The following is a 230,686-nucleotide window of genomic DNA, read 5'->3' as shown; positions in this document are numbered from 1 at the left end:
GCTCGCGTACGAGTGGCTGCACGCCCAGATCGTCTCGGGCTCCCTCGCGGCGGGGGCGCGGCTCGTCCTCGCCCAGGTCGCGGGCGAGCTCGGCATCTCCGTGGTGCCGGTGCGCGAGGCCGTGCGCAGGCTCGAGGCGGAGGGGCTCGTGACGTTCGAGAAGAACGTCGGCGCGACCGTGGCCGGTATCGACCCGATCGAATATCTCTACACGATGCAGACGCTGAGCCTCGTCGAAGGTGCGGCGACCGCCCTGTCCGCTCCCGCCGTCGGCCGTTCGGACCTTGCCGCCGCGCGCGAGGTCAACGCCCGCATGCGCGCGATGGTCGATGACGACCACCAGTTCGATCCCGTGGAGTTCACGCGGCTCAACCACGAGTTCCACAGCGTCCTGTTCGAACACTGCCCGAACCCCCACATCCTGGACCTGGTCCACCGCGGCTGGAACCGCCTCACGGCCCTCCGCGGCTCGACGTTCAGCTTCGTGCCCGAGCGGGCCAGCGAGTCGGTCGCCGAGCACGAGGAGCTCCTGCGCCTCATCGAGCGCGGCGCCCCGACGCCAGAGATCGAGCTCGCGGCACGACGGCACCGCTCGGCCACGCTCGACGCGTACCTGGCCAGCACAGGAGCCCACCCCCACTTCCCGACCCTCTGAGAACGCCTCTTCATCACCCTCTGCAAGGAGCACAGCATGAGCAAGCACTTCGTGCCCGAGAACCTGCCGACTCACCTCCAGCACTACATCGGCGGCCAGCGCGTCGACTCGATCGGCGGTGAGACGTTCGAGGTGCTCGACCCCGTCACGAACACCACGTACGCGACCGCGGCGTCGGGCCAGAAGGCGGACATCGACGCCGCCGTCGCCGCCGCCACCGAGGCGTTCGAGCACGGGCCCTGGCCGCGGATGAAGCCGCGGGCCCGCGCGCGCATCCTCAACGCCATCGCGGACGCCGTCGAGGCGCAGGAGGATCGGCTCGCCGAGATGGAGACGTTCGACACGGGCCTGCCGATCACCCAGGCGCGCGGCCAGGCCCAGCGCGCGGCGGAGAACTTCCGCTTCTTCGCGGACCTCATCGTGGCCCAGCAAGACAACGCCCTGAAGGTGCCGGGAAGCCAGCTCAACTACGTCAACCGCAAGCCGATCGGCGTCGCCGGCCTCATCACGCCGTGGAACACGCCGTTCATGCTCGAGTCGTGGAAGCTCGCTCCGGCGCTCGCGTCGGGCTGCACCGTGGTGCTCAAGCCCGCCGAGTTCACGCCGCTCTCGGCGTCGCTGTGGGCCGGGATCTTCGAGGAGGCGGGCCTGCCCGAGGGTGTCTTCAATCTCGTGAACGGCTTCGGCGAGACCGCGGGCGATTCCCTCGTGAAGCACCCCGGCGTCCCGCTCATCTCGTTCACGGGCGAGTCCTCGACCGGGCAGCTTATCTTCCGCAACTGCGCGGAGAACCTCAAGGGCATGTCGATGGAGCTCGGCGGCAAGTCCCCCGCCGTCGTCTTCGCCGACGCCGACCTCGACGCCGCGATCGACTCGACCCTTTTCGGCGTCTTCTCGCTCAACGGCGAGCGCTGCACGGCCGGTTCGCGCATTCTCGTCGAGCGGAGCGTCTACGACGAGTTCACCGAGCGCTACGCGGAGCGGGCCAAGAACATCGTGGTCGGCGACCCGCACGACCCGAAGACGCAGGTCGGCGCGCTCGTGCACCCGGAGCACTACGACAAGGTCATGAGCTACGTCGAGATCGGCAAGACCGAGGGCCGGCTCCTCGCTGGCGGCGGTCGCCCGGCTCACCTGCCGGAGGGCCAGGAGAACGGCTCCTACGTGGCGCCGACCGTGTTCGCGGACGTCAAGCCGGACGCACGGATCTTCCAGGAGGAGATCTTCGGGCCGGTCGTCGCGATCACGCCGTTCGACGACGACGACGAGGCCCTCTCGCTGGCCAACAACACGAAGTACGGTCTCGCCGCGTACGTGTGGACCAATGACCTCAAGCGGGCCCACAACTTCGCCCAGTCAGTCCAGGCGGGAATGGTGTGGCTCAACTCGCACAACGTCCGCGACCTGCGCACGCCGTTCGGCGGGGTCAAGGCCTCGGGGCTCGGCCACGAGGGCGGCTACCGCTCGATCGACTTCTACACCGACCAGCAGGCCGTGCACATCACGCTCGGCGACGTCCACACGCCCAAGTTCGGCGCCTGACGCGCACCAGGCACGCCCCCGCCGTCGTCCGCCTGAATCTCGAAGAGGAGAACAACATGAGCACCCCCCTCCCCCAGCCAACAGTCCCCGCCCCGGACATCGTCCGCTGCGCCTACCTCGACCTCGTGGTCACGGACCTCGAGAAGTCGCGCGCGTTCTACGTGGACCTCCTGGGCCTCCACGTGACGTACGAGGACGACGAGGCGATCTACCTGCGCTCCTTCGAGGAGTTCATCCACCACAACCTCGTGCTGCGCAAGGGGCCGATCGCTGCCGCCGCGGCGTTCGCGTTCCGCGTTCGGACGCCGGAAGACGTGGACAAGGCCGAGGCGTACTTCAAGGAGCTCGGTTGCCGGACCGAGCGGCGCAAGGAGGGCTTCGTGCGCGGCATCGGCGACGCCGTGCGCGTCGAAGACCCGCTCGGCTTCCCGTACGAGTTCTTCTACGACGTCGAGCACGTCGAGCGCCTGCACATGCGCTACGACCTCTATTCGGCCGGCGAGCTCGTGCGCCTCGACCACTTCAACCAGGTCACGCCCGACGTCCCCCGCGGCCGCGCCTACCTCGAGGGCCTCGGCTTCCGCGTCTCGGAGGACATCAAGGACTCGGAGGGCACCACGTACGCGGCCTGGCTGCACCGCAAGCAGACCGTCCACGACACCGCGCTCACCGGTGGCGACGGCCCTCGCCTCCACCACATCGCGTTCTCGACGCACGAGAAGCACAACATCATCCAGATCTGCGACAAGATGGGCGCCCTGCGCCTGTCGGACCGGATCGAGCGCGGGCCGGGCCGCCACGGCGTCTCGAACGCGTTCTACCTCTACATCCTCGATCCTGACGGCCACCGCGTGGAGATCTACACCCAGGACTACTACACGGGCGACCCGGACAACCCCACCATCACGTGGGACGTCCACGACAACCAGCGCCGCGACTGGTGGGGCAACCCGGTCGTGCCGAGCTGGTACACGGAGGCCTCGCTCGTGCTCGACCTCGACGGCAACCCGCAGGAGGTCGTCAAGCGCGAGGACAAGTCCGAGATGGCCGTGACCATCGGCGCGGACGGCTTCTCCTACACCCGCGCCGGCGACGAGTCCGGCTCGTACCGCGGCGAGGCCTCGAAGGGCTTCAAGCTCGGAAGCCAGGTCTGAGCATGCTCGACGCGCAGGCGATCCAGCAGATCGCAGACGAGCTCGTGGAGGCGGGGCGGACGCGCACGCCCGTCCCGCTCCTGCACACCCGGTACGAGGGCATGGACATCGAGGATTCGTACGCCGTGCAGAAGCTCTGGGCCTCGCGGCTCGAGGAGCAGGGCAAGCGCGTGGTGGGCCGCAAGATCGGCCTGACGTCGAAGGCCATGCAGGCCGCGACCGGCATCACCGAGCCCGACTACGGCGTCATCTTCGACGACATGGTGCTCGAGAACGGCTCCGTCGTGGAGTGGGCCCGATACACGCACCCCCGGATCGAGGTCGAGCTGGCGTTCAAGCTCAATCAGGACCTCAAAGGGCAGGCCCTCACAGGTCAGAGCACCACGCTCTTCGACGTGCTCGACGCGACGGACTACGTGGTGCCTGCCCTCGAGATCCTCGACTCGCGCATCGAGATGCAGGGCCGCACGATCGTCGACACCATCTCGGACAACGCCGCGATGGGCGCCATGGTCGTCGGCGGGCGGCCGGTGCGGCCGCACGACGTCGACCTCCGCTGGGTCTCGGCGCTCCTGTACCAGAACCAGGAGATCGTCGAAACGGGCGTCGCGGCAGGAGTCCTCAACCACCCGGCTCAGGGCGTCGCGTGGCTCGCGGACAAGCTCGCCCAGCACGGCCAGTCGCTCCGCGCGGGCGACCTCGTGCTCGCGGGCTCGTTCACGCGCCCCGCCTGGGTGTACGCGGGCGACACGGTGTACGCAGACTACGGACCACTGGGGACGGTGACATGTCGTTTCGTCTAGAACCCGAGCGCACCTTCCGGGACGCGCTGGCCCAGGAACCCGGCGCGAAGATCGGCCTCTGGGTCTGCTCCGGCAGCCCGCTCGTCGCCGAGATCATGGCGGGTTCCGGCGCGGACTGGCTGCTCATCGACACCGAGCACAGCCCCAACTCGCTCGAGTCCGTCCTCGCACAGCTCCAGGCGGTCCACGGCTACCCCGTTGTGCCAGTGGTGCGCCTGCCCTGGAACGACGTCGTGCTCATCAAGCAGTACCTCGACCTCGGCGCGCAGAACCTGCTCATCCCCATGGTCAACGACGCCGAGCAGGCGCGGGCCGCCGTGGCGGCGGTGCGCTATCCGCCGCACGGCGTCCGTGGGGTCGGCTCTGCGCTCGCCCGCGCCGCGCGCTGGAATCGGATCCCCGACTACCTCGCGCGAGCGAACCAGACGATCTCGCTCACCGTGCAGATCGAGACGACCGAGGCCGTTGCCAACGTCGAGGAGATCCTCGCGGTCGACGGCGTCGACGCGATCTTCGTGGGCCCGTCCGACCTTGCCGCGTCCATGGGCCACCTCGGCGAGCAGGAGCATCCCGAGGTGATCTCCGCCGTCGAACGCTGCCTCGCCGCCGCGCGGACGGCGGGCAAACCCGCGGGCGTCAATGCCTTCGTCGAGGCGACCGCGCGCCCTTATCTCGATGCCGGCGCGCGCTTCGTGCTCGTGGGAGCGGACGTCGCGATCCTGGCCCGCTCGAGCGAGCAGCTCGCGGAACGCTTCGGGACCGTCACCGCGCGGCGCACGGCGGACGACGGCGGGCGGCGCACGGCGGACGACGGCGGGCGGCCCGCAAGCTACTAAGCCCACCGAGAGCACACGAGAGCGGCGGAGGCGCCACCACGGGCAGAGCCCCCGGTTGCGGGGTCCCTGCCGGGCCGTTGCGGGGTCCCTGCCGGACGGTTGCGGGGTCCCTGCCGGACCGTTGCGGGGTCCCTGCCGGACCGTTGCGGGGTCCCTGCCCGACGCTTGCGGGGTCCCTGCCCGACGCTTGCGGGGTCCCTGCCCGACGCTTGCGGGGTCCCTGCCCGACGCTTGCGGGGTCCCTGCCCGACGCTTGCGGGGTCCCTGCCCGACGCTTGCGGGGTCCCTGCCAGACCGTTGCGGGGTCCCTGCCGGACCGTTGCGGGGTCGCTGCCGCCGTCAGGCCTGCCCACGCCAGAGCCGCCTCCACCACGTTCGCGTTGGCGCTACGGCAGGCTGCGCGGCGCGCTGTGCCGCGATGCGCGCATCCCGCCGCTCGCGCCAGCGCTGCGCCTCGCCGTCCACGTCCCGCGTCTTCGTCACGACGGGCGGACCGCCCTCGAGCTGGCGCCGCGCGTCGATGACCCTTGCGTTGAAATCCTCGACGGCGGCGCGCACCTCGCGCTCGGTGCGCATCGTATCGAGACGGGTATCCAGCTCGGCGTCCTCGACCCGAAGCAGCAGCGCCTTCGGTCCGAGCCCGGTGAGGTGCTCGCGTTGGATGAGTCCCTTGATCCACCAGTCGGGATCATAGGTGCCGCCGAGTCCGGGGATCGGCTTGCCAGCGTACTGGAGGTGGTCGAACTCGCCGCGCGCCATCGCGTCGCGGATGAGGTAGTCGGCGCGGCGTGCCGAGTCGAACTTCCTGCGCTTCTCGCGCAGCTCCTCCTCGCGCCGCACCTCATTGAGCTGCTCTGGGTTGGCCTGCTCTCGGTTGGCATGCCCTGAGTTGGCCCGCTCCTCCTGGCGCCGATCCGCATCGCTCCGGCCATCGTGACCCGGACCTGCGTGACCCGGACCGGCGCGACCGGGATCTGCGCGACCGGAGCCATGGCCCGCGGCGCGAAGCTCCGCGGCCCGTTCGAGGCGGTGCTGGCGATCGTCCGCTCCCCGTGCGTTCATCCCTTCCAGTATCCACGCGGCCGGAACGGGCCCGGCCGAGCCGGCTATCCAACGGGCCGGAACCCGCCCGGCCAAGCCGGCGCGCGCATACTGGAACGCATGGCGTCGCCCCAGCGAGACAGGCACGAAGCCGAGCACGGCGGGCCGCCCGGCGCGGAGGGCCCCGGCCCCTACGCGAGCCGCGGCGAGGCCGGAAGGATGCTCGCAGGCGCTCTCGCCGGTCTCCCCCAACTCACGCACGCCGACGGCACCCTCGGCGCGCTCAGCGCCCTCACGCGAGCGGGCCGCGGCGGTGGGTCTCCACTCGTCGTCGGCCTGAGCAGGGGCGGCGTCGCCGTCGCGGCCGAGGTGGCGCGCGCCTTGGGGCTCGCGTTCGACGTCGTGCCGGCCCGCAAGCTCGGCATTCCTGGCCACGAGGAGGTCGCGTTCGGCGCCATCGCCTCGTGCGACGGCGAGCGCCGCGCCGAGGTCGACTCCCCTTTGGTGCGGCGGCTCCTCGCGTCCGGCTTCACCGAGGAGCTGCTCGGCGGTGTCCGAGAGCGGGAATCGGCCGAGCTCGAGCGGCAGGAGCACCTCTACCTCGCGGGCCGCGCCCAACGCGCCGGGGGTCGAACTGTCATCGTGTGCGACGACGGCGCCGCAACCGGCGACACCGCCCGTGCCGCGATCGCGGCCGTCCGCGCGGCGGGTGCCAGCTCCGTCGTCGTCGCGCTCCCCGTGGCGCCGCCCGGCGTCGTCCGCGACATCGGAAGGCTCGCCGACGGTATCGTCTGCCCGCGCGAGCCGATCGCGTTCCGCTCAGTGGGCGCCGCCTACCTCACCTTCCCGCAATGCACCGACGAGGAGGTGCTCAGCCTCCTCGCGGAGCGCGGAGGAGCCCTGGGACGGAGTGCCGGCCCGTAGGGCGGCGGATGGTCGGGCCGGTTTCCCCGCGTGCTACCAAACCCAAGGCCACGAAGCGGCTCGAGGGTGGCCTGCCAACACCAGATTGCGCCCCGAGTCCTGATACCGCTTCGCTAGCGATTTGATAGCACTGTGCAATCTCTGCGACCAAGCATGCTCAAATGCCCGACGTCTGGCAGTTCGCGGAATGAGCCGGGCTGAAGGCTTTGTTAGAGCACTCCCTGTCCAACAAGATCACGCCGCCCACTGGCGAAGGAGCTCTGGGTGTTCTTCCAGCGAGTAGAAAAATCCGTGGTTGTTCGCGTCATGATGGAGCGATCCGTGGTACTTACAAGTGTGGAGGAGATTTACAGCCCTAGCCGTGGGGCCGATTCGTGACGGCGCCGAACGCCCCTCGGCAGGACCGTGCTGCGCGGGATGACGAGTTCCACGACCTCCGCGAGCCGGTGTACCTGCTCGCACCGGAAGCGCGCGTGAAGTCCCGGGCGGCGGCCGCGTGGCGTCCCCTGGGGTACCTGACACTCACGATCGTTTGGGTCGTCCTGGCGGTGATCAGCGTGGCCGTCGCCGTCCTCGTCCTTCCGTGGCGGCTCACCGCCGGCGACGCGGGGCCCCTGGGCGAAGCGCCCGGGTTCCACGGCAACGTGTTCATCGGCGCCGTGATCGTCCTTCTGCTCGGTCCCGTCATCGGATCAATCTGCGGCGTCTTCCTGTGCGTCTCGGTCGGCTCCGCGCTCGGCAGTGCCACGTACTTCTGCCGCAGCCTGCTTCCGAGGTATCGAAGTGAGCGGCTCTCCTTCACCTCGTTCAGCCAAGGCGCCGAGGCGAGCGGTCCCGCGTCTCTGTTCGGGTTGTCGACCGCGTACTCGCTGATCCCGGTACGCCTGACCCGCTGGACCAAGATCGTCACGCTGATCTCCGCGCAGGGCCAGGTCGTGAACGTCACGCTGTGGGTCCTCGGGTTCTGGTGGGGGATCTTCTACGTGTTCACCGTCGGCTGGATGCTGTGGCCCGCGCAAGGCGCAGCATCTGTCGTCTGCACGGTCATCAGTGTCCTCCTGTTCGCGGTGTTCGCTTACTTCGTGTGGCGCAACCGCCATCGCTATCCCGACACGATGCCTGCCGCCTACCGAGGCACCCCCTTCGAGCGCTCGTGGCCGAACCGTCCGCACGAGAAGCCTGCCCGCACCCGCGCCCGCAAGGGAACCGCGCGTTGACCGCCGCGGCGCAGGCATATCAGTGCTGGCCGAAGCTGGTTCGCCACGTGCGTGAGCCCCACGCGTTCGCACGCAGGAACGGCACCAGCTCTTCCAGGATGGGCTCCGCGGGCGCCAGCGTGGAAGCGTGCGTCCGGCCAGGAAGCTCGACGAAGCGCGCGTTCGGCATCAGCTCGGCCGCGCGCTTGGACTGTTCGAGTCGGGGAACGTCGAGCGTTCCCGCGAAGAGGAGCGCCGGGAGCGTGAGCTGCCCGAGCACGGACTCAGGAAGCCCCTCGCCCGCCTCGGTGGCCTCGAAGTACGCGGCGAGGGCCTCGGCGTCGTTCGCGAGGAACGCTGCCCGCGTCGACGGGTCGAGCACGTTGCCCGCCGCCTGGAAGCCTTCGGCAAACGCCGCCATCCCGCCCGAGCGAATGGCGTCGAGGTACCCGGGGAAGAACACCTTCTCCACCTCGCCGCGTTGCGATCGATACGTCCCGCCGAGCGTCGAGAGGCTCGCCACGCGATCCGGGGCACCCGACGCGAGGGCGAACCCCACGCGCGATCCGAACGAATAGCCCACGACATGCGCCGCGCCGACCCCGGCGGCGTCGAGCACCGCGAGCACGTCCCCCACCACAAGGGGCATGGAGTAGGCGGCGGGGTCATGCGGCTTCTCGCTTCGACCGTGCCCGCGCAGATCCAAGCGCACCACCCTGAACCCCTCGAGCGCGCGCACGTAGCCGAGGCCGCGCCAGATCGCGCGCGAGAGGGCTGAACCGTGCAGGAGAACGACGGCGGGGCCCTCACCCGACGCGTCGAACTCCACGGTGGTTCCGTCGAAGGGGTTGGTCGCGGTGGTCACCTCGCCACCCTAGCCCGTCGGCTTGGGCGCCTCGCGCGGCCTGTCCGGCTGCCGCTTCGGGGCCGGAGAGGGCACCGCTCAGTGCACCCCCTGCGCACGCCTCAGGGCACCCTGCCCTTCACAGCCGGCGCCGGCCCGTATATCCTTCTCATATATCCTATAGGATTAGTCCCGCCCCAAACCCGAGAGAGAATTCCCGATGACGCGACTCTGGAACGAACCGGCAGACTTCGCCGACGAAATGGTGGACGGCTTCGCCCGGGCCAACGGACGATGGGTCCGCAAGGTCTACGGCGGCGTCTCGCGCGCCACGGCGTCCGCCGATCCCGAGGTCGCCGTCGTGATCGGCGGCGGGAGCGGCCACTACCCCGCGTTCGCCGGTCTCGTCGGTCCGGGCCTCGCCCACGGCGCCGCCATGGGCAACCTCTTCGCCTCCCCGTCGGCCCACCAGGTCGAGTCGGTGGCGCGGGCGAGCCACCGTGGCCGCGGAGTCCTGCTGAGCTACGGCAACTACGCGGGCGACGTCCTCCACTTCACGGAGGCCCAGGAGACCCTTCGCGCGGACGGCATCGACTGCCGCAGCGTCGCGGTCATCGACGACATCTTCTCCGCGGCCCCCGACGAGATCGAGAAGCGCCGCGGCATCGCGGGAGACCTCACGGTCTTCAAGGTCGCGGGCGCGGCAGCGTCCCTCGGCTACGACCTCGACGGCGTCGAGCGCGTGGCGCAGCACGCGAACCGGCGCACCCGGTCCATGGGCGTCGCGTTCACGGGCTGCACGATGCCGGGCGCGGCGGAGCCGCTGTTCTCCGTACCGGAAGGCCGGATGGCGATCGGCCTCGGCATCCACGGCGAGCCCGGGCTGGCCGAGACCGCCATCCCGAGCGCCAATGGCCTCGCCGAGCTCTTCGTCGAGCGGCTGCTCGACGAAGCCGAGATCCCGGAGGGAGCCCGGAAGAGCGGCGCACGCGTCGTCCCGATCCTCAACGGGCTTGGCTCCGTCAAGTCCGAGGAGCTGTTCGTGGTCTTCTCCCGCATCGCGGAGCTGGCCGAGGCGGAGGGCCTCACGCTCGTCGACCCGCAGGTCGGCGAGTTCTGCACGAGCTTCGACATGGCAGGAGTCTCGCTCACGCTGTTCTGGCTCGACGACGAGCTCGAGCGGCTCTGGCTCGCGCCGGCGGACACGCCGGCCTTCCGCACCGGCTCGTTCGACGCGGCGGGGCTCTCGGCCATCGCGGACGACGGCGAGCAGGCCGCCGAGCGGTCCGTCCCCGCCGCGAGCGAGGAGTCGCGCGACGCGGCTCAGCGGATCGCGGCCCTCCTCGGCGCGGTCCGGGACGTCATCGACGAACACGCCGACGAGCTGGGCCGCATCGACGCGATCGCGGGCGACGGCGACCACGGCATCGGCATGAAGCGCGGGGCGCGCGCTGCCGCGGAGGAGGCCTCCGCCGTCGTCGGCCTCGGCGCGGGCGCCCGGACAGTCCTCGCGAGCGCCGCCGACGCGTGGGCCGACCGCGCGGGCGGCACGTCGGGCGCGCTGTGGGGCGTCATCCTCAGGACGCTCGCCGCGCACGTCACGGACGACGCGCGGGTCTCACCCGAGCAGCTCGGCGCCGGCCTCAGTGCGGCATCCGACGCAGTCATGGCCTACGGGAAGGCGCAGGTGGGCGACAAGACGCTCGTCGACGCGCTCGTGCCTTTCTCGGGAAAGCTCGCGGAGGGCCTGGCCGGCGGAGCGGACCTCCCGACGGCGTGGGAGGCCGCAGCCAAGGCGGCCACGAAGGCCGCCGAGGACACCGCCGACCTCATGCCCGGCAAGGGTCGGGCCCGATCGCACGGCGAGAAGGCCCTGGGCGTGCCCGACCCCGGCGCCGTCTCCCTCGCGCTCATCGCGACGACGGTCGGTTCCAAGCTCGCGCAGTCCTGACCCCCGGACTGCCGACCGAATGCCATCCCCTCAGAACAACCAAGGAGACGCAATGCCACAGTGGCGCATCGTCGTCGGCTCCGACGACGCAGGCTTCGAGTACAAGGAAGCCATCAAGAAGGACCTCGAGGCGAGCGGCCTCGTCGTCTCGGTGACGGACGTCGGCGTCACGGCCGACGGGCACACCAACTACCCGAAGATCGCCACGACGGCCGCGGAGATCGTGGCCCGCGGCGAGGCCGACCGGGCAGTCCTCATCTGCGGGACCGGCCTCGGCGTCGCGATCGCCGCGAACAAGGTGCCCGGAATCCGCGCGGTCACGGCGCACGACGCGTTCTCCGTCGAGCGGGCGGTCCTCTCGAACAACGCGCAGGTCCTGTGCATGGGCCAGCGGGTCATCGGCCTCGAGCTCGCGCGCCGCAACGTGCGCGAATGGCTCACGTACGAGTTCGACGAGACGAGCGGCTCGGCCGAGAAGGTCCAGGAGATCTGCGCGTACGAGGGCGTCTAGTGGCGCCTTACCTCATCGGCGTGAGCCTGAAGATGTACTTCAGCCACGCCCGGACCGTCGAGTGGTGCCGGGCGGTGTCCGCCATCGCCCGGCGCCACCCGGCGGTGCAGGGCGGCGCCGCCGAGCTCTTCGTCATCCCGACGTTTCCCTCGATCCCCGCGGCGCTGGACGCGCTCGGCGCCGGCGTGGCCGTGGGCGCCCAGGATCTCGCGACGGCCGACGCCGGGCCCTTCACGGGCGAGGTGAGCGGCGCCGAGCTCGCGGAGCTCGGCTGCCGCGTCGTCGAGGTGGGCCACGCCGAGCGGCGGAGCCTGTTCGGCGAGACGGACGAGATCGTGCGCGCGAAGACCGAGGCGGCGCTGCGCAACGGGCTCACGCCCGTGCTGTGTGTGGGCGAGGACGGCGCGGGTGGGGCCGGGGAGGGCGATCCGATCGCTGCCGCCCGCGAGTGCGTGCGGCAGATCGATGACGCCCTCGCGTCGGCCCGCACCGCCGGTCATGGCGGGCGCGTGATCGTCGCGTACGAGCCGCGCTGGGCCATCGGGGCGCCCGCCCCCGCCGGCCCCGAACACATCCGGGCCGTCTGCTCGCGGTTGCGCGAGCACGTCAGCCGGCTCCCGGATTTCGCCGGGTCCGCCGTCATCTACGGCGGCAGCGCCCAGCCGGGGCTCCTGAGCGACGTGGGCGACGACGTCGACGGGCTCTTCCTCGGCCGCTTCGCCCACGATCCGTCCGCCCTCGAGGCGATCCTCGACGAGGCCTATGCGCTGACGACGGCGGGGGCTCGCTAGCTCGCGACGGCGTCGCGGCCCTCGGCTGGGGCTGGGAGCCCCTGGCCCGACTGGCCCGGGGCTGGCTGGTCTTGGACATACGTCACGAGATCGTCGAGGGTCTGCGTCATGTGGGCGTCCATCGCGTCGCGCGCGCTGCGGGAGTCCCGGGTCTCGAGGGCCGCGAGGACCGCCTCGTGCATCCTGATCGCGTGCTCCTGGATCGCGGCGACCTTGGACGTCTCGGTGCGGCGCGCCTCGAGCACCCGGTGCAGCGGCTGGAACACCGCCGTCAGGAAGACGTTGCCCGAGGCCTCGAGGATGGTGTCGTGGAAGGCGAGGTCCGCCGCGACGAATTCCTCAAGGCTTCCCCGCTCGTGTGCGGCGCGCATGGCCGCGACGTGACCCCGCAGGGCGGCCACGTAGGCCTCGGTCATGCGCGGAGCGGCGAGCGCGGACGCGCCGGTCTCGAGCATGCGCCGCAGCTCGATGAGCTGGATCGCCGCCGCGTCGTTGCCCACCTGGGCCTGTGCCGCGCGCAGGAGGGCTTCGAGCGAGTTCCACCGATCGACCGGGTTGACGAAGGTCCCGCGGCCGCGCTGAACGCTCAGGATGCGCTGCGCCTCGAGGGTCTTCATGGCCTCCCGCACGGTCATTCGGCTGACTTCGTGCTGAGCGGAAAGCTCAAGCTCTCCAGGCACGAGAGCGCCCGGTGGGAACTCCCCCGCCACAATCCGGTCCAGCAGGTCGTCGGCAACCTCGCCGACAAGCGACTTGCGAGCCATCGTTCTCCGTCCGTCGTGCCCAGTGAATCTATGGTCCCGGATTTTTCGGCCTCACGGAGGTGTTGCGCCGCGCCGAGGCCCGTGTCACGATATGTCAGACATCTTACCAAAGACACCTAGCGACACGATGAGGTGCCCGTGATCCTCGAAGACGAGCTGCTTTCCTCCTATCCCGCCGACACGACGGTCCCTGCCCGGCTCGTGTCCGACGCCGTGGCCCGCTCGGGCCGCGTGCTCGTGGTCCTCGACGACGACCCGACCGGCACACAGTCCGTCTCGGACCTCCCGGTCCTCACGAGCTGGGAGCTCGACGACTTCCGCTGGGCGTTCGAGAACCGCATCGACGGGAAGCGCGCCGCGGCCGTCTACGTCCTCACCAACACCCGCAGCCTCGACCCGACAGGGGCCGCCGAGCGCAACCGCGAGGTCGTGGAGAACTCGTTGGCCGCCGCCCGGGACGCGGGCGTCGAGGTCGCGTTCACGAGCCGCAGCGACTCGACGCTCCGCGGGCACTTCCCGCTCGAGCCGGACACGATCGCGGACACGGCGAGCTCCCTCGACGGCCGCCCGACGGACGGCGTCGTGATCGTCCCGGCCTTCCCCGACGCGGGGCGCGTGACCATCGGGGGCACCCACTACGCCCGCGCGGCACAGGGCGCCCTCACGCCTGTCGCCGAGACCGAGTTCGCCCGAGACGCGACGTTCGGCTACGCGAACTCGGTGCTCGCCGACTACGTCGACGAGAAGTCGGGTGGCCGCTACCGGGCCGCGGACGCGATCGTCCTCGACCTCACGCTCCTCCGTTCCGGCACGCCAGCCGAGAGCGCGTCCGCGATCGCGGACGCGCTCGGCGCCGCCGTGGACCGCGCGCCCGTCGTGGCGGACGCGGTCACCGAGAACGACCTGCGGCGCCTCGCGCTCGGGCTCGAAGAAGCCGAGCGTCGCGGCAAGAGGCTCGTGTACCGCGTCGGCCCGCCGTTCGTGCGCGGCCGCCTCGGCCAGGAGGTCCGCGAACCGCTGACCGCCGCAGAGGCTTTCGGCGCAGGGGCGCTCGGCGAGGATGCGCCGCAGCACGGCGGGCTCGTCGTCGTCGGTTCCCATGTGGGGCTCACGACGCGCCAGCTGGAGTCCCTGCTCCGCCGCCACAACGCGCTCCAGGTCATCGAGCTCGACGTCGAGCGGCTGCTCTCGGACGACCCGGCCGAGTCGGCGGGGCACGTCGCCGAGACGGCCGAACGGGTGACGGCGGCCCTCGCCCAGGGCGACGTCGTGGTCCACACGAGCCGGACCCTCGTCACGGCCGGCGATCCCGCCGCAAGCCTCGCAATCGCCCGGAAGGTCTCCGGCGCGCTCGTCGACGTCATCCGGCGCACCCTCGGCGCGGCGCGTCCCCGCTTCGTCATCGCGAAGGGCGGCATCACGTCCTCGGACATCGCCGCCCACGGGCTGCAGATCCGCCGCGCGATCGTGCGAGGGCCCATGCTCCCGGGAATCGTCTCGCTGTGGGAGCCCATGGAGGGCCCGGCGAAGGGCATCCCCTACGTCGTGTTCGCCGGCAACGTCGGCGGAGACGAATCGCTCGCGGACGTCGTCGAGAAGCTGAGCGCCACCATGAAGCCCGCGCACCAGAAGGAAATGATCCATGACTGAAACCACGGCCACCGGCAGCACGGCGGCGGACCCCAGCTACACCGTCGCGGTCCTCGGCCTGGGGGCCATGGGCCTTCCCATGGCCACGCGCCTCGCCTCGGGGCTTCGGGTCCACGGCTTCGACATCTCGCCCGAGCGCCTCGGCCTCGCCTCCGCGGCCGGCGTGACGACGTTCGAATCGGCCCGCGCGGCCGTGGCCGAGGCGAACGCCGTCCTCCTCGCGGTGCGCAATGGCGCCCAGCTCGAGGACGTGCTGTTCGGCGAAGCTGGCGTGGCAGGGGGCCTCGCGCCCGGCGCCGTCGTCATCCTCACGAGCACCGTCGGCACGGGCGCCGTCTCGGCGACCGCCGCGCGGCTCGAGGCGCTCGGCGTCGAACTCGTCGACGCGCCGCTCTCTGGTGGGCCGGCGCGCGCAGGCAAGGGCGACCTCCTCGTCGTCGTCGGCGCCTCGCCAGCGGCGCGCGACCGGGCCCAGCCCGTCCTCGGCCTGCTCGCCTCGACCCTCACCGTGGTCGGCGACCGTGCGGGCGACGGCCAGGCACTCAAGACCGTGAACCAGCTGCTGTGCGGCGTTCACATCGCGGCCGCGGCGGAGGCCCTGGCCCTCGCCGACGCGCTCGGCCTCGACCGCGAGAAGACGCTCGAGGCGCTCACCGCGGGGGCGGCAGGGTCCTTCATGCTGGCCGACCGCGGTCGCCGCATGCTCGAGGCGTACGACGGCGAGGGCGCACCTGTGCTGAGCCGGCTCGACATCTTCGTCAAGGACATGGGGATCGTGGGCCGCGCCGCGCGCGACGTCGCCCTCGCGACTCCGGTTGCCGCGGCGGCCGAGCAGCTCTTCCTCCTCGGCCAGGCCGCCGGGCTCGAGGCCTCGGACGATTCTGCCGTGATCAAGGTCGTCTCTCCGGAGCTTCGCCACGCCCCCGCGCCCGCGCCCGCCTGAAGGGCTCGCCTAAAGGCCCATCTGAAAGGCCCGCATGGCTTGACGAAGCCCGTGAATCGGATCACTATATATCCTATAGGATCTACGATAAGTAGGAACGTCAGCAAGAACGATTGGACGCAACGGAGCACCATGCCGGAGAACCTTCCCTACACCGCCGAAACCTGGCCCATCGCGACGTGCCTCCACGGCTTCGCAACCAAGGACGAGAACGGCGTGCCCCTGCACGACGCCGCCCCCGAGGTCTGGGATGACATGTTCGCCCAGATCGCCGAGGTCGGCTTCAATCTGGCCGAGCTCGCCGACAGCCACGTCCGCCCCGCTGACCTCGAGGCGTCCCGCCGCGACGAGTTCCTCGCGATCGCCGCGTCCCACGGAGTGGGCATCCCGTCGGTCCACCTCCAGCGGCAGAGCGTCATCATGCCAGGCCACGACGAGCGCAACCTCGAGTACGCCCACCGGACCATCGATGCCGCGGCGGAGTGGGGCATGCAGGTCTTCTCGACCGGACTGCACCAGCCGTTCAGCGAAGCCCAACGCAAGGCGCTCTGGTTCTGGACGGCCGAGGGGCCCAAGGATCCCGATGATCGGGACACGTGGGACCTCGCCGTGCGCCGCATCCGCGAGCTCGGCAAGCACGCCGCGGAGGTGGGCCTCCCCGTCTCCCTCGAGCTGTACGAGGACACGTACCTCGGCACGGCCGACAGCGCGGTGCGCTTCGTCGAGGAGGTCGGCCTCGACAACGTGGGGCTCAACCCGGACGTCGCGAACCTCATCCGCCTCCACCGGCCCGTCGAGGACTGGCGAGAGCTCTTCGCCAAGACGCTCCCCTACGCCAACTACTGGCACGTCAAGAACTACACGCGTGACGAAGCCGCGGATGGCAGCTGGGCCACGTCGGTTCCCTCGACCATGGAGGCGGGCCTCATCAACTACCGCCAGGTGTTCCGCGACGCCATCAAGCTCGGCTTCAACGGCATCATCCTCACCGAGCAGTACGGGGGCGACAGCCTCGGCGTGTGCGCCACGAACCAGAAGTACATCCGCACGCTGCTGCCCAAGGGCTGACGGGGCTCAAGCAGCCCAGTTCACACCAGCAGCCCAGTCCACACTGGCAGCCCAGCCCACACAGCAGCCCTGTTCACTCAAGCAGCCCAGTTCACTCAAGCAGCCCGTCCAAAGGAGGACTCAATGTCTCTGCGCCAGATCGCCGTCGTCGGCTCCGGCTACATGGGAGGCGGCATCGCGCAGTCGCTGGCCCTCGCCGGCGCCACGGTCAAGATCGCTGATATCAGCGAGGAAATCGCGAAGAAGAACTATGAGCGGCTTCTCGCCGAGGCCGCCGACTTCGCCGAGCAGGGCCTGTTCCCTGCCGACGCCGTTGAGCGCATCGCGGCGAACCTGACCGCGGCCGCCTCGATCGAGGAGGCCGTCGCGGACGCTGACTTCATCGAGGAGGCCGTCCCCGAGAAGATCGAGATCAAGCACGAGACGCTCCGCCGCATCAGCGCCGCGGCGCGCCCGGACGCGATCATCGGCTCCAACACGTCGACGATCCTCATCGGCAAGCTCGCCGAGGCCGTGACCGGCCCGGAGCGCTTCCTGGGCGTGCACTTCTCCAACCCCGCACCCTTCATCCCCGGCGTCGAGCTCATCCCGCACGCCGGGACGGACGAATCGCTCCTTCCTGCGGTCGAAGAGCTTGTCGCCCTGACCGGAAAGGAAACAGCGCGGGTCAAGGACTCGGTCGGCTTCGTGCTCAACCGCCTCCAGTACGCGCTGTTCCACGAGGCGACCCAGATCGTCGAGGAGGGCATCGCGACGCCGGACGACATCGACACGATCGTCCGCACGACGTTCGGCTTCCGCCTCCCCGCGTTCGGTCCGTTTGCGATCGCGGACATGGCCGGCCTCGACGTGTATTCGTTCTGCTACGCGTCGCTCCAGACCCGGTGGCCCGAGCGCTTCGCGACTCCCGAGTCGCTGCGCGAGCTCGTCGACGCGGGGAAGTTCGGCACGAAGTCGGGCGCGGGCTACCTCGACGTCCCGGCCGAGCGCATCCCCGAGCTCGTCGCGTACCGCAACAAGGCGTACGTGGCGATCAAGAAGCTCATGGACGAACTCGGTCCCGCGCCCATCCATCCAGCGCCCGCCCCCACGGCAACTGAACCCGCCGCCCACTGATCCTGGCAGGAGACCCCACATGACTACCTTCCCCGCATCCCGCACGGTCATCCTCACCGGCGCCGCCTCTCCGCGCGGCATCGGCCGCGCGTCCGCGCACTACCTCGCCGAGCTCGGCTGGAACGTCGGCATCATCGACCTCGACGCGGAGGCCTCGAAGCGCGTGGCCGAGGAGATCGCGCTCGAGCACGGCGTCCAGGCGGCGGGCGCCGGCGCCGACGTCTCGGACGAGGCCCAGGTCCGTGCCGCCTTCGACGAGCTCGAGGGCGCACTCCCCCAGATCGTCGCGCTCGTGAACCTCGCCGGAGTGTCCTCGCCGGTGCCGTACCTCGAAGTCACCGCCGATGAGTGGAACCGCGTCATGGGCATCAACATGAACGGCGTCCACTACGCGACGCGCCGGGCCGTCGAGTCGATGGTCCAGCACGGCGTGGGCCGCGTGGTGAGCCTCTCCTCGGTGTCCGCGCAGCGAGGCGGCGGCACCTTCAGCAAGACCGTCTACTCGGCGGCGAAGGCCGGCGTGATCGGCTTCTCGCGCAGCGTGGCCCGCGAGCTCGGCCACCAGGGCGTCACGGTCAACGTCATCTCCCCCGGCCCCATCGACACGGACATCATGGGCGGCACCCTCACCGATGAGCGCAAGGAGAAGATGGCGGCCGACGGCGTGCTGCCGCGGATCGGAACCCCGCGCGACATCGCCGCGGCGATCGCCTACCTCATCAGCGAGGACGCCGGCTTCGTGACGGGCCAGACCCTGAACGTCGACGGCGGCCTCTACATGCACTGAGGCCTTCAGCCCGCACGCACTGAGGCCTTCAGTCCGCGCCGATCTCTTCAGGCCAACACCGGCCACGAAAGGAGCAGTCGCCGTGAAATCCCTCCTCGGCACCTGGACGAAGTCACGGATCGCGTTCCTCGCGATCGGGATCGTGTTCGTCGCCATCGGTGTCGTCACGATCGTGCAGGGACGCTAAGCCCCGCACCGCGCGGTCCCGCGGGCGTACTCCACAGCGCGCCGACGATCACCGCGCAGCACCACCAAAACAGCACCGCGCAGCACCAACCCAGCACCACCAAACCAGCACCACAGCACCGCACCCGCATCACCCAACCCTGCAAGAAAACCCACAAGGTTCATCTCAAAGGAGAGCTGACGTGTCCACATCCGCTGAGCGGACTGCCGCACCGTCCCTGCAAGACGGCGCACTCAAGTCCGCGATCTCGAAGGCTGCACGGCATCTCATGCCGATGCTGGTCATCCTCTATTTCGTCGCGTTCCTCGACCGAACGAATGTCGGCTTCGCCGAGGCCGCCCTTCGGGTCGACCGCGGCGTCAGCGATGGCGCCTTCGCACTCGGAGCCGGCATCTTCTTCATCGGCTATGCACTCTTCGAAGTGCCGAGCAACCTCCTCCTCAAGCGCTTCGGGGCCCGCTTCTGGCTCGCACGCATCGCGATCACGTGGGGGATCGTCGCGGCCGCGTTCTCGTTCACGACGAACGACACGATGTTCACGACGCTGCGGTTCCTGCTCGGCGTCACCGAGGCCGGGCTCTTCCCCGGCGTCATCATGTACCTCGCGGAGTGGTTCCCGAACAAGGTCCGCGTTCAGATGTTCGCGATCTTCTACCTGGCCCAGCCGTTCTCGCAGATGATCGGCGCCCCGCTCAGCGGCGGCCTCATCAGCATCGGCGACTCGCTCGGCTTTGCGCGGGGCTGGCAGGTCATGTTCTTCGTCGAGGGCCTGCTCGCCGTCGTGGCCGGCATCGCCTCGCTGTTCCTGCTCACGAACAGCCCAGCCAAGGCGAAGTTCCTCAACGACGAAGAGAAGGCGGCGCTCTCGGGCGCCATGGCGGTCGAGGACCGCGTTCGGACCGAGGACGGCCCGAACGGCATCTGGCGCGCGATGGCGAACTGGAAGGTCTGGTACTTCACGGTCATCTACTTCGCGCTCCAGATCGCTGTCTATGGCACCACGTTCTACCTGCCCCAGCAGGTTGCCGGGCTGATCGGCAAGAAGGTGGGCTGGGAGGTCGGACTGGTCTCGGCCATCCCGTGGTTCGTGGGCCTGTTCGCGTGCTACTTCCTCGGAAAGGCCGCGCACACCATCGTGCGGCGCCGCAATTGGGGCGCCCTGCTCTACATCGGAACCGGCGTCTTCATCCTGGCCTCGGGCTGGGCCGGTGCGAACAACCAGCCGCTCCTTGGCATCCTGTTCATCACCCTGGCCGTCTCGAGCTTCCTCACGGTCGGTCCGATCACGTGGGCGTACCCGACCTCGTTCCTCACGGGTGCCGCCGCGGCCGCGGGCATCGGCCTCATCAACTCGCTCGGCAACCTCGGAGGTTTCGTAGCCCCGCTCATGCGCACGAGCATCAACGACGCGTTCAAGACGAGCAGCGGCGTGTGGGGCGTGGTCTCCCTCGGCATCTTCGCCTTCGTCGCCGCTCTCATGATGTACCTGACCAAGTACTTCCGGGCCGCAAAGTCGGACGAGTTCCTCGACGAACCGGTCGCTCCGCAGCACTGACCGTTCCTGTTCACGTGCGGGCCGCCAGCGAAGGCTGGCGGCCCGCGCTGTCCTCTGACCGGCACTGTCTCTGGCCGGCACTGTCTCTGGCCGGCCTGCCTCTGGCCAGCCTCTCTTCTGGGCCAACACTGCCTCTGGCCGGCCTGCCTCTGGCCAGCCTCTCCTCCGACCAAACCTGCCTCTGACCAGCACCTCCTCTGGCCTGTCGCGCAGGCCCAGCCATACCCCCGATCCGATAGGATTCTCCGCATGCCAGCCCTCTCTGGTGGCCGCCGGCCAGCCAACCGCCAGCTCTTGGCCGACTACGTCTACCAGGAGCTGCTCGCGTCGCTCATGGACGGGCGGCTCGAGCCAGGGTCGGGCATCGGGATCGACCGCATGGCGGCGGAGCTCGAGGTCTCGCAGACCCCCATTCGCGAGGCGCTTGCGCGGCTCGAGGCGACGGGCCTCGTGCGCCGCGAGGCCCTCAAGGGCTACCGCGTTGCCCCGTTGTTCACGGCCGAGGAGCTCGGGGAGCTCATGGAGGCGCGCGCCATCATCGAGCCGGCCATCACGGAACGCGCGTGCGCGCACGTTACACCCGAGCTCCGCGCCGAGCTTGAGCGCGCCGTCGACGATCTCCGCGGCGCTCCCACGGGTCCCACCTTCGCCGAGTACGGCAGTTACTGGGAGGCCGACGAACGCTTCCACCGCCTCATCGCCGAGAACGGGCACAATCGTTTCCTGCTCAACGCCTACAACGCGCTCGGCGGCCAGGTCCAGCGCTTCCGGTTCTTCGGCAACCTCGGCGTCACCGACGCCGAACACGCGATCGCCGAGCACACGCGCATCCTCGCGGCTTTCGAGGCTGGCGACCCGGAGGGGGCGCGCGTCGCGATGCTAGAGCACATCACGCGGGTCCACGGGCGCGCGCTCAAGGACGCGACCACGTCACCGCGCACCTAACGCGGGCGCACGGGACGGGACCCCACAACCCACGGGACGGGACCCCACAACCCACGGGACGGGACCCCACAACCCACGGGACGAGACCCCACAACCCACGGGACGGGACCCCGCAACCCACGGGACGGGACCCCGCAACGTTTTCGGGCCTATTCAGCCCGCGAGATTCAGTCCTCGCGGTGCAGGAACTCCCGCACGCGGGCCCGCAGCGGATCGCGGTCGTAGCTGTTCACGAGGGCGCCCGCCATCCGGACGGGATCGCCGAAGAAGAAGTACTCGTAGAGCGACTGGCGGCCAGCGAACCCGGTCACTGACGCGTCGGCCGCGAGCTTGAAGAGGCGGATGCGCTCGGGGCCGGTGAGCGACTTGCCCTGGAGGTACATCTCGATGTCCTCACGCGCGACGTCGAGATCGGCCTCCCCCGGGAGCCCCATGAGGCCCGACGCGCAGAACTTGCGGATGATCTCGGGGTAGCGCTGCGAGACCTTGGGGTACCAGTTGCGCGCGGCATTGAGCGTGGGCCAGTGCGGGAGCATGACGCCGTCGTCGCTCAGCTCGGCCTGTGCCTCTGCCGCGACGATGAACGCCTTGCCGATCTCCACGTTGCGGATAAGCTCCGCAAGGTCCTCCTGGATGTGCTGGAAGCCGTCGATGCCGATCATCGCCGCGACCTCCGACGCAAGGCCCAGGAAGAACTCGCTCTTGGCCAGTGTGCGAGTCACGACCTGATGGGTCATGAGCGCGGCGGCGCCCGTCTCGGAGTACCACTGGTTGCACAGCTCGGGGTGGCCCAGCATGAAGACGCGCTCGTGCGGGACGAAGACGTTGTCGAAGACGACGACCGCGTCGACCTCCTCGAAGCGGCTCGCGAGCGGCTCGTCGTGGTGGCCGCCACCGTGGTGCAGGCCCGCGCGGCACAGGTAGTGCAGGCCCGGCGCGTCATTCGGGATCGCGACCGCGAACGAATAGGGGGCGTCCTCGGGGGTGGCCCTCAGGAGCGTCGACGGGAAGACGAGGAGCTCGTCCGCGATCGGCGCGATGGTCGCGAGCATGCGGGCCCCGTGCAGGACCACGCCGTCGGCCCGCTCCTCCACGACCCGCGCGGCAAGCTGGCCGCCGAGCTGCTCCGATCCCGAGACCGAGCGATTCGCCTGCGGCGGGATGAGCGTGTGCGTCGCGAGGAGGTCGTTCTCGCGCGCGAACTCGTAGTAGGCCTCGATGCGCTCGCCGTAGACGGGATCGGCCTGGGCGAAGAACTTCTTGGCCGAGCCGAGGGCCGTGAGAGCCGAATTGAGATAGTCGCCGGTCCGGCCCAGGAAGCCCTGCGAGTAGTTGGCCCACACGGCCATGGCCTCGCGCCGTCTCACGAGGTCCTCCCGGGTGCGCGGCACGAGGAAGGAGGCGTTGACGGGTTCCCCCGTGGTCGGCGACGCGTACGTGAGCGCGTCCCGGAACTCGGCGTCGTGCTGGAGGTCGAAGAGCTTCGCGTAGCTCCGGGCGAGCCCTCGGAACGACGGGTGCTCGGTGAGGTTCTCCGAGACGACTTCCCCGTCGATCACGAGGTGGGGGCGCATCGCGTTGAGCTTGTCGAGGAACTGCTGGCCGGTCCGGATACCCATGATTTCTCTCCAGTCGTCGAGTGGGCGGGTGCGGTCCTGGGCGTCGAACCGAGGAAGCCTTCTCCTAGAGCAGGTCTTCGACGCCGAGCTGGCTCTCGGGGATGGTCGTGAAGCGGCCGCTGGCGAACGCGAGGGCGTCCCCCGCACGGTAGTTGAAGTCGACGACCTCGCCCAGGTACAAGGTGTGGTCTCCGCCGTCGTACGCCGCCCACGGCGTGCACTCGAAGTAGGCGAGGACGCGGCTCAGGCGAGGGGCCACCGGCCCCTCGACCCACTCGGGCTCCACGCCCGGCCTGCCTGCGAAGTGCATCGCGAGGGCCTGCTGCTCGGCCCCGAGGATGTTCACGGTGAAGGGGCGGCCCGCGAGCTCGTCGTGCGCGCGCGTGTTGCGCGCGATGCTCACGAGCACGAGCGGGGGCTCGAGCGAGACGGACGTGAACGAATTGACGGTGATCCCGTGGCGCTTGCTCACGCCGTCGAACGTCACGATCGCGACGCCGGTGGCGAAGCGGCCCAGACTGCCGCGGAAGTGGAGCGCCCGGTGCCGGTTCGTCGGTCCGTGCCTGTTCGGAACTGCGCTGGGCTGCGCGATCATCGTCGCTACCTCCTTCAGCCGGCCTGATCTCGGACGGCTCACGCGCGGTCCCGGTTCAGGCAAGCACTGCCCCTGAGCGCCGACCTTGTCGGGCCGCGCTCTCTCGTTCTATAATAGAACGCACTGTCCCAATATCGAACATCCCCACTTTAGAGGAGTGTTCGCCTCCCCACAAGAGCCTAGGACGTTCGCCGGCCTCCCGGCGACGGAAGGAGCAGCGCATGCCGCGGACAGCGGAAACGGCGGCCCACTCCCAGACGCTCTCCCGCGGCCTCACGGCGCTCGAGATCCTCGCCGATTCCCGGGCGCCGCTCACCATAGCCGAGGTCGCCGAGTCGCTCGGGCTGCACCGCTCGATCGCGTACCGGATCATCCGCACGCTCGAGGACCACTCGCTCGTGGAGCGCGACGACTCCGGGCGCCTCCTGCCGGGCGCCGGCCTCGCCGTGCTGGCGCGCGGGGTGGCGCGCGACCTCCAGTCGGCCGCCGCGCCCGAACTCGGGCGGATCGCCGACGAGCTCGGGATGACGGCATTCGTGGTCGTGTGGGACCACGCCGAATGCGTGACGCTCTCCACCGCCGAGCCGCGCCACAACGGGGCGGCCATTGCGCAGCGCCCCGGAACGCGGCACAGCGTCGCGTCCGGCGCCCCGGGCATCGCGATCCAGTCGGCGCTCGGACGCGCCGAGTGGGAGCAGCGGATGCCCGACATCCCCTACCGTCCCGAGGCCGACGAGGCCCGCTCGCGCGGCTATGCCGTGAGCCATGACGAGGTCATCCCCGGCGTCTTCGCTGTGGCCGTCCCGATTCAGCCGGCCAGGCAGCGGCCGTCCGCCCTCGCCGTCGTCCATCTGGGGCCGAACCTCGACGCGGCCGCCATCGGCGCGACCCTCCAGGCCGCGGCGCGGCGCATCGCAGACGCGGTCAGCTAGGGGCGCGGGGTGGCGCGGCGCATCGCAGACGCGGTCAGCTAGGGCGCGGGGCGGCGCTAGCGGCGTCGCATGACGACGACGGCGGCCCCACCGAGCGCCGCGAGCACGGCCGCCGCGGCCACGGGCGTCGCGAAGGCCGCCGCCGAACCGCCCGACTGCGCAAGTCGCCCGCCGACCGCGGAGCCCAGCGCCGTGCCGGCCACGATCCCGCTCGCGAGGGCCGTCATGACGGTGCTCGTGCGCCCGGCGGGCGCGAGCCTCCCGCCGATCCCGAAGACCGTGACCATGATCGGGCCGACAGGTATTCCGGTCAGCAGCAGCGCGGCGGCCATGGGACCGACGCCTTGCGGGGCGAACAGCGTGAAGCTGAAGGCGAGCATCGCGAGCGCGCACGCGAACCATCGGGCTGCGAGCCGGAACGACTGCGGCCAGACCGCGACGCTCAGCGCGGCCGCAGCCGACGTGAGCCCCATCGCCGCGTACAGGAGTCCGCCCAGCTCGGGCACGCCGTGCTCGCCCGAGAACGCGGTCAGCGCAGCCTGGGTGCCCCCGAAGAACGTCCCCATGGCGAGCATCGCCGCGACCGGCAAGAGAACGATCGCCCACTCCCGGGGCCGGACCGGAGCGAGCTCTCCGCGCGCCATCGGGCGGACCGCCGCGGCTGTCGGGTGGACCGCGAACGCCGTCACGAGCGTGAGCGTGAGGGCCGCGGCGACGGCGAGGGGCACCCACGGCGCGAGCGCCGCGCCGAGCACCCCTACGAGCGCCGGGCCGAGGACGAACGTGACCTCGTCCGCCGTTCCCTCGTAGGAGAGCGCCGCGTCGAGCTCGAGTGCCCTGAGCGTTCGGCCCTCCGTGAGACCAATCCAGCGGGCCCTCGCGAACGGGCCGACCTGGGGCGTGGTGAGTCCGGCGGCGAGCGCCGCCGCGACGACCGGGACAGGGCTCGCGGGAGAGAGTCCCCCGGGCGGGTATGACGTGAGGACGACCGCGACGATCGCCGCCGTGTTGAGCGTGGCCGCGGAGAGGAGCACGGGCCGTTGGCCGAGTCGGTCCGCAAAGGCCCCGAGGACCGGTGCGCCGACGGCGGAGCCGACGCCGACGGCGCCCGCAGCGAGCCCGCCGAGGGCGTAGGAGCCGGACACCACCGAGAGGAGCGTGAGCGCGCCGAGGGTGAGCATCGCGAGCGGGAGACGCGCGAACAGGCCGAGCGGGAGGAAGGACCCGCCGGCCAAGCGCGGGAGGACTTTGTAGCGGGCTAAGACAGATACGCGGATCGACAACGGGCACGCCTCTTCGACTGCGCGACGTCCCTGCCACCCGTCGCGCCGAACCCGGCAACGGTCCCATCGTACCGGCCGGCGCGGTCCTCACGGCCTGCGCAGCAGAGGCCGCACGGGCTGGGGAGCGTGGGCCTCACGAGCTGCGCAGCGGCCCCACGAGCTGCGCAGCTTTGGCGGCGCGCTGCCCACGCACCCTCGTGCGGCCGGCGCCCTGGCCTCCCGCGCGTCAGATCGCGGCGCCGCCCGCGACGACCTCGAGGGTCGAGCCCGAACGTCCCTTCGTCACGCGGATCTGCGCCGGTATCCGCTGCTTGAGCTCGGGGACGTGGCTCACGAGCCCTACTGTCCGACCCCCGGCGCGGAGCCCCTCGATGGCCTCCATGACCTGCTCGAGCGTCTGCTCGTCGAGCGTCCCGAAGCCCTCGTCGACGAAGAGCGTCTCGATGTCAACGCCGCCGGTCTCGTGCTGCACGACGTCCGCGAGGCCGAGCGCGAGGGCGAGCGAGGCCATGAACGACTCTCCGCCCGAGAGCGTCGCCGGGTCGCGCCGCTGGCCCGTCCAGGCGTCCATGACCTCAAGGCCAAGCCCGGAGGCCGCTCCCCGAGCAGCGAGTGCGTCCGTGTGCTCGAGGCTGAACCGCCCGTCGCTCATGACGTCGAGCCGCTCGCTCGCGGCTGCCGCGACCTGCTCGAGCCGCCCCGCAAGCACGTAGCGGTGCAGCGACATGCGGAGCCGGTTCTCGCTGCCGCTCCCCCGAGCCGTCCGCTGGAGCTCGCCGAGGAGGTCGCTCTTGGCGCGATCTCTCCTCAGCGCCGGAAGCGTGGCGCGGAATTCCCCGTGCAGCCGCTCGCACTTGGCGCCCGCAGTGCGCGCCGCGTGTTCTGCGGTCTGGGCCTCCGCAAGCCGCGTCTCGGCGCGCCGGAGTGCCTCCTGACACGAGGCAAGCCGCTCCTCACCGCTCTCTGCCCAGCTTCCCCCGACAGCCCACTCGCTCTCCGACGCCACACGGTCCCCGGCCGCCCCGGCGACGTCCTCGAGGCCGCGCCCCCTGGCCTCCCGGGGGGCCCGCTCCGCGGCGAGCGCCCGGACCGCCGCCGCAGACTCAAGCAGGCCGTTGATGGACTGCTCCTCGGCCCGATGGCCGTCGACGGCGCGCCGCAGCGCCGCGGCCTCGGACTCGTCGAGGAGCGCCGCGCGGGCGGCCGCCGCATCCGCGAAGGGACTCACGGCGAGCGCCTGGGCGAGCGCGCTCTGGGCGTCGCCGAGCCGCGCCCCCTCCGCGGCGGCCCGTGCCGCCGCGTCCGCAAGCGGTTCGAGTGCCCGAACGACGGCGGCCAGCGCCGCGTGGCGGGCCCGCAGGCTCCCCCACCCGTCGCGCCACGCGTCGAGCTGCGTGCGGCGGCGCTCGATCTCGGACTCAAGCCTCCCGGACAAGTCCTCGGCCAGAGCGAGCGATGTCGACGCGGCCTCGTGCTCGGTGCCAGCCGCCCGCCGTCGGACGTCGAGGGCTTCGAGCCGCTTGCCGACCACGGCCAGGCGCTCCTCGGCCTCCCGTGCCGCCCGGAGCGCCATCCCTAGCTCCTCGGCCTCCCGCGCGGCCTTGTCGGGATCGGCGTCGCCTCCCCGCGCTGCAGCCGCCGCGACGGCTGCCGTCGCCTCCGCGACCGACGCCGCTGCGGCCCGCTCGCGCTCGGCGGCGCGCTCCGACTCCTCCGCGGCCGACCGTTCGCGGTCGACGAGGCGGAGCGGATCCTCGTCGCCGACGGCCGGGTGGGGATGGTCCGCCGAGCCGCACACCGGGCACGGCGCCCCGTCCGCGAGGCCCGAGGCGAGCTCGTAGGCCGTATGGGCGAGCCGCTCCTCGCGAAGGTCGAGCCATTCGGCCCTGCGCTGGAGGGAGGCCTCGCGCAGCGCGCCGTGACGCTCCTCGGCCGATCGGCGGCGCCCGGCGGCCTCCGCGAACGCCTGAACGGCGTCGAGGACTGCCCGCGCCGCCTCGAAGTCCCGCTGGAGGCCTCCGAGGGACCCCGCCGCGGACTCGAGCCGCGCGCGCTCGGCTGCCAGCTCCTCGGTGGAGCGGCCGAGCTCCGCGAGCTCGAGGTCGAGCCTGGCCACCGCGTCGCGCTGGCGCTCGGCCTGTGCCCGTGACGCCGACAGTTCGTCCTCGGCCTGCTGGAAAGCGTCCTCGAGGGGGATTCGTTCCTCGAGCACCGCGGCCTCCGAGCGCACGTCGCCCGCCTCTGATCGAAGCTCCGCCGCCGTCAGCTCCTTCCCCTCGGGCGCCTCCCACCCCGCGGCGGCGGCAACGCCGAAGGCCGCCCGGAGTTCCTCGCCGGCCCTCTGGGCCGCGACCGCGGCCCGCCGCTCGCCGTCGAGTTCCGCGCGCAGGGCGCCGGCCGCCGCCGCGCGGTCGAGTCGCTCGACGCGTTCGGCTTGGATCGGCCGGTCCGCCTCCCAGCGTGAACGGCGGGCTCGGGCAGCGGCGAGCTCGGCGGCGTCGTCGACGGCTCGGCGGCACTCCTCCTCGGCGGACCGCGCCGCGCTCACTCCGTCGCGCGCCGCCGCAATCTCCTCGCCCGCCCGAGCCGCGAAGTGGGCAAACCGACGAACCGCCCACTCAAACCTTGCGTCCACGGCGTCACCGTCGAGGGGTGTCGCCTCGTCGATCGCAAGCGCACCTTCCTCCGGCGCCTCCCACGGCGCGCCCATCGACCCGTCAGCCAGGGCGCGGCTCCACTCGGGCGCGGCCAGCTCGGCCTCGAGCTGCCTCACGGGCATTCTGGCCGCGGCCTCCGACGCAGCGGCGCGCGCCTCGGCCTCCTGCGCCATCGCCGCGAGCTGCGCCTCGACCTCGCCGAAGCGACCCGTCGAGAAGAGGCTCTCGAGCAGCTTCTCGCGCTCCTTGGGCTCCGCTCTGAGGAACGCGGCGAACTCCCCCTGCGGGAGCATCGCCACCCGCGTGAACTGCTCGCGGTCCATACCGAGCACGCTGCCCAGGACCTGCGACGCCTCGTCGTTGCGCGACGACACAGGCTGCCACTCTCCCGCGACAAGCTCGCGCAGGTGGGTGCTCGCCTGCTGCGTCGTGAATCCGTTCTTGGCCCGCGGGCTCGGGCGCTCCCAGGCTGGGGTGCGGCGCACCTCGAAACGCCGGCCCTGAGCGCTGAACTCGAGCACGGCCTCGGGCTGCGCGGCGGGGGCTGCGTGATGGCTCTTGAGCGACTTGCTGCCCTGCCGCGCTCCGGGCAGGCCGCCGTACAGAGCGAAGCACACCGCATCGAGCACGCTCGTCTTGCCCGCGCCCGTGGCGCCGTTGAGCAGGAACAGGCCGTGCTCGGCGAGGGCGTCGAAGTCGATCGACTGCCGCTCGGCGAACGGGCCGAAGGCCTCGATCTCGAGCCGATGGAGCCTCATTGCGCGGCCTCGGCGAGTCTCACGGCGTCGAGAGCGCCCTCGAGTGCTGCGCGCTCTTCGTCGTTGGGGCCCCGCCCGCGCACGTGGTCGAAGAAGCCGCAGCACACTTCGAGGTCGTCCCGGGCCGCCGCGAGGCGCCCGCTGTACGTCGTGGCCGCGCGCTCGGCGCCGCCCGCCGGGTCGAACTGCAGCGACAGCGTGAGCGGGAAGCGCGTGCGCAGGCGTTCCATGGCACGCTGCGGCCGCTCGGCATCCGTGAGCGTGACCTGGCAGCAGGCGGACTCGGCGTCGGCCAGCTCAGGATCGCCCAGGAGCTCGTCGAGGGTACCGCGCAGCACCGCGAGCCGATGGCTCGTCGGCCAACCCACCTCTTTCACGGAGGTCAGCCCAGAATCGCCGAACTCGACGAGCCACGCTCCCTTGGGCTGGCGCGCCTCGCCGAAGGAATACGCGAGCGGCGACCCCGAGTAGCGGACGTTCTCGGCGAGCCGCTGCCGGCCGTGCAGATGGCCGAGCGCCGCGTAGTCGATCCCACTGAACGCCTCGATCGGGACGACGTCGAGCCCGCCGACCGCGAGCGCGCGCTCACTCTCGGCGGAAATCCCGCCGGACGCGAACGTGTGGGCCATGACCACTGAATGCAAGGCACCGGCCCCCGTCGCTGAACGCTCGCCCCGCCGACGCTCCAGATCGGCGCGAATCCGCTCGATCGCGGCGCGCGTGACGGGCGTGTGGCCCGCCTCTTCGACGCCGAGTTCGTCCGCGACGAGCCGCGGCTCGAGATAGGGCACCCCGTACACGGCCACCTCGAAGCCCTCGGAGCCCTCGACGATCACCGGATCGGCAAGCTCCGCAACGCGCGTCCGGACGTGGACCCCCGCGCGCTCGAGAAGGCGCGCCCCGAAGCCGAGCCGCACGGCCGAATCGTGGTTCCCGCTCGTGAGGATGACCCGCGCGCCGGCCTCCGTGAGGCGGACGAGCGCCCTGTCGAGGAGCGCCACGACGTCCACGCCCGGCAGCGCACGGTCGTACACGTCCCCCGAGACGAGCACCGCCTCGACCCCCTCGGCGGCGACGAACTCCACGAGGCCGTCGATCCACTCGCTCTGGGCAGCAAGCAGCCCCAAGCCGTGGAACGACCGCCCGAGGTGCCAGTCCGAGGTGTGCAGGATCTTCATGGAAAAAAGCTAGCGGGTGGCACCGACATTCTTCGGTGCCACCCGCCGCGAGCCCCAGATCGAGGCCCGAACGCTACTTCGACTGATCGAAGAAGTTCTTCGCGTCGTCATCTCCGGTGCGGGGCGCCTCGGCGGCCTCAGGCTCGCCCGCCCGCGGCGCGGCGGCCTCATCGGCGGCCTCGCCGGACTCCTCGCGAGCGTCGGCAGAGCGCGCCTCGCGGGCCGCGCGGAGCTCAGCCTCCTCCTCGGCCACCGACAGGCCGGGGGTCGGCTCACCCTCGACGGTCGTGAACGACGGCGCACCCGGCGCACCCGTGACGACGACGTCGTCCTGCGAGCCGAAGCCGCGGAAGAGCAGGCCCGTGATGGCGGCGCCGAGCAGAGGCGCGACCCAGAAGATCCAGAGCTGGCCGAGCGCGCTCGGCTCGGCGAAGATCGCCGTGGCCGTCGAGCGGGCCGGGTTGAGCGACGCGTTCGTGATCGGGGAGATCGCCTGGACGAGGATCGCGAGGCCCACGCCGATGGCCCACGGGGCCACGCCCTTCGCCGCGCGCTTCGACGTGGCGGCAAGGATGATCCCGAGGAACGCCGCCGTCGCGACGACCTCGACGAGGAGGCCTGCGGCCATCGGGAACTTGTTCGGGGAGAGATCGTCGACGCCGTTCGAAAGCTGCGTGAAGATCGTCTGGACGTTGGAGAGCTGCGGCAGCGTGCGGACAGCCACCCACAGGATGAGCGCGCCGATCGCGCCGCCGACGAGCTGGGCCAGGACGTAGAGCGGAACCCGCTTCCACGGCGTGCGGCCAGCTACCGCGGTTCCGAGCGTCACGGCCGGGTTGAAGTGGCCTCCCGAGATGTGGCCGACCGCCGCGATGCCCACGCCAATGCTGAGACCGATGGCCAGCGGAGCCGGCAGCGGGGCCTGTTGCGGGTTGCTGAACAGAGCGACGCCGAGGCCGCCGAAGACGAGTAGGAACGTGCCGAAGGCTTCGGCCGCGAGCTTCGCGACAATGCCGAACTCCTGGGGGGCCGCGGGGGCGGCCTCGGTGGTGGTCACCGCGGGGCTGGTCATGGGGATTCCTCTTTCGAGTCGTCGGTGGGGGCGGCAGGACCGCCAAGCCCTTTGGGGCTGCGCATCAGCCCGGCTCTGGGGGTGTCCGGGCGGCGCCCGCCCACATACTACCCTCACACCTTGAGGATGACGTTCGGCCTCTCGCGTCAGTACATTGCAGGAGTGACGAGCACTCCGAGCCCCACGTCGAGAATCCATGGCTGCCTGCTGGGCGGCGCCGCCTCCGAGGCCGTTGTCCTCGCGGCCGACGCAGATGGCACCCCAGAAGCCACCGGTTCAAAAGCCACCGGCACGCTCCGCCTCGGGGCGGCCGGCCAGCTCTCCTTCTATACGGCGGACGCGCTCGTCGAGGTCCTCGAATGGGCCAACGCCGGGGTCTACGCCGACCAGGCCGCGTGCGTCTGGCTCGCCTACCTGCGCTGGGCCGAGGCCCAGGGTGTCCCGCTTCCAGCCTCCGCGCCGTCGGCCCCTCCGCGCTGGATCGACACCCAGCCGGCAACCAACCGCCAGCTCGCGGTTCGGCCCTCGTGGGTCGCCTCGCTCGCGGGCGGGGAGATGGGCACCCAGGCGCGCCCGCTCGGCCCCGCGTACGACGACGGCGCGGCCGCCGCGCGCTCGGCGGCGTTCGGCCTCGTCTCGGGAACCCCGCTGGACGCGGTCACCGCGATGGCGCTCGACGGCGCGTACCTCACCCACGGCCATCCGAGCGCCGTCCAGGCGGCGGCGGCACTCGCGGGCATCGTCCGGGGGCTCGCCGAGGGCGGTGCGCTTCCGGGCGCCGTGGAGGCAGTGCGCTCGGCTCAGGAGGGCGCCCGCACCCCCGCGGCCGATGTCGTGGCCGCCCTCAAGTGGGCACTGGAGCCCGATCCCACGGCACCCGAGATCGGAGGGCCCGATTCCGCGGGACCGGTCTCTCCCGCGGCGCGCTCGCTCAGCACTGCGCTGCGCGCGGCGCTTGCGGCCGAGTCGTCTCGGGGAGACACGACAGCCGACGGTGACGGCAGATCCGCGGCCTACCGTTCCGCCGTCGTCCGCGCCGGCGCCGTCGGTGCGGACGCGGCAGCGATGACGGGCGCGCTCCTCGGCGCGCTGTGGGGTGCCGAGGCAGTCCCCGCGGAATGGGCGGGCCGGCTTGAGGGCTCGGACATCGCCGGCGAGCTCGCCGCGACGCTCGCGCAGGCCTCAGGCGCCGAGGACTAGCCGGCGCGCGTGGGGCGCGGGCCTCGCCGGACCCGCCGCATCACCCGCGCAGGCCGCGACGCCGCGCAGGCCTCAGGCGCCAGAGCTCACGAACCTTCCGCGGGCCTTCTGCGGAGGCCCGGCGCGGTCAGGAACGGCGCGGTCAGGAACGGCGCAGCGCGATGTTGTTGCACGCCTCGCACACGCTCTCGGGGATGATCCCGATGAGCTGGAGCTTGCCGAAGATCCAGCAGCCGAGGCAGAACCCTGCGAATGCCTCGAGCGACGCCGCAACGATGAGAAGTCCGAGCAGTACCCACGCGACGGGGGCCAGGCCCACCGCCCACAGGATCGCTGCGGCCGTCGAGAGCACGGCGCCGATCGCCTGTGCGAAGCGCTTCGGCGGGCCCGCGACGAGGCGCGCGCGGCCGAAGCGGGGTGCGATGACGTGCACGGCGAGCCGCCCGACCGGCGAATAACGGGGGCCTCCGGCGACGCGCAGCCAGAACCCGAGCGCGATGAACCACAGGAGCCAGCCCCCTCCGGCCGTCAGCCCGAGGACCAAGGTGACAAGGCTCAGCACTACGACCACTCCGGCGGTCGACCGGGCGGCGTACTCGTTCACGGGATTCGGGAACTCGAACGCGCGGCGCAGCGCGCTGGTGCGGGTGACGGGAGCGGAGCCGGTACTGGTAGTCACCTCTCCAGCCTAGGAATCGGGAGCGTGCGAGCGGAAGGAATGTTGCGCAGTGCTACTTGTGCCCTGGCCCAACCCGGTGTCACGCGCTCCGCGCAGGCCACTCGCCGCCGAGCATCTGCAGGAACTCGCCCTCGGAGAGCACCTCGACGCGGTATCCGGCCGACCGCAGCTCGAGGGCGCGCCGGGCCTTGGACGTCGTGGGGCCGCTCGTGCCGCCCGTCCGACTCCCTGTGAGGTCTGCCGCGACGAAGCCGTCGCCGACCACGAGGAGAGTCGTGGCCCGCGTCACCGAACTCGCGGGCTGTGCGCCGAGGGCGGCCGCGCGGCTCTTGGCCTCCGCGCGCGTCATGCCGAGGCTGCCGGTGAAGACGATCCTGTGGCCGAACAGCGGGTGGGCCGGATCCGCGGTCGCGCTTGCCGGCGGGTTGGCGCCCTCGTCGGGCCACGGCGCCCACGTGCGCCGGCCGGCTGAGGCGGGAGCCGCCGTCGTCGGCGTGGGGGTCGCCCGCATGGGGGTCGCCGGCGTCGGAGCCGTCCGCGGGGAGACAGTGCGGACGCCGCCACGCAGTGCCTTCGCGGTGGGCGCCGAGACGACGTCCCTGCCCGGGATGAATTCGGGATGGCGCGGGAGCGCGAGGTGCAGCGCGCCGTAGAGCTCCTCGACGCTCGCCGCGCCGTGGCGGTGCGCGATGTCCACGAGGATGCCCGCGCACGCCGCGGCGTCCTCCGTGGCGTCGTGGTGGTTGACAAGCGGAACCCCGGCGGCCTCGGCCACGAACGGAAGCGAGTGCGACGGCAGCTCGTACGTGCGGCGCGAGAGGACCACCGTGCACGCATAGTCGTAGGCCGGCGCCGCCATGCCGGAGACCTCGAGCGCCGAGCGGATGACTCCCAGATCGAACGCCGCGTTGTGCGCCGCGAGGACGTCCTCGCCGATGAAGCCGCCGATCTCCGCGAAGATCTCTCCGAACCGAGGAAGGCCCGCCACGTCTCGCCGCTGGATCCCGTGGATCGCGACGTTGCGCGGGTCGAAGTCGTCGTGCCCGGCGGGGGGCCGCATCAGCCAGGTGGCGGTCTCGACCGGCTTCCCCGAGCGGATCTTCACGAGACCCACCGCGCAGGGCGAGCCCCTGAAGCCGTTGGCTGTCTCGAAGTCGATCGCGGTGAAGTCCAAGGCCACGCGGCGAGCTTAGCGGCGGCGGGCCGGGCGGCCGGGGACCGCCACACCTCTGAGTCAAGGTTCCGCGCGCACAGCACTCCCGGGCAAGCGCACAGCCTGCCCCGGTACGCTTGGAGCGTGATCCGTGCCGCGCTGACCGAACTCTCCGCCGCCCTGCCCGCCGCCTTGGTGCCGGGTGCCGTCCAACCGAGGACCGCCTCGTTCCTCCCGGACTGGCTCAACCCCGACGTGTTCCTGCGGGATTCGCCGCTTGGACCGTGGATCGTCGTCGTGATCTGCCTGATCATCTTCGCCGAGACCGGGCTGCTCATCGGCTTCTTCCTGCCGGGCGACTCGATGCTGTTCACCGCCGGCCTGCTCGTGGCCACCGGCGCGATCAACTTCAACATCTGGCTGCTTGCCCTGCTCGTCGTCGTCGCGGCCATCATCGGAAATCAGGTCGGATATCTCGTCGGCGCGAAGGTCGGGCCCTCGCTCTTCAGCCGCCCCGACTCGCGGTTCTTCAAGCAGGAGAACGTCCGCAAGGCCCACGCGTTCTTCGAGCGGCACGGCGGCCAGTCGCTCATCCTCGCGCGCTTCGTCCCGATCATCCGCACGTTCGTCCCCGTGATCGCCGGCGTCGCCGGCATGGAGCGGCGGAAGTTCTTCATCTACAACGTGCTCGGCGCGATCCCCTGGGCCGCGGGCGTGACCCTCCTCGGGGCCTGGCTCGGCCAGTACGCATGGGTCGGCAAGAACATCGACCTCATCTTCATCGTGATCGTCCTCGTCTCGATCATCCCGATCATCGTCGAGTTCGTGAAGGGCTGGCTCGAGAAGCGCCGCGCCGCCGGGGCCGTTCCGGCCGCGGACCGCGCGGAGGAGAACGAACCAGAGCGGTAGGAGCCGCGGCTCGGCAGATGCGGTAGCGGCCTGATCAGCTGGTACAGGCCGGCGCAGCCCGGTCAGACTGACGCGGGCCCAGTCGGGCTGAAGGGGCCCGATCAGCCGGCCCAGGCGCGATCAGGCCGACGCAGGCCCGATCAGGCCGCCGCCGGCCCGGTCAGGCTCCGGCAAGCGCCGCGACGATCGCCGGCACGAGAGCCCTGAAGGCCTGCCCGCGATGGCTGATGGCGTTCTTCTCCTCGCGGCTGAGCTCCGCGCAGCTGCGATCGAGGCCGTCGGGCAGGAGGATCGGATCGTAGCCGAAGCCACCGGCACCGCGCGGCTCGCGCAGCAGGGTGCCCTTGAGCTCGCCGTACTCGACATGCTCGGTCGCATCCCCGCCGTCGTCCGCCGGGACCACGAGCGCCGCCGCGCACACGAAGGCGGCCCCGCGGTGCTCGTCGCGCACATCCGCGAGCTGGGCGAGCAGGAGCTCCAGGTTGGCGCGGTCGTCGCCGTGGCGACCGGACCACCGCGCGGAGAAGATCCCCGGTGCACCGCCGAGGACGTCGACAGCGAGGCCCGAATCGTCGGCGACGGCCACGAGCCCGGTGGCGGCCGCGACCGCACGCGCCTTGAGCAGCGAGTTCTCTCCGAACGTCACGCCGTCCTCGACGACGTCGGGACCGCCGACGGCCGCAGCGTCCACCACCTGGGTATCCACGTCGAGCCCCGGAATCTTGCCGCGCAGGAGCTCCCGGAGTTCGCGGAGCTTGCCCTGATTGTGGGTTGCGAGAACGAGCCGCGGGGCGCCGTCCGCGGTCCCGGGGTGGGCGTCGCCGTGCACGCCGGCGCTCACGGGGCCGTCCGGAGGGCCTCGGCGAGCGTCTCGCGCTGGATGTCAGCGAGCTGGGCGGTGCCGATGAGCGCGAGGTCGAGGAGGTTGTTGAGCTCGTCGCGGTCGAAAGGCGCGCCCTCGGCGGTGCCCTGCACCTCGACGAACTTGCCCGAACCGGTGACGACGACGTTCATGTCCGTCTCGGCGCGCACGTCCTCGACGTACGGAAGGTCGAGCATGGGGACACCGTCGATGATCCCGACCGAGACGGCGGAGACGGTGTCCACGAGCGGCTCGCTCCCGGGCTCGACGAGCCCCTTGTCCTTCGCCCATCGGACGGCCTCGGCGAGCGCCACGAACGCCCCGGTGATCGCCGCGGTGCGCGTGCCGCCGTCGGCCTGGAGGACGTCGCAGTCGAGCACGATCGTGTTCTCGCCGAGCGCCTCGGTGTCGATGATCGAGCGCAACGAGCGGCCGATGAGCCGTGAGATCTCGTGCGTCCGCCCTCCGATCCGGCCCTTGACCGACTCGCGGTCGGAACGCGTGTTGGTGGCACGCGGGAGCATCGCATACTCCGCCGTCACCCAGCCGCGGCCCTCGCCCTTGAGCCAGCGCGGGACGCCCTCCGTGAACGACGCGGTGCACAGCACCCGGGTATTGCCGAACTCGATGAGCGCCGAGCCTTCCGCCTGCTTGGACCATCCGCGCGTGATGCTGATGGGCCGGAGCTGATCGGGAGCGCGCCCATCGGCGCGCACGGCGGAGGGACTCGTGGGAGTGCGTGGGGTCATGCTGTCCAGCTTAGTCGCGCGGGCATCCCGGCGCCTCTCACGGCGCGAGGGTCCCGTCAGCGCCCCCGGCGCGCCGCCGAAAGCGCCGCGCCGCCGAGGGCCACGGCGGCGAACACGATGAGCGCCGTCCGGAATCCGGCTTCCGAGCCCTCGGGCGACGAACCGCTTCCGGCCGAGGCGAGCGCGTACGTGACCGCACCGACCGCGACTCCGAGCGAGGTGCCGATGCCGCGCGTCATGTTGAGCACGCCGCTCACCATGCCCGCCTGGTGGTCATGCCCCGCAGCTGCCACCGAGGCGTTGTTGGCGGGCGTGAAGAGCCCGAGCCCGGCTCCGACGGCCGCGAGGCTCACCGCGAGCACCACGACGCTCTCCGCACCGGCGGCCATCCCCGCGAGCCCGGCTGCAGCAAGGACCATGCCGAACGTCATCGGAAGCCGCGGGCCGCGGCGGTCGGCGAGGCGCCCGGCAGCCGGCGCGACGAGGGCGAGCGCCACAGGCAGGATCGTGAGCAGCAGGCCGGACTGCGTGGGGCCGAGGCCCAGCCTCGCGTGGGTGTAGAGCGGGGTGACGAGCAGGACCCCGAAGAGCGCGAGGAAGGACGCTGCGCCCGCGCCGAGCCCTGCGGAGAACCGGCCGGAGCGGAACAGGCCGAGGTCTACGAGCGGATGCTTGGCCCGGCGCTCGCGCCGCACGAACGCGGCGCCGAACGCGACAGCCAGGGCCGCGAGCCCCATGACCTGCGCGTCCGCGAACCCCCGACGGGACGCCTCCGACAGCGCGAGCAGGAGCGATCCGACCGCGGGCAGGAGGAGGGCGAGTCCCATGAGGTCGAGCGGGGCGAGCGGGGCCTTGGCGCGGGTCCGCGGAAGCAAGATCCAGCCGAGGGCGGCGCCCAGGATCCCGGCGGGGACGTTGACGAAGAAGACCCAGCGCCAGCCGCCGGCCGCAATGAGGAGGCCGCCCACCGAGGGCCCGATCGCGAGGCCCAGCGCCTGGGCGGCGCCCTGGAGCCCGATCGCTCGGCCGAGCCGGCCAGGAGGCATGCTCGTGCGGATCAGCGCGACGCTGTTCGACTGGAGCATCGCGGCGCCGACGGCCTGGACCGCGCGCGCCGCGATGAGCCACGGCAGGTCCGGCGCGAGCCCGCACGCGAGCGAGGCGAGCGTGAAGAGCACGAAGCCGTACGTGTAGAAGAGCTTGCGGCCGAGCATGTCGGCAAGGCGGCCGACGGCGGAGATGGTACCGACGAGGACCAGGAGGTAGACGAGGGCCACCCACTCAACCTCACCGAGGCTCGCGTGCAACTCCGTGGTGATGGGCGGGACGGCAAGCGTGACGATGCTCGCGTCCAGCTGCCCCATGAAGGCGCCGATGCACACTGTCGCGACCACGAGCCATGGGGCCCGCCGGCGCCGGCGCACCCAGTCTGGCCGTGCCGGCTCGACGAAGAGGCGCTGCCATCCGAACGGCGCCCTGGAGGCCGACGCATTTTGTTCTGTCACAGGAGCATCTTACTACAATCATCCTGTTACCGAAGTATCTTGGGGCAGGAGTATCGGGACTACACTGATCGAGTGCAACAAGACGGACACGAGCCCACCGAGGCCGCCGCCCACGGGCCGCTCGACGTCACGGACGCGTGGCAGCTCACGGACGCCATCACGCGGCTCCGCAGGATCCTGCGTTCGAGCGTGCGGAGCGACCTTCCCTGGGAGACGCTGCCGATGGCGCACATCGAGCTGCTCCAGCGGCTCAGCGAGGAACCCGAGCTGGGCGTGAGCCAGCTTGCTTCGCGGCAGCGGCTGGCCGTCACAACGGTGAGCACGCTCGTCCAGCAGATGGTCTCCTCCGGCACGCTCTCACGAGCGTCCAAGGACGGCGACCGGCGCTCGGTGGTCCTGCGTGTCACCGCGCTGGGCGACGAGCTCCTCGGCGCCTGGAAGGCCGCGAACGCCGAACGGCTCGGCCGGGCACTGGACCGGCTCCCCGGCCCGGACCACGCGAGCCTCATGGCCGCGCTGCCGGCGCTCGTGGCCCTCGCGGGTCATCTCGAGGCCGACGAGGATACGGACGAGCAGGCGAAGTAGCAGGCCAGACCGGAGCGGTCGGTCGGCGGAGCTGACTCAGGCGAGCCGGCCCCCAGGAACCTCAGACGAGATAGTGCACGCCGGCGACGGCGACCGAGATCGGCCCGGCATACGTCTGCTGTGCCTCCGCGACCGTGCGATTCGCGTCGTTCCACACGGGAAGGTGCGTCAGGAGCAGGCGCTTCGCGCCGGCGTCGGACGCTGCCTGGCCCGCACGCCGGCCGGTGAGGTGGACGCCGTCGATCGCGTCGTCGCGCCCCTCGTGGTAGGCCGCCTCGCACAGGAACATGTCCGCGCCCCGCGCGGCATCCAGGAGCCCCGGGCACGAGTCCGTATCCCCCGAGTAGGCGAGGACGCGGCGCGCCGTCGTGCCGTCAGCCTGCGGCTCCACGGCCTCGATCCGCATCGCGTAGGCCTCGGCGATCGGGTGGCGGGCCACGTGGACAGAGAAGCGGAAGGGCCCGAATTCGACGGTCTCCCCCGGGACCCAGCGGTGGAACTCGAAGTCCTGGTGCAGGTCCCCCGCGGGCTCCATGTCGAGCGCGATGGCCAGCCGCCGTGCGGTGGCCTCGGGCCCCCACACGGGCACACGCCCGGCCGGCCAGCCGTTGGGATCCCAATGCACCGCGACTTGGAGGCCCGTGAGGTCCATGCAGTGGTCGGGGTGGAGATGGCTCAGGAGGACGCCGTCGATGTCGCTCAGGTGCATGTAGCGCTGGAGGATCCCGAGCGCCCCCGATCCCAGGTCCAGGAGGATGCGCCAGTCCCGCTCGCCGTCGTTCGCGGTCAGGAGATAGCAGCTCGCCGGCGAGCTCGGGCCCGGAAAGGACCCGCTGCAGCCGACGATCGTCAGTTTCACCCCTGCATCCTATCCGCGCGGCCCTCGGCAGCCGCGAAGGGGTCCACGAAATACGAGACGCGCCCTGCAAGACCCGGCCGGCCCTCCGAGCGGGCCGCCTCGATCATCTCCGGAGTGATGCGCGCGAGGCTTCCCGTCGGGTAGTGCGCGGCCACATGCTCGGCGTGCTCGACGCCCTGCACCTCCGGGCCCAGGAAGCGGCGCGCGAGCACCTCGAACTGTTGGGCGTCCCCCGTGGCGACGAACGTGTGGCGCGCCGGCTCGGCCGAGCGCCTTTCGAGGCCGTGGCTCACGAGCGCGCGGTAGACGTCTTTGGCGGTCTCCTCCGCGCTCGAGACGAGGGTCACGCCGTCGCCCATCACGTAGCTGATGACGCCCGTCAGCAGCGGGTAGTGCGTGCAGCCGAGCACGAGCGTGTCGACGCCCGCCTCGCGCAGCGGCGCGAGGTAGCCCTCCGCAGCCGCGAGGAGCTCGGGCCCCGTGGTGACCCCGGCCTCGACGTACGGGACGAAGTCCGGGCACGCGGCGGAAGTGATCTGGAGGTCCGGCGCCGCGGCGAACGTGTCCTCGTAGGCGCGGGACCCCACCGTCGCGCTCGTGCCGATGACTCCGATGCGGCCGTTGCGGGTCGCGACGACGGCGCGGCGCACCGCGGGCTGGATGACCTCGATCACCGGGATGCCGTAGCGGGCCGTGTATCGCTCGCGCGCGTCGCGGAGGACAGCGGCGGACGCCGAGTTGCAGGCGATCGTGAGGAGCTTGACGCCCGAGTCGACGAGCTCGTCCATGACGCCGAGTGCGTTCGCCCGCACCTCCGCGATCGGGAGCGGTCCGTAGGGTCCGTGGGCTGTGTCGCCCACATACAGGACCGACTCGTTCGGGAGCTGGTCGATGACGGACCGAGCCACCGTGAGGCCTCCCACGCCGGAGTCGAAGACGCCGATGGGGCGCTCCGAGCGCTCGATCGTCGCGCCGTCGTCCGCCTTCGCGGCAGTCCGGGCCGCATCAGTCCGCTCAGCGTGAGCCACGGCTCCCCTCCCCCGGGCCGGTGCCGCGCGCGCCGCCAGCCCGGTACCCGGCCAGCATCGCGTCGACGAGCGTCGTCTGGAGCCACGTCACGAAGTTGTAGACCAGCGCGAGGTAGGCGTCGACGTCGTCGTCCCCGACGTCCGACCAATCGGTGACCCCGTGGATCTTCTCCGCGTCCTCCTCGCTGTGGATCCCCAAGCGCTCGGCGAGGACGAGCCGGACGTCGGTGAGCGCCGTCGCCCAGTGCTCGGCACCCGCGGCATCGAGGAGGACATCGCGCGACTCGAGCCCCAGCGAGGCGGCGCGGAGGGCGCCCGCCTTGCTCTCCCGCAGCGAGCGCTCGGTGAGGCGCCGGAACTCCCGGGCCTCCTCGGCGTCGTCCTTCGAAGCATTCGGCAGGAGCCTCAGGAGGGCCGGGTCCTCGGGCTCGGTCGCCTCGGGGCTGATGCCCACGAGCGCCGCGAGCGGATCCTCCTCGGGCGTTTCGTCCGGCTCGAGGAGCGCGACGACGTCGCGGAAGAGCCCCCGCAGGAGCTCGCGCTCGGCGTCCTCGAAGCGACCGCTGATGCCGCGCCTCCCGTAGGTGAACGGCTCAGCCATCCTCGCCCGCCCTTTCGACCGTGGCCCACAGGCCGAAGTTGTGCATCGCGACCGCCTGCCGTTCGACGGTTTCCTTCGAGCCGTGCGAGACGATCGAGCGCCCCTCGGTGTGCACCTGCATCATGAGGGCGTCCGCCTTCGCCTCCGAATAGCCGAAATAGCTCTGGAAGACGTAGCTCACGTAGCTCATGAGGTTCACGGGGTCGTTCCAGACGACGAGGTTCCACGGCACGATGCGCGCGGTGTCCGTCGCCGTCGTCGTCTCCTCGCTCAGGCCAGGTGCCGGTTCGGTGGCGACGCTCAAACTCATGGGCTCCATTCTAGGCAGGCGGCCCTGCTCCCCATTGCAGCCCCGCCCAGCCCGCGCCCGCCGCTAGAGTGAACGCGTGACCTCTTCGAGCACTTGGGAAGCGCCCCGCACGTCACTGTTCACCGACCACTACGAGCTCACGATGCTCCAGGCCTCGCTCCACTCGGGCGCGGCCCATCGCCGGGCCGTATTCGAGGTTTTCGCGCGTCGGCTGCCCGACGGGAGGCGCTACGGCGTCGTGGCAGGAACCGGGCGCCTGCTCGAGGGCATCACGGGCTTCCGCTTCAAGGACGAGGAGCTCGCGTTCCTCGAGCGCACGAGCGTGGTGAACCGCGAGACCCTCGACTTCCTCGCGGACTACCGCTTCTCGGGGGATGTCTGGGGATACGCCGAGGGAGAGGTGTACTTCCCGAATTCGCCGATCCTCATCGTCGAATCGACGTTCGCCGAGGCCTGCATCCTCGAGACGTACCTGCTCTCCGTGCTGAATCACGATTCGGCGATTGCCTCCGCCGCGTCACGCATGACGATCGCCGCGAACGGGCGCCCGTGCATCGAGATGGGCTCGCGCCGCACGCATGAGGAGTCTGCCGTCGCGGCGGCCCGCGCCGCCGTCGTCGCCGGCTTCGCGAGCACTTCGAACCTCGCCGCCGGGCTCCGCTACGGGCTGCGGACCGTCGGGACCGCGGCGCACTCTTTCACGCTCCTCCACGACACCGAGCGCGACGCGTTCGAGGCGCAGGTCGCCTCGATGGGGGCGGGCACCTCGCTGCTCGTGGACACGTACGACGTCGAGACCGCCGTCCGCGCGGCCGTCGAGATCGCGGGTGAGCGGCTGGGCGCCGTGCGGCTCGACTCCGGTGACCTCATCGGGCAGGCGCACTGGGTGCGGCGCCTCCTCGACGAGCTCGGCAACGTCAACACGCGCATCGTCGTGACCTCCGACCTCGACGAGTACGCGATCGCGGCCCTCGGAGCCGCGCCAGTCGATTCCTACGGCGTCGGCACGTCGCTCGTGACCGGCTCCGGCGCCCCGACCGCCTCGATGGTCTACAAGCTCGTGAGCCGCACCGACGAGGAGGGCGGCTTCGTCTCGGTCGCGAAGGCCGCGAAGAACAAGCAGACCGTGGGCGGCCGCAAGTACGCGCTGCGCCGGCTCGACGAGGACGGCGTCGCGACCGCCGAGGTCATCGGCGTGGGCCGCACCCCCGAGGGCGACAGCAACGACCGGTCCCTGCTCGAGCATTTCGTCTCGCACGGCGAACTGCAGCCCGGATGGACGGGCCTCGAGGCGGTCGACCGGGCGCGCGCGCGCCACGAGGCGTCGATCGCCGAGCTCCCGGCCGCCGCACGCCGCATGCACAGGGGCGAGCCCGTCATCCCGACCGTCTACGAAGACTGAGCCGCTGGACGGCGGGCACCGGGCTGCGGGACCCGGCTGCGGGCTGCGGGCGGCGGGCTGCGGGCACCCGGAGGGAGAATAGTGCCATGAAACGGGCACTCATCATTGTGGACGTGCAGAACGACTTCTGCGAGGGAGGTTCCCTCGCGGTCGACGGCGGAGCCTCCGTCGCAGCGCGACTCACCGGCTACGTCGCGGAGCACGCGGGAGACTACGGCGCCGTCGTGACGACTCAGGACTGGCACATCGACCCGGGTGCGCACTTCTCGGACGCGCCAGACTTCGTGGACTCGTGGCCCCCGCACTGCGTGGCCGGGACGCCCGGGGCGGCGTTCCACCCCAATCTCGATGTCTCCGGCGTTGACGCGATGTTCCGCAAGGGCCAGTACGCCGCCGCCTATTCCGGCTTCGAGGGGCGCCTCGCGCAGGCCGGCGACGCGCAGGGAACCTCGGACGATTCCCCAGGCCTCGACGAGTGGCTCTCGCGCCACGGGGTCACGGACGTCGACGTCGCGGGGATCGCCACCGACTACTGCGTCAAGGCGACGGCGATCGACTCGGCCCGCGTGGGCTACCGGACGACCGTCCTGAAGGACCTCTGTGCCGGCATCGCCGAGGATCTCGAGCCGACGTTCCGCGACCTCGAGTCAGCGGGCGTCCGCCTCGCCTAGCCCCGAGGTTCACCCGGAGCGCGTCCCGAAGTCAGGGGTTAACGGCCCACGAACCAGTCCTGGAGCTTCTTGAGCCGCGCCCGGATCTGGTCCTCGTTCGCCTGCGCAACGGCGGGACCGCCGCAGAGCTCGCGGAGCTTCGTGTGCACCACGCCGTGCGGCGTCCCGGAGCGCGCGCTCCACGCGGACACGTTCTTCGCGAGCTCGTTGCGAAGGTCCATGAGCCGCCGGTGGTCTGGGATGCCGGAGGGCGAGGACGTCGGGCCGGTGCTCTTGCGTCGCGAGACCTGCTCCTGCTGGCGCTGGCGCAGAAGCGCCGCGACCTGTTCGGTGTCGAGCAGCCCGGGGATGCCGAGGAAATCGAGCTCCTCGTCGGAACCGATCTCGCCGCCCGTGCCGAATTCGCCGCCGTCGAACAGCACGCGGTCGAACGCCGCCTGCGATTCGAGCGCCTCGTACTTGCCCTTCGCGAGCGTGTCCGAGGCCTTCTCCTCGCGGTTCGCCTCGTCGATGAGCGATTCCTCGAGGTCCATGAGCCCGTCCTCGTCGGACTGGGGCCGGTCGAGGGCGTGGTCGCGCTCGGCCTCCATCGTGTTGGCTAGCACCATGAGCTGAGGGACGGACGGCAGGAAGACCGAAGCCGTTTCGCCCCGCTTGCGTGCGCGGACGAAGCGGCCCACGGCCTGGGCGAAGAACAGCGGCGTCGAGGTCGACGTCGCATATACTCCGACCGCAAGGCGCGGCACGTCGACGCCCTCCGACACCATGCGCACCGCGACCATCCACCGCGCGTCGCCCTCGGCGAACTCCTCGATGCGGCTCGACGCCTTCGCGTCGTCGGAGAGGATGATCGCGGGCGATTGGCCCGTGATCCGCTTGAGCTGCCCCGCATAGGCCCGCGCGTCGTCGTGGTCCGTCGCGATGACGAGGCCGCCCGCATCGGGCACGGTGCGCCGCACCTCGGTGAGGCGCCGGTCGGCCGCGGCGAGGACGGCGGGGATCCACTCGCCCTGGGGATTCAGCGCCGTGCGCCACGCCTGCGCCGTCACGTCCTTCGTGACAGCCGCCTCGCCGAGCGACGCGGCCATCTCCTCGCCCGCACTCGTGCGCCAGCGCATCTGGCCCGAGTACGCCATGAAGATGACGGGACGGACCACGTGGTCGCGAAGCGCTTGACCGTAGCCGTAGGTGTAGTCGGCCTTCGAACGTCGGATCCCGTCCTTGTCCTCGGCGTAGTCGACGAACGGGATCGGCGAGGTGTCCGAGCGGAAAGGGGTTCCCGTGAGGGCGAGGCGGCGCACCGCGGGATCGAATGCTTCGCGGAGGCCGTCGCCCCAGGAAAGCGACTCGCCGCCGTGGTGGATCTCGTCGAGGATCACGAGCGTCCGCGCGGCCTCGGTCTTGGCGCGGTGCAGGAGCGGCTTGCTCGCGACCTGCGCGTACGTCACGGCAACGCCGCGGAAATCCCGGCCGTGCTGCCCGTCGGAGTTCTTGAAGTTGGGGTCGATCGCGATCCCGACGCGCGCCGCGGCGTCGGCCCATTGCCGCTTGAGGTGGTCCGTCGGCGCGACAACTGTCACGCGATTGACGATCCCCCGCTCGAGGAGGGTCGAGGCGATCCGGAGCGCGAAGGTCGTCTTTCCCGCGCCGGGCGTCGCGACCGCGAGGAAATCCCGCGGCGCGCCGTCGAGGTACCTGTCAAGCGCCTCCTGCTGCCACGCGCGCAGCTTCGGGGCCGTGCCCCACGCGGCGCGCTCGGGGTAGGCGGGGGGAAGAGTCGCCGCAGCGGGCGCATGGCTGGAGGAGGCTGGCGAGTCCTCGTCGCCGCCGAAGAGCGCTTCGGTCACGCGCGTCCCGCTTCGCTTGCGACGGGCGACGGCGTGCGGGACCTCGAGCCGGCCACCGAACCGAGGAGGGCGGAGACTGCGAGCAGGCCCACGAGAAGAGCGAAGACGCCGGCCCCCGGGACGCTTCCCGGGGTCAGCAGCAGGGAGTAGAGCGTTCCTGCTCCGGCGGTTCCAATCACTCCACCGAGCATATCGGCCAACTGGAGCGAGGCCGAATTCCGCCCGCGTTCGGCCGCGTCGCTCAGGTCGAGGAGGAGGACGGACGTCGTCGTGGTCGCGACTCCCATGCCCATCCCGGCCACGGCCCACGCCCCCGCGAGCAGCCACGGCGTGGCCTGCGTCCCGACCACGGTCGCGACGCCCGCCATGCACGCGGCGAGGAGGGCCGGGCCGACCACGAGATACGTGGGCCGCGAGAGCCACCCCTTGGCCTGCACGAAGGAGCCGGCGGTCCATCCGAGCGCGCCGCCCGTCAGCGCCAGCCCCGCGATCGACGGCTCGAGGCCGTAGCGATCCACGAGCATGAGCGGGATGAAGGCCTCGGAGCCGAAGAAGGCGAGCGTGAGGAGCCCCCGGACCACGATGACCGCGGGCAGCCCGCGGGCCACACGCACGACGCCGCGCGGCAGCAGCCGCGGGATGGTCACCACGACTGCGACGAGACCCGCGAGCCCGACGAGGCCGAGCACGAACGGCGTCACCGCGTCCCGCGTCTGGGGATCGGCCAAGGACTGCGCGGACCACTGCGCCGCTGCGACACCCAGGGCGAGCGCAAGGCCGAGGAGGGCGCGCCGTCGTCCTTCGCCCGTGCCCATGGCCCGGTCCGTGGGCGCGGCGAGGCCGCGCACGCGCGGCCAGGTGAGCAGGACGGCCACCACGACGATCGGGGCAACGCCGAAGAACGCCCACCGCCAGCTCGCGTGCTCGGCGAGCAGGCCGGACACGTACGGGCCGACGAGCGAGGGGACGACCCACGCAGCGGAGAACCAGCCGAAGAGGATCGGCTGCAGCGCGCCCGGGAGTGCCTGGCCGATGATGACGTAGACCGGAACGATCATGAACCCGGCGCCCGCACCCGAGACCATGCGGCCCACCGTGAACACGCTGAAGTCCCAGGCGCCCCCGCAGAGGAGCAGCCCGGCGGTCATGAGTCCGAGCCCGGTGAGCAGGGACGGCTTGGCCCCGGCGACGTCGCACCACGAGCCCGCCGCGGCGGTGGCGGCCATGGACGCCGTCAGGTACAGCGAGAACGCCAGGCCATAGGCGCGGGCCCCGCCGAGCTCGCTAGCGACCACGGGCATTGCCGTGGTGACAGCCATCGCCTCGAACGCGCTGCACGTGACGATCGCGAGCAGTCCGATGACGAGCCCTCGGTAAGCCCGGGACATGAGCCGCTGGGCCGCGCGGGCGGCCACCTAGGCGTCGTTGCCCGGGCGCAGCCCCTCGTAGATCTCCTTGCAGGTGGGGCACACGGGGAACTTCTTCGGATCCCGGCCCGGGGTCCAGACCTTGCCGCACAGGGCGATGACGGGTTCGCCGGTCAGGGCGGACTCCATGATCTTCTCCTTGCGGACGTAGTGGGAGAAGCGCTCGCGATCGCCGGGCTCGAGTTCCTCGCGGACCTCCTCGCGCTCGATCGTCGTGGTCGAGCCGGAGGTCGAGGGGTCCCGCGGATCGTTCCCGTACGGATCGGAGGGGTCTGCTGTGCTCATGGGTCCATGCTAGCAACGGGCCCCGACTCACCCGGCCTTGGTCAGGGCCGCGTAGACCTCGGGACCGCGGCGGTCGAGCAGCTTCCCGCCGAGCCACATGCCGAGCAGCGCGAGCGTCGCGCCGAGGACGAGACCCACGAGGAGGGCGGCCCAGCCGAACCCTGCGCCTGTGCCAGTCGCGAGCGCAACGAGCACGATCTCCGGGAGCACCAGGATCCCCAGCGCGACGAGGCCGCCGAGCTGGACGAGGATCGTCTGGGCCGTGTTGCCCGGCGGACGCTTGAAGGGGCTCTCGCCCGGGAGCGGCACGGCCACGACAAACCGCGACGACACCACCGACGCGAGCCCGACCCCGCTCAGGAGCACGCCGAACACGAGCCCGAGGTAGGCCGGGAGGAGCGCCCAGCGACCGGACACGAGGAAGGGCACGAGCGTAATCACGACCGCCGCGGGCACGGCGAAGGTCAGGAGCGCGAGCGCCCTCCCCCGCCGATCATAGCGCCCCCGCACGCCCGCGGAAAGGTGGAGGGCGAACGCGGTGGAGTCGTAGGAGATGTCGCTCGCGAGCGACCACGCGAGCATGAAGGCCGCGAGCGGGCCGGAGAGGAGGAACATCTCCGAGTTGTGGCGCTGGACCGACGAGAAGTAGAGGATCACGGGCAGGAGCGGCACGATGATGAGCGCCGCCGCATAGCGCGGATCCCGGATCCAGTAGGTGAGCGATCGCGCGGCGATGGCACCCCACGGCGTCGCGGGCATCCAGCCGAAGGCGCCGATGCCCCGGCGGGCGGTGGCCCTGCCCCCGCTCGCGGCGCGGCTCGCCGGCGTCACGAGGGCCCGCGCGAGCGCGCGGGACCAACCCCAGGCGGCAAGCGAGAGCGACGCCGCGGCGATCACGAGCTTCGCGAGCGCCCCGAGCGCGTCTCCCTCGGCGGCCGCCGCCGGCGCCGAGAAGGCGGCGCCCAGCGGGGTCCACGAGAGCACGCCTGCGAGCGAGCGCAGGGCGGCGGCGTTCATCTCGATGCCCCGCGCGGCGAGCGCGATGATCGGGCCGAGCAGGACGAGGGGGACCATCACGACGATGCGGCTCGCCTCGCGGAACCGGCGCGACGACGCGAGGTCCGTGAGCGCGCTCGCGACGAGGCGGCTCACGACGACGCACAGCCCCAGGGCGAGCAGCGCACCGAGGACGGCGACGGCGAAGACGCCCGGCCCGCGCGACCAGGTCACGAGCGTCGCCGCCAGAGCGATCGTGGTGCACACCCCGGGAACTCCGATGAGTCCCGCGATGGCTTGGCCTGCGAGCAGCCGCGGGAGCGGGATCGGGAACGGCGCGAAGCGCGCCGGATCGAGGGTCAGGTCAACGCCGGAGAGGAGGATGGGCGTGAGGCCCCACCCCACGAGGAGAGCCGAGCCGCCCAGGACCACGACCGTCTCCGCGATCTGGGCGTCGACTGCGCGGAGGACGATGAGCCCGGTGACCGCGAGCAGGAGGATGCCGAGCCCATACAGCGACGCGACGATGAGCCCCACGAGCTGGCCCACGCTGCGGCGCAGCCCATTGCGGAGCAGGACGAGCTTGAGCCTGATCAGGTGTGCAACCACGAAAGCCCCTCCGTGGGGCCGTGGCCCCCGACAAGTTCCACGAAGCGGTCCTCAAGGGTCGAGCCCGCGCGAACCTCGTCGACCGTGCCCGCCGCGAGGAGCCGGCCCTGGGCGACGACGGCGACGTGGTCGCACATGCGCTGCACGAGGTCCATGACGTGGCTCGAGACGATGACCGTGCCGCCGGAGCGGACGTAGTCGGCGAGGATACTGCGGATATTCGCGGCGGAGACGGGATCCACCGACTCGAACGGCTCGTCGAGGACGAGCAGGCGCGGGGCATGGACGAGGGACGCCGCGAGGGCGATCTTCTTGGTCATGCCGGCGGAGTAGTCCACGACGAGGGTCCGCGCGTCGGCCGCGAGGTCGAACGCCGCGAGCAGATCGGCCGTGCGCTGCGCGGCCGTCCTGCGGTCGAGTCCGTGGAGGAGACCCGAATACGTGATGAGCTGCTCGCCGCTCAGCCGGTCGAAGAGCCGGACCCCGTCCGGGAGGACCCCCATGAGGCGCTTGGCGGCGAGCGGATCGCTCCACACGTCGACCCCGAGCACGATCGCGGTGCCCGCGTCCGGCCGGAGCAGCCCGGTCGCCATCGAGAGCGTGGTCGTCTTGCCCGCGCCGTTCGGCCCGACGAGGCCGTAGAACGATCCCGCGGGCACTTCGAGGCTGATTCCGTTCACCGCAGGCTTGCCGCCGAACGACTTGACGAGCCCGCGCAGCGACAGCGCCGACCCACCCGGGCTCACGTCGCGACTGGGCACCGAGAATGAGGGCACGGTCATGCGCACACGGTAGCAACTGGAGGGAGCCCCGCGAATCAGCCGAACGGACGACGCCGCGCGGACTAGGCAGAGCGCGGGCCACGCGGCCGCCCTCCGCTAGACGGGCATCAGGCGCGGTCAGGGCCCCCGCCGGCAGCGGCCAGAACAGAGCCCGCGCCGGCCGCGATCAGAAAAGCGCGCGGGCCAGCTGCTGTCGCGCCGAGCTCACGCGGGGATCGGTCGGCCCGACAACCTCGAAGAGCTCGAGCAGGCGCACGCGCGCCGCCTCCCGCTCGGGCCCGAAGTTCCGGCCGATGAAACCCACGAGCCGCGCGAAGGCATCTTCGACGTGCCCGCCCGCGGCGTCCAGATCGGCGACGACGAGCTGGGGGTCCAGCTCGTCGGGCGACTGGGCGGCGGCCTCGCGGGCCCGGTCAGCCTCCTCCTGGCCGAGACCCTGGGTGCGGACCATGAGATGCACCTGCGCGAGCGCGGCCTTGGCCTCATGATCGGCCGGGTTCTCGGCGAGCGCCTTCGTCAGCGCCGCGTCCGCTGCGCCGAGGTCTCCGCGCTCGAGCGCGTCGAAGGCCTCCTGGTGGAGGGGAGGAAGCGGGGGCTCCGACGGCGGCGGTGCGGGGGCGCCGTCGACCGTTCCGGTGACGCCGTTCGCCTCGGCGACCCGGAGCAGCTCGTCGAAGAGCTGGCGCGTCTGGGCGGGCGCGGCAGCCCCCTGGAAGAGCGGGATCGGCTGGCCCTTGAGGAAGGCGATGACCGTCGGCACGGCCTGGACGCCGAGGGCCTGGGCGAGCTGCGGGAAGGCCTCGATGTCTGCCGTCGCGTACGCGAGACGACCGCCGTAGGCGGCGACGTCGGCGCCGAGCTCGTCGCGGACCCGCTGCGACTCCGGCGAGTACTGCGCCCACAGCGCGACGACGACCGGCGCCTGCGAGGAGAGCTGGACGAGCTCCGGGAAGTTCGCCTCATCCACCTCGACCGGCACCGTCGCGGCACCGGGACCCGCTTCCGGCGCCGTGGCCGCGGGCGTCTCCCCCGGCGTCCCCGCACCGGCCGGACGGGGCGCGTGCTGGGGCGGGGCGGCGGTGGCGCGGGCCTTGAACGCGGAGAGGTCGACCGCGCCACGCAGGCTCGCGGGCGGCAGAGGGCTGGGCTGGCGGGAACCGGGAACGCTCATGGCTCCACCATAGTGCGAGGGGCGGAACCGCTCACAGCGGTTCCGCCCCTCGCGAAGCCCTCGGCGCGCGCCGGGCGTCGGCCCGTGCGCGGCGGGCGCGTCAGTTCACGCTGGCAGCAACCAGGTTGCGCGTCGCCGCGACGAGGGTGAGCGGCTGCTTGGCACCCGTCGGTGGGATGTACAGCACCACGGACTCGAGGAAGCGGAGCGTCATCGAGTTCTGGGCCTCCTTGCCGCCCGCGAGCGCGGCCGCGTCGTCGTTCACCGTCAGCTTGTCGCCCTGGGACTTCGGCGTGCCGGTGATCGTGAACTCGAGCGGGGCCACGACGACGGCGCCGCCGTCGGCGGTGCGGTACGCCGCCGCGTCGCTCCCCGTCGGGTTGTGGGCGAACTTGATGTCCCCGTTCGGGGTCGCCTTCGTGACGTCCGACTCGTACGCGAGCGTGTCCTTCGTGTATGCGTTGTCCGGGATCTTGTCCTTCCACGCGTCCGGGCTCGTGAGTCGGTCCCCGAGCCCGCGCAGCGCGTCGTTCGGCGAGTAGGCGAGGCCCTCCTTGAAGTCGAGCGGAACCTGCTGGGCGCCGGCCTTGAGCGCGTTCGGGAACGTGGAGCCCGGCAGCAACGGGGCGGCCTCGACGAGGCGGTAGTTGGCCCGCGCGTTGTCCTGGCGGAGCGTCAGGATCTGCGGAACCGAGTTGCCCTCACCCTGCGTCACCGCCACGACGGTCCGCGGCCACGTCCGCTGGGTGGGCACGACGCTCGTGAGGAGGCGCGTGCTGCGCACCGGCGTCGGGGCGGCGAGAGTCGCGACCGAGGCGCGGATCTTGTAGTTCGCGGCGCGCGACTGCAGCGCGGACTCCGCGACGCGCGGCTCGAGCTGCTTCGGGTCCTTGGCCTGGTCTCCGGCCGAAACTCCCGTAGCAACCTGGTCGAGGATCCGCTGGAGCTGTTCGTCGATGAGCACCTTGTCCGTCGGGGTCGGAGCGGACCCGGATGCCGAGGGGCTCGAGGTCCCGGACGGGTTCGGCGGCGTGGAAGCGTGGGCTGCCGTGCCCCCGCCGACAAGGGCGAGGACGACGGCGACTGCGGCCGAGGCGGCGCGGCTCACCACGCGGCGCTCGGCCCGCTGGGGGGCGTCGGGGTAAGCGGCCGACCCATCGCCGGCGGCGGGCTCGACTTCGGCATGCGTGTCGGGACCGCCGTGGGACCCGGTGGCCTGGGCAGGCGTCCCGGCACCGGGGCCGCGGCGTCGGAGCACGATCAGCAGGACGCCACCGGCGAGGAGGATCGCGCCGACCACGACGAGCGGCACGGCCCAGGGCGTCGTTTCGTTGCTCGGCCACGTGATCGTCACGTCGTGGGGCGCCGGCTTCGTGCCGTCGGCCGCGAGGACGATCTGCCAGTCGCCGTCACCCGGGAGGTCCCAGTGGTAGTCCAGCGAGCCGGAGGCGCTCTGGGTCGTCGCGAACGTGTCGGACCCGGCGGGCGACGGAGCGGTGGGATCGCCGTCCGTGTACGTCGCGTTGAGCTGCTTGCCATCGGGCGTCGCGCCGTCGATCGTCGTGTGCGCGGTCTTGCCGACCCACGCTGCGACGTCGTCGGGGCGCCCGACGGCGAGCACGAAATTGCCGTCGCCCTTGATGCTGACGTCGGCCTCGCCGCCGCGCAGGTCGCGCAGCTTCGTGTCGAGGACGGTCAGCGGGCCGGCTTTCGCATCGGCCGGCAAGGTCGCGGTCACGGTCTTGGGCGGGGCCCAGAAAGTCAGCTGGCCGATGCCGGCCACGAGAGCTATCAGGCCCAGCAGCACAAGCGCGGCTGCGGTCTTGACTCGCACAGGAAAACACCTCAGATCAGGGGACGGAACCTAACAATGGTAACCAAATCGTGACCTGATTCCCCATTCGAGATGCTGGGAACCGCTCTCCAAGGGACCCGCCGAGACCCCGCCGAAGCCCGGAACGGCGCGGCTGATAGGGTGTCGAAAGGTCTCATGGGAAGGCACGATTGTGGCTGATGAAACCCGCCCCGAGCCGGACGATTTGCCGGCCCAAGCCGGCGGTCAGAACTACGCGCACGGGGACGCCGACGCGCCCGCGAACCGCGCCCAGTGGGAGCACATGCGAGCGATCGCGAGCCGGCTCCGCCGCCCCCTCCCAGGGGCGCAGCCGCGGGTCCGCTTCCTGATGCCTCCAGACGACGAGCCGGGACGCGACGAGGAGGACGAGGGCCTCGGAACGCCCGGCCCCCGCATGTCGTCGAAGCACCCCATCTACATCGGCTTCATGGGAACCGTGGGCGTCGGGATCGCGCTCGGGCTCTACTCGATCGCCCAGCACACCACGCAGCTGCTCGTGTGGATCCTCGCGGCGCTGTTCATCGCGCTGGGCCTCGACCCCGTGGTGCGCTGGCTCGAGGCCCGCAAGCTGCCTCGCCCGCTCGGCATCGCGATCACCCTCGTGGCCCTCCTTGGGGTGTTCGCGGCGTTCTTCGGAACGCTCATCCCCACGCTCGTGGACCAGATCACGCAGCTCGTCAACGCGTTCCCGGGCTGGATCACCGACTTCGTCCACTCTGACCTGTACAAGAGCCTCGACCAGCAGTTCGGCATCGGGCAGCGGGTCACGGAGGAGCTGCAGAAGTTCGGCCAGGACTCGCAGGCCATCACGAACATCTTCGGAGGCGTCCTCGGCGTCGGGTCGACGATCGCCAACACGGCCTTCGGCATTCTCGTGGTTCTCGTCCTGACGCTGTACTTCCTCTCGGCGCTTCCCACGATGAAGTCGTTCGGCTACCGGCTCGCGCCGCGATCCCGCCGCGCGCGCGTCGAGGCGCTCTCCGAGGAGATCACGCGCGGGGTGGGCAACTACGTGATCGGCCAGGTGTGCGTCGCGGTGCTCAACGCGACCTTCGCGTTCATCGTGATGACGATCCTGCATGTCCCGTTCACCGCGCTGCTCGCCTTCGTGGTCGGCTTCCTCGCGTTCATCCCGCTCGTCGGCGGAGTGGTCGCGGGCACGACGATCGTCCTCGTGGCGCTGGCCCAGGGCTGGCAGTCGGCGCTGATCCTCGGAATCGCGTACTTCGCCTACCTCCAGTTCGAGGCGTACTTTGTCTCGCCGAGGATCATGCAGCGGGCCGTTGCGGTGCCGGGCCCGGTCGCCGTCATCTCGGTGATCGCGGGCGGAAGTCTGCTCGGCGTGCTCGGGGCGCTCATTGCGATCCCCACGGCGGCGGCCGTCCTCCTGCTCATCCGCGAAATCTTCATCGCGCGCCAAGACCAGCACTGAGCGATCGCCCGCGCCCCGTCGACGCAGGCTGACGGGGCGCCACTAAGCCCGCGTCAGCCCCGCCGTCGTCCGTGCCGGGCCCGCCGTCGTCGGCCCCCGGCGAGACGAGCCAAGCCTGCGTCAGCCCCGCCGTCGTCCGCGCCGGGCCCGCGTCAGCCCGCGGCGGTGGCCACCGGGCCCTCCCACGCGGTCGGGAGGGCCGCCGGTGCACCCGCGGGGCGCTCCGGCGCCACGACGCCGACGATGTCGGCCAGCACGCGCTGGACGAACTTCTCGCCCACCCAGAGGTGCTTCGCGCCGCCGACGCCGACGACCTTGGCCTGGGGCACCGCGGCGAAGCGCTCGGCGGCCTCGGCGGGACGCAGGTAGTCGTCGTGCTCCGGCACGAGGACGGTGAGGGGCTTGGCGCACGCGGCCCACGCTGCGAGGTCCGCCTCCCCCGCGCGGTGCAGCGGCGGCGAGAGCAGGATCGCGCCCTCGATCTCCGGCTCGACCGGCGGGACGGCCCCGTACTTGAGCACGAGCTCCGTGCCGAACGACCACCCCACGAGCCAGCGCCGCGGCAGGCCCCGCTCCACCGCGAAGCGCACGGCGGCCTCGACATCGGCGCGCTCTCCGACGCCCTCCTCGAAGCTGCCCTCGCTCGTGCCGCGGGGGCTCGACGTGCCGCGGGTGTTGAACCGGAGGACGGCGACGTCCGCGAGCGCCGGGAGCCTGAACGAGGCCTTGCGGTAGACGTGGGAGTCCATGAAGCCGCCGTGGGTGGGCAGGGGGTGGAGCGTCACGAGGGTCGCCACGGGCTCGCGGTCGAGCGGGACTGCGAGCTCTCCAACGAGCGTGAGCCCGTCGTCGGTGAGCAGCTCGATGTTCTCGCGGCGGGCCGGGAGGACCGTGTTGGCGCGGATCTCGACCGGGCCCGCGGACGGGCTGAACTCGTAGGACGCGGGGTCAAAGGGCATGAGCCCCAGCGTAGTCGGCGTGCCGGACTCCGGGTTCAGCGGTACTTGAACGTGCGGGTCCGCCAGCAGTGGGTATGCCAGTGACGGCGCTCTGCGATGCCCGCTTCCTCGCCGAAGAGATGGTCGTCCGCCCAGACCACGAGGTGGGCGACGCCGGGCGGTATCGTGCGCGAGCAGCCGGGGCATGTGTAGTCCTTGGCGGCGCTGCGCGTTGTCACCTGCCGCACGCGCCAGTCCCCGTCGGGGGCGGATTCGAGGCGCGCGAAACCGGACAGCACTCGCTCGAGGTCGAAGTCCTCGCCGTCCTCGGAGCGCGGATCTGAGCTCTGCCCGCGGGGCCCGGACGCGGGCCGCCCTGGACGTCTGGGACGGCGGGGGTGGTTGGCGCGGGGCATGGAACTATTCTTACCCGTCCGTCTCGTCGCGAGTGCCCCTGGCCCGGGCGGTAGAGTTCTCGGGTGCGACTCGTCATTGCCCGCTGCTCCGTGGACTATGAAGGCCGGCTCAAGGCCCATCTCCCGCTCGCGACGCGCCTCCTGCTGGTCAAGGCCGACGGCTCGGTGCTCGTGCACTCCGACGGCGGATCGTACAAGCCGCTCAACTGGATGAGCCCGCCGGCCACCCTCCGCATTACCCCGGCCTCGGCAGGCGCGGGCGACGGTACAGGCGCGGGCGCGGGCGACGGTACAGGCGCGGGCGCGGGCGACGGTCCAGGCGCGGGCCTCGACGAGGGGATCGTCGAGCAGTGGACGGTGCAGTCGGCGAAGACCGATGACCGCCTGATCGTGAACATCTACGAGCACCTCCACGATTCGAGCCATGAGCTGGGCGTCGACCCCGGGCTCATCAAGGACGGGGTCGAGGCTGACCTCCAGCGGCTCCTCGCCGAGCAGATCGAGACGCTCGGGGCGGGCTACACCCTCATCCGGCGCGAGTACGCGACGGCGATCGGCCCTGTGGACATCCTGGCCCGCGACGCGAGAGGTGCCACGGTCGCCGTCGAGCTCAAGCGCCGAGGCGACATCGACGGCGTCGAGCAGCTCACGCGCTACCTCGAGCTGCTCAACCGCGATCCGCTCCTCGCCCCCGTCCGCGGGATCTTCGCGGCCCAGCAGATCAAGCCCCAGGCCCGTGTCCTCGCGACCGACCGCGGAATCGACTGCGTCACCCTCGACTACGACGCGCTGCGCGGCGTCGACGACAGCGAGTCCCGCCTCTTCTGAGGGGGTGTGGCCCTTCTCACCTATGATCGTCCTATGACCACGCCAGACGCACCTCTGGCCCGCCTCGTCGCGCGCGGGCGCCTCCTGAGCGACGGGGACGCGGTCGACGACGGCCTCGTCGCCGTGGAGGGCGACCGTATCGCCTACGCGGGTCCCGCCGAAGAGTTCGACGCCGAGGCCTTCGGCGGGACCGAGCTCCCCCTCCCCGAGGGAGCGCTCATCTTCCCCGGCCTTGTCGATCTCCACTGCCACGGCGCGGTCGGCGGAGACTTCCCCTCGGCCGAAGAGGACTCGGCGCGACGCGCCATCGACTTCCTCCACCGCTCGGGCACCACGACTCTGCTCGCAAGCCTCGTGACGGCGGCGCCCGACGACCTCCTTCGCGGCGTGCGGCTCTTCGCCCAGCTCGATGCCGAGGGGCTCGTGGGCGGGATCCACCTCGAGGGCCCATTCCTCGCCAAAGCGCGCTGCGGAGCTCAGAATCCAGCCTTCCTGCTCGATCCTGACCTCGGACTCGCCGAGGAACTCATCGAGGCCGCCGAGGGCAAGCTCGCGACCATGACCTACGCGCCCGAGCTCCCGGGCGCCGCCGAGCTCGTCGACATGCTCACCGCGCACGGGGTCACCCCCTCGCTCGGACACACCGACTGCGACGACGAGACGGCCGCGGCTTCGCTCGACCAGGCGCTCGACGAGCTCACGTCCGCGGGCTTCGACGGCGAGGAGACGGTCCCGACCGTCACGCACCTGTTCAACGGGATGCCGCCGCTCCACCATCGCTCCCCCGGCCCCGTGGCCGCGTGCCTGCGGGCAGCGGCGGACGGGCGTGCCGTCGTCGAACTCGTCGCGGACGGCGTGCACCTCGATCCGGCGACCGTCCGCACGGTCTTCGCGCTCGTCGGGGACGCCAACATCGCGCTCGTCACGGACTCGATGGCCGCGGCGGGCCTCAGCGACGGGCACTACATGCTCGGGCCCTCGCCCGTCACGGTGCGAGACGGCGTCGCGACCCTCGACGCGACCGGCTCGATCGCCGGCGGAACGGCGACCCTCCTCGACGTCGTCCGCCGCACAGCCCAAGCGGGCGTCCCCCTCGAAGCCGCCGTCCGCGCGGCCACCGCCGTGCCCGCCGCGGTGCTCGGCCGGTCGGACGAATTCGGCAGTCTGCGGCGCGGGCTGCGGGCGGACCTCGTGGCGACGGACGCGGGTCTCGGGCTCGCTGCTGTGGTCCGGGCGGGCCAGGTGCTCGACCTCCCCGAAGGCCGTTGAGGCGCGCCGACGCGGTGCGTTCGGAGCATTCAGAAATTGTTTGCCGGGAATTCGGGGCGCGTCTTTGTATGCCATTGACCGTACATGCCGGGCATGATTGGCTATATCCAGTCTTGATGTAGTTAGCAGTATCTGTGAGCTAGCAGCCAGCTCAGCTAGCAGAAGCACGCTCGCAAGACCGTTGCGAGCGCGAAGCTCCTGATGTCCAGTGCGTGTCAGGTTCTTCCCGCGGAGTAACTGGGTCTCCCGCACAAGCGGGTGGCCATCAATCGGCAATCCACAGGAGAACGCAGAAAAATGGCACAGGGAACCGTCAAGTGGTTCAACGCTGAGAAGGGCTTCGGCTTCATCACCCCGGACGACGCTGACGGCGACGTCTTCGTCCACTATTCCGAGATCAAGTCGAACGGCTTCCGCACTCTCGAAGAGAACCAGCGCGTCGAGTTCGAGATCGGCCAGGGCGCCAAGGGGCCGCAGGCCACGGGCGTTACCGCCATCTGAGCTAAGCCTCACTAAGCAGGGCCCCGGCATCGCCGGGGCCCTGCTTTTTTGGGCACCGCCATTATTTAGTGACTGGCGGTGTCACATTTAGCGCGGACGTCATCGGACGAGGCTCCTGAGCAACCGCATGCGGTGCCGCATCGTGAGGCCCGGAAGATACGCCTCTGCGAGCGCTCTGCCGATAGCCGGAAGTTGCAGCGAGTCCTGATAGTACATGTAGAGGGCGCGGTATTCCGGCTGGAAATGGGACTTGAAGCGCGCCAGTGAACGGAACCCGTAGATCGGCTCGAGGGCCTGTCCCGCGGCCTCGAGAATACTCCCCAAGAGCTCGTCGTGACCCTCGACGGCGGCCCGCTCGCCAGCCGGATCCGCGGCGAGCGGCGAGCCCGAAAGAGAAATAGTGTCCACGGTCTTGCGCAGCTCGCTCACCGCCGAAGCGACGAGAAATTCCATGACGCCCGGAAAGCCATCCGGGCTGCGGCGCATGAAGTCGAGCGTCCAGCTGACCACCGTGCCGTCACGGTAGACGGGCAGCCAGCTCGTGGCGCCGTGGAGGCGGCCCTCGCCGTCGACCGCGAGGCACAGGAGCACCTCGGGGTCGGCGAGCTCGTCGAGGCCGCCCAGCGTGAAGCCCATGTCGGGGAGCGTCTTGCGCGCCGACCACTCCTCGGAAAGGACGTGGAGCTGGGAGCGGCGGTGCGGGCTGAGGGCCACGTAGCGGGCCCACTCCGCGCGGACGCCCATCTTGCGCGCCCGGTTCACCGCCGTCCGCACGTTCTGCCAGTCCTTGCCCTTGAACTCGAGCTCGCGGATCCGCAGCCGCGTCTCCTGCGCCACCTCGACGCGCCGGAAGCCCCGCTCACGGAGGACCGGCCACTGTTCGTCCGTGACGCTGTAGAAGCAGGGCACCAGGGCGTGCCGCGAGCAGTACGCGACGAAGCCCTCGACCGCGGACTGCCCCTTCTCCGGCGGGCCGATGGGTCCCGCGACCGAGAGCGCCACGCTGCCGTGCTGCTGGAACGCGACGCCAGCGGTCGCGTGCTCGTCGAACCAGAACCGGTTGGGCGGCCACAGCGTCATCCACGCGAGGCTGCTGCCGCCCCGGTGAACGAGCCGGCGGGCGAGCTGGAGGCTGTCGTCGCGGGCCCCGAGCGTCTTCTGCCCGCGGAGCACGGCGACGCTCACGCCGACGAGCGCGGCGAGCCACAGGATGAGTCCGCTGTACGTGAAGAGCCACAGCTCGAGCGGATCGCGGTTGCGGAACAGCGAGAGATAGCTGATGGGCAACGGCGCCGGGAGGTACTGGCGCACGAGCTCCTCGATGAGGCCCCACAGCCCCGCGGGACGGGATGGCCCGCCATCCCTGATCCACAGGACCACATAGGCGCCGACGAGGCCGCCCGTCAGGAGGCCGCCGGCCAGCTGCAGCCGCCGGCGCATGCCACGCGCCGTCTCGACGGGGAACAGGTCGCGGTGCATCCACAGGACGAGCAGGAGCGCCACGGCCGTGAGCGCGACCGGCAGGACATGGACGAACCCGGAGCTGAACATCCCGAAGCGGCCCCGGTTCGGATGCGGCGCGATGCGCAGGAACAGCGCGGAATAGCTCGCAGACAGCGCGACCAGCGAGAGGAGAACGACGACGGCGACGCGCAGCGCGACCGAGCGCCCCCGCCGCAGCCCCTCGGCGCACACGAGGATGATGAGGACCGGGAGGAGGGCCGTGAGATAGCCGGTCGCCGAGATGACGGTGGGCTGCCCGGCCTGGAGGCACGCGGCGTCGAGCGAGCCCCCGCAGTCCTGTTGGACCTGCGCGATCGCCGGGAGCGGGTTGAGGACCATGCCGCGCACGAGCGCGAGCGGGCCGTTGGGGCTCCGGGTGAACGCGGTCAACACGGGCCCGATCGCGACGATCGCGACAAGCAGGGCGAGCAGGTTGCGCCGCTCACGGATGCTGGGCAGGCGGAAAAGCCGCTCGTGTGCGGGGCCGTTCGACCACCACCCGGCCGCGAGCCCGAGCAGCGCCCCGATGAGTCCAAGCACCGTCTCGGAGTGGCCGACATACAGCACGAGCATCGTCGCGACCGCGAGCACGAGCGCCCTGAGCCGGCGGCGGATGAGCGCGCCCAGCGAGCCGCTCGCCGCGAGCCCGCACACGAGCGCGGCCGGGTACGGTCCCAGGATCGGCACGTCCACCATCGACCCCAGCCAGTCGTCCCCCGACCAGCGGGCGATCTGCGCGACGGCGAAGAACGCGATGATGCTCGCGAGCTGGCCGCCGAAGAAGAGCGCAAGAGTCCTCCACGCCCCGAACACCCGCTCCGAGAACGGCACGAGACCCGCCACGACGATGGTCCCGGCGAGGTAGGCAAGCGGGTTGGACGCGAAGAACACCGAGGTGAGCGCGGCCCACCATTGGCCGCTGCGGAGGGACGCGAGGTCCCCGCCGACGATGTCGTAGAGCGCGGGGTCGGGGCCCGAGAGAATGCTTCCGGTCGCGATGCCGACGCCCCAGAGCGACGCGACGATGGCGAGCGTGACGGGATAGCGCCGGAGGGCGGCGAGCCACGAGCGGGCGCGCTCCCCCACGGCTGAGCGGATCGTCGGTGCGGCCCCCTGCGCCATCAGGCAAGCCCCCAGCGCGCTGCGAGGAGGGCCATGCCTGCGTCCCAGGTCTTGGCGATCATCTCCCACGAATGCCCCTCGCCGTCCGCGAGGGCTGTGTGGACGTCGACCCCTGATTCGCGCGCCTGGCCCGCGACGATCGTGGCCTGCCGCTGGAAGTCCTGATCCCGTGAGCCCGCGGCGAGGAAGAGCAGGAGGCCGTCGTGGCGCCGCTCGGCGAATTGGCGGGCGGGGATCTGCTCCTCGAAGGCCGCCGTGTCGCCGTCGAACGCCAGGTCAATCGTCTTGGTGCGGTCCTTCGCGAGCGCCGGCTCCTGCTCGGCGGCAAAGCCGAGGGCGCTCGACACGATCTCGGGATGCTTGGCGAGGAGCTGGACTGAGCACGTGCCCCCGTACGAGAAGCCGCCCGCGGCCCAGAACCTCGGATCGACCGTGACGCTCAGATGCGAACGGATCCACGGCACGACGTCTCTCACCAAGTACGTCTCCGCTCGCCCCGCCTTCGCGTCCATGCACATCGTGTTCGCCGAGGGGCTTCCGTTGGGATCGATGACGACCGCGACGGGCGCCACTCCCCCGTGCGCAGCGGCGAAACGATCCAGCTTGTGGCGGAGCCGGCCCCCCGAGAGCCAGTCGGACGGGTTCCCCGGCTGGCCCGGGATGAGGAGCAGCACCGGGAGTTCGGGGCGGGTCGGGGCGAAGTAGGCCGGCGGCAGGTAGACGTAAGCCTGACGGGCCTTGAAGCCGGACGTCGGGGCCGGGATCTGGACCGACCGGAGCTCGCCGTTCGGCGGGAGGCCAGCCTGCGGCGACCAGCTGGCGAGGGAGACCGCCGGCGCCGCGGCCCGCTCGAGCTGGCCCTCGAGAGGACGGATCCTGCTCAGGGAGACGCCGGCAAGATCGCCGAACGTGAGGTTGAGCCCGAAATAGGCGTTGACGAGCTGGGCCGCCAGGAGGGACATCGCCGCGGCGGAGGCGACCGCCCCGGCGCGACGGTGCCACACGCGCCGGGCGAGCCCGAGCCGCACCACGGCGGTCACGGCGAGCACGACGCCGAAAACCCCGATGCCCGAGGCGACCAGCACGTCGACGGGAAGGTCCTCGGGGAAGACGTTCATCACGTCGACCAGAAGCCAGTGGACGACGCCTGTCACGGCCACCGTCACCGCGATCGCGCCGCCGAGGATGACGAGCGGCCTGCCCCACGAACGCAGGCTTGGCGACGCGGCGAGGGCCACGAGGAGCACGGCGCCCGCGACCGCGAGCGTCCAGCAGGCGACCGCGAGGGGGCCGTCGACGATCCTGAGCTCGTAGAAGTCCATCACCAGATCAGCGCCACGTCCCGACCCCAATGACCGGACCGGCCTCGAGCCAGGACGAGAGGCCCGCGTAGGCGCGGAAGTCCATCGCGAAACGGACCTCGGCACCTTGATGGGTGAGTTCCACGATGACGACGTCGGCCTGCACCTTGGGTCGCTCGGCCTCCGTGGGCTTGCGGCGGCCGCGGAGCACGAGCGCACTGCGCGTGAACCGCCGCTTCGGGAGTGGGCTGAGGGAGAGCAGGTCGAACCACTCGAGTTCGGTGTCCTGATAACGGCAAACCCCCATCCGCCACGCCCCGGAGGACAGGCTGATGGAGGCATCCACCGTGCCGAGGGTGCGCCGCAGAACGAAGCGGCGCACCCCCAGAGCACAGAGCATTGCTGCAAGGAGCAGGAAGACCACTGCCAGGACGATGAACGGAAGAGCGGAATCGTCCATTGAGTAAGGCTAACGGGTCCCCGCGACCGACTCGCTGATCTGTGCGTTGTCCGCGACGATCACCACGCGGTTGCTGTCAACGGAGAAGAATCCCCCGTCGGCCTCGACGACGATCCGCGAACCCGAGACAGGCTCGATCTCGATGTTGCCCGCATGCAGGATGGCCAGAACCGGGGTGTGCCCGGGCAGGATCCCGATCTCGCCGTCGGCCGTGCGGGCCTTGACCATCTTCGCCCCGCCGGACCACACGAAGTGGTCCGCCGCGACGATCTCTACTTCGAGCTCTGCCATGCTACTTCGTCGATTCCTGGATCTTGGCCCAGTTGCGCTCGACGTCGTCGAGGCCGCCGACGTTGAAGAAGGCCTGCTCGGCGATGTGGTCGAGCTCGCCGTCGCAGATGGCCGTGAAGCCCTCGATCGTGTCCTTGATGGAGACGGTCGAACCCTCGACACCCGTGAACTGCTTCGCGGTGTAGGTGTTCTGCGACAGGAACTGCTGGATGCGACGAGCGCGGGCCACGACGATCTTGTCCTCTTCGGAGAGCTCGTCGACGCCGAGGATCGCGATGATGTCCTGCAGCTCCTTGTTCTTCTGGAGGATCTGCTTGACGCGCACGGCCGTGTCGTAGTGGGCCTTGCCGATGTACTGCGGGTCGAGGATGCGCGACGTGGACGTCAGCGGGTCGACGGCCGGGTACAGACCACGCGAGGCGATCTCACGCGAGAGCTCGGTCGTCGCGTCGAGGTGCGCGAACGTGGTGGCCGGGGCCGGGTCGGTGTAGTCGTCGGCCGGGACGTAGATGGCCTGCATCGACGTGATCGAGTGGCCACGCGTCGACGTGATGCGCTCCTGGAGCACGCCCATCTCGTCGGCGAGGTTCGGCTGGTAGCCGACGGCAGAGGGCATGCGGCCCAGCAGCGTCGAGACCTCGGAACCCGCCTGCGTGAAGCGGAAGATGTTGTCGATGAAGAGCAGCACGTCCTGGTTCTGGACATCGCGGAAGTACTCCGCCATGGTCAGGGCCGAGAGGGCCACGCGAAGACGCGTTCCCGGCGGCTCGTCCATCTGGCCGAACACGAGCGCGGTGTCCTTGAGGACCCCTGCCTCGTCCATCTCGACCCAGAGGTCGTTGCCCTCGCGGGTGCGCTCGCCAACGCCGGCGAACACCGAGGTACCGCCGAAGTTGCGGGCAACACGCGTGATCATCTCCTGGATGAGCACCGTCTTGCCGACGCCGGCGCCGCCGAACAGGCCGATCTTGCCGCCCTTGATGTACGGGGTGAGGAGGTCGATGACCTTGATGCCGGTCTCGAGCATCTCGGTCGAGCCCTCGAGCTGCGCGAACGAGGGAGCCTTGCGGTGGATCGGCCAGTGGTCCGACGCCTGGATCTCGGACTCGTCGACGTCGAGCGGCTTGCCGAGCACGTTGAAGATGTGGCCCTTGACGCCGTCGCCCACGGGGACGGAGATGGGGGCGCCCGTGTCCTGGACCTTCGTGCCGCGGACCAGGCCGTCGGTGGCCTGGAGCGAGATGGCGCGGACGAGGTTGTCGCCGAGGTGCTGGGCGGTCTCGAACGTGATCGTGCGGGTCTGGCCGCTGAGCGTGATCTCAGTGGTCAGGGCGTTGTACATCTCGGGGATCGAGTCGGCGGGGAACTCGACGTCGACCACCGGACCGATCACGCGGGCGATCCGGCCCGTCGCGCCGGCGGTGGCAACCGCTTCGGGGGCAGTGGCAGTCATGTCTCTCACTTCTCCAGTCATGGCTTAGTCAGTCTATTGAGTGGGCCGAGGCTCCGGGGACCTCAGGCGTTCAGCGCGTCGGCGCCGGCGATGATCTCGGTGAGCTCCTGCGTGATCTCCGCCTGCCGGGCGGTGTTGCGCAGTCGCGTGTACTTCTTGATCAGTTCCGTGGCGTTGTCGCCCGCGTTCTTCATGGCGCGCTGGCGCGAAGCGAGCTCGCTCGCGGCCGAGTGCAGCATCGCCGCGAAGATCCGCGACTCGATGTAGCGCGGCAGGAGTGCGTCGAGCACCTGCTCCGGCTCCGGCTCGAACTCGTAGAGCGGCAGGATCTCCTGGGCTTCGGCAGCCTTCTCCTCGATCACCTCGAGCGGGAGGAGGCGGATCACGGTGGGCTGCTGCACCACCATCGACTTGAACGCCGTGTAGACCACGTGGATCTCGTCGACGCCGCCATCCTCGAAGGGCGTGTCGAACGCCTCGAGGAGCACCTTGCGGATCTCCTGGGCGGTCGCGAACTCGGGGTTGTCCGTGTTGCCCGTCCACACCCGCACGTAGTCCCGGTTGCGGAAGTCGAAGTACGCCTGGCCCTTGCGGCCCACGAGGAACGACGAGACGTCCTTGCCCTGCCCGCGCAGGAGCTCCGTGAGCGACTCTGCCTGCTTGAGGATGCTCGCCGAGTAGGCGCCAGCCTGACCGCGGTCAGCCGTCAGGACGAGCACCGCTGCGCGACGCACGTGCTCGCGCTCGGTCGTCAGCGGGTGGTCCAGTTCGCGGGCCGACGAGACGGCCGAGACCGCGCGCGTGATGGCACGCGCGTACGGCAGGGAGGCAGCGAGGCGAGCGCGCGCCTTGCCGATGCGGGAGGTGGCAATCAGCTCCATCGCCTTGAACATCTTGCGCATCGACGAAGTCGAGGCGATCTTCTGGCGGTAGACCCGGATCTGGGCACCCATTCTTGTCCTTTCCTCTCCATCGCTGCCCCGCGGGGCCGTTGCCCGGAGCATTGCTCCGTTCCAACGGCCCCGGCGGGGTCACCGAGTGGAATCAGTGGGTCTGCTTGACGATCCGTTCCTGGTTCACGTCACCCTCAGCCAGCGCCGCGTGCTCCTCGTGGCCTGCCGCGACGAGCTTGCTGTCGCCCTCGCCGAAGAAGCCCTGCTTGAAGTCCTTGATCGCCGACTTGAGCGCCTCGACCGTGTCGTCCTCGAGGAGGTTGGTCTGCGCCACCGTCGTCAGGATCGAGGTGCGGTGCTTGAGGTACTCGAGGAAGTCCGCCTCGAAACGGCGCACATCCTCGACGGGGACGTCGTCCAGGTGGCCGTTCGTGCCAGCCCAGATGGACACGACCTGGTTCTCGACCGGGAACGGCGAGTACTGGCCCTGCTTGAGCAGCTCCATGAGGCGGGCGCCACGCGTCAGCTGCTGGCGCGACGCGGCGTCGAGGTCCGACGCGAACATCGCGAAGGCCTGCATGTCGCGGTACTGCGCGAGGTCGAGCTTGAGCGTGCCGGAGACCTTCTTCATAGCCTTGACCTGAGCCGAGCCACCGACGCGCGAGACGGAGATACCGACGTCGACGGCCGGGCGCTGGTTGGCGTTGAACAGATCGGACTGGAGGAAGATCTGGCCGTCCGTGATGGAGATGACGTTGGTCGGGATGTACGCCGAGACGTCGTTGGCCTTGGTCTCGATGATGGGGAGGCCCGTCATCGAACCGGCGCCGAGCTCGTCCGAGAGCTTGGCACAGCGCTCGAGGAGCCGGGAGTGCAAGTAGAACACGTCGCCGGGGTATGCCTCGCGGCCCGGCGGGCGGCGGAGCAGCAGGGACACGGCACGGTAGGCCTCAGCCTGCTTCGAGAGGTCATCGAAGATGATGAGGACGTGCTTGCCGCCGTACATCCAGTGCTGGCCGATGGCCGAGCCCGCGTACGGAGCCAGGTACTTGAAGCCCGCGGGGTCGGACGCCGGGGAGGCCACGATCGTCGTGTACTCGAGCGCGCCGTTGTCCTCGAGGGTCTGGCGGACGGCCGCGATCGTCGAAGCCTTCTGGCCGATGGCGACGTAGACGCAGCGGACCTGCTTCTTCACGTCGCCCGAGGCCCAGTTCGCCTTCTGGTTGATGATCGTGTCCACCGCGATGGCCGTCTTGCCCGTCTGGCGGTCGCCGATGATGAGCTGGCGCTGGCCGCGGCCGATCGGGATCATGGCGTCGATCGCCTTGAGGCCCGTCTGCATCGGCTCGTGCACCGACTTGCGCTGGGTCACGCCCGGAGCCTGGAGCTCGAGCGCGCGCGTGCCCTCGGCCGCGATCGGGCCGAGGTCGTCGATCGGCTGGCCGAGCGGGTCCACGACGCGGCCCAGGAAGGCGTCGCCAACCGGCACAGAAAGGATCTGGCCGGTGCGGTGCACCTCCTGGCCCTCCTCGATGCCGGCGAACTCGCCGAGGATGATGACGCCGATCTCGCGAACGTCGAGGTTCTGGGCCAGGCCCAGGACGCCGTTCTCGAAGCGCAGCAGCTCGTTGGCCATGACGGACGGGAGGCCCTCGACGCGGGCGATGCCGTCGGCGGCCTGGATGACGCGGCCAACCTCGACGCGATCGGCCGTACCGGGTTCGTAGGACGCCGCGAATTCGTTCAGCGCATCGCGGACGTCGTCGGCGTTGATGGTCAATTCGGCCATCTGCAGTCCCTGCTCTCTACATCTCGTGGTCATCGGTGCAGTACTGGCTGTGATGACCGGATTGTCTGGTTCGAAGTGTGCTGTAGCCGTCAGCCGGCCTGCCCCGCGAGCTGGCGGCGCAGGTCGGTGAGCCGGGCGAGCGTCGAAGCGTCGAGCACCTCATCGCCAACCGTCACTCGGACGCCGCCCAGAAGCTGGGGATCAACGGTCGTCGTGATCTTGAGTTCGCGGCCATAGAGCCCATTGAGCCCGCTCTGAAGCCGGTCGAGCTGGGCGTCGCTGAGCGGACGCGCGACGGCGACCTCGGCGATCCAGCGCTCCTGACGCTTCGCGGCGAGAGCCGCGAAGCGCTTGACGAGCTCGGTGGGCTTGAGGCCCCGGGGCTCGGCCGCGGCCTGCCCGATGAGCAGCCGGGCCTCGTCCGACGCACCGCGCGCGAGCTTGAGGGCCAGGGCCCTCTTCGCCTCGGGCGCCGCCTGCGGCTCGCTCAGCGCGGCCTGGAGCTCGTGGCTGTCGTCGACCACGCGGACGAACGAGAACAGGTCGTTTTCGAGCCGCTCAAGCTCGCCCAGGCCAGGCCGCCCGGAGCCCTGCTCGGCCACGGCAATGGCCACAGTCGCTGCCAGGGTTTCGAGTGCATCGCTGACGTCGCGGGAAGCCGCCCAGCGCAGCGCGGCGAGACGCGACACAATGTCCACCGCCTCAGCGGAGGCCTTGCCCTCAAGGAGCCGCTGGACCAGGGCCGTCTTGGCCTCCCCCTCGCGGGAGGGATCCGTCATCGCGCGACGCAGTCCCGCGGAGGAATCGACGACCCGAAGGACGCCGAAGAGCTCCTCCGCCAGCGACAGCGATGCCGACGGCAGCTTGGTCTCCAGGTCCGCCAGCGCAGTCGCCAGCGATTCGCTCGATACTCCTGCCATTACTTCGCCGCACCTGCGTTCTGGGCTTCCAGGTCCGCGAGGAAGCGGTCAACCACGCGAGCCGCGCGCGCGTCGTCGTCCAGGGACTCGCCGACGATGCGGCTCGCAAGAGTCGACGCCATCGAGCCGACCTCGGAGCGCAGGGACACGAGAGCCTGCTGGCGCTCGGCCTCGATCTGCGCGTGTGCCTGCTCGGTGATCCGCGCGGCATCCGCCGCGGCCTTCTCCTTGAGCTCGGCCAGGATCTGCGCCCCCTCGGCACGCGCTTCCTCGCGGATGCGGTTGGCCTCGGTGCGGGCGTCGACGAGCTGCTGCTTGTACTCCTCGAGAGCGGCGGAGGCCTCGGCCTGCGCCTTCTCCGCCTTGGCGATGCCACCCTCAATGGCCTCGGCGCGGTCGGCATACGTCTTCTCGAACGCCGGCACGACGAACTTCACCACGATGAAGAGCAGGATCGCGAAGCCGACGGCGGTGACCAACACCTCCCACCAGTTCGGCGCAAGGGGGCTCGACGCGCTCTCGGTGGCGGCTTGCACCATGAGCTGATGCATATATTCCACCCTCCTATCTACTGAGTAGCTTCGGTCTCAGGCTCGGATTGCCCTGGTTTACTTCAGGACGAACGCGAAGACGAGACCGAGGATCGCGAGCGCCTCGGTCAGGGCAAGCCCGAGGAACGCGAGCGGCTGGAGAACGCGCTGCGCCTCCGGCTGACGGGCCACGCCGTTGATGTAGGCCGCGAACACGAGGCCGACACCGATGGCACCGCCGATGGCGGAGAGGCCGTAGCCGATGAGGTTGATGCTGCCGTTGATCGTGCCGTTCATTGATTTTCCTTTCAATCGCCCGCAGGCAGGTTGATGGGGTTGGGTGCTCCCCCGAGGGGAATTCTCAGTGGGCGTCCGCCGCGACGGCGCCCTGGATGTAGATGGCCGTGAGCAGGGTGAAGACGTAGGCCTGGAGGACCATGATCAGCGCCTCGAGCATGTACATCGCGATGGCGCCGACGAGGACGAGGACGCTCATGCCCTTGAGCAGGAAGCCCTCCTGCGCCACGAGGAACGCGATGCCGGAGCCTGCAAGGGCCACGACCAGGTGTCCCGCGAGCATGGTCGCGAAGAGACGGAGGCTGTGCGTCATGGGGCGGACCACGAAGTTCGAGATGATCTCGATCGGCACGACGATCGGCATGATGTACCACGGCACGCCGCTCGGGACGACCGCGAGCTTGAGGTAGCGGAGGCCGAAGCGCTTGAGGCCGACGCCGATCCAGATGACGTAGACGAGGGCCGCGAGGAAGTATGCGCCGCCCACGTGGGACATCGTGGGGAGCTGGAACAGCGGGACAGCGCCGTAGATGTTGTTCACGAGGATGAAGAAGAAGAGCGTGAACAGGAGCGGCACGAAGGTCATGAAGTCCTTGCCGCCGATGACGTCCTTACCGATCCCGTTGCGGACGAAGCCGTAGGCCATCTCGCCGAGGAACTGGAGCTTGCCCGGGACGAGCTGGCGCTTTCGGGAGGCCGCGATGAAGAACCACGCGATGAAGACGACGGAAAGCAGGACGAGGAGCATCTGCTTGTTGAAGCCCTCGTCCGCGCCCCACGGGAGGATCGCGGGAAGGTGCAGCTCTTCGAGGGTGGGAGGGGTGAATGTGCCGTTGTCGGCGGCCGGAAGCGTGAGCGGGGTCAACGCAATTCCTCTCTTGCAGTGTCCTTCGTCGGGCAGGTGCCGGGGCGAGTGGCTTCAACCCCCACATGTGAAATTGTCGGTCGCTCCATCAATGGCTTCCGTCCCCCTCGGCATCGTCGTCGGGAGGGTTGGTTTTCGCTGAACGTCGCTGCTGCGTGAAGAGCCCATGCTTGCCGGCGAGATACAGACCACCGGCAATCCCCAGCAGGGCTCCGAGGAGCACGATCCAGCGGGTTTTCAGGAGAGTGTCCAGCCCCCACCCTATCAAACTCCAGACAATGATCCCGCCAATGATGTAGCTGAAGACGGCCATCCCGGCGTTGTAGCCGCCGTCGCCCTCGGGCTGCGGCTGGGGCTCGCCTGGGCCCTTCTCGCGATCAGCCACGAGGGCCTCCCGACGTCGAGGGCGGGGTGGTCCCCGGCTGGGTCCCAGAGGGGTTCTGATCCTCGGGATCGTTGAAGATCTGGATCCGCACGCGGCTGAACCCCCAGAGCTCGGCGACCTGCCACACGACGACGGTCGCGACCCCGGTCAGGCCGAACCACGGCGGATTGATCCAGGCGGGTGTGCCGATCCAGAGCAGGAGAGCCGCGAAGCCGACGATCTTGATGAGGTAGACCACCGCGAACATCCCGATCGCCCCGGCTGGGTTCCTGCGCCCCGCGAAGTGGCCCACGAGCAGGCTGATAGCGAAGAAGGCGATGACGACGACGGCGGCGAACAGTGCGCTCCCCGCGGCGGCAGCGTCTGTGGTCAGCCACGCGACGATCGCAAGGACGACGGCGAGGCCACCTGACGCTGCGGTGCACACCGCTGCGAGGCGGAGCCACAGCGAGGAGAACGTGGCGACGCCGACGGGTCCGGCGGGCCTGCCGGGGCGTGAGGGCGTGCTGTTCATCTGGAACCGTTCGTCGGCGGCCCCCGTCGAGGATGTCCCCCGATGCGGTGCCGGCTTGGGTGTGGGTGCGAGCAATATTCTACATGAGATAGAACTCACTGGCTGACGCTGGGCCTCAGCGCTTCCCCGCCGCGCGAGCACCGCCACTGCCACGCGGCGACGCCGAGCTGGGCAACCAGCCACGAGGCCCCGCAGACGGCGAGGGAGAACCAGTACCAGCCCTGATCCGACCACGTCGGCGAGCCGACCACGAGCAGCGCGATGGCGAACGCGACGACCTTCATGAGGACGTCCGCCACGAGGGTGCGGCGCCGGAACGCGAGGCCCGGGGCGGCGAGGTGGAGGATCACGACCGACGCCCCGCCGCACACCGCAACGACCGCGAGCGCGAGGAACGTCGAGTAGAGGAGCGGCACTCCTCCCCTCGCAAGCCCCGTGAAGCCCAGCACCGTCGTTGCCGCGATCGTGGCCGCGAACGGCAGGGTCAGGCGCTGGATCCATGCGCTCGAGCGGCCCCACACGCGCCGCACCGGACTCGCCGACACGTTCTCACGGATCCAGGGGTGCATCGTCAGGAAGCCGACGGTCGGGAGCACGATGAGGTTGAAGATCGTGAGCGGGATCCACGGCACGAACGCATAGGCGACTCCGCCGAACGCCACGAACGCGGTCCAGACATACATGACCGCGACGGCCTGGCGATGGGTGTAGCCGAGGTCGAGCAGCTTGTGGTGCACGTGCTCGCGGTCGGGCGAGAACGGGGACCGCCCGCTCGCCGTGCGCCGCAGCACCGCCAGCACGAGGTCGAGGAACGGGAGCATCATGACGACGATCGGGAGCACCACGGGGACGAACGTCGGAATGCCCTCAGCACGGTCGTACAGGCCCGAGGCCACCTGCCCGGTTGCGGCCACGGCACCCGTCGCCATGACGAGGCCCAGGAGCATCGACCCCGAATCGCCCATGAAGATCTTGGCCGGATGGGCGTTGTGCGGGAGGAAGCCGAGGCAGATGCCCACGAGCAGCGCCATGAGGAGCGTCGCGAGATCGGTGTAGTTCGGAAGGAGGGCGTTGCGGTGCACCCAGTAGGCGGTCAGGAAGAACGCGAGGCCGCCGATCGCCGCGACGCCGGCGGCGAGGCCGTCGAGCCCGTCGACGAAGTTGATCGCGTTCACCGTGAGCACGATGAGGAACATCGTGAGGCCGATCTGCAGCCACTCCTGCGGGACGGGCATCCCGCCGAGCGGCACGAACGTCACGCGGGGGCCCCACAGGGCGACGATGGCGGCGGCGACGATCTGCCCGGCGAGCTTGGCCCAGCTGCTGAGCTCCACCACGTCGTCCACGGCACCGAGGACCACGATGACGACGGCGCCGCCGAGTACGGCCCACGTCTGCGGGGTGTCGAAGAAGATCGAGCGGATCCAGACCGTCTGGGACGCCGCCCAGAACGCCACGGCGAAGCCCGCAAGCATCGCGAGGCCGCCCAGGCGGGGAACGGACCGGGTGTGGACGTCGCGCTCGCGCACGGGAGAGACCACGCCTAACCTGAGGGCAACCGAGCGGACGAGACCCGTGGTCGCGTAGGTGACGATGCCGGCCAGCATGGCCACGAGGACATAGATGAACATCGCTCAGCCGGCGGCCTTTCCGCGTCCCGGCGCCGCCACGAGGGAGGGGAGCTCGGTGAACGCCGAGCGGTAGCCGCGCCGCCGGACCTGCGTGGGCACGAGGCGGTAGGCGCCGCGGACCAGGACGTTGCGGGCGAAGCCGAGCGGCCCGATGTAGCCCGCGTCCAGCATCCGCCGCTGGAGACGAAGCTCTGCGGCCAGCATGCGCGACCCGCCCCGCCGCGCGTACGCGCCGTCGCTCACGCGGTACAGCACGAGAGCGTCCGGCACGTTGGCGCCGCGGCTCCCCCGGTGCAGCATGCGCGCCCAGAGCCAGTAGTCCTCCATGTCGGGGACCCCGCGGTAACCTCCCGCGGCGAGGACGGCCGAGGCCCGGAACATGACGCTCGGGTGGTTGAACGGAGTGCGAAAGTCGAGCTGCGCCATGATCTCGCGGTGCGTCACGGGAACGGGACGGCTCGCGAGCGGATGGTCCTCGTCGTCGCCGATCTCCGCGATGGCCGAGCCCACGATGTCGTAGCCCTCGTCCAGGAGCGCAAGCTGCCGCTCGAAGCGCTCGGGCAGGGCGACGTCGTCCGCGTCCATGCGGGCCACGACGTCGTGGCGGCAGCGCTCGAGGCCCTGATCGAGCGCGTCGGCGAGCCCGGCTCCCTTGGCGAGGCGCACGACGTCCGCCGGGAAGCGCTCCGAGCGCTCGGCCTCCTCGAGGACGCGCTCGATGTCCTCGCCCACGGGCCCGTCGCGCACGATGACGAGCTGCGCGGGCGGAACGGTCTGGTCCACGGTCACCGAGTCGATCGCGCGGCGCACACGTGCCGCCGTGTCGCCTGCGTAGACCGGAAGGAGCACGGAGAACTCGGGCAGGTCGCGGGTTTCGCGATGCGCCGTCGCGTCGGCAGGGTCCGCACCCTGCAGGCGTGACGGCGCACCGCTTAACGTGCCCTCCGGGAGGCCGCCCACGGGCGCGAGCACCTCCTCGTTCGGCCGCGGGCCGCGCGCGAGGCCCTCGCGCAGGCCCGCGAGGCCCGCCTTGAGCACCACGCCGGGCCGGGGGCTGTTGCGCACCATGATGCCCCAGCGCCGCAGCGTCGCGGCCCCGTAGAGCGCCTTCTCCGCGGGCGCGAGCGCGTCCGAGCGGAAGAACGTCCAGACCTTGTTGCGGACCTCGAAGCGGAAGCGCTCCCCGACGTCGACCGTGTGGGAGTCGAACGCCTTCGTGTGGTGCTCGACGACCGAGTCGAGGCTCGCAAGCGCAAGCCGCTTCCGCGCGAGGCGCGCGGTGAACTCGAAGTCGTCGTTCCAGAGGAAGAAGTCTGCGAGGGGGAGGCCGAGCGCGCGGATCGCCTCCGCGTCGACGAAGAGCGAGACGAACGACGCCGACCGGACCACGCGCGCGCGGCGCACCGCGGCGAACGTACGGTCCTCGGCCGAGGCGTCCCAGCGGTCGCGCATCGTGTTCATGGGGTGGTCCCGGCCGTCCGACCACACGACTCGGCTCGCGATGAACGCGGGGCGATCCGTCTCCGGGCATGAGTCCCACAGCTGCACGGCTTCAGCGAGCGTGCCCGCGAGGGGGACGGTGTCGTCGTCCATGATCCAGACGAGGTCCGGGCTGTGCCGCGCGAGCGCCGCTGCCATGCCTACCGCGAAGCCGCCCGCGCCGCCCGTGTTCTCGGTGAGCCGCACGAGCTCGTAGGCAAACGGGAGCTCGACCGATTCGAGGTACTCGCCCGAACCGTCCGTCGACGCGTTGTCCACCACGACGAGAGCGTCGGGGCGCACGTCGCCCGCGGCGAGGGCCGCGAGCGAGCGCTCGAGGAGCTCGCGGCGGTTGTAGCTCACGACGACGGCGACGACCCGCGGGGAGCGCGGCTCAATCACGCGGCTTCTCCGCGGGAGCCTCCGCCCGGTTCGGCGCGTCGGCGTCGGTCTCGGGCCGGACATCGGAGGTCGCGTGCGCCTCGGTCGGTGTCTCGGGAGTTGGGCTCCCGCCGCCGGGGGCAGGCTCGGTTGCCTCCAGCTCAGCCGTCTCCGCAGCCTCGCCGAAGCCCAGGATCTCCGGAACGACCTCGCGCAGGGCCTCGAGGCTCAGGCCGCCCTGGCGGACCACCCGGAGTCGGTCGCCCGTGCAGTCCACGATCGTCGAGGGAACGCTCTCGGAGCCCGCCACGGGACGCAGCCCGCCGTCGAGGTACACCTCGACGGACTCGGCGAGCTGCTCGCGCGCGCTCTCCGCCGTGGCGGCCGCGGCCTGGCCGGTGCGGTTCGCCGAGGAAACGGCGAGCGGCCCGGTGATCGTCAGGAGCGACTGCGCGACGTCGTCGTCCGGGATGCGCAGGGCCACGGTGCCGTAGGTGTCGCCCAGGTCCCAGGTGAGGGACGGCTGGGCGTGGAAGATGAGCGTGAGGGGGCCGGGCCAGAATCGCTCGGCGAGGCGCCGGCCGGCGTCGGGAATGTCCGTCGCGAGCCCGTCCATGGTCTGCAGCCGAGGGATGAGCACGGGCGGCGGCATCGAGCGGCCGCGGCCCTTCGCGGCGAGGAGCGTCGCGACGGCCTGCGCCGAGAACGCGTCGGCGGCGATGCCGTACACGGTGTCGGTGGGCATCACCACGCACTGCTTGGCGGCGATGGCTCGCTGGGCGTGTGCGAGGCCTTCGGCTCGCCGTTCCCGGTCGGTGCAGTCGTAGGTCGTGGTCACGGCCTCAATTGTTCCACGCGCTGGTGGGAGGTCCGGACAGCCGACGTGGCGCGCGGGCGCCCGTTGAGATCCCGATGCGAGGCGACGCCGGTCCACGCCGGATCCGCCGCGAGGCGCGCCGCGAGATAGCCGGCCTGAACCTCGGCGTGTTCCATCGCGAAGAAGCCGCCGGCGCGCAGGAGGCGGGCCGCGGACGCGACCGCCGCGAGCGGGACGTCGAGGCCTTCCTCTCCCCCGCCATAGAGCGCCAGATCGGGGTCGTGCTCGGCCGCCTCGGGCTCCCGCGGCACCATCCCGGCGGGAATGTACGGCGGGTTGCTCACCACGGCGTCGACCGTTCCGTCGAGCTCTGGGAAGGCCGTGCGCAGGTCCCCGAGGATCAGCTCGACGCGGCCGCCCACCTCGGGCAGCGCCACGTTGCGGGCCGCCCAGGCGTGCGCGAGTTCGGAGAGTTCCACGGCGTGCACGCGGCTCGAGGGGCATTCGGCGGCGATCGACGCCGCGATCGCACCCGAACCGGTGCCCAAGTCCACGACGACCGGCGAATCCAGGCCGTCCTGGCCCGCGATCCAGTCGAGGACGATCGTCACGAGCGTCTCCGTCTCGGGCCGCGGGACGAAGACGCCCGGGCCGACGCTGAGCGCGAGCTGACGGAAGTGTGCCGTCCCCGTGAGGTGCTGGAGGGGCGTGCGCTTGGCCCGCTCCTCCACGAGGTCCCAGAACCCTTCGGGCACCGGCGCGCCGAGGACCGCGAGCGCCCTCAGGCGGCCGAGCCCGCATCCGAGCAGGTGCTCGGCGAGGAGCTCCGCGTCGGCCCGCGGACTCGGGACTCCCGCCTCGGCGAGCACCGCCGTCGCCCGTCTGAGCGCGGCGTCAAGCTGTTCGCCCGGCCCGCCCGGCCCGCCCGCCGGCTCAGCGGGACCCGGGCCGGGAGCCCGCATGCTCACTCGCCGAGCGCGTCGAGGCGGTGCTGCTCGTCCATGTCGATGCAGGACTGGATCACCGGCGCGAGGTCGCCGTTCATGACGGCGTCGAGGTTGTAGGCCTTGTAGCCCGTGCGGTGGTCAGCGATGCGGTTCTCGGGGTAGTTGTACGTGCGGATGCGCTCCGAGCGGTCCATCGTGCGGACCTGGGACTTGCGCACCTCGGCGTTCTCCGCCTCGATCTGCTCCTGCTGGTGCGCGAGGAGCCGGGAGCGGAGCACCCGCATCGCGGCCTCGCGGTTCTGGAGCTGCGACTTCTCGTTCTGCATCGCGACGACGATGCCCGTGGGAAGGTGGGTGATGCGGACGGCGGAGTCGGTCGTGTTGACCGACTGTCCGCCCGGGCCGGACGAGCGGTAGACGTCGATCTTGAGATCATTCGCGTTGATCTCGATCTCCTCGGGCTCGTCCACCTCGGGGAACACGAGGACGCCAGCGGCGGACGTGTGGATGCGGCCCTGCGATTCGGTGACGGGCACGCGCTGGACGCGGTGCACGCCGCCCTCGTACTTGAGGTGCGCGTAGACGCCCTCGGCGGGGTCGTTCGAGGAGCCCTTGATGGCGACCTGGACGTCCTTGTAGCCGCCGAGGTCGGACTCGGTCGAGGACAGGATCTCCGTCTTCCAGCCCCTCGACTCGGCGTAGCGCGTGTACATGCGCAGGAGGTCGGCCGCGAAGAGCGCCGCCTCGTCGCCGCCCTCGCCGCCCTTGACCTCGAGGATGACGTTCCGCGCGTCGTTCGGGTCGCGCGGGATGAGGAGCCTGCGGAGTTTCTCCTGCGCGAGCGTCAGCGACGCTTCGAGCTGCGGGACCTCGGCCGCGAACTCGGGGTCCTCGGCCGCCATCTCGCGCGCGGCCTCGAGGTCGCCGGAGAGCTGCTTCCACCGGTTGTGGGCCTCCACAATGCCGTTGAGCTGTGCGGAGCGGCGGCCGAGCTTCCGCGCGAGCGCCTGGTCCTGGTAGACCGCGGGGTCGCTCAGCTGCTTCTGCAGGTCTGCGTGCTCGTCCAGCAGTCCTTTCACGGACTCGAACATGTGTGGGCCTTTCTTGGCGGCTTTTCTGGGGTTCCTACAGTCAGCAAACGACGACGGCGGCCGGCACCGGGGTTCCGGGCCGGCCGCCGCGCGGGGGCGCTAGTGCCTGTCGTTCTCCGACTTGGACGCGAGAGTCGTCTTCTGCACCTGCAGGAGGAACTCGATGTTGGACTGCGTCTCGCGGATCTTCGACGTGAGCAGCTCGAGGGCCTGCTGCGTGTCGAGGCCCGAGAGCACGCGGCGCAGGCGCCACATGATCTTGACCTCGTCGGAGGAGAGGAGGTTCTCCTCGCGGCGCGTGCCGGACGCGTTGACGTCCACGGCCGGGAAGATGCGCTTGTCCGCGAGCTGGCGGGACAGGCGGAGCTCCATGTTGCCGGTGCCCTTGAACTCCTCGAAGATGACCTCGTCCATCTTGGAGCCGGTCTCGACGAGCGCCGTCGCGATGATCGTGAGCGAGCCGCCGTTCTCGATGTTGCGCGCCGCCCCGAAGAATCGCTTCGGCGGGTAGAGCGCGGCCGAGTCGACACCACCCGAGAGGATGCGGCCCGACGCGGGTGCCGAGAGGTTGTAGGCACGGCCGAGGCGGGTCATCGAGTCGAGGAGCACCACGACGTCCATACCCATCTCGACGAGGCGCTTGGCGCGCTCGATCGCAAGCTCGGCGACGGTCGTGTGATCGTCGGCCGGGCGGTCGAACGTCGAGGCGATGACCTCGCCGCGCACCGAGCGCTGCATGTCCGTGACCTCTTCGGGCCGCTCGTCGACGAGCACCATCATGAGGTGGACCTCAGGGTTGTTGACGGTGATCGCGTTCGCGATGGACTGCAGGATGAGCGTCTTGCCGGCCTTGGGCGGCGAGACGATGAGGCCGCGCTGGCCCTTGCCGATCGGGGCCACGAGGTCGATGACGCGCGGGCCGATCTTCTTCGGGTCCGTCTCGAGGCGGAGGCGCTCCGACGGGTAGAGCGGCACGAGCTTGGTGAACTCGACGCGGCCCTTCGTGTCCTCGGGGTTCTTGCCGTTGACGGTCGTCACGCGGACGAGCGCGTTGAACTTCTGGCGGTTGCCCTGGCTCTGTCGGTTGTCCTCGCCGTCGCGCGGTGCACGGATCGCGCCGACCACGGCGTCGCCCTTGCGGAGGCCGTACTTCTTGACCTGCGCGAGCGGCACGTACACGTCGTTCGGGCCCGGAAGGTAGCCCGAGGTGCGGATGAACGCGTAGTTCTCGAGGACGTCGAGGATGCCCGCCACGGGAACGAGGACGTCGTCCTCGGTGACCTCGGTGTCGTCGACCTCGGGGCCCTGGCTGCGCCCGCGGCGGCGCTCGTTGCGGTCGCGGAAGCGGTCGTTGCGTCCGCTGTCCTCGCGATCGCGGTCACGGTCGCGCCCGCGGCGATTGCGGCGGTTCCGGCGGCTTCCGCCGTCCTCGCCGTCCTCGTCGCGACGCTGGTCCTGCTGCCCGCGATCCTGCTGGCTGCGGTCCTGCTGCTGCGCACGATCCTGCTGGCGGTCCTGCTGCTGCCCGCGATCCTGCTGGCGGTCCTGCTGCTGGCCACGGTCCTGCTGGCGGTCCTGCTGCTGCCCGCGATCGCGGCCACGACGGCGACCCTCGCCGGCCTCGGCCTGCTGGGACTCCTGCTGCCCTGCCTCGGCGGGGGCCTGAGCGGGCGCCTCGGCCGGAGCGGCCTCAGCGCGGGCCTCTGCGGACTCGGCGGCCGGAGCCTCGACGGTCCCCTCAGCGGATGCGCGGCGGTTGCGGTTGCGCGTGCGGGGCTGCCGCGGGGCCTCTGCCTCGGGGGCCGGGGTCTCAGCCGCGGGAGCCGCGGCGGCCTCGGCCGGGGCGGCCTCAGCCTGAGCCTGGCCCTCGGCGGTCGGCGTCACGACGCCGTCGCTTCCCGCGCGGCGGCGGGTCCGCCCGCGACCGCGGGCGGGTGCAGCCGCTTCCTCGCCGCTGGATGCGGCCTCGACGGCCGTCTCCTTCGACTCCGAGGCGACGGCCTGCTCGGCGGGCTTGCCCGCGGCGGCGCCGCGGCGCACCAGGGGCTCGCCCTTCTGGTGCGCGGAGATGGCGGCCACGAGGTCGCCCTTGCGCATGCGGGAACCGCCGGTGATACCCAGCTGGGAGGCGAGTGCCTGAAGCTGCGCGAGCTTGAGGCCCGCGATGCCCTTGGATTCGCCCGCTGCGGGCGTGTCCACTGCTGGGTTCAGCTCAGTGGTCTGTGTCACGAAGGATCCTTCCCCGTCGACTGCGTCCGCTGTGTGAAACGGCGCATCGTGTTGGTGACCGCATTCAGAAGCGCGGTCAGGATGGCTGCCCCGACGCGCCAGAACGGGCGTACGGAGCAAACTGGTGGTTCGCCCCAAGCGAACGGAGGAGGCAGCGCCTCTGCGACGGCGGCAAAGCGACTGACCGGCTGCGGAGCTAGGTAGGGACGGCATTCGAAGCGGAGAGGCCGGCCCACGGGGTACTTCGGAGAGTAATGCGTCTGAGAGTGCCCCTGTGGGCGAACGCTACCGCGAATGCACTTCCACTTTAGCACCTTCGACGTCGACAGTTAGACGCATGACACGCCACGTCGTCGCACTCTCTCCCGCATAGCGCGGCGTCGCCTCCGCGCCGGCGCGCGCAAAGCGTGCGACGGCGGCCTCCACCTCGTCTGCCTCGGAGGCGCCGGCCGCGAGGGCCAGCACCGTGGGCCCCGCCCCGGACACGACGGCCGCGTGGCCTTCGGCCCGGAGCCTGCGGATGAGCGATGCGCTCGGGCGCATGGCGGATGCGCGATAGCCCTGATGCAGATAGTCCTCCGTGCCGGGCAGGAGCAGTGAGGGGTCCTGCGTGAGGGCGTGGACCAGAAGTGCGGCCCGGCCCGAGTTCGCAGCAGCCGCGATGTGCGGGACAGACGAAGGAAGGAGCGAACGCGCGAGCTCGGTCGAGAGCTCGTAGTCCGGAACCGCGACGATCGGCACCACGTCGCGGTGCACGCGTGCGACCGCCGTGCGGAACGCCGCTCCGTCCTGCCATGAGAGCGCGAGCGAGCCGAAGATCGCGGGCGCGACGTTGTCGGGGTGGCCCTCGATCTCGCTGCACAGCTGCAGGACCCACTGGCGGTCCGGGCGGTCTTCCGCGGGAACGAGTTCCGCGGCCACGAGCACCGCCGCCACCGTTGCGGATGCCGACGAGCCGAGGCCCCGGCCGTGCGGGCTCACGTTCTCTGCGGCGAGCCGCAGGCCCGAGCGCCGGTAGCCGAGCCGCTCGAGCGCCGCGTCGATCGTCCGGACCACGAGGTGGCTCGCGTCGCGGGGAAGCGTATCCGCACCCTCGCCGCTGAGCTCGAAAGCGAGCCCATCGCCGTCGACCGTTTCGACGCTCACGGTGTCGTAGAGCGACAGAGCCAGCCCGAGGCTGTCATAGCCGGGCCCGAGGTTCGCGCTCGTTGCCGGAACGCGTACGGTGATCCGCTGCCCGGCCGCGACGGTCCGCAGAGAGGCCGCCGCGGCCGGCATGTGGAGGCTCATGGGCCTACGGCTCCAGTCCCAGCGCAGCAGCCACGCTCACCACGTCGTTCCCGACCTTGACCGGCTCAACCTGCTCGCCGCCCTCAGTGCGGAGGGCCCACTGCGGGTCCTTGAGGCCGTGGCCCGTCACGGTGCACACGATCGTCTTCCCTGCCGGCACCAATCCGGCCTCGTGCTGCTTGAGCAGGCCAGCCACGCTCGCCGCGGAGCCGGGCTCCACGAAGACGCCCTCCTTGGCGGAGAGCCAGCGATGCGCAGCGAGGATCTGTTCGTCCGTCACGGCATCGATCAGGCCGCCGGACTCGTCGCGCGCCGCCACCGCGGTGTCCCACGACGCGGGGTTGCCGATCCGGATCGCCGTCGCGATGGTCTCGGGGTTCGTGATGGGGTGGCCGGCCACGAACGGAGCCGCGCCGGCGGCCTGGAATCCCCACATCACCGGGAGCTTGGTGGAGACAGCTGCGAGCGTGCGCTCCTCGCCTTCGGCGTCCTCCGCGCCTGATCCAGAGGAGTACACGGTGTCCTTCGCGTACTCCTTGTAGCCCTTCCAGTACGCCGAGATGTTTCCGGCGTTGCCCACGGGGAGCACGTGGATGTCCGGCGCGTCGCCGAGCGCGTCGACGATCTCGAACGCGGCCGTCTTCTGGCCCTCGATGCGGGCCGGGTTGACCGAGTTGACGAGGAAGACCGGGTACGCCTCGGCGAGCTTGCGCGCGATCTCGAGGCAGTCGTCGAAGTTGCCGTCGACTTGGAGGAGCGTCGCCCCGTGGGCGATCGCCTGGCTCAGCTTGCCCATCGCGATCTTGCCCTCGGGCACGAGGACCGCACACGTGAGCCCCGCCGTCGTCGCGTACGCGGCCGCGGACGCGGACGTGTTGCCCGTCGACGCGCACACCACGGCCTTCGCGCCGGCCGCGACGGCCGCCGTCATGGCCATGGTCATGCCGCGGTCCTTGAACGAGCCCGTGGGATTCATCCCCTCGACCTTGAGGTACACGTCGGACCCCGTGAGGGCCGAGAGCTTCTGCGCGTGGACGAGCGGCGTGCCGCCCTCGCCGAGGGTGATGACGCGGGTCGCCTCGGTGACGGGCAGACGGTCGGCGTATTCGCGGATGACTCCGCGCCACTGGTGGGCCACTAGACTCCTTCGACTCGGAGGACGCTCGTCACGGATGTGACGACGTCGAGGTTCTTGATGTCGGCAACGGTCTCGGCGAGGTCCTTCTCCGACGCTCGGTGGGTGACGAAGCGCAGCTCCGCCGTGCCCTCGCCCGAGCCGGGCTCGTCGCCGTCGATCCTCTGGCGCATGGTCTCGATCGAGACACCGTGCTCGGCGAAGACCGCAGCGACGCGGGAGAGGACGCCGAGCTGGTCGGGCACCTCGAGGCCGATGCTGTAGCTCGTCGTGACGGCCTCGATGCCCAGGATGGGCAGCCTGCGGGTCGCGGTGTCCGTTCGGCCCGGGGCACCCGCGACAACGCGCCGTGCCGTCGAAACGACATCGCCCATGATCGCGGACGCCGTGGGACGCCCGCCCGCGCCGGCGCCATAGAACATGAGCTGTCCCGCGTTCTCGGCCTCGACGAACACCGCGTTGAACGCCCCGCGCACCGCCGCGAGCGGGTGCTCGCGCGGAAGGAGCGTCGGGTGCACCCGCACGCTCGCGCCCTCGGTCTCGGCGCCCCCTTCCCCGGCCGCCGTGACCAGCTCCGCGATCGCGAGCAGCTTGATGACGAGCCCCGAGTCCTTCGCCGCGGCGATGTCCTCCGCCGTCACGCCGCTGATGCCCTGGCAGCGCACGTCCTCGAGCGCCACGGGGGTATGGAAGGCGAGCGTTGCGAGCAGCGCGGCCTTCGCCGCGGCGTCGTGGCCCTCGACGTCCGCCGTCGGGTCCGCCTCGGCGTACCCGAGCCGCTGGGCCTCGGCGAGCGCGTCCGCGAACGCCGCGCCGGTCGTGTCCATCTGGTCGAGGATGTAGTTCGTCGTCCCGTTCACGATGCCGAGCACCCGCGTGATCCGGTCGCCGGAAAGGCTCTCGCGGATCGGGCGGATGATCGGGATCGCGCCCGCGACCGCAGCCTCGAAGCTCAGCTCGGCGTTGTTCCGGTCGGCTTCCTCGAACAGGGCCGGACCGTCCTGCGCGAGCAGGGCCTTGTTGCCCGTGACCACCGACGCGCCCTTGCGCACGGCCCGCAGGATGAGCGATCGGGCAGGCTCGATGCCGCCCATGAGCTCGACGACGAGATCCGCCGAGTCCACGAGGGCCTCCGCGTTGTCCGTGAAGAGTTCGCGCGGGAGCTCCTCGTCGCGCTTGGCGTCGAGATTCCGCACCGCGATGCCCGCGAGCTCGAGCCGGGCCCCGGCACGCGCCGCGAGCGCCGCCGAGTCCTCGAGCAGGATCCGAGCCACCTGGCTCCCCACCGTGCCGCACCCGAGGAGCGCAACCTTGAGCACCTTGGGGTCATCGCGCAGCGCCGCGGGGCGCGGCTGAGTCTGAGTCTCGGTCATCCGGTCTCCCATTCGAAGAGGTCACACTCCCATGTCGCGGGAGAGCAGATCCTGTTCAGTCTCCCCTCGGATGATCCACCGCGCCGAACCATGACGGACTGCGACGACGCCGGGACGCCCCACGTAGTTGTAATTGCTCGACAGCACCCAGCAGTACGCGCCCGTCCCCGGCACCGCGACCAGGTCGCCGCGACGGACGTCCGCGGGTAGGTAGACGTTGCGCACCACGATGTCGCCGCTCTCGCAGTGCTTGCCCACCACGCGAGTGAGCTGCGGCGCCGCGTCCGACGCGCGGCCGGCCAGCACCGCCGAGTAGTCGGCGTCGTAGAGGACGGGGCGCGCGTTGTCGCTCATCCCGCCGTCCACCGAGAGGTAGCGGCGCACCGCCGTCGCGCCTTCCTCGCCGATCCCGGGTGCGTCCGCGGGCACATCTACGAGGACATCCTTCGTGGTCCCGGCGCGGTAGAGCGTGAACGCCGCTGAGCCGACGATCGCCCGCCCCGGCTCGATCGAGATGCGCGGCGGCGTGATGCCGAGGTCACCGCACGTCGAACGGACGACGGCGGCGAGCGCCTGGGCGATCTCCGCGGCTGGGCGCGGGGTGTCCACGGGCGTGTAGGCGATGCCGTGCCCGCCGCCCAGATCGAGCTCGGGGAGCGCGATCGAGTACGTGGAACGCATCGTCGCGAGGAACGTCAGGAGCTTGACCGCGGCGACCTCGAACCCCTCGGGCTCGAAGATCTGCGATCCGATGTGGCAGTGCAGGCCCAGCAGCTCGATGCTGTCGTGCCCGGCGGCAGCGGCCACGGCCTCCTCGGCGGCGGACGCTGCGGCGGCCGCCTCGATGCCGGACTCCTCCGCGACCTCGGCGCGGAACTCGGCGCTTGCCGTCCCCGCGGCCATCGAGAGTCCGAACTTCTGGTCCTCGTGCGCGGTCGCGATGAACTCGTGCGTGTGAGCATGCACACCCGGCGTGAGCCGCAGCATGACCTTCGCGCGCAGCTCGCGCCGTCCGGGATCCTGGTCGCCGCGCGCCGCCGCGATGGCCGCGACCCGCTCGAGCTCGTCCAGGCTGTCCACGACGATGCGGCCCACGCCGAGATCGAGCGCCCGCTCGATCTCCGCGTCCGACTTGTTGTTGCCGTGGAGGCCCAGCAGCTCGCCCGGGAGGCCCGCCTTCGCCGCGACGGCGAGCTCGCCGCCCGAGCACGTGTCGAGCCGGAGTCCCTCCTCAGCCACCCACGCGGCGACCGCAGAGCTCAGGAACGCCTTCCCCGCGTAGTAGACGTCGACGCCCCCGCACACGTCCGCGAACGCGTCGTCGAACGCGTCCTTGAACGCGCGGGCGCGCGCCCGGAAGTCGTCCTCGCTCAGGACGAAGAGCGGCGTGCCGAACTCCTCGGCGAGCTGCGCGACGCCGATCCCGCCCACGGCGAGCTCGCCGCCTGGAGTCCGTTCGACGTCGTGCGCCCACAGCTTGGCCTCGAGCGCGTTGAGGTCGGCCGGCACCTCGAGCCATGCGGGGGCAAGGGGCGAGCCAGCGCCGGCCGCGGCGCCCAGCGTCTCGTGGGACACGGTCACATCCTCTCCGGCGCCGAGACGCCCAGCAGGTCCAGGCCGTTCGCGAGGACCTGGCTCGTCGCGTCGTTGAGCCACAGTCGGGTGCGATTGAGGCCCGTGATCTCCTCGTCGCCCAACGGTGCGATACGGCAGTTGTCGTACCACGAGTGGTACGCGCTGGCGATCGTCTCCAAGTGGCGGGCCACGCGGTGCGGCTCGCGGAACTCCGCGGCCTTGCCCACGATCGAGGGGTACGCGGCGAGGTGCGCGAGCAGCTCGCCCTCGGTCGGGTGGTCGAGGAGCGACGCGTCGAAAGCCTCCCGTCCGTCCACCGTGCGCTCGACGCCCGCCTGCACCGCGTTGCGCGCCGCACCGCGCGAGCGCGCGTGGGCGTACTGGACGTAGTAGACCGGGTTCTCGTTGGAGTGCTTGCGCAGGAGTTCCGGGTCGAGCGTGAGCGGCGAGTCCGCGGGGAAGCGTGCCAGCGAATAGCGCACGGCGTCCTTGCCGAGCCACTCGATGAGGTCCTTGAGCTCGATGATGTTGCCCGCGCGCTTGGACAGCTTCGCGCCGTTGACGGACACGAGCTGGCCGATGAGGATCTCGATGCTCGTCTCGGGGTCGTCGCCGGCGCACGCCGCAATGGCCTTGAGCCGGTTCACGTAGCCGTGGTGGTCGGCGCCGAGAAGGTAGATCTTCTCGGGGAAGCCGCGGTCCTTCTTCGAGAGGTAGTACGCGGCGTCGGCGGCGAAGTAGGTCGGCTCGCCGTTCGCGCGGATGAGCACGCGGTCCTTGTCGTCGCCGAAGTCGGTGGTGCGGAGCCACACGGCGCCGTCGAGGTCGAACACGTGGCCCTGCTCGCGCAGGCGCGCCACGGCGGACTCGATCGCGCCCGAGTCGTGGAGCCCGTCCTTCTCGGAGAAGTAGACGTCGAAGGACACGCCGAACGCCGCGAGGGTCGACTTGATGTCCTGCATCTGGGCCTCGTACGCGGCATGGCGCACGATCGGGAGGGCAGCCTCGTCGTTGAGCTCACGGACGTCGGGATGCTGGACGAGGACCTCGTGCCCGAGGTCCACGATGTACTGCCCGGGGTACCCGCCCTCGGGGACGCCGCGGCCGTGCAGGCGCGAGAGCACCGAGTTCGCGAAGACGTTCATCTGGCTGCCGGCGTCGTTGATGTAGTACTCGGCCGTCACGTCCGCGCCGGACGCGCGCAGCACCCGTGCGATCGAGTCGCCGAGCGCGGCCCAACGCGTGTGCCCGATGTGCAGGGGTCCGGTCGGGTTCGCCGAGACGAACTCCATGTTGACCACGTGCCCGGCGAGGGCGTCATTGCGGCCGTACGCCGTACCTGCGTCGACAATCGCCTTCGCTAGCGCGCCGGCGGCCGCGGCGTCGAGCGTGATGTTGAGGAAGCCCGGACCGGCCACCTCGACGCTCTTGACGCCCTCGAGCGCCGCGAGGCGCGTGGCGAGGATCTCGGCGAACGCGCGCGGGTTCATCCCCGCCTTCTTTCCGAGCTGGAGCGCGATGTTGGTGGCCCAGTCTCCGTGCTCCCGGTTCTTGGGTCGCTCCACTCGGATCTCGTCCGGCACATCCACGGCAAGGTCGCCGGCGCTCACGGCGTCGGCAAGGCAGGCGGAAATAGCTGAGGAGAGTTCTTCGGGAGTCACGGATCTAGACTACCGGCGGCGCGGCATCGCCCCGAAACGGCGCGGGTCACGCGGCTGCGGCGGGCTCGACGACTCCCGGGGCGTCGTCGATGTAGCGCGGCCGGCAGATGACCCACCCAGCGGACACGAGCACCACGAGCGTCACGCCCAGGAAAGCGAACGACGCCGTCCATCCGCCGGTCGCGTCGTGCAGGATGCCGGCGAAGAGCGGGCCTGCGCACGCGACCGTGTAGCCCACGCCCTGCGCGAATCCAGAGACGGCCCCGGACGCCCGGTGCGAGCGTGTGCGGAGGTTGATGAGCACGAGCGAAAGCGGGAATGTTGCGGGTCCGAGACCCATGAGGGTGGACCACAGCCACGTCGCCGACGCTGGCGCGATCCAGAGCCCGAGGTAGCCGCTCACGAAACACGTCACGCCGAAGATCACCACGGCGAACGGGTTCTTCAGCCGCCCCGCGAGGATCGGCACGACGAGGCTCAGCGGGATCCCGAGGCCCGAGAAGATCGCGAGCTGCAGCCCGGCGTCGCCCGCGCTGAGTCCGGCCTCGGTGGCGATCGACGGGAGCCAGCTGAACATCGTGTACGTGTTGAGCGAGGTGCAGCCGAACAGCAGCGCGAGCGCCCAGGCTGCCGGCGCGCGCCACGGGCGGATGACCACGGGCACCGCGGTGACGGCCGCCCCCGGCGCGGCAGGCGCCGAGCCGCCTGGCGCCGTCGTGCTTTCGGTCCGGCGAGCGGACGACCGCGCGTCCCCGCCTTCGCTGCCGGCGGCCCGGGACGCGGAAGGCCGCGCAGGCCACGAGCGCAGCCACGGCACGATGGCGATGACGTTGACCACGGCCCACCAGCCGATCGACCCTCGCCAACCGACCGATTCCGCGACGGGGACCGCGAGGAGCGGCGGGACGGTGGTGCCGAGGCTGATGACTGTCACATAGAGCGCCGTCAGGAGCCCGATCTTCTCCGGGAAGTACTTCTTGACCATCGGCGGGAGCACCACGTTGCCGGCCCCCATGCCGGCCAGGGCGACCGCCGAGGCCGCAAGGAACGTGACGGTGTCGGGCGCGACAGCGCGGACGATCTGGCCCACCGCCGCTGCCGCCATCGAGACGACGGCGATCGACTCGACGCTCCGCTTGCGCATGAAAAGCGGCGTCACGAGGCCGGCGATCCCGAACAGCGCCGTGGGCAGCATCCCGAGGATTCCGACGAGCCACGACGGGAGGAACAGTTCCCTCGAGATCGCGCCGGTGAGTGGTGGAACGCTCGTGACGGCGGTGCGGAGGGTGAACGCGACGATCAGGATCCCCGCGGCGGCGAGCAGGCCGCCGCGGATCGCGGACTGCCGGGGGCTCGCGCTGGCATGGACGGTCGCCTCAGGTTCCGCTTCGCTCACCCTAAAACGCTACAGCAGACTCGGGATACCAAACATCACTCTCGGCGACGCTTCGCCGTGATCCCGGCCACCATCACAGCCGACTCTCACAGCCACCGCACAGCCGCCGTGTCGATGAACGCCTCCGGCCGAGGCTACGTTTAAAGGACAACCGTCCCCGCCCAGGGATCCGCCGATGCAGGAAGCAGCTATGCCCGACTCCCCCGTGCCCACCTTCGCCCCGAGTCCGCGCGTCGCGCGCAAGGTGGCCCTCACCGCGTTGGCCGGCGCATCGCTCGTCGGTGCCGTGGCGGGCTGCGCGCCGTCGGACGCTGCGGTGCCGGGCGCGGCGAAGGCGGCCAGCCCCGCAGCCGGAGCGCCGACGACGGCGGCCGCAGGCTCGGGCTCGACCGCAGCCGCCGGCGGGGGCAGCCACACGTACAAGGACGGCACCTACAGCGCGGACGGGCACTACACCTCCCCCAACGGTCCCGAGACCGTCGGGGTCACCCTCACGTTGGCGTCCGGGGTAGTGAAGGACGTGCAGATCACCCAGCACCCCACGAGCGCGAACACGGCGATCTACCAGAAGCACTTCGCGTCGGGCATCAAGGACGTGGTGGTCGGCAAGAAGCTCGACGAGCTCAACGTGGGGATCGTCTCCGGATCTTCGCTCACGGGCCAGGGCTTCAACGACGCCATCTCGATCATCAAGGGCGAAGCCTCCTAGGACCACCGATGGAGTCCTTCACGTTCGAGGCGATCGGAACCCTCTTCGAGATCGGCACTGACCGGCCGCTCGGCGACGCCGTCGAGTGGACGCTGCTGCGGGAGGCCGAGCGCTTCGACTGGGTGTGGTCGCGCTTCCGGCCAGACTCCCTTGTCGCGCAGATGCGCGCCGGGACGGGCAGATGGGACCTGCCGGCCGAGAGCGCGGCGCTCTCGGAGCTGTACGCGAGGCTCTACCGCGTGACCAAGGGGGCCGTGAACCCCTGGATCGGATCGAGCCTCGAACGGATTGGCTATGGGCCCGGCTACGAGCTCGTCCCGTCCGGCGCGCCCGAGCCCGCCCCGCTCTGGGACGCGGACCACGTCTGGGAGGGCACCGCCGTCGTCCTCAAGTACCCCGCCGTCCTCGACATCGGCGCCGCCGGCAAGGGGCTGCTCGTGGACCGATTCGGGGCGATCCTCGCCGACGCCGGGCACGACGAGTTCGTCATCGACGGGAGCGGCGACATCCTCCACGCGGGGGCCGAGCCGCTGCGGGCGGCGCTTGAGCACCCCTACAACGCGGACGAGGCGATCGGCGTCATCGACGTCCAGGGCAGGTCCCTCTGCGCCTCGGCGGGCAATCGCCGGGCGTGGGGCGACGGTTTCCACCACCTCCTCGACGCCCGCACCGGCGCGCCGGTGCGGGCCGTGGTCGCCGCGTGGGCCCTGGCCGACGACGCCATGACCGCGGACGCGCTCGCAACCGCCCTCTTCGTGGCGCGCGGCCCCGATCTCGTCGCCGAATTCGCTGGCCCGGACGGCGCGCCGGAATGGCTCCAGGTCTTCTCGGACGGACACGCCGAGGGCAGCCCCGCCTTCCTCGAAGGACTCTTCACATGACACCGGTTCTCACAGCCCCCGCCGCGGCGAAGGTGCGCCTCGACGCGGCGCTCGGCCGCGTGAGCTCGTATCGCCTCGTGCTGAGCGTGCTCGCCGTCTTCGTGCTCTACAGCCTCGTGCTCAACCTGCTCGGCTGGCTGCGCTTCGGGATCCCGGCCATGCTCGCCTCCCTCGTGGTGTGCGTCGGCGTCTCCTACGTGGCCAACCGCGGCATCGCGGCGATCTTCCGGGTGCGTCCGCACTCCGAGTCGGCGCTCGTGACGGGCCTCCTGGTCTACTTCCTGTTCTGGCCGAGCCTCGCGCCGCTCGACCTCGGCGTCACCGCCCTCGCGTGCCTCTTCGCGGCGGCATCGAAGTACGTCCTCGCCTTCCACGCCCGGCACGCGTTCAATCCGGCGGCGTTCGGCGCCTTCGCGGTTGCGCTGACCGGCTGGGGCGCCGCGACCTGGTGGGCGGGGACGCCCGCGATGCTCTGGGCCGTGGCCCCCGGCGCGCTCCTCGTCCTGTACCGCGTGCAGCGGCTCGCCATGGCTGCCGTCTTCGCGGTCGTGGCGCTCGCGCTCAACTCCGCGGTGTTCGCGACGGCCGGCGTCTTCCCCGCGGGCGCCGTGGTCCAAGCCGTCGCCCAGGGACCGCTCGTGTTCTTCGCGGGCTTCATGCTGTCCGAGCCGCTTACCATGCCGGGCCGACGCCGGCACCAATACGCGTATGCCGCCGTCATCGCCGCGGCGTACGCGCTTCCCTTCGCGCTCGGTCCGATCTCGGGCTCGCCGGAGACGGCGCTGGTCATCGGGAACCTCCTCGCCTTCGCGTTCGGCCTGTCGCAAGGGCTCGACCTCAAGTTCGTCGAGCGGCGTCGGCTCACCCCGACGTCGTACGAGTTCGTCTTCGTGCCCGGCCGGCGGGCGCGCTTTCTCCCCGGGCAATACGCAGAGCTCTCGCTCCCCCACTCGGGGGGCGCGTGGGCCGGACGACGGCGGACGTTCAGCTTCACGAGCGCGCCCTCCTCGGACGTCGTGGCCTTCGGCGTGAGTACACCGGCCCCGGTCTCGCCTGCGAAGCAGGTGCTCCTCGACCTCGAGCCCGGGCGGCGCGTGTGGGCCGCCGCCGTGGCCGGCGACTTCGTGCTTCCGCGCGATCAGGGCGTCCCGCTGCTGCTCGTCGCGGGCGGGATCGGCCTCACGCCGTTCGCCTCGATGCTGCGCGCCCTGAAGAGCGCTGGCGAGGAACGCGACGTCGTGGTCCTCGCCTCGGTCTCGGCGCCAGAGGAGCTCGCTTTCGCCGGCGTCCTCCAGGCGTCACGGGCGCGGGTGGTGGTCCGGACGTCCGACGGCGGGGCGGTGCCCGACTTCGCCGAGGACGCCGGCATGGCGCCGTTCACGCCGCAGCGCCTCAGGGAACTCGTGCCGGACATCGGCGAACGCACCGCCTATGTCTCTGGGCCGCCGTCGTTCGTCGGAGCGGTGGGGCCCGCCCTCCGCGCGGCCGGGGCACGCCGGGTCCGGCGAGACGCCTTCTCCGGGTACTGACTGCCTGGGCCTCCGCACGACCGCGGTCCAGCGAACGCGCTTTCGCGGGCCGGCGGTCGAGCGAACGCGCCACCTTGAGCACTCTGCTCCCGGCGTAGGGCTTCCGGCGTAGGCTGGCCTCGCGAGGACATCCCGCCCGGAAGGAGCCACCATGGATCAGGACATCCACAACCGGATCAAGGAACTCATCGACGAGGAGCACCGCCTCCGCTCGGCCGTCGGCGAGGGCGAGATCACGCCCGGCGACGAGCAGCAGCGGCTGCGCTCCGTCGAGGCACAGCTCGACCAGTGCTGGGACCTCCTTCGCCAGCGCCGCGCGAAGCGCCAGTACGGCGAGAACGCGTCCGAGGCCTCGGTCCGCTCCGCGGACGTCGTGGAGAACTACCTCGACTGAGCGCCGGACGGTGTCGGGCCACCACGGACTGACGGCGCCGATCAGAACTTTTCCTGACGGTTGACTGCTCAGCGCGAGTAGCCTCACCGCCATGACTCTCGAACGCTGGCGGCGAATCTCCGAGTGGCCGATGATCGGCGCGGCCCTTCTGTTCCTCGGCGCCTATTCAGTGCAGGTGATCGCGGATCTTCCCGACTCGGCCGGGACCTGGGCCGATGACCTGGTGTGGATCGCGTGGGCGGTCTTCGTCGCGGACTACCTGGTGAGACTCTGGCTCGCACCCAACCGAGGCCGCTGGTTCGTCAGGAACCTCCACGAACTCGTGATCCTCGCGCTTCCCGCGCTCCGGCCCTTGAGGCTGCTCCGCCTGGTGACCTTCCTCAAGGTCTTCCAGAACAGGGCCGGGGCCGCGCTGCGCGGCAGACTCGTCACGTTCGTGCTGGGGGCCGCGGCGCTCCTGGTGTATTGCGGCGCACTGGCCACCCTCGATGCGGAGCAGAACGAACCTCAGGCCAACATTCATTCCTTCGCGGACGCCCTCTGGTGGGCCCTGACGACCATGACCACCGTTGGCTACGGCGACCGGTACCCGGTCACGGGCTTGGGCCGACTTGCCGCGGCCGGGCTCATGCTGTCAGGGATCGCGGTGCTAGGCGTCGTCACCGCCACGATCGCCTCCTGGCTCGTCGAGAACGTCTCCAAGGAGACGGCGACGAAGACTGCCGAGGCGATCGGCCAGGCGGTGGAGGCTGTCGATGAGCCTCTCGAGGAGCAAATCCGCACGCTCACCCAAGAAGTCACAAGGCTCACGGCTGCCCTAGAAGCCCGCACCCGAGGTGCCGCAGGGACCGACGCGCCCTGACGGGCCGCGTTCCTGGCGGCGTGTTGGCTTGCGCTCGGACCGGTTTGCACGGGCGGGGTAGCCACCTGATAAGCTCGATAAGTCCCGCGGGGAGCAGGTTTTCTGCCTCCAGGGCATCTGGGCCCTCGTAGCTCAGGGGATAGAGCGTCTGCCTCCGGAGCAGAAGGCCGTAGGTTCGAATCCTATCGAGGGCACCCGCGTGAAGGGCCCCGCCGACTTGGTCGGCGGGGCCCTTCACCATTCCACGCGCCATTCACGCCATGCGCGCCTCGCGACCTCCGGCATTCGTCTCGGGTACAGATACTCCCCGCCCACGCGCACTCGGGTACAGATACTCCCCGCCCACGCGCACTCGGGTACAGATACTCCCCGCCCACGCGATCAGGACGCGGGTGCCTCCATGTCGAAGAGCTTGTAGAGCGCAGATGCCTCCCGCTCCTGCCAGAACCGCAGCCACAGCGCAGCGCGCTCTGGGGACAGCGCACCTAGTTCAGCCATGACGGCCGCGGCAAAGTCCGTTGGCGCCCAGGACCCGGCCGTGACCAGCGTTCCGCCCGCGGCGGTGCGCCCGCGGACGGCATGCGGTTCGCGCACGAAATTGCTGCTTCCGCCGTAACCGGGCCACTTCTCAAGCTGCCCTAGCTCATTGCCGGTGTGCTCGATGTCGTCGAGTAGGCCAGCGCCGCCAAGGGCATCGACAGCACCGCAGATCGCGGCGACGAGCTGGCCCGCGGACTTGCGCCGTGCGGCGGCCTCGATTGCCGCGGTGTTCGAAGAGTCGTCGAACCACGTGGTCCCGCCACACAGCACGAGCGCGTCGAAGCCCTCGACGTCGACATCGCCAAGCGCTGCGTCCGGGGTCACGCGGAGTCCGCCCATGCTCGTCACGGGACCGCCATCCGCCGTGGCCGTCGTGACCTCGGCCGCGCGCTCGGTGAGGTCATGCTGCCGCAGCTCGCTCATGAGATACCCGACCTCCCAGTCGGCCATGCCCTCCGGCAGATACACGAGCACGCGCAACGGCTGCCCCGGCAGAACGGGTGCGTCCGTCTGGGGTGCGCTCTGATTCCGTTCATTCTGGTCGCTGGTCATAGTTCGAGACTAGGTCGCTCAGCGGACAGGACTCGTCCGCAGCACGCGGTCGGGTGTTGGGCCGCCCAACCTCTTTCCCCGCGCCACTAGACTGGATCAGCCATGTCCCTGACGATCACGTACCCCAGCGCCCTCCCGGTCTCCGAGCGGCGCGACGAGCTCATGGAAGCCATCGCCGCGAATCAGGTGACGATCATCGCGGGCGAGACCGGCTCGGGGAAGACCACGCAGATTCCCAAGATGTGCCTCGAGCTGGGCCTCGGGGACAAGGGGCTCATCGGCCACACCCAGCCGCGAAGGCTCGCGGCCCGGACGGTTGCCGAGCGCATCGCGGAGGAGCTCGGCGTCGAGCTGGGCCAGGAGGTCGGCTTCCAGGTCCGGTTCACGGGCGAGGTCGGCCCGCAGACCAAGGTCAAGCTCATGACCGACGGCATCCTGCTGGCCGAGATCCAGCGAGACCGCCTCCTCCGGCGCTACTCGACGATCATCATCGACGAGGCCCACGAGCGAAGCCTCAACATCGACTTCATCCTCGGCTACCTCAAGCGAGTCCTCCCCCAGCGCCCGGACCTCAAGGTCATCATCACGTCGGCGACGATCGATCCCGAGCGCTTCGCGCGGCACTTCGCGCGCGAGCTCCCGGATGGCACGGCGGAGCCCGCGCCAGTCCTCGAGGTCTCCGGCCGCACTTTCCCGGTCGAGATCCGCTACCGCCCGCTCGTCGCGGAGGCGAGCGACACTGACGACGACGAGGCCGCCGTCGCCCGCTCCGACGACGCGCTCGAGGACGACCGCGACCCGCTCGACGCGGTGTGCGACGCCGTCGACGAGCTCTCGCGCGAAGACCCGGGCGACATCCTCATCTTCTTCTCCGGCGAGCGCGAGATCCGCGACGCCGCGGACGCGCTCGCCGCGCGCATCCAGCGGAACCGCGTGCTCGCCAACGCGGAGATCCTTCCGCTGTTCGCACGCCTTTCGCTCGCCGAGCAGCACCGCGTTTTCACCCCGGGCGGACGGCGCCGGATCGTGCTCGCGACCAACGTCGCCGAGACGTCGCTCACCGTGCCGGGCATCAAATACGTCATCGACACGGGAACGGCGCGCATCTCCCGCTATTCGCATCGGACGAAGGTCCAGCGGCTGCCGATCGAGCGCGTCTCGCAGGCCTCCGCCAACCAGCGCGCGGGCCGTTGCGGCCGCGTCTCGGACGGCATCTGCATCCGCCTGTACTCCGAGGAGGACTACCTCTCCCGCCCCGAGTTCACGGACCCGGAGATCCTCCGCACGAACCTCGCGGCGGTCATCCTCCAGATGACGGCCATGGGCATCGCCCGCGGGCCGAAGGACGTCGAGGCGTTCCCGTTCGTCGAGCCGCCCGAGAGCCGCGCGATCAACGACGGCGTGACCCTCCTCCGCGAGCTCGGCGCCTTGGCGGACGGCCAGGGAAGCGGTTCGCGAGGCGGCCAGCACCATCACGACGGCGGTGCTGACGCGAACGACGGCGGCCGTCGCCCAGGCGCGCGCGGCGCCGGTGGGAAGGGGCAGGCCGGCGGGCTCACCGCCGTCGGCCACCAGCTCGCCCAGCTCCCCGTCGATCCGCGTCTGGGGCGCATGATCGTCGAGGCTTCGCGCCGCGACTGCGCGCGCGAAGTCATGGTGCTCGCCGCGGCACTCACCATCCAGGACCCGCGCGAGCGGCCCACGGAGAAGCGACAGCAGGCCGATGAGAAGCACGCGCGCTTCAAGGACGAGAACTCGGACTTCTCCGCCTACCTCAACCTCTGGAACTACCTCCAGGAGCAGCAGCGCGAGCTGTCGTCCTCGGCGTTCCGCCGGCTCTGCAAGGCCGAGTTCATCAACTACCTCCGCGTGCGCGAGTGGCAGGAGCTCTTCCAGCAGCTGCGGCAGCTCGCGCGTCCCCTCGGCATCAGCCTTGGCCAGGGCCGCGAGACTGATCCGGCGGGCAAGCACGACGCCGTGCACCAGTCCCTCCTCGCGGGCCTCCTGAGCCACATCGGGCTCCTCGACGAGCGCAAGCGCGAGTACGCGGGCGCGCGGGGGACCCGCTTCGCGATCTTCCCGGGCTCGGCGCTGTTCAAGAAGAGCCCCACGTACGTCATGGCGGCCGAGCTCGTCGAGACGAGCCGCCTGTGGGCGAGGACCGCCGCGAAGATCGACCCCGAGTGGGCGGAGCTCGTGGCCCCACACCTCGTGAAGCGCTCGTACTCGGAGCCCCACTGGTCGAAGCGCATGGGCTCGGTCATGGCGTATGAGAAGGTCACGCTCTACGGGGTGCCCGTGGTCCCCCAGCGGAGGATCAACTACGGGCGTGTCGACCCGGCCCTCGCCCGCGAGCTGTTCATTCGGCACGCGCTCGTCGAGGGCGACTGGCGGACGCACCACACGTTCTTCACGCGCAACCGGGCGCTGCTCGAGGAGGTCGACGAGCTCGAAGCGCGCACACGCCAGCGCGGCCTCCGCGTCGACGACGAGGCCCTGTTCGACTTCTACGACTCGCGGATCCCCGCCTCCGTGGTCTCGGAGCGGCACTTCGACTCGTGGTGGAAGAAGGCGCGGCTGGCCGACGGCCACCTCCTCGACTTCGACCGGGCCTTGCTCCTGAGCGAGAAGGCCGGCGGTCTCGACGACGCCGCCTACCCGACCGTGTGGCGGCAGGGCTCGTTCGAGCTGCCGCTCAGCTACGAGTTCCACCCGGTCGCGCCCGGCGGCACACCGGACCCGACCGACGGCGTCACCGCCGAGATCCCGGTCCTGTTCCTCAACCAGCTCGACCCCGAGCCGTTCCGGTGGCAGATTCCCGGCCAGCGAGCCGATCTCGTCGCGGCGCTCATCAAGTCCCTCCCGAAGCAGGTCCGGAAGAACTTCGTGCCCGCGCCGGACGTCGCCCGGCAGGCCGTCGCGGCCCTCGCGGCCGACTTCGACCCCCAGCGCGACGACCTCGAGCCGTCTCTCGAGCTCGTGCTTCGCCGGCTCAAGGGCCAGATCGTCCCGCCCGGCTCGTGGAACTGGGACGCCGTCCCCGCCCATCTGAAGATGTCCTTCAATGTGGTCGATGCGCAGGGGAAGGTCCTCGGGTCCGGCAAGGACCTGGCCGCGCTCCAGGAGGAGCTCGCCCCGGCGACGCGACACGCGATCGCCGAGTCCCTCGGAGCGACCCCCAAGACCGCGTCGCCGTCGCCCCGCCGGGGCGAGCGCGCGCCGTCGTCCGCCCGCCGGGGCGAGGGGGCGCCGTCGTCAGCCCAAGGCACGACGGCGGAGCGCGCCACGGGTGCGCGGCTGGCCGAGAGCTCGGGGCTGGCAGAACGCTCGGGGTTGGCAGACTGGACCGTGGGGACCATCGAACGGACCGTGAGCACCGTCGTCGCGGGGCACACGGTGACGGGCTACCCAGCGCTCGTCGACGAGGGCCGCGGCGCGAAGGGCCAGCAGGGCGCGCGCGGAACGGTGGGCCTTCGGGTGTTCCAGAGCGCCGACGATCAGCTGCGGGCGCACCGCGGCGGCGTCATCCGGCTCCTCGCCCTGCGCATCCCGCCGCCGGACCGCTACGTGCTCGAGCACCTCAACAATCGCGAGAAGCTCACGTTCAGCCAGAACCCCCACGGGAGCGTCCCCGAGCTCATCGCGGACTGCGTCCTCGCCGCGATCGACAAGCTCGTGCCAGGGCAGCTCCCGTGGGACCGGGCAGCGTTCGACGCTCTGTACGACGAGGTCCGTGCCGAGCTCATCGACACAGTCTTCGTGGTCACCGCCATCGTCGAGCCGGTCCTGGCAGCGTCCCTGCGCATCGGGAAGCAGCTCAAGGGCACCACGAGCCTCGCGCTCGTGAGCGGGCTCAACGACGTCAAGGCCCAGCTCGAGCAGCTCGTCTACCCCGGTTTTGTAGCACGAACGGGCTACGCCCAGCTCGCGCATCTTCCCCGCTATCTCCGCGCGATCGAGCGACGCCTCGAGAAGATGCCGGCCCACGTCCAGCGCGACGCGGTGGCGATGGCTGCCGTGCAAGCGCTCGAGGACGACTACGACGACGCCGCCGCGGCACTCGCCCCGACGGGGCGGAACGCCGCGAAGCTCGAGTCCGTCCGCTGGATGATCGAGGAACTGCGCGTGAGCCTCTTCGCAGTCGAGCTCGGGACAGCCGGGAAGGTCTCCGAGAAACGGGTGCGGCAGGCCCTCAACGAGGCGCTCGCGCCGGCGTAAGCCCGACCTCGGCGCCACCCGGCCCGACCTCGGCGGCCCCTCAGCTCTCGGGCACGAACTCCGCGTGCCCGGCGTCGCGGAGGGCCTGCCGGATCTTCTCCGCGGCGGCCTCCATCGTCGCCGGGTCCGGGTTGTGCTGTGCACGCTGGAAGTTGAACTCTGCCTCCGAGCTCGCCGGCCACACGTGCACGTGGAGGTGGTGCACCTCGAAGCCGGCGATGATGACGCCGGATCGTTCGACGCCGAACGCCTCGACCTGCGCCTGACCGACGGCCTGCGCGACGTTCATCACCTTCGCGAGCAGCTCGGGCGTGGCGTCCGTCCAGCGGTCGACCTCCTCGCGCGGCACTACGAGCGTGTGGCCGTCTGCGAGCGGACCGATGCTCAGGAACGCGACCACGTCCTGGTCCTTCCAGACGAACCGTCCGGGAATCTCGCCATCGATGATCTTCGTGAAGATGGTGCTCATGCCTGTCCCTCCCCGGCCTGCGCCGAGCCGGTCCCCGCCGCGAGCGTCGCGGTATCGAGGACGAAGCGGTATTTGACGTCTCCGGCCACCATACGGTCGTACGCCTCGTTGAGGCCGTCCGCGGCCACGAGTTCGATGTCCGAGACCACGCCGTGCTCGGCGCAGAAGTCCAGCATCTCCTGGGTCTCGGCGATGCCCCCGATGAGCGAGCCGGCGTATGTGAGCCGACGCCGGATGAGGAGCCCGGGATCCACGGGCGCCATCTGGCCCGAGGGCAGGCTCAGCTGGAAGAGGGCGCCGTCGAGACGCAGCGTCCGCAGATAGTCGTTCACGTCGTGCGGGGCGGCCACCGTATCGATGACGAGGTCGAGCGTGCGGCGCGCCGCCGCGAGCTGCTCGGGATCGCTCGTGACGATCACGGCGTCGGCGCCGAGCTCGCGGGCGGCGCCGGACTTCGCGTCGGAACGGGTGAACACCGTGACCTCGGCACCCATCGCCTTCGCGAGCCTGACCGCCATATGGCCCAGTCCGCCCAGGCCCACGACGCCGACGCGCTCCCCCGGCTCGACGCCGAAGTAGCGCAGTGGCGAGTACGTGGTGATCCCTGCGCACAGGAGCGGCGCGGCCGCCGCGGGGTCGAGTGCCTCGGGGATGCGAAGCACAAACTTCTCGGTGACGACGATGCGCTGCGAATAGCCGCCCTGGGTTAATTCGCCGCCGTTGCGGGGATCCGCGGCGCCATACGTGCCGACCATGCCCCGCTCGCAGTACTGCTCGACGCCGTCGAGGCAGTTCTCGCACTCGCGGCACGAATCGACCATGCAGCCGACTCCCACCCTGTCCCCCACGGCGAAGCCCAGGACATCGACGCCGACGCGGCTCACGCGGCCCACGATCTCGTGGCCCGGCACGAGCGGCCAAGGCCGCTCGCCCCACTCCCCGCGCGTCGCGTGCACGTCGGAGTGGCAGAGCCCGCAGAACTCGATGTCGATCTCGACGTCGTCCGGCTTGGGATCGCGGCGGTGGATGACGAGCGGCACGAGCCCGCTGGTCGCCGACGTCGCGCCGCACGCCGCAACGTCGGTGCCGTTCGGGGCTGTGGAGGCTTCTCGGGTCGGAGCGGACGACGGCGGGACGCTGGCTTCATCGGTCAACGTGCGCCGCACCTTGTCCGCTCCGGGCAAGACCGGGCGTCCAGGACTCATGCTTCCGACGCTATCCCATCTGCCGAGCTCATCCCAGACGCGTCCGCCTCGCGCGAGCGCTCCCCGCGCGGCTCCGGACCGACCGCGACCGGCCGCGAGGGGTCCCTCGACCATTGCGAGAAGGAGCCCGGGTAGAGCGCCGCGTCGATCCCTGCGATGGCGAGGGCGGCGACGTCGTGCGCCGCGGTTACCCCCGAACCGCAGTAGACCGCGACGGGGCGCCCGGCCTCGACGCCGAGGGCGGCGAAACGCCGGCGGAGCTCCTCCGCGGGGAGGAACGCGCCGTCGTCGGCCAGGTTGCCGGACGTCGGGGCGCTCACGGCGCCCGGGATGTGGCCTGCCCTGGGATCGACCGGCTCGACCTCGCCGCGGTAGCGCTCCCCGGCCCGGGCGTCGAGCAGCACGCCGGGATACTGCGCGGCCTCGTCCGCGTCGATCGTCGCGAGGGCGCGGGCTCCGAGGCGCACCCGGCCCGGCGCCACCTCGCGGGTTCCGCTCTCGAGCGGGTAATCGCCACGCCGCCACGCCGCGAGGCCCCCGTCGAGGATCCACACGTCAGTGAGCCCGGCGTCGCGCAGCATCCACCACGCCCGGGCCGCGGCCTGCCCGAAGGAATCGTCGTAGACCACCACGGAATCACCGTCGTCGATCCCCCATCGGCGGGCCGACTCCTCGAACTGTTCGCGCGACGGGAGCGGGTGGCGGCCACCCGCCGCCTCCTCGGCGCTGCCCGACTCGACCGGCACGGCCAGCTCGCGCGCAAGGTCCGCGAAGACGGCTCCAGGGATATGGGCCTCAGAGTAGGCCTCGCGGCCATCCGGGCCGCCGAGCGCCCACCGGACGTCGAGAATCACGGCGGACTCGCCCTCGTCGAGCCTCCGCTTGAGCTCCTGCGCGGAGATCAGCACCCGCTGCGTGCCCATGGCCACTCCTCCCTCAGAGACTCCGCCCCGCTCCTGGAGACGCAGTCCCGCCACCTCGTGCCGTTCGCGTCCCTTCAACACTAGTCCGCGCGGCAACCCCGGTCCGCGCGGCGACGCAGCGCGCCCGAGCGTGGGGCGCCGTCGTACGCTGGCTCGATGGAACCTCACCGGACCACCGGCCGCGCCGCCGAGACCCCGCCCCTTCCGCCGCTCCGGGATCCGCGCGGGACGGCGCGGGCCTGGGCGGACGAGGCCATCCGCCGCCTCGAGGCGGACGCGCGGCGCAGCGCGGACACACACCTGCACGCCGTCCCGCTGCCCGCCTCGTGGGGCGTCGACCTCTACCTCAAGGACGAATCGACGCATCGCACCGGGAGCCTCAAGCACCGCCTCGCGCGATCGCTCTTCCTGTTCGGCCTCGTCAACGGCTGGATCCGCGAAGGCACGGTGGTGGTCGAGGCCTCGAGCGGCAGCACGGCAGTGTCGGAGGCCTACTTCGCCCGCCTCATCGGCGTGCCGTTCGTCGCCGTCATGACCCGAGGGACCAGCCAGGAGAAGATCTCGCTCATCGAGTCCTACGGCGGCCGGTGCCATTTCGTAGACGCTGCCGGCGAGGTCTACGGCGAGGCCGCGCGCCTCGCCGCCGAGTGCGGGGGCCACTACCTCGACCAGTTCACGTACGCCGAGCGGGCCACGGACTGGCGTGGCAACAACAACATCGCGGAGACGATCTTCGCGCAACTCGAGGTCGAGCGGCATCCAGTTCCGCGCTGGGTCGTGGTCGGCGCGGGAACGGGCGGCACGAGCACGACGATCGGCCGCTATGTGCGCTACCGCCGCTTCGCGACCCGCCTCGCCGTGGTGGATCCGGAGCGGTCCGCGTTCTACCCGAGCTGGGAGACGGGAGAAGCGGCCGACGGCGAGGCATCCCGCATCGAGGGAATCGGACGTCCGCGGCTCGAACCCAGCTTCAACCCAGCGATCGTGGACCGCATGGTGCCCGTCCCGGACGGCGCATCCATCGCGGCGATGCGTCACCTCAAGGAGCGCTTCGGCTTCGACGCCGGCCCGTCGACTGGCACCAACCTGTGGGGCGTGTGGCAGCTCATCGCCGAGATGATCGCGGGCGGCGAGAGTGGGAGCGTCGTGACCCTCATGTGCGACGGCGGCGGCCGCTACGCAAACTCGTACGGCAGTGACGCGTGGCTCGCCGCGAACGGCCTCGACCCCAGGCCCCACACGCGAGTCCTCGAGGAGTTCTTCGCGACCGGCCTCTGGCCCGGCCGAGCCTAATCCGCTTCAGAGCTCGACCGAGTCCCCCGGCTCGAGGTGCGTGTACTCGGTTCCGTAGATCTGCCCGATCCGCTTCGCGTGGCCCTCGACGAGTCCCGTCCCGAGCGAGTTGAGCAGCGCGTTGTGGACCGGAAACGCCCGGCGCGCGCGGACGGCAATGATGAAGTCCAGCACCTCGCCGATCTTGTTCCACGGCGCGTGGATGGGCACGAGGAGCGTCCCGACCTCGAGCCCGTGCGGGACGGTGAACGAATCCCCGGGGTGGAACACTTCGCCGTCCACGAGGTAGCCGATGTTGGCGACCACGGGGACGAGCGGGTGGATGAGGGCGTGCTGGCTCCCGAACGTCTGAATGTGGAAGCCTGCAGCGTCGAACTCGGTGTTCGGCTCGGCCCGGTGGACCCGCGGGGCCGCCGACGGCGCAGCAGCGCGGAGCTGGACGGCGACCGGTTCGGGGGCCCACGCCTCGAGCGACGGATTGGCCTCGAGCGCCGCGGCCGCGCGGTCGATGTCCACGTGGTCGGCGTGCTCGTGGGTGACGAGGAACGCCTCGGCGCCATCGAGCGCCTCCTCGACCTCGGAGAGGTTCCCCGGGTCGATGACGAGCACGCGGCGCGCACCGCCGTCGTCTGCTGCCGCGGTGGAACCGTGCGCGGGCTTCTCGAGCCGCACGCATGCATGGGTGTACTTGGTGAGCCTCATGCGGTCAGTCTAGGCAGGCTTGTTAGGCTGGAATATCTGCGGGCGGGCCGCGTTTCCCTCACGGAGGGCGGGCAGATCGGGACTAATCGGACGGCGCGGGGCCGCCCGGGTTGGAGGAAGCAGTGACCGGGACGACGGCGACGGGCGGCAACAGCGCGACCGGCGGACGCGAGCAGCGCGTCACGAAGCAGAAGGTCGCCGTGAGCGAGGCCCTCGACGACCTCGCCGACTTCGTCTCCACCCAGGAATTGCACCGAATCCTTCAGGATCGCGGTGCGTCAGTCTCGCTCGCCACGACCTACCGGATCGTCCAGGCGATGGCCGAAGACGGCCTGCTCGACGTGCTACGAGCGGACGACGGCGAGGCTCGCTACCGGCGCTGCGAGGCCCACGGGCATCACCACCACCTCGTGTGCCGCCGCTGCGGCAAGGCAGTGGAGATCGAAGCCCCCGCAGTCGAGGCCTGGGCGAACCGCATCGCCAATGAGCACGGCTATACGCAGGTGGAGCACACGGTTGAGATCTTCGGGCTGTGTCCCGAATGCTCCGCAGCGGTCGCCGCGGAGGCTCGCACCGAAGTGCCACGGTGACGAGAACCCGCCCGACGCGTGCCGGAGAGCACTGGGGCGAGACCGGAAACCGCTAGGGCGCCGGTGCGCCATACGTGAGCCGAGCCTGCGACCTAGGTGTTTTCAACTAGGTGTTTTCAACGACGAAGGCCCCCTCCCACCGCGGTGCGCGATGGATGGGGGCCTTCGTCGCGCGGCCAAGTGGACCGCGCGGTGGACCAAACACGGAGTGTGAACAAGAACGTGCAGGAACGCGTGAACAGGAGGCAGGGCCGGTGGGTGCCCATGTCCGGTCACTCGGGTGGTGTGCCTCGGGCCGGCAGCCTCCGCCGTCGGGCCGGTGGGCCTTCGGGTGGACTGCCAACATTTCAGCAATCTCCACGCACATCGCGCAACACTCTCCGGCTACACTGGTCGATCTGAATAGACCGACGCTTCAATCCAGGGGAGAAGTGATCAGATTGCAGCAACTCGACGCCACCGACCGTCGGATCCTCCTCGCGCTCGACGAAGATCCGCGCATGCCTGTCATGGTGCTCGCGCAGCGCCTCCAGCTCGCGCGGGGCACGGTGCAGTCACGTCTCGAACGCATGACGGCGAGCGGCGCGCTCCGCCCGCACAGCAACCGCGTGGACGCGATGGCCCTGGGGCGCGGAGTGTCCGCCGAGGTCGCCGCCGAACTCGACCAGAGCCGACTCAACGAGGCCATCGCCGCGCTCCGCGAGATCCCAGAGGTACTCGAATGCCTCGCTCCGGCGGGCGACACCGATCTGCTGATCCGTGTCGTGGCCACGAGTCCCGACGACCTCTACCACGTCTCGGAGGAGATCCGGCTGTGCCCCGGGATCACGCGGACCTCCACACGCATGATCCTCCGCACGGTCATCCCCTACCGGACGACGGCGCTGCTCACGAACGGGTGAGCGTCCGTTCGCGAGCGGCTGGCCGCAGCACGCGCCCATAGCTCCCCCAGCGCCGTCGAGCGCCCGCGATGGCGGCGCACACGGCGTAGATCAGGAAGGACAGCGTGGTGACGTAAGGGCTGATCGGGATGCGCCCGCCGAGCGAGAGCATGATGCCGCCCACGGTCGCAACGACGGCGAAGACGACGCTCAGCACCACCGCGGGCACGGGTGCGGCGGTGACCTTCTGGGCGGCCGCGGCGGGGGTGATGAGCAGCGCGAGCACGAGCAGCGCGCCGACGACCTGGATCGAGAGGGCCACGCTCACGCCGAGCAGTGCCATGAACAGGATCCCGAGGAAACGGACCGGGACCCCACGAGCCCGCGCCATCTCGGGGTCCACGCTCGCGAAGCCGAGCGGGCGCCACACGAGCACGAGCACGGCAATGACCGCGACGGCCGCGCCCGCGAGAACCTGGAGCTGGACGGTGTCGACGGCAACGATCTGCCCCGTCAGGAGCCCGAACTTGTTGGCAGAACGGCCCTGGTAGAGGGAGAGGAACAGGATCCCGAGCCCGAGGCCGAACGGCATGAGCACGCCGATGATCGAGTTCTTGCTCCGGGCCCGCCCGCCCATGAAACCGATCGTGAGGGCCGCGGCAATCGATCCGACGAGCGAGCCGGTCACGACGTCCGCCCCAACGAGCAGCGCAAACGACGCCCCCGCGAACGACAGCTCGGAGATCCCGTGCACGGCGAAGGCGAGATCCCGGCGGACCACGAACGTGCCGACCAGCCCGCCCAGCAGACCGAGGACCGCCCCCGCCCACACCGAGTTCTGCACGAGTGCCAGAATCTCGCCGTAGTTGTCGAAGGAGAAGACGGAGTTCCAGAGGTCCCCGAGGCTCATGCGCCTGCCTCCTCGGTCTCCTGGTCGAGCTGCGGCACCGCATGCCCGTGGTGGAGGTGCGTCATGGCGTCCGGGAGGCCGACGACGACGATGCGGCCGTTGATCTTGCTGACCTCCACTCGGCTCCCGTACAGCTCGGAGAGCACCTCGGTGCGCATGACCTCGGCGGGCGTCCCCATGCGGAACCGCCCCTCGGCGAGGTAGAGGATGCGGTCCACGTAGTCGAGGATCGGATTGATCTCGTGGGTGACGAAGACGACGGCGGCGCCCGTCTCCGCGCGCTGGCGGTCGATGAGCGAGCTCACGGCGTGCTGATGGTTGAGGTCGAGCGCGAGGAGCGGCTCGTCGCAGAGCAGGACGGCCGGATTGCCCGCGACCGCCTGCGCGACCCGGAGGCGCTGCAGCTCCCCACCCGAGAGCTGGCCCACCGGCACCTTCGCGTAGTCCGAGGCTCCGACCCGGGCGATCAGACTGTCGATCTCCTTGTTCACTGCGCGCTGCGAGAGCCGCACGCCCCAGCGGTGGCCGTCGACGCCCAGCCCGACGAGGTCCCGGGCCCTGAGCGGAACGTCCGCCGCGAAGCCCTTCTGCTGGGGGATGTATCCGATCTCCCGACCGGCGGTGCCCGCCGGTCGCCCCGCGATCTCGGCACTTCCCGAAGTGAGCGGGAGGAGCCCGAGGAGCACCTTGAGGAAGCTCGTCTTGCCACTCCCGTTCGGGCCGAGCACCGCGAAGAACTCCCCGGGACGAATGTCGAGGTCGAGGCCGTCCCACAGCGTGCGGGGCCCGAACGAGAGCGAGGCTCCCCGGAGGGCGACGGCGGGAGCGGCTGGCTCCGCGCCAGCGCGCGGGGCAGGGAGGGGAGCCGCTCCGCCGTCGTCTGTCATGGACGACAAGTCTAGGCGAGCGAAGGGGGTCAGCTGGCCCCGCCCAGCGCCTTGGCTAGGGAGTCCGCGTTCGCGCCCATCCACGCCACGTAGTCGGTGCCCTCAGGCATCGTCTCGTAGAAGTCCACCACCGGGAGCTTGGCATCCTCCGCGACCTTCCTGAGGGCCACGATCTGCTGTGTCTCCGTCTGAGGATTGAAGGCCAGCAGCTTGACCTCGTGCCCCGTGAGGAGATCCTGCATGCCCTTGAGCGCGGCCGGCGGGACGTCGTTGCCGGCCTCGGAAGCGGCGCTGAACTCCTCGGGCGTCTTGTTCTCAAGGCCGGCGGCCTCGAGCATGTAGAGGGGAACGGGCTCCGTGATCGCAACACCCTCGCCGTGGTGTGCCGCCTTGATCGCATCGAGCTTTGAAGTGATGCCCGCGAGCTTGCCCTCCCACTGGGTGGCACGGTCCTTGAAGCTCTGGGCATCCGCGGAGTCGAGCTGGCCGAGCCGCTCGGCGACGGCGTCGGCGACCTTCTTCATGGCTGCCTGGCTGTACCAGATGTGCTCGTTGAACTCGGCAGAGGGCGAGGCGCTGGCCCCGCTCCGCAGGCCCGAGGCGTCGACGGCGTTGAGGACCCCCTGACCAGAGAGCTTGGCCTCGTCCGCGAGCTTCGACATGAAGTCGTCGTAGCCGCCCCCGTTGAGGACCACGAGCTTGGCCTTCGACACGGCCACGCGGTCCTGGCTCGTCGCCTCGTAGGAATGAGGATCCTGGCTCGACTTGGAGATGAGCGAGGTCACGGAGACCTTGTCCCCGCCAATCTGCTTGACGATGTCGCCGTACACGTTCGTTGAGGCAACGACGGCGATCTGGCCGGCGGAGGAGCCGGAGGCGGAGGCGGAGCCGGACGCCGGGCTCGCGGAGGACTGGGCACCGCACGCGCTGAGCGCGAGCGAAGCGGCCACGAGCGAGCTGGCGAGCACAAGCCGCCGGGAGGCGGGGAGAGCGGACAAGAGCACGGGGAATCCTCAGTTCACGTCGAACGGCAGAGAGTGGCCCGAAGGCGCTAATGCGAACGCATCGCATTCACAACAGCTCCACTGTAACCGTTCTTAGGAACAATTCCCATTTAGGGGACCGACCGTCGCGGAACCGGCGCTGTCAGGCGTCGGCGCTCTCCCCCAGCCGCCGCCCCCTGCCGGCCCGCGCCTGCGTCGCATCGCGGATCTCGCCGACAAGCTGTTCGATGACGTCCTCGAGGAACAGGACGCCGCGGGTGCCGCCTTCCCGTCCCATGACGCGCGCCACGTGGAGGCCGCTCTTCTGCATATCGGTGAGCGCCTCCTCGACCGTCGCGTTGGCCGCGATGTTCGCGAGCGAACGGACGCGCGCCTCGCCGATAGGCCGCTCGCGCGCGGCATCCGGGATCGCCAAGACGTCCTTGACGTGCAGATAGCCGGCGAGCTCGCCGTCGTCGTCGACCATGGGGAAACGTGAGAACCCGGTCTTGGCCACGGCCTTCTCGAACGCCGCCGGGGTTGCCGACGTCGAAAGGGTCACGAGCTCGGCGAGCGGGACCATGATCGATTCGACCGTCTGGTCGGAGAATTCGAGGGCGCCCGTGAGCAGCCCGGACTCGTCGTCGACAAGGCCCGAGCGGGTCGAGAGCTCCACGATCGTCTGGACCTCCTCGAGCGTGAACGACGACGCAACCTCGTCCTTCGGCTCGACCCGCAGGAGGCGGAGCACCACGTTCGCCGCCCAGTTGAGCGCCACGATGACGGGGCGCACGACCTTGGAGACGGCCACGAGCGCCGGTGCCAGGACGATCGCAGCGCGGTCGGCGACCGAGACCGAGATGTTCTTGGGCACCATCTCGCCGAAAGTAACGTGAAGGAACGTCACGAGCGCGAGGGCCACGACGAACCCGACCGTGTCACCGACCTCAACCGGCAGCCGGAGGGCCGTGAGCGGCACGCCGATGAGATCGTGGATGGCAGGCTCTGCGACCTGGAGAAGCAGGAGCGAGCACACGGTGATGCCCAGCTGCGCGCAGGCCAGCATGAGCGAGACGTGCTCCATCGCGCGCAACGTGGTCGCCGCTCGGCTCGACCCCGCGTCCGCGAGAGGTTCGATCTGGCTGCGCCGCGCCGACATGATCGCAAACTCGGCGCCGACGAAGAACGCGTTGCCGAGCAGCAGGATGACGAGCCAGACGATTCCGCCCCAGTCCCCCATCACGCGTCAACCCCTTCCGCCGGCTCGACGGCCGAACGCTCGGGAGCGAATCGCAGGCGGTCCACGCGCCGGCCATCCATCCGGGTCACTTCGAGGGCGCCGCCGTCGACCCCTATCGTGTCGCCTTGGACAGGCACGCGCCCCAGCACACTCATGACGAAGCCACCCACCGTCTCATACGAGGGATTGTCCTCGACCACGAGTCCGGGCACGTGCTCGGAGACTTCGTCGGGGCGCATGAGGCCTGGGAAGTACCAATCTCCGGAGGCGCTCTGGAGAACGCCCGGGACGAGGCGGTCGTGTTCGTCCGAGACCTCGCCCACGATCTCCTCGACGAGGTCCTCGAGGGTCACGACGCCGGCGGTTCCCCCGTACTCGTCGAGCACGACGGCGAGCTGGAGGTTGCCGTCGCGCAGCTGCGATATGAGCGCGTCGAGGTGGATCGTCTCGGGGACGCGGAGCACGTCCGTCATGATGGCGCCCGCCTCGATCTTCCCGCGCTTCTTCGCCGGCACGGCCACCGCCTTCTTGACGTGCACGAGCCCCCGCACGTCGTCCGGCGAGTCGCCGATGACCGGGAAGCGCGAATGGCCCGTGGCACGCGCGGCAGCGATGATGGCGTCCACGGTCTCGGTCGCCTCGATGGTCGTCACGCGCATGCGCGGGGTCATGACGTCCGCCGCGGTGCGCTCCGCGAAGCTCAGCGTGCGGGAGACGAAGCGGGCCGTCCCCTCGTCGAGCGTTCCGAGCTCTGCCGAACGCCGCACGAGCGAGGCGAGCTCGGCGGGCGAGCGCGCGCCCGAGATCTCCTCCTGGGCCTCGATGCCCATGCGACGCAGGACGCTGTTGGCGAAGCCGTTGAGCACGACGATCGCCGGCTTGAAGAGGGCCGTGAACACGAGCTGGGGGCGGGCGACGGCGCGCCCCACCGCGAGCGCGCGGGCGATCGCGAGGTTCTTGGGGACCAGCTCGCCGAGCAGCATCGAGCCGAGGGTCGCGATGACCATGGCGATCACGAGCGACACAGCATGGGCGCCTGGCAGCCCGAGCGCGGAGAGCGGGGTCTCGAGGAGCTTCCCGACGGAGGGCTCCATGACGAAGCCGGTCAGGAGCGTGGTGACGGTGATGCCGAGCTGGCAGCTCGAAAGCTGGGTCGAGAGCGACGTGAGGCACAGCATGAGCGACTTGGCGCCCTTCTCCCCGCGCTCGACGCTGCGCTGGACCGTCGCATGGTCGAGGGCGACGAGGGAGAATTCCACGGCGACGAAGAAGCCCGTGCCGAACACGAGAGCGATTCCCGCCGCGAGAAGCAACCACTCCATTTAGAAGGGCACCGCCATGGACAACGGCGGGAGCTGGCGAACGCGCCGCTCATTTCGACGGAGTGTAGAAATAAAGGAAGAACTGACGAAACTGGATCGGTGTGGGTCATCGTCCATAGCCCTTCCAGCTTATCAGCCGGGCCACGGCGCCATGCGGCGAACAACACCGTGTGACACTGGCCACGGATTGTCCGTTTACGCCGCTCGATCACTAGACTGGTCCAGAGTGTGAGCGCAACGGTTGGACGCCAGCGTTCACGGTGGCAGGCGGCTCCTGTCCCGACATCGAACCGCCTGCCGGGCCCTGGTCCGGTGGTTGGCCTGCAATGACCTGCCTGCGGGCCAAATAGATCGATGGAAGAGGCGTATCTCCAGTGCCAGAACTGCCAACCCACCGCTTGCCCGAAGAATTCGGCGGCAATGAGTGGCTTGTCGATGAGCTCTACGAGCAGTATCAGCAGAACAAGAACTCGGTCGACTCGAAGTGGTGGCCCCTCTTCGAATCGTTCGACTCAGACGACGCCGCAGGCGGCTCCGCGGTGGTGAACGGCTCCGCGAAGGCGCAAGCCGTTGAGGCCCTGAACCGGTCCACTGGTGCGTCGGCCCCCGCGCAGGCTTCCTCCCCGCAGGCCCCGGCCGGCGCCGCGCCGTCGGCCGCCGCGCGCCCCGCCCCCGCCCAGGCTTCGGCCTCCGCTCAGAGCACGGCACCGGCCCCGTCTGCCGCCCCGGCCCCCGCGTCGGCGCCTGCCGCGAAGAAGGGCGCGGCCGCCGTCGTCCGTGACGGCGCCAAGCCCTCGGCAAGCGGCCCGATCCCGGCCCAGCTGCCCAAGAAGGCCAAGGACGAGACGGTCGAGGACGACGTCGTCACGACGCTCCGCGGCCCCGCCAAGGCGATCGCCGCCAACATGGTGACGAGCCTCGAGGTCCCGACCGCGACGACGGTGCGTGCCGTGCCCGCGAAGCTCCTCATGGACAACCGCATCGTCATCAACAACCACCTCTCGCGTGTGCGCGGCGGCAAGGTCTCGTTCACGCACCTCATCGGCTTCGCCGTGATCCGCGCCCTCAAGCTCATGCCGTCCATGAACGTCAGCTACGACGAGATCGACGGCAAGCCCGTCGCGGTCCAGCACTCGCACGTCAACTTCGGCATCGCGATCGACCTTCCGGGCAAGGACGGCGCGCGCCTCCTCGTCGTCCCGAACGTCAAGAAGGCCGAGACCATGAACTTCTCGGAGTTCTGGCACACGTACGAGGACCTCATCAAGCGCGCCCGCGCCGGCAAGCTCACGGCGGACGACTACTCCGGCACGACCGTCTCGCTCACGAACCCCGGCGGCATCGGCACGGTCCACTCGGTCCCGCGCCTCTCGAAGGGCCAGGCAGCGATCGTGGGCGTCGGCGCCCTCGAGTACCCGGCCGAGTTCCAGGGCTCCTCGGAGAAGGTGCTCGCGCTCTCGGCCGTCGGCAAGATCATCACGCTCACGTCGACGTACGACCACCGCGTGATCCAGGGCGCCGGCTCGGGCGAGTTCCTCCGGATCGTCCACCAGCTCCTGCTCGGCGAGCAGGGCTTCTACGACGAGATCTTCGAGTCGCTCCGCATCCCGTACGAGCCCGTGCGCTGGAGCCCGGACCTGCAGGTGAACCCCGAGGACACCATCAACAAGGTGGCCCGGATCCAGCAGCTCATCCACGCATACCGCGTGCGCGGCCACCTCATGGCGGACACGAACCCGCTCGAGTACGTCCAGCGCCGGCACCCGGACCTCGACGTCCTCACTTACGGCCTCACCCTCTGGGACCTCGAGCGCGAGTGGCCCACGGGCGGCTTCGGCGGCCGGCCGAAGGCCAAGTTCCGCGACATTCTGGGCGTGCTCCGCGACGCCTACTGCCGCACGACCGGCACCGAGTACATGCACCTCCAGGAGCCGGCCGAGCGCAAGTGGTTCCAGGACGAGATGGAGCACCCGTACAAGAAGCCGAGCCGCGAGGAGCAGCTCCGGATCATCTCGCGCCTCAACGCGGCCGAGGCGTTCGAGACGTTCCTCCAGACCAAGTTCGTGGGCCAGAAGCGCTTCTCGCTCGAGGGCGGCGAGTCCCTCATCCCGCTGCTCGACGCGATCCTCTCCGGCGCGGCCGAGGACGGGCTCGACGAGGTCGGCATCGGCATGGCCCACCGCGGGCGCCTCAACGTGCTCACCAACATCGCGGGCAAGACCTATGCCCAGGTCTTCCGTGAGTTCGAGGGCACTCAGGACCCCCGCAGCGTCCAGGGCTCCGGCGACGTCAAGTACCACCTCGGCACCGAGGGCACGTTCACGGCGGAGAACGGCAAGCAGACCAAGGTCTACCTCGCCGCGAACCCGTCCCACCTCGAGGCCGTCGACCCGGTCCTCGAAGGCATCGTCCGCGCCAAGCAGGACCGGCTCGACTCGGGCGAGGCGTTCCCCGTCCTGCCGATCCTCGTCCACGGCGACGCGGCCTTCGCGGGCCAGGGCGTCGTCGCAGAGACGCTGAACCTCTCGCAGCTGCGCGGCTACCGGACGGGCGGCACGATCCACATCATCGTGAACAACCAGGTCGGGTTCACGACGTCGCCGTCGGCGTCCCGCTCGTCGGTCTACTCGACCGACGTCGCGAAGATGGTCCAGGCGCCGATCTTCCACGTCAACGGCGACGACCCCGAGGCGGTCGTCCGCGTCGCGCAGCTCGCGTACCGCTTCCGGCAGCGCTTCCACAAGGACGTCGTGATCGACCTCGTGTGCTACCGCCGCCGCGGCCACAACGAGGGCGACGACCCGTCGATGACCCAGCCGCTCATGTACAACCTCATCGAGGCGAAGCGCTCCGTCCGCAAGCTCTACACCGAGAGCCTGATCGGCCGCGGCGACATCACGCAGGACGAGGCCGAGCAGCTGCTCCGCGACTACCAGGAGCGCCTCGAGCGCGTCTTTGCGGAGACGCACGCGGCGCAGACCTCGCCGATCCCGATCGTCACGAGCGACCTCAAGGCGGTCTCGGACCTCGAGCGTCCCATCTCGCAGCAGCAGGAGGACTCGTCGGGCGAACAGCACCCCGAGTCCACGGCTGTCACTCCCGAGGCCTTCGCCCGCATGGGCCGGGCGCACCTCGAGATCCCGGACGGCTTCACGGTCCACCCGAAGCTCAAGCAGCTCCTCGAGCGGCGCGAGCAGATGTCCCGCGAGGGCGGGATCGACTGGGGCTTCGGCGAGCTGGCGGCTTTCGGCTCGCTCACCACCGAGGGCATTCCGGTCCGCCTCGCAGGCCAGGACTCGCGGCGCGGCACGTTCGTCCAGCGCCACGCGGTCTTCCACGACCGGACCACGGGCGCCGAGTGGACCCCGCTCGCGAACCTCTCGCCGGACCAGGCGAAGCTCGCGATCTATGATTCGTCGCTCTCTGAATACGCCGCCCTCGGCTTCGAGTACGGCTACTCGGTGGAGCGCCCGGACGCGCTTGTCCTGTGGGAGGCCCAGTTCGGCGACTTCGTCAACGGCGCCCAGACGATCATCGACGAGTTCATCTCCTCGGCCGAGCAGAAGTGGGGCCAGCGGTCCTCGGTGGTCATGCTCCTCCCCCACGGCTACGAGGGCCAGGGGCCCGACCACTCGTCGGCGCGCATCGAGCGCTTCCTCCAGCTGTGCGCCGAGGACAACATGGTGGTCGCCCACCCGAGCACGCCGGCCTCGCACTTCCACCTCCTGCGCCGCCAGGCCTACAGCCGGCCGCGGAAGCCGCTCATCGTCTTCACGCCGAAGCAGCTCCTGCGCCTCAAGGCCGCCGCGTCGCCGGTGGAGGAGTTCACCACGGGAGCGTTCCGCCCGGTGATCCCCGACCAGGAGAACCTCGACCCGCAGGGCGTCCAGCGCGTGCTGCTCGTCTCGGGCCGCCTGTTCTACGACCTCCAGGCGCAGCGCACGAAGGCCAAGGACACCACGACTGCCCTGGTCCGCATCGAGCAGCTGTACCCGCTCCCGACGGCAGAGATCGCCGCCGAGCTCGCGAAGTACCCGAACGCGGAGGTCGTGTGGGCCCAGGACGAGCCGGCCAACCAGGGCGCGTGGCCGTTCATGGCCCTCAACCTGGCACCCCAGCTCGACCGCGAGCTGCACATCGTGTCGCGCCCGGCGTCCGCCGCGACGTCGGCCGGCTCGATGAAGCGCCACTCCGCTGAGGAGTCGACGCTCATCGAGGAGTGCTTCCAGCTCTGACGCTCCCAGGGCTCCTGCCGCACGGACGGCGCGGAGCCCCACGCAGCGGACGACGGCGGCCCGCACCTTCCCAGCGAGGGTGCGGGCCGCCGTCGTCGGCGTAGGCACTGCCCGCCGCCGGTGTTGTGATCGCCACACCGGCAGTTCGGCCGCGCAGTCCCGCCCTCCCGGGCTCCGGCGGGCTCTTTCGCTAGACTCGTGAGCCAAAGGCGCCGTGCACGCACGGCGGAGGCGGCCAGCTGGTTGGAGGAGCGCATGGCGCACGAGAGGAAGGTTCGCCTCGCGGCGATCGGCGACGAATTGCTGGCTGGGACCGGCGACCCACGCGCGCTCGGCTGGCTCGGGCGGGTCCTGGCCCGAACTCCGCGCGAGGAGCTGACCCTCGAAAGCTACGTCCTCGCTGCGCCCCAGGAGGGCACCGAGACGCTCTCGACGCGCTGGCTCGAGGAGGCCCAGCGCCGCTTCGGCGAGGGCTACGAGAACCGCCTCGTGATCGGGCTGTCGGGCCGGGACATCGAGTTCGGACTCACGCCGGCGCGCAGCCGGCTCAACGTGGCGAACATCCTCGACACCGCCGCGCAGAACAGCGCCGAGGTATTCGTGGTCGGCCCGCCGCCCACGCTCGATCCGGCGCAGAACCGGCGCCTGGCCGAACTCAACACGGCCTTCGCGGACGTCACCACGCGCCGCAAGCACTACTACGTGGACACGTTCTCCCCGCTCCTCAACCACGAGCAGTGGCGCGGCGATCTCGCGGCGAACGCTGGAGTTCCGGGGCAGGCCGGATACGGGCTGATCGCGTGGCTCGTGCTGCATCGCGGCTGGTTCCCGTGGCTCCGGCTCCCCCAGTCCTAGAGCCGTCAGTCCGAAAGCCGTCCCAGTCCTCGAGCCAGTTCCTGGACCCGCACGCGTCAGAGCGAGACGCACCCCTGAGCTCTGTCGAATGATCTGGTCGTCGTACCGGCCCTTCCTGTGTCCCGTGCCGTCCCCTTGACCCTTGCGCCTCACCACAACGCGATATATCGTGTTTCTCAGATCGCGTTATATCGCGACCCCCGCCATCAGGCGAGGGAGGGGATTCCGCCAGGAGGGGCCATGTCAACGGAGAACTGGAACGTCACCGAACCGCAGACCATCACGGTCGACGGGGTCACGTCGCTGCGCGCCGGGATCGTCGGCGGCCGACTTGACGTCATCGTCCACGACCGCCCGGACGCCGTCATCGAGGTGAGCTCGGTGCAGGGCGATCCCGTCGCCGTCTCGCTCGACAACGGGCGCCTCGAGGTACGCCACCAGCTGCAGGGCCTCGAGGGCTGGTTCAAGAACCTCATGGGAACGGTGTCCGGCTCGAGCGAGAACAGCACGGTCGTCTCGATCGCCGTGCCTGCTGGCGTCCCCGTGGAGATCGGCACCGTGAGCGGCGACGGCCTTGTCTCCGGGACCGGCCCTGTCACGCGGCTCAACACCGTCTCCGGCTCGGTCCTCGGCGACGGGACCCGCGGCGAGCTGCACCTCAATACTGTGAGCGGAGACGTCATCGCGCGGAGCCACGAAGGCATCCTGACCGCGAAGACCGTCTCGGGCGAGGTAACGGCGTCGGGCCTGCTCAAGGACATCCGGGCGAAGTCCGTCTCGGGCGACCTCGTCTTCGACACCGAGGGATATTGCGAGTCCCTGGGGGCGAGCACCGTGAGTGGCGACATCACCGTGCGCCTCCCCCGCGACATCGGCGTGGACCTCACGGCGACGACCGTGTCCGGCCGCGTCGTCGTGGATGAGTCCCGCTTCTCCTCCTTCAAGGGCCGCCTCGAGACGATCCTCGGCCCCGACCTGCGGCTCATGGTGCTGCGCTCCAACACGGTCTCCGGCAACGTCTCTGTGGTGCACGCGGGCCAGGCATCGAGCCCGGCCGAGGCGGGTCACACCGCGGGAGAGGCCGCCGACGACCCGGCGTCCGCGGGCGGCGAGGAGGCGGCAGAGTGACGCCTCCGGTCTTCGCCCACGGCGCTCTGCGCCTCTACCTCCTCGCGCTCCTCGAGGACGGTCCCCGGCATGGCTACGAGCTCATCAAGGCTCTGAGCGATCGCTTCGGCGGCACGTACTCGCCGAGCCCAGGGACGGTGTATCCCCGCCTTGCGAAGCTCCAGGACGAGGGCCTCGTCGAGGCGGAGCCGGCCGGGCGGCGAAGCATCTACCGCATCACCGAGGCCGGGCTGCGGGAGCTCGATGCGCGGCGGGACGAGCTCGCCGATGTCGAACAGGACATCTCGGCGTCGGTGCGCCGGCTCGCGGATTCCCTGCGCGACGAGCTCCGCGCGAGCATGCGCGGCCTGCGGGCGGATCTCGCGGCGACGGCGGAGACCGCCCGGCAGGCGGCGCGCAGCGTGCGCGTAGAAGCGCGGACGACGGCGAAGGCTCCCGCGCAGGGCGCGCCGCCGCCGTCGTCCGCTCGCCCGGGCGGGCCGCTCACGGAGGCGCTCCGCGATGGATTCGCGGAGCCGTCTCCCGAGCGCTTCAGCCGCGAGAGCCACGGCCGGCTCGTCGAGGCCGAGATGCTCGTCCAGGCGTTCCGCGACGACCTCCGCGTCGAGCTCAGATCTCACGCCGCGCGCGAGGCCGTCACCGAGGTCACGCTCGAGACGCTCCGCACCGTGCTCGACCAGGCCCGCATCGCCGTCCGGAACTCGCTCCGCGGCTGAGCCTCCCGCGCCCTGCGTGTGCGCTGACCTTGCCGGCGTTTTGGGCCCTGCGCCGCAGATGTGGGAGGATGGTAGGCGGCCTTCCGGGCCATCAACGTTACCGAGCCCAAGGAGGCCCCTATGAGCAAGCGTGCACGCAAGCGCCGTGACCGCAAGAAGAGCGGCGCGAACCACGGTCGGCGCCCCAACGCCTGAGGCGCCCCTGCAGGACGCCTACGACAGTCATAGGGGAGATAAAGAAACCAGGAGATAAACAGCAAAGGGAATATTTCCCACCACAGCCTGTGGCGTTGACGCTGTGTGCGGATGGGTCGTGCGAGTGCGTCGGTCGGGTCAGACCTCGGCGACGGTCGCGGAGGAGCGGATCGAATGGATCTTCTCGAGGATGCTGAGCTTGAGCTTCGCGGGGGCCTGCTCGGCACAGCTGCGCTTCATGGCGCTGCGGATCATGCACTCGAGATTGTGCTCTTCGCGGCACTCAGAGCAGGACTCGAGGTGCGCGCGGATTTCGGCGACGTCCGCCGCGGGCAGTGCGCCGTCGAGGTACTCGTAGAGTCGCTCAAGCCGCGATTCGTCGCAGTCGCCGAGTCCCTGACAGTTGCCCATTATTCCTTCTCCTGCTTGCTCGAGTCCGCTTCGGTGCCCGCGCCCGAATTCACGGACACCCGCGCGCCCGCAAAGCCGCGTTCTGCGGCGTAATCTGCCAAACGGTCCCGGAGGAGCTTCCTCCCCCGGTGGAGCCTGGACATCACGGTGCCGATCGGCGTGCCCATGATCTCCGAGATCTCCTTGTACGCGAAGCCCTCGACGTCGGCGAAGTACACCGCGAGCCGGAACTCCTCGGGGATGGCCTGCAGCGCCTGCTTGACGTCGGAGTCCGGCAGGTGGTCGAGCGCCTCGGCCTCGGCCGAGCGGAGCCCTGTCGAGGAGTGCGACTCGGCGCGCGCGAGCTGCCAGTCCTCGACGGTGTCCGTGTTGGCCTGTTGGGGCTCGCGCTGACGCTTGCGGTACAGGTTGATGTAGGTGTTCGTGAGGATCCGGTACAGCCAGGCCTTGAGGTTGGTGCCCGGCTTGTACTGGTGGAACGCTGCGAACGCCTTTGCGTAGGCCTCTTGGACGAGGTCCTCCGCATCTGCAGGATTGCGGGCCATGCGCATTGCGGCCGAGTACAGCTGGTCGACGTACTGCATGGCGTCGCGCTCGAAACGCTCGCGGCGCGCTTCGGGACTCTCCGTGGCCGGATCGGTGCCCGCAGCCGAATCCGCCGCGGAATCGTCAGGCTCGATGGAATCGACGGTGCTCATTGCGGACCAGTCTACTGGCGCGGCGGCACGCGGGCGGTCCAAGACCAGCACGGGGTCTCCTCTCCAGACGCAGGCTCAACGAACATGGAAACCGCACGAAAAGGGAAAATATTCCGCGAAAGTGCAAGACTGGACCCGCCGGAAACCCCAACCAGGAGGCCTCATGTCGGTAGTCCGATTCCTCGCTCGACCCCTGCTCGCGTCCTCGTTCATCGTCGCCGGCGCGGACAAGCTGAAGAACGCGGACGCCACCGCTGAGCAGCTCTCCCCCGTGCTGCGCCGCGCGGCAGATGCGCTCCCCATCCGTGTCGAAGAGAAGACGCTGGCCCGTGCCGTCGGCGCAACCCAGCTTGGCGCGGGGCTTCTGTTCGCGCTCGGCAAGGCTCCTCGCTTCTCGGCGTCGGTCCTCGCGGTGACGACGGCGCTGAACACCTTCGTCGAGTGGCGCACTGCAGACATCGGCTCGAAGGAGCTCCGCTCGGCCCGGCGCGCGCGCCTGCTCAAGAACTTCTCCCTGGTCGGCGGCGTCCTGCTCGCCTCGGTCGACACGGCCGGGCGGCCGAGCCTCGCGTGGCGCGCCCAGCAGCTCGCGTCCGACGCCGCCAAGCAGGCCAAGACCGTCAAGGCGGACGCCGCGAAGACGGCCAAGTCAGTCAGGGTCGACGCCGCGAAGGCAGCGAAGTCAGTCAGGGCCGACGCCACGAGGGCGGCTAAGTCCGTCAGCGCCGACGCCGCGAAGGCAGCCAAGACCGCGAGCCGCCAGCTCGGCGCCGGGAGCCACGCGTGACCACAGCGGCGGCGGCCTGGGCCGCGCCGTTCGCCCGGGAACCAGTCGACGCGACCGTCACCGTCCCCGGATCGAAGTCACTCACCAACCGGTATCTCGTGCTCGCGGCCCTCGCAGAGGGCCCGAGCCGGCTCCGCGCGCCGCTGCATTCGCGGGACTCCGCGCTCATGATCGGGGCCCTGCGCGCGCTCGGGGCCACCGTCACCGAGGTTCCGGGCGACGGCGACTACGGACCGGACCTCGAGATCGTGCCCCTCGCTCATGGGTCGACGGCGGCCGACCTCGGCGCCGTCGCCGTCGACTGCGGCCTCGCAGGGACGGTCATGCGCTTCGTCCCGCCGCTCGCGGCGCTGTGCCGCGGCGAGATCGCGTTCGACGGCGATCCGCACGCCCGCGTCCGCCCCATGGGCCCGGTCATCGATGCGCTCGAAGCGCTCGGTGTGGGGCTCTCCTCGGCCGACGGCCGCCGCCCGTCCTCGCTCCCGTTCACGGTCCACGGCACGGGCACCGTCCCGGGTGGCCACGTGATCGTGGATGCGAGCGGCTCGAGCCAGTTCGTCTCGGCGCTCCTCCTCGCAGGCGCCCGCTTCGAGGCTGGGCTCCACCTCGAGCACGTCGGCAAGCCGGTCCCGAGCCTCGACCACATTGCGATGACCGTGAGCGTCCTGCGCGAGGTCGGTGTCGCGGTCGACGACTCGATCCCGAACCACTGGTTCGTCCAGCCGGGCCCCATCAGGGCGTTCGATGTGCGGATCGAGCAGGACCTCTCCAACGCGGGGCCGTTCCTCGCGGCCGCCGTCGCGACGCACGGGACGGTCCGCGTGCCGAACTGGCCCGAGCACACTACGCAGGTGGGCGACGCCTGGCGCGAGATCCTCCCGAAGCTCGGGGCGACCGTGACTCTCGATCGCGGAACCCTCACCGTGCGCGGCGGCGACCGGATCACCGGCGCAGAACTGGCCGACACGAGCGAGCTCGCCCCGACCGTCGCGGCGATCTGCGCCCTCGCGGACACCCCCTCGCGGCTCACCGGAATCGCGCATCTCCGCGGCCACGAAACGGACCGGCTCGCGGCGCTCGTCGCCGAGATCACGAGGCTCGGCGGGGACGCCGAAGAGACCGAGGACGGCCTCCTGATCCGGCCCGCGCGGCTGCACGCCGGCTTGGTCCGGAGCTACGCAGACCACCGCATGGCGACCGCGGGGGCGATCCTCGGGCTCGCCGTCGACGGCATCGAGGTGGAGGACATCGCGACGACCTCCAAGACCATGCCCGAGTTTCCGCAGATGTGGGAGCGGATGCTCGCCCCCGGTGCCGGTCGCGCCCAGCACCAGCCGATGGACGGGGTCCTGTAGGCCGATGGCCGACCGCGAGTGGGACGAGAGCGACGTCCGGATCCGCCCTAACAAGCGGGGCAGCCGCCCGCGCACCAAGGACCGGCCGAGCCACGAAGACGCCGTCACGGGACGGGTGATCACGGTGGACCGCGGCCGGTACACGACCATCGTCGCCGAGGACACGCCGGACGAGCGCACCGTCATCGCAGCCCGGGCGCGCGAGCTGCGCCGCACCCCCGTCGTCGCCGGCGACTTCGTGGCGCTCGTGGGGGACGTGACCGGCCGCCCGGACACGCTCGCGAGGCTCGTACGGGTCCAGGACCGCGCGACGGTCCTGCGCCGCAGCGCGGACGACGACGACCCCATCGAGCGCGTCGTCGTCGCCAATGCGGACCAGCTCGTCATCGTCGTCGCCGCAGCGAACCCCGAACCGCGCACGGGCTTCATCGACCGCGCGCTCGTGGCCGCGTACGACGCGGGCATCGAGCCGCTCCTCCTCGTCACCAAGGCCGACCTCAAGGACCCGGCCCCGCTCCTGGCGACCTACGAGCTGCTGCCGCTCACCGTCGTCGTAAGCCGCACCGCCGAAGAGGCGCCGGAGACCGAAGCGCCTGAGGACACCGGGGCCGAGGTCCCGGAACTCGAAGGCCTGGAGGCTGAGGCCCCGGAACCCGAGGGTGCCGGGCCGACCCCGCACAGCGTCAAGCTCGACGACGACGCCGTCGCCCGTCTGCGGGAGGAACTCGACGGCCGGGTGACGGTCCTCCTGGGGCACTCGGGCGTGGGCAAGTCCACGATGGTCAATGCGCTCACGGGGGCCTCGCGCGCGACCGGCGGCGTCAACGCCGTCACGGGACGCGGGCGCCACACGTCGTCGTCGGCGCTCGCCCTGCGCCTCGACGGCGCGCCTCCCGGGAGCTGGATCATCGACACGCCGGGCATCCGCTCGTTCGGCCTCGCCCACGTGGACCCCGACCGGATCCTCCATGCGTTCCCCGACCTCGAACCGGGCACCGAGGACTGCGCCCGCGGCTGCCGGCACGACTCCTCCGCCGTCGAATGCGGCCTCGACGCCTGGGTCGCCGACGGGCACGCCGGACCGCAGGGGCCGGCAAGGCTCGCGTCGCTCAGGAGGCTTCTCGGCGCGAACCCGCGCGAGGAGGCCCACGACGCGAAGGAACTCGGCACACTCTGAACGGGCCGGACGTCCCGCTCCCCAAGGCGCCAAGGCGATAGCGTGGGACCCATGAGCCCCGTCGCCCCCGAGTCATACACCGATGACCTCCGTCTGGCCCACGTGCTCGCCGACTCCGTCGACGCGCAGACCATGGACCGCTTCAAGGCGCTCGACCTCCATGTCGAGACCAAGCCGGACCTGACGCCGGTCACGGACGCGGATCGTGCGGCGGAGGACGCCATCCGGAACCAGCTCTCCCGCGCCCGCCCGCGCGACGCGGTGATCGGCGAGGAGTTCGGCACCACGGGGCACAGCTCGCGCCGCTGGATCATCGACCCGATCGACGGCACGAAGAACTTCGTGCGAGGCGTCCCGGTGTGGGCCACCCTCATTGCTCTGGCTGAGGGCGACGACATCGTGGTTGGCGTCGTGAGCGCCCCCGCCCTCGGCCGGCGCTGGTGGGCCGCGAAGGGCGCCGGCGCCTACACCGGACGCTCGCTCGCGGCCGCGACGAAGCTCAAGGTCTCGAATGTGACACGCCTCTCTGACGCCTCGCTTTCCTACTCGAGCCTTGCCGGGTGGCGCGAGCGCGGCTCGTTCGGCGACTTCCTGAGCCTCACCGAGGACGTGTGGCGCACGCGCGCATACGGGGACTTCTGGTCGTACTGCCTCGTGGCCGAGGGCGCCGTGGACATCGCGACGGAGCCGGAGCTCCAGCTGTACGACATGGCGGCACTCGTGCCGATCGTCACCGAGGCCGGCGGGCGGTTCACGTCCCTTGAGGGCGTCGACGGCCCCTGGGGTGGGAGCGCCCTCGCGACCAACGGGATCATCCACTCCGCCACGCTCGCGAGGCTCAATCCCGAGCACGACGACCTCCTCTCCTCCTAACCCCTCCCACCCCACCGTCTCGGGTACAGATACCCGCCCGCTCTGGCATCTCGGGTACAGAAACTCGCCCTCCCCAGCGTCTCGGGTACAGAAACTCGCCCTCCCCAGCGTCTCGGGTACAGATACCCGCCCACCCCACCGTCTCGGGTACAGAAACTGGCCCGCGCTGGCATCTCGGGTACAGATACCCGCCCACCCCACCGTCTCGGGTACAGATGATCTGTACCCGAAACCTGCCAGAGCGGGAGTTGGTGTACCCGAAACCTGTCAGAGCGGGAGTTGGCGTACCCGAAACCTGTCAGAGCGGGAGTTGGCGTACCCCAAAACCTGCCAGAGCGGGAGTTGGCGTACCCCAAAACCTGCCAGAGCGGGAGTTGGCGTACCCGAAACCTGCCAGAGCGGGAGTTGGCGTACCCGAAACCTGCCAGAGCGGGAGTTGGCGTACCCGAAACCTGCCAGAGCGGGAGTTGGCGTACCCGAAACGATCTCGCTTCTTAACTCGATGTAACACGGGCGGGCGGGCTGGAGGCCGCACCCGACCTCCCGTAATCTCGTGGTCAGGTCACGAGTGCCAGCGCGAAGCCCCGGCTTGCTGGCCGGCAACCCTCCACACGCGGCGGGGTGCCCCGGGTGACGACCAGGCCGGTCCGGAGTGGACTCGGCAAGCGCGGCCCCCGCACGGCGGGGCCTAGATTCCGAGGTGCAGTCAATGAGCACACCCGTCGTCGTACCCTCAGCCCAGCTCCAAACCCAGCCCCGATCCACGCGAGCCAAGCCCACGGAGCCCCAAACCCAGGCCCAGCCCACCCAGCCCCAGCCGCCCCAGGCCCAGCCCGGACTTGGTAGCCCCGCGGCGGGCATCGATCCCGGCGCCTATCCTGACGCCATCCGGCCCCTCGCGCCCGTGGTCGGCGCCGAACTCGCGACGCCGCTCGCGGCCGGCGGTGAGCTGCGCTACGCGAACCTCGACTACGCGGCCTCGGCACCGGCTCTGGTCGAGGTCGCCGACCACCTCAACGAGGTGCTCCCCTACTATGCGAGCGTTCACCGCGGGGCAGGCTACGCGTCCCAGGTCAGCACGTCGGTCTACGAGAACGCGCGCGGAATCGTGCGGGAGTTCCTCGGCGCGCGGCCGGACGACGAGGTCGTCTTCACGCGCAACACGACCGACGCCCTCAACCTCCTCGCGGGCTGCATCCCGGGCACGGGGGACGTGCTGTACCTCGACATCGAGCATCACGCGAACCTCCTCCCCTGGCAGGCGCGCCCCCACAGGAGCGTGGTCGCGGCACGGACACTCGCGGAGACGCTCGAGCGCGTGCGCGCTTGGCTCAAGGCCGGCGAAGTGAGCCTCCTCGCCGTCACGGGCGCCTCCAACATCACGGGCGAGATCCTGCCGATCGCCGAACTCGCGCGGCTCGCCCACGAGCACGGCGCCCGGATCGCGGTCGACGCCGCGCAGCTCGCCCCGCACCGCAGGATCGACATCGCGAGCGCCGACATCGACTACCTCGCGTTCTCCGGCCACAAGCTCTACGCCCCGTTCGGCGCGGGCGTCCTCGTGGGCCGTGCCGACTGGCTTGACAGGGGCAAGCCCCACCTCGCGGGCGGCGGCGCGGTGCGCGAGGTCAGGCTTGACTCGGTCGTGTGGGCGGACGGACCGGCCCGCCATGAGGCCGGCTCCCCGAACGTGCTCGGCGCCGCCACGCTCGCCAAGGCGGCGCAGGTGATCTCGGGCCTCGACGAGGGCGCCTGGCACCGCCACGAGCAGCAGCTCCGCGACGCGCTCGTCGCGGGGCTCGGCGAAGTCGAGGGCGTCACGGTCCACCGGCTCTTCGAGGACTCCGATCTCGGCGCAGGCCCGGCATCGCGGGGCTCGATCGGCATCGTCAACTTCTCCATCGCAGGCCACGACGCGGGGCTCACGGCCGCCTACCTCTCGGCCGAGCACGGCGTGGGCTTGCGCGACGGCCGCTTCTGCGCGCATCCCGCGCTGCGTCGGCTCGGACTCCCGTCAGGCTCCCTGCGTGCCAGCTTCGGGGTGGGCTCGCGGCTCGAGGACGTCGAGCGCCTCGTCCGCGGCGTCCAGGACCTGGTCGAGCACGGGGTCCGGCTCGACTACACCGTCGACTCGGGGCGCTGGGTCCCCACCCACGACGCTCGGCCGTTCCCCGCATGGGCGCCGAACACCCCGGGCACGGCGGGCGCCGCGCCCTGCACCGCCGAAGACTGAGCCGCCACCCCAGCCCTCCAAGTCCCCGCCGGGCGGACGCGCCCAGCGGCGCGGCCCGAGCCGGCACGCTTCCGGACCCGCGAGAGCCGCGCTCCCGGTAGATTCGACTCCATACAGCGGAGGAATCCCCCGGCACCGGCGCGGGATGCGGCGGGTGAGGAGCAGGCACGGATGGCGCGCGGCGGACCAAAGTTCGGCGACGAACGACGGCGGGAACTCGCCGAGGCATTCCTGGCCGGCGGGGAGCACTATGAGAAAGTGCGTCCCGGCTACCCGGACGAGGCGGTGGACTGGCTGCTCCCGCCTGGTGCCGCCACCGCCGTCGACCTCGGCGCCGGCACGGGCAAGCTCACGGCGCTCCTCGCCGCGCGCGGACTCCACGTCACGGCCGTCGATCCGAGCGCTGGCATGCTCACCGAGCTTCGGCGGCTCCATCCCGGGGTGGAAACGGTCCTCGCCCCTGCGGAATCGACCGGCCTTCCGGAGGGCTCGGCCGATCTCGTGGCTGCGGCGCAGGCATGGCACTGGTTCGAAGCGGCGGCCGCGACGCGCGAGGCGGTGCGGCTGCTCGCTCCGGGCGGCCGCGTCGGGCTCGTGTGGAACCAGCTCGACACGTCGGTGCCGTGGGTCCACCGGCTCTCCCGCATCATGCACGCGGGTGACGTCCACAAACCGGGCTACCACCCGCCGTCGGGCCCTGAGCTGACCGGCTGGGAATCGGCGTCCTTTCGGTGGGAGGACCCCATCACTCCCGAGGGCATCGTCGAGCTCACGAAGTCACGCAGCTACTACCTTCGCGCGAGCGAGGCACTACGGGAGCGCGTCAATACGAATCTCGCGTGGTACCTGTTCGAGCACCTCGGCCATCAGCCCGACGAACCGATGCTCCTCCCCTACGTCACGCAGGTCTGGAAGGCCGTGGCGGCTGACTCATGACTGGCGCGCTGCGCTGGCCCGCGGCGCCGGCCCGCTGGGAATTGACCCGCGGTCCGGGCCTCTGGTCCCTTGTGCCATGTGCCGCCGCCTTCTAGGATTTAGGCATACCGAAACTCGGAAATGAGGGGCGCAAAAGTGAGTAGGACCGACCCGGTTGCCACCGCGCGGCCCATACCGCGGGCACCTTGGCGCGCATCTCTTGCGCTGCTAGGCCCAGCCTTCGTCGCCTCGATCGCCTATGTCGATCCCGGAAACGTGGCCGCGAACCTCACGGCCGGGGCCCGCTACGGTTATCTGCTCGTCTGGGTCCTCGTGCTCGCGAACGCGATGGCAATGCTCGTGCAGTACCAGTCCGCGAAGCTCGGCATCGTCACTGGTCGGACGCTGCCCGAGCTCCTCGCCGAACGGATGCGGCCTCGAGCGCGGGTGCTGTACTGGCTCCAGGCCGAGATCGTGGCGCTCGCAACGGATCTCGCCGAGGTGGTCGGAGGGGCCATCGCTCTCGGGCTGCTCTTCCGGGTCCCGCTCCCGCTCGGGGCCATGATCGTGGGGGGAGTGTCGATGGCGCTTCTGGCCGTGCAGGACCACCGCACTCAGCAGCGCTTCGAGGCTGCGATCATCGGGCTCCTCGCAGTCATCACGATCGGCTTCCTCGCGGGCCTCGTCGTGAGCCCGCTCTCTCCGCCGGGGATCGCGAGCGGGCTCGTGCCGCACTTCGACGGCCCCGACACCGTGCTCCTCGCAGCCTCGATGCTGGGCGCCACCGTGATGCCGCACGCGATCTACGTCCATTCGGCCCTCTCCCGTGACCGACACCGAGCCGATCCCCACACGCACGTGCCGCCCACCGCTGTCGCCCGTCTTCTGCGGGGCACACGGGCGGACGTCCTCATCGCGCTCGGGCTTGCGGGCCTGGTCAACATCGGGATGCTCCTCCTCGCGGCGTCGACCCTGGGCGGGCGTCAGGGGACGGACACCATCGAGGGCGCGCACTCCTCGATCGTGGAGGCTCTCGGACCTCTCGTCGGGACGGCTTTCGCGATCGGGCTGCTCGCGAGCGGCCTCGCGTCGACAGCCGTGGGCTCCTACGCGGGCTCGACGATCATGCAGGGACTGCTGCGCCGGCGAGTGCCCGTCGTCGTGCGCCGCCTCGTGACCCTCGTACCGTCCGTCGCGCTCCTGGCGCTCGGCTTCGATCCCACCATGTCGCTCGTCGTGAGCCAGGTGGTGCTGAGCTTCGGCATCCCGTTCGCGCTCGTGCCGCTCGTCCGGCTCGCGTCGAGCCGGGAGCTCGTGGGGGCCTTCGCCATGTCGCCGTGGGTCAAGGCCGCGGCGTGGACGAGCGCTGGGCTCGTCATCGTCCTGAACCTCGCGCTCGTCTGGCTCACCTTCTCCTCCGGGGTCTGACGGCCGCGAAGGAATGCCTGAGGCTCGCGGCGGAACTCGAGCGTGACGGTAGGCTAATTGACGTGAAGAGCCAGCCATCATCCTCGATCGAGGACTACGTGAAGGTCATCTACTCTTTCACGGAGTGGCAGGAGAAGCCCATCACGTCGTCTCAGCTCGCGGCCCGGCTGGGAGTTGCCAATTCGTCGGTCTCGGAGATGGTGCGGAAGCTCAAGGATCAGGGGCTCGTGGACCACCAGCCCTATGGGGCCGTGCGGCTCACGGAGGCCGGCGAGCGCCTCGCGCTCACGATGGTGCGGCGCCATCGGCTCCTCGAGACGTTCCTCGTCCACGAGCTCGGCTACAGCTGGGACGAGGTCCACGACGAGGCCGAACAGCTCGAGCACGCGGTCTCTGACACGTTCGTCGAGCGCCTTGCTGAGAAGCTCGGCCACCCGGACCGCGACCCGCACGGCGACCCCATCCCCACCCCGACGGGCCGCGTCGAGCACCCGCCCGCCCTCCCCCTCGGGGAGCTCGATCCGGGCCACGCTGGCCGCATCACACGCATCAGCGACGACGATCCTGAAATGCTGCGCTACCTCGCACGCGAGCACATCATGCTCGACACGGCCGTCCGGGTGGTGCGGCGCAAGCCTTTCGGCGGCCCGCTCGTGGTCCAGATCGGGCCCGAGGGCGGGGCCCACGACTTCGACGTTCCGGACTCGATCGCGTCCTCCCTGTGGGTGCGCAGCGACGTGCCCCACGAGGGCTGCACACTCAAGTCCGCCTGATGGCCGCTCAGCACCCCGATGTCCGGGCGTGGCTTGCGGTGGCGGTGGGCGGGATCGCGGGGAGCGAGCTGCGCTACAGCGCCCTCGCGGCATGGCCCGAGGGCCATGGATTTCCCTGGACGACGCTCGGCATCAATCTCATCGGCAGCTTCGTCCTGGCCTTCCTGACCACGTGGTGGCTCCGCCGGCCCCACATCCCGTTCTGGGTCCGGGCCGGGCTCGGTCCCGGCGTTCTTGGATCCTTTACGACCTTCTCCTCAGTCGCGATCGCGGCCGTGACGCTCGGCAAGGATCAGCTGGCCGTCGCAGTCGTATACCTCGCGGTGTCGCTCGTGCTCGGCCTCGGCACGGCCGCGGCGGGCTGGTTCCTCGGGGCCCGGGTGGGGCGCCGGCCTTCGGCCCCGCGCCGCCCCGCCCAGACGCCCCTCGACGCCGCGCGCGGCAACGGAGCTGAGAGATGATGGCCATCCTCGTGGGGCTCTTCGGGCTGGCGGGCGCCCTCGGACGCTTCGGCGTCGACTCGTGGTTCGTGGCCCATCCGCCGACGCGCCGCCACTGGCCGTGGGCCACGCTCGTGGTCAACGCTGTGGGCTGCATCGTCATCGGCCTGGCAGCGGGGCTCGCGCGCGCCGACTGGTTCGGCGACACCTGGCACACGGCTCTCGCGACCGGCTTCGCGGGCGGGCTCACCACGTTCAGCTCGTGGACGTCCGCGACCGTGCGGCTCCTCGAGGAGCGCCGCTATCTCGGCGCCGCGGGAAACGTCGTGGCCAACCTCGCGCTGGGGCTCTCGCTGGCAGCGGGCGGGCTCGCCGTCGGGACGGCGCTGGCCTGAGACACTCCGACCGACGGGCCGTACCGCCGAGGGTGCGTCACGCTCAAGGTCGTCAGGGTTTTGGCTCAGCATCGTCGCCAACATCATCGCCCCGTGCATCAGGGGCCATGCCTGCAGTCCTAGCTGCCGGCCCCGCTCTCGTCGCCCACCGCGGGCGCCTCACCGGGCGCCTCGCCGGCCGCCGCAGCGGCGACCGGCGCGGGGTTGCGGATCCACAGGGCAGAGGTGAGCGAGCTCGCCGCCAGGAGCCCCGCGGCGGCGAGCATGCCGCGGCGGAACCCGGCGTCGTCGAGCGTCCCGCCCATGATCCCGCCGGCCGCCGCGATGCACACGAGGGACGCGACCCGCGCCACGGCATTGTTGACCGCTGAGCCGATGCCCGACGACTCGACGGGAACCGCGCCGAGCACAGCGGCCGTGAGCGGGGCGACCATGATCGAGAGGCCCAGGCCGAAGAGGACCACTGGGCCCAGGATGTCGCGCCAATAGTCGAGCGGCGGCGTCTCGAGCGCCATCCACCCGTACGCGACCGCACCGAGCCCGGGGCCAAGGGCCATCGGCAGGCGTGGGCCGATGCGCGCCCCGATCCGGGCCGCGGTGGGCGAGAGGAACAGGAGGGAGAGCGTCGCGGGAAGGAGCCCGAGGCCCGCCTCGAATGCGCGGAGGCCCATGCGCTGCTGGAGGTACAGGCCCAGGACGAAGAAGCCCATGCCGAGCGCGCCGTAGGCCCACCAGGTCGAGACGTTGCCTGCCGCGAAGTTGCGCTCCCTGAAGAGCACGAGCGGGAGCATGGGAGACGCCGCCGTCCGCTGGCGCACGACGAACGCGACCCCGGCCACGACGCCGACCACAAGACAGACGACGACGAGCGGATCTCCCCAGCCGCGCGCGCCCTGCTCGATGAGGCCCAGCACCAGCCCGGCGAGGCTAACGACCCCGAGCACGGCGCCGAGCACGTCGAGCCGCCCCGCTGGCGACGGAGCAGGTGCGCCACGCCGAAGGGCCACGAGCGGGCGCCACATGAGGGCCGCGGGCACAACATTGACGAGGAAGACGAGCCTCCACGTCGCGAGGTCGACGGCGGCTCCCCCCACGAACGGCGCAGCAACCGCCGCCGCGGAGGTCCACGCAGTCCAGAGCCCGATCATGCGGGCGCGAGTGGCGCCGCCCGCAGAGGCCATGATGAGCGCGAGAGCGCTCGGCGTGACCACGGCCGCGGCCGTGCCCTGAAGCACGCGGGCCGCCACGAGGACCCACTCGTTCCACGAGATGCCGCAGACCACCGACATGACCGTGAACGCGATGACGCCGATCTCGAGGACGCGGGCTCGCCCATAGCGGTCCGCGAGGGTGCCCGCCGCAAGGATCAGGGAGCCGAGGGTCAGGAGGTAGCCGTCCACGACCCATTGCTGGAACGCGAGGCCTCCGCCCAGCTCACGGCCCATAGCCGGGAGGGCCAGATTCACGGCGCTCGAGTCGAGGATCACGAGGCAGCTCGACAGCACCGCCACGAAGAGGACGCGCCGCTGCAGCGGCGTCATGGCGGCGGATTCCGTCTCGGGCTGTGTCACACGCCCATCCTGCCCGTTCGGGGGCGCGCGGTCGAGCGGTCGCAGGCCCGCCGTTCGGACGAGGCCTGCGCGCGCCGACCGCTACCCCATGGCCTGCCTCATCGCGGCCGCGAGAGCCTTGCCCAGCACCTCCGCGCCGGCCGCATTCGGATGGATTCCGTCTCGCGTCAGGCCCGGCAAGTAGCGGGTGCCCGCGCGCAGCCCGGCGGGCGCGTCGGTCCACGTCCAGCCATGACCGACGACGGCGGCGCGCAGCGCGGCGTTGAAGGCCACCGTGGTGTCGGGGGCGCTGTTGCGCGGCGGAACCGCCGACACGATCACCCGCGGCGCACCCACGGTCTCGGCGATATGCTCGAGGTTCGCGACAGTCTGCTGGAACGGTACGCCGACCGCGAGGTCGTTGGTACCCGCGAGGACCACGAGCACGTCCGCCTTGACCGGCCCGACGTTCGCCGCCATGTTCGCGCTCTTGGCGCCGCCCAGAGCCCAGCCGCCCGCGAAGACGAGCGTCGGGGACTTCGCGTACGTGACCCACGAGAGGCTCCCGGTCCATCCGATCGAGAAGTCGGGGCTGTCCCCCTGCGTGATGGAATCGCCGACGGCGGCAAACCGGATCACCCCGCCGCGCCCCGCTCCCGCATCCTGATGCGCCGCAGCAGGAGTCGCGAGCAGCGCCATCCAGCCGAAAATCGCCACGATCATCAGCGCCACCACGCCCGATACCTGCCACCGCAGCCGCCCGATGCGCACCGCAGCATCACCCCCATGCATGCCTAGAACGAGAGGAATTGTACTGTCCGGTAGCCGTGGCTGCCCGGGCCGAAGGTCCCGCCGCCGGGCACGGCGGCCTGCCTCGCCAGCAGCCCACTCCCACTCGGGAGGATCGATGCATGTCCCGCGATCGTTCAGGGGCAGTCTGGCTCAGGAGCAGGCTGAACGCTGGCCACAGGCACGAATGTCGGGGCAGGCTGAGATGATCGAGCCGTCCGCAAGGACAGCCAGGCATCAGGCCACGAGGAGGAGAAATCCATGTCCGACCAACGCGTGCCAGAGTCCCAGCCAGTGCCGGGAGTACCGCTCGAGGGGTCCTTCCGGGCGCCAGCCGCCGGCTTAGTCTCCCGAGCTCCAGCCGATCCGTCGCAGCGCATCGAGGTGACGGTCGTCCTCCGACGAAAAAGTGCCCTTCCCCCAGAGCCAAGCACGGAGCCGATCAGCCTCGAAGAGCTTGCCGCCAACTATGGGTCGTCGGACGCAGACGTCCGGCTCGCGACCGAAACGTTCACGCGCCTCGGGGTGGAGGTTGTTGAGACCGACCCCGCCTCGCGCCGCCTCCGACTGGCCGGTACCGTCGGCCAGCTCGGCAGGATCTTCGGGACGAGCCTCGATGAGGCGACCAGCTCGGGGCCCGACGGGTCACCCGTCCAGCACCGGCATCGCACTGGAGAGCTGCAGGTCCCGACGGAGTTGGACGGGATCGTCACTGCGGTCCTCGGCCTCGACGACCGACCGCAAGCTCGCGCGCAGTTCCGCGCGATCCCGCTCGCGGCGGCCAGCACGAGCTACAGCCCGCCAGACCTCGGCAAGATCTACGCCTTCCCAGCAGGCACCGATGGGACCGGCCAGACGGTGGCGATCCTCGAGCTGGGCGGCGGATTCGGCCAGAGCGATCTGGACGCGTACTTCGCGGGCCTTGGCCTCGCCACCCCGGCAATTTCGGCTGTCGGCATCGACGGGGCGTCCAATCAGCCGGGGCAGGATCCCCAGGGCGCAGACGGCGAGGTGCTCCTCGACATCGAGGTTGTGGGGGCTCTCGCCCCCAAAGCGAAGATCCTCGTCTACTTCGCACCCAACACGGACGCGGGCTTCCTCGACGCGCTCGTGGGCGCATCCCACGCCACGCCAGCACCCTGCGCGATCAGCATCAGCTGGGGTCAGAGCGAGGACGCGTGGACTGCCCAGGCCCGGACTGCCCTCGACCAGGCCCTCGCAGACGCCGCTGCTCTCGGCATCACCGTGACGGCCGCTGCGGGCGACAGAGGAAGCACCGACGGCGCGGGCGACGGCAAGAACCACGCGGACTTCCCGGCCTCGAGCCCTCACGCCCTCGCCTGCGGCGGAACGCGTCTCGAGGCCGACCCGGCCACCGGTTCGATCGCCTCGGAGACCGTGTGGAACGATGGCCCCGACTCCGCGACCGGGGGTGGGTATAGCGACGTCTTCCCAGTGCCGGCGTGGCAGAACGCGCTGCCCGCCCATGCGAGCCACCGCAAGCCCAAGCCACCGCACACGCCCGCGGGGCGCGGCGTGCCGGACGTCAGCGCCGTCGCGGACCCGCAGACGGGCTACAAGGTGCGCGTCGATGGCTCCGACATGGTCATCGGCGGAACCAGCGCCGTCGCTCCGCTCTGGGCGGCCCTCATCGCGAGGCTGGCCCAGGCGACCAACCGACGGTTCGGGCTCGCCCAGCCCCTGCTCTACGCCCAGAAGGCTGGGTTTCGCGACATCACCACCGGGAACAACGGAGCGTACCAAGCCGCGCCTGGGTGGGATCCGTGCACCGGCCTCGGCACGCCCGAGGGAACCGCGCTGCTCGCAGCCATCACCTCAGGCCACTAGGTCTGCTCGACCCGGTCGCAGCCCATCTCAGGGCCACGAGAGCAAAAAGAACACCCCCGGTCCGAAGACCGGGGGTGTTCCCTATGCCATAAGGCGTGTCAAAAAGTGGAGATGGGGGGAATTGAACCCCCGTCCGATGCGGCTTTGTCAGGGCTTCTCCGGGCGCAGTATGCGTCGGGATTTCTCGGCCCCAGCCATCATGCACACAAGTGGCTGACCCGGGCCCAGTCATCTAAAAGTCCCGGCAGCCCCAATGACGAGGGCTACCAGCAGTGGCTATCTAATCGACGCCAGATTCCGGGACGACAGCAATCCCGGGCTGACGGACTTGTCCGCTACTTAGGCAGCGAGAGCGAAGTCAGTGCGCTTAGAGTTGGCACTTATTGTTTTTGCAGAGAGCGTTGACGAGATGACTCTGCATCCTCGGCCCGCTTCACCTGTCGCGACCAACATCGTCGAAACCGATCATCCCCTATTCGGTTATCAAACCGACCGGCCGCCTCGCGGTTGCCGGAACAACTAGTATAGCGCGTTGTCGTGTCGTGGCATTCCCGCCTCTACCACGGAGGCCCGTACGGTCCGGTGCGCGACCCACCCTCACCGCGGCGCACGTGCTCCGTGCAGCAATCGCCGACCCGTCGGCGCGCGCCGTCCAGGCCACGCGCCGGCTCAACGCGGCAGGAGTCCGGCCTGGTCCTTGGCCTCGAGCACCGCAAGGGCGGCGGCATCGACCGTCTGGGCGAACGCGGGATCACCCTTGGCCCGGTCCACCATCCCCTGCCAGACCCGCGGCGCGAGCCGCTGGTCTGTGCACAGCACCATGGTGCCGCCTGCCGCGAGGAAGTCGGATCCGCGGTGCTCGAGGGCGAACTGCGACAGCTGGGTGGCGTCGCACACGTCGTCGGAAATGACGATTCCGCGGAACCCGAGGTCCCCGCGCAGCATGCCTTGGATCACCGTCGGCGAGAACACGGCGTAGTGGTCCGGATCGATCGCGGGATAGAAGGCGTTCGAGATCATGGTCCACGACGCGCCGGCGCGGATGGCGTCCGCAAACGGTGCGATGTACGGGTCGTGGCGCCCCGTCGCGGGGTCCGTGACGTCGGTGCCGAAATCGGTGTTCGACGTGACCCGGCCGAGCCCCGGGAAATGCTTGGGCGTGGTGGCGATCCCAGCGTCGGCAAGGCCTCGAATGACCGCGAGCCCATGGTCCGAAACGGACGACGGCGTGAACCCGAACTCGCGCTGGTACTTCCCGATCGGCGTGTTCTGCGCGGCAAACTCAGCCGACGGCACGGTATCGAGGACGGGAGCCAGGTCGACGTTGACCCCCGCCGATGCGAGCTCGCGCCCCCATTGGGCCGCCGCGCCGCGCAACGCGGCCGGATCCATACCACCCTGGGCGAGAGCGGACGGGAGCGCGGAGAACCCCTGCCCGTTCAGGATCTGGATCTGGCCGCCCTCCTGATCCGTCGAGACGAATTGGCCCACGCCAGCAGTCGCGTCCGGCGTCGCCTGGGCTCGCACCGCCTTCACGGCGTTCGCCACGGCGGACGCACCCGCCGTCGTCCGCCCTTTGAGGAAGACGTTGCCGATGTGGAAGTGCGACATCGCGTCGAGGGCGGCCTGGTCTGGACCGCCGGTCGGGGAGCTGACCATCATGATCTGGCCGACGCGCTGCTCGACGCTCATCGTCGCGAGGATCTGCTGCGCGCGGCTCTGCGGGCTGGGCGGAGGCGGAACGGACGACGGCGCGGGGGAACCTGAAGCGGAGGGCGTCGCCGTCGGCGGGGTCTCGCTGGGCGAGGGGGCCGCCGTCGTCTGCCGCGGCGCACCGACGGACGTCGTCGGAGAGCCGTCGGGCACACTCCTCCCGCTCACGAGCTGGGGAGCCACCACGAGCACCACCAAGGCGACGAGGACAACCCCCGCCGCCAAGGCGATTCTCAGTTTCAGGCTTCCCTGTGCCACGGTCCTCCCCACATGCATTTCCGGCCTTCGCGCCGGCGCGAGGTTCGCGACCCGGGTCAGCGTCGGTTGCGCGCCCTCATCTCGCGAAGTGCCTCGCGGTTGTCCTGCTTCTCGCGGAGCGATTGGCGCTTGTCGTAGTCCTTCTTGCCTCGGGCGAGCGCGATTTCGACCTTCGCCCGCCCCTCGTTGAAGTAGACCTGCAGCGGCACAACCGTGAGGCCCTGCTCATTCACCTTGTGCTCGATTCGGACCAGCTCCTCGCGGTGGAGGAGGAGCTTGCGGCGACGCCGCGCCGAGTGGTTCGTCCAGCTGCCCTGGGTGTATTCGGGAATGTTGACTGCCTCGAGCCAGAGCTCGCCGTTGGTAAACGTACAGAACCCATCGGCCAACGAGATGTGTCCCTCGCGGAGGGACTTCACCTCAGTGCCCATCAGGGCAATCCCAGCCTCCCACGTGTCGAGGATGTGATAGTCGTGCCGGGCCTTGCGGTTGGTGGCTACCGCCTTCCGGCCGCTTTCCTTGGGCACGGCTCGTGCGCTCCTCACTCGGGCTGAATCGGAATTCGTCGGGGCAGCCATGGCCCCAACGAACCCCAGAATTCTATCGTAGTCAGGCTTACAGCAGCGTCATGGGATCGACGGGCTTGCCGTTGAGCCACGTCTCGAAGTGCGCGTGGCATCCGGTTGAGTTGCCCGTGCTGCCCGAGTAGGCGACGAGCTGCCCTTGGGTCACGCTCTGCCCCGGCGAGACGACAACGCTCGAGTTGTGGTAGTAGACCGTGGTCAGCGAGTTCCCCTGGATGACTCCGTGGGAGATCATGACGGTCCACCCGCCACCGCCAGTGGTCCAGCCACCTACCGTGACGGTCCCGGCGGCCGCGGCGTACACCGGGGTGCCGCACGGTGCACCGAAGTCGACCCCGGTGTGCATGTAGCCGCCGGTCCCGAAGAAGTCGATCGTTCCGGGCGGCGTGGCGCGCCAGCCGAAGCCCGAGGTGATCGGGATGTCATAAGAGAACGGGTGCCGGAGGCCGAAGGCCGACGGAGAGCCGACCTGGGTCGACTGGTTCCGCGCGGCCTGCTCGGCGAGCCACTGCTCGCGGAGACGCCGGTCGCGGTCGGCGATCTGGGCCGCGATGGCGTCCTGCTGGGACTTGGTGTCCGCGATCTGCTTCTCGATTGCGGGCCGCTGGGCCTCGAGCTGCTGGTTCAGCCGGTCGGTGTCCGCGACCAGCTTGTCCACGGCGGCCTTCTTGGCGGCAGCGTCATCGCGGGCGGCCTGCTCACGGGCCAGCGCGGCGTCCGCTTGCGCCTTGAGGTCGCGGATCTGGTCCTCGACCGCGGCGAGCCTGGCCTGCGCATTGACGTTGGCGGCGTTCTGCTGTGACAGGCGCTCGAGCTCCGCGTTCTGGCTTCGGAGGGCCTGGTTGGCGAGGTCGATGCTGTCCGAGAGGCTCCCGCCGTTCGGCGGGCTGAAGATGAGGCTCAGGTTCGACGGGACGCCGCCGGACTTGTAGGCCTGCGTCGCGATCTGTCCGATGAGCTTCTTGGTCTCCTCGACCTTGCCCTTGTCGTCCTGGATCTGCTGCGTGATCTTGGCCTTGTCCTGCTGGGCTGCGTCGACGCGCACGGCGAGCGCGTCCGCCTCTTTCGTGGCAGTCGCGACGCGACCCTGGGCGTCGAGGAGCGCCTGCTGGGCGCCTGGGATCTGGGCCCTCGCAGTCGCGAGGTCCGTGGCAGTCTGCGAGATGCGCCCGTCGAGGAACTCAAGCGACGCCTGGACCTGCTGCGCCTGCTGGTCGAGCTGAGCCTTCTGGTTGTCCAGATCGTCGGCACCTGCCGGACCAGACGCCGCGACGCTCAGGGCAAGAACGACGGCGACTGCCGCGGCCGGGCCGCGGAAGCGCGCCGCCGCGGTTCGTCGGCGCGAGGAGGGTTTCACGAGAGCCATGTCAGACCTTCAGATAGCGACGGAGCGTCAGCATCGACGAGGTGCCCGCGAGGATGACACCCAGGCCGATGAGCAGCGGCGAGAGCATGAGGGCCTGCGTCGGTGAGATGAAGGCCGTGTCCGGGTACTGCTTTGCGAGGACGTCGCCGAGGAAGAATCTCGCCACGGCCCAGAGGGTCGCCGAGGCGAGCACGGCTCCGACGACGGCGGCTATCACCCCCTCGAGGACGAAGGGAAGTTGGATCACCAGTTTGGAGGCGCCGACGAGGCGCATGATGCCGGTCTCGCGTCGCCTGCTGAACGCGGAAAGTCTGATGGTGGTCCCAATGAGCAGGATCGCGCACACGATCATGACGGCCGCGATGACGATCGCCACGAACGAGGCGCCGTTCATGACCGAGAACAGGCGTTCGAGCAGCTGCCGCTGGTCGATCACGGTCTCGACTCCCGGTCGCGAGGAGAACGTCTCGCTGATGATCTGGTACTTCTCGGGATCCTTGAGGTTGATCCTGAAGGACGAGGGAAGCTGGTCCGGCGTCACGGAGTCCACGATCGGGGAGTTCGCGAACTGCTCCTTGAAGTGCTGGTACGCCTCCGCCTGCGACTCGAAGTGGTAGTCGTTGACGTACTGCGCCACGGCCGGTGATGCAAGGAGGGCCTGGATCGACTTCTGCTGGTCCGGGGTGACCGCACCGCCAGAGCAGCCGGCCGCCGACGATCCTGGGCCGCACAGGAAGATCGCAACCTGGACGCGGTCGTACCAGTAGCCCTTCATCTGATTGATCTGGAGCTGGAGCATGCCGGCTGCACCCACGAACGTGAGCGATACGAACGTCACGAGGATGACCGAGACAACCATGGCGAGATTCCGGCGCAGGCCGCTCGCGATCTCACCGAGAATGAACGCGAGGCGCATCAGTTCTCCTCCTCGCCCAGGCCGGCGGGGGTCGTCACGCGCTCTCTCAGGCGTCCCTGCTCAGACCGTCGCGAGGGCACCACCGGCATCATCGACGTGTAGAGGGCCTTGGCCTCGTCACGGACGACCCGGCCCTTGCCGAGCTCGATCACGCGCTTCCGCATGGAATTGACGATGTCGTCGTCGTGGGTAGCCATGACCACGGTGGTCCCGTTCTGGTTGATCTTGTCGAGGACCTGCATGATGCCCTGCGAGGTGGTGGGGTCGAGGTTTCCCGTGGGCTCGTCGGCGAGGAGGATCCCAGGCCGATTGACGACGGCGCGTGCGATAGCGACGCGCTGCTGCTCACCACCCGAAAGCTCGTGGGGCATGCGATGACCCATGCCCTCGAGCCCCACGGTCTTGAGCACCTCGGGAACCGTTTCGCGAATCACGCTGCGGTTCTTGCCAATCACCTGCATTGCGAAGGCAACATTGGCGAAGACCGTCTTCTGGGGAAGGAGTCGGAAGTCCTGGAAGACGACGCCGATTCCACGGCGCAGGCGCGGGACGCGCCAGCTCGAGAGCTTGGCGACGTTCTGGCCCGCGACGAAAACCGCCCCCGCGGTCGCGCGGTCCTCGCGGAGCACGAGCCGGAGGAACGTCGACTTGCCGGAACCCGAGGGGCCGACAAGGAACGCGAACTCTCCGCGCTCCACCTCAATGGAGACAGAATCAAGGGCCGGGCGGGCCTTTTTGTCATAGGCCATCGTGACGTTGTCGAAGCGAATCATGACACTTCCGGCCCGGCGCGACGCGATGCGTCAGGCACCCGGCGCACGGGCGGGGCTCGGGGACGGAAGGCGCCGGCTGCTCGACTATAAGCACGGAGCCCAGACCGGACCGGGTTCCCTGCGCGGCGTGTCGCCTTTTACGCCCTCGCGGCCGCTGCCTAGTCCGTGTTGCTCTGGCGCTGCGACGCGCGCCAGCGGATGCCGGCATCGATGAAGTCGTCGATGTCGCCGTCGAGCACGGCGGCCGGGTTGCCCACCTCGTGCTCGGTCCGAAGGTCCTTGACCATCTGGTACGGATTCAGCACATAGGAGCGCATCTGGTCGCCCCACGATGCCTTGACGTCACCGGCGAGGGCCTTCTTCTCGGCGTCTTCCTGCTCCTTCTTGAGGAGGAGAAGCCTCGACTGGAGGACTCGCATTGCGGCAGCACGGTTCTGGATCTGAGACTTCTCGTTCTGCATCGACACCACGATGCCGGACGGAAGGTGGGTGAGGCGCACGGCGGAGTCCGTCGTGTTGACCGACTGTCCGCCCGGGCCCGAGGAGCGGAAGACGTCGACGCGGATCTCGTTGTCCGGGATCTCGATGGAGTCTGTCTGCTCGATGAGCGGGATGACCTCGACGGCCGCAAACGAGGTCTGGCGGCGGCCCTGGTTGTCGAACGGGCTGATGCGCACGAGGCGATGGGTTCCGGCCTCGACCGAGAGCGTCCCGTACGCGAACGGCGCGTTCACCTCGAAGGTCGCCGACTTGATTCCGGCCTCCTCCGCGTACGACGTGTCCATGACCTTCGTCGAGTATCCGCGGCGTTCCGCCCAGCGGAGGTACATGCGCATGAGCATCTCGGCAAAGTCGGCCGCGTCAACGCCGCCCGCACCCGAGCGGATCGTGACGACGGCCTCACGCTCGTCGTATTCGCCGTTGAGGAGCGTCACGACCTCGAGTTCCTCGAGGGACTTGCGGATCGAACCGAGCTCCTTCGACGCCTCGCCGAGCGAGTCGGCGTCGCTCTCCTCCTGGGCCAGCTCGACGAGCACTTCAAGGTCGTCGATCCGAGTACCGAGTTGCTCGACGCGCTCAAGTTCCGACTGACGGTGCGACAGCCGGGAGGTCACCTGCTGCGCCTTGCTCGGGTCGTCCCAGAGGTCCGGTGCTCCCGCCGCCTCGCTGAGCTCGGCGATCTCAGCGCGGAGCGCCTCGACGTCAGTTACCTGCTCGATGGACGCATGCGTGGAGCGCAGCGCGCGGATTTCTGCGGGAAAGTCGATCTCAGCCATAACCATCCAAGGTTACGCCATCGACTACTACGCGGGCCGCGCCCACCAGCCACGGCCCTGCCGCGAGCACGGCGCCACCGCGAGCACGGCGCCCTCCGGGTAGACGCCGCCTCGATCTGCAGCCTCCCACTACTACCGCGCGAGCCGCGCCCTCCCCGTAGACGTCGCCTCGATCGGCACCCCCTCCGGCATGAAGATGCCAACAAGCGGCAATCGGGCGACGGCGCTGAGCGTCACCTTGGCGCTGCGGCCGTCCGGTGACCCAGTCGACGCAGCAACAGTCAGCCCCTCGATCCGGGCCGCGGCGGGATCGCGCCCAAGGTGGCTCTGCACTGTGGCGCGCACGCGCTCGCTCGCGAGGATCGCCACGGGCGGCCCTGATCCGGTCGAGACGTCGGCGAGAGTAAAGCTGTCGGCGGCGGCCTGGGCGGCGCCGTCGGCCACTGACAGAAGCCGCTTGTGCTCGAGGTAGACCGCGGATACTCCCGTGACGACGCCGGCGACGAGCAGACACAGGACCACATAGCCGATCGCCAGCACGGCAATCTGGCCCGTCTCACCGGTGGCTTCGCGGCGCGACACCAGGGCGGCGCGGGCGAAAGGCTTCCGGACCGTCATCGGAAACGCCCGACAACCTGGCTCGCACTCGCGCCCACCCGCCCGGCCTTGAGCGGTCCTCCCCCGAGGTCGGGCGCGAGCGGGAGCGGGACGTCCACACCCACCGTGACCGTGACGACTCCGCCTGCTTCGAGGCAGGCTGGCCGATCGCAGGCGACGCTCATGGTCCACGCCGAGGCGTCCATCGCGAAGTCCGACATCGCCAGACTCACGGAGGCCTCGGCGTTCGCACGTGCAGACGCGGGGTCGGCCGCGCGCACGAAGATCTTCGCAGCATGATCCGCGGCGCCCGCTGCGGCGTATGACGCGCCCTGAAGCGTGCCGACGGTCACCACGAAATAGACCACCGGGACGAGCAAGAGCGACCCGAGCAAAACGAACTCGACCACTGCACCCCCGCGTTCTCCGTCAGTCACGGCAGCTGGATAGCCGGCACGTGGCCGCCACCGCTCAAAAAAGCGGAGCATGGCCCGCCACCGTGAGAAGTCCCGCCGGCCCCGCCAACCCAACGAGCGGAAGCGGAGACCTGAGCCGGACCTCGAGAACGCGCCTCCCCGACACCGTAGTCTCCCCTGCCGAAATGTCCGACGCGAATGCCTCCCCCAGCGAAGAATCGACCAGTTCCTCCGCGCGCTGCTTGGCGTCCTCCACGCCTCGATCCGCGAGCGAACCGTATCTAGCCGCCGAGGCAGCCGCGTCCGTGAGCGTGTTGCGCACGTGAAGGATGAGGGTGAGCTGGACCGTGGCTAAGGCCAGCATGGTCAGGAGCCCGCCGACCATGACGAACTCGGCTGGAGCGGATCCGCGCTCGACTCGTCTCGACCTCCCTTCGTGGCCGCCCGACAGGATTCTGCTGCGCCGCGCAAACGATCGCGTCCGCATGCCGCACTACTTGCTGACTTTGCTAATCGCCTGTTGGAAAAGTCCTTCAAGGGCGGGACCGGCGATCGCCAAGAGTCCCATCACGAGAACGGCGCTCATGAGCGTGATCATGACCCAGCCCGGGACATCGCCGCGCTCGGAGTGTGCGCCGCGGACCCGCTTTGACAACGCGTCCAGGCGAGCGCCAAGGTGCGCAAAAAGCCCTCCATATATGGTGGCGCTGACAATGATGTACATTCTTTCCCCCATCCTCCGGTGCACTTCTTCTGGTGCGCTTCTGCTGCCGCATCTTCTTGTGGTGCGTTCTAGTTGATCCTCTTGTGTGGCGATGTGTAGCGTCTCCTGGCGGTGGGGGTTCCTGACGCGGCTTCCCCTGTCACGGGTGGGTCCTCGGGCTTGCGCCCCGTCTTGCTGCCCGTCTTGCTCCCCGCCTTGCTCCCCGCCTTGCTCCCCGCCTTGCTCCCGGTCTTTCTCCCCGTCTTTCTCCCCTTCTTGCTCCCACTTTGTCGTCGCCGGTTTGGTTGCGCACCGCCCGGTGTTGCAAATTCGCCAATTGGTCTCACGGGGCCAGCGTGATCGCAGCAACGCCGGGATAGACGGCGAAAAGCACCGTGAGAGGCAGCACTCCGAAGACGAGTGGCACCATCATTCCGATCTCCTTTCGCCCTGCAGCCTCCATGAGCTCACGTTTGGCAACGTCGCGGACGTCCTGTGCTTGGGCCCGAAGAACGTCTGCGAGCGGCGTGCCGCGTTCGAGGGCGACGACCAACCCATCGACGAAGCGCGAGATCGGCGCAAGCCCCACGCGGTCCGCCATCTTCTGGAGCGCGCCGACAAAGGGAGTGCCGGACCGTGAGTCCGAGAGGACGAGAGCGAACTCCTCGGACAGCGCCCCGTGGGAGAGCCGCGCTGTCCGCTCGAGGGCGCCGGCGGCAGTCTCACCTGCGCCGACCGCGAGGGCCATCATGTCGGCGATCGACGGAAACTCGGACAGAATGCGCCGCCGGCGCGCTCGCACGGCGTTCGCCAGGAGGTAGGTGCGGCCCGCAACTCCCAATCCGGGGGCCATGAGCACGAATAGCACGGCGAGCGCGGGCGAGATGCGCCCCGACAGGGTGAGGGCGACGCCTCCGGCAGTAGCCGCGGCGAATGCCGCCCCGGCCCACACCAGTTGCTCGGCACGGAAGTCCGTGACGCTTTGGGATGATCCTGCGGCCGCCAGTCGCTTGGACAGGGCGGCATTGCCGACGCTCCACCGCGACACCCGGGCCACGGCGTCCGTGATGAGAGGACGCACGATGCGCTCAAGAGGACCGAACGGAGCCACCGAAACCGACTCGCGGCGAAGCAGTCGTGACGAAGCGTCCACCCCACGCAGTTGGGAGGCGACGCGATCCGCGAACGTGGTGCGGCGCATCATCGGAAGCCGGACGAAGATCGTCCAGAGGCCAGCGCCGAGAAGTGAGCCCCAGAGCACGGAGAGTCCCGTCGCCGCACTCAACGGAGCACGCGCCTTTCGGCCGGAAGTGATCCGATGCGCAGCATGAGGCGGTAGCACACGGCAGATGCGGCAAGGCCTCCGCCGAGGACGAGGAGCCCGGCGGGCTTGGCATAGGCGGCCATGGCCTCCGGCCTCGTCGCGAGCAGCAGGAGAACGAGCCATGGGGCCGCGACCGCCAGGCGGGCAGCGTTGACCGTCCACGACTGGCGGGCTTCAAGCTCACTCCTGGTGCGGGCGTTGTCGCGCAGGAATTCCGCGAGCGTCCCCAGCAGACGGCCGAGGTCGGATCCGCCGACGTCCCGGGTGAGCCGCAGCGCCTCGATGATCCGGTCGGCCACCGGATCAGCAAGCCGTTCCTTGAGCCGGTCGAGCGCGCTCCCGAAACTGCCACCCGAGCGGTAGTCTCCGGCGAAGTCGAGGAAAACGGCGCGGAGGGGTTCGGGGCCTTTGGTGCCGAGCTGTATGAGCGCTTCTGGCAGCGGAAGCCCCGCTCGAATCGCCGACCTCAAGTGGTCCACGGCGTCAGGCCAGAGCTCGCGCACGACGCCTGCGCGCCGCCGCGCTTGCCAGCTCACGAGCGCCATGGGGAGCCACGACGCGAAAAGCCCAAAGCACGCAGCAACGGGCCACGCCGCGGTGACGACAAACAGTGAGAAAGCCACCACAAGCCCAAACGCCATGCATGAGGCGAGGAGACCGGCGGGGCTCACGCGCTGAATCCCCGCTTGTCGGATCAGCCGCTCCACCCTGCCCGCGCGAAGCGAGCGTGGTGGCCGCGGAGGACTCTCCCAGCAGGACCACCACACGAGGAACACGCCCAGCCCGCCCAGAAGCCCAAGACCCGCGGCCACTACGCGGCCCCCAGCAATCCGGCGAGGTCGATTCCCGCGCGGGCGAATTTTTCCGGCTTCGGGAGGCTCACGGTCCGAGTTCTGAGCACGCCGTCCTCGAGGGCGAAGACGGTCGACGTCTCGATGACACCGTTCTCGACTCTGGAGCCGAGGGCCAGGATCTCCGCGACGTACCGATGCCCATCGGCGCGGCGGGCGCAGTGCACTACGAGGTCGATGCAGCTCGCGACGGTGGGGATCACGAACGCACTCGAGATGTTCTCGCCTGCAAGGAGTGGCAGGGTGCATAGCTTGGTCACGGCGTCCTGCGCCGAATTGGCGTGCACCGTGCACATTCCCGGAAGGCCGGAGTTCAGCGCGATGAGCATGTCGAGGCTCTCGGCCTCGCGCACCTCCCCCACGACCAGCCGGTCCGGACGCATCCGCAGAGCCTCCTTGACGAGCCTGCGGAGCGGAATCTCGCCGGTACCCTCGAGGTTCGGCTGGCGGCATTGCAGGCCCACTACATCGCGGAGCGTGAACTGGAGCTCGAAGATCTCCTCGACGGTGACGACGCGTTCACGGAAGCCGATGGCGGCGCCGAGGCAGTTGAGAAGCGTTGTCTTGCCAGCCTGGGTGGCGCCCGAGACGAGGATGTTGAGACCGCCCGCCACCGCGGCGGCGAGGAAGCGTGCCGCCTGCGGCGTCAGCGAACCGAGCCCCACAAGGTGATCGAGTCGCGACGCGCGGGCCACGAATTTGCGGATGTTCACGGCCCAATGGCGCCGCGTGACATCGGGGATCGCGACGTGAAGGCGCGACCCGTCAGGCAGTGAGGCATCGACGAACGGGCTCGACAAGTCGAGCCGCCGCCCAGACGTCTTGAGCATCCGCTCCACGAGATCGCGGATCTGCGCCTCGGACAAGACCACCGACGTGAGCTCAGATGCTCCGCCGCGAGCAACGAATACTTCGCGCGGCGAATTGATCCATACCTCTTCGATGCCCGGATCGTCGAGCAGCGGCTGGAGCACCCCGAATCCGGCGACCGCGTCGAAGACGGTCTTCCGCGCCGCGTGCGAACCCCCGAGCGGCGGCACCGCACCGAGAAGGGCCCGTTCGTCGTAGTCCTCGACGGCCGCGTCCACGAGCCGTCTGATCTCGTCTGCCTGCTCGAACGGATCGAGGCCCCGGAGGCGGATCAGCTCCCGGACCTCGCCCTCGACGATGCGCATGGCGTCCATACATCCCCCAAAGTGCAGCCTCGGCTGCTCCCCTCGCCGCGAGCAGGTGCGATGCCGCAGCGTGCCGGCTCCCCAGCCGACGGGACTCAGACTAACCGACGCTCAACGCCACCGGGCACGGGAGCCGTGAGGCTGTGGATAAGTTTCGCCCGAGCGAATCTAGCCTCGGCCCTTCGATTCGACCTCGGCCAGTTCGGAGTTCGAAGAATCGGCCCGTGCGGTCCGCACCTCATGCGTCAGACCATCGCGAGGTTGATTTTCAGCAGGCTTTCCGATGGGCTTCTTGCGTCTCATTGCCGGCCGCTCAACAAAGTAGTACGTCAACGCCGCGAGAGGGGCGGTCATCGCCAGGACGAGGAGGCCGTTAAGAGGCATCGACCGGGCATTGTCTCCAACCATGAGGTGGTGGGTGATCAGCCACAGGATGACAGGAAGGTGCCACAGATAGATGCTGTAGCTCATCAGCCCCGCGAGCCGGATCGGAAGCCACTCGAGGACCGTAGCCCCGCGATTGATGCCGGCACCGCGCGACGAGGGCAGTACAACCGCAAGAAGCACGAGAGCAGCAGCCACCCCGGACAGGTTCGTGAGAAGCGGACTGGCCACCGAAAAGCCGAGTATCTCCACACCAGCCGCCGCGCCCAGCAACGAAACCTTGATGGAAGTCGAAATGCGGAACACGTGACTCTCGTGCATGAGAGTTACAACGAGGGCTGCAATCATGCCGTAGCCGAAGAGATCCGCCTGTCCGAGCAGGCTGCGCAGCAGGACAGCCGACCACGTCTGGCCAAATCCAAAGTCTCCAGCGGCTTGCGGCGACAGACCCTGAGTCGCGGAATGAGCCCAAAGGGTCAGACCTAGGCCCAGCAGGACCATAACGACTGGCCATAGCCAAGCCGCGAATCTCGTGTTCTTGCTGGCCTTGGCTATTCCCATAGCGGACAACGCCATCAGCGGCAGCACGAGGTAAAAGGTGATCTCTGCTGTCAGGGTCCACGAAACCGGGAGTCCGGTCATGACGTACTGCGGGATGAACATCTGGACGAGGAGGAGGTTGGCGAAGATCTGCAGCGGATCGGTGAGCCTTCCGACGTTGTCAGGCCCGAGACCATGCGTGCTGCCCTTAATGAACGCCGCGCCCACCAAGAGTGCCGTGAAAGCAAACGCCACCACGTAGGCCGGATAGATCCTGAGCAGCCTGTTGGCCGCGTAGCGCTTCAACGATGGGAGAGAACCACTGGCGAGAATGGAGACGGCGAACGGCCTGAAGAGCAAGAACCCTGAGAGCACGAAGAAGAGCGTCAGGCCCTGGTTAAAGAGGGTAAGTACGGTGCCGATTGGACCAACGAGAACCTTATAGGTTGCCGCCAGGCCCAAATGGTAGAACAGGACCGAAACCGCGGCGATACCCCTGAGGCCTTCGATGCCTGCCAGCCGCCGGCCCCACGAGGGAGCCAAGGGAGTCGCTGGTTCATGCATGCTCGGGCTCCCGTGGGTCAGAGGTCTTCGGGAAGTCTAGCGTGCACAAAATCTGAACTGCGAACCGTCGAGCGGCGAGCCGCGGACTGAGGTAGTCCGCGCGGCCTGGGGGAAACTGCGAGGCGCCCGAGGCTTAGGCCGTCGGCAGCTCGGGACGCCGGATCGGCTCAGCGGCCACGGCGCGGTAGTCGCCGTCGCACGCGGACAAGGCGCCGTCCTCGGCGCCCAGCAGGCGCACGACGTCGTCCTCGCTCACACCCTTGAGCCGCAGGGCACCGACGAGCCAGAGCTCGAGCTGCCAGCAGTCATTGAGTGCTCCGAGCGCCTCCTGCCGCTGCTCCGCCCCGGCAGCCACACGGGCCGAGCCGTCCGACGCCCACGCCTGCAGCGACTCCGCCATGTAGCGGAGACGCTTGAGCGCTTTGCGCTCTGCGTGGAGATGCGTCCAGCGCGCCGCGCCAGCCGAATACGCTTGCGCCTCGAGACGGAGACGCTCGCACAGTTCCCACTGCTGGCGGAGGAGTTCTGCCACGGCCCCGTTCGGGAAGTCGGCATCGCGGAGCCGCAGGGCGCCTGCCGCCCCCTCGGCCCGCCGACGAAGCTTCTTGGGGTGGAGCCGGGCCAGACCTTCGTCGGCACGATCCTCAAGGGCCCGCCTCAGCGCGGGAAGGCTGGCGACGTCCTGAGGCAGCGGGGGCTGCGAAAGCCGCCCGAGGGCCACTTGCGGGTCCCGCACAGCACCGAGATGGCGGACGACGGCGCGCGCCTCCTTGAGGCGCGATCCCTTCGCCTTGAAGAGCGACTTTCCGTACCCGCGGTGAACGGACAGGACGCGCCGCAGAGCCGCTCTCGCATCGTGAATGGCTTCGACGTCGCCGCTGGCCGCGGCCGGGATCAGCTCGAGGAGCTTGTCGAGATAGTGGTCAACATAGCCGCCGATCGCTGCGGCCGCGCTCGTGGCGGTGTCCATGCCTCAAGTGTCCTCGCGGCACCTGAGGCACGGCAACGGATCCGCGGAGGCGGCCCCGGCCTCAGCCGGGGCCAAGTCCGTGGAGCTCAGAGACCGGCCGCGAATTCCTCTAGCCAAGGTCGAAACTGGGGCCCAAGATCCTCGCGCCCGCAGGCTAGGGTCACGACGGCCTTGAGGTAGCTGAGCTTGTCCCCGGTGTCGTAACGGCGGCCGCGGAACACCACACCGTACACCCCGCCACCCTCGCCATCACGGGCCGCGAGGGTCTGCAGCGCATCCGTGAGCTGGATCTCCCCACCCCGCCCCGGACCCGTCTCGTGCAGCACATCGAACACCGCCGGATGCAGCACATACCGGCCGATGATCGCCAGATTCGACGGCGCATCCTCCGGCGCCGGCTTCTCCACCAGCCCATGAACCTGGACGAACGACTCGCCCTCCACCGCCGTCACATCCGCCGAACCATACGCCGAGATCGCCTCCCGCGGCACCTCCATCAGCGCCACCACCGAACCGCCCGTGGCCTGCTGGACCCGGATCATCTCCGCCAGCAGCTCATCACGCTCGTCGATCAGGTCATCGCCCAGCAGCACCGCGAACGGCTCGTCCCCCACATGCCGCTGCGCGCACAGCACCGCACGCCCCAGACCCTTCGGATCGCCCTGGCGAACATAGTGGATATCGCCCAGATTGCTCGACTCCTGGATCGCCGCAAGCTTCTTCTCATCGCCCTTGCGCTCCAACGCAGCCTCAAGCGACGGAACCCGATCGAAATGATCCTCCAGAGCCCGCTTCGTGCGTCCTGTGATGACGAGCACATTATTCAAGCCAGCCCGTGAAGCCTCGGCGACGACATATTGAATAGCCGGAGCGTCCACCATGGGGAGCATTTCCTTGGGCATCGCCTTCGTTGCCGGGAGGAATCGCGTACCGAGGCCGGCGGCGGGGATGACCGCCTTTGTTATGCGAGTTTGGGGCATGGACGTAGCCTACGGGACGGGCCCGGCAGCAGATAGCGCAAGGATCTGACAGGATCACCCTAGGAATCTCCACTGTACTGGCATCACTCTATTCACACCTTTAACATCGCTGCTATGGTTGCTCTGGTCACTCGTGCATGAGGATCGGAACAGCTAAGCGGGCGGGCAATGACACTAAAATCCATCTCTCAGAGAGTGAGCTTGTCGCTCCTCACAATCGGTCTGGTGGGCGGTCTGGGCGTTCCCATGGCAATGGCGCAACCGTCGCCGGTCCAAACGCCGAGTCCCAGCCCCACCGGGACTTCAACGGCATCGGCCACGTCCGCGCCGTCCGCCTCAGCAACGCCTACCCCCCGGCCTTCGCAGTCCACGCCCTCTCCCGGGGTCATCCAGGCGGCGACGTCGAATCCGGGCGGAAACGACCAGCTGCGTGACGCCATGCGGCGCGCCGTGGGGCTCGGTGCCAAGATGGGCCAGGTCAACCCGCAGAACCCGAAGCAGAGTGGCTCGCCCGCGCGCGGCATGGCTCTGCGTGTTCCCTTGGCCATTAGCACCTGGCAACCGGGATGGGGTGTCGCCGGCGTCGACGTGAGTGCCTATCAGGCCAACGGCGCGACTGATACGACCGATTGGCAAGGGCAATGGAACCAAGGCGTACGCTTTGCCTACGTCAAGGCGAGCGAGGGCAATTACTACACGAACGCCGCGTTCCCCCAGCAATACACCAATTCCATGAATGCGGGCATGGTCCGCGGCGCGTACCACTTCGCGATTCCGAATTGGTCCAGTGGAAACAACCAGGCGAACTACTTCGTCCAGAACGGCGGCGGATGGTCGCCGGACGGCATCACGATGCCGCCGGTTCTGGATATCGAGTACAACCCTTACAAGGGCCAGACCATCAACGGCGTCAACATGGGCGATACGTGCTACAACATGGGCGGGTCGGCGATGGTCAACTGGATCGCCGACTTCAGCAACACGATGCTCTCGCTCACAGGTCGGCGCCCCATGATCTACACGACGGCCGACTGGTGGAGCCAGTGCACCGGCAACTTCGGCGGCTTCGCCAACAACCCGCTTTGGGTCGCGGCCTACAACCAATCGGGGCCGACGTTGCCTGCGGGCTGGGGAAACTTCAGTGTGTGGCAGTACAGCTCGACTGGCCCGTTCGTCGGCGACTCGAACGTTTGGAATGGCGACTATGCCGGACTTCAACGCTTTGCGACCTACGGCGACACCAACCCGAGCGCGGCCATTGGCGCCGTAGCAGGCGGCGCAAATATCGGCGCCCAGACCGGCGGAGTATTTGGCGGCCTAGTCAACGGTGGGGCGTACCAGAACTTCCAGAACGGGTCCATCATCTGGAGCGCGGCGACCGGAGCCCAGATCTCGCCAAGCGGACCCATCCGCGGCGCATGGCAGGCGTCCGGCTTTGAGAGCGGACCGCTTGGCTACCCCACCACCGGCGTCGTCACCGGCCTCGTCAACGGCGGCACCTACCAGAACTTCCAGAACGGGTCCGTCATCTGGTCCCAGGCCACTGGCGCCCAAGTCTCCCCCAACGGCCCCATCCGCGACGCCTGGAAGGCCACCGGCTTCGAAGGCGGCCCGCTCGGCTACCCGACCTCCGGCGTCGTCGGCGGACTCGCCAACGGCGGCACCTACCAGAACTACCAGAACGGCGCCATCATCTGGAACCAGGCCACCGGCGCCCAGGTCTCCCCCAACGGGCCCATCCGCACCTTCTGGCTCAACTCAGGCGCCGAACAGGGTCCCCTGGGCTACCCGACTTCAGGCGTAGTGTGCGGGCTTGCCGGCGGCGGTTGCTACGAGAACTTCCAGAATGGCGCGATCATGTGGTCGCAGGCCACCGGCGCCCAGCTGTCCCCCAGCGGCCCGATCCGCACCGCCTGGCTCAACTCGGGCGCCGAACAGGGTCCCCTTGCGTACCCCACCACCGGCGTGGTCACCGGCCTCGTCAACGGCGGCACGTACCAGAACTACCAGAACGGCGCCGTCATCTGGTCCCAGGCCACCGGCGCCCAGCTGTCCCCCAGCGGCCCGATCCGCACTGCCTGGTTCAACTCAGGCGCCGAACAGGGTCCCCTCGCGTACCCCACCACCGGCGTCGTCACCGGCCTCGTCAACGGCGGCAGCTACCAGAACTACCAGAACGGCGCCGTCATCTGGTCCCAGGCCACCGGCGCCCAGCTGTCCCCCAGCGGCCCGATCCGCACCGCCTGGCTCAACTCAGGCGCCGAACGCGGCCCCCTCGCGTACCCCACCACCGGCGTCGTCACCGGCCTCGTCAACGGCGGCAGCTACCAGAACTACCAGAACGGGGCTGTGATCTGGTCGCAGGCCACCGGCGCCCAGCTGTCCCCCAGCGGTCCCATCCGCACTGCCTGGCTCAACTCGGGCGCCGAGCGCGGAAGATATGGCTACCCCACCTCTGGGCAGACCTGCAATGGGGCCGGAACCTCCTGTTCGCAGGCGTTCCAAGGTGGCTCCATTACATGGAATAGCGCCACAGGAATCTCCTAGGAGATCGGGACTCGTGGGCTTGGCCTACGCCCGGGCTGACGCCATCGCGAGCGCGCGATACATGCTTCTGTACTGCACAGCCAGGACCACGAGTTCGGACAGCGCAACAGCCCATGCGACACCAGCAGCTCCGAAGGAGAGGGCCCCAACGACGATCAGCGGGATCCCGCTGATCGCGCCGGCAAGCGTCGAGCGCGCAAGGGACCGTGTCTCGTTCAGCTGCACGAGGCATGCCAAGCCCACAACCTGAGTCACCGCTACTGCGCCGAAGATCAGTCCAAACGGAATAGACAGTTCCCACGTGAACCCGATCTCGCCCCCAGAGAGGAGGTTGGCCGCGATCGGACCAAGCAGGGCAATGAGCACCGCTCCGATCACCCCAGCGGCGGGAACGAGGCGTGCGACCAATCTCATCCGAACTAGCAGATGGCTTCTGCCATTGGCTGGAAGCCAGCCCTGCACGAGTTGGAGGACCGGCGAGAAGGCCGTCAAACCGAAGCGGAACAGCTTGTCTCCCATCGCGTACCGACTCAACGACGACGGGGCCACAGCGTTCAGGAGCAGCAGCGGCACCGACACATAAAGACCTGATGTCGCGGCGGTCATGACTGAATGACGTTGTCCAGCCAATCTGCGGAGGGACTCTCGCGGCGCATAACTCACAACAAGCGCGGTGGGGCTCGAGCGCACAATAGTGCGAGCTGACAGTATGACGCCGACTGCGTTGAAGACCGCCTGCACAGCTAGCACGGTAATGAGGTCATGTGTGATGATCATGACGACAACCCCGGCGAGGACGCCAATGGACTGCGGAAATCCGTCCAGCCAAAAAAGACGCGCTGGACGGGCTTCCCCAATAAAATACCAGGACGCTCCGAGAAACGGCATCAGGAAGGTCGCCGACCCGACCGCCACGAGCACCAAGTGGTTCGGGTTCAACAAACCCATAGTAACCACCATCGCTGGGTACGCGATCAGTGCGAGATACGCGCGCGTGACGAGCGAGTCGACATACTTCTGTGGCCGACGGTCAGCTGAGGCGGCCGCGATTTCGCCAGCTCCGGTGGTCCCCCAGCCGAACGACACGAGAATGCCGAATAGCCCTGCGGCCGTCTGAAGCGCCGCCTGAATCCCCCACAGCGACGGCCCCGCGCCGGCGATAATCACCGGAACCGAAATGAGCCCCACAACGCTCGTGAGACCAGTCGTCAAGGCGAAGCTGGCGAGTCGTCCGAGCATCGTCCAGCGTCGACCCAAGATTCGGTCCCCTCTCCCCAGTGGTTTTAGGCTTGCGGCATTCACCCCAAGGATTGTGCGGTACGCAAGCGAGCCTGACGTGGCGCGGTCAATGAACCGCCAGCTTCCGCGGGCCAGGAACTCAGTCCAGCAGTTCCAAGAGATAGCGCCCATAGCCGCTCTTCACGAGTGGCTCCGCCCGCTCCCGGAGCTCCTCGTCAGTAAGAAAGCCTAGACGCCACGCGATCTCCTCCGGAGCCCCGATTTTGAGGCCCTGTCGATTTTCGATCGTCCGAATAAAGTTTGAAGCGTCATTGAGATCGCTAAACGTCCCCGTATCGAGCCAAGCGGTACCGCGTGGCAGGACCTCAACCTGAAGCTTTCCGGCTTCAAGATACGTACGGTTGACATCGGTGATTTCAAGCTCGCCCCGGGGGGAAGGCTTAAGCGACTTGGCAATATCGATGACGTCATTGTCATAGAAATAAAGGCCGGGAACAGCGTAATGGCTCTTAGGTTGCATGGGCTTCTCCTCAAGAGAAATCGCCCGACCGCCGCCATCGAACTCCACGACACCATACGCGGTGGGATCTTTAACCCAATATCCGAAGACGGCCGCACCATCAATGTTCTGGTGCTTCCGAAGCTGAGTGCCCATGCCTGGACCGTAGAAAATGTTGTCGCCCAGCACGAGGGCCACGGTATCCGAACCGATATGCTCCTCCCCAAGGATGAAGGCTTGAGCGAGACCGTCAGGCGAGGGCTGCTGCACGTAGCTCAGACTGATTCCGAATCTCGAACCATCACCGAGCAGACGCTGAAATGGTTCCGCATCGTGCGGCGTGGTGATAATGAGGATGTCCTTGATCCCCGCGAGAATAAGGGTCGACAGCGGGTAGTAGATCATGGGCTTGTCGTAGACCGGGACGAGCTGCTTGCTGACGCCCAAGGTAATCGGGTGAAGCCGGGAACCGGTGCCGCCGGCCAAGATGATTCCACGCAATGTCTCGCTCCTGATTCTTTATCGACTTCTTATCGACGTAGTCGATAGCACGGTATCGGTACCTTCTCGAACTGCCAGCCGGCAGGCGCCACCCGTGCGGGCGCCGTCTCCAACTTGGGGTCGGCATCGCAGGCTGCACGCGCCGCGGCCACCTGCTCAGACCACACGGGGCCAGCAGACCGCGCGCTGTAAGAGGGGAAGAAGCCCGCCAGCAACACCACGACGACGGCGCCGCCAACCGCAGCCGGCCCGTACCGCCTGAGACGCTCGATTGCGTTCCGCGGAGGCGGCTGTTCTTCTACTTCCGGCCGAGACTGGCGGCCCCCCGCCGCGAAAGCCGCGGCCCCGAGGGCAAACATCCCGGAGGCGACAGCGTACCGCAGGTAGGTGAAGTGGAACCATTCGTCCCGGGACAGCTCCGCGTAGTTCATGAAGGCACGGTTATTGATGAGCTGCGCGGCGGCCCAGAACATGCCCGATGCCAGCAGAAATCCGACCGTGCCGACTCTGGAGGCCCCGCCGTTGTTCCAACCCAGCCAGAGCACCACGCACACGAGGACTATCGGCGGTAACAGAACCCACCCGCCGAAGAAGTTCCACGCGGCGCCGACCGCCGCCGAGGAGGGCTGCAAGAGCGAGACGACGCCTTGGAGCAGCCAGCCCATCACCACGCTAGGCAGATCCCACGGAGCAGCGTCAGGCGACGTCGAGCGGGGGAAAGTCAGAAAGGTCACGCCCTGCATGACGATCCCGACGATGAGCGCCATCGCCGCCGGCAGCCTTCGCCGATCCCGCCAGACAGCCCAAACAAGCAGTGGCAGGAAGGCGACGGTCTGAATTTCGGTGCTCGATGCCACGAAGGCAGCGACAGGGACCAGGATCTTGGCCGCGAGGTTCCGCGCCCGATACACCAGAAGCCACACGGTCAGCCACAGCATGTACCAGTGCAGATTGGCGGTGTTTCCCAGCGCCTCGAGCGGCCCGGCAGGCAACAGGGCCGGAATAATGGCTAGCAATACGCGCGTCGCGGTGGAGGGTACCGAGTGGCGGCTCAGGTGGAATACCGCGACTCCGATGAGACCGACACACAAGCACGAGATCCACGCAACCCGAACGGCGTAGTCTTCGATAGGGCCAGTTCGCAGCGCTATGTGAGCGATGGTCCTCGGCAGGACGTGGAGATATCCCTCATAGGGGTCAAAAATCCCGGACGCAAACTGCGAAGTCAGCGCCTGACGAAGGAAAACACCCCCGTCCTCGGCCCACAGGGTCTCGGTCGTCTGACCCGGAAGGCGCCAGAAGGCTGCCAGAGTGATCGAAATCACTGCGACGAGGTTCGCGATGACACTCAGAGCGGGGCCGCCCGCCCTGTGGTTGCGGAGCCGAAGGTAAAGGGACGAAATTGGTCGTCCCGAGAGCGCCGCCGCGCTAGGCCCCGGCACTGCTGGGTGCCCAGCCGCTGTCGTCAACGAGTTCACCTTTCGTTCGGCGCTGGGGCAAGACTATCGGCTACCCTGAGGAATCATGCAACGTCTCCTCGTCACCGGCGGCGCCGGGTTCATCGGCTCGAACTTCGTCCACTATGCGCTGAGCCACACGGACCACCACGTCACCGTTCTGGACAAGCTCACCTACGCGGGCAACCTCGAGTCCCTCAAGGGGCTCCCGGGGCAGCGCTTCCGGTTCGTCAAGGGAGACATCGCTGACGCCGCACTCGTGGACGAGCTCGTCGGCGCTGCGGATGCCGTGGTCCACTACGCGGCGGAGAGCCACAACGACAACTCGCTCCACGACCCGCGCCCCTTCCTCGACACCAACATCATCGGGACGTTCACCCTTATCGAGGCGGCCCGCAAGCACGGCGTCCGCTTCCACCACATCTCCACCGACGAGGTCTACGGCGACCTCGAGCTCGATGATCCGGCGCGCTTCACTGAGCAGACCCCGTACAACCCTTCGAGCCCGTACTCCTCGACAAAGGCCGGCTCGGACCTCCTAGTCCGCGCGTGGGTGCGTTCCTTCGGCCTCCAGGCCACCATCAGCAACTGTTCGAACAACTACGGCCCGTACCAGCACGTCGAGAAGTTCATCCCGCGCCAGATCACGAACGTGATCGACGGCGTACGCCCCAAGCTGTACGGCAAGGGCGAGAACGTGCGCGACTGGATCCACGCGGACGACCACTCCTCGGCCGTCCTTACGATCCTCGAGAAGGGCCGCATCGGCGAGACCTACCTCATCGGGGCTGACGGCGAGAAGGACAACAAGTCGGTGGTCGAGCTCATCCTCAAGACCATGGGCTTGGCTCCCGATGCCTACGACCACGTCATCGACCGCCCGGGCCACGACATGCGCTACGCGATCGACTCGACGAAGCTTCGCACCGAGCTCGGCTGGAAGCCGCAGTTCCAGGACTTCGAGGCCGGCCTCGAGGCCACGATCCAGTGGTACCGCGACCACGAGGCGTGGTGGCGCCCGCAGAAGGCTGAGACCGAGGCGAAGTACAAGGAGCAGGGCCAGTGAGCGGCATCGAATTCTCCAAGCCGCTGGCGGCACACGAGACGCCCATCCCCGGCGTCGTCCTCTACGACCTTCCCGTCCACGGCGACAACCGCGGCTGGTTCAAGGAGAACTGGCAGCGCGAGAAGATGCTCGCCCTCGGCCTGCCCGACTTCGGGCCCGTGCAGAACAACATCTCCTTCAACGAGAAGGCCGGCACGACGCGCGGGATCCACGCCGAGCCGTGGGACAAGTTCGTCTCCGTCGCGACCGGTCGGATCTTTGGCGCGTGGGTCGACCTGCGCGAGGGCCCGAGCTTCGGCGCGGTGTTCACTGCCGAGCTGGACCCCTCGAAGGCCATCTTCATCCCGCGCGGCGTGGGCAACGCGTTCCAGACGCTCGAGGACGGCACGGCGTACGCCTACCTTGTCAACGACCACTGGTCCGCCGACGCCCAGAGCCAGTACACGTTCCTCAATCTCGCGGACGAGACCGCCGCGGTCCCGTGGCCCATCCCGCTCGCGCAAGCCGAGCTCTCGGACAAGGACCGCGCCCACCCTCGGCTCGCCGACGTCATCCCCATGGCTCCGCGGCGCACGCTCGTCCTCGGTGCCGACGGGCAGCTCGGCAAGGCGCTGCGGAAGGCGTACGACGGCGACGCGAGCGTCGAGTTCGCCGCGCGTGCCGAGTTCGACCTCACCGACCCGAAGTCGGTAGAGACCAAGAACTGGAAGAACTACTCGACGATCATCAACGCGGCGGCCTACACCGCCGTCGACAAGGCCGAGACGCCCGAGGGCCGGCGCGCGGCGTGGGCCGTCAACGTCACCGCGGTGGCCCGGCTCGCGCGCGTCGCCGTCGAATACGGCCTGACGCTCGTCAATGTCTCGAGCGACTACGTCTTCGACGGCACGGCCGACGTCCACGACGAGACCGAAGAGTTCTCGCCGCTCGGCGTCTACGGCCAGACGAAGGCCGCCGGCGACGCCGTGGTCTCAGTCGTTCCCCGCCACTACATCATCCGCACGTCCTGGGTCATCGGCGAGGGCGCGAACTTTGTGCGCACCATGGAGCGCCTCGCCGAGCGCGGCATCAAGCCCTCCGTCGTCGACGACCAGATCGGGCGCCTCTCCTTTACCCAGGACATCGCAGCGGGCATCAAGCACCTTCTCGAGTCGAACGCGCCCTACGGCGTCTACAACCTCACCAACGACGGCGACCCCCAGTCGTGGGCGGACATCGCCAAGAGCGTCTACGAGCTTTCGGGCCACGACGCGGACCACGTCACCGGCGTCAGCACCGAGGAATACTTCCGCGGCAAGGACGCGGCGCCCCGGCCGCTCCACAGCGAACTTGACCTCACGAAGCTGCGGGCCACGGGCTTCGACATCGCACCTCAGGATGCTCGGCTTCGCGACATCGCAGGGCGCCAACTGCCCAGGGAGCACGCGGCGAACTGAAAGAGGCGCCCTTGTCCCTATGAGACAATCGATGGGTGACTAAGACATGGGTCGTCATCCCGATGTACAACGAGGCAACGGTGGTCGGAGGCGTCATCGAGGGCTTGCTCGATACGTTCCCGAACGTCGTCTGCGTCGACGACGGAAGCCGCGACGGCTCGATCACAGTGGCACGCAACGCCGGGGCGATCGTCGTAGAACACCCGATTAATCTCGGCCAGGGCGCTGCGCTCCAGACCGGCATCGAGTACGCGCTGCAGGATCCGAACACTGACTCGATCGTGACCTTCGATGCGGACGGTCAGCATCGCGTAGAGGACGCCGCGGCTATGGTCGACCGGCTCCATGCGGAGTCGCTGGACGCCGTCCTTGGCTCCCGGTTCTTGGACAGCCGCACGACGCTGACCCCCATGAAGAAGCTCGTCCTGAAGGCGGCCGCCCTCCAGATGAAAGCCGCGACGGGAATGGACCTGACCGATGCCCACAATGGGCTTCGCGTGCTGGGCCGGGAGATAGCGGGCCGCATCAACCTCACTCAGAACCGGATGGCCCACGCCTCCGAACTCGTTCACCAGCTGTCCTCGTTGAACGCCCGCTACGCCGAGCATCCGGTTCACATCATCTACACGGATTATTCGAAGGCCAAGGGCCAGTCCTTGCTTAATTCGGTGAACATCCTCGCCGAGCTGTTCTTCAAGTAGGAGACCCGTTGATTTTCGTAGTGCAGATCGTCCTCGTCGTAGCCGTCGTCCTTGTCTCGCTGGCCCTGATGCGCAGCGGATCGAACGCGCGGCACCTCGCCATTCGACGGCTCATGTTGCTCTTGTTCGCACTGGCCGCCGCCATTTCCATCTTCATCCCCGAGATACTCACCAGGGTGGCGCAGTTCCTTGGAATCGGTCGTGGCACAGATCTGGTGCTCTACGCCCTGATCATCTTCTTCTTCATCTTCATGTCGACGACATACCAGAGGTTCCGCCAGTCCGAGTCCGCGCTCACCAAGCTTGCGCGCCGCATCGCTCTCGATGAGACCGTTCGACCCTGGCAATCGGAAGGTCTGCCCGCATCCCACGACGAGGGATCGCTGAGCGGGACGATGCAGCCCCAGAAAAGCCGCAGCTCGGAGGGCTGAGCAGGGAAGCTCTTCCGAGGCGGGCGCCGAGTGAATCGGACTCGGCGCCCGCCTTCGTGTCAGTTCTCGGGCGCATAACCCCGCGGATTTGACTCCTGCCAGCGCCAGTGGTCGGCACACATTTCCTCAAAGGATCGCGTCGCCCTCCAGCCGAGATCATCGCGGGCCTTGGACGGATCCGCCAAGCTCGTCGCGACATCCCCCAAACGCCTCGCGCCGATCTCAAAGGGAATCGTTCGCCCGGAAACACGTGCGAACGTATCGATAACCTCAAGCACCGAGGTGCCCCGGCCCGTTCCCAGATTCCAGGTATGAACACCTGCATGCTCATTGAGGTACTGAAGGGCCGACACGTGCCCGGCAGCAAGATCAACCACGTGGATGTAATCGCGGACCCCGGTACCATCGACCGTGTCATAGTCGTTGCCGAAAACTCTGACGCGCGGCCTCTGTCCCACAGCGACTTGCGCAACGAATGGAAGCAGATTGTTCGGGGTGCCCGCAGGGTCCTCGCCGATCAGGCCGGATTCGTGAGCGCCAACGGGGTTGAAATATCGGAGGATAGCGATCCGCCACGACGAATCAGACGCTCCCAGATCTTCGAGAATCTCCTCGATCTGCTGCTTCGTCCTACCGTACGGATTTGTGGCTCCGCGTCGCATGCTTTCGACCAATGGTAGGCCATTGTCGGAAGCATAAACCGTCGCTGACGAGCTAAATACAAGCCTGCGGACTCCGCGTTCCTGCATGACGTTCAGGAGATTCAGCGTTCCCACAACGTTATTTGAATAGTACGCTAGCGGAATCTCCGCAGATTCACCGACAGCCTTGAGCCCGGCGAAATGAATAACCGCCTCGGGCTGAAAGGCCTCGAACACTTCATCGAGCGCTGCCTTATCCAAAAGGTCAGCCTCTTTCAGGAGAACTTCCCTCCCCGCAATCTCCCGCACGCGACGAAGTGATTCCCGGCTCGAATTACCGAAATTATCGTAGACCGCTACTTCGTGCCCCTGGGCCAAGACCTGCAGCAAGGTGTGGGAACCAATGAATCCCGCCCCACCGGTAACCAGTATTCTCATCTCTCCAGACTAGCGGCTCATCCGCTGAACCCTTCAATCCACAGGAGAGGCCATCGGGTGCAACGGTCCGACGCGCCGAGGCTTCCCTCGAGCTCGGGCTACGCCCCGGGATCCCGCCCAGAGGCCCCGAGGGGCTTCCTCGCGAACCGCTGGCTATGATGGAGTCGTCGCCTCGTCGTTCCTTGGAGGACCAACCCATGCCATCACGCCCGGCCGTCTCTGTCTGCATGGCCGCCTACAACGGCGTAGAACACATCCAGGAGCAACTGGACTCGATCCTCGACCAACTCGACGCACGGGATGAAATCATCGTCGTCGACGACGGGTCGAGCGACGGTACTCGTGAATTGCTCTCGAATATTAAGGATCCTCGGGTCAAGTCCTACTTCAACGACTCGAACCTCGGCTACGTTCGAAATTTTGAGAAGGCTCTCGGGCTAAGCTCCGGTGAAATCGTCATGCTCTCCGATCAGGACGACATCTGGCTTCCGGGACGTGTCGATGCGCTCGTCGAATCACTGAAATCGGCCGAGGCTGTGGCTTCTAACTTCAGCTATTTCGAGGGCACTCCACGTCCGATCGAAACGCTGCGCCTCAAATCCTCGCCCGGCGGAAAGCGCATCTCGAACCTTCTTCGACTTTGGATCGGAATCATTCCCTACTACGGATGCGCGATGGCGTTCCGCGCCTCGTTCGTCAAGGTCAGCCTCCCCTTTCCGCCCTACCTCTACGAGACTCACGACCAATGGCTCGCCATGCTGGCCAACGTGAGGGGGACCATGGCGCACCTGGAGCGCGAGACTCTAAGCCGGCGGCTTCATGCAAACAACACCACGCCGAAGACCTTCCGCGGACTGAAAGCGATCGCGAAGTCGCGATGGATGCTCGCGCGCGCGTTTTTCGAGGCGCTACGGCGCCGGCGGTCGGTCAACGCGGACATCGCAGATAGGCGGGGCTGACGAAGGGAAGCCGGGCTATAGGACAAGAGGCGGGGGCGATCCGCGAGGTTCCAGTGCGGGCGCGGGAGAACGGGCGTCCTTTCGTCTTGTGAGTCTTCGACACCGCAGCCGCGCCGTCCTCCAGGGGTCAATCCCTCCCAGCGGTGGTGACACACCCCAAGCACCTCCGCCACCCCGACGACCTGCTCGAGCGCGTTAGAAGACCGAGCCATCTTCGCCCGCCTGCGCCCGAGCACGCCGAATTCGGGAGCTCCTCTCGAGGCCGAAGACACTTCAGGCCCCGCAGGAGGATCCGCCGCGGGGCCTGAAGTTCTCAGAAGACGACGAAGCGTCAGCCGATGACGTGCTTGAAGAGGCGTGGCACCGCCGTCGTCTTACCCGAGGCGATAGCCTTGACGACCAGGGTTCCCGCGTTGAGTCGGCTCACCACATGAAGCCCCGCAGCACGCGCGGCCTTGTTCCACCCAAGCGATCGGAACCGCTCGGCCTGCCCGTTGAAGAACTGGCGCTCTTCGTCAAAACGCCGTCCGTCGAGGGCGCGAACCGACGAGTCGGACGCGGAATGGCGCCGGTACAGAAACCCAAGTTCGGGATCTACGACCATGGCGCCGCCATCGGCCGCAACATCGAGAAGCATCGCAAGGTCCTGCACGACGTCGAGCCCCTGCGTGAAACCGATTCGCTGAATGGTCGATGTCTTCCACGCGAGCGACGGGAAGTAGGTCCAATTCGCACGAATAAGGCTCGTCGCCATCTGCTCGCCGGAGAGGGCGAGCGGAGTCCTTGTTCGAGGCGTGTAGGCCTTCTTGACTCGATCGACGAGCGGGCTCGCTGAGATGCCGCTCTCGTCGATCACCTGGACTCCTGGCTGGACGATGGCGGCTTCCGGGTGCGATTCGAATGCGCGGACAACGATATCCAGATAGTTCGGAAGCATAATGTCGTCGGCACCCATGATCACGACGATCGGCGCCTCGGCATTTTCTAGGGCCTTGCGGTAGTTGCCGTTTGCCCCGAGATTCTTTTCATTCTTCCTATAAACAACGCGAGGATCGTCAATTCCTGCGAAGAAATCCGCTGGCTCACTGCTCGGATACCCGTCATCAAAGACGCACAGGCGCCAATCCTCAAAATGCTGGCTCATCACACTGCGCGCTGCAAGCTTCATGAGTTCGACGTCGCCGTAATAAGGCAACATCACGTCGACTAACGTCATTTCAGTAGAGAACCCTTCCGTGCAGCACAAATTCCGGCACTCGAAGCGCCACGTCCGCTGCAACTATATCGGTAGGCGCCGCGGATCTCCACACACCGCCTTTCGCACGGGCGCAGGCTCCTACTGCGCGCTCCGCTGCCAACGCCGGGCTTGTCGCGCGCCCCCACGGACGCTGGGGCAGACGGCCCCCAGAACCAAGCCGGCACTGTATTCCAGGCCCGCGCGCACGGAAATCGCCCCGCTGACGACGCCGCGGCCGACGGTGGCCATCGCACCGATCACGCTCCGCCCAGGCCCGTACAGGCCAGCGAGCCGCTGTGCGACCGCAGACTCGGGCGCCCTCGCCTCGAGAGTCTGAGTCATCACCTCTCGCCAACCGACTCCGACGTTATATACGGTGCGGATCCAAGACCCAACTGTCTGGGACCCCTCAAACTTTTGGGACAACCGTCGCATGTTGCTCAACGAACGTCTGAGCGAGAGCCCCTCCTCGCCTTCACCAATGACATTCCCTCCATGCTGCACGTAATCCTGGACGACGATGTCCACAACCCGCGATCCATCCAGCGACGCCGCACACACGGCCAGCCAATGATCGTGGAATTCGCTGGCCGTTGCGAGTCGCGGAAACGGAATGGCCCGCTCCAAGACGTCCCGTCGAAAAACGGTCGAACCACCGGTGAACTGATTCTCGATCACATAGAATTCCGGATCGATATTTTGCCGTCCCGTGTTTTCTGAAACAACCCGCTCACCCGGGAGTGCCACGACCCGACTCTGTCCCGACACCAGCGAATAGCGCTCGAGATGGGGCACAAGCCGTTCCAGCTTTTCTGGATACCACCGGTCATCCTGGTCACTCAAGGCTATCCATCTGACGTGGAGTGGGACCACCTTCAGGGCACGCTCGAAGTTTCCATAAAATCCCAGACGATCGTCGAAACCAATCACCTTGAACCGTGGATCGCCGTCCACCGCGTCGGAAACGAGCTGGGCGACTTCGCCCGCCTCTCCATCCGCAGAAATTATGCAAACGAAATCTGTGACAGACTGTGCCTGGATCGATCTCAGTTGAACGGAGAAGAGATCACTGGGAGGTCGATAGGCTGCCAGCACAATGGCGCCTGGGCCTAGCACCTCACGATTCACGCCCGCCTCGGTCTGAACACTGTCACCGACATCCCGCACCCGTCGAGGATAGCAGCCGTCGAGAGTTGTCACACATCGTGCAAGGGCCTCCGTCGCATAGACTGTGTGGCGGCGCGATCCGAACAGAGAGAGGTGCAGGCGTGGACCAGAAGGATGTCGGCGGGGTCGCAATCGTGATGCCGATGTTCAGCCCGCGGCGTGAGTCCATCGACAGGCTGCAGGGTCTTGCGGCTCAAGCGCGGCAAGTGATCCTTGTCGACGATAATCCTGCCGAAAATCGGGATTGGTCTGATGCTATTGGCACCGCGCCGAATGTCCGTGTCATCCGACACGCCACAAATCGCGGAATCGCGGCCGCGCTCAATACCGGGGTCCGCGAGGTATTGGATGCCCCCGAGATCGAGTACATCATCACTCTCGATCAAGACTCCGAACTCCCCGCCGACTATGTCGAGAAGTTCTTGTGCGAGCGGGCCGCTAAGGACCTGAGCAACCAAACTACAGGGATTCTCTGCCCGGAGCGCATGGACGGCCGACGCGTGGCGACGCGTCGAAACGGCGCGGCACCATACGATCCGATGCAGTCCGGAATGTTCATCCCCCTTTCCACATTTCGGAAAGTCGGCCTCTTTGACGAATCGCTATTCATCGATGCGGTCGACTCCGACTTCGCCCTCCGGACCCGGAAGAGCGGCCTTGACGTGGAGTTTGTCCGCGACACCGACCTTCAGCATGGCTTGGGAGAGCAAATCCCGGCGACCATATTCGGCCGCAACCTGCGCTGGCGGGGAGCGACCAAGTTCTTCTCCTCCCATTCAGCGACACGACTCTATTACATAGCACGCAATCACCTGATTGTGAACGTGCGATTCCTGGGCTTCGATCCAGCATGGGTCATGCGACGGTTCTACGAAGACCTCAAGTTGGTGGGCATCAATATCGTCTTCGGACCCGAAAAGCCAAAGCTAGGTCTTGCCGTGTCTGCCGGCCTCCTCCACGGGGCCATGCGAAAGGCCGGGAAGATTCCTCCTCGGCTCTCCCGGAGGTTGGGTGCGAAGAGGCCGGCCGATCCGCCCCGAAGCGGCTAGAGAGCCCGGATCAGCGAGTCACCGGAGCGACTGACGTAGCCCTGAGCTCCCCGGGCATGACGCGGCGTGGGGTGCGCATGAGTCCCTCCCAGAGCCCACGCGCAAGCGACGTCGCCCAGAGCTTCTTGGATCGCGAGTCAGCGAAGATCGTCAGTGCAAATCCAAGGACTCGCAAAGCCTTCAACATCGCATTTCCCTCGAATCTGTCCGAGCCTTGGTAGAGCTTGCTCAGCCAAATGTGGTTTCGCACATAATAGAAAAGCCGGCCCGCCATATCGGGGTTAGCAGGCTTTGCAGGATGGCGCACAATGCTCGCAGGAACGTACAAACCCAACGACTGCAGCGCAAGCCGTCTCGTGTACTCGGCGTCATCGAACCAGATGAAGAAGTCAGCGTACGGGAGAGCCATCTTCCGTGCGTACTCGAGATTGACGAGAACCCCCACGAAGGTTGCCTGTGTAACTGCGACGCAGCCTTCGGCACTTGCCGCGATTTGGTGCTGTGCATCCGGATCCACAACGGCCGGGTGCCCCGGATTGGATTGCGTTCCAGATTCGTCCGTCACCCGAGACGCCACAAAGCCAGGCCTCAGGTTAGCGTTGGAGGCGACCTCAAGCAGCGGCGCAAGGCTGTGTTCGGCTGGCTCGGCGTCGTCATCCATGAGCCATGCGAAGTCATGGCCGCGTTCCGACGCGATCTCCACGCCCCAGGCAAAGCCGCCCGCGCCGCCAAGGTTAGCGCCCGTTTCGAACAAGAAGGCGTCCGGAAACTCGGACCGAATCACTTCAGGGCTGCCGTCGGTCGAACCGTTGTCAACGACGATGATTTCATCGAGGCTAGCTCCCTGCGCCTCCAGAGACGCGAGGCACTTGCGCAACAAGTCCCTGCGGTTGAAGGAGACCACCACGGCGGCAACAGTCAATTCTTCCCTCTTTCACACACGTTTGGAGCTCATCCTCGCGAGGCCGGCACTCCGACGGCTACATCGATGACTCACACTAGCAAACCCGTTTGGCCGTCCCGGGACGCCCGTGGGGCCGTCAACTGCAGGCGGTAATTCGGAGCAGCCTCGCGTCCCCCACCTCATCGACAACCTTCGCAACGCCGTCCGAGTCCAGGAATCGGAGCCCGTCGTAGTCATGCTTCCCGCCTGCGATTTCGTTCGTGCCGAAGTCGAGGACGTACGAGACGCCGAGGCGCTTCACGGCTTGGCAGACGGCCGGATTGGTCTCTGCATACCGCAACGAATGAGCCAGGAGGTCCGCGTCCGGCGTGATCGAGGACAAGAGATGAAGCTGGACCGTCCGGCGGTCCGCGAGCGCGAACGCGAGCGATGTGCCTGTCCACGGGTTGCCTATGATCGTTGCGCCCGGCGGCACGTCTTGAGGTAGGCGACTCAACAGTTTCGCCTCATCGGCCGACAGCAGCGGCGACGCGTAACTCAGATCGTAGTTACCCCTGGCCTTTGTCACAGCGGATACAACGTTCGGAGCCTGTCCGACAACGAACACTGCACAGACGAGACACACGGCGGCTGGCACCGATGTCCATCGACGGCTCCGAATCCAGCGTTGAGCCGCGAAGCGCTCTCCGAGCCACACAACGGATACAGCGACAACCGGTACTACAGCGACGGGCAGCAGCGCGGCCAGCCTGTAGGAGTCGTTGTACCAGGGTCCCGTGACGCTACGACGGAACGGCATCGCGTCATACGCGCTGACATTGACGAAGAGATAGAGGGCCACAAGGACCGCTCCCGCCGCCCATGCCGCTCGCCGGGCTCGGAAGAGCACGAGCGCCCCCACGATCACGAAAACCGCAGTCAGAGGACTGGACGATTCGCCAAGGGGAGCCACAGCGAGCGACTCCCCTATCGCCTGGGCTCGAGTTTGCAGGGGATCCCAGTAAGTCGCCGGGTTGGGGTGGACAACCAACCACAGCAGCGCCGTGAGCATGACTCCGCCTAGGAGAATCGCCCCAAGCGGCCACATCTTGCTGCCCAGGTCGCGGCGCCGCTTCCAGGCCCGCCAGAGAGCCACGATCAGCATCGGCCAGCCGAAGGCCACGACCGCGTGGAGCCCCGATGGATGAACCAGGACGAGACCTATCACACCGATAAGCAGAACGAACCAGGCCAGTCTGCGCGAGAGGACTGGGGCGGCTGAGACCCCGAGCGCCTGTGCGACGAAAGCGAGGAAGGCCGGGAGCATGGCGACCACCAGCATGTTGGGATACAGCACCCCAAAGTCAAGAAGGAGTATCGGGAAGGCGCCGAACGCCATCGAAGCCACGCCAGCGACGATCGAGACTGCGGTCCTCGTACCAGCAATCTGCTGTGTCAGATAGACACAGCCCGGAACCCACACGGCGGCAGCAAAGGCCACACTCGAGCAGTAGACCGCCACGGCCGGAGATAGGCCAGCCAGCTGCGCCGTTGCCGAGACGAGTGCATGCCACCCCGCTGGATAGAAGCCGCTGCCGTCGACCTGACCAACCGTGAAGCTGGACGCTGATCCCGTTACCTCAATCCATCGAATAGCGTTGAGATGGAAGACCGCATCGATGGTCTGCGAAACGTGATCCGGCCGACCCCAAACGTAGGAGAGCAGTACGATCTCTCCAACCGCCCCGATCGTGATACCGATCATCTCGGATCTGGAAGGCAGCGCCCGCTCCGTGCGAAGGATGCCCGACGTCGTCGCCCACAGCCGCCGTCCCGTGGTCAGTCGACGCATTCCAAAGATGGCTGCCGCAAGAACCACCGCAGTCGCCACCAGTGGCAGAGGACCCCAAGGCACATGGGCAGCACCCGCAATGATCGCTCCAACGACGGCCGCCGTTGCGGTGAAGATGGGCGCAATTGCCGTCATGCTGAGCCCTCGAAGGCCAACTGCCCATGCCACGAGGAGCCCCGGGACGAGCGTCACGGCCAAGGCCGCCAGCACGCCAGGAACCACACTCAGCCATTCCACGTTATCGACCGCCTACCTGCCGAACCTGCTCGGCTTCGCCTTCATCAATCAGAGCCCGCAAACCGTAAGCTGCAACAATTTCGCGTCCCCTTGACGGTCAATGACCTTGGCCAATCCGTCCTCGTCGAGGTGGTAGAGACCGGCGTAGTCGTGATGGTATCCATGAAACTCATTGAGCCCGAAGTCAAGCACGTACCGAACGCCAAGCCGTCGCACCGCGTCGCACACGGCCGGCATCGTGCGAGCCGAGCGCAAGCTTGAATCGATGAGCCGGACATCATCGCTAGCGTTTGTGTAGACGTGGAGTTCGAGTGTCCGGCGGCCCGCATACGCGTAGGCAAAGGCGGTTCCTGTCCACGGGTTGCCCGCGATCACGTCCGACGCCGGCACGTGTTGGTCTAGTCTTTCGAGAACCTGTCTCTCGTCCGAAGAGAGTAGTTCCGACTGGGAATTCAGAAAGTACCGCGGCTGGGCATCCCAGACGGCCTGCCTGATGTTGCCGATCTGACCGTCTGCCGCGACGAGGACCAGAACGATCAATGTCACCGCCGATGCCCTCCGTCCGGCCGGCATCACAGCGAGCAGGCGAAGCCCCGGCATTGCTCGTGTCTTGGCGGCGGCCCGGTCGACCAGTCCCGACAACCAGGGAATCATGACGTCCAATCCGACCAGCGCAATGGGCGCCATCACGACCGGAAGCTGGGCCGCCAAACGGAACGCGTCGTTGTACCAGACTCCCGTGAAGAACTCCCGGAAGGGAACACGGTCGAATGAAGACACTGCGACGAAGAGGAAGGCCGCGGCTGCGAACGCACCAATAGGCCAAGGACGCACGTACCCTCGCGCAATGGCCACGCACCCGACAACGAACGCAACGGTGACCATTCCGCCGACCGAAGCGCCCATCGGAGCCCCGAGGAAAATTTGCCCGAGCGCCTGAGCCATCGTCTGGAGGGGCGGACCCTGCGCCAATTCTGGATCCGGACGAAGCGCATTCCACACGTAGATGGTGGCCGCGGCGAGTAGCGCCAGCCCTGTGACGACGACAGAGGTGCTGAGCCCGGCCCTCCAGCCTCGAGCCAAGAGCCAGCGGCGGAAAGCCGGCGCGGCCATGACGACAAGAGGCCAAGCAAACGCGACGAGCGCCATCGCCGCGCCCGGGTGAGCTAGCGCCAACCCAGGTGCGCCAAGGCCCAACAGCACGAACACCCTGCCGAGGCGATCCCGTTCCGCGCCAAGGCCGAAGCCGCGCACCACGAGTGCGAGCATGGCCGGAAGGAGTGAGATTGAGTACTGATTTGGGTAGAGGACGCCCCACATCGCGAGCAGGATCGGATGAGCCGGATATCCCGCCGCAACGATTCCTGCTGCCAGCGAAGCGATACGGGAATCGGGGAGCGCCTGCCGGGCGAGGTACAAGACGCCGGAGGGCCAGACGATGGCGGCGATCGCGATGGTCAGCGACGACGCGGCCACGGGGATTGAGGCTCCGGAAAGCTGGACGATGAGCGCGCCGAAGGCATGCCACACCGCGGGATAGAAGGAGATTCCGGTCATCTGGCCGACTGTCAGCGACGAGGCCGACCCAGTGTCCATGATGTAGCGAATCGCGTTGAGGTGAAAGATGTTGTCTGTCGTCTGGGAAATGTGGTCGGGGGCGCCGAACACACGCATCATGGCCGACCCCAGGAGCGCCGCTCCAACCAACAGCCCGAGAGCAGCCGGCGCCGCCCGTCTCAGCGAGTCGCTGTAGCTGGTGAAGACAGGCTTTTCCCCCGGGCGGGTCACGAGCAACCCAATCGCGCTCACGAGTGCAGTGCTAGCTGCCAGGGCCAGGGGATTCCATGTGATATGAACCGCGCCGCACAGAATGGCCCCTACCGCAACGATCGAGGCCGAAAGCAGGGGCGCCAAGGCGTAGAGTTCAACCCCACGAAGCCGCAGGCTCCAGCCAAACACCGCCCCCGGAAGCACCAGAACCAAAGCAGCGGTGAGCAGGGCGGGTGTGGCGCTGATCCACGTCACGAGTTCTTGTCCCTTTCCGTCACCGGATCACGATGCAGCCACACTGCGACGACGCAGTTCGGCCACGACGTCATGTACCTCGCCGTCCATCACGACCCGGCCGTGTTCAAGCAGCACACCACGTTCGCAGACCGTCGACACCAAGTCCAAATCGTGGCTCACGACGAAGAGGGTCTTACCCGCGTCGGCGAGCTCCTTGATCTTAGCGATGCACTTCCTCTGGAACGGCTCATCGCCTACGGCGAGGATCTCATCGATGAGGAATACCTCCGGATCCGTGTGAACGGCGATGCTGAAGGCCAAGCGCAAGTACATCCCAGACGAATAGAACTTGACCTCGGTATCGATGAACTCGCCGATCTCAGAGAATTCAACGATCGAATCGAACATCGCATCGATCTGCTTCTCGGTCATCCCCAGAATCGCGCCGTTGAGGTAGACGTTGTCCCGGCCGCTCAGGTCATGGTGGAATCCGGCGCCCACCTCGATCAACCCGGCCACTCGGCCGCGAGTTCGGACAGAGCCGCCGTCGGGCTGCAGCACGCCGGAAATGAGCTTGAGCAATGTGGACTTGCCCGAGCCGTTGAGACCGAGGAGGGCTACTGTCTCACCCTCCTCGACGCGGAGCGACACGTCCTTGAGCGCATCGAACTTTCGCGAGATGTCTCCGCGCCGCCCTCGAATCAGCCACATGAGTGCTTCCTTGAGGGAACGGGTGTGGCGCAATACAAATTGCTTACCCACGTTCTCGACGGCGATCGCCGTCGTCATCGTGACCGCATGCTCTGTCAATCACAGCTCCTGAGCAAACTTGACGGAAAGCCGGGCGAACACCCATTGCCCGAGGGCTAGCATGACAAGAGTCACGACGGCGGCGAGCGGGAACCAGATGGTGAACAGACCCGGTACCGTGGCCGCGGCAGGAGAGGCGAGTTGGGCGCCGTCGAGCGTCGGACGCCAGAATGCCCAGTGGAAGACCTCCACGCCCACGGTCATGGGGTTGAGCTGGTAGACCCAGAACGCGGGCCCCAGGACGCGGTCAACCTGAGACCACAGGTAGAGCACGGGGGAAGCCCAAGTCACCATCATGATGAGCAGGTCGACCAGGTTCTCGGAGTCGCGGAAATACACGTTGATCGCGCCGAAGAAGAGCCCGAGCCCGACCGCCAGAACCGCGACGATCACAAAGGCACCGATGATCGCAGCAATCGAACCCAAGGTCGGGACCCACCCGAAAAAGAGGCAGACAACGATCAGAATCAGCACCTGAGGCAGGAAATGCACGCCCGAGACCCAGACGCTCGCCACCGGAAACAGCTCGCGCGGAAGGTAGATTTTCCGGATGAGGTCGCGGTTGCCCACAATCGATCTCGTCGCGTTGCCCAGTGCCTCGGTGAAGAAGTTCACCAGGATTATCCCCGCAAAGAGGTAGATCGGATAGTTGGGCGTAGAGCCTTGCACGTTCAGGAACAACCCGAGCGCCACATAAAAGACGAGGAACTGTAAGCCGGGCTTCATGTAGGACCATACGATGCCCAACGCCGAGCCCCGGTAACGAACACGAACCTCTTTGCGCACGAGGAGCTTCAGGAGAAAGCGGTTCCTGTAGACGTCCTTGAGGCCGCCGCCACGCCCGGGTGCGGTCAGGCCAGCTTCGGGATCGGCAGCCGGTGAGGCGGTCATCGCTCGGACTCGAGGGGCTCGGGCGCACGGTCGCCGATGGTTCTTCCGCTGTCAAAAGCCGTGTGCCGTCCGAAGGTTCTCCGCCACGCGTCGATCGAAGTGGCTTCGGGCATTCCGGCGCGATAACGGGCGGCGAGCTGCTCCCATTCGCGGAAGAGCCGTGCGTGCAGACGGGTAGCCCGCGTCAGCATGCTGCGGAGATGGTCTGGCCTCCGCTGATACCATGACGCGCCAGTTCCCTCGGCGTTCGACACCACCACGCTGTCGTACCCCGCGAGTCGCCACCACTTATTGTCACGATGCGCCAGGAATCCTTCAGGCCGCACCGATGAGTCTTCGGCGGGTGCCTTCAGGAGCTGCCGGGTGACCGTCTTGAGCGCCCAAGGGACCAGCTGCTTCTTCGATGGCGACACTGTGGGCCCGTTGAGGCGTCCAGCCTTTGGCGTGGGGAACTCGTCAACGTCCTCTTTGATCTGCGCGTCGGGATATTCCGCGCGCAGCGCGTTGATTTCCGGGAGTTTTGTGGCCAGCTTCTCGTGCAGCGACTCCGGGCCGTCGAAAAGATCCTCGAGGGCCATAATGCGCCCGCGCTGGGTGAAGTACTGCATCGATACAAGATGCTTGACGTCGTTCTGGACCGATTCCCGCAGCACCCGGCCACTCTTCGGGGCGTCGCTGTGCAGAAGAGCGGTGATGGTGCGGTTGCGCTCGTGGAAATACGCCTGCCAGCCGACCAGATCGTCCTTGTCCCCCCACGACACGTGCCACACCGCGGCGCCTGGGAAGCTCACGGTGTGGTATCCGGCATTGCGCGCACGAAGACCATATTCGGAGTCGTCCCACTTGATAAACACAGGCATGGCGAGGCCGATCTCACGGATGACCGACGTCGGGATGAGGCACATCCACCAACCGTTGTAGTCGACGTCCGTGCGCCGATGCAGCCACGGCGTTTGGCGCAGGTTGGAGTTGCTGAAATCGTGCCCGAGGTCCATATCGTCGTGCGGCAATGCAGGCTGGACGCGATACAGGTCCACGACCTCGCCGAACGTATGCAGCGTGGTCCGGTTGTAGAGGTCGAACATGTGGCCGCCCACGATGGTTGGGGTCCGGCACTGATCGGCAAAAGTCACGAGGCGCGTGACGCTTTCGGGCTCGATCATCACGTCGTCATCAAGCAGCAGGACGTAGTCGTGGCCGCTCTCAAGGGCCTCGAACATCCCTCTCGCGAACCCTCCGGAGCCGCCGAGATTGGTCTGCTCGACGATCCGAAGCCTGCCTCCGAGTGCCGCCGCAACCTCAGGGAAGTCCGGATGGTCCCGAACCTTGTCGGTACCCTGATCAACGATCAGGATCTCACGGACAGCCTCCAAACGGTCGAGACTGTTCGCGAGCACCTTCGCATTGTCTATGCAGAACTGCGGCTTGTTCATCGTCGTGATCTCAAGCGTCACGGTCCCTGAACGCTCGCGCGCCTCGACGAGTCCCTCCCATTGGGCCTCGACCAGCTCAAGCCCCTCGCTGCTTGCGTTGAGGTCGAACCAGTACCACCCGCCGTCGCCGAAGGGCTTAAGCGTGAGTTCGAAGGAGGCCGTTGCCTCACCGTCGACCCTTCGGTCGCTGACGCGCTGGATCGAGCCGCGGGCGTTCGTCTTGTAGACCACCACGGTGCCCTGGCCCCGCGTCGTCACGACGAGCCGAATCTGACGCACGGAAGTCCATCGGCGCCAGTAGCTTGCGGGAAACGCATTGAAATACGTTCCGAAGGAGATGTGCTGACCGGGACGGACCGTCATCGCGTCGCGCGAAAGGAAGTCCTCGTAGTGAGCCTCGGCAGCGCTCGAGCTCACGAGATTCAGCTTGTCGGCGCGCGCTTTCGGCACTCGATACGCCGTGTCGTCCTCGACGAGACGAATGCCATTGGCGGTTCCGGCGTCGACGTAAAGCGGCACGACATCTGTCTGGCCGTCATAGGGCAGGATGACCCGTTGAAGTGGCTTCCACCTCCTGTCGTCCGTCGGCGCGATTGTCACGCGTCCACTCCTCCGCTCACCAGCGCCTCGCCATTGGCGAAATGCGGCAGGATCTTGTTGTCGAACAGGCTCAGGGCCGAGCCGATCGCCATGTGCATGTCGAGGTACTTGTACGTTCCGAGCCGGCCGCCGAACAGAACGGAACGCTCAGACTTCGAGAGATCCCGGTACGCGAGGACCTTGGCACGGTCTGCCTCGGTGTTGATCGGGTAGTACGGCTCGTCGCCCTTCTCGGCGAAGCGCGAGAACTCACGCATGATGACCGTCTTCTCGGTCTGGTAGTTGCGCTCTGGGTGAAAGTGGCGCGGTTCAATGATGCGCGTCCACGGGACGTTCTCGTCGTTGTAGTTGACCACAGAGGTGCCCTGGAAGTCCCCGACCTCGAGCACCTCCTCCTCGAAGTCGATCGTCCGCCACGAGAGGTCGCCCTCGGCGTAATCGAAGTAGCGGTCCACGGGGCCCGTGTACACGACCGGAACGTTGCCCACCACGTTGTTCTTGTTCAGCGGCTGCGACTCGTCGAAGAAGTCGGTGTTGAGCTGGACCGTGATGTTGGGGTGGTCGGCCATCCGCTCGATCCACGCGGTGTAGCCGTGGGTCGGAAGGCCTTCGTACGTGTCGTTGAAATAGCGGTTGTCGTACGTGTAGCGAACGGGGAGCCGCGAGATGATCCCGGCCGGCAGGTCCTTGGGATCGGTCTGCCACTGCTTGCCCGTGTAGTGCTTGATGAACGCCTCGTACAGGGGACGGCCGATGAGCTGGATGCCCTTGTCGTTCAGGTTCTGCGGATCGGTGCCCGCGAGCTCGCCGGCCTGCTCGGCGATGAGCGTCCGTGCCTCGGACGGCGAGTAGTTCGCGCGGAAGAACTGGTTGATCGTGCCGAGGTTGATCGGCAGCGGGTAGACCTCGCCCTTGTGCACGCCGTAGACCCGGTGCACGTAGTTGGTGAAGGTTGTGAACTGGTTGACGTAGTCCCACACACGCTGGTTCGAGGTGTGGAAGAGGTGCGCACCGTACCGATGCACCTCGATGCCGGTCTGGGCATCGTCCTCGCTGTAAGCGTTGCCTCCGATGTGATGCCGGCGATCGATCACCGCCACCTTGAGGCCGAGCTCCTTCGCGGCCCGCTCGGCCACGGTGAGGCCAAAGAAGCCGGATCCGACAACGACGAGATCAGCGTCCACAAATTCTCCTGCTAAGTACGGAGCCCGCTCAAACGCGGCCTTTGGTTTCAGCACCTAGGCTACCCGAGCGCCCCCGCGATCCCCGAAATCAGCCGGCAGCCCGGGCGCTCGGCGGGACCACCCGTGCGAGCCTCGTGGGCTCGGTTGTCCACATATGCCAGCTCCGCCTGCCAAGAGCCAGCCGACTCCGCCTATCCTCCGAAGGAAGGCAAGGGTTGGGGGCCATGGAACTTCATTTCACGCTCGTCGCACCTCATCGGGAGCGGCGCGCCACCCACGAGCTCGTCGCGACAATTGCCCGGGGAGCGAGCGGCACCGAGCTGGCTGGTGAGCTCGACCGCCTCTTCGGCGCGCAGGGAATCATGGTCGAGGGGCGGCCGCTCGCAGGACTCACCGTTGGATCCCCGCCCCTCCGCAACGGAGCGATACTCCTCGCGGGCGAAGCGGCCCACACCCCGCGCCGGTCCGACGCGCCCCTCGTCCTCGGCGTCCGGAGCGGCCCGGCCGCGGGCTCGGTCTTCGCGCTCCCCCGGGGCGTACACACGGTGGGCCGCGGCCCCGAGGCGCAGCGAGGCACGATCTCGCTCCCGGATCCCGAACTGTCGAGGGAACACGCCCGTCTGGCCGTGACCGAGGCGTCGGTCCGCCTCCTCGACACCGGAAGCGGCAACGGGACAGCGGTCGACGGTCGACGCATCCGCGCGGCGACCGTGGTGACGGGACAGCTCCTTCGATTCGGCTCATCCACGGGAAGCCTCGAGGTCTCCGGTGGATCACCTCTGCACGCGACCGCGGGCCGCCCCCATGGCGAGCCGCTGCGCGTCGCCCGACCGGACAGGGGGCGTCCTCGGCTGGCACTCCTTGCGATGGCCGCCGTGCCGCTCGTCCTCGGCGTCGGCATGGCCGCCCTCACGGGCCAGTGGATGTTCCTCGGAATGTCGGGGGTCTCGGCCGCCGCAGCGCTCCTCCCCCTGGCCGAGGGTCGGCGGGCCCGGCGGACGTTCGCTCAGGAGCTGACCAAGGCGGTTGGCGAAGATCTGGCGCGCAGGCTGCGCGCCGCGCCCGACGCCTACGAGATCAGCACCCAGACAGCGGGCTCCCGGGGCGACCCCGAGGACGTGGTCATGCTGCGGGTCGGCACGGGAACGCGACCGGCCGACGTCGTCGTCGAGGCGTCCCACGAAAGCCTCGTTCGCGAACACGGCTCGGTGCCCGTCGTCGTTCCCTTCGACGGACTCGTGACGTTGAGGGGACCCCGCCGGAACGCCGAGGGCCTCGTCCGATTCCTGCTCCTGCAGCTCGCGTCGCTGCCCGCCGCGTCGGGTTTGACGACCGTACTCGCGGGCGGCCCCCTAGAGCTGAGCCTGGCGGCGCGCTTTCTCCCCCGGGTGCGCGTCCTCACGGACGCCGAGTGCGCGGACACGGCGTGTGTGAAGGCCGCACTGACCGCCGACCCTCGATGCGGCCTCCTGGTCCTCCCCGGCCTGAAGCCAGCCGCAAGTGCCGCCATCGTGGAGGCTGCCCTCGCGCTCGAACGACCCGTTGTCAACGCAGCAGGGGCGGCGGATCGCCAAGGCCTCGAGATCGACCTCGGCAGCAGTCCGGCGCTCCTCAGATCGCCGGGATCGGAGTCCAATGTCGTTGCGGACCTCGTCCCGCCGCGCGCCTTCGCCACCGCAGCACGTCACCTTGGCAGCTTGGGAGAAACGGACGACGGCGGGGCGTTGCCGAGGCGCTGTCTGCTCAGCGACGTGGTGGGCCTCACCGAGCATGACATCGCCGAAGCATGGGCACGCGAAACGGCCACAGGCTCCTCGATGCCCGTTCCGCTGGGACTCACCCAGTCCGGCCCCCTGATCCTCGACCTCGCAGCAGACGGGCCCCATGTACTCATAGCCGGTACCACAGGATCTGGAAAGTCGGAGCTGCTCCGCTCTCTCATTGCGAGTGCTGCAGCCTCCCATTCGCCGCGTCGCCTGACGTTCCTCTTCGTCGATTTCAAGGGCGGATCCGGCCTCGAGCCTCTGACGGGGCTTCCCCACTGCGTGGGCCTGGTCTCCGACCTCGCGGGCGAAATCGATCGCACGCTGATCTCCCTGCGCGCCGAGGTTGTGCGGCGGGAGCGACTCCTCGCGGAGTCGGGATGCGCGGACATCATCGATTACCAGCGCATGCCCTCTGGCGAGCGCGAAGACCTCCCGCGTCTGGCACTCGTCATCGACGAGTTCCGCATGCTCGTCGATGAGAATCCCGAGGCCCTCGCTGAATTCCTCCGCATCGCCAGCATCGGCCGCTCACTGGGCCTCCACCTCATCATGGCTACCCAGCGCCCGCAGGGCGCCGTGAGCGCAGACATCCGCGCCAATGTGGGATCGGTGATCGCCCTGCGAGTCGTGGGCGAGGCGGAGTCTCGCGACGTCATCGGCTCCCCGAGAGCTGCCTCCCTCCCGGCCGAAGCCCCGGGGCGGGCGCTCCTCGCCAACGGCACCCGCGATCCGGTCGAATTCCAGACAGCGTCGCTCGGTCTCGCAGGAGAGGCGGCCAGACGGCGCCCGCTATGCGTCATGGAGGCCGACCAGTGGCTCAAGGGCCGCCCCCTCCCCGGCGACGACTCCGTTCCGCCGACGCCGGCGGAGTCTGCCGCGGGCTTCGTCGAAGGAGTGCAAAGAGCCTGGGAGGCCGACGGCGGGCGCCTGCCGCGGCGCCCGCTCGCCGATCCCCTCCCCCAGATGCCGGGCTCGCCGAGCCCCGACCCCGGCCCCTCGGTGACTCTTGGCATTGCGGACCTGCCCCACGAACAGCGCACTGCCGTCCTCGATTGGACCCCGGAGACGCAGGGGCACTTGGCCTTTGTGGGCGACCCATCGGCAGGGTGCGGCCGCGGGCTCGGGGCCGTAGTCAGCCGACTCGCCGCGGCCGAGCGAAGCCGGTACCTCTATCTGCTCGACGCCGATGGATCCCTTGCCCGCCTCTGTGGGCACCCGCGCGTGGGAGCCTATCTTCGCCCCGACGAACTCCGAGACGCCGCCCGCCTCATAGCCCGTCTCGCCGAGGAGGTGTCGAGCCGTCATGGGTCGGATGACCCGACTCTCATCCTCGGCATCTCGGGATGGGGCAGCTGGATCGCGGCTCTTCGATCGAACGCCTATTCCGCGACGGAGGACGCGCTGATCGACGTCATCCGCCGCGGCCCGACCCGCCGCGTGGTGATTGTCCTCTCGGGAAGTCGCGACCTCGTGGCATCGCGAGCCTTTTCCGAGCTGCCGTCTCGCCTCTTCTTTCCTTGGGGAACCACCGAGGAAGCGCGTCTCGGGTGGCCACGCGCCATAGGCTCTGTCGCTCCCGGTAGGGCCATCGCAGCCGGGGCAATTTCCGGCGAGCGCCATGTGGCGGTTCAGTGCTTCGACGCACTCCCGGCCCACCAGCCCGAGCCCAGCGGGCTTGGAGCGCCCCCATTCCGGATCCGGCGCCTGCCCACCGAGGTCATCGCGGCACAGATTGCCGGGCCCGAGACCTGCGGGAACCCCCGAACCCTTTCAGTGCCGACCGGCGTCGACGAGGCTCCCGACACTTCTGCGCCGACCGGCGTCGGCCAGGCGCCCGACCCTCCAGTGCCGACCACCGTCGACCAGGCACCCGACAATTTTTTGCCGACCAGGGTCGACGAGACACCTGACATTCCTGCGCCGAACGGAGTCGACGAGACTCCCGACACTCCTGTGCCGGCCGGCGTCGGCCAGACTCCCGAACCGAGTCTTGGGCCCGGCACCAGTCCTGGGCCGCCCTCTGTCCTTTGGCTGGCGGTCGGAGTCCACGGCGACGACGGCGAGACGTTGGCCGTTCCGCTCGCACCCCAAGAGGTGCTGCTGGTGGTGGGCACCCGCCACTGCGGCAAGACGTCGTTTCTCAACGCCCTTCCCGCCATGAACCGCGGCGCGGCGCGCTGGTATCGACCAGACCCGAAGGGAGCGGCCGGTGCGCTGGGGTCGTCGGAAGCCATGGCCTCGTTGGAGGCCAGCGTCTTGGCCGCGGCGAGGGACTCACGAGCCGGCCAACGAGCGGTGCTCCTGATCGACGATGCCGACCATCTGACCGCGAAGGAGAACCGCCTTCTCAACGAGGCGCTCGACGCGGGCGCGTCAGTGGTCGCGACCGCTGGATACAGCGCTTCGCTCTACAGGACCTGCCCGATCAGCCTGCGCGCGCGGGACGCGAGGTCGGGGATTGCGATTCACCCACGCGCGTCTTCAGACGGGGACGTATTCGGGGTCCGTCTCGACCCGCCGGGACGGGTACCGCCAGGTCGGGCTATCGCGGTGGTCGACGGCAGGGCCACCGACGTCCAGCTCGGCTGGCTCGGGAAGGATCGGACGAGCCAGTCTGGCTAGTCGTCGGGCGATGAGTCCTCGGGTGATGAGTCTTCGGCCGAGGCGGAGGCGGTCCGTGCCGACCTCTGCGTCGCCGTGAACACGGGCTTCGAGAACAGGAGGAAGACCGCCGCGGCGGCCGGAACGAGAATGACGAGGCCGATGACGACGTAGCCGCCGGTCAGCGTCGGGAACCCGATGGTCGCGGCAAACAACTGAACGACGAGCACTATCGATCGGGTCCACCGGTAACCGCGCCAGAGGAAGACTCCGGCGGCGCCTAGCCCGACGCCGAAGAGCGCGAGCAGGACCATGGTGAACACGGCGCCGGCCGGCGAAACCGTCGCCTGACCGGTCGCGATCGCGACGGCATAGAAGATTGCCATGCCAACGAGGGAGAGGGCCTCAAGCAGGACGATGCCGACAAGGACCATGAGCTGGACCGGCCTCGACTTCGCCGAGGCAGACCGGGAGGAAGACTGCACAGCGAGAGACTACCGTCATCGGCCGGCACGGCTGTGACCGAATCGGCTGTGAACTCGTCCTAGAGGCCTCGACCAAGGCGGTCCCGGATGTGACATATCCCTCGCCCTGACGGGGCCAAATCCTCGCCTGCCCCCCTTGTTTACACACAGTTAACGTGACAACCTTAATGGAGTTGACCGCGGGGCCCCACAGGCCCCTTTGCTTTGGGACGACTCGTGAAAATCTTCACAAGGACTCGTTCCCCCGAAACGGAGTACTTCAAGAACCATGGATTGGCGTGATCGCGCGGCCTGCCTCGACAAGGACCCAGAACTCTTCTTCCCTGTTGGGAACACTGGTCCTGCGCTGCTCCAGATCGAAGAGGCGAAGAGTGTTTGCCGGCGTTGCCCGGTGATCGACACGTGCCTCCAATGGGCCCTCGAGTCCGGTCAGGACGCTGGTGTGTGGGGCGGTATGAGCGAGGACGAGCGGCGTGCCCTCAAGCGCCGCGCCGCCCGCGCTCGTCGCGCCTCCTGATCACCGGGAGACCGTGGACCTCGGGAGCCACGTAGCCCAGGAGACCACAGAGCAGCCGCTCCCCGCCCGCCGCGCCACAAGGCACGGCGGGCGGCGTGTTTAACAAGGCTCCCGCCGGAGGTCAGCCTCTCCCCAGCTGAAGCAGGATCGTGACTTCCGTGCCTCCACCCGGTCGGGGACCCCAGTTGATCGATCCTCCGAGCTCGCTCGTGACCAGGGTCCGCACAATCTGGAGGCCCAAGCCTTCGTGGCGGCTCTGCTGCGCAGGCAACCCCACGCCGTCGTCCGCCACGGTGACCTCGAGAATCTCCTCCCCCGCCTGGTCGATGCCCCGGCGCGCAATGAGCCACACCGTTCCCGAGCGATCCTCGAGGCCGTGCTCGACCGCGTTCGTGACGAGCTCGTTGATGACAAGTGCGAGGGGGGTCGCCAGATCACTCGGAAGTCCTCCGAACTCGCCTTCCCGCTCAGTCGACACATGCTGGTTTCCCGTGGCAACCTCGGCCGAGAGTCGGAACTGCCGGTCGATGAGTTCGTCGAAGTCGACGTTCTGGGCGAGCCCCTGCGAAAGGGTCTCGTGGACGAGCGCGATCGTGGCGACCCGGCGCATCGCCTGCTCGAGCCCCTGACGCGCCTCGTCGCTCTTCATCCGGCGCGACTGCATCCGAAGGAGCGCGGCGACGGTCTGAAGGTTGTTCTTCACGCGGTGGTGGATCTCGCGGATCGTGGCGTCCTTCGTCACCAGCTCCATCTCGCGCCGCCGAAGCTCGGACACGTCGCGGCACAGGACGAGCGCCCCGAACCGCTCACGCTCGTCTCGCAAGGGGATGGCGCGCAGAGAGAGACTCACACCTCTCGACTCGATCTCACTCCGCCACGGCATCCGACCAGTCACGACGAGCGGGAGCGTCTCGTCGACGAGTCGCCGGTCCTTGAGGAGGTTGGTCGTCAGCTCCGCGAGGGAACGCCCCTCGAGGGTGTCGATGCCGCCGAGCCGGCGGAACGCCGAGACGCCGTTCGGGCTCGCGTACTGCACGATGCCCTCGGCATCGAGGCGGATGAGGCCGTCCCCGACGCGGGGCGCGCCGCGTCGCGAGCCAGTGGGCGAAGCGAAGTCAGGCCAGAGTCCAAGGGTGCCCATGCGGAGCAGGTCGTACGCGCACTGGCGGTACGTCAGCTCGAGCCGCGAGGGCATACGCGAGCTCGAGAGGTCCATGTGGGAGGTGACGACGGCGAGCGTCCGGCCGTTGCGGACGAAGGGGACGGCCTCGACGCGAAGCGCCATCTCGGCATTGAAGCTCGTCTCGTGGCTGCGCTCGATCGTCTGGCTTGCCCACGCACGGTCCACGAGCGGCCGCAGGTCTCCACGGATCGCCTCGCCCACGATGTCTTCGTGGAACACCGTATGCGTGGTCGACGGGCGCACGTGCGCGAGTGCCGAATAGCCGTCCGCCGGGTCTGGGAACCACAGCGCCAGATCAGCGAACGCCAAGTCCGCTACGAGCTGCCAATCACCCACCAGAAGGTGAAGCCATTCAGCGTCACCCGGACCGAAGTCAGCCTGTTCCCGGATGGTGTCCGTGAAGAGCGCCACCGCACCGCCTTGTCGAAGTAAGGACGCACTGGCCGCGGGTAACTGCGTCCCCGCGGCCTCCGGCGCCCGCGCCTAGGGCAACAGCCCTAATGGCGCACGATCGACCGGAGCAGCCTCAATGCTACCGACAGCGAGGCCATATCGTCGCTCTCGAGCGCGTTGACCTCCCGGAACATCGTCGCGGCTCGGCCGAGCGATTCCGCGTTCTCCGCCTCCCACGCCGCGAGGCGCTGCTCGGGATCGACGCCCGCCGGCGAGAGGTCCATGATCGATCTGGTCATGTCCGCGATCGTGCCGTAGAGGTCGTCGCGCAGCGCGGCGCGGGCCAGGGCCTGCCACCGGTCCTTGCGCGGGAGGGACGTGATCCGCTCGAGCAGGGCGTCGACGTTGAAGCGGTCGAAGACCGTGTAGTACACGCCCGCGATCTCCTCGACCGACTCGCTCGACGTCTGCGAGATCCGTGCGATGTCAAGGAGCGCGTAGCTCTCGAACAGCTCGGCCCACCGGTGCGCGAGGTCGTCAGGAAGGCCCCACGCCTTGCCGCGGTCGAGCCAAGCTCCGACTCGCTCGGCGTCCTGGCCGCGGAGGTACTTGAGGAGCTTCGAACGGAGGGCCGTCATCGGCTCCGAGTAGAGCTCCACGACCTCGCCGATCGTCCGGTTGCCCGTCCCCTGGTGGATGAGCCAGCGCACCGCGCGGTCGAGAAGCCGCCGGATGTCGTGGTTGATCGTGGTCCAGTGCTCGGTCGGGAACGAGGCGGGAAGCGAGTTAAGGGCCTCGGTCATCTCGTCAAGCCGGTACAGCTCACGGAGAGCCACGAAGGCCTTCGCCACCGCGGCATCGGTTGCGCTCGTCTCCTCGATCGCGCGGAACGCGAACGTGATGCCCCCGAGGTTGATCATGTCGTTCGCGACGATCGTCGCGATGATCTCCCGGCGCAGGGGGTGCGTGTCGAGCTCGGCACCGAAGCGCTCACGGAGCTCGGCGGGGAAGTAGCCCCGCAGCGTGTCCTCGAACCACGGGTCGTTGGTGAGGTCGCTCTCGCGCAGCGACTCGGCGAGCTCGATCTTCGCATAGGCCGCAAGCACCGAGAGCTCCGGGGAAGTGAGGCCTTGGCCCTGTTCGAGGCGGCGGTGCAGCTCCGCCGTCGTCGGGAGGGCCTCGAGATCCCGCTTGAGGTCCGCGTTCACCTCGAGCCAGTCCATGAGCCGCTCGAGCGCAGGGCTCAGCGGAGCGACGAGGGCCCGGTCGTTGACGAGCAGGATGTTCTGGTCGATGTTGTCCAGAAGGACGAGCCGCCCGACCTCGTCGGTCATCGACGCGAGGAAGTCCGCACGCTCCGCCTCAGCGAGCTTCCCCCCGGCGACCATCCGGTCCACGAAGATCTTGATGTTGACCTCGTGGTCCGAGCAGTCCACACCGGCGGAGTTGTCGATCGCATCCGTGTTCAGGATCACGCCCTGGAGCGCGGCCTCGATGCGCCCGCGCTGCGTGAAGCCGAGGTTGCCGCCCTCGCCCACGACCTTCACACGCAGCTCGCGCCCGTCCACCCGGATCGCATCGTTCGCCTTGTCGCCCACCTGGGCGTGGGTTTCGGTGCTCGCCTTGACGTACGTGCCAATGCCGCCGTTGTAGAGGAGATCGACGGGCGCGAGCAGGATCGCGCGCAGTACCTCGTTGACGCTCAGCTGGGTCGTGCCCTCCGCGAGGCCGAGCGCTTCGCGGACCTCGTCGGAGATCGGGATCCACTTCGCGGTGCGCGGGTAGATACCGCCGCCGGCGCTGATGAGGTCGCGGTTGTAGTCGTCCCATGACGAGCGCGGAAGCGCGAACAAGCGCTGACGCTCGGCGAACGAGCTGGCTGGGTCAGGGTTCGGGTCCAGGAAGAGATGCCGGTGGTCGAACGCCGCGACGAGCCGGATGTGCTCCGAGAGCAGCATGCCGTTGCCGAACACGTCGCCAGACATGTCGCCAACCCCGACGACCGTGAAGTCCTCGGTCTGCGTGTCGAGGTCGAGCTCGCTGAAGTGCCGTTTGACCGACTCCCACGCGCCCCGCGCCGTGATGCCCATGGCCTTGTGGTCGTAGCCTACCGAGCCGCCGGACGCGAACGCATCCCCGAGCCAGAAGCCGTACTCCGCCGAGAGCCCGTTGGCGATGTCGGAGAAGCTCGCCGTGCCCTTGTCCGCGGCGACGACGAGGTACGGATCGTCTTCGTCGTGACGAACGACGCCGGCCGGCGGCACCACGCGCTCGCCCTCCCCCGCGCTCGTCACGCGGTTGTCGGTCAGGTCGAGGAGCCCTCGGATGAACGTCTTGTAGCTCTCGATGCCCTCGGCGAGCCACGCCGCACGGTCAACCGCCGGGTTCGGAAGGCGCTTCGCGAAGAAGCCGCCCTTCGCACCAGTCGGGACGATGACGGCGTTCTTGACCACCTGCGCCTTGACCAGGCCCAGGATCTCGGTGCGGAAGTCCTCGCGGCGATCGGACCAGCGCAGGCCTCCTCGCGCGATCTTGCCGAATCGCAGGTGGACGCCCTCGACGCGCGGCGAGTACACCCAGATCTCGAACATCGGCCGCGGCGAGGGCAGGCCCTCGATCTCGGACGGCCGCAGCTTCACGCTCAGGTACGAGCGGTCCAGGTAGTAGTTCGTGCGCAACGTCGAGTCGATGAGGTTGATAAAGGTCCTGAGGAGGCGATCGGCGTCGAGCGTCGGGACCTTCTCGAGCGCCTCGGCGAGCTCGCCACGAAGCCGCTCGGTCGCCGTCGTCCGTGTGCCCTCTTCAAGGGCGGGATCGAAGCGCGCCTCGAAGAGTGCGATGAGGCGTCGGGTCACGTCGGCGTTGCCGAGAAGGGTGTCGGCGATGAAGCCGAGCGAGTTCGTGTTCCCGACCTGGCGCATGTACTTGGCATAGCTGCGCAGGATCACGACCTGACGCGCGCTCATGCCCTCGCGCAGCACAAGCCGATCGAGCGCGTCCGACTCGGTGACGCCAGAGAGCGCCGCCCCGAACGCGTCGGCGAGGAGGCTGCCCGTCGAGAGCGGGTCGACGTTCGCCGGGTACTTGAGGCCGAGGTCGTAGAGGAAGAAGTCGCGGGCATCGGCGGTCTCGATCTCGAACGGCCGCTCGTCGAGGACCTCGAGGCCGAGATTGTGGAAGAACGGGAGGATCTGGCTGAGGCTCTTCGGCTCGAGCAGATACAGCTTGACCCGGGCGTCCTCCTCAAGTTCGGCGCCCACCCCTTGCGGGACGTAGACCCGCACCGCCGGGCGCTCCGGGATCTCCTCCCCTTCCGCCTTCTCCGCCTCCGCGCGCTCGACCGCATAGTCCTCGAACCGCTCGATGTCCTCCAGCGCGTCCTCGACGGTGTAGTCCACCCGGTACGACGCTGGGAACGCCTCCGACCACACGGCCGCGAGGTGCTCGGCCTCCTCGAGCGGGCGGCGCTCGTGAAGCACTTGCGCGATGCCCTCGGCCCACGAGCGGGTCGCCGTGACAAGCCGCTGTTCGAGCGCGGCAGCGTCGACTTCCTTGGTGGGCGCGCCCTTCGGCAGGCGAATGCGGAAGTACAGGCGCGCAAGCGCAGACTCGCTCAGGTGCGCGTCGTAGTCGATCTGGTCGGAGTGGAACTCCTTTTCGAGCTCGGCTTCGAGCCGGCGGCGGACGGTCGTGTTGTAGCGGTCCTTGGGAAGGTAGATGACCGCGTTCATGAACCGCCCGAAGAGGTCCGGACGGAGGAAGAGGCGCGTCCGGCGGCGCTCCTGAAGGAGCTGGATCTTCGTGACCGTCTCGAAGAGGAGCTTCGCGTCCATCTGGAAGAGCTCGTCGCGAGGGTAGGTTTCGAGGATCGCGAGGAGGTCCTTGCCCGAGTGGGAATCGGCGGGGAACCCCGATTGCCGCATGACCGACTCGATCTTGTCCTTGACGATCGGGACGCTCCGTGCGGACTGCGTGTAGGCCGTCGAAGCGAACAGGCCGATGAACCTGCGCTCGCCATCAACCTGCCCCCGGGTGTCGAAGCGCTTGATGCCGATGTAGTCGAGGTAGGCCGCGCGGTGGACGGTGCTGCGCGAATTGGCCTTCGTGATGTTGAGCACTCGGCGCTCTCTCGCGTGGGCCTGGCCCTCGGCGGTGAGGTGCTGCAGCGCGTGGGCCCCGTCGCCGCGGAGGAGGCCGAGGCCGCTCCCTTCGACGAGTTCGAGGACGTCCTCGCCGTTCTCCGTCTTAAGGTCGTACTCGCGGTAGCCGAGGAAAGTGAAGTTGCCGGCCTCGAGCCAGTGGAGGAGCTCCTGCGTGGGCTTGAGATCAGCGATGTCCTCTCCCCCGACCACGTTGTCGAGGCTCCGCGCGATCTCGAGCGCCTTCGAGCGCATCGGCTGCCAATCGTCGACCGCAGCGCGGACGTCGCTGAGGACTCGGTGCAGGCGGTCGATGATCTCGGTCCTGCGGGCCGCCGACGCACGGTCGGTCTCAATCGCGATCCACGATTCCATGTGGGTCGTCACGTCGCCGCCGGAGACCAGGTGGCTCAGATTCGGCAGGGCCGCCGTGTCACCGCTCGCGAGGCCCCACTGCGCCGGGACGCGCTCGACGCCGACGAGGGCGCCGTCGTTCCGCCGACGGCTCACGACGAACATCGGGTGGACCACGAGATGGATGGCAGTGTGTCGACGGACGAGCTCGGCGGTCACCGAGTCGACGATGAAAGGCATGTCATCCGTGACGATGTAGACGACGCTCCGGCCGCCCTCGTCGACGATGTCAATGTTGGCCTCGCCCGGGCGCCGCGTCTCGGCGAGCTTGCGATGGTGCCGCGCCCGCTGCGCAAACGTGTCTTCCGGATAGGACTGACGGTCCTCCTCCGCGAGATGTTCGTAGTAGTCAGCCAGGAAGCGGGGCTCCTGCTCGGCGGTGGGGAACGGGCTCTGCTGGGCAGTTCCGGTCGACACGGTGAAATCGCCTCCACGGGACGGACTGGTGGCGCTGCCGCTTTGCAGCGCCCTGCCACCGAGCCTAGCGCGACCGCTTCGCCAGCGCCCTAGCACTTGACACAGCAGATTTTCGATTCTGCTGTACAGCTGTACAGGCTATTCCAGCAATGGCCCGGCGGAGCGCCGAATGGGGAGCAGACTCGAGCAGGAGATGCCCTCCGAGTAGCGCAGCGTCGGCCGCGTCAGCGTCGTACGGCACGAAGGCGGCGATGCTCCGGTCCGGCCCGAAGCGTTCCCATGCCTCGCGGAGAGCACGCTCGGGGAAGCGCCCGAGCGCGCCGCGCCTGATCTTGTTGAAGACGACGTCAGGCGAGGCGTGGGGTACCGCACGTTCCAGTTCGCTCAGTCCCCGCACAAGCCTCGGCATGCCGACGGAGTCGGCCGCACCCACGGCGAGGACACGATCCGCGTTCTCCAGGGCCCGGAGCGTCGCGGCATTGCGGCGCGGCGCCATCGTGTCGAACGAGAGCTCCTCGTCCGCCTCCAGACTGAATCCCGCATCGACGACTACGGTGTCGGCGATCTCTCGGCATCGCTCGAGCACGGCAGCGAACGACGCTGCACGGAGCTCCGGCCAACGGTCCGCGCGTGTGAGTCCCGTGAGCGCGAGCAGCGTCCCCTCGGACGTCACAACCGTCGAGGCGATCCTGCCCAGCGTCTCGCGGTCCAGCGTGCCCTGGTCGGCGAGGCGGCACGCCTGGGCGATACCGGCAGACTCGTCGAGGAGTCCGAGGTGTGCCGCGATACTCGGCCCGAACGTGTCGGCATCGACGAGGACGACGCGCTGCCCCTCGGCAGCGAGCTCCCCGGCAAGGTTGACGGCGATCGTCGTCCGGCCCGGGGAGCCGATCGGTCCCCAGACCGCAATGAGCGAGCCCTGTTGCCGAGCGGCCTCCGCTCGGGCTGGCTCGGCCGGAGGTGCGCCCATCTCGCTGGTGCCTGGCGCGGCTGCGTTCTCAGCACCGAGGTCGTCTCCCGTGGAGTATCCCGGGGCACCGTCAGTGCCACGGCTATGGCTGCGGCTGCCTGGCTTGGCGGCTGGTTTCGGGACCGGTTGGGGCACGGGCCTGGCCCCGGCGAGGGAGAAGGACGACGACGGCGCGCCGCCTCCGCGGGGACCCTCGCGTTGGGCATCGTCGACGGCGTCGCTGAGCGCATTGCTGAGGTCGTCGGCTGCCTCCGCTATGAGCCGAGCCAGTTCCCGGGGCTCGACCGCTTGGGGAGCCGAGCGCACGCCGAGGCCCGCGAGCCGGAGGCGCTCGCCGTCGTCGTCCGCCAGTCCGACGATCGCGACGCCGACCTCTGCGAGGCGATCCACGAAGGTCGCCGTGAGGCTGTCCGTACTGCCGACGACCACCGCCACACTCGCGAGGCCGCTCTGGCATGCCACGATCAGCTCCGCGAGCTCGGCACATCTCCGGACGACGGTGACCGGTCCGTGGAGGCGCTCAAGTCCGCCGACGAGTGCGGTCCCCTCGGCGCCGAGCGTGACCACCGCGATACTCACTGCGCGCGTCCCGACGGGTTCCAGACGAGCGCCACACGGGCCTTGTTGGCCTGCGCCCCGAGGAGCTGCGGCAGCTGGTCCTCGTCGACAAGCACTTGGACGACCGTCTCGCGCGCCCCGCCGAGGGCGGACTGGGCCGTGGCGACGTGGGCGATCTCCGCAGCTGCCGCGATCCGATGTGGCTCGGCAAAGCCGTTCCGGCCGTTCGGCTGGGCGACCCAGACGTCCACCCGCGTTCCGGCTACCGCCTCCGCAGGCAGGGCCTCGGTAATGGTGATCGGAAGAGGCTTGCGGCCCAGCCCTCCCGCTCCCCCGAGGCTCGACGCCGGAACGAGATCCCCCTTGGCGATCCGCTGCACCGCGACCTTGCCGTCGGGCAGGCCCCCAGAGGTGAGATACCGTCCTTCGACGTTGCCGAGCCTCACCTCGACCGCAACGAGCTGATCGAGTCCGACGGATTGCCCGACGGCGATGTCCTCTTTGGCCGCGTACGCAACGATGCTCGTGTCAGCTGCGCGGACGAGAGCCACGACTCCCGCGATCGAGGCGAGGACGAGCAGGATTCCCACGAGCAGTCGAGGATCCTTCCACGACGGCTTCCTGAGACGTGCGGCCGGAGCATTCTCGGCAGTGCTCATGTATGCATACCCCCCATGCATGGGACGATCCCCCGACCGACCCCGTGCCGCGCGGCGCTGCCGCAGCGGCGACGCGATGCCCGTGCGAGGCACCCCGTCACGCGTCATTGTGTCCTATTTGAGACCATCGCCCAACTTCGGGGCTCAGAATGCATCAAAATGTGGATAACTCGATCACACGAGCCAGCGATGGCAGAATATGACCATGCCACGCTTCCTGACGCTCGCCGACGTGTGCGAACTTCTCCAGATCAGTTCCGCACAGGCCTACGCCCTCGTGCGAAGCGGCGAGCTGCGGGCGATCCAAGTCGGTGGTCGAGGCCAGTGGCGCGTCGAAGACGTCAAGCTCGAGGAATACATCCAGGCGAGCTACGCCAAGACCGAGAAGATGGTCGCCGACCAGCGGACCCAGGCTCGCCACACGTAAGCTCGAGGGCTTACGCCGGCGCCGGGGGCTTACGCCGGCGATACGACAGCCACGAGCGCGGCAAGCGAGACGAGCGTCGTCGTGGAGGCCTGGGCACCCCGCGCGTCGACGCGCTTCTGGGCGAGCTCGACGTAGTCCCGGCTCACACCATCGATCGTCCCGGCGACGACGAGCGGATCTCCCGATGGGCCCCCAACGTGGCAGACGACTTGGGCGCGGGCTCGCGCGAGCGCCCGAAGCGCCGAGGCAAGGCTCAGTCCGCGCCGCACCGCTGAGGTCTCTCGCTGCGACCGCCGCCCGAGTCCCGCGACGGTGACGACCCCGGAGAACGGGACGACAAGGCTTCGGCTGCCCGCGCTGAGCGAGAACCAGCTCTCGGCGACGTCGCCGATCTCTCCGCGGAACCGCAGCCCACCGCACAGAACGACGTCGACCGGCGCGCCGCTGTGCCCCCGAAGTCGCCCCTCAAGGGAGATTCCAGCCTGCTCGACCCATACCAGCTCCCGGACCTCGGCCTCGAGTCCCGCCCGGTCCGCCTCGGCAAGCTGGGCTTCGAAGTCGCTGAAGAGCGCTTCCCATCGCATGGGGATAACCCTAGAAACGCCAACAATAGGTGGTCAAAGCAACCAAATTTGCCATAACCAGACAAAGACTGCCTAACATGTCCTCATTCTCGGCTTTACGTCAAACTGCATCAAATGACATGAATGTGCATTGCGGGCGTCTCGGCGCCCCATGTTCTTGGGGGGATCCATGCACAGCAGATCGCAGGCGCTCGCGGGTGACTCGATGGCCGCCTTCGCCATCCTCATGCTCGGGCTCCTCATGGCGCTCGCCGGAAGGGTCTTGGGCGATCGCGCCTCCGGGGAATCGTTCGACGCCCTCCTGGGCCTCGCCTCGAGCATCGCGGGGCTCGGTATCGTCACAGCCTGGCTTGTGACGATGTCGCTCGCCATGGCGTCGGCTCTGCTCGCAGCGGCGGGAAGGCATGGGGCCGCCAGCTGGGCTGGGGCTGCCGCTCCCGCATTCATGCGCCGTGCCGCGTTTGCTGTCCTCGGCGTTGCCCTCGCGGCGGGTCCGGCAGCCCACGCGGCCTCAGGCGACCTCGATCCCGCGTGGCAGCCTTCGTCAGGTGCGACCGCCCACGCGACTGCAGTCGCATCGACTCCGACCGTAACGGCAGCCACGGACTCGGCCGAGGCTAGGACCGCCGACTCCGCCGCGGCTGGAGCTACAGATTCCATCGACGCTGCGGCCTTGCCCACCTCGAGTTCCGAACTGAGCTGGTCCACGACCGCACTGGACCCGGGATGGACCCCGTCGAAGGCTGTCCCGCTCGACGGCGCCCCTGCGGGGAACCCATTGGTTCGCGCAGAACTTCGGCCTACGCCGCCAGGACGCGGCGCGGTGGAAGTCCGTCTCGGCGACACGCTGTGGAGCATTGCGGCACGGCATCTCGGGGCGGGCGCGAGCGTGAGCGATATCGCCGACGCGTGGCCGCGCTGGTTCGACGCCAATCGTGCAACGATCGGGACCGATCCCGACCTGATTCGACCAGGCCTGCTTCTTGTTCCGCCCGACGGCTAGCGCGAGCTTGCGCCAACCCCTTCCGCTCCACCCAGCGCATCTGCAAGCACGCCCATGACCTTCAGGAGGGACCTCGTGAAAAGACCAAGCCTTGTACCCGGCCGGCGGGACAATCAGCCCCCATCAGCTGCGGGCACTGCTGTGAGCCCTGCCCCGGGACCCGATCCGCAGGCCACCGTCGCGAGGCTTCGAACCCATGGGGCACCGCCATCGGCTCGCCCACGGGCCGGCACTCCGCCCGCCGGAAGCCCCGCTGGTGATGTGCCCATCGCTTCTCCGACTCCGCGGCGGCTCCACGCGGTGGGCTCGGACAACGAACGGAAGTGGATTGCGCAGCTTGCGGGCCGCATCACGGGCGCTGCCCTCGAAGTACTCGGGGGGCACCGTCCGGTGCAGCAGCTCGCCGCCTGGATGCCCCGCGATCTCCTTGCGGCGCTGCAGCTCCGGGCGTCCCTCAGCCGGAAGGACACTCCCGGCGCGGCTCCCGAGCTCGCGCTCATCCACCGCGCGACGACGGTCCTCTCCTCCCGAGCGACCATGATCCGTCCCGGAATCTACGAAGCGTGCGCCGTGGCGTCAGACCAACTCCGCTCCCGGGCCGTGGCCATGAGACTCGAGTACTCCCGGGACTCTGGCTGGCGCGTCACAGCCCTCGAAATCGGCTGACGCCCGATCCCTCGCACAGACAGCAGCGCCCCGACTGGCCTCACCGTTCCTCAGGCCACCCCTCGGGCAACCCGCCAACACTGACGCCGACTGATCGCCGCATGGGGCTCCCGAACCGCCTAGCACGTTCACACCGCTACCGGTGCTGACACCGCTACCGGCGGCGGTTCTTGGCTCGGCGGGGAGCCTGCTGCTGACCCGAGTCAGGCCCGCTCGCGGGGCGGCCATTCGAGCTGCGGGCCCCTTGAGAGCCGTTCTGCCGCGCCTTGGCGGAGCGGGCCTGCTCGACGCGGGTCTCGGTGCTGCCGTCCTCCGCGGGGGCGGAATACTGCAGCTGGGCAGGACGCGCGGGAGCGTCGACGCCCGACTGCCCCTGCTCCTCGGTGGTCTCCGCCTGCTCGATCTCGAGGTTGTAGAGGAAGGCCACGGACTCCTCGCGGATGCCCTCCATCATGGCCTGGAACATCCCGTAGCCCTCACGCTGGTACTCCACGAGCGGGTCGCGCTGGGCCATGGCCCGGAGGCCGATGCCCTCCTTGAGATAGTCCATCTCGTAGAGGTGCTCCTGCCACTTCCGCCCGATGACGGAGAGGACCACGCGGCGCTCGAGATCACGCATCGTTTCCGACCCGATCTGCTCCTCGCGGTTCGCGTACACGAGCCGCGCGTCGGAGAGGACCTCCTCCTTGAGCATTTCGACGGTCACGCGCGCCTTGCCGCCCGCCTCCTCGATGATGTCCTGCGCCGTGATGGTCGCGGGGTACACCGTGCGCAGGTTGTTCCACAGCCCGTGGAAGTCCCAGTCGTCGCCGTTGCCCTCGGACGTCGCGGAGTCGATCATCGCGGTGAGCGTGTCCTCGATGAAGAACTGGACCTTCTCGTGGAGGTCATCACCCTCGAGGATCCGCCGGCGGTCGCCGTAGATCGCCTCGCGCTGGCGGTTGAGGACGTCGTCGTACTTGAGGACGTTCTTGCGCTGCTCTGCGTTGCGCCCCTCGACTTGGCCCTGTGCGGACTGGATGGCACGTGAGACGAGCTTCGATTCCAGGGGGGTGTCGTCGGGAAGGCTGCTGGCCATGAGCCGCTCGGCCCCGCCGGTCCCGAAGAGCCGCATGAGGTCGTCGTTGAGCGAAAGGTAGAAGCGCGATTCGCCTGGATCACCCTGACGGCCGGAGCGACCCCGGAGCTGGTTGTCGATGCGCCGCGACTCGTGCCGCTCTGTGCCGAGCACGTACAGCCCGCCAAGCTCGAGGACCTCCTCGTGCTCGTCCTTCACGGCCTTCTGGGCGGCCTCGAGGGCAGCCGGCCATGCGGCCTCGTAGGCCTCCGAGTCCTGCTCGGGATCCAAGCCCCGCGAGGCCAGCTCGGCGACGGCCATGAACTCGGCGTTGCCACCGAGCATGATGTCGGTGCCGCGGCCGGCCATATTGGTTGCGACCGTGACGGCGCCCTTCCGCCCGGCCTGCGCGACGATCGCGGCCTCGCGGGCGTGGTTCTTGGCGTTGAGGACCTCGTGACGCACCCCGGCCTTGGCCAGAGCCTGCGAGAGATACTCGCTCTTCTCGACGCTAGTCGTGCCAACCAGCACGGGCTGGCCGGTCGCGTTGCGCCGCGAAATGTCCTTCACGACGGCCTCGAACTTGACCACTTCGTTCTTGTAGACGAGGTCCGGCTGGTCCGCGCGGGCCATGGGCTTGTTCGTCGGAATCGGGACCACGCCGAGCTTGTACGTGCTCATGAATTCGGCGGCCTCAGTCTCGGCCGTACCGGTCATGCCGGACAGCTTCTCGTAGAGGCGGAAGTAGTTCTGCAGCGTGATCGTGGCGAGCGTCTGGTTCTCGGCCTTGATCTCGACACCTTCCTTGGCCTCGATCGCCTGGTGCATGCCCTCGTTGTAGCGCCGTCCGGGCAGGATGCGGCCCGTGTGCTCGTCGACGATGAGCACTTCGCCGTCCAGGACCACGTAGTCCTTATCCCGCTTGAAGAGCTCCTTCGCCTTGATGGCGTTGTTGAGGAAGCCAATGAGCGGCGTGTTGGCAGACTCGTACAGGTTGTGGATGCCGAGGTAGTCCTCGACCTTCTCGATGCCCGGCTCGAGCACGCCCACCGTGCGCTTCTTCTCGTCCACCTCGTAGTCGCCTTCGCCGAGGCGCAGCGCGATCTTGGCGAACTCGGAGTACCACCGGTTGGCGTCGCCCTGCGCGGGACCGGAGATGATGAGCGGCGTGCGGGCCTCATCGATGAGGATTGAGTCGACCTCGTCGACGATCGCGAAGTGGTGGCCGCGCTGCACGAGCTCGCTTCGGTCCCATGCCATGTTGTCGCGCAGGTAGTCGAAGCCAAACTCGTTGTTCGTGCCGTAGGTGATGTCGGCGTCGTACTGCTTCTTGCGCTCGGCGGGGTCCATGGTGCCGAGGATGCAGCCGCTCGAGATGCCGAGGAAGCGGTACACCCGGCCCATGAGCTCCGACTGGTATTCGGCGAGGTAGTCGTTGACGGTCACGACGTGCACGCCCTTGCCCGTGAGGGCGTTGAGGTAGGCGGGGGCGGTCGCGACGAGGGTCTTGCCTTCGCCGGTCTTCATCTCGGCGATGTTGCCGAGATGAAGGGCCGCGCCACCCATGAGCTGGACATCGAAGTGCCGCATGCCGAGCGTGCGGCCGGCGGCCTCCCGGACGGCCGCGAAGGCCTCGGGGAGCAGGTCGTCGAGCTTCTCGCCGTCTGCGTGGCGCTCCTTGAGCCGGTCGGTCTCCTCGCGCAGCTCGGCGTCGCTGAACCCCTTGAACTCCTCTTCAAGAGCGTTGATGGCGTCAGCGTAGACGCGCAGCTGCTTCAGGATCCGGCGATCGCCGCTCCGGAGGAGTTTCTCGAGAAGGTTTGCCACGTGGCTTTCGCTCCCTTGTCAATGGCGTGGCCCACTACGCCGTGTGCAGTGGGCGTGTTTCAGTCTACGGGAGACACGCACGGCGGCGTATCAGGGTTCCCCGCCCCGCCTGCCGTCTAGGTGACGGGCGACGGGGGCGGCGAGGCTCCCGCTCTCGGCGACCCGGACGCCGTCGAGCCCCAGCCAATCCGCGAGCAGCCGCAGTTCGGACGCCAGCTCGTAGGCCGCGTGCTCGGGCGCCTCGGGCTCGCCGTGGATCGCGTGGACCAGCAGCGCGCCCGCCGCGCGGTCCGCCTTGACGTCCACGCGGGCCACGAGCGTCTCGCCCAGGAGGAAGGGCAGCACGTAATAGCCGTACTGCCGGCGGTGTGCCGGGGTGTAGATCTCGATCCGGTAGTGGAATCCGAAGAGCCGCTCGAGCCGCCGGCGCTCGAAGACGAGGGAGTCGAAGGGGCTCACGAGTGCGCGGCCTGACGCCACCCGCGGAACGCTCGCAGCCGCGTCCTTGTACTGCTTCCCGTCCCAGCCTCGAACGTCGACTTCCTCGGCCTCCCCAGAGCTCACGAGCTCGGCGAGCGCGCGTTCCGTCGCCTTGATGGGGAGGCGGAAATAGTCCGCGAAGCATCTGACGGTCCCGATTCCGTGGGCCCTGAGGGCCGCCCGGGTCAGCTCGAGGGCGGCCGCCTCACGCTCCTCCGGGAGCCCGGTCCCGAGCGTCGCACCCGGACCGATCCCAGCCGCGGCTCCCGGGGCGATCCCGGCACCGCGGTAGGGCGCGGGCAGCACAGCCTCCGTGAGGGTGTATCGCCGCTCGAACGACGGCGTGCGGCCCGCGGAGCTCACGACGCCCTGGGCGAACAGATCACTCACCACGCGCTTCACGGCGTTCCAGTTCCAGCCCCAGTTGTCGTTCCGGCGCTCCTCGATGTGCCCGAGCCGCTCGGTCAGCTGCGCCGAGGTGAGCGGGCGGCTGCTCGCCAGCACGTCTAGGATGCGCGCAGCCAGATCCTCGCGGATCGCCGTCTCGAGACTCCCGGCACCGACCCATGTACGGCTCTGCCAGAGCCGCAGCGCCTCGAAGTGCTCGGGCTTGATGAAGCTCGCTTCGTGGGCCCAATACTCGACCATGCGCCGCGGGCTGCGCGACGCCATGCGGTCCAGGAGCTCGCGGTCGTAGTTCCCCAGCCGGGAGAAGAAGGGAAGATAGTGGCTCCGGACCAGAACGTTGACGGAATCGATCTGCACGAGCTGGAGGCGGTCAAAGGTGCGGCCCACCGCCCTCGTGGTGACGGGGGCGGTGGGCCGGGGACCGATGAGTCCTTGTGCTGAGAGTGCGATGCGGCGCGCCTGAGAGATGCTCAGCGCACTGCCCACGTGCTCTCCTCCCAGCTCATCACGAGTCTCGCCGTCAGTGGACGACAGCTCCTTCGTCGTCGGAGCGGTAGGCGAGGATCCGCTCCTCGACGGCGGTCTCTCCGGGCTCGCAGGCCTGGTCGAGGCTGATGACGCCGTACGTCCATCCGCGACGACGGTACACCACGGACGGCGTGTTGGTGTCCGAGTCGATGAAGAGGTAGAAGTCGTGTCCCACGAGCTCCATGTTGTCGACGGCGTCGTCGAGCGAGAGGGTCGCCGCGGGGAAGACCTTGCGGCGGATCAGGACGGGCGAATCGCCGGCCGGAATGTCATTGTCGACTTCGTAGGGCGAGCTCCCGTCCGACTGCGAGTCGGGCACGTCCATCGCGTGCTCCGCGTAGATGGGCGTGTCCACACTGACCACGGGGAGCGACGCCGTAGCCGTGTTGACGGCGATCGGGGTGTGCTTTCCATGATGGACCTTGCGCCTGTCCTTGGCCCTCCTGAGCCGTTCAAGCAGCTTCCCATAGGCAAGATCGAAGGCCGCGAACTTGTCCGGGGCCGTCGCTTCCGCACGAATCACCGGCCCCCGGCCCGTGACGGTGAGCTCCACGGTGAGCTGATCGCCTCCCGAGCGCGCGCTGGTCTGCTTCGAGCACTTGGCATCCACCCGCTGCACCTTGTCGGCGAGGTGCTCAATCTTCTCGAGCTTCTCGGTGGCGTACTCGCGGAAACGATCCGACACGGTCAGGTTGCGCCCGCTGATCTTGAACTCCATGGTGCCCTCCAGAGATTACTTCGGTCAGCCCGAACTCGGCTCGCTGGGGGCCTACTGCTTGACAGTCGAGCCCCTTTCCGAGCCGCTATCGAGGGGTTCCTCCCAAGCTGGAACCCATAACTGACGTTAGTGGATTGTCACCGTTTGCACACCCCCTCTTGCCCTGAAATTCACTCTGTGTCCGCCGACTGCGAATCCTCGGCGTGTTGATGCTCGGGAACTGGTACGAAACAGATCACGGCGGCCCCGAGCACGACGGCGCCCGCATCCTCAAGCGCGCGTGTCGCCTCGCGGAGCGTCGCACCGGTCGTGAGGACGTCGTCGACCACGACAATCCTCCTCCCCGCGAGCGACCGCCGAGCCCTGCTCCCCCGGACCTCGAAGCTGCCGGCGACCCGTCCGCGCCGCTGGCCACGCCGAAGCGACTTCTGCCCAGCGCCGTGTCCCGCCCCCGTCCACTCGGCGGCAGCGCTCACCGCGCTCGAGAGGAGTTCGTGGATCCTCTGGCGACGGCGGCGCAGCACCGGCGCTCGCGCGGTCCCGCCTGGGAGACGTCCTTCCCGGGACAGCCTCGCGACGAGCAGTCCGAGCGGGTCGAAGCCTCTCCGGACGAAGGCGGCGGTGCTCGTCGGGACGGGCACGATCCACAGCCCGCCGCGAGCCTGAAAGCCGGCGCGTGGAACCCCCGAGCCCACCGCCGCCTTGAGCGAGCGCGCGAGCGCGGAGGCGAGCTCCGCCGCAAGCGCCGGGGTGCCGTGCCTCTTGAAGGCGAGGACCGCGTGGGCGAGCTCGCCCCGGTAGCACCCGGCGGCCACCGCGTGGAGGAGGGGCTCGCCGTCGTACGTCATCAGGCTCGGCGCGTGTTCCTCGACGCGCCGGGGAGCCGCTGTCGCACGCCGAAGGCTGCGAGCGCACGGCGCGCACAGCGGGGTGTCCGGGGCGAGGCACGCCGCGCATTCGACCGGGACGACGAGTGAAAGAAGCTCGGACCACGACTTCAGCGCGGCGGCGGCGAGGCGCCGCACGGCCCCGGCGGGAGGGGCCGCATGCCGCGCGGCGCTCTCTGCAAGTTCCGCGCGATCCATGAATTCTTCGCCGCCCCCTCGTGCAGCGCAGCCCCTGCACCCGCGCTGCCACCTGTTGTCGTTCAGCGCTGCCGCCATTCATCAGCGTTGCCCACGCAGCCAGCACTCCCGCCCGTGTCATTCAGCGCTGCCGCCATTCATGCAGCATTGCCCACGCAGCCCCCACTCCCGCCCGTGTCATTCAGCACTGGTGTAATTCAGCCCCGCCCACGCACCCCAGCACTGCCCTGACTCAGTCTGGCTTGATCGTGCTCACCCGGCAGCCCCCATCGCGCGCCATGTGGGCTGCTGGCGGCGTTCGGTGTGTGGGGAGGAGTAATCAAAGCGACCTCTCAGGCCGGTCCGCCCTTCACCCAGCGAACGCGAGCTGCGAGGCCCCCTTGCCCTGCTCTGTCCACGAAGTCCGGACGAGGAGGAAGATCCCATCCTTGGTCATCGCGTAGATGGACTGCTCGCCGTTGCCCGCCGACAAGGCTTCGATGCCGGCGAGCGGGGAGATCGAACGCGGATCGCCGCCCTGGAGGCTCACGAGCTCCGGAGAAACGGGATCACTGGGCGACGTGCCCGAGACGACGATCGTCGACTCGTCGACCCACAGCGCGATGTCAGCGCTCTTCGAAGTGATCGGAAGCGTGACCGGGTCCGTGAGCGACTTGGGGTTTCCGTCAGGACCGCGAACAATTCCGGCGATCTGGAGGGCCGGCTGCCCGTCGGCCTCGGAGAGGACGAGGACGCGCACTCCGTCGCGCCCCACCCGGAGGGACTTGACCGTTCGTCCGCTCAGCCACGGGGCCGCCACGGTGACGTGGGGAGCGTCCGTTCCGGGCTGCGCGCCCACTGGCTTGTAGGCCACGACCTCGGTCGCTCCCGTGGCCCCAGGTCCTGCGGTCCACACCCAGTCGCTCGGGCTGATCGAGGGCGGGCTGAAGCGCTGCCTCGAGTCGAGCAGACGTGCTGGCTGGCCGGGAATGAGCGAGTACAGAGCCTTCCCGTCGGCGCCGAGGAAGGCATAGAGGTGCTGTTCCGTGTCGCTCGCCGGGGACGACGGGCCGAAGGCCGCGACGGAGCCGAGCCCATCGATCTTCGAAGCCTGCTTCGATCCGTACTGCACGATCTGGTTGTCCGCGATGCCGACCTGCCATGCGGGGACCTTGGGGTCCACGATCGGGTCCGGCAGCTTTCCCGTTGCGGGATCCTCGATCGCCACCTCGGTCTGGTTCGTGCGCAGCGACACTCCCCCCACGCTGGGGAGCGCAGCGAAGGTCCTGACGAGCTGGCTGTGCATGCGCTGCCGGTCCGTGAACGAGGCGTCCCTCAGCTCCGAGGTCAAGTCGACCTGCGCGATGGTCCCCACGATCGGGACGGACTCGCGCTCGAGCCGGATGCTGGGCGGGAACGCGCTGGCGACAGCGGTCTTGAGATACGGCGCGGGACCGGCGATCACGGCGCTCACGAGCGACTTGGCGACACCCGAATTGTCGATGAACCAACGCACGTCCGGGACAAGCACCGCGAAGCTGGGGTCGTAGAAGTAGACAGAGAAGGCGCGGTAGAGGACCTTGAACGTCTCCTCGGGGATCACGGTCCCGTCCGGGAGTTTCGAGACGCGCCACTGCCCGTCAATCTGGCTCACCTCGACGTCGATGGACTGCTTGGTCCCCGGAGGGTACTGCGTCATGATGCCGTCTTGGTCCACGGAGTACGCGACGTCGAGCTCATAGCGGTACGCATTCGGCCTGCCCGCACTCACCACCGACGCACTCCCCCGGTAGACGAGCGTCCGCTGGCTCGGCTTCCAGGAAACCGCGTTGGACGGCGCGAGGAATTGGCGCGCGACGGTGAAGTCGTTCTGGTAGCCCGAGCCTGCGTTGAAGAATCCCTCGATGATCGACTGCGGCCCGGCGCCCGACTGCGGCCCCAACGGGATGTACTGCGGCGCGTTGCCGATCGCGGAACCGCCGTCCTTGCTCGTCCCGACTGCCCCCGCCGTCGGAATCTGCGCGCACGCCGAGACGGTGAGGACGACGGCGAACAAGGCGCCGGCCGCGCCCAGGAGCCGAGACGACCAGGCCCGGGAGAGCCAGGCCCGGGAGAGCCAAGGCCGGGAGAGCCAGGCGAATCGCGAGCGCCTCAAGGGCTTCACTGGCTCTCCCGGTCAGTGCGGACGGGCGTCGCGTTGAGCAGCGTGCCGGTGCCGACGACGATCCCCCGCGTCCCGCCGTGCTCGAGCGGGAGTGCCGCACCGCTCGGCTCGAGCGCAACGGGAGAGCCGGCAATCGTGCCGCCGGAATGCAGCGGAAGCGTGAGCCGGAACACGGAGCCCTCACCACGGCGGCCCCACGCCTGGAGCCAACCGCCGTGGAGCTTGACGTCCTCGGTCGCGATCGAAAGACCGAGGCCCGATCCGCCCGTCTTGCGGGCGCGGGCTGGGTCGGCGCGCCAGAAGCGGTCGAACACGCGCGCGGCCTCGGAGGGGGTCATTCCGATCCCATGATCGCGGACCGCGACTCCGACGGCGTCCGTGTTCGCTGCGATGAAGATCTCGACTCGGTTCCCCTCTCCGTGCTCGAGGGCGTTGAGCAGGAGATTCCGCAGGACCCGCTCGATGCGCCGCGCGTCCATGTCGACGACGATGCTCGACGCCCGGCTGTAGAGGCGGACTTCCGAGCCGCACGACACTGCGATCGGGGCGGCAGCATCAATGACGTTGCGGACGACCGAGACGATGTCCTGGGGCTCGAGGTCCAGCCGCGCGACGCCGGCGTCGAAGCGGGAGATCTCGAGCAGGTCGTTGAGGAGCGCCTGGAAGCGCTCGACCTGGTTGTACAGGAGCTCGGCAGAGCGCTTGTTGATCGGGTCGAACTGGTCGCGCGCGTCGTGCAGCACCTCGGCGGCCATACGGACGGTCGTCAGCGGAGTGCGCAGCTCGTGCGAGACGTCGGAAACGAAGCGCTGCTGCATCTGGGACAGCGTCGCGAGCTGGGTGATCTGCTCCTGGAGGCTCGCGGCCATGTGATTGAAGGACTTCGCGAGGCGCGCCACCTCGTCCTCGCCCTCGACGGCCATACGCTCCTCGAGCTGCCCCGCCGCCAGCTTCTCGGAGACGGCGGCGGCATGGCCCACGGGACTCACGACGCTTCGCGTCACGATCCAGACGATCACGCCGATGAGCAGGATGAGGAAGACGCCTGCGAACCACAGGACGCTCTGCATCTCGTCGAGGGTGTCCTGGGCGGACTGGACGTCGTAAAGCAGGTAGAGCTCGTACACCGTGCCGCCGAAGCTGACCTTGTTGCCCACCGCAATCGCGGGGTGGGTCGTGTTGTCGACCGTGAGCGGGATCGACTCCCAGAACTGCTGCGGCTGCTGCGATCCCTCGACCGCCTGCCGGAGGGACTGCGGGATGTCGTTCTCCGTGCGGAGGTACGACGCGCGGCTGTCCACCCAGCGGTTGCGGGGCTGGTCCTGGTTCGGGACGGCGAGGAAGACGTACTGTCGCGGCGTTCCCGAGTCCCTGGCCTCGAGAGTTGCGAGCGTGTCGTTCACGAGCTTGAGCACGCCCTGCTGGTCGGTGACCTGCGCGCCGTCGAACGTCTCCTGGACCTGGTTCACGCTCTGGCGGGTCTGCTGCTCCGCCTGGGTGAGCCGCTCTTGGAAGAGGCTGTTGGCAATCTGGTTGGAGAGGTAGACCCCGACGCCGAGGATCGAGACACAGGCCAGCACGAGCGTGATGAGCACAGTTCGGAACTGGAGGGATCGCCTCCAACGGCGAACAAACGCCATCCGGATCAGGCCCGGGATTCGGAGGGCCCAGCGGATCACCCGCATGGCGGCGCGCCGAAAACGCGCAAGCGCGATCCACGCGCGCCGCGCGAACCGCCGGACTCTGCGCCGGGAGGGGTGTTCCATGAGTGCCTCGGCTTAGGTCCCGGCTTTGTATCCGACGCCGCGCACCGTGAGGACGATCTCGGGCGCCTCAGGATCGCGCTCGATCTTCGAGCGCAGCCGCTGGACATGGACGTTGACGAGGCGGGTGTCGGCCGCGTGGCGGTAGCCCCACACCTGCTCGAGGAGGAGCTCGCGCGTGAACACCTGCCACGGCTTGCGCGCGAGGGCGACGAGGAGGTCGAACTCGAGGGGCGTGAGCGCGATCGCCGCCTCGCCGCGCCGCACGGTATGGCCGGCGACGTCGATCTGCACGTCGCCGATCCGCAGCGTCTCCGGCGTCTTCGCCTCACCGGGGCGCAGCCGGGCGCGGACGCGGGCCACGAGCTCGGCGGGCTTGAAGGGCTTCGGCACGTAGTCGTCGGCACCGGATTCGAGGCCGCGCACCACGTCTGAAGTGTCCGACTTGGCGGTCAGCATGACGATCGGCACATCCGACTCGGACCGGATCCGACGGCACACCTCGATGCCGTCGAGGCCGGGGAGCATGAGGTCGAGCAGCACGAGGTCAGGCTTCTGGGTGCGGTACACGTCGAGAGCCTCGGCCCCGTCTGCGCAGAAGACCGGCTCGAAACCGTCGTTGCGCAGAACGATGCCAATCATCTCGGCGAGGGCCTCGTCGTCGTCCACTACCAGAATGCGTGCCTTCATGCCTTCCACTCTCCCCCAAGTTTGCCTTGCGGGGCGCTCACGGCACGCCCGCCCAATGCGTTGTTCTATTCTAGTCGGCGCACGCATTCAGCCGGGTTTCAGGCCCGTGTCCTAAAATTCGCACGTGCCACCCCTCTCGACCGCGCTAAGCGCCGTCACGCTAGACCCAGCCGCCCTCATCCTCGCCCTCGCCGCCGCGATCGCGTACGGAATCGGGCTGCGGGGCGCGGCGCGTCAGGGCGAGCACTGGCCGCTCTGGCGAGCGCTGTGCTTCTACGTTCTGGGCATCGTGCCTTACCTCGCCCTCACGTGCGGCTTCACCGGAGCCTATGGTTCGCAGCTGCGCTGGGCCTTCACGCTCAAGATCTCGCTCATCTTCTTCGTGGTGCCGCTGCTCGCGGGGATCGGCCGGCCTTTGGGCCTCGCCCGGGCCGCGCTCGGCGAGGACGGACGACGGCGGCTGGATGCGGTCATGGAAAGCCGCGCCATGCGACTCCTGGGCAACGCCTTCGTCGCGCCCATCCTGGGGCTGGTCCTGTTCGGGACCTTCCTGACGCCGCTGCTCCACACGTACCGGGCCGATCCGATCGCCAGCGGGGCCCTGAGCTTCATCGTTCCCCTCTTGGGCCTCGTACTCGTCCTCCCGATCGTCGAGGGCGAGGGTTTCCACCGCTCGTCGAGCTTCATCCTGCTTGAGTTCGTCTATGTGTTCATCGAGCTCTTGGCCGACGCGATTCCCGGAATCGCGCTGCGGCTCAACGACACCGTGCTCGACAAAGTCACCTCGTGGCCGGCCGGCGCACCCTCGTGGTTCCCGTCGCCGCTGCGCGATCAGCAGCTCGCGGGCGACATCCTGTGGTTCATCGCCGAGATCGTCGATCTCCCGCTCATCATCCTCATGTTCGTGCGCTTCAGCCGGAACGACCGCCACGAGGCCAAGGGCTTCGACGATCTCACCGACGAGGAGATGGACGCGCTCGCCGAAGCGCACCTCCGGCAACGAGGCGAGTGACGCGCTCGCCCGGACAGCCGGGTGAGCGCCGCCGCTCCCGCGCCCGAGGTCTTGGCTTGGTGCTCAGCCCAGCGCCAGCTGATTGACCGCGTCGGTGAGCTTGACGAGGCGGGTGAGTGCCGCCGTCGCCCGTTCGGGGCTCAGCGACGCGAGGCTCCCCGCAGGCGTGAGCCTGACGGCCTCGAGCGCGCTCAGGGGGAGGCCGAGCTGGCGCCACGGCCGCAGGATCCGCTCGGCCACATAACCCGTGCGAGTCTTCGGGGAGGCGTCGAGCGGCATCGCGCCGAGCCAGACGCGCGCTCCGGCCTCGACGGCGCCGGCGAGCTGTTCCCACTGCGGGACGGTGAGGCCTTCGAACGGAAGGGCGACGCCGTTCGCCCCTGCCTCGAGGATTCCTGCAATCGGCGCCTCCCAGGCCTCGGCGGACACGATGACCTCGTCGGCGCCCGCCACCCTAAGCGCCTCGGCGAGGGCGCTCCAAGCGGTGTGCGCCTCGGATCGAGGCACCGAGCGGAGCGTTCGGTAGCCGCTTGCCGTCGGTAGCAATCCGGCGAGGACCCGCGCAGCCTCGGGCTCCGCAAGCTGGACTGTGAGCTTGGCGCCGGGTACTGCCGACCTGACTCGCTCAAGGAACGGACCCACCCCCGCCGCGAGCGACTGGGCGATGTCGCGGCGGGCTCCCACGTCAGCGAGCACGCGTTCGCCGTTGTGGAGATAAAGGCCGGCCATGAGGCTCAGGGGGCCGAGGATCCGGACCTGGAGCCCTTCGGCGTGAACGTCCTCCGCACCGACGACATCGGCGAGGACGTTGAGATCCGTGGCGAGCGCAGACGCCGCATGCACGGCGTCCCTGCCCGGGCGGTCGACGACGCGCCAGCCGTGCGGCTGAACGTCGGCGTGGAGATCAACAAGGAGCGAGGCGGTACGGCCCACAGGATCCGAGCCCACGCCGCGATCCGGGAGCTCGGCGAGGAACGGCAGGTGCGGCGATCCCAGCTCGCCCCGAATGGCCCTCGCGGCCTCGAGCGGATCCGTGCCGGGCCAATCGCCAAGCCCTGTCGCGCTGACCTGTCCGGTCACGCCTCAGGCCTGGCCGGGCGCGCTGCTGGCCCCGTCGGGATCGCCTGCCCCCGGGGAGTCCGCGAAATAGTTGCCATTGACCGTGTCGCGATTCTGCCGGGAATGGTGATCCTCGGAGATGGCCTGGTGGTGCCGAATGACCTCGCTGATGATGAAGTTGAGGAACTTCTCCGCGAAGGCCGGGTCCAGCTGGGCGTCCTCGGCGAGGCGACGCAGGCGCGCGATCTGAGCGGCCTCCCGGGCCGGGTCCGCCGGCGGAAGATGATGCTTGGCTTTGAGCCACCCGACGCGCTGCGTCACCTTGAAGCGCTCCGCGAGAAGGTAGACGAGCGTCGCGTCGAAGTTGTCGATGCTTGACCGGATCGAGAGAAGCTCCTCCATGACGGCGGAGTCCACGTTGCCCTTGAGGGAGCTTGCCGTGGGATCGTAGTCGTGATCGGTGGTCTCGTCGGTCTCGGAACGGCCGTCGGCGCGGTGCTGCTCGGTCATGAGCCCAGTCTATGGGCCGCGCTGTCGGCGGCGCCCGTTGACCGACGCGGCCGCGCAATGTACGGCTTGGGTAAGGCCGGCACGTGGACGGTCCGCAGGCCGCCCGCCGACGTGCCTCGCTTCCGCGAGGTGCTTCGCGCGACTTCCGTGGCCTGCAGAGCGCACGAGACAGCCACACAGACGCCAGGCGCCGACCGGCGCTACGAGAGAGAGGGCCATGATGGAGATCGGGATCCTAGGCAGCGGAACGGTCGGGACGACGCTCGGCACCGCGTTCACGAAGCTCGGACACAGCGTGACGATCGGCTCGCGAGATGCGGCGAAGCCCGAGGCCCTCGAGTGGGCGGCCGCCCATCACGCACACGCCACCGACTTCGCCGAGGCTGCCGAGGCGGGTGAGCTGTTGGTCAACGCGACTTCCGGCACGGCATCGCTCGACGTTCTGCTCTCCGTCGGCGCCGAGGCCCTCGGCGGCAAGGTGCTCATCGACGTCGCCAACCCCCTCGACTTCTCGGCTGGATTTCCGCCCTTCCTGTCCGTCTCGAATCGGACGAGTCTCGCGGAGCAGCTGCAACACGCGTTTCCCTCGCTGCGGGTGGTGAAGGCGCTCAATACGGTCAACGCGTCCGTCATGGTCGCTCCGGAGCGAATTGCCGACGGCGTGCACGACACGTTCCTGGCGGGTGACGACGACGATGCCAAGGCCGACGTCGCCGCCCTCCTTGTCTCGCTCGGCTGGCGCCGCGACAGGATCCGGGACCTCGGCGGAATCACGGCAGCTCGAGGGCTCGAGATGTACCTCCCCCTCTGGGTGCGGCTCATGGGATCCCTGGGCACGGCGGAATTCAACGTCCGGATCGTTCAGGCCGGCGAGTAGCCTTTGGGGCGCCAGTATGGGCCCGGGGCCCGAGTCGTTGAGCGCAACCGACCGCCACGGCGCGCGAAAAACTGACCGTCAGAACGGTGGCGGCGCGTCGGTTTCGGGGTAGGTCGTGTAGTGGCGCCCGGTAGGTGAGGTCCATTGGAGGACGCCGCCCGTTGGCTGCGGGACTTGCTCCGATGGCTCGCCCGAGGCTCGGCGCCTGATTGAACTGTTGAGGTTTCCTGCCGGGGTGTGGTCGCCAGTGTTCGGCTGGTGGCCCGGGGAGCCAAGGGCGGCGCTGGTCGTGCCGGTCTGAGTGACGTGCCAACGGCCGAGGCTCTTGAGGCGGTGGTGTTCGCGGCACAGGAGGGCGAGATTGGCTGCGTCCGTAGTGCCGCCGTGCTGCCATTCCGCGGTGTGATCCGCCTCCGTCGCCGGTGCTGGTTTGTCGCAACCGGGGAAGCGGCACGTGCGGTCGCGGGCCCCCAGGAAGCGCCGAATCGCGAGCGACGGCGTGTAGCGGCGACGTCCGACGGCCAGAGGAGCTCCGTTTGACGGGTCGACGAACATCGTGGTCCACGTCGCGGCCTCGGCCGCCAAGGCCCGAGCGGCCTCCGCGTCAAGTGGTCCGTACCCAAGGATCTCGCCGGGGGTCTCGGACTCCCGGGTCAGCGTCCGTGCCGGGACAGTCACCACGACCTCCATCCGCACTCCGGATCCGGCTCTGGCTCCGGATCCGGCTCCGCTCAGGCGCTCGGGCCCCGGCACCCGCCCCTGAGCGGACCCGAACGCGGCCGCAGAGGCGGCGAAGTCGCCAGAGACATGGTCAGAGCCGTGGGCCAAGGCGTCGGCGGACAACCCTGCGCGTTCGTTGAAAGTGTCCTCACCCCGAACCGTTGGCACCGGTTCTGGTGCAGGAACCGTGGTGCCAGGGACGAACGTGGTGCCGTGGGCGAGCAGGTCCCGAAAGACGTCGGCCCGGAGTTGAGACACGCCCCGCTGCTCCCTTGGGCCCTGAAGGCCACGGGCGAGCGCCTCGAGCCGAGCGTCGATCGCCGCACCCGCCTCCAGGGGAAGGTACGCCGAGATCCAGCACATCCCGTCCCGTGTGGATTCGAGGTCGACCCTTCGGAAAGAGGCAGCCCGTTCCTTCCGGGCAGCCAGCGGCTCGGAGTGGAAGTCCTCCGCCAAGCGCCGCAACCTTCGCGCGAGCGCAGCCGGTGAGGGAGCCCTGTCTGGGTCCTTCGGGCACGCGATGCGCACGGCGGCCTCGGCGAAGGCGGCGTCCTTCCCGGGGGCCAGAATTGCAGCGTGTTCGGCCACGGCCCGCGCCCGTCGGCGATCCAGACGCCCGGCGCCCAGCGCCTCCAAGACCGGGGACAGCGCAGGATCGGCCAGGGCCAACGCGTCGTCGACCATGGCTCGTCCCGCGCGCTGAGACACGTTGAGCGCCGCCGCGACCTCCGCAGCAGCGAGCGATGGTGCCTCCGCCGCTTCGAGGGGGTCCCTTGCCGCGCCGCGGAAGTACTCACACAACTGCGAGACCGCATAAGCCCGGACCGCATGGATTCGCGCCTCAGCCTCTTCGAGCCCCCGAATCGTGTCCACGAGACCACCCGCGAACTGAGCGCGCGCCTCGAACAAGACCGCCCCAGGAGAGGCTGCCTCGGATACGGCCTCAGCAGGGCCAGAACCAGCGTCGGCATCGCCAGAGTCGGGTTCGGCTTCTCGGAACCCGGCCGCCCCGGACTCGGCCTCGGCATCGCCGGAACCAGTCTCGGCATCGCCGGAATCGGGCTCCCCGGACCCGGCCTCAGCATCGCCAAAACCGGCCTCGGCATCCGCGGCCACCGCGACAGGGTCATGTGCAGCGCTCGCTGCCGAGCCGGCACCGCCGATCGCCTCGTCGGCGACTTCGGCGCCGTCGTCGGACGGCTCCTCCCCCAGGTTCTCCCCCATGAACCAACCCTCGCATCCGCCACCGACAAAATAAGCGCCGAGCCCGGACAAAAGCCGAGGACGACGGCGGCAGGTGACCTGCCGCCGTCGTCCTCGGATTGGTGCCGGCTCGCTGCCGGCGGGGGCTCAGCTGCCCAGAAGCGCCCGGTGCGCCTTCCGGCGCTCGGCCTGCTCGACCGGATCCGGAACCGGAAGCGACGCGATGAGCCGCTTCGTGTACTCGTCCTTCGGCGCGCTCATGACGCGGCTGCCGATTCCCTGCTCGACGAGCTTGCCCTTGTACAGCACTCCGACCCAGTGGCTGAGCTGGTCGACCACCGCGAGGTCGTGGCTGATGAAGAGCGCCGCGAAGCCCAGCTCCTCCTGGATCTCTCGGAACAGCTCGAGCACCTTCGCCTGGACGGAGACGTCGAGGGCGGAGGTGGGCTCGTCGGCCACGAGAAGGCGCGGCTCGAGCGCGAGGGCGCGCGCAAGCGAGGCACGCTGACGCTGGCCGCCGGAGAGCTCGTGCGGGTAGCGCGACGCGTACGTCGCCGGGAGCTGCACCGACTCGAGCAGCTCGCCCACTCGCCGGCGGATCTGTGCCGGCTCGAGGTTCAGATGCACCACGAGCGGTTCGGCCACGCACTCGCCGATGGTCAGCTGCGGGTTGAAGGACGCCGCCGGGTCCTGGAACACAAAGCCGATCTCCTTGCGCAGCGGACGGAACCCCCGCTCGCGGAAGCCGACCATCTCATGCCCGAGGACCTTGAGGCTTCCACCCGTGGCCCGGTTGAGGCCTGCAATCGCGCGGCCGATCGTCGTCTTGCCCGACCCCGATTCGCCGACGAGGCCGAAGACCTCGCCCGCAGACACGGTGAGCGAGACGCCGTCGACGGCCCGGAAGGCCGGCGAGCCCAAGCGCCCCGGGTAGACGATCTCGAGGTCCTTCGCCTCGACGAGCACCTCGCCGCCCTGCCGGAGGCGCTCAGTCGCGCCTTCCGAGGCCGAGTCGCGTCCCAGGTGCGGAACGGCCGCGAGCAGTCGGCGCGTGTAGTCCTCGCGCGGCTCGGCGAACAGCGTCCTGACCGGCGCCTCCTCGACGACCTCGCCCTGGTACATGACCACGACGCGGTCAGCGAGGTCCGCGACCACGCCCATGTTGTGGGTGATGAGCACGATCGAGGTCCCGTACAGGTCGCGCAGGTCGCGCAGGAGCTCAAGGATCTCCGCCTGCACCGTGACGTCGAGGGCCGTGGTCGGCTCGTCGGCGACGATGAGCTCGGGATCGAGCGCGAGCGCGGCCGCAATGACCACACGCTGCTTCTGGCCACCCGAGAACTGGTGCGGGTAGTAGTCGACGCGCTTCTCCGGGTCGGGGATGCCGACCTTCTTGAGCGCCTCGATGGCACGCTCGCGGGCCTCCTTCCGCGACACCTTGTGGCCGTCCCGGCCGCGGTGCGCCCGGATGCCCTCGGCGATCTGCCACCCCACCGTGAAGACCGGGTTGAGTGCCGTGGACGGTTCCTGGAACACCATGGCGACATCGCGGCCCCGCAGCTCGCGCAGCTTGGACGCCGAGATCGAGACAACGTTCTGCCCGTTGATGACGACGGCGCCCGAGCTCGTGGCCGTCTCCGGCAGCAGGCCGAGGATCGTCTTGGCGGTCACCGTCTTGCCGGAGCCGGATTCACCGACGACGGCGACGACCTCGCCTGCCTTGACGTCGAGGCTCACGCCGCGGACGGCCCTCACCTCGCCGGCATCCGTCGCGAACGAGACCGCGAGACGGTCGATGTCCAGTACGGTCTCCGCGGGGCCCGCGGGCCGCACGTCGAGCTGCTCGCTCATGCCTGGCCTCCTTCATGGCCGGTCGAGCCGGCCGCCGGGCCGGCTTCCGGGCCAGCCTCAGTGCTCTTCGCGTGACCGGCTGCCTCGCCCGCCGAAGCCCCGGGCGAGGGCTTCGCGCCCTTGGCGCCGGCCGCCGTCGTCCGCTTGCGTCCGCGCGCACGGAGGCGCGAATCCGAGAGGTCGTTCATGCTCTCGCCCACGAGCGTGAGCCCGAGGACGGTCAGCACGATCGCGATGCCCGGGAAGACGCCCGTCCACCAGATGCCCGCGGTGACGTCGCTCAGGGCCTTGTTGAGGTCGAAGCCCCACTCCGATGCGCTCGTCGGCTCGATGCCGAAACCGAGGAAGCCGAGCCCCGCGAGGGTCAGGATGGCCTCGGAGGCGTTGAGCGTGAAGATGAGCGGGATGCTGCGCGTCGCGTTGCGGAAGATGTGCCGCGCCATGATCCGCCAGCTCGAGGCGCCGATGACCTTCGCGGACTCGACGAACGGCTCCGCCTTGAGGCGGATCGCCTCGGCGCGCACCACGCGGAAGTACTGCGGGATGAACACCACCGTGATCGAGATCGCTGCCGCGAGGATGCCGCCCCATAGGCTCGACTGGCCGTGGCTGATGACGATCGACATGACGATCGCGACGAGGAGGGACGGGAACGCGTACACCGCGTCCGCGACGACCACGAGGATGCGGTCGAGCCAGCCGCCGATGTACCCCGAAGCGAGGCCGAGGGCCACACCCGCGAAGATCGAGAGCGCGACGGCGACGACGATCACGAGGATGGCGGTCTGGGCGCCCCACACGACGCGGGAGAACACGTCGAAGCCGCCGACCGTGGTCCCCCAGATGTGCTTCGCACTCGGCGGTTCCTGGGTCGGGAAGTCGCCGCTCGAGTCAGAGATCTGCGAGAAGCCGAACGGCGCGATGAGCGGGGCGAAGATCGCGAGCAGCACGAAGATGCCTGTCAGGATCAGACCCGTGACAAGCATGGTCCGCTGGATGCCCACGCTGTTCAGGACGTGGGAGAGCACAGGGAGGCGAACCCACAGGGGCTCGCGGCGCTCAATCTGTGGGACAGTCTGGGTGCTCATCAGTACCTCACCCTCGGGTCGATCAGCGCGGCGATGACGTCCACGATGAAGTTGGTCACGGCCACGATCACGGCGAGCAGCACGACGATGCCCTGCACGGCGACGAAGTCGCGGGCCGTGAGGTACTGGGCGAGCTGGAAGCCGAGACCCTTCCACTCGAACGTGGTCTCGGTGAGGACTGCGCCTCCCAGAAGAAGCGCGATCTGCAGGCCCATGACCGTGATGATCGGGATGAGGGCGGGCTTGTAGGCGTGGCGGGTCACGAGCCGGAACTCGCTCACGCCGCGCGAACGCCCGGCTTCGACGTAGTCCTTGCCGAGCGTGCCGATGAGGTTGGTCCGGACGAGGCGCAGGAACACGCCGGCCGTGAGCAGGCCGAGCGTGATGGCCGGCAGGATCGCGTGGGCCTCGACGTCCCAGAACGCGGCGAGGTTACCGCTCCGGAGCGCGTCGAGCCAGTAGATCCCGGTCGGCGCCCCGAGGCCCGTGAGGGAGATCTCGGTCGTCGTGGACGCGCGCCCCGCGACGGGCAGCCAGCCGAGCCACACCGAGAAGATGAGCTTGAGCAGGAGGCCCGCGAAGAAGACAGGCGTCGCATAGCTCAGGATCGCGAAGATGCGCAGGCCCGCGTCCGCAGTCTTGTCGCGGCGGTGCGCAGCGATCATGCCGAGGGGGATGCCGACGAGGAACGCGACGATGAGCGAGTTGACCGCGAGCTCGAGCGTCGCGGTGCCGAACGTCGCGAGCATCTCGGTCACGGCACGGTTGTCCGAGATGGTGCGGCCGAAGTTCCCCGTGAAGACCTGGCCGAGGTATTCGAAGTACTGGATCAGGATGGGCCGATCGTAGCCGGCCTCGTGGATTCTCTCGGCGAGCTGGTCGGCCGGGAGACGGCCGCCGAGCGCGGCCGTGATGGGGTCACCGGTGATCCTCATGAGGAAGAAGACCATCGTGACGAGGATGAGGATTGTCGGGAAGATCAGGAGGAAGCGGATCACGAGATAGGTCGCGAGCCCCCCGCCCGTCTTGCGCTTCAAAGCAGCGGGGGTTGGTACGCCCGCGGCCTCTGGGGGTGTTTCGGTCAGTGCAGTCATTGGGGGTGGTTCCTCCGCACGGCAGCGGCGGGACGCGGTAGCATCCCGCCGCTGCACTTGCTAGGTGGTGCTTTTGCGGCTGTTGCTCGCTTCGGCTACTTGCTGATCACGCCGAGGCGGAACTTGAAGGACGGATCGAGGGTCGTGTCGACGCCCTTGACGCTCGTCCCGACAACCGCGATCTGTGCGCCCTGGAGCAGCGGGAGCGTCGGGAGGTCCTTCGCCACCGCGTCCTGGACCTGGCCGAGCTGCTGCTCACGCGAGGACTTGTCCGGGTTCGTCGCTTCCTTGCCGATCAGGTCTGCCACCGTCGAGTTCGAGTAGTGGTTCTTGAGGAAGCTGTTCGCGGTGAAGAACGGCGTCAGGTAGTTGTCCGGGTCGGAGAAGTCCGGGAACCATCCGAGCTGGTACATCGGGTAGACGTCCTTGGTCCGGTCCTTCGAGTAGGTGACCCACTCGGTGGACTGCAGGTTGACCTTGAACAGGCCCGAGGCCTCGAGCTGCTGCTTCACCATGGCGTACTCGTCACCCGAGGACGGGCCGTAGTGATCCGGGTTGTACTGCAGGTTGATGCTCACCGGGGTCTGGACGCCCGCGGCCGAGAGGGCCTGCTTCGCCTTGTCGGCGCTGGGCTTGCCGCTGCCGTCCCCGTACATCGACTTGAGCGGCGTGGTCGCGCCCGGGAAGCCGTTGGGAACGTAGGAGTACAGCGGGGTGTACGTGCCCTTGTAGACCTGCTGCGCGATCGCGTCGCGGTCCACGAGGTTGGCCATGGCCTGGCGCACGGCGAGCGCCTTGGCCGGGTCCGCGTTGGGCGCCTTCGCACCGTACGGCATGGTGTCGAGGTTGTACGTGATGTAGCGGATCTCGCCACCCGGGCCCTTGAGGACCTTGACCTTCGAATCCTTCGCGAGGCTGTCGACGTCGGTCGCGGTCAGCGAGCGCCACGCCACGTCGATGTTGCTCTGCTGGACGTCCAGCTTGAGGTTGTTCGAGTTGGCGTAGTACTTGAGGTTGACCGTGTCCGTGGCCGGCTTGCCGAGGACGCCCTGGTAGTCGGGGTTGGCCTTGAAGGAGACGAGCTGGTTCTTCTGGTATGTCGAGATCGTGTACTGACCCGCGAACGCCTTCTTGGAGATGATGTCGTCATCGTTCATCACCTTGTCGGCGGGGAACACGTTGTGGTCCACGATCGGGCCGGCCGGGCTGGTCAGCACCTGCGGGAACGTCTGGTCGTTGCCCTGCTTGAGGTGGAACACCACGGTGGAGGCGTCCGGAGCATCGACGCTCTTGAGGTTGTCGAGCAGCGATGCAGGGCCGTTCGGGTCGTTGATCTTAAGCTGGCGATCGAAGGAGAACTTCACGTCCGCCGAGTCAAGCGTGTCGCCGTTGGCCCACTTGAGGCCGCTCTTGAGCTTGACCGTGTAGTCCGTGGGGGACGTGAACGAGGCCGACGTCGCGATGTCCGGCTGCGGATCAGCGCTGCCGGGCTTCGAGTTCAGGACGAACGGGTAGATCTGGTTCATGACCATGAAGGAGCCGTTGTCGTAGGAGCCCGCGGGATCCAGGAACGTCACCTTGTCCGTCGTGCCGACGGTGATCGGACCGCCGCCTGCGGAGCCGCTCTGCGCTGAGCCGCCGCCGGACGGGCCGGTGCACGCCGTCAGCGCAAGCGCCGAGATGCCGAGGAGCGCGATCGCACTCCGCACGGCTGACTTGTTTGCCATGGGGGATGACCTCTGTCTCTGTTCGAGTTCTGGGTGGGCGCCTGATGTGACTCAACGCACAGCCCGAGTGCACACAGCATTCAATCACGATTCAGTAGGTCTGAAAGCCTCGCTTGAGGAGATTGAAACTAAACGTTGACATTCCGCGGCATAAATAGGGTCAGGAACATGGCAACACCGTGCGGGACGATGCCAACGGGCGCTCAGAACGGCGGGACAGCGAACGACGGCGGGACAGCGAACGACGGCGCGACTCCCCGAGCCCGAGCCCGAGCGGGCGGATCCTCAGCGCGCGAACGACGGCGGGACTCGCCCAGCGCTCACGGCGCGCCGACGGCGCAACCCGCCCTCCGCCGTCGTACGGGGTGATCCTCGAGGTTCAGACGCCGGGGCGGGCGAGGGAGCGGGCGACGTCGATCGTCGCCTGCCCCAGGACCCGGCTCCCGCGGTACAGGACCACGGTCTGCCCGGGTGCGACGCCGCGAAGCGGGGCGTCGAGCGTCACGAGGAGTTCGGCATCGTGCGCCGAGGCATCCCCGACCACGCGGGCCCGGGCCGGGAGCGCATCCCCGTGGGCACGCACCTGCGCCGTGCAGGCAAACTCCTCCCCGGCGGCGGCCTCGGGCAGCGGAACCCCGGCCCATGAGAGGCGGATCCCCCGGATCTCGTCGACCGCGAGGAGCCGCTCGGGTCCGACGACGACCGTGTTGTCCTTGGGCCGGACCTCGAGCACGAAGCGCGGCTTGCCGTCCGCGGCCGGCCGGCCGAGCCGCAGTCCGCGACGCTGGCCGACCGTGAAGGCATTCGCGCCACCGTGCTCCCCGACCTTCTGGCCGGTCTCGTCGACGACGTCGCCCGGCGTCAGCTCGATCTTGTCCGCGAGCCAGCCACGGGTGTCGCCGTCGGAGATGAAGCAGATGTCGTGGCTGTCCGGCTTCTTCGCCACGGAAAGCCCCCGGCGCTCCGCCTCGGCGCGGACCTCCGCCTTGGAGGGCGTGTCCGCGAGCGGGAACAGGCAGTGCTCAAGTTGCTCGTGCGTCAGGACCCCGAGCACGTACGACTGGTCCTTGGCCCAGTCGGCGGCGCGGTGCAGCTCCGGATTGCCGGCCGGATCGCGGATGATCTTGGCGTAGTGGCCCGTGCACACGGCGTCGAAGCCCAGGGCGAGCGCCTTCTCGAGAAGCGCCGCGAACTTGATGCGCTCGTTGCAGCGCATGCAGGGGTTCGGCGTGCGGCCCGCGGCGTACTCCGCGACGAAGTCGTCCACGACGTCCGCCTTGAAGCGCTCCGAGAAGTCCCATACGTAGAACGGGATGCCGAGCTTGTCGCACGCGCGCCACGCATCGTTCGAGTCCTCGATCGTGCAGCAGCCCCGGCTTCCGGTCCGCAGGGTCCCGGGCATGCGCGAGAGCGCAAGGTGGACCCCGACCACGTCGTGCCCCGCCTCGACGGCGCGGGCCGCGGCGACGGCCGAATCCACTCCCCCACTCATGGCTGCCAGAACTCGCACCGGTCTATTCTAGCGACTGGGCGGCCGCAAGGCCCGGGCCCGCCGCCAAACCCAGTGATACGGCAGCGTCGCCGAGCGAGCGGAAGGGTGTGTCATGGACGAGCAGGGCATGGTCATCGCGGGCGGCGGGCTCGCCGCCGGGAGCGCCGCGAAGACGCTGCGGGCCGAGGGCTGGGAGGGCCCCATCACGATCATCGCCGCGGAGCACCGCGAGCCCTACCTGCGGCCCCCGCTCTCGAAGGAGTTCCTGCTCGGCAAGGCACCCGAAGAGGAGCTCGCGGTCAATCCCGCCGGCTGGTACGCGGACAACGGCGTCGACCTCCGGCTCGGCGAGACCGTCTCGGAGATCGTTCCCGCCTCGCACGTCGTGCGGCTCGAGAGTGGGCCGCTCGTGCCCTACCGATCCCTCCTGATCGCCACGGGCGCACAGCCGCGCACGCTCGACGTCCCGGGCGCCCAGCTCGAGGGCATCGTGACGCTGCGGCGCTTCGAGGACTCCCTCGCCCTGCGCTCTGAACTCTCGCGCGGCGGGCGACGTGTGGTCCTCATCGGCTCCGGCTGGATCGGCATGGAGGTCGCGGCCGCGGCCCGGACGTACCGAAACGAGGTCACGGTCATCGGCCGCGAGCAGAACCCCCTCGGGCAGCTCGAGCCCGAACTGGGCGACTACTTCCGCCGGCTGCACGAGGCCGAGGGGGTCACCTTCCGCTTGGGCGAGCATCCCGTCGAGTTCAAAGCGACCGACGACGGCGAATGCGTCACGTGCGTCGTGACGAACACGGGCGAGCGGATCGGCGCGGACCTCGTCGTCGTCGCGGTCGGGGTCAATCCCAGCGTCGAGCTCGCCAAGGACGCCCATCTCACGGTGGGCAACGGAATCGTGGTCGACGCCGCGCTCCGCACGTCCGCCGAGGGCGTCTTCGCCGCCGGCGACGGCGCGAACTCGCTCCAGCCGTTCACGGGCGATCACGTCCGCAGCGAGCACTGGTCCAACGCCCTCAACGGCGGCAAGGTCGCCGCGAAGTCCATGCTCGGAACCGAGGCCGCGCTCGACATCGCGCCCTACTTCTACACCGATCAGTACGGCATCAGCCTCGAATACTCGGGGTATGGGCAGCGGGCGCGCGGGGCCAAGCTCGTGCTCCGCGGCTCGATTGCGACCGTTGAGGACGGGCTTGCGGGCTTCGTGGCGTTCTGGCTCCGGGACGGTGCGGTCGTTGCCGCGATGAACGTCAACGCGCCGCGGTCGCAGAAGGCCCTCAAGGCCCTCATCAAGTCCCGTGCCATTGTCAGCGAGTCCCGGCTCGCCGATCCCTCGGTGCCGCTCGCGGAACTCACGGCCGCGACTTGAGTGAGGCGACGTGAGTGAGCAGCTGCCGCGGGTGAGCTTCGGCTCGACTCCCCGCAGCTGCTCGCTCAGCGGCTGAACCTGCTCGAGGCCGTCTGGATCGAGCTCTCATGCCCGGCCATGCCCGCTTGGCGAGCCTGCTGGAAGGCGCGCCCGACGACGGCGAGGAGGGCGTCGACGTCGTCCGGGGTGGACGACCAGCCGAGGCTGAAGCGCTGGGCGCCACGCGCCTGATCCTCGCTCAGCCCCATCGCGAGCAGAACGTGCGAGGGCCGTGGGACACCCGCCGTGCACGCCGAGCCCGTCGAGGACTCGACGCCCATCATGTCGAGGAGGAACAGCAGGGAATCGCCCTCGCAGCCCGGGAAAGTGACATGCGCGATGCCCGGGAGCCGGAGCTCGGGGTCGGCGGGGCCGCTCAGGCGCGCCTCGGGGATGGCCGCGAGGACGCCCGCGACGAGGCGGTCGCGCAGCGCGGCGAGGCGCCGGGCCTCCTCGGGGAGGCGTCCGACGGCGTCTCGCGCCGCCGCGGCGAAGGCGGCGGCTCCCGCGGCGTCGAGGGTTCCCGAACGGAGCCCGCGCTGCTGGCCGCCGCCATGCTGGACGGGCGTGACGACGGCGTCGCGCCGCACGGCGAGCGCACCGATCCCCACCGGGGCCCCGATCTTGTGGCCGCTCACGGCCATCGTCGCGAGCCCCGACGCGGCGAAGTCGACCGGGACGTGGCCGAACGCCTGGACCGCGTCGGAGTGCACCGGCACCCCGTAGTGCGCGGCCGCCTCGACGATCTCCTGGATCGGCTGGATCGTGCCGATCTCGTTGTTGGCCCACATGACGGTGACGAGGGCGACCGACTCGGGGGCCTTCGCGAGCTCCGCCCGGACGGCCTCCGCGCTCGTCGCCCCGCCCTCGTCGCACGGGAGCCACACGACCTCGGCGCCCTCGTGGCGCTCGAGCCACTCGACCGTGTCCATGACGGCATGGTGTTCAACGCTCGAGCACAGGACGCGAGTGCGGCGCGGATCCGCGTCGCGACGGGCCCAGTAGAGGCCCTTCACCGCAAGGTTGTCCGCCTCCGTCCCTCCGGACGTGAAGATGACCTCCGACGGGTGCGCGCCGAGCGTCGCGGCGAGCACCTCGCGGGCGTCCTCGAGTGCGCGACGGGCACGCTGGCCCGCCGCGTGGAGCGAGGAGGGATTGCCACCGAGCGCGGTCTGGTCGGTGTAGGCCGCCAAGGCGTGGGGCGTGACGGGCGTCGTCGCGGCGTGGTCGAGGTACACGGGCACCCTCCCACTGTAGGACCAGGGGCCGAGTGTGGGGTCAGGGGATAGGTCGAATGTGGGCTCAGGGGACAGGTACTGCGCGGCGGCCATCAGCCGATGCTTACTGCTCCCGCGGGACGATCCTCGCGCAGCACTCGCGCAGGCCGTCGGTCGCGTCGACCGGCTCGACGCCGCGCGCTGTGTCGGCGCACCCCGCGAGCGCTCCTTCCAGGAGCGCAGCGCTCAGGCCGCACACGACCTCGCGATGGCCCTGCGCGAGCCGGTGGAACGGGCAGTTGGCCAGCTGGATCACGCCACCGTCTCCATCGGTGATGGGCGCATAGCCCGTCGCGCCGAGCACAGCCTCGATGCTGCCGTGGCGCCGCCCGAGGGCCTCGCCAGCCTCGCGCCCCACGGCGCGCAGGGAATCGGCCATCGGAACGCCGCGGGTCATCGACCGCTCGGCGGCCTCGGCCATGAGCTCCCCCGCGAGCTCGTAGCTCCGTTCCGGAACGGACGCGAGCACCTCGGTGACGGCGAGCGAATAGAACTTCGAGGGCCGCCCGGTGCCCGGTCCCCCTGCCCCCGGCTTCGCGAACGTGATCGTGAGGACGCCTTCCTCCGCAAGCCTGTCGAGCTGCGCGGCGGCCGCCCCACGCGTGACCCCGGCGGCGGCCGCAGCCTCGTCACGCGAAACCGGCCGGCCGGCGGCGCGGACGAAGTCGAAGAGAGCCCTCCGCGTGGGATCGCCGAGCGACGCGACGGCGGAAACGCGGCGGGACCACGTAGTAGCAGTCATGGGGTCAAGTGTAGGTCCAAAAACGCTGGATGATGTTTTAGATCGGCTCCGGGATCACGCTCACCACGGGCGACAGACCTCCCCGCGTTGCCCGCATCTCACCTTCCTTCCAAAACATGAACATCTTGTTTTAGAGCGGGATCGAGACTAAAATCACAGACATCAGTTCTGGAGAGGAGCCTGCCATGTCTTCAGCCTCAACCCACGGCGACGCGCGAGTTCCCGCGCGGCGCGCCGGGACAGCAACGATGGGCGGTGCCGGTCAGGCCTACGTGATGCTCCGCACCATCTTCACGGTGGCGCCGATCCTCTTCGGCCTCGACAAGTTCTTCAACTTCCTGACGTTCTGGCCCACCTACTTGGCCCCCGTCGCGACGCAGGTCGTCCCCGTGACGCCGCAGATGTTCATGTACGGGGTGGGCATCATCGAGATCGTGGCGGGGGTACTCGTCGCGGTCGTTCCTCGATGGGGTTCCGCGATCGTGGCGCTGTGGCTGCTCGGGATCATCGTGAACCTCGTGGTCTTGGGCCACTTCTACGACGTCGCCCTCCGGGACTTCGGCCTCCTGGTGGCCGCCCTTGCGCTCAACCGGCTCGCGGCGCGAAGGGCCTAGCGCGCCGTTTGACTAGGGGCTTCCTCGGCGTTGACTCGGGGTTGACCCTGCGTTGACCGGGCGAGTTTCACCCGGTTCTCGGCGGCAGCCAGCGGGAGAGGGGTGGCCCGGCGCCTCTTAGGATTGATCCATGACGCCGCCCCTCCCCTCCCACTATGAGGTGCTCGGCGTCTCGGTTACCGCGACCGCCCAGGACATCAAGGCCGCGTACCGCCGCGCGGCCCGCACGCACCACCCCGACCACGGAGGGGATCCCGCGGAGTTCCGCCGCGTGACTCTCGCCTACGAGGTCCTCTCCGACCCCAAGCGTCGAGAGGCCTACGATCGCAGCTACTTCTCCACCTCCCCTCAGCGGGAGCCCGCCGGGACCCAGTGGAGCCCGGGCCCCGGTGGGACGGACGACGGCGGCGCGCACCCGCCGTCGTCCGCGCGCCCCGGCGGGGCGGCACCTGGGTTCGACGCATCCGGATTCGCGCGCCGCGGGCCAGGCTCCGGGCGCCAACAGCGCAACCTCGCCGGGGAGCCCGCCGTCTACGAGCCGCCGTTCGCGGGCGGCGCCGTACCGCTCATTCCGGCGCAGCTCGCTGCGCGGCGCGAGCACGGAGAGCCGCGGCGACGCGGGATCTTCGGTGCGGCCGCCCGTATCCAGCGCGAGCAGCGCACGGCGGCCCTCATCCAGCGGCACATCCTCACGGAGATTCCCTCGGCTCGGCTCCTCAACGGCCTCCACTCCCCCGCGGGCGGCGCCTACGTGGCGCACGTCGTGCTCGCCGGGTACCGACTCGCCATCGTCGACTCGATGCTCGTGCCCGTGGGCAACTACGCGTGGGACGGCAACCAGCTCCTCCAGGGCAGCCACGGCGCCGCCCCGCCACTTCTCGAGGGGCAGGTACGGCTGTTCCAGGAGGTCTTCCCCGAGCTCAACGTCCAAGGCTTCATCCTCGCGCAGACGCCCGATTCGAGCCTCCACCAGCCCGTCATCGACGTGCACCGCAGCGTCACGTCGGGGATCGAACCGCTCAACGGCTCGAAGTTCGTGCGCGAGCTCAAGTTCTTCCTCGCGTCGGGCCCGCAGCCGAACGTCGTCTACGTGCCCGCCCTCGCGCGGCTGCTCACGGGGCTGCACTGATCAACGGGCTGCACTGAGCTTCGGGCTGCACTGAGCTTCGCGGGCTGCGCTCACCTTCGCGAGCTGAGCCTGGCCGGCGCTGCCAGCGATGATTCCTTGCCGCCCGGGCCCTGTCACTAGGATGGAAGCCGTGTTTCGCATCCTCTTCTACACCCCCGAGATCCCGGGCAACACGGGCAACGCCATCCGCCTTGCCGCGGTGACGGGCTCAGAGCTCCACCTCGTCGAGCCGCTCGGCTTCGACTTCGAGGATGCCAAGCTTCGCCGCGCCGGCCTCGACTACCACGACCTCGCGGTCGTGACCGTGCACAGGACGCTCGACGACGCGTTCGCCGCGCTGCTGCCCGCGCGGGTCTTCGCGTTCACGTCCCACGGGGACACGCCCTACGCCGAGGTCGCGTACGAGCCCGGCGACGTCCTGTTCTTCGGCCCCGAATCGGTCGGCCTGCCCGCCGACGTGCTCGCGGACCCCCGCGTCACCGCGCGCGTGCGGCTTCCCATGGTTCCATCGCGGCGGTCGCTCAACCTGGCCAACTCGGCGTCGATCGCCTTGTACGAGGCGTGGCGGCAGAACGGCTATGCAGGCGCGCAGCTCTAAGGCTGGTCCGGTCCGGCCGGGTCACGCGTAGGAACGCCGGCCGGGCACCCAGGTCACCTTCGATCAGAAGCGCACCGCGCATCAGAACCCCCAGCCGGGACACCCCAGCCACCCCGGGCAGAAGCGGGTCAGAACCCCGCGATGGTCTCCGGGGCGTTGACGGCCACGACGTGGAAGGCCTCGGCCGAGGCCCCCGGGGCCATGCCCGCGCTAGCGGCCGTTGCCTCGAGCCGCGCGCGGACGTAGCGCTCCGTGGCCGCGATGTCAGGATGCTGACTCAGGTGGACGCGGATGGCCTCGAGCTTCGCTTCGACCTGGGCCGTGATGTCCACGGCGTGGTTGACGCGCTCTTCCGGGGCGCCGTACAGCCAGAGCCACGGGACCCGATACGAGGCCAGCCCGGCTTCCTCAAGCTCCGGAAAGGCGTACGGATTCTCGGCCGCCGGATAGATGCCGCGGGTCACCGCCTCGCCGCACGCGAGATGGTCGGGGTGCGACATCTGGAGGCTCTTCCAATTGCGCTCCGGATGCATCGCGAGGACGACGTCCGGCCGCACGAGGCGGATGAGCCGCACGACGTCGCGCTGCACTTCGTGCGAGGGCTCGAGGAACCCGTCGCGGTACCCGAGGAAGTGAACCTCCCGGACTCCGACCCTGGACGCCGCGGCGCGCTGCTCGTCGCGGCGCATTGCCACGATCTCGCCGCGGTGCGCCGGATCGAAGCCGCCGGCGTCGCCGTCGGTCATGACCGCGTAGTGGACGTCGGCACCGCCCGCCGCCCAGGCGGCGAGCGTTCCGGCCGCGCCGAAATCAAGATCGTCGGGATGTGCGCCGAACGCAAGCACGGTGAACGGCTCGTCCCGCTCGGCGACGAGCGCCGGATCGGGCACCCCGCGGAGGATGCCTGCCACTAGCCCCGGCGCCTCTTGATCTCCTCAGTGGCCTGCGGGAGGACCTTGAAGAGGTCTCCCACCACGCCGAAGTCGGCGATCTCGAAAACGGGCGACTCCGGGTCGGAATTCACCGCGACGATGACCTTCGAGGTCTGCATCCCGGCCTTCTGCTGGATCGCCCCCGAGATGCCGGCCGAGATGTAGAGCTGCGGCGAGACGGTCTTCCCGGTCTGCCCCACCTGGAAGTCGTGGCCGATCCACCCCGCGTCCGTGGCGGCCCGCGAGGCGCCGACGGCCGCGCCGAGCGCGTCCGCGAGCTCCTCGATCGGCGTGAAGTCGCCGTCCGTCCCGCGCCCGCCGGCCACGATGATGCTCGCCTCGGTCAGCTCGGGCCGGCCCGTCTTCGGGCGCTCGGCGCGCGCCGTGATCCGCGCCGCGTTCGCGAACGCGTCGCCCGGGACCTCGACGGCATGGACGCTCGCCGCGCCCGGAGCCGGGGCAGGCGCCCCCTCCGCGGCGTGGCCCTTCACCGCGAGCACAGCAATCTGGCTCGTGGCCCGCGCGCGGACCTCGTAGGAGCCCGCGAGCACCGACTTGTGTGCGGTGCCATCAGCCTCGAGCGCGACGACGTCGGTGACGACGCCAGCCGAGAGCCGCACCCCGAGGCGCGCGGCGATCTCCTTGCCCTCGAACGAGTTGTCGACGACGACGGCGGCCGGCTGAGCCGTCGCGACGACCGCCGCGAGCCACGCGGCCTTCGGGGCCACGAGGAAGTCGGACAGGTCGGCGGAGCCCGGCGTGTAGACGGCCTCGGCGCCGTGCTCGGCAAGCTGGGCGACGGCAGTCTCGCTTGGCTCGTTGGCGACGGCAACGGCGACCGGTCCGAGGATGCGGCCCGCGGCGACGAGCTCGAGCTGCGTCTTGTGCGGGCCTTCGGCCGGGACGACGTCGAGGTAGACGAGGACGGTGGATGCAGTCATGGTCTTCCTTCGCTAGATGAGCTTCTGGGCGGCCAGGAAGTCGACGAGCTTGAGGCCGGCGTCGCCCTCGTCCGTGATGATCGTGCCAGCGGTGCGCGGCGGCCGCGGGTCAGCCTGCTCGACGCTCGTGAGCGAGCCCGCCGCGCCGACCTGACCCGGCTCGAGACCGAGGTCCGCGATCCCGAACGTCGCGATCTTCTTCTTCTTGGCTGCGAGGATGCCCTTGAAGTTCGGGTAGCGGGGCTCGTTGATCTGGTCCGTCACCGAGACGACTGCGGGCAGCTCTGCCTCGACGGTGTCCGAGCTCGCGTCGCCGTCGCGACGGATGACGGCGGTGCGTCCGTCCACGTCGAGGCTCGACGCGAACGTGAGCTGCGGGAGGGAAAGCCGCTCCGCAAGCTGCGCCGGGACGAGGGAGGTTTCGCCGTCCGTCGAGGCCATGCCCGTGATGACGAGGTCGACGTCGCCAATCGCCCTGATCGCCGCGGCGAGCGCGAGCGACGTTGCCCACGCGTCGGAGCCCGCGAGCGCGTCATCGGTGACGTGCACGCCGGATGATGCGCCGATCTGGAGGGCCTTCTTGAGGGCGTTTGCGGCGTCCGGCGTGCCCATGGTGAGGGCGATCACCTGATTGCCGGCCTTGTCGCCGCCGCGCGCCTCGCTGAGCTGGAGCGCGGCTTCGAGGGCGTACTCGTCGAGCTCGGAGAGGATGCTCTCGGAGCGCTCGAGCCTCTGCTCGGGACCGATGTGACGGTCGAACTGTGCGTCGGGCACGTGCTTGACGAGCACAACGATCTTGAGAGTATCTCCCACGGTTGAGGACCTTCCGTAGTCTTGCGTCCGTCGCCTGACGGCGCGCAGGCGGCTTCGCCCGGCGCCGGGAATCCTAGCTAACCATATGTCGGGCGGCCTGGGTGAGCGGCCCGCCCCGCCGCCGATCCTGCTCGCGTCGCGTCACGCGAGGCCATGATTCGTCATGTGACACGGAGAAGACACCGTTAACCCCGGACACGGCTTCGCCCGCGGCCCCCTTCGGGGAGGGGCCGCGGGCGGAGTCTGGTCGGGGTGATGCCCCGGTGTGACGAGGCCGCCGCGTGACGCGGCCGCGTGACGCGGCTGCGTGACGGGGCTGCGCTACAGCGTCAGGACGCCGTCCCCAGAGTCACATCGGTGCTCGCGCTCTGACCGTTCCGGGTGTACGTGACCTTCACGGTCGAGCCCGGCGCCTGCTGACGGACCGCGGCGGTGAGCTCGTTCGCGTCGCCGATCGCGAAATCGCCGAAGCGCGTGATGACGTCGCCGGTCTTGAGGCCTGCCTTGTCAGCGGGCGAACCGCTCGTCACCTGGGCGATCTGGGCGCCGACCGAGAACGAGGAGTTGGTGTCCCCGTTCGGGGCCGCCGGCTGGACGGACACGCCGAGCTGGGCGTGCTGGGCCTTGCCGGTCTTGATGATCTCCTGGCCGATCCGCGCTGCGTAGTTGGCGGGGATGCTGAAGCCAACGCCGATGTTGCCGCTCTGGCTCGTGCTGCTCGAGCTGCTGCCGGTCGACGCGATCGCGACGTTGATGCCCACGAGCTCGCCCTTCGAATTGACGAGCGCACCACCCGAGTTGCCCGGGTTGATCGGGGCGTCGGTCTGCAGGACGTTGATACTGATCGTGCTCTGGGTCTGCCCGCGCTGGGACTGGCCACCGTTCGGGGGTGCGAACTGGAAGCCACCGCCGCCGCCGCCCTGCTGCTGGTCCGAGCCGCCCTGTGGCGCCGCGGAGGAGGCCACCGAGATGGTCCGGTTGAGGGTGGAGACGATGCCGGACGTCACTGTGCTGTCGAGACCGAGCGGGGCGCCGATGGCGATGACGTTGTCGCCCACGTTGAGCTTGCTCGAGTCGCCAACCGTGACGGGCGTGAGGTTCGCGCCCTTGACCTGCACGACCGCGAGATCCGAAAGCGGGTCGGTCCCCACGACCGTGGCGGTGTAGACGCTGCCATCGCTCGTGCGAACCTGAATCGTGGGGTTGGCCACGGCGCCGTCGAGGGTCACGACGTGCGTGTTCGTGAGGATGTGGCCCTGGTTGTCGAGGACGACCCCAGAGCCCGTGCCCGAGTTGCTGCCGGACGAGACGCCAATCGTCACGACGCTCGGCGAGGCCTTCGCTGCGGCGGCGGTGACGGCGTTGACGCTGTCCTGGTTGTTGACGATCACCGGGCTGTTCTGCGACTGGCTCAAGCTCGAGGAACGCGGAGCGAGGAGGGAGTAGCCGCCTGCCGCGACTCCGCCGCCGATGAGCCCCGCAATGAGCATGCCGCCGATGAGGACCCCGGTCCCCCAGCGCTTCGGCTCGCCGCGGCGCACGGAGGTCGGAGGGGCGAACGAGCTGCCCTGGCCGGGCTGGCCGTACGGGTTGTGGCCCTGCTGCGCGCCATAGCCCTGGGGAGCCTGTCCGTAGTGAGACTGGGCGTGCTGGTTGGGGGCCTGCTGGCCGTAGGGCGACGTCGGCGCGTGCTGGCCGTACTGCGGCGGGTGGGGCGGCTGAGCTGGCTGGGCGGCGTACTGTCCGTAGCGCGGCTGCGGCTGCGTGGGCTGGGACTGGGTCTGCTGGGACTGCGTCGGCTGAGACTCTGCCTGGTAGGCCGGCGCGGTCTGCTGGGACTGCGTCGGCTGAGACTCTGCCTGGTAGGCCGGCGTGGCCTGCTGACCCTGCGACGCGGCGTGCGCCCCCGATCCGTGGATCTCCTCGGTCGGCGACGAGTCGGAGCTGTGCGCCGGTCCCTGAGGCGCGACGGTCGGCCGCTCGGGCGTCGTGCTGCCCTGGGGCGCCTGGCCGCGGTCCTCGGCAGGGCTCTCTGGGTTTTCGCTCATGCTGCTCATCCTTTCGTCGATCTCCACTATGGACCGCGATGCTGTGCGCCGCTCATTTGTTGTCTGAAAGATTTCTGGAAGTCAGCCGAATGCCTCAACCGCCAGCCACAACGCCCAACGTCCGGGCGCCGTCGGCCGTTCGCCCTGTTCGCTGGGGGCGCACAGGGCGTGGTGGACCCGTGTGAAAACGGGCCCCTAGAATCGAAAGCGACATGCCACAGCGTCCCGCGGCGGTGGCTGCCATGGGGGGACTGGGGCGTTCCGAGGGCCAGCCTCGGAGCCGAGCGAAGGGCTGTTAAGTGCGATCCACGCTGAAGACTCTCCTGACGGCTGTCGGCGCCTTGGGGCTCGCGCTGCTTCCCGCTGCCTCGCCGGCATGGGCCACGGATCCCGTGACCATCCCGTCCGGCACCAACATCGTCGACCCGACCAACGCCCTCGGCAGCCGGAAGGGCGACGTCGAGAAGGCCATCTCCGACCTCGTGTCCGGGCAGAAGGTCAACCTCTACGTCGTGGTCGTGGACTCGTTCACGAATCCGAGCGACCGCACGGCGTGGGCGCAGGCCGTGGCCAAGAACAAGCAGATGGGGCGGTCAGACGTCCTCCTCGCGATCGCGAAGTCAGGCACCTACGAAGTCGCGGCGAGCTCATCGAACTCGAAGGTCTATCCCAAGATCGCGAACATCGAACAGAACGCCGTGGTCCCCAACCTTGCCAACGGCAAGAAGGACTTCGCGCAGGCCGCCATCGACACCGCGAAGGCCGTGGGCAACGCCGCGGGTGGCGGAAACGGCGATGTCTCCGACGGAAACGCGACCCCGTGGATCGTGGGCGGCGTGGTCGTGGTGGCAGGGGCTGCCGGGGCGTACGCGCTCTCGCGGCGCCGCCGCCGGTCGATCACCCAGGCGGTCACGGAGTCCGGCGGCCCGGACTCGCTCGCGGGGCTCAGCCTCGACGAACTGCGCAAGCGCGCGAGCGGGCTCCTCGTGCAGGCCGACGACGCCATCAAGTCGGGCGAGCAGGAGCTCGGCTTCGCCGAGGCCTCCTACGGCGCGGAAGCGGTGGGCAACTTCTCGAAGGCCCTGTCCGACGCAAAGTCGCAGCTCAGCGAGTCGTTCAAGCTCCAGCAGCAGCTCGACGACCACATTCCGGACACGCCGCAGCAGCAGCGCGTGTGGCTCGGCGAGATCATCCAGCGCACCGGGGCCGCCATCCAGTCTCTCGCAGACCAGAAGGCCGACTTCGACGCGCTGCGCGAGCTCGAGCGCAATGCCCCTGCGGCCCTCGACAACGTCGACGCCGGGGTGCAGAAGGCGACCGCGCGGCTCGCCGGGGCCGAGCAGTCGCTCACCGCACTCCGGGCCGAGTACGCCGAATCCGCAGTCAAGCAGGTCTCCGACAACATCGCGCAGGCGCAGGACCGCCTGGACTTCGTCCGGTCCGCCTCCGCCCAAGGGCGGCAGAATCTCAGTCAGGGCCAGACGGGCCCGGCGGCGATCTCCGTGCGCGCGGCCGAAGAGGCACTCCACCAGAGCGGCGTGCTTCTCGATGCGATCGACAAGACGTCCGCGGCGCTCAGCTCGGCGAAGGAGAACCTCAACTCCGCCCTCGCGGACACTGAGAACGACCTCGCCCAGGCCAAGGCCATGGCGCAGGGCGGCCAGAACGGCGAGCTGGCAGGACCGATCGCCGGCGTCGAGGCCGCGCTCGCGCAGGCCCGGCAGGAGCTCACGCAAGAGAAGACCGATCCGGTGGCCATCCTCGCGCGGGTGGAGAAGGCGCATCAGCAGCTCGACGACGTCCTGGCGGGCGTCCGGGACAAGGAGCAGCAGGCCCAGCGTGCCGCGGCGTCACTCCAGCAGGCCATCCGCTCCGCCCAAGACGCCATCGGCGCGACGAGCGACTACATCGCCGCGCGCCGAGGCGGAGTAGGCACCGAGGCCCGCACCCGGCTCGCCGAGGCGCAGCGAAACGTCGACTACGCCCTCTCCATCGCGCAGAGCGACCCGACCTCTGCGCTCGCGTATGCGGAGCAGGCCAACTCACTCGCGCAGCAGGCGGCGCAGATCGCCCAGCAGGATGTCGACCAGTTTGCAGGCTTCGGCGGCGGCTGGGGTGGCGGGCGCAACTATGGCGGCGGCATCGGCGGGGCAATTCTCGGCGGCATCCTCATCGACAACATCCTCAACGGCGGACACCACGACGGCGGCGGCTGGGGTGGCGGCGGCTGGGGCGGCGATGGTGGCGGCGGCTGGGGAGGCGACGGGGGCGGCTTCGGCGGCGACGGCGGAGGCTTCGGCGGCGGAGACGGCGGCGGCTTCGGCGGCGACGGCGGAAGCTTCTGATCCAGGACAGCGAATCACCTAGGGCCACGGCACCGGCCGGGGCAGAGAAAGGGAGCACGACGATGGTAAAGCAGTCGATCTTCGGGCGCATCACGCAGTTGGCGAAGGCCAACATCAATGCACTGCTCGACCAGGCCGAGGACCCCCAGAAGATGCTGGACCAGATGGTCCGCGACTACAGCAACAACATCTCGGAGGCGGAGTCGGCGATCGCGCAGACCATCGGCAACCTCCGGATGCTGCAAGACGACCACGCTGAAGACATCAAGGCGGCACAGGACTGGGGCAACAAGGCCCTCGCGGCGTCGCGCAAGGCAGACGAGTTCCGGGCGGCCGGGAATGCCGCGGACGCGCAGAAGTTCGACAACCTTGCGAAGGTCGCGATCCAGCGCCAGATGTCTGCCGAGAACGAGGCGAAGGCCGCCGAGCCGACGATCGCGTCCCAAAGCGAAATCGTGGACCGGCTCAAGACCGGTCTCGACCAGATGAAGGGCAAGCTCAACGAGCTCACGTCGAAGCGCAACGAGCTCGTGGCCCGCAGCCGGACGGCCGCCGCGCAGACTCAGGTGAACGACGCCCTCAAGAGCATCGACATCATGGATCCCACGAGCGAGGTGGGCCGCTTCGAGGAGAAGGTCCGCCGCGAAGAGGCTCGCGTACGCGGCCAGCAGGAGCTGGCTGCGAGCAGCCTCGACTCGCAGTTCAATCAGCTCGAGGACCTCGGTGAGCAGACCGAGGTCGAGGCGCGGCTTGCCGCCCTCAAGCAGGGTTCGTCGGCACCCGCCGCCCTCTCGGCAGGCACGGGCGGTGCCCGCACTGCGGGCAAGGGGAACGCCGACGAGCTCCCCGTCGTCGACGAGGCGGACTTCGACAAGCTCTGAGGCTTGTTCTGAGGCTTGGCAGGTCCGGTCAGGGCTCAAGAAGCCTCGTGAGGCCTCAGGAAAGCAGCCGGGCCAAAGCAGTCGGGCCCGGAAATCCATAAGGGTTTCCGGGCCCGATTCGTTGCGGGGACAGGATTTGAACCTGCGACCTCTGGGTTATGAGCCCAGCGAGCTACCGAACTGCTCCACCCCGCGGCGCAGTGGATACGTTACCAAGCGGTGAACGTCGAGCCAAATCGGGGGTGTGCGGCCAGCACCGGAGGGCGGGTACCCGCGACGCGTTGGCGGGCCCGACCGTTGGGCCCGCCACGGTTGAGTACCCGCGACGCGGCAAGCACAACACGTTGAGGGGCCCGCGATCCGTCGGCAAGCACAACACGTTGAGTACCCGCCACGCGTCGGCAAGCACAACACGTTGAGTACCCGCCACGCGTCGGCAAGCACAACACGTAGAGGGGCCCGCGGCCGCCGTCTTCACGACTGGCCGCGGGCCCGGACGGCTTCAGGCTATTTGCTCGGGCTGGGCGTGGGGGTTGGAGACGCGGATCCTGAGGGGCTCGGCGTCGCCCCGGACGAGCCTTGGTTCTGCGCCCCCGGGATCTTCGACTCCGCGGTGATTGCCCGCTGCACGGCATCCGAGAGGCGCTTCTGCGCGTCGCCGTACGCCGTGAAATCGCCCTTCGAGAGCGCGGACTGGCTGTCCTGAAGCGCCTGTTTGGCGTCGTTCAGGGCCTGATTGAGCTGCGAGGTCGCGTCACTCGCGCCGGGCGGTGCAGCCGTGGGCGGCGGCTGGCTCGTGCCTCCCGTGCCAGAGGTGGTGGATCCAGTGCCTCCGAACAGCGCATTGAGGGCGTCCGGGAGCGTCGGGGCGAAGCCCACCTTGTCGCCGAACGCCACGAGGACACGTTGGAGGGTGGGATAGGACGTCGCGCCGGTCGACTGCACGTAGACCGGCTGGACGTACAGGAGCCCGCCGCCCACCGGTAGCGTCAGAAGGTTCCCGTTCTGGACCTTCGACGCGCCCTGTCTCAAGAGGTTGAGCGACGTCGAGACGCTCGGATCAGAATCGAAGCGCGACTGGACCTGCCCGGGTCCGGGCACGGTCGTGTCCGTCGGCAGCCTCAGCAGCCTGAGCTTGCCGTATTCGGATCCCTTGACGCCAGCCTTGTTGCCGGCGTCCGAGTCGGCCGCGAGGAATCCGTACATGACGTCGCGGGACTTGCCGGCCTCGACTGTCTGCGGGATGAAGCTCGACGTCAGCTGGAACGCCGGCGCCTTCTGATCCGGCATCTGGAGCGACATGTAGTACGGCGGCTGCTTGGCGCCGCTCGACTGGGTCGGGTCGGCCGGGACGCTCCACACGTCGTTGTTGTCGTAGAAGCTCGCGGGATCCGTCACGTGATACCGCGTGAGGAGTTCGCGCTGAACCTTGAACAGATCCTCTGGGTAGCGCACGTGGCTCATGAGCGAACCAGACATCGCGGACAGCGGCTTGACGGTCGTGGGGAAGACCTTCTCCCAGGTCTTGAGCACAGGGTCCTGGTCATCCCACGCGTACAGGTTCACCGAGCCGTCGAAGGCATCGACGGTGGCCTTCACGGAGTTGCGGATGTAGTTGACGCTCGACGCCGGCAGGGCCGCGTTGCGGCCGGTGCCGGTCTGGGAGTCGGTCGTCACCTGCTGGAGCTGCTGCTGCTGGGAGTACGGGAAGTACTGGCTCGTCGTGTAGCCGTCCACGATCCACTTGACGCGGCCGTCCACGATCGCGGGGTACGCCGTGCCGTCGAGCGTCAGATACGGCGCGATCTTCTGCACCCGCGTGCGCGGATCGCGGTCGTACAGGATCTGCGACTTGTCGTTGACGCCGTCGGTGAAGAGCAGGTCGGTGCTCTGGAACTTGATCGCGTAGACGAGGCGGTTGAAGAGGTTCCCGACGTTGGGGCCGCCGTTGCCGGTGTACGTGTACAGCGTGTCCGACTGACTGCCCTGCGGCTTGTCCTGCTCGCGGGGCTGGGAGCCCGCAGCACCGCCGACGATCGAGTAGTCGGGTGAATACTGACCGAAATAGATCCGCGGCTGGTAGGTGTCCTCCGTGCCCAGAACCCCCGTGGACGGGATGCCGGACTGCATGAATACCGGCTTGCCGTCCGTCGTGGCCTGATTGCCGTACGCCGCGACCACGCCGTAGCCATGCGTGTAGACGATGTGCGTGTTGTACCAGGACTGCTGGTTCGGACTCAGCCCCCCGAGGTTGAGCTCGCGGACCGAGATGATCGTGTCCTGGACCTTGTTGTCCAGTGCGTAGCGGTCCACATTGAGCGCCGAGGAGAACTGGTAGTAGGGGCGGTACTGCTCGAGCTGCTGGAACGTCGAGGAGACGAGCGACGGGTCGAACAGCCGGACACTCGCCGTGGTCTGCGCGTCCTGGGCGAGGGCGGACTGGCTCGCGGACGTGGTCGCGTTGTACGGACTCACCTCGACGTTGTCCAACCCGTAGGCCTCGCGGGTGAGCGAGATGTTGCGGTTGATGTAAGGACTCTCGAGCGTCTTCTCCGACGGCGTCACCTGGAACTGCTGGATGACCCACGGGTACAGCCCACCGGCGAAGATCCCCGTGATGACGAGCATCGCGGTCCCGATGAGCGGGAGGCGCCAACGACCGATCGCCGCGGCAATGAAGAACAGGATGGCCACGATCGTCGCGGCGACGGCGAGAATGGCCTGGGTGGGGATGACCGCATTGACGTCCGTGTACATCGCGCCGGACCATCGCGGATACGAGTTCTGCAAGGTCGTGTAGCGGTCGAGCCAGAAGTTCACCGCGATGAGAAGGAGCAGGACGCCCCCGCTGATCGCCAGATGCAGGTGCGCAGCCCGCGCCGTGTAGATCCCCTGCTCACGGATTCGGATGGACCCGTAGAGGTAGTGGGTCAGGAGGCCCGCGATGCCCGCGATCACGACAACCCCGAGCAGGTAGCCCACCAGCGTCCCGATGAACGGCAGCGTGAACATGTAGAAGCCCATGTCGAGACCGAACTGCGGATCGGTCTGGCCGAACGGGACCTGGTTGAAGAAGAGCACGACCTTCTGCCACTGGCTCGCGGCCGCCGCGCCCGCGAACAGGCCGAAGACAATGGGCACGCCCGCCATGACGACGCGTCGCACCGGTTCGAGCTGCGCTTGGTACCGGCTCAGTGCGTCCTGGGGGCCGCCGTCGGGCGCGTAGACGGGACGCGCGCGGTAGGCGAGTTTAATCGCCGCGTACACCGAGACACCCATGCCGAGCCCGCCCACGACGAAGACGAGGCTCCGAGCGAGGTTCTGCGTGATGAAGACCTGGATGAAGCCCAGCTGCTGGTACCACAGGACATCCGACCAGACCTGGGCGAAGAACACGAAGCCGACCACCAGGACGACCGCGATGATGATCGTCGGGATGAGGGGACCGCGCCGCTTCCTCAGGGGTCGCGGGCTGCTGCCTTCTGGACGGGCTGTCACAGTTACCTCTTCACTAGGTGGGCGCGATGCAGCTGGGGCACGCAGAGCACCCCGCCTAAGTCAAGCACGGACCGGCCGCGCACGGAGTTCCCCCTGCTCACGGCGTTATGGGTAACGATTCGGCGTCGGTCACGGCTGCGGCCCGAGGACTACTTCGTGCACTGGGGCAGCGAGGCTGGATTGCCGCCCTGGGCGTAGGTTTCGACGGCCTTGCGCGCCCCGTCGAGCGTGTCGACGCGGACCACGGAGAGCCCGTCCGGGACGTGCCCCACGACGTCGCTGCAGTTGCCTCCCGGCGCGAGGAAGAGGGTCGCGCCGTGCGAGCGGGCACCCTTCATCTTCTGGACGATGCCGCCGATCGCCCCCACCGACCCGTCCGGCGAAATCGTCCCCGTTCCGGCGATCTGCTTCCCGTTGGTGAGATCGCCTGGCGTGAGCTTGTCGATGACTCCCAGCGCGAACATCATTCCGGCGCTTGGGCCTCCGACCTGGCTCAGTCCGAAGTCGACCTTGAACGGGAACGAGAACGCGTACGTGACCGTGAAGCCCAGGAGGTAGTGGCCTTGACCCGCGTCCCGGGGTGTGATCGAGACCGTCTGCGGCTGGCCGTTGCGCTCGAAGCCCACGTCGATCGGCTTGCCCTGCGAGGCAGCCACGATCTTCTGCACCGCCGCGAGCGAGTCGACGTGCTGGCCCGCGACGCTCACAATCGAGTCGCCAGGCTGGAGCTTGCCGGCGGACGCCGAATTGTCCACCAGCGCCGCGACCTTGATCTGCTGCGTGAACTGGACCGAGAGGCTCTTGAGGGCGGCAGCGACGGCGTTGTCCTGCGAATTCTGCATCTCCGTCGCGTTCTCCTGGCTCACCTGCTGCCGCGTGGTGCCCTTGGGGTAGACGGAGTCGACCGGCGTGATCGTCTCCGACGGGTCGAGCGCAGCACGGATGAGGCCGAGCAGGCTCACATCCGAGTTCGGGCCGCCCTCGACATAGACCGTGGTCAGGTCAAGCTCCCCGTGGGCCGGATACGTCTCGTGGCCCTGGATGGAGATGAGGTCCTTGCCGTTGTCCGTCCCGAGAGTGTTGTAGACGGGGCCCGGGAGCTCCACGAGATACGGGACCGGGACGGTCCATACGACGGCGCCCAGCGCGAGCGCGGCGATGCCTGCGACGACGGTGACGAGCCCCCGGCCCTTGGGCAGCGCGGTCCGCGGTCGCTGCGGCAGCCCGCCGTCGTCGGTCGGCGGC

Annotated in this window: 196 protein-coding genes, 2 tRNA genes, 1 other RNA gene and 1 riboswitch (2 of these 200 only partly in view); of the genes, 73 read left to right on the top strand and 126 right to left on the bottom strand. The window is 69.1% G+C overall.

Annotated elements, in window-relative coordinates; genetic code table 11:
* The 5 genes in view from E6A26_RS03395 to E6A26_RS03375 are tightly spaced (at most 56 nt apart) and all read left to right on the top strand, a layout consistent with a single transcriptional unit that may run on beyond the window.
* Positions 1–655 carry the 3' portion of a GntR family transcriptional regulator gene (locus tag E6A26_RS03395; protein WP_136609765.1) on the top strand. The gene continues 59 nt to the left of window position 1, outside the view, so the window shows 655 of its 714 coding nt (coding positions 60–714); the start codon falls outside the window, past its left edge; its stop codon occupies positions 653–655.
* 36 nt (positions 656–691) lie between these two features.
* Positions 692–2,197 (top strand): 5-carboxymethyl-2-hydroxymuconate semialdehyde dehydrogenase, encoded by a 1,506-nt coding sequence (gene hpaE, locus E6A26_RS03390; protein WP_136609764.1) that lies wholly within the window; start codon positions 692–694, stop codon positions 2,195–2,197.
* Positions 2,198–2,253: 56 nt separating this feature from the next.
* Positions 2,254–3,351: a 3,4-dihydroxyphenylacetate 2,3-dioxygenase gene (gene hpaD, locus E6A26_RS03385; protein ID WP_136609763.1), complete on the top strand. Its 1,098-nt coding sequence runs from the start codon at positions 2,254–2,256 to the stop codon at positions 3,349–3,351.
* A gap of 2 nt (positions 3,352–3,353) precedes the next feature.
* A complete protein-coding gene (hpaH, locus tag E6A26_RS03380; protein WP_136609762.1) occupies positions 3,354–4,154 on the top strand; it encodes a 2-oxo-hept-4-ene-1,7-dioate hydratase in 801 nt (266 codons plus the stop codon).
* Positions 4,139–4,990, top strand: a complete 852-nt coding sequence (locus tag E6A26_RS03375; RefSeq protein ID WP_136609761.1) for an HpcH/HpaI aldolase family protein — start codon at positions 4,139–4,141, stop codon at positions 4,988–4,990. The genes hpaH and E6A26_RS03375 overlap by 16 nt, the downstream gene beginning before the upstream one ends.
* Before the next feature lie 339 nt (positions 4,991–5,329).
* On the opposite strand, the gene E6A26_RS03370 is transcribed toward E6A26_RS03375, so the two are convergent.
* On the bottom strand, positions 5,330–6,052 hold the full coding sequence (locus tag E6A26_RS03370) for a DnaJ family domain-containing protein (RefSeq protein ID WP_136609760.1): 723 nt from the start codon (positions 6,050–6,052) through the stop codon (positions 5,330–5,332).
* A gap of 99 nt (positions 6,053–6,151) precedes the next feature.
* Here E6A26_RS03370 and E6A26_RS03365 point away from each other — a divergent pair, with 99 nt between their 5' ends.
* Both E6A26_RS03365 and E6A26_RS03360 read left to right on the top strand, forming a co-directional pair.
* Positions 6,152–6,955 carry a phosphoribosyltransferase gene (locus tag E6A26_RS03365; protein ID WP_168928659.1) on the top strand — a complete coding sequence of 268 codons (804 nt, stop codon included), beginning with the start codon at positions 6,152–6,154 and terminating at the stop codon, positions 6,953–6,955.
* A 374-nt stretch (positions 6,956–7,329) separates the two neighbouring features.
* Positions 7,330–8,172: a hypothetical protein gene (locus E6A26_RS03360; RefSeq protein WP_136609758.1), complete on the top strand. Its 843-nt coding sequence runs from the start codon at positions 7,330–7,332 to the stop codon at positions 8,170–8,172.
* A gap of 19 nt (positions 8,173–8,191) precedes the next feature.
* Here the strand turns inward: E6A26_RS03360 and E6A26_RS03355 are convergent, their stop codons facing one another.
* Positions 8,192–9,016, bottom strand: coding sequence for an alpha/beta fold hydrolase (locus tag E6A26_RS03355; protein WP_136609757.1), 825 nt, complete (start codon positions 9,014–9,016; stop codon positions 8,192–8,194).
* Positions 9,017–9,215: 199 nt separating this feature from the next.
* On the opposite strand from E6A26_RS03355, the gene E6A26_RS03350 reads away from it, so the two are divergent.
* From E6A26_RS03350 to E6A26_RS03340, 3 genes are read left to right on the top strand one after another with little or no spacing between them, the layout of a single operon-like run.
* The gene (locus tag E6A26_RS03350) at positions 9,216–10,946 is read left to right on the top strand and encodes a dihydroxyacetone kinase family protein (protein WP_136609756.1); all 1,731 of its coding nucleotides are present in this window, start codon (positions 9,216–9,218) and stop codon (positions 10,944–10,946) included.
* A gap of 52 nt (positions 10,947–10,998) precedes the next feature.
* Positions 10,999–11,457: a ribose-5-phosphate isomerase gene (locus tag E6A26_RS03345; protein WP_136609755.1), complete on the top strand. Its 459-nt coding sequence runs from the start codon at positions 10,999–11,001 to the stop codon at positions 11,455–11,457.
* 20 nt (positions 11,458–11,477) lie between these two features.
* Complete coding sequence (locus E6A26_RS03340; RefSeq protein ID WP_327407271.1) at positions 11,478–12,248, top strand: triose-phosphate isomerase family protein; 771 nt, start codon at positions 11,478–11,480, stop codon at positions 12,246–12,248.
* On the opposite strand, the gene E6A26_RS03335 is transcribed toward E6A26_RS03340, so the two are convergent.
* The gene (locus E6A26_RS03335) at positions 12,245–13,012 is read right to left on the bottom strand and encodes a FadR/GntR family transcriptional regulator (RefSeq protein WP_136609753.1); all 768 of its coding nucleotides are present in this window, start codon (positions 13,010–13,012) and stop codon (positions 12,245–12,247) included. The genes E6A26_RS03340 and E6A26_RS03335 overlap by 4 nt on opposite strands.
* A gap of 138 nt (positions 13,013–13,150) precedes the next feature.
* Between E6A26_RS03335 and E6A26_RS03330 the strand changes: the two genes are divergently transcribed.
* The 7 genes from E6A26_RS03330 (at position 13,151) to E6A26_RS03300 (ending at position 21,263) form a co-directional block, all read left to right on the top strand.
* On the top strand, positions 13,151–14,662 hold the full coding sequence (locus E6A26_RS03330; protein WP_136609752.1) for a four-carbon acid sugar kinase family protein: 1,512 nt from the start codon (positions 13,151–13,153) through the stop codon (positions 14,660–14,662).
* A complete protein-coding gene (locus E6A26_RS03325; protein ID WP_136609751.1) occupies positions 14,655–15,605 on the top strand; it encodes an NAD(P)-dependent oxidoreductase in 951 nt (316 codons plus the stop codon). The genes E6A26_RS03330 and E6A26_RS03325 overlap by 8 nt, the downstream gene beginning before the upstream one ends.
* 132 nt (positions 15,606–15,737) lie before the next feature.
* Positions 15,738–16,673 (top strand): sugar phosphate isomerase/epimerase family protein, encoded by a 936-nt coding sequence (locus tag E6A26_RS03320; RefSeq protein ID WP_136609750.1) that lies wholly within the window; start codon positions 15,738–15,740, stop codon positions 16,671–16,673.
* A 123-nt stretch (positions 16,674–16,796) separates the two neighbouring features.
* Complete coding sequence (locus E6A26_RS03315; RefSeq protein WP_136609749.1) at positions 16,797–17,789, top strand: 3-hydroxyacyl-CoA dehydrogenase family protein; 993 nt, start codon at positions 16,797–16,799, stop codon at positions 17,787–17,789.
* 19 nt (positions 17,790–17,808) lie between these two features.
* Positions 17,809–18,576, top strand: coding sequence for an SDR family NAD(P)-dependent oxidoreductase (locus E6A26_RS03310; RefSeq protein ID WP_136609748.1), 768 nt, complete (start codon positions 17,809–17,811; stop codon positions 18,574–18,576).
* A 368-nt stretch (positions 18,577–18,944) separates the two neighbouring features.
* Complete coding sequence (locus tag E6A26_RS03305) at positions 18,945–20,318, top strand: MFS transporter (RefSeq protein WP_234864959.1); 1,374 nt, start codon at positions 18,945–18,947, stop codon at positions 20,316–20,318.
* 249 nt (positions 20,319–20,567) lie between these two features.
* On the top strand, positions 20,568–21,263 hold the full coding sequence (locus E6A26_RS03300; RefSeq protein ID WP_136609747.1) for a GntR family transcriptional regulator: 696 nt from the start codon (positions 20,568–20,570) through the stop codon (positions 21,261–21,263).
* A 167-nt stretch (positions 21,264–21,430) separates the two neighbouring features.
* Here E6A26_RS03300 and hpaB read toward each other — a convergent pair whose 3' ends face one another.
* Both hpaB and E6A26_RS03290 read right to left on the bottom strand, forming a co-directional pair.
* Positions 21,431–22,882, bottom strand: coding sequence for a 4-hydroxyphenylacetate 3-monooxygenase, oxygenase component (gene hpaB / locus E6A26_RS03295; RefSeq protein WP_136609746.1), 1,452 nt, complete (start codon positions 22,880–22,882; stop codon positions 21,431–21,433).
* Between the two features lie 64 nt (positions 22,883–22,946).
* Positions 22,947–23,477 (bottom strand): flavin reductase family protein, encoded by a 531-nt coding sequence (locus tag E6A26_RS03290; protein ID WP_136609745.1) that lies wholly within the window; start codon positions 23,475–23,477, stop codon positions 22,947–22,949.
* A gap of 221 nt (positions 23,478–23,698) precedes the next feature.
* On the opposite strand from E6A26_RS03290, the gene E6A26_RS03285 reads away from it, so the two are divergent.
* Positions 23,699–24,409: an IclR family transcriptional regulator gene (locus E6A26_RS03285; RefSeq protein ID WP_136609744.1), complete on the top strand. Its 711-nt coding sequence runs from the start codon at positions 23,699–23,701 to the stop codon at positions 24,407–24,409.
* Between the two features lie 56 nt (positions 24,410–24,465).
* On the opposite strand, the gene E6A26_RS03280 is transcribed toward E6A26_RS03285, so the two are convergent.
* From E6A26_RS03280 to E6A26_RS03265, 4 genes are all read right to left on the bottom strand, one after another.
* Entirely contained in the window at positions 24,466–25,644 is a 1,179-nt protein-coding gene (locus tag E6A26_RS03280; protein WP_327407261.1) for an MFS transporter, read from the bottom strand.
* 274 nt (positions 25,645–25,918) lie between these two features.
* Complete coding sequence (locus tag E6A26_RS03275; RefSeq protein WP_136609743.1) at positions 25,919–29,107, bottom strand: AAA family ATPase; 3,189 nt, start codon at positions 29,105–29,107, stop codon at positions 25,919–25,921.
* Complete coding sequence (locus E6A26_RS03270; RefSeq protein ID WP_136609742.1) at positions 29,104–30,285, bottom strand: exonuclease SbcCD subunit D; 1,182 nt, start codon at positions 30,283–30,285, stop codon at positions 29,104–29,106. Before E6A26_RS03270 ends, E6A26_RS03275 begins: the two co-directional genes overlap by 4 nt.
* 73 nt (positions 30,286–30,358) lie before the next feature.
* On the bottom strand, positions 30,359–31,357 hold the full coding sequence (locus E6A26_RS03265) for an aquaporin (protein ID WP_168928658.1): 999 nt from the start codon (positions 31,355–31,357) through the stop codon (positions 30,359–30,361).
* Between the two features lie 162 nt (positions 31,358–31,519).
* Here E6A26_RS03265 and E6A26_RS03260 point away from each other — a divergent pair, with 162 nt between their 5' ends.
* A complete protein-coding gene (locus tag E6A26_RS03260) occupies positions 31,520–32,557 on the top strand; it encodes an ADP-ribosylglycohydrolase family protein (protein ID WP_168928657.1) in 1,038 nt (345 codons plus the stop codon).
* A gap of 142 nt (positions 32,558–32,699) precedes the next feature.
* On the opposite strand, the gene E6A26_RS03255 is transcribed toward E6A26_RS03260, so the two are convergent.
* Both E6A26_RS03255 and E6A26_RS03250 read right to left on the bottom strand, forming a co-directional pair.
* On the bottom strand, positions 32,700–33,236 hold the full coding sequence (locus E6A26_RS03255) for a DUF4395 domain-containing protein (RefSeq protein WP_234864955.1): 537 nt from the start codon (positions 33,234–33,236) through the stop codon (positions 32,700–32,702).
* 79 nt (positions 33,237–33,315) lie between these two features.
* Entirely contained in the window at positions 33,316–34,416 is a 1,101-nt protein-coding gene (locus E6A26_RS03250) for an exonuclease domain-containing protein (RefSeq protein WP_136609739.1), read from the bottom strand.
* Positions 34,417–34,533: 117 nt separating this feature from the next.
* Here E6A26_RS03250 and E6A26_RS03245 point away from each other — a divergent pair, with 117 nt between their 5' ends.
* Entirely contained in the window at positions 34,534–35,298 is a 765-nt protein-coding gene (locus E6A26_RS03245; RefSeq protein ID WP_407695355.1) for a VTT domain-containing protein, read from the top strand.
* Positions 35,299–35,458: 160 nt separating this feature from the next.
* Here the strand turns inward: E6A26_RS03245 and rdgB are convergent, their stop codons facing one another.
* From rdgB to E6A26_RS03230, 3 genes are read right to left on the bottom strand one after another with little or no spacing between them, the layout of a single operon-like run.
* Positions 35,459–36,139, bottom strand: a complete 681-nt coding sequence (rdgB, locus tag E6A26_RS03240; protein ID WP_234864953.1) for an RdgB/HAM1 family non-canonical purine NTP pyrophosphatase — start codon at positions 36,137–36,139, stop codon at positions 35,459–35,461.
* The gene (gene rph / locus E6A26_RS03235) at positions 36,136–36,909 is read right to left on the bottom strand and encodes a ribonuclease PH (RefSeq protein WP_136609738.1); all 774 of its coding nucleotides are present in this window, start codon (positions 36,907–36,909) and stop codon (positions 36,136–36,138) included. Before rph ends, rdgB begins: the two co-directional genes overlap by 4 nt.
* Positions 36,910–36,965: 56 nt before the next feature.
* On the bottom strand, positions 36,966–38,414 hold the full coding sequence (locus tag E6A26_RS03230) for an MFS transporter (RefSeq protein ID WP_211128921.1): 1,449 nt from the start codon (positions 38,412–38,414) through the stop codon (positions 36,966–36,968).
* Positions 38,415–38,486: 72 nt separating this feature from the next.
* On the opposite strand from E6A26_RS03230, the gene E6A26_RS03225 reads away from it, so the two are divergent.
* Positions 38,487–38,999 (top strand): MarR family winged helix-turn-helix transcriptional regulator, encoded by a 513-nt coding sequence (locus E6A26_RS03225; RefSeq protein ID WP_211128919.1) that lies wholly within the window; start codon positions 38,487–38,489, stop codon positions 38,997–38,999.
* Positions 39,000–39,060: 61 nt separating this feature from the next.
* Here E6A26_RS03225 and E6A26_RS03220 read toward each other — a convergent pair whose 3' ends face one another.
* Genes E6A26_RS03220 through clpS form a run of 4 tightly spaced genes read right to left on the bottom strand, consistent with a single transcriptional unit; the run spans position 39,061 to position 41,797 of the window.
* Positions 39,061–39,858, bottom strand: a complete 798-nt coding sequence (locus E6A26_RS03220) for an MBL fold metallo-hydrolase (RefSeq protein WP_136609737.1) — start codon at positions 39,856–39,858, stop codon at positions 39,061–39,063.
* Entirely contained in the window at positions 39,855–40,886 is a 1,032-nt protein-coding gene (gene murI / locus E6A26_RS03215) for a glutamate racemase (protein WP_136609736.1), read from the bottom strand. The genes E6A26_RS03220 and murI overlap by 4 nt, the downstream gene beginning before the upstream one ends.
* Positions 40,873–41,487 (bottom strand): DUF2017 domain-containing protein, encoded by a 615-nt coding sequence (locus E6A26_RS03210; protein WP_136609735.1) that lies wholly within the window; start codon positions 41,485–41,487, stop codon positions 40,873–40,875. Before E6A26_RS03210 ends, murI begins: the two co-directional genes overlap by 14 nt.
* Positions 41,480–41,797 (bottom strand): ATP-dependent Clp protease adapter ClpS, encoded by a 318-nt coding sequence (gene clpS / locus E6A26_RS03205; RefSeq protein WP_136609734.1) that lies wholly within the window; start codon positions 41,795–41,797, stop codon positions 41,480–41,482. The genes E6A26_RS03210 and clpS overlap by 8 nt, the downstream gene beginning before the upstream one ends.
* Positions 41,798–41,873: 76 nt before the next feature.
* Between clpS and E6A26_RS03200 the strand changes: the two genes are divergently transcribed.
* Positions 41,874–43,199, top strand: coding sequence for a nicotinate phosphoribosyltransferase (locus tag E6A26_RS03200; RefSeq protein WP_136609733.1), 1,326 nt, complete (start codon positions 41,874–41,876; stop codon positions 43,197–43,199).
* A gap of 86 nt (positions 43,200–43,285) precedes the next feature.
* Positions 43,286–43,870 carry an isochorismatase family protein gene (locus E6A26_RS03195; RefSeq protein WP_136609732.1) on the top strand — a complete coding sequence of 195 codons (585 nt, stop codon included), beginning with the start codon at positions 43,286–43,288 and terminating at the stop codon, positions 43,868–43,870.
* A 38-nt stretch (positions 43,871–43,908) separates the two neighbouring features.
* Here E6A26_RS03195 and E6A26_RS03190 read toward each other — a convergent pair whose 3' ends face one another.
* The 7 genes from E6A26_RS03190 to E6A26_RS03160 all read right to left on the bottom strand — a co-directional run bounded on the left by E6A26_RS03190 (position 43,909) and on the right by E6A26_RS03160 (position 52,821).
* Complete coding sequence (locus E6A26_RS03190; RefSeq protein ID WP_136609731.1) at positions 43,909–45,717, bottom strand: DEAD/DEAH box helicase; 1,809 nt, start codon at positions 45,715–45,717, stop codon at positions 43,909–43,911.
* On the bottom strand, positions 45,714–47,132 hold the full coding sequence (locus tag E6A26_RS03185; protein ID WP_136609730.1) for an MFS transporter: 1,419 nt from the start codon (positions 47,130–47,132) through the stop codon (positions 45,714–45,716). The genes E6A26_RS03190 and E6A26_RS03185 overlap by 4 nt, the downstream gene beginning before the upstream one ends.
* On the bottom strand, positions 47,133–47,429 hold the full coding sequence (locus tag E6A26_RS03180; RefSeq protein WP_136609729.1) for a DUF3039 domain-containing protein: 297 nt from the start codon (positions 47,427–47,429) through the stop codon (positions 47,133–47,135).
* A 27-nt stretch (positions 47,430–47,456) separates the two neighbouring features.
* Positions 47,457–49,034, bottom strand: a complete 1,578-nt coding sequence (locus E6A26_RS03175) for a transporter (RefSeq protein WP_136609728.1) — start codon at positions 49,032–49,034, stop codon at positions 47,457–47,459.
* Positions 49,019–49,816: an ABC transporter ATP-binding protein gene (locus tag E6A26_RS03170; protein ID WP_136609727.1), complete on the bottom strand. Its 798-nt coding sequence runs from the start codon at positions 49,814–49,816 to the stop codon at positions 49,019–49,021. The genes E6A26_RS03175 and E6A26_RS03170 overlap by 16 nt, the downstream gene beginning before the upstream one ends.
* 166 nt (positions 49,817–49,982) lie before the next feature.
* Positions 49,983–50,987, bottom strand: a complete 1,005-nt coding sequence (locus tag E6A26_RS03165) for a tetratricopeptide repeat protein (protein ID WP_136609726.1) — start codon at positions 50,985–50,987, stop codon at positions 49,983–49,985.
* Between the two features lie 100 nt (positions 50,988–51,087).
* On the bottom strand, positions 51,088–52,821 hold the full coding sequence (locus E6A26_RS03160) for a hypothetical protein (protein ID WP_234864951.1): 1,734 nt from the start codon (positions 52,819–52,821) through the stop codon (positions 51,088–51,090).
* 172 nt (positions 52,822–52,993) lie between these two features.
* Here E6A26_RS03160 and E6A26_RS03155 point away from each other — a divergent pair, with 172 nt between their 5' ends.
* Positions 52,994–54,274, top strand: a complete 1,281-nt coding sequence (locus tag E6A26_RS03155) for an AI-2E family transporter (protein WP_407695354.1) — start codon at positions 52,994–52,996, stop codon at positions 54,272–54,274.
* Positions 54,275–54,426: 152 nt separating this feature from the next.
* Here E6A26_RS03155 and E6A26_RS03150 read toward each other — a convergent pair whose 3' ends face one another.
* Both E6A26_RS03150 and E6A26_RS03145 read right to left on the bottom strand, forming a co-directional pair.
* Entirely contained in the window at positions 54,427–55,233 is an 807-nt protein-coding gene (locus E6A26_RS03150) for an alpha/beta hydrolase (RefSeq protein WP_136609725.1), read from the bottom strand.
* 35 nt (positions 55,234–55,268) lie between these two features.
* Positions 55,269–55,628 (bottom strand): ATP/GTP-binding protein, encoded by a 360-nt coding sequence (locus tag E6A26_RS03145; protein ID WP_136609724.1) that lies wholly within the window; start codon positions 55,626–55,628, stop codon positions 55,269–55,271.
* Between the two features lie 63 nt (positions 55,629–55,691).
* Here E6A26_RS03145 and nucS point away from each other — a divergent pair, with 63 nt between their 5' ends.
* The 3 genes from nucS (at position 55,692) to E6A26_RS03130 (ending at position 58,226) form a co-directional block, all read left to right on the top strand.
* Positions 55,692–56,456 (top strand): endonuclease NucS, encoded by a 765-nt coding sequence (gene nucS, locus E6A26_RS03140; RefSeq protein WP_136609723.1) that lies wholly within the window; start codon positions 55,692–55,694, stop codon positions 56,454–56,456.
* Between the two features lie 33 nt (positions 56,457–56,489).
* A complete protein-coding gene (locus E6A26_RS03135) occupies positions 56,490–57,725 on the top strand; it encodes an N-acetylglucosamine-6-phosphate deacetylase (protein ID WP_136609722.1) in 1,236 nt (411 codons plus the stop codon).
* Between the two features lie 297 nt (positions 57,726–58,022).
* Positions 58,023–58,226, top strand: a complete 204-nt coding sequence (locus tag E6A26_RS03130) for a cold-shock protein (protein ID WP_136609721.1) — start codon at positions 58,023–58,025, stop codon at positions 58,224–58,226.
* 99 nt (positions 58,227–58,325) lie between these two features.
* On the opposite strand, the gene E6A26_RS03125 is transcribed toward E6A26_RS03130, so the two are convergent.
* From E6A26_RS03125 to E6A26_RS03005, 25 genes are all read right to left on the bottom strand, one after another.
* Positions 58,326–60,851, bottom strand: coding sequence for a DUF2156 domain-containing protein (locus tag E6A26_RS03125; protein ID WP_136609720.1), 2,526 nt, complete (start codon positions 60,849–60,851; stop codon positions 58,326–58,328).
* Positions 60,851–62,173 carry an alpha/beta hydrolase gene (locus E6A26_RS03120; protein ID WP_136609719.1) on the bottom strand — a complete coding sequence of 441 codons (1,323 nt, stop codon included), beginning with the start codon at positions 62,171–62,173 and terminating at the stop codon, positions 60,851–60,853. Before E6A26_RS03120 ends, E6A26_RS03125 begins: the two co-directional genes overlap by 1 nt.
* A gap of 7 nt (positions 62,174–62,180) precedes the next feature.
* Positions 62,181–62,612: a DUF2550 domain-containing protein gene (locus E6A26_RS03115; protein ID WP_136609718.1), complete on the bottom strand. Its 432-nt coding sequence runs from the start codon at positions 62,610–62,612 to the stop codon at positions 62,181–62,183.
* A 9-nt stretch (positions 62,613–62,621) separates the two neighbouring features.
* Positions 62,622–62,903: a F0F1 ATP synthase subunit epsilon gene (locus E6A26_RS03110; RefSeq protein ID WP_136609717.1), complete on the bottom strand. Its 282-nt coding sequence runs from the start codon at positions 62,901–62,903 to the stop codon at positions 62,622–62,624.
* Position 62,904: 1 nt separating this feature from the next.
* Entirely contained in the window at positions 62,905–64,356 is a 1,452-nt protein-coding gene (gene atpD, locus E6A26_RS03105; protein WP_136609716.1) for a F0F1 ATP synthase subunit beta, read from the bottom strand.
* Between the two features lie 62 nt (positions 64,357–64,418).
* Positions 64,419–65,309, bottom strand: a complete 891-nt coding sequence (locus E6A26_RS03100) for a F0F1 ATP synthase subunit gamma (RefSeq protein ID WP_136609715.1) — start codon at positions 65,307–65,309, stop codon at positions 64,419–64,421.
* 91 nt (positions 65,310–65,400) lie between these two features.
* Positions 65,401–67,038 (bottom strand): F0F1 ATP synthase subunit alpha, encoded by a 1,638-nt coding sequence (atpA, locus tag E6A26_RS03095; protein ID WP_136609714.1) that lies wholly within the window; start codon positions 67,036–67,038, stop codon positions 65,401–65,403.
* An 89-nt stretch (positions 67,039–67,127) separates the two neighbouring features.
* Positions 67,128–67,958 (bottom strand): F0F1 ATP synthase subunit delta, encoded by an 831-nt coding sequence (locus tag E6A26_RS03090; RefSeq protein ID WP_136609713.1) that lies wholly within the window; start codon positions 67,956–67,958, stop codon positions 67,128–67,130.
* A complete protein-coding gene (locus E6A26_RS03085; protein WP_136609712.1) occupies positions 67,958–68,509 on the bottom strand; it encodes a F0F1 ATP synthase subunit B in 552 nt (183 codons plus the stop codon). Before E6A26_RS03085 ends, E6A26_RS03090 begins: the two co-directional genes overlap by 1 nt.
* A 57-nt stretch (positions 68,510–68,566) precedes the next feature.
* Positions 68,567–68,785: an ATP synthase F0 subunit C gene (gene atpE / locus E6A26_RS03080; RefSeq protein ID WP_043119941.1), complete on the bottom strand. Its 219-nt coding sequence runs from the start codon at positions 68,783–68,785 to the stop codon at positions 68,567–68,569.
* A gap of 64 nt (positions 68,786–68,849) precedes the next feature.
* The gene (gene atpB / locus E6A26_RS03075) at positions 68,850–69,650 is read right to left on the bottom strand and encodes a F0F1 ATP synthase subunit A (RefSeq protein ID WP_136609711.1); all 801 of its coding nucleotides are present in this window, start codon (positions 69,648–69,650) and stop codon (positions 68,850–68,852) included.
* A gap of 88 nt (positions 69,651–69,738) precedes the next feature.
* Positions 69,739–70,035: an AtpZ/AtpI family protein gene (locus tag E6A26_RS03070; protein ID WP_136609710.1), complete on the bottom strand. Its 297-nt coding sequence runs from the start codon at positions 70,033–70,035 to the stop codon at positions 69,739–69,741.
* The gene (locus E6A26_RS03065) at positions 70,028–70,549 is read right to left on the bottom strand and encodes a hypothetical protein (protein ID WP_211128917.1); all 522 of its coding nucleotides are present in this window, start codon (positions 70,547–70,549) and stop codon (positions 70,028–70,030) included. The genes E6A26_RS03070 and E6A26_RS03065 overlap by 8 nt, the downstream gene beginning before the upstream one ends.
* A 95-nt stretch (positions 70,550–70,644) precedes the next feature.
* Positions 70,645–72,180 carry an MraY family glycosyltransferase gene (locus tag E6A26_RS03060; protein ID WP_136609709.1) on the bottom strand — a complete coding sequence of 512 codons (1,536 nt, stop codon included), beginning with the start codon at positions 72,178–72,180 and terminating at the stop codon, positions 70,645–70,647.
* Positions 72,181–72,183: 3 nt separating this feature from the next.
* Positions 72,184–74,061 carry a glycosyltransferase gene (locus tag E6A26_RS03055; RefSeq protein ID WP_234864949.1) on the bottom strand — a complete coding sequence of 626 codons (1,878 nt, stop codon included), beginning with the start codon at positions 74,059–74,061 and terminating at the stop codon, positions 72,184–72,186.
* Positions 74,054–74,878, bottom strand: a complete 825-nt coding sequence (locus E6A26_RS03050; protein ID WP_136609707.1) for an L-threonylcarbamoyladenylate synthase — start codon at positions 74,876–74,878, stop codon at positions 74,054–74,056. Before E6A26_RS03050 ends, E6A26_RS03055 begins: the two co-directional genes overlap by 8 nt.
* On the bottom strand, positions 74,875–75,819 hold the full coding sequence (gene prmC / locus E6A26_RS03045) for a peptide chain release factor N(5)-glutamine methyltransferase (protein ID WP_136609706.1): 945 nt from the start codon (positions 75,817–75,819) through the stop codon (positions 74,875–74,877). Before prmC ends, E6A26_RS03050 begins: the two co-directional genes overlap by 4 nt.
* A gap of 2 nt (positions 75,820–75,821) precedes the next feature.
* Entirely contained in the window at positions 75,822–76,895 is a 1,074-nt protein-coding gene (gene prfA, locus E6A26_RS03040) for a peptide chain release factor 1 (protein WP_136609705.1), read from the bottom strand.
* 99 nt (positions 76,896–76,994) lie between these two features.
* Positions 76,995–79,124 (bottom strand): transcription termination factor Rho, encoded by a 2,130-nt coding sequence (gene rho, locus E6A26_RS03035; protein ID WP_211128914.1) that lies wholly within the window; start codon positions 79,122–79,124, stop codon positions 76,995–76,997.
* A 285-nt stretch (positions 79,125–79,409) separates the two neighbouring features.
* On the bottom strand, positions 79,410–80,414 hold the full coding sequence (gene thrB, locus E6A26_RS03030) for a homoserine kinase (RefSeq protein ID WP_234864947.1): 1,005 nt from the start codon (positions 80,412–80,414) through the stop codon (positions 79,410–79,412).
* Between the two features lie 4 nt (positions 80,415–80,418).
* Positions 80,419–81,552, bottom strand: a complete 1,134-nt coding sequence (thrC, locus tag E6A26_RS03025) for a threonine synthase (protein ID WP_136609703.1) — start codon at positions 81,550–81,552, stop codon at positions 80,419–80,421.
* Positions 81,552–82,922 (bottom strand): homoserine dehydrogenase, encoded by a 1,371-nt coding sequence (locus E6A26_RS03020; RefSeq protein ID WP_136609702.1) that lies wholly within the window; start codon positions 82,920–82,922, stop codon positions 81,552–81,554. Before E6A26_RS03020 ends, thrC begins: the two co-directional genes overlap by 1 nt.
* Positions 82,923–82,943: 21 nt before the next feature.
* Positions 82,944–84,482, bottom strand: coding sequence for a diaminopimelate decarboxylase family protein (locus tag E6A26_RS03015; protein ID WP_136609801.1), 1,539 nt, complete (start codon positions 84,480–84,482; stop codon positions 82,944–82,946).
* A gap of 17 nt (positions 84,483–84,499) precedes the next feature.
* The gene (gene argS, locus E6A26_RS03010) at positions 84,500–86,158 is read right to left on the bottom strand and encodes an arginine--tRNA ligase (RefSeq protein ID WP_136609701.1); all 1,659 of its coding nucleotides are present in this window, start codon (positions 86,156–86,158) and stop codon (positions 84,500–84,502) included.
* 46 nt (positions 86,159–86,204) lie between these two features.
* Positions 86,205–87,554, bottom strand: coding sequence for an MFS transporter (locus E6A26_RS03005; RefSeq protein WP_234864943.1), 1,350 nt, complete (start codon positions 87,552–87,554; stop codon positions 86,205–86,207).
* A gap of 175 nt (positions 87,555–87,729) precedes the next feature.
* Here E6A26_RS03005 and E6A26_RS03000 point away from each other — a divergent pair, with 175 nt between their 5' ends.
* The 6 genes from E6A26_RS03000 (at position 87,730) to E6A26_RS02975 (ending at position 92,123) form a co-directional block, all read left to right on the top strand.
* On the top strand, positions 87,730–88,263 hold the full coding sequence (locus tag E6A26_RS03000) for a hypothetical protein (RefSeq protein WP_327407222.1): 534 nt from the start codon (positions 87,730–87,732) through the stop codon (positions 88,261–88,263).
* 8 nt (positions 88,264–88,271) lie between these two features.
* A complete protein-coding gene (locus E6A26_RS02995) occupies positions 88,272–89,144 on the top strand; it encodes an FAD:protein FMN transferase (RefSeq protein WP_136609700.1) in 873 nt (290 codons plus the stop codon).
* On the top strand, positions 89,141–90,673 hold the full coding sequence (locus E6A26_RS02990; RefSeq protein ID WP_136609699.1) for an oxidoreductase: 1,533 nt from the start codon (positions 89,141–89,143) through the stop codon (positions 90,671–90,673). Before E6A26_RS02995 ends, E6A26_RS02990 begins: the two co-directional genes overlap by 4 nt.
* A 151-nt stretch (positions 90,674–90,824) precedes the next feature.
* Positions 90,825–91,067 carry a DUF2630 family protein gene (locus E6A26_RS02985; protein ID WP_136609698.1) on the top strand — a complete coding sequence of 81 codons (243 nt, stop codon included), beginning with the start codon at positions 90,825–90,827 and terminating at the stop codon, positions 91,065–91,067.
* A 91-nt stretch (positions 91,068–91,158) separates the two neighbouring features.
* A complete protein-coding gene (locus E6A26_RS02980; RefSeq protein WP_136609697.1) occupies positions 91,159–91,929 on the top strand; it encodes an ion channel in 771 nt (256 codons plus the stop codon).
* A 121-nt stretch (positions 91,930–92,050) separates the two neighbouring features.
* Positions 92,051–92,123 (top strand) — tRNA-Arg (locus E6A26_RS02975).
* Positions 92,124–92,310: 187 nt separating this feature from the next.
* On the opposite strand, the gene E6A26_RS02970 is transcribed toward E6A26_RS02975, so the two are convergent.
* Positions 92,311–93,021 (bottom strand): DJ-1/PfpI family protein, encoded by a 711-nt coding sequence (locus E6A26_RS02970; RefSeq protein WP_136609696.1) that lies wholly within the window; start codon positions 93,019–93,021, stop codon positions 92,311–92,313.
* A 102-nt stretch (positions 93,022–93,123) separates the two neighbouring features.
* Here E6A26_RS02970 and hrpA point away from each other — a divergent pair, with 102 nt between their 5' ends.
* Positions 93,124–97,239 (top strand): ATP-dependent RNA helicase HrpA, encoded by a 4,116-nt coding sequence (hrpA, locus tag E6A26_RS02965; protein WP_136609695.1) that lies wholly within the window; start codon positions 93,124–93,126, stop codon positions 97,237–97,239.
* A 40-nt stretch (positions 97,240–97,279) separates the two neighbouring features.
* On the opposite strand, the gene E6A26_RS02960 is transcribed toward hrpA, so the two are convergent.
* Genes E6A26_RS02960 through E6A26_RS02950 form a run of 3 tightly spaced genes read right to left on the bottom strand, consistent with a single transcriptional unit; the run spans position 97,280 to position 99,836 of the window.
* Positions 97,280–97,708, bottom strand: a complete 429-nt coding sequence (locus E6A26_RS02960; RefSeq protein WP_136609694.1) for an HIT family protein — start codon at positions 97,706–97,708, stop codon at positions 97,280–97,282.
* Entirely contained in the window at positions 97,705–98,913 is a 1,209-nt protein-coding gene (locus tag E6A26_RS02955; protein ID WP_136609693.1) for an NAD(P)-dependent alcohol dehydrogenase, read from the bottom strand. Before E6A26_RS02955 ends, E6A26_RS02960 begins: the two co-directional genes overlap by 4 nt.
* The gene (locus E6A26_RS02950; RefSeq protein WP_136609692.1) at positions 98,910–99,836 is read right to left on the bottom strand and encodes a sulfurtransferase; all 927 of its coding nucleotides are present in this window, start codon (positions 99,834–99,836) and stop codon (positions 98,910–98,912) included. The genes E6A26_RS02955 and E6A26_RS02950 overlap by 4 nt, the downstream gene beginning before the upstream one ends.
* 156 nt (positions 99,837–99,992) lie before the next feature.
* Here E6A26_RS02950 and cds1 point away from each other — a divergent pair, with 156 nt between their 5' ends.
* The gene (cds1, locus tag E6A26_RS02945) at positions 99,993–101,129 is read left to right on the top strand and encodes an L-cysteine desulfhydrase Cds1 (RefSeq protein WP_136609691.1); all 1,137 of its coding nucleotides are present in this window, start codon (positions 99,993–99,995) and stop codon (positions 101,127–101,129) included.
* Positions 101,130–101,135: 6 nt separating this feature from the next.
* On the opposite strand, the gene E6A26_RS02940 is transcribed toward cds1, so the two are convergent.
* Complete coding sequence (locus E6A26_RS02940) at positions 101,136–101,831, bottom strand: MBL fold metallo-hydrolase (protein WP_136609690.1); 696 nt, start codon at positions 101,829–101,831, stop codon at positions 101,136–101,138.
* 122 nt (positions 101,832–101,953) lie between these two features.
* Between E6A26_RS02940 and E6A26_RS02935 the strand changes: the two genes are divergently transcribed.
* Positions 101,954–102,421, top strand: coding sequence for a Fur family transcriptional regulator (locus tag E6A26_RS02935; RefSeq protein ID WP_211128912.1), 468 nt, complete (start codon positions 101,954–101,956; stop codon positions 102,419–102,421).
* A gap of 440 nt (positions 102,422–102,861) precedes the next feature.
* The gene (locus tag E6A26_RS02930; RefSeq protein WP_211128933.1) at positions 102,862–103,323 is read left to right on the top strand and encodes an Lrp/AsnC family transcriptional regulator; all 462 of its coding nucleotides are present in this window, start codon (positions 102,862–102,864) and stop codon (positions 103,321–103,323) included.
* Here E6A26_RS02930 and E6A26_RS02925 read toward each other — a convergent pair.
* From E6A26_RS02925 to E6A26_RS02905, 5 genes are all read right to left on the bottom strand, one after another.
* Complete coding sequence (locus tag E6A26_RS02925) at positions 103,310–104,212, bottom strand: metal ABC transporter permease (protein WP_136609687.1); 903 nt, start codon at positions 104,210–104,212, stop codon at positions 103,310–103,312. The genes E6A26_RS02930 and E6A26_RS02925 overlap by 14 nt on opposite strands.
* A complete protein-coding gene (locus tag E6A26_RS02920) occupies positions 104,209–105,099 on the bottom strand; it encodes a metal ABC transporter ATP-binding protein (RefSeq protein WP_136609686.1) in 891 nt (296 codons plus the stop codon). The genes E6A26_RS02925 and E6A26_RS02920 overlap by 4 nt, the downstream gene beginning before the upstream one ends.
* A 29-nt stretch (positions 105,100–105,128) precedes the next feature.
* Complete coding sequence (locus tag E6A26_RS02915) at positions 105,129–106,103, bottom strand: metal ABC transporter solute-binding protein, Zn/Mn family (protein WP_234864942.1); 975 nt, start codon at positions 106,101–106,103, stop codon at positions 105,129–105,131.
* Between the two features lie 142 nt (positions 106,104–106,245).
* On the bottom strand, positions 106,246–107,322 hold the full coding sequence (locus tag E6A26_RS02910) for a hemolysin family protein (RefSeq protein WP_136609797.1): 1,077 nt from the start codon (positions 107,320–107,322) through the stop codon (positions 106,246–106,248).
* Entirely contained in the window at positions 107,322–108,644 is a 1,323-nt protein-coding gene (locus tag E6A26_RS02905; RefSeq protein ID WP_136609685.1) for a hemolysin family protein, read from the bottom strand. Before E6A26_RS02905 ends, E6A26_RS02910 begins: the two co-directional genes overlap by 1 nt.
* A gap of 374 nt (positions 108,645–109,018) precedes the next feature.
* Between E6A26_RS02905 and E6A26_RS02900 the strand changes: the two genes are divergently transcribed.
* The 5 genes from E6A26_RS02900 to E6A26_RS18120 all read left to right on the top strand — a co-directional run bounded on the left by E6A26_RS02900 (position 109,019) and on the right by E6A26_RS18120 (position 115,773).
* Positions 109,019–112,879, top strand: coding sequence for a multifunctional oxoglutarate decarboxylase/oxoglutarate dehydrogenase thiamine pyrophosphate-binding subunit/dihydrolipoyllysine-residue succinyltransferase subunit (locus tag E6A26_RS02900; RefSeq protein ID WP_136609684.1), 3,861 nt, complete (start codon positions 109,019–109,021; stop codon positions 112,877–112,879).
* A 255-nt stretch (positions 112,880–113,134) separates the two neighbouring features.
* The gene (locus tag E6A26_RS02895) at positions 113,135–113,734 is read left to right on the top strand and encodes a GDSL-type esterase/lipase family protein (RefSeq protein ID WP_136609683.1); all 600 of its coding nucleotides are present in this window, start codon (positions 113,135–113,137) and stop codon (positions 113,732–113,734) included.
* 240 nt (positions 113,735–113,974) lie between these two features.
* Positions 113,975–114,862, top strand: a complete 888-nt coding sequence (locus E6A26_RS02890) for a DUF4097 family beta strand repeat-containing protein (RefSeq protein WP_136609682.1) — start codon at positions 113,975–113,977, stop codon at positions 114,860–114,862.
* The gene (locus E6A26_RS02885; protein ID WP_136609681.1) at positions 114,859–115,578 is read left to right on the top strand and encodes a PadR family transcriptional regulator; all 720 of its coding nucleotides are present in this window, start codon (positions 114,859–114,861) and stop codon (positions 115,576–115,578) included. Before E6A26_RS02890 ends, E6A26_RS02885 begins: the two co-directional genes overlap by 4 nt.
* A 120-nt stretch (positions 115,579–115,698) precedes the next feature.
* Positions 115,699–115,773 carry a 50S ribosomal protein bL37 gene (locus E6A26_RS18120; RefSeq protein ID WP_136609796.1) on the top strand — a complete coding sequence of 25 codons (75 nt, stop codon included), beginning with the start codon at positions 115,699–115,701 and terminating at the stop codon, positions 115,771–115,773.
* 138 nt (positions 115,774–115,911) lie between these two features.
* Here the strand turns inward: E6A26_RS18120 and rsrA are convergent, their stop codons facing one another.
* Both rsrA and E6A26_RS02870 read right to left on the bottom strand, forming a co-directional pair.
* Complete coding sequence (gene rsrA, locus E6A26_RS02875) at positions 115,912–116,184, bottom strand: mycothiol system anti-sigma-R factor (protein WP_136609680.1); 273 nt, start codon at positions 116,182–116,184, stop codon at positions 115,912–115,914.
* Complete coding sequence (locus E6A26_RS02870; protein ID WP_234864939.1) at positions 116,184–116,882, bottom strand: sigma-70 family RNA polymerase sigma factor; 699 nt, start codon at positions 116,880–116,882, stop codon at positions 116,184–116,186. Before E6A26_RS02870 ends, rsrA begins: the two co-directional genes overlap by 1 nt.
* 163 nt (positions 116,883–117,045) lie before the next feature.
* Between E6A26_RS02870 and E6A26_RS02865 the strand changes: the two genes are divergently transcribed.
* The 10 genes from E6A26_RS02865 to E6A26_RS02820 all read left to right on the top strand — a co-directional run bounded on the left by E6A26_RS02865 (position 117,046) and on the right by E6A26_RS02820 (position 127,258).
* Positions 117,046–117,669, top strand: a complete 624-nt coding sequence (locus E6A26_RS02865) for a DoxX family protein (protein ID WP_136609678.1) — start codon at positions 117,046–117,048, stop codon at positions 117,667–117,669.
* Entirely contained in the window at positions 117,666–119,024 is a 1,359-nt protein-coding gene (gene aroA / locus E6A26_RS02860) for a 3-phosphoshikimate 1-carboxyvinyltransferase (protein ID WP_136609677.1), read from the top strand. Before E6A26_RS02865 ends, aroA begins: the two co-directional genes overlap by 4 nt.
* Before the next feature lie 4 nt (positions 119,025–119,028).
* Positions 119,029–120,201, top strand: coding sequence for a ribosome small subunit-dependent GTPase A (gene rsgA / locus E6A26_RS02855; RefSeq protein ID WP_136609676.1), 1,173 nt, complete (start codon positions 119,029–119,031; stop codon positions 120,199–120,201).
* 51 nt (positions 120,202–120,252) lie between these two features.
* Positions 120,253–121,074: a histidinol-phosphatase gene (hisN, locus tag E6A26_RS02850; protein WP_136609675.1), complete on the top strand. Its 822-nt coding sequence runs from the start codon at positions 120,253–120,255 to the stop codon at positions 121,072–121,074.
* A 560-nt stretch (positions 121,075–121,634) separates the two neighbouring features.
* Positions 121,635–121,748: riboswitch (SAM riboswitch) on the top strand.
* A 35-nt stretch (positions 121,749–121,783) separates the two neighbouring features.
* Positions 121,784–123,307, top strand: coding sequence for an aminotransferase class V-fold PLP-dependent enzyme (locus E6A26_RS02845; RefSeq protein ID WP_136609674.1), 1,524 nt, complete (start codon positions 121,784–121,786; stop codon positions 123,305–123,307).
* A gap of 171 nt (positions 123,308–123,478) precedes the next feature.
* Positions 123,479–124,243: a class I SAM-dependent methyltransferase gene (locus E6A26_RS02840; RefSeq protein WP_136609673.1), complete on the top strand. Its 765-nt coding sequence runs from the start codon at positions 123,479–123,481 to the stop codon at positions 124,241–124,243.
* 135 nt (positions 124,244–124,378) lie between these two features.
* On the top strand, positions 124,379–125,650 hold the full coding sequence (locus E6A26_RS02835) for an Nramp family divalent metal transporter (protein WP_407695353.1): 1,272 nt from the start codon (positions 124,379–124,381) through the stop codon (positions 125,648–125,650).
* Between the two features lie 62 nt (positions 125,651–125,712).
* Positions 125,713–126,423, top strand: coding sequence for a metal-dependent transcriptional regulator (locus tag E6A26_RS02830; RefSeq protein WP_136609671.1), 711 nt, complete (start codon positions 125,713–125,715; stop codon positions 126,421–126,423).
* The gene (locus E6A26_RS02825; RefSeq protein ID WP_136609670.1) at positions 126,423–126,884 is read left to right on the top strand and encodes a fluoride efflux transporter FluC; all 462 of its coding nucleotides are present in this window, start codon (positions 126,423–126,425) and stop codon (positions 126,882–126,884) included. The genes E6A26_RS02830 and E6A26_RS02825 overlap by 1 nt, the downstream gene beginning before the upstream one ends.
* Positions 126,881–127,258 (top strand): fluoride efflux transporter FluC, encoded by a 378-nt coding sequence (locus tag E6A26_RS02820; protein ID WP_136609669.1) that lies wholly within the window; start codon positions 126,881–126,883, stop codon positions 127,256–127,258. The genes E6A26_RS02825 and E6A26_RS02820 overlap by 4 nt, the downstream gene beginning before the upstream one ends.
* 119 nt (positions 127,259–127,377) lie before the next feature.
* On the opposite strand, the gene E6A26_RS02815 is transcribed toward E6A26_RS02820, so the two are convergent.
* Positions 127,378–128,829, bottom strand: coding sequence for an MFS transporter (locus E6A26_RS02815; RefSeq protein ID WP_234864937.1), 1,452 nt, complete (start codon positions 128,827–128,829; stop codon positions 127,378–127,380).
* Between the two features lie 81 nt (positions 128,830–128,910).
* Entirely contained in the window at positions 128,911–129,600 is a 690-nt protein-coding gene (locus E6A26_RS02810; protein WP_136609668.1) for an SGNH/GDSL hydrolase family protein, read from the bottom strand.
* 258 nt (positions 129,601–129,858) lie between these two features.
* On the opposite strand from E6A26_RS02810, the gene E6A26_RS02805 reads away from it, so the two are divergent.
* Positions 129,859–131,445 (top strand): S53 family peptidase, encoded by a 1,587-nt coding sequence (locus tag E6A26_RS02805; protein WP_136609667.1) that lies wholly within the window; start codon positions 129,859–129,861, stop codon positions 131,443–131,445.
* Between the two features lie 103 nt (positions 131,446–131,548).
* Here E6A26_RS02805 and ssrA read toward each other — a convergent pair.
* The 17 genes from ssrA to galU form a co-directional block, all read right to left on the bottom strand.
* Positions 131,549–131,918, bottom strand: a transfer-messenger RNA (tmRNA) gene (gene ssrA / locus E6A26_RS02800).
* 196 nt (positions 131,919–132,114) lie between these two features.
* Complete coding sequence (locus E6A26_RS02795; protein ID WP_234864935.1) at positions 132,115–133,416, bottom strand: glycoside hydrolase family 3 N-terminal domain-containing protein; 1,302 nt, start codon at positions 133,414–133,416, stop codon at positions 132,115–132,117.
* A gap of 56 nt (positions 133,417–133,472) precedes the next feature.
* Positions 133,473–133,943, bottom strand: coding sequence for an SsrA-binding protein SmpB (gene smpB, locus E6A26_RS02785; RefSeq protein WP_136609664.1), 471 nt, complete (start codon positions 133,941–133,943; stop codon positions 133,473–133,475).
* Positions 133,944–134,031: 88 nt separating this feature from the next.
* Positions 134,032–135,366 carry a M23 family metallopeptidase gene (locus E6A26_RS02780; RefSeq protein ID WP_136609663.1) on the bottom strand — a complete coding sequence of 445 codons (1,335 nt, stop codon included), beginning with the start codon at positions 135,364–135,366 and terminating at the stop codon, positions 134,032–134,034.
* A 1-nt stretch (position 135,367) separates the two neighbouring features.
* The gene (ftsX, locus tag E6A26_RS02775; RefSeq protein WP_136609662.1) at positions 135,368–136,282 is read right to left on the bottom strand and encodes a permease-like cell division protein FtsX; all 915 of its coding nucleotides are present in this window, start codon (positions 136,280–136,282) and stop codon (positions 135,368–135,370) included.
* A complete protein-coding gene (ftsE, locus tag E6A26_RS02770) occupies positions 136,282–137,055 on the bottom strand; it encodes a cell division ATP-binding protein FtsE (RefSeq protein ID WP_136609661.1) in 774 nt (257 codons plus the stop codon). The genes ftsX and ftsE overlap by 1 nt, the downstream gene beginning before the upstream one ends.
* 158 nt (positions 137,056–137,213) lie before the next feature.
* Complete coding sequence (prfB, locus tag E6A26_RS02765) at positions 137,214–138,332, bottom strand: peptide chain release factor 2 (protein ID WP_136609660.1); 1,119 nt, start codon at positions 138,330–138,332, stop codon at positions 137,214–137,216.
* Positions 138,333–138,464: 132 nt separating this feature from the next.
* Positions 138,465–138,950, bottom strand: coding sequence for a pilus assembly protein TadG-related protein (locus E6A26_RS02760; RefSeq protein WP_136609659.1), 486 nt, complete (start codon positions 138,948–138,950; stop codon positions 138,465–138,467).
* The gene (locus tag E6A26_RS02755; RefSeq protein WP_234864933.1) at positions 138,947–139,366 is read right to left on the bottom strand and encodes a hypothetical protein; all 420 of its coding nucleotides are present in this window, start codon (positions 139,364–139,366) and stop codon (positions 138,947–138,949) included. Before E6A26_RS02755 ends, E6A26_RS02760 begins: the two co-directional genes overlap by 4 nt.
* 34 nt (positions 139,367–139,400) lie before the next feature.
* Positions 139,401–139,832 carry a TadE/TadG family type IV pilus assembly protein gene (locus tag E6A26_RS02750; protein ID WP_136609657.1) on the bottom strand — a complete coding sequence of 144 codons (432 nt, stop codon included), beginning with the start codon at positions 139,830–139,832 and terminating at the stop codon, positions 139,401–139,403.
* Positions 139,833–139,838: 6 nt separating this feature from the next.
* Positions 139,839–140,069, bottom strand: coding sequence for a hypothetical protein (locus E6A26_RS02745; RefSeq protein WP_136609656.1), 231 nt, complete (start codon positions 140,067–140,069; stop codon positions 139,839–139,841).
* A 322-nt stretch (positions 140,070–140,391) separates the two neighbouring features.
* Positions 140,392–141,333 carry a type II secretion system F family protein gene (locus E6A26_RS02740; RefSeq protein ID WP_136609655.1) on the bottom strand — a complete coding sequence of 314 codons (942 nt, stop codon included), beginning with the start codon at positions 141,331–141,333 and terminating at the stop codon, positions 140,392–140,394.
* Entirely contained in the window at positions 141,330–142,184 is an 855-nt protein-coding gene (locus E6A26_RS02735) for a type II secretion system F family protein (protein WP_136609654.1), read from the bottom strand. Before E6A26_RS02735 ends, E6A26_RS02740 begins: the two co-directional genes overlap by 4 nt.
* A complete protein-coding gene (locus tag E6A26_RS02730; protein ID WP_136609653.1) occupies positions 142,184–143,407 on the bottom strand; it encodes a CpaF family protein in 1,224 nt (407 codons plus the stop codon). The genes E6A26_RS02735 and E6A26_RS02730 overlap by 1 nt, the downstream gene beginning before the upstream one ends.
* A gap of 159 nt (positions 143,408–143,566) precedes the next feature.
* Positions 143,567–144,886 (bottom strand): acyltransferase family protein, encoded by a 1,320-nt coding sequence (locus E6A26_RS02725; protein WP_136609652.1) that lies wholly within the window; start codon positions 144,884–144,886, stop codon positions 143,567–143,569.
* 133 nt (positions 144,887–145,019) lie between these two features.
* The gene (locus tag E6A26_RS02720; protein WP_136609651.1) at positions 145,020–145,856 is read right to left on the bottom strand and encodes a CHAD domain-containing protein; all 837 of its coding nucleotides are present in this window, start codon (positions 145,854–145,856) and stop codon (positions 145,020–145,022) included.
* Positions 145,857–145,942: 86 nt separating this feature from the next.
* Positions 145,943–146,836, bottom strand: a complete 894-nt coding sequence (gene galU / locus E6A26_RS02715) for a UTP--glucose-1-phosphate uridylyltransferase GalU (RefSeq protein WP_136609650.1) — start codon at positions 146,834–146,836, stop codon at positions 145,943–145,945.
* A 438-nt stretch (positions 146,837–147,274) separates the two neighbouring features.
* Between galU and E6A26_RS02710 the strand changes: the two genes are divergently transcribed.
* Positions 147,275–149,383, top strand: coding sequence for a GH25 family lysozyme (locus E6A26_RS02710; RefSeq protein WP_136609649.1), 2,109 nt, complete (start codon positions 147,275–147,277; stop codon positions 149,381–149,383).
* A 24-nt stretch (positions 149,384–149,407) separates the two neighbouring features.
* Here E6A26_RS02710 and E6A26_RS02705 read toward each other — a convergent pair whose 3' ends face one another.
* The 3 genes from E6A26_RS02705 to E6A26_RS02695 all read right to left on the bottom strand — a co-directional run bounded on the left by E6A26_RS02705 (position 149,408) and on the right by E6A26_RS02695 (position 152,947).
* Positions 149,408–150,622, bottom strand: a complete 1,215-nt coding sequence (locus E6A26_RS02705; protein WP_168928655.1) for a polysaccharide biosynthesis protein — start codon at positions 150,620–150,622, stop codon at positions 149,408–149,410.
* A gap of 139 nt (positions 150,623–150,761) precedes the next feature.
* Positions 150,762–151,622 carry a glucose-1-phosphate thymidylyltransferase RfbA gene (gene rfbA, locus E6A26_RS02700; RefSeq protein ID WP_136609647.1) on the bottom strand — a complete coding sequence of 287 codons (861 nt, stop codon included), beginning with the start codon at positions 151,620–151,622 and terminating at the stop codon, positions 150,762–150,764.
* A 29-nt stretch (positions 151,623–151,651) separates the two neighbouring features.
* Positions 151,652–152,947: a hypothetical protein gene (locus E6A26_RS02695; protein ID WP_136609646.1), complete on the bottom strand. Its 1,296-nt coding sequence runs from the start codon at positions 152,945–152,947 to the stop codon at positions 151,652–151,654.
* A gap of 199 nt (positions 152,948–153,146) precedes the next feature.
* On the opposite strand from E6A26_RS02695, the gene rfbB reads away from it, so the two are divergent.
* From rfbB to E6A26_RS02675, 4 genes are read left to right on the top strand one after another with little or no spacing between them, the layout of a single operon-like run.
* Complete coding sequence (gene rfbB / locus E6A26_RS02690; protein ID WP_136609645.1) at positions 153,147–154,145, top strand: dTDP-glucose 4,6-dehydratase; 999 nt, start codon at positions 153,147–153,149, stop codon at positions 154,143–154,145.
* On the top strand, positions 154,142–155,581 hold the full coding sequence (locus tag E6A26_RS02685; RefSeq protein WP_136609644.1) for a sugar nucleotide-binding protein: 1,440 nt from the start codon (positions 154,142–154,144) through the stop codon (positions 155,579–155,581). Before rfbB ends, E6A26_RS02685 begins: the two co-directional genes overlap by 4 nt.
* Positions 155,582–155,616: 35 nt before the next feature.
* Positions 155,617–156,282 carry a glycosyltransferase family 2 protein gene (locus E6A26_RS02680; protein ID WP_234864931.1) on the top strand — a complete coding sequence of 222 codons (666 nt, stop codon included), beginning with the start codon at positions 155,617–155,619 and terminating at the stop codon, positions 156,280–156,282.
* Positions 156,283–156,302: 20 nt separating this feature from the next.
* Positions 156,303–156,713: a DUF2304 domain-containing protein gene (locus E6A26_RS02675; RefSeq protein ID WP_234864929.1), complete on the top strand. Its 411-nt coding sequence runs from the start codon at positions 156,303–156,305 to the stop codon at positions 156,711–156,713.
* A gap of 59 nt (positions 156,714–156,772) precedes the next feature.
* Here E6A26_RS02675 and galE read toward each other — a convergent pair whose 3' ends face one another.
* Entirely contained in the window at positions 156,773–157,792 is a 1,020-nt protein-coding gene (galE, locus tag E6A26_RS02670) for a UDP-glucose 4-epimerase GalE (RefSeq protein ID WP_136609642.1), read from the bottom strand.
* A 227-nt stretch (positions 157,793–158,019) separates the two neighbouring features.
* Here galE and E6A26_RS02665 point away from each other — a divergent pair, with 227 nt between their 5' ends.
* Positions 158,020–158,751, top strand: a complete 732-nt coding sequence (locus E6A26_RS02665; RefSeq protein WP_234864928.1) for a glycosyltransferase — start codon at positions 158,020–158,022, stop codon at positions 158,749–158,751.
* 331 nt (positions 158,752–159,082) lie between these two features.
* Here the strand turns inward: E6A26_RS02665 and E6A26_RS02660 are convergent, their stop codons facing one another.
* Together E6A26_RS02660 and E6A26_RS02655 are read right to left on the bottom strand one after the other, a co-directional pair.
* On the bottom strand, positions 159,083–159,967 hold the full coding sequence (locus tag E6A26_RS02660; RefSeq protein ID WP_136609640.1) for a glycosyltransferase family 2 protein: 885 nt from the start codon (positions 159,965–159,967) through the stop codon (positions 159,083–159,085).
* 120 nt (positions 159,968–160,087) lie between these two features.
* Entirely contained in the window at positions 160,088–161,155 is a 1,068-nt protein-coding gene (locus tag E6A26_RS02655) for a glycosyltransferase (RefSeq protein ID WP_168928654.1), read from the bottom strand.
* 101 nt (positions 161,156–161,256) lie between these two features.
* Between E6A26_RS02655 and E6A26_RS02650 the strand changes: the two genes are divergently transcribed.
* On the top strand, positions 161,257–162,204 hold the full coding sequence (locus tag E6A26_RS02650; protein ID WP_136609638.1) for a glycosyltransferase: 948 nt from the start codon (positions 161,257–161,259) through the stop codon (positions 162,202–162,204).
* Between the two features lie 10 nt (positions 162,205–162,214).
* On the opposite strand, the gene E6A26_RS02645 is transcribed toward E6A26_RS02650, so the two are convergent.
* The 7 genes from E6A26_RS02645 to glf form a co-directional block, all read right to left on the bottom strand.
* The gene (locus E6A26_RS02645; protein ID WP_136609637.1) at positions 162,215–163,126 is read right to left on the bottom strand and encodes a glycosyltransferase family 2 protein; all 912 of its coding nucleotides are present in this window, start codon (positions 163,124–163,126) and stop codon (positions 162,215–162,217) included.
* 118 nt (positions 163,127–163,244) lie between these two features.
* On the bottom strand, positions 163,245–165,176 hold the full coding sequence (locus tag E6A26_RS02640; protein ID WP_136609636.1) for a DUF6541 family protein: 1,932 nt from the start codon (positions 165,174–165,176) through the stop codon (positions 163,245–163,247).
* A 48-nt stretch (positions 165,177–165,224) separates the two neighbouring features.
* Positions 165,225–167,201 (bottom strand): DUF6541 family protein, encoded by a 1,977-nt coding sequence (locus tag E6A26_RS02635; RefSeq protein ID WP_136609635.1) that lies wholly within the window; start codon positions 167,199–167,201, stop codon positions 165,225–165,227.
* Positions 167,202–167,228: 27 nt separating this feature from the next.
* Complete coding sequence (locus E6A26_RS02630; RefSeq protein WP_136609793.1) at positions 167,229–167,972, bottom strand: ABC transporter ATP-binding protein; 744 nt, start codon at positions 167,970–167,972, stop codon at positions 167,229–167,231.
* Positions 167,973–167,993: 21 nt separating this feature from the next.
* Positions 167,994–168,884, bottom strand: coding sequence for an ABC transporter permease (locus E6A26_RS02625; RefSeq protein ID WP_136609634.1), 891 nt, complete (start codon positions 168,882–168,884; stop codon positions 167,994–167,996).
* A complete protein-coding gene (locus tag E6A26_RS02620) occupies positions 168,881–170,917 on the bottom strand; it encodes a glycosyltransferase (RefSeq protein ID WP_136609633.1) in 2,037 nt (678 codons plus the stop codon). The genes E6A26_RS02625 and E6A26_RS02620 overlap by 4 nt, the downstream gene beginning before the upstream one ends.
* Positions 170,914–172,101 (bottom strand): UDP-galactopyranose mutase, encoded by a 1,188-nt coding sequence (gene glf, locus E6A26_RS02615; RefSeq protein ID WP_136609632.1) that lies wholly within the window; start codon positions 172,099–172,101, stop codon positions 170,914–170,916. The genes E6A26_RS02620 and glf overlap by 4 nt, the downstream gene beginning before the upstream one ends.
* A gap of 224 nt (positions 172,102–172,325) precedes the next feature.
* Here glf and E6A26_RS02610 point away from each other — a divergent pair, with 224 nt between their 5' ends.
* A complete protein-coding gene (locus tag E6A26_RS02610; RefSeq protein WP_136609631.1) occupies positions 172,326–176,489 on the top strand; it encodes an FtsK/SpoIIIE domain-containing protein in 4,164 nt (1,387 codons plus the stop codon).
* Here E6A26_RS02610 and E6A26_RS02605 read toward each other — a convergent pair.
* Positions 176,486–176,953, bottom strand: a complete 468-nt coding sequence (locus E6A26_RS02605) for a hypothetical protein (RefSeq protein ID WP_211128910.1) — start codon at positions 176,951–176,953, stop codon at positions 176,486–176,488. The two genes, E6A26_RS02610 and E6A26_RS02605, sit on opposite strands and share 4 nt — an antisense overlap.
* A gap of 268 nt (positions 176,954–177,221) precedes the next feature.
* On the opposite strand from E6A26_RS02605, the gene E6A26_RS02600 reads away from it, so the two are divergent.
* Complete coding sequence (locus tag E6A26_RS02600) at positions 177,222–177,470, top strand: WhiB family transcriptional regulator (protein WP_043127419.1); 249 nt, start codon at positions 177,222–177,224, stop codon at positions 177,468–177,470.
* A gap of 121 nt (positions 177,471–177,591) precedes the next feature.
* Here the strand turns inward: E6A26_RS02600 and E6A26_RS02595 are convergent, their stop codons facing one another.
* From E6A26_RS02595 to E6A26_RS02580, 4 genes are all read right to left on the bottom strand, one after another.
* Complete coding sequence (locus E6A26_RS02595) at positions 177,592–179,064, bottom strand: sensor histidine kinase (RefSeq protein WP_136609630.1); 1,473 nt, start codon at positions 179,062–179,064, stop codon at positions 177,592–177,594.
* 86 nt (positions 179,065–179,150) lie between these two features.
* Positions 179,151–184,016, bottom strand: coding sequence for an NAD-glutamate dehydrogenase (locus E6A26_RS02590; protein ID WP_136609629.1), 4,866 nt, complete (start codon positions 184,014–184,016; stop codon positions 179,151–179,153).
* A 64-nt stretch (positions 184,017–184,080) separates the two neighbouring features.
* Positions 184,081–185,565 (bottom strand): AAA family ATPase, encoded by a 1,485-nt coding sequence (locus tag E6A26_RS17830; RefSeq protein ID WP_234864926.1) that lies wholly within the window; start codon positions 185,563–185,565, stop codon positions 184,081–184,083.
* Positions 185,562–186,203 (bottom strand): SAF domain-containing protein, encoded by a 642-nt coding sequence (locus E6A26_RS02580; protein ID WP_136609628.1) that lies wholly within the window; start codon positions 186,201–186,203, stop codon positions 185,562–185,564. The genes E6A26_RS17830 and E6A26_RS02580 overlap by 4 nt, the downstream gene beginning before the upstream one ends.
* A 205-nt stretch (positions 186,204–186,408) precedes the next feature.
* Here E6A26_RS02580 and E6A26_RS02575 point away from each other — a divergent pair, with 205 nt between their 5' ends.
* Positions 186,409–186,630, top strand: a complete 222-nt coding sequence (locus tag E6A26_RS02575) for a helix-turn-helix domain-containing protein (RefSeq protein ID WP_136609627.1) — start codon at positions 186,409–186,411, stop codon at positions 186,628–186,630.
* Positions 186,631–186,659: 29 nt separating this feature from the next.
* Here the strand turns inward: E6A26_RS02575 and E6A26_RS02570 are convergent, their stop codons facing one another.
* Complete coding sequence (locus tag E6A26_RS02570) at positions 186,660–187,214, bottom strand: hypothetical protein (protein ID WP_136609626.1); 555 nt, start codon at positions 187,212–187,214, stop codon at positions 186,660–186,662.
* Between the two features lie 169 nt (positions 187,215–187,383).
* On the opposite strand from E6A26_RS02570, the gene E6A26_RS02565 reads away from it, so the two are divergent.
* Together E6A26_RS02565 and E6A26_RS17825 are read left to right on the top strand one after the other, a co-directional pair.
* A complete protein-coding gene (locus E6A26_RS02565) occupies positions 187,384–188,217 on the top strand; it encodes a LysM peptidoglycan-binding domain-containing protein (protein ID WP_136609625.1) in 834 nt (277 codons plus the stop codon).
* 261 nt (positions 188,218–188,478) lie between these two features.
* A complete protein-coding gene (locus E6A26_RS17825; RefSeq protein ID WP_234864924.1) occupies positions 188,479–188,883 on the top strand; it encodes an Rv3235 family protein in 405 nt (134 codons plus the stop codon).
* 154 nt (positions 188,884–189,037) lie between these two features.
* Here the strand turns inward: E6A26_RS17825 and secA are convergent, their stop codons facing one another.
* The 7 genes from secA to mtrA all read right to left on the bottom strand — a co-directional run bounded on the left by secA (position 189,038) and on the right by mtrA (position 199,582).
* Positions 189,038–191,767, bottom strand: coding sequence for a preprotein translocase subunit SecA (gene secA, locus E6A26_RS02555; protein WP_136609624.1), 2,730 nt, complete (start codon positions 191,765–191,767; stop codon positions 189,038–189,040).
* Between the two features lie 90 nt (positions 191,768–191,857).
* Positions 191,858–193,141 (bottom strand): winged helix-turn-helix domain-containing protein, encoded by a 1,284-nt coding sequence (locus tag E6A26_RS02550; RefSeq protein WP_136609623.1) that lies wholly within the window; start codon positions 193,139–193,141, stop codon positions 191,858–191,860.
* Positions 193,142–193,175: 34 nt separating this feature from the next.
* A complete protein-coding gene (gene hpf, locus E6A26_RS02545) occupies positions 193,176–193,901 on the bottom strand; it encodes a ribosome hibernation-promoting factor, HPF/YfiA family (RefSeq protein ID WP_136609622.1) in 726 nt (241 codons plus the stop codon).
* A gap of 170 nt (positions 193,902–194,071) precedes the next feature.
* Complete coding sequence (locus tag E6A26_RS02540) at positions 194,072–194,986, bottom strand: ComF family protein (protein ID WP_168928652.1); 915 nt, start codon at positions 194,984–194,986, stop codon at positions 194,072–194,074.
* A gap of 349 nt (positions 194,987–195,335) precedes the next feature.
* A complete protein-coding gene (locus E6A26_RS02535) occupies positions 195,336–197,129 on the bottom strand; it encodes an LpqB family beta-propeller domain-containing protein (protein WP_234864922.1) in 1,794 nt (597 codons plus the stop codon).
* Positions 197,126–198,895 carry an MtrAB system histidine kinase MtrB gene (mtrB, locus tag E6A26_RS02530; RefSeq protein ID WP_136609620.1) on the bottom strand — a complete coding sequence of 590 codons (1,770 nt, stop codon included), beginning with the start codon at positions 198,893–198,895 and terminating at the stop codon, positions 197,126–197,128. The genes E6A26_RS02535 and mtrB overlap by 4 nt, the downstream gene beginning before the upstream one ends.
* A 12-nt stretch (positions 198,896–198,907) precedes the next feature.
* Positions 198,908–199,582, bottom strand: coding sequence for an MtrAB system response regulator MtrA (mtrA, locus tag E6A26_RS02525; RefSeq protein WP_136609619.1), 675 nt, complete (start codon positions 199,580–199,582; stop codon positions 198,908–198,910).
* 124 nt (positions 199,583–199,706) lie between these two features.
* On the opposite strand from mtrA, the gene E6A26_RS02520 reads away from it, so the two are divergent.
* Positions 199,707–200,594, top strand: a complete 888-nt coding sequence (locus E6A26_RS02520) for a cytochrome c oxidase assembly protein (protein ID WP_136609618.1) — start codon at positions 199,707–199,709, stop codon at positions 200,592–200,594.
* Positions 200,595–200,657: 63 nt separating this feature from the next.
* On the opposite strand, the gene E6A26_RS02515 is transcribed toward E6A26_RS02520, so the two are convergent.
* Both E6A26_RS02515 and E6A26_RS02510 read right to left on the bottom strand, forming a co-directional pair.
* Positions 200,658–201,674, bottom strand: coding sequence for a uroporphyrinogen decarboxylase/cobalamine-independent methonine synthase family protein (locus tag E6A26_RS02515; protein ID WP_136609617.1), 1,017 nt, complete (start codon positions 201,672–201,674; stop codon positions 200,658–200,660).
* Positions 201,675–201,677: 3 nt separating this feature from the next.
* Complete coding sequence (locus E6A26_RS02510) at positions 201,678–202,163, bottom strand: chorismate mutase (protein ID WP_136609616.1); 486 nt, start codon at positions 202,161–202,163, stop codon at positions 201,678–201,680.
* Positions 202,164–202,380: 217 nt separating this feature from the next.
* Here E6A26_RS02510 and E6A26_RS02505 point away from each other — a divergent pair, with 217 nt between their 5' ends.
* On the top strand, positions 202,381–203,040 hold the full coding sequence (locus E6A26_RS02505) for an NADPH-dependent F420 reductase (RefSeq protein WP_327407151.1): 660 nt from the start codon (positions 202,381–202,383) through the stop codon (positions 203,038–203,040).
* A 78-nt stretch (positions 203,041–203,118) separates the two neighbouring features.
* On the opposite strand, the gene E6A26_RS02500 is transcribed toward E6A26_RS02505, so the two are convergent.
* From E6A26_RS02500 to mnmA, 6 genes are all read right to left on the bottom strand, one after another.
* On the bottom strand, positions 203,119–204,984 hold the full coding sequence (locus tag E6A26_RS02500; RefSeq protein ID WP_136609615.1) for an HNH endonuclease signature motif containing protein: 1,866 nt from the start codon (positions 204,982–204,984) through the stop codon (positions 203,119–203,121).
* Between the two features lie 126 nt (positions 204,985–205,110).
* Positions 205,111–206,814, bottom strand: coding sequence for a dipeptide ABC transporter ATP-binding protein (locus E6A26_RS02495; RefSeq protein WP_136609614.1), 1,704 nt, complete (start codon positions 206,812–206,814; stop codon positions 205,111–205,113).
* Entirely contained in the window at positions 206,811–207,902 is a 1,092-nt protein-coding gene (locus tag E6A26_RS02490; protein WP_136609613.1) for an ABC transporter permease, read from the bottom strand. Before E6A26_RS02490 ends, E6A26_RS02495 begins: the two co-directional genes overlap by 4 nt.
* Positions 207,902–208,996 (bottom strand): ABC transporter permease, encoded by a 1,095-nt coding sequence (locus E6A26_RS02485; protein WP_136609612.1) that lies wholly within the window; start codon positions 208,994–208,996, stop codon positions 207,902–207,904. Before E6A26_RS02485 ends, E6A26_RS02490 begins: the two co-directional genes overlap by 1 nt.
* Positions 208,997–209,091: 95 nt before the next feature.
* Entirely contained in the window at positions 209,092–210,723 is a 1,632-nt protein-coding gene (locus tag E6A26_RS02480) for an ABC transporter substrate-binding protein (protein WP_136609611.1), read from the bottom strand.
* 379 nt (positions 210,724–211,102) lie between these two features.
* Positions 211,103–212,233, bottom strand: a complete 1,131-nt coding sequence (mnmA, locus tag E6A26_RS02475) for a tRNA 2-thiouridine(34) synthase MnmA (RefSeq protein WP_136609610.1) — start codon at positions 212,231–212,233, stop codon at positions 211,103–211,105.
* A gap of 94 nt (positions 212,234–212,327) precedes the next feature.
* On the opposite strand from mnmA, the gene E6A26_RS02470 reads away from it, so the two are divergent.
* Complete coding sequence (locus tag E6A26_RS02470) at positions 212,328–213,584, top strand: NAD(P)/FAD-dependent oxidoreductase (protein ID WP_136609609.1); 1,257 nt, start codon at positions 212,328–212,330, stop codon at positions 213,582–213,584.
* 65 nt (positions 213,585–213,649) lie between these two features.
* Here E6A26_RS02470 and E6A26_RS02465 read toward each other — a convergent pair whose 3' ends face one another.
* Positions 213,650–214,867: a cysteine desulfurase family protein gene (locus E6A26_RS02465; protein WP_136609608.1), complete on the bottom strand. Its 1,218-nt coding sequence runs from the start codon at positions 214,865–214,867 to the stop codon at positions 213,650–213,652.
* Positions 214,868–214,964: 97 nt separating this feature from the next.
* Positions 214,965–215,642: a helix-turn-helix transcriptional regulator gene (locus E6A26_RS02460; RefSeq protein WP_136609607.1), complete on the bottom strand. Its 678-nt coding sequence runs from the start codon at positions 215,640–215,642 to the stop codon at positions 214,965–214,967.
* A 185-nt stretch (positions 215,643–215,827) separates the two neighbouring features.
* On the opposite strand from E6A26_RS02460, the gene E6A26_RS02455 reads away from it, so the two are divergent.
* The 3 genes from E6A26_RS02455 to E6A26_RS02445 all read left to right on the top strand — a co-directional run bounded on the left by E6A26_RS02455 (position 215,828) and on the right by E6A26_RS02445 (position 217,983).
* Complete coding sequence (locus tag E6A26_RS02455; protein ID WP_407695352.1) at positions 215,828–216,256, top strand: hypothetical protein; 429 nt, start codon at positions 215,828–215,830, stop codon at positions 216,254–216,256.
* A gap of 130 nt (positions 216,257–216,386) precedes the next feature.
* Positions 216,387–217,385, top strand: coding sequence for a J domain-containing protein (locus E6A26_RS02450; protein ID WP_136609606.1), 999 nt, complete (start codon positions 216,387–216,389; stop codon positions 217,383–217,385).
* Positions 217,386–217,515: 130 nt separating this feature from the next.
* Positions 217,516–217,983 carry a tRNA (cytidine(34)-2'-O)-methyltransferase gene (locus tag E6A26_RS02445; protein ID WP_136609605.1) on the top strand — a complete coding sequence of 156 codons (468 nt, stop codon included), beginning with the start codon at positions 217,516–217,518 and terminating at the stop codon, positions 217,981–217,983.
* A gap of 128 nt (positions 217,984–218,111) precedes the next feature.
* On the opposite strand, the gene E6A26_RS02440 is transcribed toward E6A26_RS02445, so the two are convergent.
* The 4 genes from E6A26_RS02440 to E6A26_RS02425 form a co-directional block, all read right to left on the bottom strand.
* Positions 218,112–218,885, bottom strand: coding sequence for a PIG-L deacetylase family protein (locus E6A26_RS02440; RefSeq protein WP_234864969.1), 774 nt, complete (start codon positions 218,883–218,885; stop codon positions 218,112–218,114).
* 8 nt (positions 218,886–218,893) lie between these two features.
* On the bottom strand, positions 218,894–219,856 hold the full coding sequence (locus tag E6A26_RS02435; protein WP_136609604.1) for an electron transfer flavoprotein subunit alpha/FixB family protein: 963 nt from the start codon (positions 219,854–219,856) through the stop codon (positions 218,894–218,896).
* A gap of 12 nt (positions 219,857–219,868) precedes the next feature.
* Positions 219,869–220,669, bottom strand: a complete 801-nt coding sequence (locus tag E6A26_RS02430) for an electron transfer flavoprotein subunit beta/FixA family protein (RefSeq protein ID WP_136609603.1) — start codon at positions 220,667–220,669, stop codon at positions 219,869–219,871.
* Positions 220,670–220,998: 329 nt separating this feature from the next.
* A complete protein-coding gene (locus E6A26_RS02425) occupies positions 220,999–222,717 on the bottom strand; it encodes a S1C family serine protease (protein WP_136609602.1) in 1,719 nt (572 codons plus the stop codon).
* A 299-nt stretch (positions 222,718–223,016) separates the two neighbouring features.
* Between E6A26_RS02425 and E6A26_RS02420 the strand changes: the two genes are divergently transcribed.
* Positions 223,017–225,062, top strand: coding sequence for a TPM domain-containing protein (locus E6A26_RS02420; RefSeq protein WP_136609601.1), 2,046 nt, complete (start codon positions 223,017–223,019; stop codon positions 225,060–225,062).
* A gap of 62 nt (positions 225,063–225,124) precedes the next feature.
* Entirely contained in the window at positions 225,125–225,943 is an 819-nt protein-coding gene (locus E6A26_RS02415; protein WP_136609600.1) for a PspA/IM30 family protein, read from the top strand.
* Between the two features lie 121 nt (positions 225,944–226,064).
* On the opposite strand, the gene E6A26_RS02410 is transcribed toward E6A26_RS02415, so the two are convergent.
* From E6A26_RS02410 to E6A26_RS02400, 3 genes are all read right to left on the bottom strand, one after another.
* A tRNA-Met gene (locus E6A26_RS02410) sits at positions 226,065–226,138 on the bottom strand.
* A gap of 312 nt (positions 226,139–226,450) precedes the next feature.
* Entirely contained in the window at positions 226,451–229,441 is a 2,991-nt protein-coding gene (locus E6A26_RS02405) for a UPF0182 family membrane protein (RefSeq protein WP_211128908.1), read from the bottom strand.
* A gap of 149 nt (positions 229,442–229,590) precedes the next feature.
* Positions 229,591–230,686, bottom strand: partial view of a YlbL family protein gene (locus E6A26_RS02400; RefSeq protein WP_234864920.1) — the 3' portion only. 68 nt of this gene lie beyond the right edge of the window; 1,096 of the gene's 1,164 nt are visible here — the last part of the coding sequence; the start codon falls outside the window, past its right edge; the stop codon is at positions 229,591–229,593.

It is taken from the genome of Sinomonas albida, assembly GCF_004919045.1.
GTDB classification, from domain to species: Bacteria; Actinomycetota; Actinomycetes; order Actinomycetales; family Micrococcaceae; genus Sinomonas; species Sinomonas albida.
The sequence above is the reverse complement of the archived record's forward strand: the minus strand, read 5'-3'. Positions and strand labels throughout refer to the sequence as shown.

Bases quoted from the DNA above. Each gene is read 5' to 3' on its own strand.
- ftsX (WP_136609662.1), bottom strand. From the start codon at position 136,282: ATGCGCCTCGCGTTCATTCTCGGTGAGATCGCGAGCGGCCTGCGCCGG.
- mtrA (WP_136609619.1), bottom strand. From the start codon at position 199,582: ATGAAGGCACGCATTCTGGTAGTGGACGACGACGAGGCCCTCGCCGAG.
- E6A26_RS03320 (WP_136609750.1), top strand. From the start codon at position 15,738: ATGCCGGAGAACCTTCCCTACACCGCCGAAACCTGGCCCATCGCGACG.
- thrB (WP_234864947.1), bottom strand. From the start codon at position 80,414: ATGAGCCTCCACATGCCGGCCGCGGCGGCCTCTCTGCGGACCGTCGCG.
- E6A26_RS03375 (WP_136609761.1), top strand. From the start codon at position 4,139: ATGTCGTTTCGTCTAGAACCCGAGCGCACCTTCCGGGACGCGCTGGCC.
- E6A26_RS02625 (WP_136609634.1), bottom strand. From the start codon at position 168,884: ATGACCGCCTCACCGGCTGCCGATCCCGAAGCTGGCCTGACCGCACCC.
- E6A26_RS02840 (WP_136609673.1), top strand. From the start codon at position 123,479: ATGGCGCGCGGCGGACCAAAGTTCGGCGACGAACGACGGCGGGAACTC.
- E6A26_RS02455 (WP_407695352.1), top strand. From the start codon at position 215,828: ATGTCTTCAGCCTCAACCCACGGCGACGCGCGAGTTCCCGCGCGGCGC.
- cds1 (WP_136609691.1), top strand. From the start codon at position 99,993: ATGGAACCTCACCGGACCACCGGCCGCGCCGCCGAGACCCCGCCCCTT.
- E6A26_RS02705 (WP_168928655.1), bottom strand. From the start codon at position 150,622: ATGCTCGGACGACTCGCCAGCTTCGCCTTGACGACTGGTCTCACGAGC.
- E6A26_RS03090 (WP_136609713.1), bottom strand. From the start codon at position 67,958: ATGGCAGGAGTATCGAGCGAATCGCTGGCGACTGCGCTGGCGGACCTG.
- E6A26_RS03180 (WP_136609729.1), bottom strand. From the start codon at position 47,429: ATGAGCACAGCAGACCCCTCCGATCCGTACGGGAACGATCCGCGGGAC.
- E6A26_RS03085 (WP_136609712.1), bottom strand. From the start codon at position 68,509: ATGCATCAGCTCATGGTGCAAGCCGCCACCGAGAGCGCGTCGAGCCCC.
- atpD (WP_136609716.1), bottom strand. From the start codon at position 64,356: ATGACTGCCACTGCCCCCGAAGCGGTTGCCACCGCCGGCGCGACGGGC.
- prfA (WP_136609705.1), bottom strand. From the start codon at position 76,895: ATGTTCGAGTCCGTGAAAGGACTGCTGGACGAGCACGCAGACCTGCAG.
- rph (WP_136609738.1), bottom strand. From the start codon at position 36,909: ATGACCCCACGCACTCCCACGAGTCCCTCCGCCGTGCGCGCCGATGGG.
- E6A26_RS03120 (WP_136609719.1), bottom strand. From the start codon at position 62,173: ATGGACTTCTACGAGCTCAGGATCGTCGACGGCCCCCTCGCGGTCGCC.
- galE (WP_136609642.1), bottom strand. From the start codon at position 157,792: ATGAGAATACTGGTTACCGGTGGGGCGGGATTCATTGGTTCCCACACC.
- E6A26_RS03370 (WP_136609760.1), bottom strand. From the start codon at position 6,052: ATGAACGCACGGGGAGCGGACGATCGCCAGCACCGCCTCGAACGGGCC.
- rfbB (WP_136609645.1), top strand. From the start codon at position 153,147: ATGCAACGTCTCCTCGTCACCGGCGGCGCCGGGTTCATCGGCTCGAAC.
- E6A26_RS02725 (WP_136609652.1), bottom strand. From the start codon at position 144,886: ATGCATGAACCAGCGACTCCCTTGGCTCCCTCGTGGGGCCGGCGGCTG.
- E6A26_RS02580 (WP_136609628.1), bottom strand. From the start codon at position 186,203: ATGAGCACTGCCGAGAATGCTCCGGCCGCACGTCTCAGGAAGCCGTCG.
- E6A26_RS02820 (WP_136609669.1), top strand. From the start codon at position 126,881: ATGATGGCCATCCTCGTGGGGCTCTTCGGGCTGGCGGGCGCCCTCGGA.
- E6A26_RS02925 (WP_136609687.1), bottom strand. From the start codon at position 104,212: ATGAGCCTCGGGGACCTCTGGAACTCCGTCTTCTCCTTCGACAACTAC.
- prmC (WP_136609706.1), bottom strand. From the start codon at position 75,819: ATGCGGGCTCCCGGCCCGGGTCCCGCTGAGCCGGCGGGCGGGCCGGGC.
- E6A26_RS02950 (WP_136609692.1), bottom strand. From the start codon at position 99,836: ATGGGCACGCAGCGGGTGCTGATCTCCGCGCAGGAGCTCAAGCGGAGG.
- E6A26_RS02920 (WP_136609686.1), bottom strand. From the start codon at position 105,099: ATGACAGACGACGGCGGAGCGGCTCCCCTCCCTGCCCCGCGCGCTGGC.
- E6A26_RS02510 (WP_136609616.1), bottom strand. From the start codon at position 202,163: ATGACCGAGCAGCACCGCGCCGACGGCCGTTCCGAGACCGACGAGACC.
- E6A26_RS02895 (WP_136609683.1), top strand. From the start codon at position 113,135: ATGGCGCACGAGAGGAAGGTTCGCCTCGCGGCGATCGGCGACGAATTG.
- E6A26_RS02565 (WP_136609625.1), top strand. From the start codon at position 187,384: ATGCACAGCAGATCGCAGGCGCTCGCGGGTGACTCGATGGCCGCCTTC.
- E6A26_RS03100 (WP_136609715.1), bottom strand. From the start codon at position 65,309: ATGGGTGCCCAGATCCGGGTCTACCGCCAGAAGATCGCCTCGACTTCG.
- E6A26_RS03210 (WP_136609735.1), bottom strand. From the start codon at position 41,487: ATGGCTGAGCCGTTCACCTACGGGAGGCGCGGCATCAGCGGTCGCTTC.
- E6A26_RS02870 (WP_234864939.1), bottom strand. From the start codon at position 116,882: ATGAGCACCGTCGATTCCATCGAGCCTGACGATTCCGCGGCGGATTCG.
- hpaH (WP_136609762.1), top strand. From the start codon at position 3,354: ATGCTCGACGCGCAGGCGATCCAGCAGATCGCAGACGAGCTCGTGGAG.
- E6A26_RS02955 (WP_136609693.1), bottom strand. From the start codon at position 98,913: ATGAGTCCTGGACGCCCGGTCTTGCCCGGAGCGGACAAGGTGCGGCGC.
- E6A26_RS03065 (WP_211128917.1), bottom strand. From the start codon at position 70,549: ATGAACAGCACGCCCTCACGCCCCGGCAGGCCCGCCGGACCCGTCGGC.
- E6A26_RS02660 (WP_136609640.1), bottom strand. From the start codon at position 159,967: ATGACGTTAGTCGACGTGATGTTGCCTTATTACGGCGACGTCGAACTC.
- E6A26_RS03195 (WP_136609732.1), top strand. From the start codon at position 43,286: ATGAAACGGGCACTCATCATTGTGGACGTGCAGAACGACTTCTGCGAG.
- E6A26_RS02575 (WP_136609627.1), top strand. From the start codon at position 186,409: ATGCCACGCTTCCTGACGCTCGCCGACGTGTGCGAACTTCTCCAGATC.
- E6A26_RS03000 (WP_327407222.1), top strand. From the start codon at position 87,730: ATGCAGGAAGCAGCTATGCCCGACTCCCCCGTGCCCACCTTCGCCCCG.
- clpS (WP_136609734.1), bottom strand. From the start codon at position 41,797: ATGAGTTTGAGCGTCGCCACCGAACCGGCACCTGGCCTGAGCGAGGAG.
- E6A26_RS02665 (WP_234864928.1), top strand. From the start codon at position 158,020: ATGGCCGCCTACAACGGCGTAGAACACATCCAGGAGCAACTGGACTCG.
- E6A26_RS02910 (WP_136609797.1), bottom strand. From the start codon at position 107,322: ATGGGGGACTGGGGCGGAATCGTCTGGCTCGTCATCCTGCTGCTCGGC.
- E6A26_RS02805 (WP_136609667.1), top strand. From the start codon at position 129,859: ATGTCCGACCAACGCGTGCCAGAGTCCCAGCCAGTGCCGGGAGTACCG.
- hpaD (WP_136609763.1), top strand. From the start codon at position 2,254: ATGAGCACCCCCCTCCCCCAGCCAACAGTCCCCGCCCCGGACATCGTC.
- hpaB (WP_136609746.1), bottom strand. From the start codon at position 22,882: ATGGGTATCCGGACCGGCCAGCAGTTCCTCGACAAGCTCAACGCGATG.
- E6A26_RS03110 (WP_136609717.1), bottom strand. From the start codon at position 62,903: ATGGCAGAGCTCGAAGTAGAGATCGTCGCGGCGGACCACTTCGTGTGG.
- E6A26_RS03060 (WP_136609709.1), bottom strand. From the start codon at position 72,180: ATGTTCATCTATGTCCTCGTGGCCATGCTGGCCGGCATCGTCACCTAC.
- E6A26_RS03265 (WP_168928658.1), bottom strand. From the start codon at position 31,357: ATGACCAGCCCCGCGGTGACCACCACCGAGGCCGCCCCCGCGGCCCCC.
- E6A26_RS02470 (WP_136609609.1), top strand. From the start codon at position 212,328: ATGGACGAGCAGGGCATGGTCATCGCGGGCGGCGGGCTCGCCGCCGGG.
- E6A26_RS02710 (WP_136609649.1), top strand. From the start codon at position 147,275: ATGCGGCGCGCCGTGGGGCTCGGTGCCAAGATGGGCCAGGTCAACCCG.
- E6A26_RS03315 (WP_136609749.1), top strand. From the start codon at position 16,797: ATGTCTCTGCGCCAGATCGCCGTCGTCGGCTCCGGCTACATGGGAGGC.
- E6A26_RS02905 (WP_136609685.1), bottom strand. From the start codon at position 108,644: ATGGAGTGGTTGCTTCTCGCGGCGGGAATCGCTCTCGTGTTCGGCACG.
- rsrA (WP_136609680.1), bottom strand. From the start codon at position 116,184: ATGGGCAACTGTCAGGGACTCGGCGACTGCGACGAATCGCGGCTTGAG.
- E6A26_RS02720 (WP_136609651.1), bottom strand. From the start codon at position 145,856: ATGGACACCGCCACGAGCGCGGCCGCAGCGATCGGCGGCTATGTTGAC.
- E6A26_RS03145 (WP_136609724.1), bottom strand. From the start codon at position 55,628: ATGCCCCGCGCCAACCACCCCCGCCGTCCCAGACGTCCAGGGCGGCCC.
- E6A26_RS02780 (WP_136609663.1), bottom strand. From the start codon at position 135,366: ATGGCTCTCGTGAAACCCTCCTCGCGCCGACGAACCGCGGCGGCGCGC.
- E6A26_RS03335 (WP_136609753.1), bottom strand. From the start codon at position 13,012: ATGGCTCGCAAGTCGCTTGTCGGCGAGGTTGCCGACGACCTGCTGGAC.
- E6A26_RS02425 (WP_136609602.1), bottom strand. From the start codon at position 222,717: ATGAGCGAAAACCCAGAGAGCCCTGCCGAGGACCGCGGCCAGGCGCCC.
- E6A26_RS03150 (WP_136609725.1), bottom strand. From the start codon at position 55,233: ATGCCCTTTGACCCCGCGTCCTACGAGTTCAGCCCGTCCGCGGGCCCG.
- E6A26_RS02960 (WP_136609694.1), bottom strand. From the start codon at position 97,708: ATGAGCACCATCTTCACGAAGATCATCGATGGCGAGATTCCCGGACGG.
- E6A26_RS03125 (WP_136609720.1), bottom strand. From the start codon at position 60,851: ATGGCGCAGGGGGCCGCACCGACGATCCGCTCAGCCGTGGGGGAGCGC.
- E6A26_RS02890 (WP_136609682.1), top strand. From the start codon at position 113,975: ATGTCAACGGAGAACTGGAACGTCACCGAACCGCAGACCATCACGGTC.
- E6A26_RS02810 (WP_136609668.1), bottom strand. From the start codon at position 129,600: ATGCATGGGGGTGATGCTGCGGTGCGCATCGGGCGGCTGCGGTGGCAG.
- E6A26_RS03130 (WP_136609721.1), top strand. From the start codon at position 58,023: ATGGCACAGGGAACCGTCAAGTGGTTCAACGCTGAGAAGGGCTTCGGC.
- E6A26_RS02570 (WP_136609626.1), bottom strand. From the start codon at position 187,214: ATGCGATGGGAAGCGCTCTTCAGCGACTTCGAAGCCCAGCTTGCCGAG.
- E6A26_RS03345 (WP_136609755.1), top strand. From the start codon at position 10,999: ATGCCACAGTGGCGCATCGTCGTCGGCTCCGACGACGCAGGCTTCGAG.
- galU (WP_136609650.1), bottom strand. From the start codon at position 146,836: ATGCCCCAAACTCGCATAACAAAGGCGGTCATCCCCGCCGCCGGCCTC.
- E6A26_RS02610 (WP_136609631.1), top strand. From the start codon at position 172,326: ATGGAACTTCATTTCACGCTCGTCGCACCTCATCGGGAGCGGCGCGCC.
- hisN (WP_136609675.1), top strand. From the start codon at position 120,253: ATGAGCCCCGTCGCCCCCGAGTCATACACCGATGACCTCCGTCTGGCC.
- E6A26_RS02750 (WP_136609657.1), bottom strand. From the start codon at position 139,832: ATGCGGACGCGATCGTTTGCGCGGCGCAGCAGAATCCTGTCGGGCGGC.
- E6A26_RS02990 (WP_136609699.1), top strand. From the start codon at position 89,141: ATGACACCGGTTCTCACAGCCCCCGCCGCGGCGAAGGTGCGCCTCGAC.
- E6A26_RS03350 (WP_136609756.1), top strand. From the start codon at position 9,216: ATGACGCGACTCTGGAACGAACCGGCAGACTTCGCCGACGAAATGGTG.
- E6A26_RS02630 (WP_136609793.1), bottom strand. From the start codon at position 167,972: ATGACGACGGCGATCGCCGTCGAGAACGTGGGTAAGCAATTTGTATTG.
- hpf (WP_136609622.1), bottom strand. From the start codon at position 193,901: ATGGAGTTCAAGATCAGCGGGCGCAACCTGACCGTGTCGGATCGTTTC.
- E6A26_RS03325 (WP_136609751.1), top strand. From the start codon at position 14,655: ATGACTGAAACCACGGCCACCGGCAGCACGGCGGCGGACCCCAGCTAC.
- E6A26_RS03285 (WP_136609744.1), top strand. From the start codon at position 23,699: ATGCCGCGGACAGCGGAAACGGCGGCCCACTCCCAGACGCTCTCCCGC.
- E6A26_RS02745 (WP_136609656.1), bottom strand. From the start codon at position 140,069: ATGTACATCATTGTCAGCGCCACCATATATGGAGGGCTTTTTGCGCAC.
- E6A26_RS02495 (WP_136609614.1), bottom strand. From the start codon at position 206,814: ATGAGCGAGCAGCTCGACGTGCGGCCCGCGGGCCCCGCGGAGACCGTA.
- E6A26_RS03290 (WP_136609745.1), bottom strand. From the start codon at position 23,477: ATGATCGCGCAGCCCAGCGCAGTTCCGAACAGGCACGGACCGACGAAC.
- E6A26_RS02460 (WP_136609607.1), bottom strand. From the start codon at position 215,642: ATGACTGCTACTACGTGGTCCCGCCGCGTTTCCGCCGTCGCGTCGCTC.
- E6A26_RS02730 (WP_136609653.1), bottom strand. From the start codon at position 143,407: ATGGACGCCATGCGCATCGTCGAGGGCGAGGTCCGGGAGCTGATCCGC.
- E6A26_RS02825 (WP_136609670.1), top strand. From the start codon at position 126,423: ATGGCCGCTCAGCACCCCGATGTCCGGGCGTGGCTTGCGGTGGCGGTG.
- E6A26_RS02480 (WP_136609611.1), bottom strand. From the start codon at position 210,723: ATGGCAAACAAGTCAGCCGTGCGGAGTGCGATCGCGCTCCTCGGCATC.
- E6A26_RS02600 (WP_043127419.1), top strand. From the start codon at position 177,222: ATGGATTGGCGTGATCGCGCGGCCTGCCTCGACAAGGACCCAGAACTC.
- E6A26_RS03115 (WP_136609718.1), bottom strand. From the start codon at position 62,612: ATGGACGATTCCGCTCTTCCGTTCATCGTCCTGGCAGTGGTCTTCCTG.
- E6A26_RS02415 (WP_136609600.1), top strand. From the start codon at position 225,125: ATGGTAAAGCAGTCGATCTTCGGGCGCATCACGCAGTTGGCGAAGGCC.
- E6A26_RS02435 (WP_136609604.1), bottom strand. From the start codon at position 219,856: ATGACTGCATCCACCGTCCTCGTCTACCTCGACGTCGTCCCGGCCGAA.
- E6A26_RS02490 (WP_136609613.1), bottom strand. From the start codon at position 207,902: ATGAGCACCCAGACTGTCCCACAGATTGAGCGCCGCGAGCCCCTGTGG.
- E6A26_RS02940 (WP_136609690.1), bottom strand. From the start codon at position 101,831: ATGAGGCTCACCAAGTACACCCATGCATGCGTGCGGCTCGAGAAGCCC.
- E6A26_RS03310 (WP_136609748.1), top strand. From the start codon at position 17,809: ATGACTACCTTCCCCGCATCCCGCACGGTCATCCTCACCGGCGCCGCC.
- hpaE (WP_136609764.1), top strand. From the start codon at position 692: ATGAGCAAGCACTTCGTGCCCGAGAACCTGCCGACTCACCTCCAGCAC.
- E6A26_RS02980 (WP_136609697.1), top strand. From the start codon at position 91,159: ATGACTCTCGAACGCTGGCGGCGAATCTCCGAGTGGCCGATGATCGGC.
- E6A26_RS02485 (WP_136609612.1), bottom strand. From the start codon at position 208,996: ATGACTGCACTGACCGAAACACCCCCAGAGGCCGCGGGCGTACCAACC.
- E6A26_RS02865 (WP_136609678.1), top strand. From the start codon at position 117,046: ATGTCGGTAGTCCGATTCCTCGCTCGACCCCTGCTCGCGTCCTCGTTC.
- E6A26_RS02450 (WP_136609606.1), top strand. From the start codon at position 216,387: ATGACGCCGCCCCTCCCCTCCCACTATGAGGTGCTCGGCGTCTCGGTT.
- mtrB (WP_136609620.1), bottom strand. From the start codon at position 198,895: ATGGAACACCCCTCCCGGCGCAGAGTCCGGCGGTTCGCGCGGCGCGCG.
- E6A26_RS03275 (WP_136609743.1), bottom strand. From the start codon at position 29,107: ATGAGGCTCCATCGGCTCGAGATCGAGGCCTTCGGCCCGTTCGCCGAG.
- E6A26_RS03270 (WP_136609742.1), bottom strand. From the start codon at position 30,285: ATGAAGATCCTGCACACCTCGGACTGGCACCTCGGGCGGTCGTTCCAC.
- E6A26_RS02845 (WP_136609674.1), top strand. From the start codon at position 121,784: ATGAGCACACCCGTCGTCGTACCCTCAGCCCAGCTCCAAACCCAGCCC.
- E6A26_RS02500 (WP_136609615.1), bottom strand. From the start codon at position 204,984: ATGGGGGAGAACCTGGGGGAGGAGCCGTCCGACGACGGCGCCGAAGTC.
- atpE (WP_043119941.1), bottom strand. From the start codon at position 68,785: ATGAACGGCACGATCAACGGCAGCATCAACCTCATCGGCTACGGCCTC.
- rsgA (WP_136609676.1), top strand. From the start codon at position 119,029: ATGGCCGACCGCGAGTGGGACGAGAGCGACGTCCGGATCCGCCCTAAC.
- E6A26_RS03020 (WP_136609702.1), bottom strand. From the start codon at position 82,922: ATGACCGAGACTCAGACTCAGCCGCGCCCCGCGGCGCTGCGCGATGAC.
- E6A26_RS02985 (WP_136609698.1), top strand. From the start codon at position 90,825: ATGGATCAGGACATCCACAACCGGATCAAGGAACTCATCGACGAGGAG.
- E6A26_RS03170 (WP_136609727.1), bottom strand. From the start codon at position 49,816: ATGACCGTGCCCTCATTCTCGGTGCCCAGTCGCGACGTGAGCCCGGGT.
- E6A26_RS02540 (WP_168928652.1), bottom strand. From the start codon at position 194,986: ATGGATCGCGCGGAACTTGCAGAGAGCGCCGCGCGGCATGCGGCCCCT.
- E6A26_RS02995 (WP_136609700.1), top strand. From the start codon at position 88,272: ATGGAGTCCTTCACGTTCGAGGCGATCGGAACCCTCTTCGAGATCGGC.
- E6A26_RS02970 (WP_136609696.1), bottom strand. From the start codon at position 93,021: ATGACCAGCGACCAGAATGAACGGAATCAGAGCGCACCCCAGACGGAC.
- E6A26_RS02760 (WP_136609659.1), bottom strand. From the start codon at position 138,950: ATGACGGTCCGGAAGCCTTTCGCCCGCGCCGCCCTGGTGTCGCGCCGC.
- atpA (WP_136609714.1), bottom strand. From the start codon at position 67,038: ATGGCCGAATTGACCATCAACGCCGACGACGTCCGCGATGCGCTGAAC.
- E6A26_RS03300 (WP_136609747.1), top strand. From the start codon at position 20,568: ATGCCAGCCCTCTCTGGTGGCCGCCGGCCAGCCAACCGCCAGCTCTTG.
- E6A26_RS02505 (WP_327407151.1), top strand. From the start codon at position 202,381: ATGATGGAGATCGGGATCCTAGGCAGCGGAACGGTCGGGACGACGCTC.
- E6A26_RS03165 (WP_136609726.1), bottom strand. From the start codon at position 50,987: ATGAGCGTTCCCGGTTCCCGCCAGCCCAGCCCTCTGCCGCCCGCGAGC.
- hrpA (WP_136609695.1), top strand. From the start codon at position 93,124: ATGTCCCTGACGATCACGTACCCCAGCGCCCTCCCGGTCTCCGAGCGG.
- ftsE (WP_136609661.1), bottom strand. From the start codon at position 137,055: ATGATTCGCTTCGACAACGTCACGATGGCCTATGACAAAAAGGCCCGC.
- E6A26_RS03365 (WP_168928659.1), top strand. From the start codon at position 6,152: ATGGCGTCGCCCCAGCGAGACAGGCACGAAGCCGAGCACGGCGGGCCG.
- prfB (WP_136609660.1), bottom strand. From the start codon at position 138,332: ATGGCTGAGATCGACTTTCCCGCAGAAATCCGCGCGCTGCGCTCCACG.
- E6A26_RS03135 (WP_136609722.1), top strand. From the start codon at position 56,490: ATGACCACGCCAGACGCACCTCTGGCCCGCCTCGTCGCGCGCGGGCGC.